Below are 227485 nucleotides of genomic sequence, written 5' to 3' on the forward strand. Positions count from 1 at the left end.
ACGAAGAAGAAGTAAGGGTGCGCAATCATGGATAAGACTCAATCTCGCCTGCGCCGCGCTCGTCAGACGCGTATCAAGATCGCTGAGCTGCAGGTCGCGCGTCTCGCCGTGCATCGCACGAATACGCATATCTACGCGCAAGTGTTCTCGGCATGCGGCACGAAGGTGCTGGCAAGCGCCTCGACGCTGGAAGCCGAAGTGCGCGCAGAACTGGCCGACAAGTCGGGCAAGGGCGGCAACATCAACGCTGCAACCCTGATCGGCAAGCGTATCGCCGAGAAGGCTAAGGCTGCCGGCATCGAATCCGTCGCCTTTGACCGCTCGGGTTTCCGCTACCACGGCCGCGTGAAGGCGCTGGCTGATGCGGCGCGCGAAGCCGGGCTCAAGTTCTAAGGGAAGAATTCGTCATGGCAAAGATGCAAGCGAAAGTTCAGGCTGACGAACGCGACGACGGCCTGCGCGAAAAGATGATTTCGGTCAACCGCGTGACCAAGGTCGTGAAGGGTGGCCGTATTCTCGGCTTCGCCGCACTGACCGTGGTTGGCGACGGTGACGGCCGTGTCGGCATGGGCAAAGGCAAGGCGAAGGAAGTTCCGGTTGCCGTTCAAAAGGCGATGGAACAAGCCCGCCGCAACATGTTCAAGGTGCCCCTGAAGAATGGCACGCTGCAACACGAAGTGCACGGCAAGCACGGTGCTTCGTCGGTCCTCCTCGCTCCGGCGAAGGACGGTACCGGCGTGATCGCCGGCGGCCCGATGCGCGCAGTGTTCGACGTGATGGGTGTGCAGAACGTGGTGGCGAAGAGCCACGGCTCGACGAATCCGTACAACCTCGTTCGTGCAACGCTCGACGGTCTGCGCAAGCAATCGACCCCGGGCGACATCGCGGCGAAGCGCGGCAAGTCCGTCGAAGATATTTTGGGCTAAGCCTCGAGGTCATCATGTCTGAGAAAACTGTCAAGGTTCAGCTCGTCAAGAGCCTGATCGGGACCCGCGAAACGCACCGCGCGACGGTGCGTGGCCTCGGCCTGCGTCGCCTCAATTCGGTGAGCGAGCTGCAGGACACGCCGGCAGTGCGCGGGATGATCAACAAGGTTTCGTACCTCGTTAAGGTCATCGGCTAAGCGGCCGACCACGGATCCAAGGAGTTGAACATGGAATTGAATAACCTGAAGCCGGCGGAAGGCGCGAAGCACGCCAAGCGTCGCGTCGGTCGTGGCATCGGTTCGGGCCTCGGCAAGACCGCTGGCCGCGGCCACAAGGGTCAGAAATCGCGTTCGGGCGGCTTTCACAAGGTCGGCTTCGAAGGCGGTCAGATGCCTTTGCAGCGTCGTCTGCCGAAGCGTGGCTTTACCTCGCTGACGAAGGAATTCGTCGGTGAAGTGCGCCTGGCTGATCTGGAAAAGCTGCCGGTCGACGAAATCGATCTGCTGGCGCTGAAGCAAGCGGGTCTGGTCGGCGAGCTCATCAAGAGCGCGAAGATCATCAAGACCGGCGAGATCACCCGCAAGGTCACGGTGAAGGGTCTGACGGCAACGAAGGGCGCCCGTGAGGCAATCGAAGCCGCTGGCGGCTCGTTCGCCGAGTAACGCGCTAATCGCCGTTACTAGCACTAGCATCGGAGAAGGTTCTTGGCTAACAGCCCGAGTCTCGCAAAACCCGGTCGAAGCGCGGCGAAATTTGGCGATCTGCGTCGGCGTGCAGTGTTCCTGCTGCTGGCGTTGATCGTCTACCGCATTGGTGCGCACATCCCGGTTCCCGGCATCGATCCGGATCAACTGGCTAAGCTGTTCCAGAGCCAGTCGGGCGGCATCCTAGGCATGTTCAACATGTTCTCGGGTGGCGCGCTGTCACGATTCACGATCTTTGCACTGGGCATCATGCCCTACATTTCGGCGTCGATCATTATGCAGTTGCTGTCGATCGTGTCGCCGCAGATGGAGGCGTTGAAGAAGGAAGGGCAGGCGGGGCAACGGAAGATCACGCAGTACACGCGTATCTTCACCGTAGTGCTCGCAACCTTTCAGGCGTTCGGTATCGCGGTGGCGCTGGAGAATCAGCCCGCTCTGGTGCTGGACCCCGGCATGGTGTTCCGCCTGACGACGGTCGTCACGCTGGTAACGGGCACGATGTTCCTGATGTGGCTCGGTGAGCAGATCACGGAGCGCGGTCTCGGCAACGGCATCTCGATCATCATCTTCGGTGGTATCGCGGCGGGCTTCCCGAACGCGATCGGCGGTCTGTTCGAGCTGGTTCGCACCGGTTCGATGAGCATCATCTCGGCGATCATCATCGTCGTGCTGATCGCGGCGGTCACGTATCTGGTCGTGTTCATCGAACGCGGTCAGCGCAAGATCCTCGTGAACTATGCGAAGCGCCAGGTCGGCAACAAGATTTACGGCGGACAGTCGTCGCATCTGCCGCTGAAGCTGAACATGTCGGGTGTGATTCCGCCGATCTTCGCGTCGTCGATCATCCTCTTCCCGGCAACCATTCTGAACTGGTTCAGTTCGGGTACGCGTACCAACTGGTTCGCAAACACGCTGCACGGCGTGGCCGAGGCGCTCAAGCCCGGTCAACCCGTCTACGTGCTGCTGTATGCGTTGGCGATTGTTTTCTTCTGCTTCTTCTACACCGCGCTGGTGTTCAACAGCAGGGAAACCGCCGACAACTTGAAGAAGAGCGGTGCTTTCGTTCCGGGTATCCGTCCGGGCGATCAGACTGCGCGATATATCGACCGCATCCTCACGCGTCTGACGCTGGCCGGTGCGATCTACATCGTGTTCGTGTGCCTGTTGCCTGAGTTCTTGGTGTTGCGCTGGAACGTGCCGTTTTATTTTGGTGGAACGTCGCTGCTGATCATTGTCGTCGTCACGATGGACTTCATGGCTCAGGTGCAGTCGTACGTCATGTCGCAACAATACGAATCGCTGCTTAAGAAGGCAAACTTCAAGGGCAGCAACGTCCCGATGCGTTAATTAGGACTATGGCCAAAGACGATGTAATCCAGATGCAGGGCGAGGTTATCGAAAACCTCCCCAACGCTACTTTCCGGGTGAAGTTGGAAAATGGCCATGTCGTCCTGGGACACATTTCTGGGAAGATGCGGATGCACTACATCCGCATCCTTCCGGGCGACAAGGTTACGGTTGAATTGACGCCTTACGATCTGTCTCGTGCACGGATCGTGTTCCGGGCGAAGTGATTTGAAAAAAGGGTAATATCATGAAAGTGATGGCATCGGTTAAGCGCATTTGCCGCAATTGCAAGATCATCAAGCGCAAGGGCGTTGTGCGCGTGATTTGCAGTTCTGATCCGCGCCACAAACAGCGTCAAGGCTGAACGCCGCGCTTTTGCTTGCGCTTTTTGTTTGAGGAAAAACAATGGCTCGTATCGCAGGGGTTAACATCCCGAATCACCAGCATACCGAGATCGGCCTGACGGCAATCTACGGCATTGGTCGCACGCGCTCGCGCGGCATTTGCACCGCTGCTGGTGTGGAATTTTCGAAGAAGGTCAAGGACCTCACTGACGCAGACCTCGAAAAGCTGCGTGACGAAGTGGGCAAGTTCATCGTCGAAGGCGATCTGCGCCGCGAAGTGACGATGAACATCAAGCGCCTGATGGACTTGGGTTGCTACCGCGGCATGCGTCATCGCAAGGGCCTGCCCCTGCGTGGCCAGCGTACCCGCACGAATGCCCGTACTCGCAAGGGTCCGCGTCGTGCAGCGCAATCGCTGAAGAAGTAAGCGGAACTGACAGTTACAGGAAAACGTAATGGCTAAGGCTTCGAACAACTCCGCGGCGCAACGCGTTCGCAAGAAGGTAAAGAAGAACGTCGCCGAGGGCGTGGTTCACGTTCACGCGTCGTTCAACAACACCATTATCACGATCACTGACCGTCAAGGTAACGCGCTGGCATGGGCGACTTCGGGTGGTCAGGGCTTCAAGGGCTCGCGTAAGTCGACGCCGTTTGCAGCTCAGGTCGCAGCCGAATCGGCTGGCCGCGTGGCAATGGAATACGGCGTGAAGAACCTCGAAGTGCGGATCAAGGGCCCCGGTCCTGGCCGTGAATCGGCGGTGCGCGCGCTGCATGGTCTTGGCATCAAGATCACCGCGATCTCCGACGTGACGCCGGTCCCGCACAACGGTTGCCGTCCGCCGAAGCGCCGTCGCATCTAAGCGATGTCGCGACCGCATGTTCCTGCTGATGCGCGAGTATCGGCGGGATTCGTGCGTGAAGAAATTGACTAAGCCCACCGTTCGGCCCAAAGGGTTCGGACTAGCGCGGACGAAGGTTCGCGTGATTATTTATTAAGGATTCAACGTGGCACGCTATACCGGTCCCAAAGCCAAGCTGTCCCGCCGTGAAGGCACCGACCTGTTCCTGAAGAGCGCACGCCGCTCGCTCGCCGACAAGTGCAAGCTCGACAGCAAGCCCGGGCAACACGGCCGTACCTCGGGCGCGCGTACCTCCGACTACGGCACCCAGTTGCGCGAAAAGCAAAAAGTGAAGCGTATCTATGGCGTTCTCGAGCGTCAGTTCCGCCGCTACTTCGCTGAAGCAGACCGCCGCAAGGGTCCGACGGGTGAAAACCTGCTGCAATTGCTCGAGTCGCGTCTGGACAACGTCGTGTATCGCATGGGCTTCGGTTCGACGCGCGCTGAAGCACGTCAGCTCGTGAGCCACAAGTCGATCATGGTGAACGGCCAAGTCGCGAACATTCCGTCGCTGCAAGTGAAGTCGGGCGACGTGATTTCCGTGCGTGAGCAGTCGCGCAAGCAGGCTCGTATCGTCGAGGCACTGTCGCTGGCAGAGCAAGGCGGCATGCCGGGCTGGGTGTCGGTCGACGCGAAGAAGTTCGAAGGAACGTTCAAGTCGATGCCCGAGCGTAGCGATATCGCTGGCGACATCAACGAAAGCCTGATCGTCGAATTGTATTCGCGTTAATCGCGCGGCCTCACGCGCGGTAACCGGATCTGCAGCCGGGGAGCCTGATTGCTCGTGGCAAAGGGGCATCCCCGGCTGTGTATTTTCAGGTTGTTACCGGTCAGCCTTATCGGTGTAACGAGCCGAGGGTATTGAAAAGGAAAACCTATGCAAACCAGTTTGTTGAAGCCCAAGATCATTGCTGTTGAATCGCTTGGCGAAAGCCACGCGAAAGTGGTTATGGAGCCGTTCGAACGCGGCTATGGCCACACCTTGGGTAACGCGCTTCGGCGCGTGCTGCTGTCGTCGATGGTGGGCTACGCGCCGACCGAAGTGACGATCGCAGGCGTCGTGCACGAATACTCGACGCTCGATGGTGTGCAAGAGGATGTGGTCAACCTGCTGTTGAACCTGAAGGGCGTCGTCTTCAAGCTGCACAACCGCGATGAAGTCACGGTGACGCTGCGCAAGGAAGGCGAAGGCGTGGTCACTGCCGGCGATATCGAACTCGCGCATGATTGCGAGGTCATCAACCCGGAACACGTCATCGCTCACCTGTCGAAGGGCGGCAAGCTCGACGTTCAGATCAAGATCGAGAAGGGCCGCGGCTACGTGCCGGGCAACGTGCGTCGTTATGGCGAAGAGTCGGCGAAAATCATCGGCCGTATTGTGCTGGACGCGTCGTTCTCGCCGGTTCGCCGCGTGAGCTACGCCGTGGAAAGCGCGCGTGTGGAACAGCGTACCGACCTCGACAAGCTCGTGATGAACATCGAGACGAACGGTGTCATCTCGCCGGAAGAAGCGATCCGTCAATCGGCGCGCATTCTCGTGGATCAACTGTCGGTGTTCGCGGCGCTGGAAGGCACGGAAGCGGCAGCGGAAGCGCCGTCGCGCGCGCCGCAGATCGATCCGATCCTGCTGCGTCCGGTGGACGACCTCGAGTTGACGGTGCGTTCCGCCAACTGCCTGAAGGCCGAAAACATCTACTACATCGGCGATCTGATCCAGCGCACGGAAAACGAGCTGCTGAAGACGCCGAATCTCGGTCGCAAGTCGCTGAACGAGATCAAGGAAGTGTTGGCCTCGCGTGGCCTGACGCTCGGCATGAAGCTCGAAAACTGGCCGCCAGCCGGTCTCGACAAGTAATCGCAGACGTCTCGCTGTAACTGGCAAAGACGCGGATTTTGCTTTAAAATCCGCGTCTTGCTTTTTCTTCGACCGGCCCGTGCGCCGCTGTTCTACAGCGAAGCGCAATAGAAGAGCTGGATCAAAACTCGTTAAAGGAACTGAAAATGCGTCACAAGCATGGTTTGCGGAAACTGAACCGCACGAGCAGCCACCGTCTGGCAATGCTCCGCAATATGTCGAACTCGCTGATCGAGCACGAAGTCATCAAGACGACGCTGCCGAAAGCCAAGGAACTGCGCAAGGTTGTCGAGCCTCTGATCACGCTCGGCAAGAAGCCGTCGCTGGCAAACCGCCGTCTGGCGTTCAACCGTCTGCGCGATCGTGATTCCGTCGCGAAGCTGTTCGACGTTCTCGGCCCGCGCTACGCGAATCGTCCGGGTGGCTATCTGAGCATCCTCAAGTTCGGCTTCCGCGTCGGCGATAACGCTCCGATGGCACTGATCCAACTGATGGATCGCCCGGAAGTGGAAGAAACGGAAGAAGTTCAGGAAGCTGAATAAGTCCGGTAAGTGGTTAGCAAAAGGCCAAGCTTCAGCTTGGCCTTTTTGTTTTTGGGCGTCTGCTGCGCGGCACCCCGGCAAAGCTGCGGGCTGGCCGCGAATGCTACGATATCGCTCGTAACCGATTCCCCGGAGTCCAGATTGAACGTTCCCGTCATGCTGATGCTGACGACGCTGCCCGATGCCGAATCGGCGACGGCGCTCGCTCATGCCATTCTTGAAGCGCGGCTTGCTGCATGCGTGACGAAGCTTGGGGCGGTGGAGTCGCACTATCACTGGAAGGGCGCGGTGGAGTCGTCGCAGGAAATTCAGGTGTTGATCAAAACGAGCGTGGCCCGCAGCGACGAGCTTCAGCGTTTCATCGAAGCCCGGCATCCTTACGAAACGCCTGAAATCCTGGTCTGGCAGGCGGATGCGTCGCCTGCCTACGGGCAATGGGTCAACTCCGAAACGCAGCGTCCTCTTCATGTTTGAGCTTTTCCGTATCGTTGCGCGCCGAGGCTGGGGCGCCGTCCTGTTGCTCGCGATGGCGTGCGTCATGGGCGGCACGGCGCGCGCGGCCGATGACTTCCTGGATCCCGGCGTCGCGTTCAAGTTCAGCGCGTCCGAGCAGCCGGGCGAAGTCGACGTGCGATACAAGATTGCCGACGGCTACTACATGTATCGCGAGCGTTTCGCGTTCGCCGTGAAAAGCGGCGGCGCGACCATCGGCGCGGCGCAACTGCCCGCAGGCAAGGTCCACTTCGATCAGACGTTCAACAAGGACGTCGAGACATACCGCGGTGAACTGCTGATCCGCATCCCCGTCGCTCAGGCGAGCGGTCCGTTCGAATTGGCTGTGACGTCGCAGGGCTGCGCGGATCAGGGAATCTGCTATCCGCCGATGGAGCGCACCTATCGCGTGAAGGGCGAGGCGCTCGAGCCGGCGGGCGCATCGGCATCGCGGGCGACGGATAAGGCGGCAGACCGTTCCCAGTCCTGGTTCGAACGTGCCAAGAGCGCGGACTATGCCGAGTCGATGCTCCTGGGCGGCGGCTTTTTCGCCGTCGTGGGCCTGTACTTCGTGGCCGGCATGGTTCTCAGCCTGCTCCCGTGCTCATATCCGATGATTCCCATTCTCTCCGCGATCATCGTAGGAGAAGGCGCACGCGTCACACGCGGACGCGGATTCGCATTGTCGGTCTCATATGTCGTCGGCATGGCGCTGGTTTATACGGCGCTTGGCGTCGCTGCCGCGCTTATCGGCCAAAGCCTGGGGGCTTGGCTGCAAAATCCGTGGGTGCTCGGCGCATTCGGCGTGCTGCTGGCGGCCTTTGCGGTCGCGCTCATTTCTGGCGTCGACATAACCTTGCCCGAGCGCTGGCAGAGTGGCGTGAACGAGGCGTCGCAGAGGCGCAGCGGCGGCAAGTTCGCCGCCGTTGCCGTAATGGGCGCGCTGTCGGCGCTCGTGGTCGGCGCGTGCATGACCGCACCGCTTTTCGCGGTGCTCGCCTTCATCGCGCATACGGGCAACGCGATGCTCGGCGCGGCGGCGTTATTCGCAATGGGCATCGGTCTGGGCGTCCCGCTGCTCGTGATCGGCCTCGGCGCCGGTTCGATTCTGCCTCGCGCAGGCGCCTGGATGGATGGCGTGAAAGTGTTCTTCGGCGTAGCGCTGGTGGCGGCTGCCTTGTGGATCGTCTGGCCGGTGATCGGCAGCGTCGCGCGGATGCTGCTCGGCGCGCTGTGGCTGCTGACCGCCGCCGCGTCGCTCGGCGTGTTCGGCTCTGGCGCGAGCGCGTCTGCGAACGTGTGGAAGCGCCTCGGGCGTGGGCTCGGCGCGGCTTTCGCGGTGTGGGCGGCGGCGCTCCTTCTCGGTTTGGCCGCGGGATCGACCGATCCGTTGCGCCCGCTCGCAATCCTCGCTTCGCGCGCCGATCTCACCGCGACCACGGACGCGCAAACGCGAACGCCCGTGTTCGCGCCGGTGCGCTCGTCGACGGAACTGGATTCGGCCGTGAAAGCCGCCGCGCGTCCCGCGATGCTCGACTTCTACGCGGACTGGTGCGTGTCCTGCAAGGAAATGGAGAACCTGACGTTCTCCGATGCCCGCGTTCAGGCGCGTCTTGCGCAGCTCAACTTGCTGCGCGCCGACGTCACCGCGAACAACCCGGCCGACCAGACGCTTCTCAAGCGCTTCGGGCTTTTTGGTCCGCCCGGGATCATCTTCTTCGACGCGCGCGGAAACGAGGTGGCGCGGGTCGTCGGCTACGAATCGGCGGATACGTTCCTGAAGAGCCTCGACAAGCTCGCTTCATCGAACGGATAAACAAAAAGGGCGATGCGCGAACCGCATCGCCCTTTCGCATTCAGGAAGCTGACTTCTTACTTCGACGCTCGCAGAATGCGCGCAGCGTCCAGCGCGAAGTACGTCAGCACGCCGTCCGCGCCCGCGCGCTTGAATGCCAGCAGCGATTCCATCATCGCCTTGTCGTGATCCAGCCAGCCGTTCTGCGTGGCCGCCTTGATCATCGCGTATTCGCCGCTGACCTGATACGCATACGTCGGAAAACGGAACTCGTCCTTCACGCGCCACACGATGTCCAGATACGGCATGCCCGGCTTGACCATCACCATGTCAGCGCCTTCCTCGATGTCCATGCGGACTTCGCGCATCGCTTCGTCGGTGTTCGACGGATCCATCTGGTACGTCATCTTGTTGCCCTTGCCGAGATTCGCGGCCGAGCCGACGGCATCGCGGAACGGGCCGTAGAACGCCGACGCGTACTTCGCGGCATACGCCATGATGCGCGTGTGGATGTGGCCGTCGCTTTCCAGCATTTCGCGGATCGCGCCGATGCGGCCGTCCATCATGTCCGAAGGCGCGACGATATCGACGCCCGCTTCGGCCTGCGTGCGCGCTTGCTCGACGAGAATCTCGCTCGTTTCGTCATTCTTCACGTAGCCGTCTTCATCCAGGACGCCATCCTGACCGTGGCTCGTGTACGGGTCGAGCGCGACGTCGGTCAGCACGCCGAGCGTCGGGAAATTCTTCTTCAGTTCGCGCACCGCGCGCGGAATCAATCCTTCGGGATTGGTCGCCTCGCGGCCATCGGGCGTCTTGAGCGACGGCTCGATCGCCGGAAAAAGTGAAATGACGGGAACGCCCAGCTCGACGCATTGCTCCGCAACCTTCATCAGCAGATCGACCGACGTGCGCTCGACGCCGGGCATCGACGGCACCGCCTGACGCACGTTCGCGCCCCCGACGATGAACACCGGATAAATGAGGTCGTTGGTGGTGAGGATGTTTTCGCGCATCAGACGGCGCGAGAAGTCATCGCGGCGCATGCGGCGCGGACGATGATGAGGATAGAAACTCATGACTTCGACTCTGTTTGACGTGCTTCAGGGGAGAGGTCCAAAACGCGCTCTGCGGCGCTGAGAGCCAGGCTGGACAAGCCGGGCGCCGTTCCGGAAACGTTTCGAGACAATGGTATATCATAGCCAGCGGGCAAGGCGCTTGCGCCGCGCTCCCCGCTTCTCCTCCCTGAGCGGGTGCCTGTCGAAATTCGATTAGGCTATTAACCCGCCGCCATGCGGCGGGTTTTTTTATGTCCGCTCGCCTGTGCGCCGCCGCCGGTCCGTCACTGGGCAGCGTCTTCCGAAGACGTGTCCTCGGGAATCAGCCAGCTTTCGATCAGTTCGTGCGCTTCTTCCAGGCCCGTGCGTTTGAGCGCCGAAAAAAGCTGCACGCTCAACTCACCGCGATAACCCGCCGCCTTGTATTCGCCGAAGGCCTTCTGCGTCGCGCGCAGTGCGTTCGTCATCTCTTGTCGCGTCAATTTGTCGCACTTCGTGAGGAGCGCGTGGATCGGCTTGCCAGTGGGCGCGAACCAGTCGACCATGATCCGGTCCAGTTCCGTCAGCGGACGGCGCGAATCCATCATCAGGATCATGCCGCGCAACTGCGCGCGGCTTTGCAGATACGTGGACAGCAACTGCTGCCAGTGCGCCTTGGCCGCGCCGGGAACTTCGGCGTAGCCGTAACCCGGCAAATCGACGAGATGTCCGACCGGCGCCGCCTCCGGTCCGACCGAGAAGTAATTGATGTGCTGCGTGCGTCCCGGCGTCTTGCTCGCAAACGCGAGGCGTTTCTGGTTGCACAGCACGTTGATCGCCGTGGACTTGCCGGCGTTCGAACGTCCCGCGAAGGCGACTTCCGGCTGAGGCGTGGGCGGAAGATCGCGCAGATGATTGACCGTGGTGAAGAAGCGAGCTTGATGAAGCAGAAATGACATTGGCGGGAGACCGAGAGAGCGGCGTTGACTGAAGCCTAGAGAACCCCGGCAATACTGGGCATGCCCCGACTGGCGTCTTTGCGTGTAGCGGGTTATTGTACAATACGACGGATTTTTAAAGACCCGCGAGGGTGCAAGACCCAAGCCGCAGGCGTCACCCACAGCTTTGCACGGGATCGGAGACAGGCGCTTTCGCGCCGGCTGCGATCGACAAGGAGCGAAAGTTTCAGGGCGTCTTTGAGCCCTTCGTTCGGGTACCTTGCGGCAGTTCGGCTGCCGTCGTTTTTTGCAGAACCTCCATTCTCACAAGACGAAAAACAGGGTACGCGAATGAACCGACTGTACAAGTCTCTGGCGGTGCACAAGGCGGTACTTAAGGCAGCGGCGGCTTTCAGTGTGGGTCTGGTCGGATTGGCGGGATCAGTGAGTGCGGCCGAGCCCGCGCAGCCGGCCAAGCCGGATGTGACGAGAGGGCAGGCCATCGCGACGCAGGTGTGCGCGGCGTGTCACGCGGCGGACGGCAATAGCGCCGGCGCTGCTTTTCCGAAGCTCGCGGGTCAGCACGCCGAATACATCGTCAAGCAATTGAAGGATTACAAGACGCAGCCGGGCGCGAAGGCGCCGGCGCGCAACAATCCGATCATGACGGGCATCGCGGGCGCGCTGTCCGATCAGGACATGGTGAACGTGGCGGCGTACTTCGCGTCGCAGAAAACCAAGCCCAACTACGCGCGCGACAAGAACGACGTCGCGCTCGGCCAGAAGATCTACCGCGGCGGCATCGCGGACAAGGGCGTGCCGGCGTGCGCCGCGTGTCACGGTGCCACCGGCCTCGGCATCCCGGTGCAGTATCCCCGGTTGTCGTGGCAGTGGGGCGACTACACCGTCGCGCAGCTCAACGCGTTCGCGCAAGGCACGCGGAACAACAGCGAGCCGATGCATGCCATCGCGTCGCGCCTGAACGACGCGGAAATGAAGGCGGTCGCGGATTACGTCGCCGGATTGCACTAAACGCAGCACGCGGCGTCCCGCGTTTCCCGTGACCGAGCCACTCAGCGCGAACGCCGGGAATCGCCGATACTACGCACCGAGCCGGTCGAAGAGGCCGGCGCCAAAACAAGAAAAGGGTGGGACGTCGGTCGGTCAGACCGCTTGCGTCTCCACCCTTTTTTGCTGTCAGCCGGAGTTTGAATGAGCGTCACCACATCGGGATTGCAGTCGAAGTCGGGCCGTCGCGCCGTCAGGCATTTCGTCGAGCTCGTGAGTTCGATGCGCTTTGCCATCGCTTTGCTTGTCGTACTGGCGATTGCGAGCATCATCGGGACGGTGCTCACGCAGGAAGACCCGTATCCCAACTACGTCAACCAGTTCGGCCCGTTCTGGGCGGACATCTTCCGTGGCGTGAGCCTCTATAACGTGTACAGCGCGTGGTGGTTCATGCTGATACTCGTTTTCCTGGTGATTTCCGTGTCGCTGTGCGTCGTGCGCAACGGCCCGAAGATGATCGCGGACATGAAGAGCTGGAAAGACCGCGTGCACGAAGGCAGCCTGCGGGCGTTTCATCACAAGGGCGAGTTCGCGGTGCCGGCGGATCGCGCGCAGACGGCCGCGACGCTCGAGCGCCTCAGCGCGAAGATGGGCTATCGCTTCGTGAGGCGCGAAACCGACACGGGCGCGACGCTCATCGCCGGCAAACGCGGGGCGCTCACGAAAATCGGCTATATCTCGGCGCACCTCGCGATCGTCGTGATCTGTATCGGCGGGCTGCTCGACAGCAACTTGCCGATCAAGCTGCAAATGTGGCTCTTCGACAAGACGCCAATCAACACGAACGCCGTCATCAACGACATTTCCGCCGAGCATCGCCTGTCCACGTCGAACCCGACCTTCCGCGGCTACGCGTGGGTGCCGGAAGGCCAGTACGTCGGCACGGCCATTCTGAATCAGCAGGACGGCTCGATCATTCAGGACCTGCCGTTCTCCATTCAGCTCGACAAGTTCATCGTCGATTACTACTCGACCGGCATGCCGAAGCTCTTCGCGAGCGACATCGTCGTGATCGATCACAAGACGGGCAAGCGCATCCCGGCGCGCGTCGAAGTGAACAAGCCGTTCACATATGACGGCGTTTCCATCTATCAATCTAGCTTTCAGGACGGCGGCTCGAAGCTCCAGATGACCGCCTGGCCGATGACCGGCGGCAGCGCGCAGACCGCGCCCTTCAACGGAACGATCGGCGGCAACGCGCCCATCGCCGCGCAGTTCGCGGGCGCGAAGGGCGAAACCGTCGAGTTCACGGATTTCCGCGCAATCAACGTGGAGAACATGACGGACGGCAGCGGTGCGTCGGACGCGCGCGGCGTCGGCAAGAAGGAAACGCTGCGCGATGCGTTCGACGAGCGCCTCGGCTCCGGCGCGAAGACGTCGAAGCCGACGGACCTGCGCAACATCGGCCCGTCGGTGCAGTACAAGGTGCGTAGCACGGACGGTCAGGCGCGCGAGTACAGCAACTACATGTTGCCGGTGGATGTCGGCGGTCAGCGGATGTTTCTGGCCGGCATGCGCCTGAGTCCGAACGATCCGTTCCGCTATCTGCGCATTCCCGCCGACGACGGCGGCACGGTCAAGCAGTGGATGCAGTTGCGCGCCGCACTCGAAACGCCCGCGACGCGCGCGGCCGCGGCGCACCGGTTCGCCCTGCGTTCGGTGCCGCAGGAGAACGCGGACTTGCAGAAGCATCTGGAAGAAAGCGCGATCCGCGTGCTGAATCTCTTCGCCGGCGCGGCCGAAAACGGCGCGGCAAGCGCGAATCCTCAGTCGATTGGCGGCTTTCAGAGCATCGCCGGTTTCATCGACAAATCGGTGCCGAAGGCCGAACAGGAAAAAGCCGCGAGCCTTCTGATGCGGATGCTGGAAGGCGCGATGTGGGACGTCTGGCAGATGTCCCGCGAGCAGAACGGCCAGCCCGACGCGAAGATCGACGAGAAAAACACCGCGTTCGTTCAGGCGTCGATCAACGCGCTTTCTGACAGCTTTCTATACGGTTCTCCTGTCTTTCTGCAACTGGATTCCTTCAAGCAGGTGCAAGCCTCGGTATTCCAGTTGACGCGCGCGCCGGGTAAAAAAGTGGTGTATCTTGGCAGCCTCCTCCTCGTGATCGGCATCTTCTCGATGTTCTACGTCCGCGAACGCCGGCTCTGGTTCTGGCTCAAAGATTCAGGACAAGGCGGCGCGAGCGTGCTGATGGCGATGTCCACGGCGCGCAGAACGCTGGACTTCGAGAGGGAGTTCGAGCGCACGCGCGCGTCCGTCGCTGCGGCGCTGGGCGTTTCGCCGCTGGATCCGGCCGCTTCGCCGCTCGAACCCGCCGCGTCGAACGCGCACGCCGCGCCGCAATCGCAATCCGAAGCCGCGAGCTCGGAAGTTTCATCACGGTAAGATCATGGACCTCACACAGACTTCCTCCCACGCTTCCGTCAAGACGGAACGTCCGGCCCCGGGCCTTCCCGATATTGCCGCGTTCGACGATCGTCCGTTCTGGCGCAAACTCGGCGCACTGGACTGGCTCTTCGCGCTCGCGATGGTCGCCGGCGCGGGCTTCGCGCTCAACCGCTATCACGCGTACATGGACGTGTACGACACGGCGGTGCTGGTCGGCGCGGTGCCGACCTTCGTCGTGCTCGGCTGGCGCTGGAAGCCCGTGCGTCTGCTGATCGCGCTGATCGCGGTCATGGCGCTCGTCTCCATCCAGCTTTATCAGCACGACCTCGCGCGCGCGGACACCAATTTCTTCCTGAAGTACTTCCTGTCGAGCCAATCCGCGATTCTGTGGATGAGCGCGCTTTTCATCCTCGCGACGCTTTTTTACTGGATCGGGCTCGTCACGCGCTCGCAGACGGGCGGCGCGATCGGCTCGCGCATGACGTGGGCCGCGGTGCTGATGGGCTTCACGGGCATGATGGTGCGCTGGTACGAGTCGTACATGATCGGCAGCGATGTCGGCCATATTCCTATCTCGAACCTGTACGAAGTGTTCGTGCTGTTCTGTCTCATCACGTCGCTCTTCTATCTGTACTACGAGCAGCATTACGCGACGCGTCAGATGGGCGCGTTCGTGCTGCTCGTCATCAGCGCGGCGGTCGGCTTCCTGATGTGGTATTCGATTTCCCGCGACGCGCAGCAGATTCAGCCGCTCGTGCCCGCGCTGCAAAGCTGGTGGATGAAGATCCACGTCCCCGCGAACTTCATCGGTTACGGCAGCTTCGCACTCTCGGCGATGGTGTCCGTCGCGTATCTCTCGAAGCAGCGCGGCTTCTTGGCGGACCGCCTGCCGCCGCTCGAAGTGCTCGACGACGTCATGTACAAGTCGATCGCGGTCGGCTTCGCGTTCTTCACCATCGCGACGATTCTCGGCGCGCTGTGGGCGGCGGAAGCGTGGGGCGGCTACTGGAGCTGGGACCCGAAGGAAACGTGGGCGCTGATCGTCTGGCTGAACTACGCGGCGTGGCTCCATATGCGGCTCATGAAGGGGCTGCGGGGAGCGGCGGCGGCGTGGTGGGCGCTGACGGGTCTCGTCGTGACGACGTTCGCGTTCCTCGGCGTCAATATGTTCCTGTCGGGCTTGCACAGTTACGGCAAGCTGTAGGCCGCCGCATCGGAAAGAAAAAAACCGCCATGCGTGTGCGCTGGCGGTTTTTTTTCGTGTCAACGTGGAATACGGGCATCGGTTCTGCTGTTTGCCTGAGTATCGCGAAAGAGGAGTGGGGCATGTGGATCAAACGCAATGCGGCGCTTTACGGCGATGACATCGCCAGCCGCGAAATCACGCCGCGCGAGGTATTCGAGAACCGCCGCCGCGCATTGCGCTCGATCGGCGCGCTGGCGGCGGCAGGATTGGGCGGCGCGAGCGGTCTCGCGCACGCGACGCTGAGTTCGCCGGACGCGAAAGGCCAGAAGCTCGCCGCCAAAACCAACGCGAACTACGTCGCGCTCGACAAACCGACGCCGCTCAAGGACATCACGACCTACAACAACTTCTACGAGTTCGGCACCGACAAGGGCGATCCGGCAGAGCACGCCGGCACCTTGCGTCCGCGGCCGTGGAAGGTCTCGGTGGAAGGCGAGATCAAGAACCCGAAGGTCTACGATATCGACGGCCTCCTCAAGCTCGCGCCGCTCGAAGAACGCGTCTACCGGCTGCGCTGCGTCGAAGGCTGGTCGATGGTGATTCCGTGGATCGGCGTGTCGCTCTCCGAGCTGATCCGGCGCGCCGAGCCGTCCGGCAACGCAAAGTACGTGCAGTTCATCACGCTCGCCGATTCATCGCAGATGCCGGGGCTTTCCACGCCGATTCTCGAATGGCCGTATTCCGAGGGTCTGCGCATGGACGAAGCGATGAACCCGCTCACGCTCTTGACCGTGGGTTTGTACGGCGAGGTGCTGCCGAACCAGAACGGCGCGCCGGTGCGCGTGGTCGTGCCGTGGAAGTACGGCTTCAAGAGCGCGAAGTCGCTCGTGAAGATCCGCTTTGTCGAAAAGCAGCCGCCGACGAGCTGGAACACCTACGCGCCGAACGAATACGGCTTCTACTCGAACGTGAATCCGAACGTCGATCATCCGCGCTGGAGTCAGGCGACGGAACGGCGCATCGGCGAGGACGGATTTTTCACGCCCAAGCGCAAGACGCTGATGTTCAACGGATACGGCGATCAGGTCGCGTCGCTGTATCGGGGCATGGACCTGAAGAAGAACTTCTGAACGATGCCGACCGCATCCGAAGTCGAAACGGCGCAGCCGCGCGCGCGCATCAAAAGCGGGCCGCGCTGGATCGCGCCCGTGAAGGTCGTGGTTTTCATCGCGGCGCTGTATCCGCTTGCGCGCATCGTGCTTCTGGGGACGACTGGCGCGTTCGGCGGCTTGAGCGCGAATCCGATCGAGTTCATCACGCGCTCGACCGGCCTCTGGACGCTCGTGTTCCTGTGCATCACGCTCGCGATCACGCCGCTCCGAAGGCTGACCGGCGTGGCCGCGCTCTTGCGATTTCGCCGGATGATCGGCCTGTACGCGTTCTTCTACGCCGTGCTGCATTTCACGACGTACATCTGGTTCGACAAATGGTTCGACGTCGCCGAGATCGTGAAGGACATCGGCAAGCGGCCGTTCATCACGGTCGGTTTCGCGGCGTTCGTCTTGCTGATTCCGCTTGCCGTCACGTCGCCCAAAGCGATGGTCCGCAGGCTCGGCCGTCGCTGGCAGACGCTGCATCGGGTCATCTATCTGATCGCCGCGCTCGCCATTCTGCATTTCTGGTGGATGAAGGCCGGCAAGCACGACTTCGAGCTGCCGAAAATCTACGGCGCCATCGTGATTGCGCTTCTCGGCTGGCGCGTGCTGGCCTGGTTCAACGCAAGGCGCGCATAGAAAAAGCGATGCCGCGGCATCGCTTTTTTGTCTGCACTTTGGCCGGGCGTCAGTCCGGCAGAATCGATTCGCCGGCGAACAACTGCTTCACTTCCTCGCGTTCGCGCACGAGGCGGGCGCGTTCGCCGTCCACCATCACTTCGGCGGCGCGCGGGCGCGTGTTGTAGTTCGAGCTCATCACGAAGCCGTAAGCGCCGGCGGAACAGATCGCCAGAAGATCGCCCGGTTCGACCACAAGATCGCGATCGCGCCCGAGCCAGTCGCCGCTTTCGCAGACCGGGCCGACGATGTCGTATCGATGCGCGGGGGTGTCGCGCTTTTCGACCGGCACGATGCGATGAAACGCCTCGTACATCGCGGGGCGCGCGAGATCGTTCATCGCGGCGTCGACGATGGCGAAGTTCTTCTCCTCGCCCGGCTTCAGATATTCGACGCGCGTGAGCAGCACGCCCGCATTGCCGACGAGCGAACGCCCCGGCTCGAAATACACTTCGCGCTGGCTGTGACCGCGCTTCTCGATATGCGCGAGGAGCGTGCGCACGAAATCGCCGATATCGGGCGGCGTTTCATCGTCGTAAGTGATGCCGAGACCGCCGCCGACGTCCACGTGCCGGATCTGCATTCCATCGGTTTCGATCTGATCGACGAGTTCCAGCAGCTTGTCGAGCGCGTCCAGATACGGGCTGATTTCCGTGATCTGCGAACCGATATGGCAATCGATGCCGACGACGTTCAGGTTTGCCATCGCGTGCGCTTCGCGATACGTCGCGCGCGCGTCGCTGAAAGCCACGCCGAACTTGTTCGACTTCAGGCCGGTGGAAATATACGGATGCGTCTTCGCGTCCACGTCCGGGTTCACGCGCAGCGAAACGGGCGCCTGCTTGCCGAGCGATTTCGCGACTTCGTTGAGCGCGTGAAGCTCGGGAATCGACTCGACGTTAAAGCACTTCACGCCCGCTTCGAGCGCTTCGCGCATTTCGGCCGCCGTCTTGCCGACGCCCGAAAACACCGTGTTCTCCGCTTTTCCGCCCGCAGCCAGCACGCGCGCCAGTTCCCCCGACGACACGATGTCGAAGCCCGCGCCCATTCGCGCGAACACGTTGAGCACGGCGAGATTGCTGTTGGCCTTCACCGCGACGTGCACGGTCGCGCGCCGTCCGGCGCAGGCGTCGCCGTAAGCGCGGTAGGCGCGCGTCAGGGCATCGCGGGAATAGACGTAGAGCGGCGTGCCGAACTGCTGCGCGAGCGAGGCTGCGGAAACGCCTTCGGCGTGCAGCACGCCGTCGACATAATGGAATGCGGAATCACTCATGCGTGCGTGGAATCTTGAATGCGCCGAAGGCGCGTGAGACGAGCGGGTCAGTATGCGGACGAGGCCGCTTATTAGCGTGCGGCGGGTGCGGCGGGCGCCGTCTTGAGGTCGGTCTCGGGCGCGAGCGAAAGCGGTTGGCCGGACGTGTCGGGAACATCGCCGGCCTTGCGTGCGCGCGACGCGGTTTCGTCGCTCGGAGTCACGTACGAAGGCGGCGTATCCTGCAGATTCTCAGGACGCTGCGGCATGGGCGGCACGACAGGCAGATAAAGCGGACCGCGTTGCCCACACCCGCCGAGCCCGACTGTGGCCGCGGCGCAAAGGCTCGCAGCCGCTACAATCGCGCTCATCCTGAAAACAACTCGCATGACCGTCCCTGTACTAAGAATCGATGGAGTTTAGCATGACAGACCAGGAATACCTGACGTTGGCCGAAGCCGTGCTGGGCGTGATCGAGCGCTCGGTGGATCAGGCCGAAGCCGACATCGAATTCGAGCGAAGCGGCAACGTGCTGACGCTCGAATTCGAGAATCGCACGAAGGTGATCGTCAATTTGCAGCCGCCGAAGCATGAAATCTGGCTGGCGGCGAAGGCGGGCGGATTCCACTACAAATACGTGAACGGCGAGTGGCGCGACACGCGCGACGGCAGCGAATTCTTCGCGGCGCTCAGCCGGTATTCGACGGAACAGGCGGGCGAGCCGATCAGCTTTTCAGCGTGACCGGCCCGAAAGGGGCGCTCACTGCCCCTTGAAGAGATTCATGATGTCCTGTTTTTCCTGCTCGCCGACATCGGGAGCCGGCGCCGTCACGCCCGATACGCCGCCTTCCTGCGGCGGCGCCTGACTCACGCCGATGGTCGCGATGAAGCCGTGACCGGGCGTCATGTCGTCGAAGTACAGTTCGCCGCCGAGCGACTTCACGTCGGGCGGCATCATCGGCTTGTACTCGGGCACGCCTTGCAGCGCGCGCGTCATGTACTCCATCCACACGGGCAGCGCGAGGCCGCCGCCGGTTTCCTTGTCGCCGAGGTTGCGCGGATTGTCGTAACCGACCCATGCGATTGCCACGAGCGTGCGCTGATAGCCGGCGAACCAGGCATCGTGCGAATCGTTCGTCGTGCCGGTCTTGCCGGCGATGTCGCCGCGTTTGAGCTGATTCGTCTTGGCCGCCGTGCCGTGCTGCGCGACGCTTTGCAGCAGGCTGTTCATCACGAACGCATTGCGCGGCGTGATGGCGAGCGGCGCGCTTTCCTGCGCGACGAGCGGTTGCGGATGCGACACCACCGCGCCGCGCGGATCGGTGATGTCCGCGATCAGATACGGATTCACGCGATACCCGCCGTTCGCGAACACCGAATAGCCGGCCGCCATTTGCAGCGGCGTCACCAGCCCCGCGCCGAGCGCCATCGGCAGATACGCGGGATGACGCTCGGGATCGAAGCCGAAACGCGTGATGTATTGCTGCGCGTACTTCGTGCCGATCTGGTTCAGGATGCGGATCGAAACCATGTTCTTCGACTTCTGCAGCGCGGTGCGCATGGTCATCGGGCCGTCGAAGCCGCCGCCGTAGTTCTTCGGCTCCCACGCCTGGCCGCCCGTTTCGGCCGCACTGAAAAAGAGCGGGCCGTCGTTGATGATGGTCGCGGGGGACAGGCCTTTTTCGAGCGATGCCGAGTAGATGAACGGCTTGAAGCTCGACCCCGGCTGGCGCCAGGCCTGCGTGACGTGGTTGAACTTGTTCTTGTTGAAGTCGAAGCCGCCGACGAGTGCGCGGATCGCGCCGTCCTGCGGGACCATCGACACGAGCGCGCCTTCCACTTGCGGCAGTTGCGTGATGGTCCAGTCGCCGTCGTCGGACTTCACGAGCCGCACGATCGCGCCCGGACGAATGCGCTGGTTCGGCTGCGCGCGCGCCGACAGCGCATTGGCGACGAAGCGCAGCGCATTGCCGCTGATCGTTGCCACGTTGCCGTCGATGAAGCTCGCCTTCACTTCCTTCACGGTCGCCGACGTGACCACCGCCGCGACGATTTCGCCGTTGTCCGGATGCTCGGCGAGGGCATCGTCGATGGCCTGTTCGCGGTCGTCCGCATTCGACGGCAGATCGATGAAGCCCTCCGGCCCGCGATAGCCGTGGCGCCGCTCGTAGTCCATGAGGCCGTGGCGCACGGCGCGGTAAGCGGCGTCCTGATCGGCGGAATCGATCGTCGTTACGACGTTCAGGCCGCGCGTGTAGGCTTCCTCGCGGTATTGCGCATACATCATCTGGCGCACCATTTCCGCGACGTACTCCGCGTGGACGCTGAACTCGCGCCCCTGTCCCTTCACCACGAGCGGCTGGTTCACGGCCTGTTCGTACTCGTCCTGCGTGATGAAGTTGAGCTCGCGCATGCGCTGGAGAATGTACGCCTGCCTCACCTTCGCGCGCTTCGGATTCACGATCGGGTTATACGCGGACGGCGCTTTCGGCAGACCGGCGAGCATCGCGGCCTCGGCGAGCGAGATGTCCTTCAGATCCTTGCCGAAGTAGACGCGCGCCGCGCTCGCGAAGCCGTAGGCGCGCTGCCCCAGATAGATCTGATTCATGTACACCTCGAGAATCTGATCTTTCGTGAGCGCCCGCTCGATCTTGTAGGCGAGCAGCATTTCGTAGATCTTGCGCGTGTACGTCTTTTCGCTCGACAAGAAGAAGTTGCGCGCGACCTGCATGGTGATCGTGCTCGCGCCCTGCGACGCATGGCCGTTGGTCAGCGCGACCGACCCCGCGCGCAGGATGCCCGTCAGATCGACGCCGCCGTGATCGTAGAAACGCGCGTCCTCGATGGCGAGCACCGCCTTCTTCAGATGATCGGGCACGTCCTGGATGCGCACCACGCTGCGGCGCTCTTCGCCGAATTCGCCAATCATGACGTGATCGGCCGTGTAGATGCGCAGCGGCACCTTCGGGCGATAGTCGGTCACGGCTTCGAGCGACGGCAGATTCGGCATCGCGACGACGAGCGCGTAGCCGAGCACGAGTCCAGCGCAGACGATCAGCGCGAAAACGCTGACAAGAAAACCGAAAAAGAGCCGCAACGCCAGCGGGCGTCGCTTCTTTTGCTGCCCTTCGGGCGGCGTGGCAGGCGGATTCGTTGGGGAAGAGGATTGCATAGCACCACCAAAAACAGTCCCGCGATTATAGCCGCCCGGATTTCGGGTTTTTCCTAGGACTCCAGACGCCTTCCCGGTGCTTCGCGCGGTCACTCGCAGCACCACGATACGCGCGACGGCGCCCCGAAAGATACTGCCATCGCGCGCACTAGCCATTCGGACGAATGTTCGCCGCGCGCCGCCCTCACGACAATTCCTTCGATGCACGCGCCCGAACGGTTCGGCGCGCGAGTGAAAAGAAGGAGTAGTCATGACGAAGCACAATCCCCTGCGCGGAACCTTGCTGACGGTCACGCGCCGGTTCGCCGCGGGCATCGACGTGAGCGAGGACGCCGTGCGGATCGCGGTTCTCAGCCGACGTCTGAAGCGCGACTCGACGGTATGCGTCGAGCATCTGGCGTCGGCGCCGCTCGCGCCGGGCGCGGTGGTCGGCGTCGATTTCGTGGACCGTGCGGCGGTCGTCGCTGCGCTGCGCGAAGCGACCGCGCGATTGCCGCAGGACGGCGCGTGGCGCGCATTGCGCTGCGCGATGGGCTTGCCGGCGTTGGCAACGACCACGACGCGCGTTCCGCTCGCCCGTCTGATGGACGCGCCCAGGTCCGATGTCGCGGTGATCGGCGGCGATCCGTGCGGGCTGCTCGAACCGGCCGTGCTCGCGGAGGCCGAGCGCGTCTCGGGCATCGAGCGCGGCGCGCTCGCCGTGGACTGGTCGGTCGAGGCGCGCGACGACGGCTATCCGGACGTCGCCATTGCTTCGACGGCGCGGCGGCACGTCGAAGCACGCGTCGAAACGGCTGCGGCGGCGGGCATCGCTCTGTGTGCGATCGACGGCGAACCGGCTGCGGCGCTGCGCGCGATGCGTCATTCCGGCAAGACCGAGCTGGACCCCGATGCGCGATATATCGTCTGCTGGCTGGAAAGCACGGGCATGCACGCGTGGCTCGTGAACGCAGGCGATGTTCAAGGCGAGGCGCGCTATCCCGCGCCGGAATACGCGAGCGCCGCCGATGCGCTGCGCGATCTCGCGGGCGTGGGCGTGCCGCTCGACTGCATCTACGTGGGCGGGCAGACGCGCCTCCTCGCGCAAGCCGGCCTGCCGTTCTCCGCGATCACGCCGATGTTCCGCTGCCCGGTCCTGCCGTTCGAGCCGGCTCCGTATTGCAACGGCGCGTCCGAAATCGACGCCGCGCTCAGGCATTCGCCGCTTTTCGCGGTCGCGTTCGGCCTTGCGCTGCGCGAGGTGCTGCAATGACGAGCGCCGCACTCGAAGGATTCAACCTGCTGCCGCACCGGTCGCGAAAGCGCCGCGCGATGCGTCGTCAGCGGCTCGCGAGTCTCGCCGCCGCGGGACTCGCCGGCTGCGCGGCGGTCGGCGGCGTCGCGGGCTGGGACACGCTGCAACGCGCTCGCCTCGACGACCGCCGCATCGCGCTCGAAACGACGCTGCGTGCATCGCGTGTCGCGATCGACGAACACGCGCGGCTACTGAGCGCCGAAGCCGAGCGACGCCGCGCGCTAGAGGCGGCCCAGCCGCTCGCGGCACCGCGCGACAGATTCCTCGCGCTGCTGGAAGCGCTCGCGGAGGCGTCGCCGAAGACGGATGTCGCGCTGCAGCGCGTTTCGCAGCGCACCGACGAAGTCGAACTCGCCGCGCTCGCCGCCGACTCGCAGACGGCAGCGCGCTGGCTCAAGCGTCTGGAAGCGCTGCCCGGCGTGCAATCGGTGGAAGTCGTGGAGATGAAGCGCCGCGCCGAAACCGCGCCCACGGGCAAGCGCGAGGCCGCCGCGGCGCTTGCCGACCGCTACGAATTCACCGCGCTCGTCCGCTACGCCGCGACCGGCAGCAAAAGCGCCGCCGCGCCGGCGAAGGCGTCAATTAAAAGGAAAAGCCAATGAACACGATGACGATGCACCTTCCGGCGCGCGGGCGTGCGCGCGCCTTTCAAGCCACGCTCGATGTGATCCGCCAGCCGCCCGATCAATGGACGAAGCGCCGCACCGCGACGACCGCGTTCGCGCTCGCCGCGATCGTCTTCGCGCTCGGTCTGCAAGGCTGGCGCGATGCCGGCGCGGGTCGGCGCGAGGCGAGCGAGGCAGCGCTCGCGGCGACGCAGCGCAAGGCCGACGACGCAAGCCGCATCGCCGCCGAATTGCCCGAACTGCGCGCGCGCGTCGCGGCTGTGCGTCTGAAGCCCGAGAAGTGGACCGCCGCCGATGCGCTTCACGCAGTCGCCGCGCTCGCCGCGCAAAGCGGACTTCGCGTGACGGAAATCGAACCGTCGGCGGCAAAAAGCGGCCTGCGCGCGGCGGCGCAAAACGCGTCGGAGCGCACGCTCACGTTTCGCGCCGAGGGCGGTTTCGCGGAGATCCGGCGCTTTCTCGAAGCGCTCGCCGGGCTGCCGCGCCTCGCCGTGTCCGACGCCGTGCAGATCAGAAGGCAAGCCGGCGCGCTGACGGTGGACGCGACGCTCGCCATCCACGAAACGCTGCCTGCCGTGCCGCTCGCGCAGGCGCCGCGCGCGAATGCGTTCATCGTCGATCCGTTCGGCAGGGACGGCGGCGCGGACTTCTCGCGCGGGGCCGGCATGCTGCTCGTGGGGACGCTCGTCGCGCGTCATCGGGCGATGGCGCTCGTGCAAAGCGCGAAGCGCATCGAGCACGTCGAGCCGGGCGAGCGAATCGGCGACGAGCGGCTCGAACGCGTCGAGCCGCGCGCCATACGGCTTGCAAGCGGCGAAGGCGCATCGCGCACGCTCGCTTTCGCGGAGGACGGCAAGTGAAGACGCTTCTCCCCAAGACGCTTCTCCCGACGATCCGCGCGATGAGCGTGGCGGCGCTCGTCGTAGCGCGAGCGGCAAGCGCAGCGGTCGGCGACGATGCGCCCGTTCCGCCCTTGCCGCCGCTGCCCGCATCGGCGGATACGCTGCCGACCGACCAGTTCGCGATCGACACCAGCACGCCGCCTGCATCTGCGGCGCCCTCGACGCCCGCCGCGCAGCCTGCGGCGAGCACGGAATCGCTCGAAGGGCCGCCCGTGCCGCTGCCGCCGCTCGAACGCCTGAGCATGTCGACTGCGCACGCGCAGCAGCAAAAAGCCGCTGACGACGGCAAACCGATCACGCTCGATCTGAAAAACGCCGACCTGAGCGCCGCGCTGCAAGGCTTCGCGCGATTCACCGGGCTGAACATCATCGCGAGCGAGAAGGTGCGCGGACAGGTATCGATCAATCTCGTCGCCGTGCCGTGGCGTCGCGCGTTCGACACGCTCCTCGAAGTCAACGGTCTCGCGATGGAGCAGCACGGCAACGTGATCTGGATCGCGCCGCTCGCCGAACTCGCCGCGCGCGAGAAGCTGCGCTTCGAAGCGCACGCCCGCGCGGCGGACCTCGAGCCGCTCGCGAGCCGCACGTTCATGCTGCGCTATCCGCGCGCCGAGGACGTGCGCAAGCTGCTTTCCGGCTCCGGTACGGAGCGCGTGTTGTCGAAGCGCGGTTCCGCCACGGCCGATTCGCGCACGAACCTGCTCTTCGTGACCGATCTCGACGCGCGCGTGCGGCAGATCGCGGAGCTGATCGCGACCATCGACAAGCCGACGCCGCAGGTGATGATCGAAGCGAAGATCGTCGAAGGAGAGACGGGGCTTTCGCGCAACCTCGGCATCAAGCTGGGCGTCGCGCCGACGGGCGATTCGGCGCGCGGACTCTCGGGCGGCAAGGAGGGCCTCGTGTACGATCTTTCGGCGCGGCCGGTGAACGGCTTCGACGCGGCCACGGCGGGTCTCACGCTTTTCGCCGCGCAGGCGACGCGGCTTCTGGACATCGAACTGAGCGCGCTCGAATCCGAGGGGCGCGGCCAAGTGGTTTCGAGACCGCGCGTGGTGACGGCGGACCGCGCGAAGGCCATCGTCGAGCAGGGCACCGAGCTGCCGTATCAGGCGAAAGTCGGCAACGGCGTCTCCGGCGTGCAGTTTCGGCGCGCTGCGCTCAAACTGGAGGTCGAGCCGCAAATCACGCCGCACGGACACGTCATCCTCGATCTCGACGTCGCGAAGGACAGCGTCGGCGAGCAGACCGCGTCCGGCCCGGCCATCAACACGAAGCACATCCAGACGCGCGTCGAAGTGGAAGATGGCGGCACCGTGGCGATCGGCGGCATCTATTCTGATGAAGAACGGCAGGACGTGACGGGCGTGCCGGGGCTCGCGAAGCTGCCGCTGATCGGCTGGCTGTTCCGCCACGACGCGCGGCGAAAGGCGCAGAACGAGCTGATCATCCTGATCACGCCGCATGTGATTGCGCCGGGCGGCGAAGCGTGAAACGGCCGCCCGGCGCGACTCGACAAAGCGGGCGGTTTGCCCTTAAGCTGCCGCACGAACAAATCGATACAGTTAAAGGATTCACGTTGCAGGAAGGGCACGCGAACGCGAACATTTTTTTCGTCGGACTCATGGGCGCGGGTAAGACCACCGTGGGCCGCGCGGTTGCGCGCCGTTTGCAGCGCTCTTTCATCGATTCCGATCTGGAGATCGAAGCGCGCACCGGCGCGCGCATTCCGGTGATCTGGGAACTGGAAGGCGAGGCCGGCTTTCGGCAGCGGGAAGCCAACGTCATCGACGAGCTGTCGCAGAAAAGCGGCATCGTGCTTGCGACGGGCGGCGGCGCGGTGCTGCGGCCGGAGAATCGCGAGAATCTGAGGAATCGCGGCATCGTCATCTATCTTCGCGCGAATCCGCACGATCTCTGGCAACGCACGCGCCGCGACAAGAACCGGCCGCTTCTTCAGACCGAAGACCCGCGCGGCAAGCTCGAAGCGCTCTTTCAGACGCGCGATCCGCTCTATCACGAGTGCGCGCATTTCGTCGTCGAGACCGGGCGGCCTACCGTCAACGCGCTCGTCAACATGGTCCTGATGCAACTGGAGGTGGCCGGCGTCATCAAGTCGGCTGAGTCATAATGTCCGCCATGAATTCCCCGTTGATCACCGTTAGCGTCGAGCTGGGCGAGCGCGCCTATCCCATTCATATCGGTGCGGGCCTGATCGGTCGCACGGAGCTTTTCGCGCCGCACATCAAGGGCGCGTCGGTGGCCATCGTCACCAATTCCACGGTCGATCCGCTCTACGGCGACGCCCTTCGCGCCGCGCTCGAACCGCTCGGCAAGAAGGTGACGACAGTCGTTCTTCCCGACGGCGAAGCGCATAAAAACTGGGAAACGCTCAACACCGTCTTCGACGCGCTGCTGTCCGGGCGCGCGGACCGCAAGACGACGCTGATCGCGCTCGGCGGCGGCGTCGTCGGCGACATGACCGGCTTCGCGGCGGCGTGCTACATGCGCGGCGTGCCGTTCATCCAGGTTCCGACGACGCTGCTCTCGCAAGTGGATTCGTCGGTGGGCGGCAAGACGGGCATCAACCATCCGCTCGGCAAGAACATGATCGGCGCGTTCTACCAGCCGCAGGCGGTCATCGCGGATATCGGCGCGCTGCGTACGCTGCCTGAGCGCGAACTGGCGGCGGGAATCGCGGAAGTCATCAAGACGGGCGCGATCGCCGATGCCGAATTCTTCGAGTGGATCGAAGCGAACATCGGTGCGCTCAACGAACGCCGCGACGACGCGCTCGCGCACGCGGTCAAGCGTTCGTGCGAGATCAAGGCGTCGGTCGTGGCCGCCGACGAGCGCGAGGGCGGCCAGCGTGCCATCCTCAATTTCGGCCATACGTTCGGTCACGCAATCGAAGCGGGCCTCGGCTACGGCGAATGGCTGCACGGCGAAGCGGTCGGTTGCGGCATGGTGATGGCGGCGGATTTGTCCGTGCGCCTCGGCAGGCTCGACGAAGCCGCGCGCAAGCGCCTCGTGCGCGTGATCGAAGCGGCGAAGCTGCCGGTCGTCGCGCCGAAGCTCGGCGAAGACCGCTACGTCGATCTGATGAAAGTCGACAAGAAAGCCGAAGCGGGCGAGATCAAGTTCATTCTCCTGACGCGCTTCGGCGCGACAGAAATCACCGGCGCGCCGGATCGGGCCGTGCGCGAGACGCTCGCAGCCAGCGTCTGATCTGACGGCAGCCGGGACCACGACGATGCGGAGCAGCCGGTGAGCGAAACACAAGCGGAATACGGAGCGCCCTCGGCGCTCTCGCTCGAAGCGCATCTTGCGCCCTATGCGGCGCGTTCGTCGTTATCGCGCGGGCGCCGGCATACCGAGACGCCGCCCGCCGCGCGCACCGAGTTTCAGCGCGACCGCGACCGCATCGTGCATTCGACGGCCTTTCGCCGGCTCGAATACAAGACGCAGGTTTTCGTCAATCACGAAGGCGACCTCTTTCGCACGCGTCTCACGCATAGTCTCGAAGTCGCGCAGATCGCGCGGTCGGTCGCGCGCAACCTGCGGCTCAATGAGGACTTGGTCGAAGCGATATCGCTCGCGCACGATCTCGGGCATACGCCTTTCGGACACGCCGGTCAGGACGCGCTGCACGAATGCATGCGCGATCACGGCGGCTTCGAGCACAATCTGCAAAGCCTCGTGGTCGTCGATCAACTCGAAGAGCACTACGGCGCGTTCAACGGCCTGAACCTGTGCTTCGAAACGCGCGAAGGCATTCTCAAGCATTGTTCGCGCGAAAACGCGCGCAAGCTCGGCGAGCTCGGCGAGCGCTTTCTCGCGGGCAAGCAGCCGTCGCTGGAAGCGCAGATCGCGAATGTCGCGGACGAAATCGCCTACAACAATCACGATGTCGACGACGGCCTGCGCTCCGGCCTCATCACGCTCGAACAACTCGCCGAAGTCAGCCTGTGGCACATGCATTTCGACGCGGCGCGCGCGGAGTTTCCGTCGATCGAAGGGCGCAGGCTCATTCACGAGACCATCCGGCGCATCATCAATACGCTGATCGTCGATCTCATCGAGGCGACGAGCCGCAACCTCGCGCGCGTCGCGCCGTCATCGCTCGACGACGTGCGCAATGCGCCGCTGCTCGTCGCGCATAGCGATGAAGTCGCCGCGCAAGCCGCAGCGCTCAAGCGCTTTCTCTTCAGGAACCTGTACCGCCATTTCCGCGTGATGCGCATGGCGAACAAGGCGAAGCGCGTCGTGACCGGTCTCTTCAACGCGTTCACGGAAGACCCGCGCCTCTTGCCGCCCGCGTATCAGGCGCGCATCGCGGTAGCGGAGGAATCGGCGAACGACGCCGACGCGTCGGGCCACGACAGCGCGCAGGCCCGGCTCATCGCGCATTACATCGCCGGCATGACGGACCGTTATGCATTGAAGGAGTATCAACGCCTGTTTGTCATCGACAACAACTAACATCGCGCCTTTTCAGCGCAGACGTTCGACAAGGAGACTCAATCGATGAGATGCACGCCCTCGTTCCGCTCGATCTCGGCCGCGGCCGTTCTGGCCTTCGGCGCCAGCACGGCGGCCCACGCCGCGACGGAAATCCAGTTCTGGCACGCGATGGAAGCCGCCCTCGGCGAGCGCGTGAACGACATCGCGAAGGACTTCAACGCGTCGCAGAGCGATTACAAGATCGTGCCGGTATTTAAAGGCACTTATGATCAGACGCTCGCGGCGGGCATCGCGGCGTATCGCAGTGGCAACGCGCCCGCGATTCTGCAGGTCTACGAAGTCGGCACCGCGACGATGATGCAGGCGAAGAAGGCCGTGCTTCCGGTCTACGACGTGTTCAAACAGGCGGGCGTGCCGCTCGACGAAAAGGCGTTCGTGCCGACCATCTCCGGCTATTACAGCGACGCGAAGACGGGCCATCTCATCTCGATGCCCTTTAACAGTTCCACGCCGGTTCTGTACTACAACAAGGACGCGTTCAAGAAGGCGGGCCTCGATCCCAACCAGCCGCCGAAGACGTGGGCGGATGTCGAAACCGACGCCAAGAAGCTGAAGGCCGCGGGTTATTCGTGCGGCTATTCGTCGGGATGGCAAAGCTGGATTCAGCTCGAGAACTACAGCGCGTGGCACGCGGCGCCGTTTGCATCGAAGAACAATGGCTTCGACGGCCTCGACGCCAAGCTCGAATTCAACAAGCCGCTGCAGGTCGCGCACATCCAGTTCCTGCAGAACATGGCGAAGGAAGGCACGTTCACCTATGTGGGCCGCAAGGACGAACCGGTGTCGAAGTTCTATAGCGGCGACTGCGGCATCATCACGAATTCGTCGGGCTCGCGCGCGACCATCGCGAAGTACGCGAAGTTCGATTACGGCATCGGCATGATGCCTTACGACGCGAACGTGAAGGGCGCGCCGCAGAACGCGATCATCGGCGGCGCGAGTCTCTGGGTGCTGTCCGGCAAGGACGCGGCCACGTACAAGGGCGTCGCGAAGTTCCTCGCCTATCTCGCGTCGCCGCAAGTGGCCGCGAAGTGGCATCAGGACACGGGCTATCTGCCGGTGACGCAAGCCGCATATGAACTCACGCAAAAGCAGGGCTTCTACGACAAGAATCCCGGCGCGGACATCGCCATCAGGCAGATGTTGAACAAGCCGCCGCTTCCGTTCACGAAGGGCTTGCGCCTCGGCAACATGCCGCAGATTCGCACCGTCGTCGATGAAGAACTGGAGCAGGTCTGGGCCGAGAAGAAGACGCCGCAACAGGCGCTCGATTCTTCCGTTCAACGCGGCGACGAACTGCTGCGCCGGTTTGAAAAGAGCGGCGGCTGACGCACGTAGCCGCGCCCGCGCCCGCACGCGCTGCGGGCGCTTTTCGTTCAGGACACGTCGATGGAAAAACGGTCTCGTTTCGACACGAGCGTCTTGCCGTATCTGCTCGTCGCGCCGCAGCTCGCGATCACCGCGCTGTTCTTTCTGTGGCCAGCCGGCGAAGCGCTCTGGCAAGCCACGCAAAGTCAGGACGCGTTCGGCACGTCGAGCGAGTTCGTCGGCTTCGCGAACTTCAGGCAGCTTTTCGCGGACCCGCTGTATCTGTCGTCGTTCGGCACGACGATGGTCTTCTGCGCGCTCGTCACCGTCTCCGGTCTCGCGATCTCGCTGCTGCTCGCGGCGTGCGCGGATCGCGTGACGCGCGGCGCGAAGGCGTATCAGACGCTCCTTATCTGGCCGTATGCGGTGGCGCCGGCAATCGCGGCCGTGCTGTGGTCGTTCCTGTTCAATCCGAGCATCGGGCTCGTGACGTATGCGCTCGGCAAGCAGGGCATCGTATGGAATCACGCGCTCAATGGCACACAGGCGATGTTTCTCGTCGTGCTCGCGTCCGTCTGGAAGCAGGTCAGCTACAACTTCCTGTTCTTCTATGCGGGCCTGCAGGCGATTCCGCAATCGCTGATCGAAGCCGCCGCCATCGACGGCGCCGGTCCCGTGCGGCGCTTCTTCGGCATCGCGCTGCCGCTGCTTTCGCCGACGAGTTTCTTCCTGCTCGTCGTCAATCTCGTCTATGCGTTCTTCGATACATTCCCCGTCATCGACGCGGCGACCGGCGGCGGCCCCGCGCAATCCACCAAGACGCTCATCTACAAGATCTTCGCGGAAGGCTTTCAGGGACTCGACATCGGCAGCTCGGGTGCGCAGTCGGTCGTGCTGATGGTAATCGTGGTCGCGCTGACCGTCGTGCAGTTCCGTTTCGTCGAACGCCGGGTGCAATACTCATGATCGAGAATCGTCGCGGCTTCGATATCTTCTGTCACGCGGTGCTGATTCTCGGCGTCGCGCTGATCGTGTTTCCGGTCTATGTCGCGTTTTGCGCGGCGACGATGAGCGCGAAGGAAGTCTTCAGCGTGCCGCTTTCGCTGATCCCGAGCACGCATCTCTTCGAGAACATCGCGAACATCTGGACGCACGGCAGCGGCAACGCAGCCGCGCCGTTCGGGCGCATGCTGATGAATAGCCTCGTGATGGCGCTCGTCATTTCCATCGGCAAGATCGCGGTGTCGATCATTTCGGCCTACGCGATCGTCTTCTTTCGCTTCCCGATGAAGAACGTCGCGTTCTGGCTCATCTTCATCACGCTGATGCTGCCTGTCGAAGTTCGCATCTTTCCGACGGTGCAGGTGGTCTCGTCCATGCATCTCGCGAACACTTATGCGGGTCTCACGCTGCCGCTGATCGCCTCGGCGACCGCCACGTTCCTGTTCCGCCAGTTCTTCATGACGCTGCCCGACGAACTGATGGAAGCGGCGCGCATCGACGGCGCGGGACCGCTGCGTTTTTTCTGGGACGTCGTGCTGCCGCTTTCGAAGACGAACATCGCGGCGCTCTTCGTCATCACGTTCATTTACGGCTGGAACCAGTATCTCTGGCCGATTCTCATCACCAACGAACAGTCGCTGCAAACGGCGGTGGTCGGCATCAAGAGCATGATCGCTTCGGGCGATACCGCGACCGAATGGCATCTCGTCATGAGCGCGACGCTGCTCGCGATGCTGCCGCCGCTCGTCGTCGTGCTGACCATGCAGCGCTGGTTCGTGCGCGGCCTCGTGGACGCGGAAAAATAACGATGGAGAGCGGGTATTCATGGCTGCGCTGACACTCAAAGGCGTGAAAAAGACCTACGACGGCAAGCAATACGTGCTGCACGGCATCGATGTCGCGGTGAACGACGGCGAGTTCGTCGTGATGGTCGGCCCGTCCGGTTGCGGCAAGTCCACGCTGCTTCGCATGGTCGCGGGTTTGGAGAGCGTGTCGGACGGCACCATCGAGATCGGCGGCAAGGTCGTCAACAAGCTCGAGCCGAAAGATCGCGATATCGCGATGGTCTTTCAGAACTACGCGCTCTATCCGCACATGAGCGTCGCGCAGAACATGGCATATGCGCTGAAGATCGGCGGCGCGGATCGCGCGAGCATCGAGAGCCGCGTCGCCAACGCCGCGCGCATCCTCGAACTGGAGCATCTGCTTGCGCGCAAGCCGCGCGAGTTGTCGGGCGGGCAGCGGCAGCGCGTCGCGATGGGCCGCGCGATCGTGCGCGAACCGGCTGTCTTTCTCTTCGACGAACCGCTCTCAAACCTCGACGCGAAACTGCGCGTGCAGATGCGCCTCGAAATTCAGCGCCTGCACGCGCGGCTCGCAACGACGAGTCTCTATGTGACGCACGATCAGATCGAAGCGATGACGCTCGCGCAACGCGTGATCGTCATGAACAAGGGCCACGCGGAACAGATCGGCGCGCCGACCGAAGTCTACGAGCGTCCGGCAACGGTCTTCGTGGCGAGCTTCATTGGTTCGCCGGCCATGAATCTGCTGGAAGGGCGCTTGTCGGAAGATGGTTCGTTGTTCGAAGTAGCGGGCGGCGGCCCGAAGCTGCCGGTCGCGGGCGCAAGCGGACTGACGAGCCGCATGCATGGGCGCGGGTGGATCGTCGGCATTCGTCCGGAACACATGACGCCCGCGAGCGACGGCGGTGCGCAGGCGACGCTCGATGTCGATTCCGCCGAACTTCTCGGCGCGGATAACCTCGCGCACGGCAAATGGGGCAAGCACGATGTGGCGGCGCGTTTGCCGCACGCGCATCGGCCGCAGCGTGGCGAGAAGCTGGCGGTGTCGTTGCCCGCGCGGCATCTGCATTTCTTCGATCCGGCCACCGGAATGCGCGCCAACTGAGGGAGTTCGAGATGAGAACCTGGCCCTATCCCGTAATCGTCGCGCATCGCGGCGGCGGCAAGCTCGCGCCGGAAAACACGCTCGAAGGCATCGAAACGGGCGCGCGTCTCGGGCTCGAGATGATCGAGTTCGACGCGAAGCTGTCGGCGGACAACGTCGTGTTCCTGCTGCATGACGACGATGTGGACCGCACGTCGAACGGGCGCGGCGCGGCGAAGTCGATGACTTACGCGCAGTTGCGCGCGCTCGATGCCGGTTCGTGGTTCGGCGGCGAGTTCGCGGGCGCGCACATGCCGACGCTCGCCGAAGTGCGTGAGAAGTGCGCCGCACTGAACATGGCGGCGAACATCGAGATCAAGCCGTGTCCGGGGCGCGAAGCCGAAACCGGCGATGCCGTCGCGCGCGAGGCGGCGAGTCTATGGCGCGATGCGGAGCCCGCGCCGCTGTTGTCGTCGTTCTCGTATGCGGCGCTCGAAGCCGCCCGCAACGCCGCGCCCGACTTGCCGCGCGGGATGTTGTACGAGCGCGTGCCGCAAGACTGGCGCGCGCAGACCGCGGCGCTCGCGTGCGTCTCGCTGCATGCGGACCATCGTTCGCTCGACGAAACGCTCGTGCGCGAGATCAAGGATGCCGGCTTGCGCGTGCTCGCCTATACGGTGAACGAAGGCGAACGCGCGCGCCTCCTTGCGCGATGGGGCGTCGATGCGATCTGCACGGACCGCATCGACGTGATCGGCCCGGATTTTCTGGCGCGCGCGTCCGGCTGATCGGTCAGCGCGCGCGTGCGAGCAGCACGCCCGCAAGCAGCGCGAGCCCGCCGACGAGCGCGATGGTTTGCCACGGCCTGTCGTGAAGATACGTGTCGGCGTCATCGAGTACGGCGGATGCGCGGTCGCGCACGGCGGCGTGCGTGTCGTTCAGACGCGAGCGCGCTGCATCGAGTTGATCGCCGATGCGCGAGCGCAAAAGCGCGGCGTCGGCGGATGCGCCTTCCGCCAGCGTTTCTTCGAGTTCGGAAAGCAGCGCGCGCAGTTCGGAGCCGATGTCTCCGGCGGCGTCACGGCCGTGACGCGCCATGCGGCGCGCGCGGCGGCTCGTGGTGTTCCATGAATCTCCGATGGCGTCACGCGTGTTCGAGAATGCGTTCATAGATCGCTCCGTCGATGGATGAATCGTGGATGGGGCAACACTCCGCTCGAGGCGGGAAGTGCGGTACAGCAAGTTGGATGCCGACGCGTCATGCCGTCTCGCAAATATACGCCGACGCGTAATTACTGCATGCGCCGCGCGGCCGCGCAAGTCACATTTACAAGGCGCGTGTAAGTGAAAACGCCGTCATGCTGCGCTGCATGACGGCGTTGGAAGAGCGCTGCAAAAGAATGCGAATCAGAAGCGGTAGCCCACGCGCAGATACGTCACGATCGGGTTGATGGTGATCTTCGCTTGCGACTGAACGTTCAGCACACCGACGGGCGTTTGCGCCTGCGTGCTCAGCTTGGCCGTTGCCTTCAGCGGGATGAACGAGACGGAGAACGCGGCGAACCAGTGCTGCGTGAAATTGTATTGAGCGCCGAGATTAAAGACAGGCGCCCACGAACTATCCGTATCGACGGTGGTCGGACCATGCAGCACGGTGCTTTCGAACGCGCCGTTGGTCAGTTTCGCGTCGGAGAACCAGGTACGCGTCACGCCAATGCCGGCGAACGGCCGGAACTTCGCATCGGGAGCGTTGAAGAAGTACTTGAAGAGAAGCGTCGGGCTCCATTGCTTCGCGCTGCCGATCTTGCCGAAACCTTCGAGCGTTCCCGTTCCGTTCAGATCGAACGAAGGCGGAATGCCCATTTCGAGTTCGGCGGCAATGTGGTCCGTGGCGAAGTAGCCGAGCGTAAAGCCAGCCGTATCCGCGCTTCCGATGCCCGCCCCCGTGCCGGGCACGCTGATATTCACGGGAGATCCGCCTACACTTGTTTCTTTGAGCGGACCGCTGCTGTCTTGTGGCGCGAAGTGAAACCAGCCTGCGGTTGCATAGATGGAACCGGCCGATTGTGCATGTGCCCCCAGGGACAAACACGCCAATGCGGCACCCGTCATGACTTGTTTTATTCTCAATTTGTGCTCCTCCTGAAAGCACGTTCATTATGAACATAACGTTTCAAACTAACCATAGCGGTTGGGTAGAGCATTTTCCCTAGGCCCAGCGACCGCTTCGGAGTCCCGTTGCACGGCCCTGGCATGCGCCTCGCGCCCCGCTGCAGCAGCGTCTCCAGTAGGCCCCCGACCGGGGTAACACAAACGCGACCAACGGAATATCCAGAATGGCACGGCTTGCACGACTCTATGTCCCCGAACAGCCGCAGCATGTCATCCTGCGTGGTCTCGACCAGCAACCCGCCTTCGTCGACGACCAGGACTACGAGCTTTTCATCGACTGCCTGAGGACGGCATCACGCGATCATCACCTCTCCGTCCACGCCTATGCGCTGATGCCGCAAGCGGTGCATCTTCTCGTGACGCCGCGCGACGAAGCGAGCCTGCCCAAGGCGATGCAGGCGGTCGGGCGCCGCTATGTCGCGCATTTCAATCGGCGGTACATGCGTCGCGGGACGTTGTGGGAAGGCCGTTATCGCGCGACCGTCATCGAGGGCGAACGGTACTTCCTGCTTGCGACGCGCGTCGTGGAAATGGCGCCCGTGCGCGCGCAGCTCGCGGCGTCGCCGCAGGACTACAAGTGGTCGAGCTACCGGCATCACATCGGGGTGACGGTGGATGCGCTCATCACGGACCATCCGCTTTTCTGGTCGCTCGGCAACACTCCGTTCGAACGCCAGCACGCGTACAAGGAACTGTGCGAGCAGCCGCTCGACGAGCGCGAGACCAACCGTCTCCTGCAGGCGACACTGAAAGGCTGGGTTCTTGGCAGCGATGCGTACCGCGAATGGGCGGCGCGCGCCGCGAATCGCCGCGTGTCGCCCTTGCCGCGCGGACGGCCGCGTAAGGTGCGCGAGACGCCGCAAACGCAGTAGCCGCGCGGCATTGCCGCGGTCAAGCACGATAGACGGCGCCGGGCTTTCATTGCCGACGCCGTTTATTTTGCTTGTTTTCGATGCGTCCCCGATTATTCGATGGCTTTCTGCACCATATTGATAATCGGGGACGTATCATCAAGTTTTCGTTGCCATCGCTTTGATTCGTCGCGTATATTTCGATTTCCGGCGGTTTTTGCATTGCAGCGCACGCATGCGCGACCGGCTCCGCGGCTTGTACGGCAACGGAAAGCGCCCGGGCGACAAGAACATGATTCAACGGCCGAGTCGGCCCCTCACAGTAGAGACGGTGTCCCCATGAACGATCATCAGCAGCCGGCAGCCGGTTCGCTTCCCGCCGCGCAGGGCATGTATGACCCCGCCAACGAACACGACGCTTGCGGCGTCGGCTTCGTCGCTCATATCAAGGGCAAGAAGAGCCACGAGATCATTCAGCAGGGTCTCAAGATTCTGGAGAACCTGGACCATCGCGGCGCGGTCGGCGCGGACCCGCTGATGGGCGACGGCGCCGGCATCCTGATTCAGGTGCCGGACGGTTTCTATCGCGAGGAGATGGCCAAGCAGGGCGTGACGTTGCCGCCGGCTGGCGAATACGGCGTCGGCATGATCTTCCTGCCGAAGGAACACGCGTCGCGTCTCGCGTGCGAGCAGGAACTGGAGCGCACGGTGAAGGCCGAGGGCCAGGTCGTGCTCGGCTGGCGCGACGTCCCTGTCGATGCCAACATGCCGATTTCGCCGGCCGTGAAAGCCACCGAGCCGCTCATCCGCATGATCTTTATCGGGCGCGGCAAGGACGTCATCGTGACGGACGCGCTCGAACGCAAGCTGTACATCATCCGCAAGACGGCGAGCCACCGCATACAGGCGCTGAAGCTCAAGCACGGCAAGGAATACTTCGTGCCGTCGATGTCCTCGCGCACGGTCGTCTACAAGGGCTTGCTGCTGGCCGGTCAGGTCGGCGTGTATTACCGCGATCTGCAGGACGAACGCGTGGTTTCCGCGCTCGCGCTCGTGCACCAGCGCTTCTCGACGAACACGTTCCCCGCGTGGGAACTGGCGCACCCGTATCGCATGATCGCGCACAACGGTGAAATCAACACCGTGAAGGGCAACGTCAACTGGTTGAACGCGCGCACCGGCGCCATCGCGTCCTACGTGCTCGGCGACGATCTGCCGAAGCTCTGGCCGCTCATCTATCCGGGCCAGTCGGACACGGCATCGTTCGACAACTGTCTCGAACTGCTCGTAATGGCCGGCTACCCGCTCGTCCACGCGATGATGATGATGATTCCCGAAGCGTGGGAACAGCACACGCTGATGGACGACAACCGCCGCGCGTTCTACGAATATCACGCCGCGATGATGGAACCGTGGGACGGCCCCGCCGCCATTGCTTTCACGGACGGCCGTCAGATCGGCGCGACGCTCGACCGCAATGGCCTGCGCCCGGCGCGCTACATCGTGACCGACGACGACCTCGTGATCCTCGCGTCGGAATCCGGCGTGCTGCCGATTCCCGAATCGAAGATCGTGAAGAAGTGGCGTCTGCAGCCGGGCAAGATGTTCCTGATCGACATGGAGCAGGGCCGCATCATCGAGGACAAGGAACTCAAGGACAACCTCGCGAACGCGAAGCCGTACAAGAGCTGGATCGACGCGGTGCGCATCAAGCTCGACGAAATCGAGCCGAAGGCCGAAGACGTCGAAACGCAGCGCCGCGAGGCCGCCGCGCTGCTCGACCGTCAGCAGGCGTTCGGCTACACGCAGGAAGACGTGAAGTTCCTGATGGCGCCGATGGCGCAGGCGGGCGAGGAAGCGATCGGCTCGATGGGCAACGACTCGCCGCTCGCGGTCATGTCCAGCAAGAACAAAACGCTGTATCACTACTTCAAGCAACTGTTCGCGCAAGTGACGAACCCGCCGATCGACCCGATCCGCGAAAACATGGTGATGTCGCTCGTCTCGTTCATCGGGCCGAAGCCGAACCTGCTCGACACCATCAACATCAACCCGACGATGCGCCTCGAAGTGTCGCAGCCCGTGCTCGACTTCAAGGACATCGCGAAGATTCGCGCCATCGACACGTACACCGGCGGCAAGTTCCGCTCGTATGAACTGAGCATCTGCTATCCGGCGGCGTGGGGCAAGGAAGGCGTCGAAGCGCGCATCGCGTCGCTGTGCGCCGAAGCCGTCGATGCCGTGAAGTCCGGCTACAACATCCTGATCGTGTCGGACCGCAAGATGGACCGCGATAGCGTCGCGATTCCCGCGCTGCTCGCCACGTCCGCGATTCACACGCATCTCGTGCAGCACGGTCTGCGCACCAGCACCGGCCTCGTCGTGGAAACGGGTTCGGCGCGCGAGACGCATCACTTCGCGCTGCTCGCGGGCTATGGCGCGGAAGCCGTGCATCCGTACCTCGCGCTGGAAACGCTCGCGAACATGGCCGAAGGGCTGAAGGGCGACTTGTCGGCGGACAAGGCCATCTACAACTTCACGAAGGCAGTCGGCAAGGGCCTGCACAAGGTCATGTCGAAGATGGGCATTTCCACGTACATGTCCTACACCGGCGCGCAGATTTTCGAGGCGGTCGGCCTGTCGTCGGATCTCGTCGAGAAGTACTTCAAGGGCACGGCGTCGAAGGTGGGCGGCATCGGCATCTTCGAAGTGGCGGAAGAGGCCATTCGCCTGCATCGCGATGCGTTCGGCGACAACCCCGTTCTCGCGACCATGCTGGATGCAGGCGGCGAATACGCGTACCGCGTGCGCGGCGAAGAGCACATGTGGACGCCGGATGCCATCGCCAAGCTGCAACATTCGGCGCGCAGCAACTCGTATCAGACGTACAAGGAATACGCGCACCTCATCAACGATCAGACGAAGCGCCACATGACGTTCCGTGGCCTCTTCGAATTCAGGCTCGAGCCGGCGAAGGCCATTCCGCTCGACGAAGTGGAACCGGCGAAGGACATCGTCAAGCGCTTTGCGACCGGCGCGATGTCGCTCGGCTCGATCAGCACGGAAGCGCACGCCACGCTCGCGGTCGCGATGAACCGCATCGGCGGCAAGTCGAATACGGGCGAAGGCGGCGAGGACGAAAAGCGCTATCGCAACGAACTGCGCGGCATTCCGATCAAGAGCGGCGACACGCTGAAGTCGGTTATCGGCGACGAAGTCATCACCGACATCGCGCTGAAGGACGGCGATTCGCTGCGTTCGAAGATCAAGCAGGTCGCGTCAGGGCGTTTCGGCGTGACGGCGGAATATCTGTCGTCGGCGGATCAGATCCAGATCAAGATGGCGCAGGGCGCGAAGCCCGGCGAAGGCGGCCAGTTGCCGGGCCACAAGGTGTCGGACTACATCGGCAAGCTGCGCTATTCGGTGCCGGGCGTGGGCCTCATCTCGCCGCCGCCGCACCACGACATCTATTCGATCGAAGACCTCGCGCAGCTCATTCACGATTTGAAGAACGTGAATGCGTCGTCGAGCATTTCCGTGAAGCTGGTGTCGGAAGTGGGCGTCGGCACGGTGGCGGCGGGCGTCGCGAAGGCGAAGGCGGATCACGTCGTGATCGCCGGTCATGACGGCGGCACGGGTGCGTCGCCGCTGTCGTCGCTCAAGCACGCGGGCACGCCGTGGGAACTCGGTCTCGCCGAAACGCAGCAGACGCTGGTGCTCAACCGCCTGCGCGGACGCATCCGCGTGCAGGCCGACGGCCAGATGAAGACCGGCCGCGACGTCGTGATCGGCGCGCTGCTCGGCGCGGACGAATTCGGCTTCGCGACGGCGCCGCTCGTCGTCGAAGGCTGCATCATGATGCGCAAGTGCCATCTGAATACGTGTCCGGTCGGCGTCGCGACGCAAGATCCCGTGTTGCGCGCGAAGTTCACGGGACAGCCGGAACATGTCGTCAACTTCTTCTTTTTCGTCGCGGAAGAAGTGCGCGAGATCATGGCCCAGCTTGGCCTGCGCAAGTTCGACGATCTCATCGGCCGCGTCGATCTGCTCGACACGAAGAAGGGCGTCGAACACTGGAAGGCGAAGGGTCTCGACTTCTCGCGCATCTTCTATCAGGTGCCGGTTGCCGATGAAGTCGCGCGCAAGCACGTCGATGTGCAGGACCACGGTCTCGACAAGGCGCTCGATCACGTGCTGATCGAAAAGTCGAAGGCGGCGATCGAGAAGGGCGAGCACGTCTCGTTCATTCAGCCGGTGCGCAACGTGAACCGCACGGTCGGCGCGATGCTCTCGGGTCTGATCGCGAAGAAGTACGGTCACGACGGCCTGCCCGACGACACCGTCCACATTCAGTTGAAGGGCACGGCGGGCCAGAGCTTCGGCGCGTTCCTGGCTGCGGGCGTGACGCTCGATCTCGTCGGCGACGGCAACGACTATGTCGGCAAGGGCTTGTCGGGCGGGCGCATCATCATTCGCCCGACGAACGACTTCCGCGGCAAGTCCGAGGAAAACATCATCTGCGGCAACACGGTGATGTACGGCGCGATCGAAGGCGAAGCGTATTTCCGCGGCGTCGCGGGCGAGCGCTTCTGCGTGCGTAACTCGGGCGCGACGGCGGTCGTCGAAGGCACGGGCGATCACGGCTGCGAATACATGACGGGCGGCACGGTCGTCGTGCTCGGCGAGACGGGGCGCAACTTCGCGGCGGGCATGTCGGGCGGCATCGCGTTCGTGTACGACCCGGACGGCACGTTCGGGGCCAAGTGCAACAAGTCGATGGTCGCGCTCGATCCGGTGCTGCAACAGGCCGAGCAGGAGCGCACGGTGGATCGCGCGCTGTGGCACGCCGCCCAGACCGACGAAGCGTTGCTCAAGGGCCTGATCGAACGTCATTTCCAGTTCACCGGATCGCCGCGCGCGAAGGCGCTGCTCGAGAACTGGGACGCGTCGCGCCGTCAGTTCGTGAAGGTCTTCCCGACCGAATACAAACGCGCGCTCGGCGAGTTGGGCGCGAAGAAAGCCAACGAAGCGCTGGCGGCTTAAAGCCCGAACGAGCCAGATAGAAAAGCTCCCCGATGCAGTGCATCGGGGAGCGCGATCCTCACCAAATACAGAGAAAGAAATGGGCAAGGCAACCGGTTTTCTCGAATTCGAACGCCGCCACGAGGCATACGAAGCACCGCTCACCCGCGTCAAGCACTACAAGGAATTCGTCGCCGCACTGACCGACGACGACGCGAAGATTCAGGGCGCGCGCTGCATGGACTGCGGCATTCCGTTCTGCAACAACGGCTGTCCGGTCAACAACATCATTCCGGATTTCAACGATCTCGTTTTCCGCCAGGATTGGAAGAGCGCGATCGACGTCCTGCATTCGACCAACAACTTCCCGGAATTCACGGGCCGCATCTGCCCGGCGCCGTGCGAGGCCGCGTGCACGCTCGGCATCAACGAAGATCCGGTCGGCATCAAGTCGATCGAGCGCAAGATCATCGACAAGGCGTGGGAAGAAGGCTGGGTCGCGCCGCAGCCGCCGAAGCATAAGACCGGCAAGAAGGTCGCTGTCGTCGGTTCCGGCCCGGCGGGGCTTGCGGTCGCGCAGCAACTGGCGCGCGCGGGGCACGATGTCGTCGTGTTCGAGAAGAACGATCGCATCGGCGGACTGCTGCGCTATGGCATTCCCGACTTCAAGCTGGAGAAGTGGCTGATCGATCGCCGCATGCGCCAGATGGAAGCGGAAGGCGTGTCGTTCCGCACGAACGTGTTCGTCGGCAAGGACGCGATTCCCGCGCACATCGGCAATACGGCGAAGGAAACGATCACGCCCGACGAGCTGAAGGAGCAATTCGACGCGGTGGTGGTCGCGGGCGGCTCCGAAATGCCGCGCGATCTGCCGGTGCCGGGGCGCGAGCTGGAAGGCATTTATTTCGCGATGGAATTCCTGCCGCAGCAAAACAAGGTCAACGCTGGCGACAAGGTCGCGGATCAACTGGTCGCGAAGGGCAAGCATGTCGTCGTGATCGGCGGCGGCGATACGGGTTCCGATTGCGTCGGCACGTCGAACCGTCATGGCGCGAAGGGCGTGACGCAGTTCGAACTGCTCGCGCAGCCGCCCGAGGAAGAGAACAAGCCGCTCGTCTGGCCGTATTGGCCGATCAAGCTGCGCACGTCGTCATCGCATGAAGAAGGGTGCGATCGCGACTGGTCGGTAGCGACCAAGCGCTTCGAAGGCAAGAACGGCAAGGTCGAGCAGCTGATCGCGGTGCGCGTCGAGTGGAAGGGCGGCAAGATGGTCGAAGTGCCGAACTCCGAATTCGAAATGAAGGCCGATCTCGTGCTGCTCGCGATGGGTTTCACGCAGCCGCTTTCGCCGGTGCTGGACGCGTTCGGCGTGGACAAGGACGCGCGCGGGAACGTGCGCGCATCTACCGAGGGGGAAAAGGCGTATTACACGTCGGTCGATAAAGTGTTCACCGCGGGCGACATGCGGCGCGGGCAATCGCTGGTTGTGTGGGCGATTCGCGAAGGACGGCAGTGCGCGCGGTCGGTGGATGCGTATTTGATGGGGCATAGCGAGTTGCCGCGGTAAATATCTCGCGTTTGAGAGCAAAAAGGCCACGCTATGCGTGGCCTTTTTGCTTTTTGCGAAGATTTGCCGTTCTTCAATGAGCGGACGATCGATCGGGCGCAATTGTGCGGATTGGGTCGTGATTATTGGCTCAAGAAGCCCTTTCTCCTGTCCGACCTGAAGCGGTCAATCGTCGCGGTTCACAGGCGTCGAAGCATCACTGGCGGACCATGCACGCGACCGGCACAGTGGCCTTGAGCAATCCATCTGCGGCAACCTCGCTTTTTGTCTTTACGGAAATGCTGACATAGCCGTTATAGGCGCCTTCGATAAGACGACTTTTGTGCGTATAAGTCGGGCATGTAGCGCTTGCCGTGCTGGACGCAGAATTGTAGTTGGTCTGCAAAACAGCAATATCCTTTCCTTCCCAATGGGCAGTTGTCAAGTCGACGTCGCCGTTTGCTGTCGCTGTGCAGGTGCCTACTGACCCACCTGAGCAATCCAATGTAATGGAGGTTGCGAATGCGTGAGTCGACCCCAGAGCGAAAAGCGCTGCCGCGATTATCTTTGCGAAATTCTTGTGCATTTTGAACATAGCCTTTTTGAGACGTTTTTATCATTCATCGGTAATTAGTCACCGATGACTGTAAGTCTAGCAAGCCATGCACATGCGAAAGACGGGATTACAAAATGTAACTCCGCGTCAATCGTAGATGTTTGAAAGGAAGGGTCGACACCGCATGAATGCGATGTCCTTGCGAGGCACATTGGGTCTAGATTCTGACGCGCTTTCGCGCACCGACCGGCAGCTAATAATCTGCAGCTTGACTAAGCACCCGAGAGAACCGCACTGCCACACACCCAGCGCGGATTCCAAAACATCCCGCAAAAGAAAACCTAAGCCTCCACCATCGCCCGCTCGATCTCGATCCGGTAATCATGAAACAACGCCACCGATTCCCGATGCGCGACGCTCAGAATCGCGGCCTTCGGCAAGCGGTCGACGAGCGTGTTGTAGATGTGCAGTTCGTTATCGGCATCGAGCGCGCTCGTGGCTTCGTCGAGGAACACGAAGTCGGGCTTGTGCAGCAGCACGCGCGCGGCCGCCAGCCGTTGCTGCTCGCCCGGCGACAGGCTGCGCGCCCAATGCGCGCTTTCGTCGAGGCGGCCCGCATACGCTTCGAGATTGCACGCGCGCAATGCCTCGCGCGACTGGTCGTCCGTGAACGTACCGGCTGGCGACGGATACGACAGCGCCGCGCGCAACGCGCCGATCGGCAGATAGCTTTGCTGCGGAATGAACATCATCCTGGCGTCGACGGGCGCGTCGATCGTGCCGTCGCCGAACGGCCAGAGCCCCGCGAGCGCGCGCATCAGCGTGCTCTTGCCCGAACCCGACGGCCCCACGACGAGCCACCGCGAACCCGGCTCGATGGAGACGTCCGCCACGCGCGAAAGCGGCGTGCCGTTCGGTAGCGCGAGCAGCAGGCCGCTCGTCGTGAGCGACGGCGTGCTCGTGTAGTGCAGGTTGATGCCGCCGCGCTCGGTCGCGGGCGATGTCTCCTCGCGGATATGCGTCGAGCGCATCACGCGCTTGAATTCGCGCAGACGATTCACCGTGGCGCGCCATTCGACCAGCGTCGAATAACTGTTGATGAACCACGAGAACGAATCGCTGACGGTGCCGAACGCCGACGAAATCTGCATCAGCACGCCGAATGAAAACGCGCCCGCGAAGTAGCGCGGCGCGGCCACCATGATCGGAAAGATGATCGCGATCTGGCCGTAGAAGGAAAGCACGAAGGTCATGCGCTTCGTGTACTTCATGATGAGCCACCAGTTGTCGCGGATGCGCTGGAAGATGCTCTTCGCGTTCGCGGTCTCGGTCGCGATGCCGTCATAGAACGCGATCTGCTCGGCGTTCTCGCGCACGCGAATCAGGCCGAAGCGGAAGTCCGCTTCCACCTTCTGCTGCTGGTAGTTGATCGACACGAGCGGATGCCCGACCTTCTGGATGATGAGCGAGCCGAGAATCGCGTAAAGCGCCGCGGCCCACACCATGTAGCCGGGAATGACGAGCGGCTTGCCCATGACCGTGAGCGTGAGCGCGCCCGCGATCGTCCAGAGAATGGTGATGAACGTGACGAGCGTGACGAGCGTGGAGAGCAGGTCGAGCGAGAGCGTGAGCGTCGTGGTCGCGAAGGATTGCAGGTCGTCGCTGATACGCTGGTCGGGGTTGTCGGCGAGACGGTCGCGCTCGATGCGGTAGAACGCGCGGTCCCCGAACCATTGCTCGAGATACTTGTTCGTGAGCCACTGCCGCCAGCGGAACGCGAGCATCTGCCGCAGATACCGGCCATAGACGGCAAGCAGGATGTACGCGAACGCGAGGCCCGTGAAGATCAGCAGCAAGTGCGGGAAATCGCGCACGTTCTTGTTCTGCAGCGCGTTATAGAAGTCCGCGTTCCAGCTGTTGAGCCGCACGTTGATCCACACGACCGTCATGTTGATCGCGATGATCGCCACGAGCAGCCCCCACGCGATGCCGCGCTCCTCCGACACCCAGAACGGTTTGATGAGGCTCCACGCCGAGACTTCGTCCGCTTTTTGCTGCGTGTTTTCGGGGTTCGAGTTGACCATGACCTTCCTGCTGATGCGCCGGCGCGCCGGCGGGTTGAGACGTTTGCTGCGGACGCGGGCGTGCGGCCGTCCAGCGCCGCAGATTGTCGAGTTGCTGCCTTAACCGTCGCTTAATCCGGTGCGATCGTTCGATGACCGGTCATTCGGGGCATTGTGCCAGAGTGCCGCCGCGCGCGACCGGAGCGCCCGCCGGCGCGGGCAATCCCGGTTTGCAGCGGCTTTGGCTTTTATGCTCTAATGGCCTGCGACGAAACAGGGGTGCTTCGTGATTGGCGATGCCGCGCATCGTGCGGACACGAGGCTGAGAGAGACCCTTTGCACCCGATCCGGGTAATACCGGCGAGGGAAGTTTCCGGAGAACGCGCGCGGTTCACGCCTTCCTCCAGTTTCTTCCAGTCTTCCTTTTCCGCTCGATGCGTCCCTTGGCGACGCCGTGCCGGTCTCTCTTCCCGCTGCTTCGTCCTCGTTCGTGGATCGGTGTGCGCCTCTCGCGCGCGCCGAACGCCGTGGGACCGTATTCGGAGGCATCGGATAGTGAACAGCATCGATCAGGCCGACGCGCGCCGGCCCGATTTCGCCGTGATCGGCGGCGGGCTCATCGGGCGGCTCGTCGCGTGGCAACTGGCGGGCGCGGGGCACGACGTCGCGCTGTACGATCGCGGCGACGAAGCCGGCTCGCAGTCGGCCGCGTGGGTCGCCGCCGCGATGCTCGCGCCGCTCGCGGAAGCCACGAGCGCCGAGCCGCTCGTCGTGGAACTCGGCGCGGCGTCGCTCGCGCGCTGGCCGGCGCTCATCGCGGCCTTGCCCGAGCCGGTCTTCTTTCAGCGCAACGGCACGCTTGTCGTGTGGCACGGCGCGGATCGCGCGGAGGCGCCGCTTTTCGAGCGCCGGCTGCGCGCGAACGCGCCGTCCGCGCTCCTCGATGGCGGATTCGTCAAGCTCGCGGGCGCGCAGGTCGAGCAAGCCGAGCCGGCGCTCGGCGCACGTTTCGCGCAAGGCTGGCTGCTGCCGCACGAAGGCCAGCTCGACAACCGGCAGGCGCTGAAGGCGCTCGCGGCGGGCTTGGCGGCGCGCGGGGTGCGCGCGCACTGGAACACGCCCGTCGATGCGATGCCCGACGCACGCTGGATCATCGATTGCCGCGGGCTCGGCGGCAAACCCGCGTGGCCCGCGCTGCGCGGCATCCGTGGCGAAGTGGCGCGCGTGCATGCGCCGGGCATCCGGCTCACGCGGCCCGTGCGCCTGCTGCATCCGCGCTATCCGCTCTACATCGCGCCGAAAGAGAACGACCTCTACGTGATCGGCGCGACCGAAGTCGAAGGCGAGGACATGTCGCCGGTCAGCGTGCGCTCGGCGCTCGAACTGCTGAGCGCGGCGTTCGCGGTTCATCCGGGATTCGGCGAGGCGCGCATCCTCGAACTCAACTCGCAATGCCGGCCGACGCTGCCGGACCATCGGCCGGCGATCGTCTGGGACGGCGCGCGCACGGTGCGCGTGAACGGGCTGTATCGGCACGGCTTCATGATCGCGCCCGAAGTCGCGGACAGCGCCTGCGCGCTCGCGGATGCGCTCATCGGCGGGTCCGTGCATGACGCCGCCTCATTCGACGATTTCCGCCGCGACGCGCGATGGTCCGCGCTGCTGCACGGCGCATTCGAGCCGGCGACCGCGTGAACCGGAGACAAACCATGAACATCCACATCAATCAGCGCGCGTTCACGTTGCCCGAGACGGCGACCGTGACCGACGCGCTTGCCGCATTCGGCGCGAAACCGCCGTTCGCCGTGGCATTAAACGGCCAGTTCGTCGCGCGCGGCGAGCACGGCACCAAGGCGCTTTCGCCCGGCGACAAGCTCGACGTCGTTTCGCCCGTCGCGGGCGGCTGAAACCCGAGGATCGAACCATGACCACCCATACCGCCGATTCCCTCACGCTCTACGGCGAGACATTTCCGAGCCGCGTGCTGCTCGGCACGTCGCGATATCCGTCGCTGCAATCGCTGTCGGATTCCATCGACGCCGCGCGTCCCGGCATGGTGACCGTTGCGCTGCGCCGTCAGTCGGAAACGGGCGAAGCCGGCTTCTTCGACGAATTAAAGCGCCACGGTGTCGCGCTCTTGCCGAACACGGCGGGCTGCCAGAGCGTCGACGAGGTGTTGACGACGGCGTACATGGCGCGCGAAGTGTTCGATACGCCGTGGATCAAGCTCGAACTGATCGGCGACGACTACACGCTTCAGCCCGACCCGATCGGACTCGTCGAGGCGGCGGCGAAGCTCGTGCGCGACGGCTTCAAGGTGCTGCCGTACTGCACGGAAGACCTCGTGATCGGCCGGCGCCTGCTCGATGCCGGCTGCGAGGCGCTGATGCCGTGGGGCGCGCCCATCGGCACCGGCAAAGGCGTGACGAATCCCTACGGCTTGCGCACGTTGCGCGAGCGCCTGCCGGATGTGCCGCTGATCGTCGATGCGGGTCTCGGCGTGCCGTCGCATGCGTGTCAGGTGATGGAGTGGGGCTTCGACGGCGTGCTGCTCAACACGGCCGTCTCGCAGGCGACGTTTCCGCCGCAGATGGCGCGCGCGTTCGCGCTGGGCGTCGAGGCGGGCCGCAGCGCGTTCCTCGCGGGACCGATGGCCGAGCGCGATAGCGCACAGGCGAGCACGCCGGTCGTCGGCATGCCGTTCTGGCATCAGGACGGAGGCGCCGCATGACGCTCATCGGACGCGAAGTGTTCTGGCCGCCCGCCGACGAACTCGTCGGAATGGCGGAGAAAATCCGTGCGCGCCTGGGCGACTGGCCGGCGGCGTCGACGCGCTGGCGCATCTGTCTGACCCCGCCGGAATCGCCGGGCGTGCAGGATCTGATCGTCTTCACGGACGCGCCCGGGCCGGACGTCGAGGCGCTCGTAGCCGGCGGCGCGGCGGTGCTCGAAGCGCGCGGCTCGCGTGTGACGCTCGCGCGCAACGGCGAGCGTTTCGTGCTGGAAGGCGAGCGGTCCGACGACTGGCTCGCCGCGCTCGCCGCGTTTCTCGACTGCAACTTCGAGCCGCACGATGCGCTCGTTCTCGCGCTCGCGTGGCGCACCGGCGACGAGGCGAAAGACGACGCCTGGCCCGTCGATTTCGCGACGTTCCCGCGCGTCGGCGACTTGCCGCCCGCGCCCGAGCCGGCGTTTCCGCCCTGTCCGGACCGGCTCGGGCTGTATCCGGTGCTGCCGAGCGGCGAATGGATCGAGCGCGTGCTCGACCTTGGCGTGTGCACCGCGCAGCTTCGCCGCAAAAGCACCGACGCGGACGACTTGCGGCGCGAGATCGAGCGGTCGGTGGCGGCGGGGCGCCGGCATCAGGCGCGGTTGTTCATCAACGATCACTGGCGCGCGGCAATCGACGCCGGCGCTTACGGCGTGCATCTCGGTCAGGAAGACGTGCAGACCGCCGACCTCGCCGCGATTGCGCGCGCGGGCTTGCGGCTCGGCCTCTCGACACACGGCTATTACGAGATGCTGCGCGCGCTGCATTTCCGGCCGAGCTACCTCGCGCTCGGCGCCGTTTTCCCGACGACGACCAAAGTCATGCCGACGAAGCCGCAAGGACTCGAGCGCCTGCGCCGCTACGTGCAGTTGCTCGATGGCCACGTGCCGCTCGTCGCGATCGGCGGAATCGATGGCAATGTCATCGGCGATGTGCTGGCCACGGGCGTCGGCAGCGCGGCCGTCGTGCGCGCGGTGACGGAGGCGCCGGGCACGGCTGCGGCGGTGTCGTCGCTGCAACAGAACTTTGCACGTCAATGCTGACAGTTCCGAAAAGAGGGGGCACGGCAGCCTAGGCAAAGCACCGATTGCACGCAGGCCCTATAATGCGGCGTTTTGCGTCAACGGAACTTCTTACCCAGTGCCAGCCCCTTCCGAGACCCTGCTAGAGCTTCGCGACGTCGACTTCGGCTACGGCGACCGGCTCGTCCTGTCGAACCTGAACATGCGTTTCACGCGTGGGCAGGTGGTCGCGGTCATGGGCGGTTCCGGCTGCGGCAAGACCACGACGCTCCGGCTGATCGGCGGTCTCGTCAAGGCGAGCCGCGGCAAGGTCATGTTCGGCGGCCAGGACGTCGGCGCACAGTCGCGCGACGGCCTGTACGCGCTGCGCCGCAAAATGGGCATGCTGTTCCAGTTCGGCGCGCTCTTCACGGACCAGACCGTGTTCGAGAATGTGGCGTTCCCGCTGCGCGAGCACACGAATCTGCCGGAAGAACTCATCCGCGATCTCGTGCTGATGAAGCTCAACGCGGTCGGCTTGCGCGGTGCGCGCGACCTCGCGCCGTCGGAGATTTCGGGCGGCATGGCGCGGCGCGTGGCGCTTGCGCGCGCCATCGCGCTCGATCCCGAGCTCATGATGTACGACGAGCCGTTCGCCGGCCTCGATCCCATTTCGCTCGGCATTACCGCGCAACTCATTCGCACGCTGAACGACGCGCTCGGCGCCACGTCCATTCTGGTCACGCACGACGTTCCCGAATCCTTCGCCATCGCGGACTACGTGTACTTCATCGCGAACGGCGGCATCCACGCGGAAGGCACGCCGGAGCAGTTGCGCGCGTCGGAAGACCCGACCGTGCGGCAGTTCATCGACGGCACGCCCGACGGTCCCTTCAAGTTCCACTACGCGAGCCAGAATCTCGCGGCGGATTTCGGCATCGGAGGCAAGGCATGATCAGCGCGCTCGGACGCTGGGTGCTCGACGGCTTCGGCACCGCCGGCTACGCGACGCGCATGCTCGCGCGCCTCGTCCTCGAATTCTTCCCGCTGCTGCGGCGCCCGCGCCTTGTCACGAAGCAGATCCACTTCGTGGGCAACTATTCGCTCGTGATCATCGCGGTGTCCGGCTTGTTCGTCGGCTTCGTGCTTGGCTTGCAAGGCTATTACACGCTCAATCGCTACGGCTCGGAGCAGGCGCTCGGGCTGCTCGTCGCGCTGTCGCTCGTGCGCGAACTCGGGCCGGTCGTCACGGCGCTGCTTTTCGCTGGGCGCGCGGGCACGTCGCTGACCGCCGAAATCGGCCTGATGAAGGCCGGCGAGCAACTCACGGCAATGGAAATGATGGCCGTCGATCCGATCAAGGTCGTCGTCGCGCCGCGCATGTGGGCGGGCATCATCGCCATGCCGATGCTCGCGGCCATTTTCAGCGCGGTCGGCGTGATCGGCGGCTATGTGGTCGGCGTGCTGCTGATCGGCGTCGATCCGGGCGCGTTCTGGTCGCAGATGCAGGGTGGCGTGGATGTGTGGCGCGATGTCGGCAACGGCGTCGTGAAAAGCGTCGTGTTCGGTTTCGCGGTGACGTTCATCGCGTTGTTCCAGGGCTACGAGGCCCGGCCGACGCCGGAAGGCGTGTCGCGCGCGACCACGAAGACGGTCGTGTATGCCTCGCTCGCCGTGCTCGGCCTCGACTTCCTGCTGACCGCGTTGATGTTCAGCTAATGAACCGCGCGCGGGCGCCCGGAAGGGCGTGGGCGTTGTGAAGGGCACAGACCGTCACGCGCGATCCGCGACAAGATTCTCTTTGGAAAGACGATGAAAAAGACTGCTCTCGACTTTTGGGTCGGCCTCTTCGTGGTGCTGGGTTTCGTGGCGCTGCTGTTTCTCGCGCTCAAGGCGGGCAATATGAGTTCCCTGTCGTTCCAGCAAACCTACGCGGTGCGCCTCAAGTTCGACAACATCGGCGGCCTCAAGCCGCGCGCGCCCGTGAAGAGCGCGGGCGTGACGGTCGGGCGCGTCGGCTCGATCGGCTTCGACGCGAACACGTACCAGGCGGTCGTGACCATCGACATCGACAAGCAGTACCAGTTTCCCAAGGATTCGTCCGCGAAGATCCTGACCTCCGGGCTGCTCGGCGAGCAGTACATCGGTCTGGAGCCGGGCGGCGACGATCAGATGCTCAAGGACGGCGATTCCATCACCATGACGCAATCGGCCGTCGTGCTGGAAAACCTGATCGGCCAGTTCCTCTACAACAAGGCGGCCGATTCCGGCGCGTCGAAGTCCGCGACGCCGGCAGCGCCTGCAGCGCCGGCCCCGGCTTTCCCCGGTGCGGCAAGCGCGATGGGCGCAACGGCAGCGAGCGCGATTGGCGCAGCGCCGGCGAGCGCGTCCGCGGCAAGCGCGGCTTCGGGTTCCGCACAATAAGGAGAAGCTATGTACGCGATGCCGCTGCGGCGCGCGCTGGTTTCGGCGGCGACTGTGACGCTCGCCGGTTGCGCGACGGTGACGACGCCCACGAAGGGCGATCCGTTCGAAAGCTACAACCGGACGATGTTCACGATCAACGACAAGGTCGATCAGATTGCGCTGAAGCCGGTCGCGAAGGCTTACGTCTGGGCCTTGCCGGAGCCGGTGCGCAATAGCGTCACAAACTTTTTCTCGAATATCGGCGACGTCTACATCGCGGCCAACAATCTGTTGCAGTTGAAGATTGCAGACGGCGTGTCGGACATCATGCGCGTCGCGGTCAATACGCTCTTCGGTGTCGGCGGCCTCTTCGACGTCGCCACGGTCGCGAAGCTGCCGAAGCACGCCGGCGACTTCGGCCTGACGCTCGGGCACTACGGCGTGCCACCGGGCCCATACCTCGTCTTGCCGCTGCTCGGCCCGAGCACGGTGCGCGATACGAGCGGTCTCGTCGTCGATTATTTCGGCAGCCCGCTGACCTACGTGAGTCCGGATTCCGTGAGCTGGGCGCTGTACGGCGTGAACCTCATCAACACGCGGGCGAATCTGCTCGGCGCGACCGACGTTCTCGCCGATGCCGCGCTCGACAAGTACTCGTTCGTCCGCAATGCGTACCTGCAGCGTCGCCAGTATTTGATCGGCGGCGACACCGATAACGGCAGCACCATGCCGAACTACGACGAAGCGCCGCTGCCGACCTACGCCGAGCCCGATGGCGCGGGCGGCGCGGTGGGCGCATCGGCAACGACGGTGCCACCCGCGGCGGCATCGGCGGCCGAGAGCGCATCGGGCGCGGCTCCTGCTTCGGGAACTGCAGTAGCCCCGAGCGCGGCGAGTGGGAGCAACGCGACGGTGCCGGGCAATCAGTACGTGCCGCCGCGCGCGCCGCCTGGCTTCCCTTCGTTCCGCTTGCGCTGAGCGCATCCGCGCTAACGCGCGGTAACATAACTGACAGCCTTTTTTACAGCTTGGCGCGTGCGCGGCCTGAACTCGCTTTGGACCGCGCACTCAAACCCAAGCCACTTTTCTGCAGGATCTGCGATGAAAAAACTTATTTTGTTTCCCTTGTTTGCCATGTTGATGGCGGTGTGCGGCGCGGCGTCGGCGCAAACCGTCGATGCGAACTCGCCTGACGGCATGATCAAGACCATCACGCAGCAGGTTCTCGATCAGATCAAGTCCGACCCGCAGCTTCAGTCAGGCAACGTCCAGCGCATCACCGAACTCGTGAATCAGAAGATCCTGCCGTACACGGACTTCACGCGCACCACGCGCCTCGTGATGGGCCGCAACTGGAACTCGGCCACGCCGGAGCAGCAAAAGCAGATCGTCGAGCAATTCAAGATGCTGCTGATCCGCACGTACTCGGGCGCGCTCGGTCAGGTTCGCAACCAGACCATCGAATACAAGCCGTTCCGCGCTTCGCCGCAAGATACGGATGTCGTCGTCCGCTCGGTCGTGATGAACAACGGCCAGCCGGTCGAACTCGATTATCGCCTGTACAAGACGCCGCAAGGCTGGCGCGTCTACGACATCAACGTCCTCGGCGCATGGCTGATTCAGGCGTATCAGCAGCAGTTCAGCGAGCAGATTTCGCAACGCGGTGTCGATGGCCTGCTGCAGTTCCTCACGCAGCGTAATCAGCAAATCGCGAGCGGCAAGGCAGCGTCGTGAGCGCAGTCGCCACCGGCGGCCGTTTCCAGACGGCCGCAACGCTGACGCACGAGAGCGCGAAGGCCGCGCTCGAAGCGGGTCTCTCGCGCATCGGCGCCGGCGCGACGGAAGTGGATTGCTCGCCGCTCCGGCAATTCGATTCGTCTGCGCTCGCCGTGCTGCTCGCATGGCAACGCGCGGCCACCGCGCGCGGCTTTGCGCTCGGCATCGTCAATTTTCCCTCCGGGCTTGCGAGTCTCGCGCGAGCCTACGGCGTCGACACGCTGCTCACCTTCCGACATTGATCCTGTCCTGACTTCTCAGGCGCGGCGGCGCGCGCATCGAGCGCGACACCGCCGCAAACAGGATCGCTCCGACGTCGGGTCCACCGCCTTTGCCCTATAATCAAACGTTTTTTCTGGCGCGACCCCGGCCCTTTTGAGCGAGCCAGGACCCGTCGAGCGTCAATCCGCACAATCGAGGCGCGCTGCGCAACGCGCGCGCACTGTCAATGTCAGCCATAGAAATCCGAAACGTCCGCAAGCGCTACAAGGACCTGCAGGCGCTCAAAGGCGTGAGCCTCACGGTGGAAGAGGGCGAGTTCTTCGGCCTGCTCGGTCCGAACGGCGCGGGCAAGACCACACTCATCAGCATTCTCGCCGGACTGGCGCGCGCCGATAGCGGCACGATCAGCGTGCGCGGTCACGATGTCGTCACCGATTTCCGCGCCGCGCGCCGCGCGCTGGGCATCGTGCCGCAGGAACTCGTGTTCGATCCGTTCTTCACCGTGCGCGAGTCGTTGCGTATTCAGTCCGGTTATTTCGGGCTGCGTCACAACGACGACTGGATCGATGAAGTCATGGCCAATCTCGACCTCACCGAGAAAGCCGACGTCAACACGCGCGCGCTGTCGGGCGGCATGAAGCGCCGCGTGCTCGTCGCGCAGGCGCTGGTGCACCGGCCCCCTGTCATCGTGCTGGACGAGCCCACGGCCGGCGTCGACGTCGAGCTTCGCCAAACGCTCTGGAAGTTCATCTCGCGCCTCAATCGCGAAGGCCACACTATCGTGCTGACCACGCATTACCTCGAAGAAGCCGAGTCGCTGTGCGACCGCCTCGCGATGCTCCGGCGCGGCGAGATCGTCGCGCTCGAACGCACGAGCGCGCTCCTGCAGCGATTCGCCGGCATGCAGCTTTACCTGCGCTTCTCTAGTGGCGTTTTGCCCGCCGACCTGCGCCAGCTCGAAGTCGATCCGCACGCGGTATCAGGCGCGCAGCATTTGCTGCGCTTGTCGAGCTACGACGACGTCGAGCCGATTCTCGCGAAATGCCGCGCTGCCGGCTGCACATTCGACGAAATCGAAGTGCGCAAGGCCGACCTCGAAGACGTTTTCCTGCAAGTCATGAACGAGCCGGAAATGGTCGAGGGACTTTCATGAGCGGCTTCCAGACGTTGTTCTACAAGGAGCTGCTGCGCTTCTGGAAAGTGTCGTTTCAGACGGTGCTCGCGCCGATCATCACGGCGCTTCTGTATCTCACCATCTTCGGTCACGCGCTCTCGGGCCACGTTCAGGTGTATCCGGGCGTCGGCTACACGAGCTTTCTCGTGCCGGGCCTCGTGATGATGAGCGTGTTGCAGAACGCGTTCGCGAACAGTTCGTCGTCGCTGATTCAGTCGAAAATCACCGGCAATCTGGTGTTCGTGCTGCTGCCGCCCATCGCGCATTGGGAAATGTTCTTCGCCTATGTGCTGGCGTCGGTCGTGCGCGGCTTGTGCGTTGGGCTTGGCGTGTTCATCGTGACGATATGGTTCGTCCCGATGTCTTTCTCCGCGCCGCTCTACATCATTGCGTTCGCGATCCTCGGCTCGGCGATTCTCGGCACGCTCGGGTTGATCGCCGGCATCTGGGCCGACAAGTTCGACCAACTGGCCGCGTTTCAGAACTTCCTCATCATGCCGCTCACGTTTCTGTCGGGCGTGTTCTATTCGACGCATTCGCTGCCGTCCGTCTGGCGCGCGGTGTCGCATCTGAACCCGTTTTTCTACATGATCGACGGCTTCCGCTACGGCTTTTTCGGCCTGTCGGATGTGAACCCGCTCGTGAGCCTCTGCATCGTGAGCGGCTTTCTGGCCGTGCTGGCCTTGATCGCCGTGCGTCTGCTCGCGAGCGGCTACAAGCTGCGCCACTAATATCAAGGAGACTTCCATGTTGCCGACTCCGGAGCAAGTGAAGGATTACATCGCGGCCGGCCTTGCCTGCCAGCACCTCGAAGTCGAAGGCGACGGCCAGCATTTCTTTGCGACCATCGTGAGCGATGCGTTCGTCGGCAAACGGCTGATCGCGCGTCATCAACTGGTCTACGCGGCGCTCGGCGAGCGCATGCGCGAGGAGATTCATGCGCTCAGCATGAAGACCCTCACTCCCGACGAATGGAAATCGGCCTGAGTCCATCCGGTAAGCCCAGACAGGCCACACGCCCAACCCTCAGCAACAGCTAGCAACACCCGGCATCACCGGCAGAAGCAGGCAGAACCAGGCAGCAAAGAGTGCGAATCATTCAAGACAACCGCGGCGCCGAGTCCGGCTCCGCAGCAGGACGCTCGGTCGAAGGAGAAGCAACCATGGACAAACTCGTCATCACCGGGGGCACGAAGCTCTCGGGCGAAATCACCGTTTCGGGCGCGAAGAACGCGGCGTTGCCCATTCTCTGCGCGAGCCTTCTCACCGCCGACGACGTCCATCTGTCGAACGTGCCGAACCTGAAAGACGTTCGCACGACGCTGGAACTGTTGCGTCAGATGGGCGTGCGGTCGGAAGCCATGAGCGATGGCCGCGTGACGCTCAACGCATCGAAGGTGGATAACCTCGTCGCGCCTTACGAGATGGTCAAGACCATGCGCGCGTCGATTCTCGTCCTCGGCCCGCTCGTCGCGCGCTTCGGCGAAGCGAAGGTGTCGCTGCCCGGCGGCTGCGCGATCGGCGCGCGTCCGGTCGATCAGCACATCAAGGGCCTTCAGGCGATGGGCGCGGAGATCAACATCGAGCACGGCTTCATCGAAGCGCGCGCGAAGCGTCTGAAGGGCGCGCGCATCGTCACGGACATGATCACCGTGACCGGCACCGAGAATCTGCTGATGGCGGCGGTGCTCGCCGATGGCGAAACGATCATCGAGAACGCGGCGCGCGAGCCGGAAGTCAGCGATCTCGCGAATCTGCTCGTCGCGATGGGCGCGAAGATCGACGGCATCGGCACCGACCGGCTCGTGATCCAGGGCGTCGAGAAGCTGCATGGCGCGCGTCACGCCGTTGTGCCGGACCGTATCGAGGCAGGCACGTTCCTGTGCGCGGTCGCGGCGGCGGGCGGCGATGTCACGCTGCGCCACGTGAGCCCGTCTCTGCTCGACGCGGTCACGGCGAAGCTGCGCGAAGCGGGCGTGTCCATCGAGGAAGGCGACGACTGGATGCGCGTGAGCATGAACAAGCGCCCGGCAGCGGTGAACATCCGCACGTCCGAATATCCCGCGTTCCCGACCGACATGCAGGCGCAGTTCATGGCGCTCAACACGATCGCGAGCGGCACGTCGCAAGTCGTGGAAACGATCTTCGAAAATCGCTTCATGCACGTCCAGGAACTGAACCGTCTGGGCGCGAGCATCACCATCGACGGCAATACGGCGCTCGTCGCGGGCGTCGGGCAATTGTCGGGCGCGAAAGTGATGGCGACCGACCTGCGCGCGTCGGCGAGCCTCGTGATCGCCGCGATGTGCGCGGAAGGCCAAACGCTCATCGACCGCATCTACCATCTGGACCGCGGCTATGACCGCATGGAATCGAAGCTGACGGCGGTCGGCGCGAACGTTCGCCGCATCAAGGGCAGCGGGAGCGAGCAATGAGCGCGTTGCCGCAGACGTCGTCGTCGGTTGAGCCGAGCGCGCCGCTCACGCTCGCGCTCTCGAAAGGGCGTATCTTCGAGGAAACCGTGCCCTTGCTCGCCGCCGCCGGCGTGCAGGTCGCGGAAGATCCGGAAAGCTCGCGCAAGCTCATCCTGCCGACCACCAATCCGAACCTGCGCGTCATCATCGTGCGCGCAACCGATGTGCCGACCTACGTCGAATACGGCGCGGCGGATTTCGGCGTCGCGGGCAAGGACGTGCTGATCGAGCACGGCGGCAGCGGCCTGTATCAGCCGGTCGATCTGAACATTGCGTGCTGCCGGATGTCGGTGGCGGTGAAGGCCGGCTTCGACTACGCGAACGCGGTGCGCCAGGGCGCGCGCCTGCGCGTCGCGACGAAGTACACGCAGACGGCGCGCGAGCATTTCGCGGCGAAGGGCGTGCACGTCGATCTGATCAAGCTGTACGGCTCGATGGAACTCGCGCCGCTCGTCGGCCTGGCGGACGCCATCGTCGATCTCGTCAGCTCGGGCGGCACGTTGCGCGCGAACAATCTGGTCGAGGTCGAGGAAATCATGCAGATCTCGTCGCGACTCGTCGTGAATCAGGCGGCGCTCAAGCTGAAGCGCGCGGCGCTCAAGCCGTATCTCGACGCTTTCGAGCGCGCCTCGGCCGGGACGAACAACTAGGGCGGCCGCCTCGCGCTTGCCGTCCACAGCAAATCGGAAACCAGCATGTCTATCAAGATTCGTAAGCTCGATTCCAGCACCGATGGTTTTCAGAAGGCGCTGCGCGCGGTGCTCGCGTTCGAGGCGAGCGAGGACGAAGCGATCGAGCGCGCCGTCGCGCAGATTCTCGCGGACGTGAAGGCGCGCGGCGACGCGGCCGTGCTCGAATACACGAACAAGTTCGATCGCCTGAAAGCGGATAGCGTCGCGGCGCTCGAATTGCCGCCGTCGGAACTGGAAGCCGCGCTCGAGGGCCTCGAGCCGAAGCGCCGCGCGGCGCTCGAAGCGGCGGCGGCGCGCGTGCGCGGCTATCACGAGAAGCAGCGCATCGAGTGCGGAAGCCATAGCTGGCAATACACGGAAGCCGACGGCACCGTGCTCGGCCAGAAGGTGACGCCGCTCGACCGCGCGGGCATCTACGTGCCGGGCGGCAAGGCGGCATATCCGTCGTCGGTGCTGATGAATGCGATTCCGGCGCGCGTCGCGGGCGTGAAGGAAATCGTGATGGTCGTGCCGACGCCCGACGGCGTGAAGAATCCGCTCGTGCTCGCGGCCGCGCTGCTGGGCGGCGTGGACCGCGTGTTCACCATCGGCGGCGCGCAGGCGGTCGGCGCGCTCGCTTACGGCACGGAATCGGTGCCGGCGGTCGACAAGATCTGCGGTCCGGGCAACGCGTATGTAGCGTCGGCGAAGCGTCGCGTGTTCGGCACCGTGGGCATCGACATGATCGCGGGACCGTCCGAGATTCTCGTCATCTGCGACGCCACCACCGATCCGCGCTGGGTCGCGATGGACCTCTTTTCGCAAGCCGAGCACGACGAACTCGCGCAATCCATTCTGCTGTGCCCGGACGCGACGTTCATCCAGCGCGTCGAGGATGCGATCGTCGAATTGCTGCCCGCGATGCCGCGCCGCGATGTCATTCAGCGTTCGCTCGAAGATCGCGGCGCGCTCATCAAGGTGAAGGACATGGCCGAAGCGTGCGCGATCGCGAACGACATCGCGCCGGAGCATCTGGAAATTTCCGCGCTCGATCCGCATCAGTGGGCCGCGCAGATTCATAACGCGGGCGCGATGTTCCTCGGCCGCTACACGAGTGAAAGCCTCGGCGACTATTGCGCCGGACCGAACCACGTGCTGCCGACTTCGCGGACCGCGCGCTTCTCGTCGCCGCTCGGCGTGTACGACTTCATGAAGCGTTCGAGCGTGATCGAAGTGAGTTCGGAGGGCGCGCAGACGCTCGGCGAAATCGCGGCGGAACTCGCGTACGGCGAAGGCTTGCAGGCGCACGCGAAGAGCGCGGAATACCGGATGAGGAACATCGGCTGAAGCGAGCCGGTCCGATCAAACGAAGTGGCCCGAGAGCCGCTGGCGGCATCATGACGACACCACAAGACATCATTCGCCCCGACATCCTCGCGATGACGAGCTATCCCGTGCCCGAGTCGACTGGGCTCGTCAAGCTCGACGCGATGGAGAACCCCTACGCGCTGCCCGCGGATCTCGCCGAACGCCTCGGCGCGCATCTCGCGGGCGTCGCGCTGAACCGCTATCCGGCGCCGCGTCCCGCCGATCTGCTCGCGAAGCTCAAGCGCGCGATGCACGTTCCCGACGCCTGCGACGTGCTGCTCGGCAACGGCTCCGACGAACTGATCAGCATCATGTCGATCGCGTGCGCGAAGCCGGGCGCGAAAGTCGTCGCGCCCGTGCCGGGCTTCGTGATGTATCAGATGTCGGCGGCGTTCGCGCATCTGGAGTTCATCGGCGTGCCTTTGCGCGCGGACTTCACGCTCGACGTCGATGCCTTGATCGCGGCCATCGAAGCGCACGCGCCCGCACTCGTCTATCTCGCGTATCCGAACAACCCGACCGGCACGCTTTACGACGACGCCGACATGGAGCGCGTGATCGCGGCGGCGTCGAAGAGTCTCGTCGTGATCGACGAGGCGTATCAGCCGTTCGCCGAGAAAACGTGGATGCCGCGCGCCGCGCAGTTCGACAACGTCGTAGTGATGCGCACAGTGTCGAAGCTCGGGCTCGCCGGCATCCGCCTCGGCTATATGGCGGGCCGCCCAGCGTGGATCATGCAGTTCGACAAGGTGCGCCCGCCCTACAACATCAACGTGCTGACGCAGGCGACCGCCGATTTCCTGCTCGATCATCTCGACGTGCTCGACGCGCAAGCCGCCGCCCTGCGCGACGCGCGCGCCCAGCTCGCGCGCGAAGTCGCCGCGCTGCCGGGCATGACCGTCTATCCGAGCGCGGGCAATTTTCTGCTCGTGCGCGTGCCCGATGCGGCAGTGGCGTTCGAAACACTGCTCACTTCGCGGGTTTTGGTGAAAAACGTGAGTAAAATGCACGCGTTGCTTTCAAATTGCGTGCGTTTGACGGTCGGAACCGCCGAGGAAAACGCGCACATGCTCGCGGCGCTGAAGAAACTCGCGCCGAACTGATCACCTCTTTCTTCGAAAGTCTCAAGGAATCACCATGCGTATTGCGGAAGTCGTTCGCAACACCAGCGAAACGCAGATCCGTGTGAAGCTCGATCTCGACGGCACCGGCAAGCAGAAGCTCGCCACCGGCGTGCCGTTCCTCGATCACATGCTCGACCAGATTGCCCGTCACGGCCTGTTCGACCTCGAAATCGAAGCGCATGGCGACCTCCATATCGACGATCACCATACCGTCGAAGACACCGGCATCACGCTTGGGCAAGCGGTGGCGAAGGCCATCGGCGACCGCAAGGGCATCCGCCGCTACGGTCACTCGTATGTGCCGCTGGACGAAGCGCTGTCGCGCGTCGTCATCGACTTTTCGGGGCGGCCGGGGCTCGAGTTCCACGTTCCGTTCACGCGCGCGCGCATCGGCAATTTCGATGTCGATCTCACCATCGAGTTCTTTCGCGGCTTCGTGAATCACGCGGGCGTCACGCTGCATATCGACAACCTGCGCGGCATCAACGCGCACCATCAAGTCGAGACCGTGTTCAAGGCGTTCGGCCGCGCGCTGCGCATGGCCGTCGAATTCGACGAACGCGCGGCGGGGCAGATTCCGTCGACCAAAGGCAGTCTCTGAACGACGACGATTCGGCGCTGCCGGCGCCGGGTGCACATGGATCTTTTCAAGTCGTTCATATCCTTGCTCGCGCTGATCAACCCGATCGGCGCGATACCGTTTTTCCTGAGCCTCACTTCGCAGCAGTCCGACGTGGAGAAGCGCAACACCATCCGCGTCGCGTGCGTTTCGGTGTTCTGCGTGATCGCGGTGACGGCGTTGCTCGGTCAGCAGATCATCGCGTTCTTCGGCATTTCCGTCGGGTCGTTCGAAGTCGGCGGCGGCATCATCATGTTGCTGATGGCGATCAGCATGTTGAACGCGCAAGTCGGCAACGCGCGCTCGACGCCGGAAGAGCGCATGGAAGCGGAGGAGCGCAACAGCATCGCGGTCGTGCCGCTCGCGATTCCGCTGCTCACCGGGCCGGGTTCGATCAGCACGGTCATCGTCTATGCTGCAAATGCGCAGCATTGGTACGACCGCTTCGGCCTCGTGCTGCTGGGCGCGATCATCGCCGCGCTCTGCTTCGGCGCGCTGAATCTGGCGGAGCCGATCGCGCGCTGGGTCGGGCGCACCGGAATCAATATCGGCACGCGTCTCATGGGATTGATGCTGTCGGCGCTGGCGGTGGAGTTCATCGTCAACGGGTTGAAGGCCCTCATGCCTACTTTGAAATGAAAACTTCGATTGCGATTGTTGATTACGGAATGGGCAACCTGCGCTCGGTGTATCAGGCGCTGAAGAAGGCCGCGCCCGACGCGGACGTGGCGATCGTCGACGAGCCGCAGGCCATTCACGCGGCCGATCGCATCGTGCTGCCGGGACAAGGCGCGATGCGCGACTGCATGGCGCATCTCGGGCAATCGGGCCTGCAGGAAGCAGTGATGCTGGCATCGCGCGAAAAACCGATGCTCGGCGTGTGCGTCGGCGAGCAGATGCTTTTCGACTGGAGCGAAGAGGGCGACACGCGAGGCCTCGGTCTGTTCCCCGGCAAGGTGGTGCGTTTTCAGCTCGAAGGCCGGCTGCAGGACGACGGCTCGCGCTTCAAGGTGCCGCAAATGGGCTGGAACCGCGTGCGTCAGACGCAGAAGCATTCGATGTGGGACGGCATTGCGGACGGCGCGTTCTTTTACTTCGTGCACAGCTATCACGTCGTGCCGGACAACCCGGCGCATACGTCGGGCGAAACCATCTACGGCGATCCGTTCACGTCGGCGGTCGCGCGTGACAACATCTTCGCGACGCAGTTTCACCCCGAAAAAAGCGCGGACGCGGGCTTGCGCCTGTATCGCAATTTCGTGCACTGGAACCCGTGAGCGGCATCGCACGCGGGTTTTTCGCGCGCATCCCGCGTGCGATCGAGTGCTGCAAGACTTGTACTACACTAGCGAGACGGCCCGCGCGGCCGTTCTCATCCACTTCACCCAGAAACTAGCGATACCTATGCTGCTCATTCCGGCCATCGATCTCAAAGACGGTCAGTGCGTGCGCCTCAGACAAGGCGATATGGACCAGGCGACCATTTTTTCAGAAGATCCGGCGGCGATGGCCCGGCACTGGGTCGACAAAGGCGCGCGGCGGCTGCATCTCGTCGATTTGAACGGCGCATTCGCGGGCAAGCCGAAGAACGGCGAGGCGATCCGCGCCATCATCGAGGAAGTGGGCAGCGAGATTCCGGTGCAATTGGGCGGCGGCATCCGCGATCTCAACACCATCGAACGCTATCTGGACGATGGTCTGTCCTACGTGATCATCGGCACGGCGGCGGTGAAGAATCCCGGCTTCCTGCAGGATGCGTGCACCGCGTTCGCGGGGCATATCATCGTCGGCCTCGACGCGAAGGACGGCAAAGTGGCCACCGATGGCTGGAGCAAGCTGACCGGCCACGAAGTCGTGGACCTCGGCCGCAAGTTCGAGGACTACGGCTGCGAGTCCATCATCTATACCGACATCGGACGCGACGGCATGCTTCAGGGCATCAACATCGACGCGACCGTGCGGCTCGCGCAAGCCGTCAAGATTCCGGTGATCGCGAGCGGCGGATTGTCGAGCATCGCGGACATCGAATCGCTCTGCGAAGTCGAGGGCGAAGGCATCGAAGGCGTGATCTGCGGCCGCGCGATCTACTCCGGCGATCTTGATTTCAAGGCGGCGCAAACACGCGCGGACGCGCTGCGCGAAGCCGACGACGCCTGAGGCGACGTCCCGCTTCGAATCTTGCGCGAGCATTTTTGTGGCGCGCCGGGCGGCGCGTGCCGCCCTCAACGTATCGAACCGCAGTGGCAAAGACATGGCTCTCGCTAAACGCATCATCCCCTGTCTCGACGTAACCGCCGGGCGCGTCGTGAAGGGCGTCAACTTCGTCGAACTGCGCGACGCCGGCGATCCCGTCGAGATCGCGCGGCGCTACGACGATCAGGGCGCCGACGAACTCACGTTCCTCGACATCACCGCGACTTCCGACCAGCGCGATCTCATTCTGCCGATCATCGAAGCGGTCGCGTCGCAGGTCTTCATTCCGCTGACCGTCGGCGGCGGCGTGCGTGCGGTCGAAGACGTGCGCCGGCTGCTCAACGCGGGCGCGGACAAGATCAGCATGAACTCGTCGGCGGTGGCGAATCCGCAGCTCGTGCGCGACGCGTCGGACAAGCACGGCTCGCAATGCATCGTCGTCGCGATCGATGCGAAGCGCGTCTCGTCCGAAGGCGAGCCGCCGCGCTGGGAAGTGTTCACGCATGGCGGGCGCAAGGCGACGGGGATCGACGCAATCGAATGGGCGCGCAAGATGGCCGAGCTCGGCGCGGGCGAGATTCTTTTGACGAGCATGGACCGCGACGGCACGAAAGCCGGCTTCGATCTCGCGCTCACGCGCGCCGTGTCGGATGCGGTGCCGGTGCCGGTGATCGCGTCGGGCGGCGTGGGGTCGCTCAGGCATCTGGCGGACGGCATCGTCGAGGGACACGCCGACGCGGTGCTCGCGGCGAGCATCTTCCATTACGGCGAGCACACGGTCGGCGAGGCGAAGCGCTTCATGGCCGATCAAGGCATTTCGGTGAGGATCTGAACCGTGAGCGATCAGGCCGTCTGGCTCGATAAAGTGAAGTGGGATGCGAACGGACTCGTGCCGGTGATCGCGCAGGAAGCCTCCACCAATGACGTGCTGATGTTCGCGTGGATGAATCGCGAGGCGCTCGCGAAGACCATCGAACTGAAGCGCGCCGTCTATTTCTCGCGTTCGCGGCAGCGGCTGTGGTTCAAGGGCGAGGAATCGGGACATGTGCAGCATGTCCACGAAGTGCGCCTCGACTGCGACGAAGACGTCGTGCTGCTCAAGGTCGAGCAAGTGTCGGGCATCGCGTGCCACACCGGCCGCCACTCGTGTTTTTTCCAGAAATTCGAAGGCACCGCGGAAAACGGCGAATGGCTCGCCGTCGAGCCGGTCCTGAAAGATCCAGAAAGCATTTACAAATGACGCAAGCCACCACGCTGGACACGCTGCTACGCCTTGCCGCCGTCATCGACAGCCGCAAGGGCGGCGATCCGGAACAATCCTACGTTTCGCGACTCTTTCATAAAGGTGACGACGCCGTGCTGAAGAAAATCGGCGAGGAAGCGACGGAAGTCGTCCTCGCTGCGAAGGACGCGCGTCAGGGCGGCGCTTCGAAGGCGCTCGTCGGAGAAGTCGCCGATTTGTGGTTCCATTGTCTCGTGATGCTGTCGCATTTCGATTTGAGCCCCGCCGATGTGATCGCCGAACTGGAGCGGCGCGAAGGCTTGTCGGGCATCGAGGAGAAGGCGCTGCGCAAGTCGCGCGAGCGCGAGCAGAACGGCGGCTGACGAGGTTTCGCCCACTTTCTCGCGCGAGCGGAGGAGGCAAGCATGACCGGACCCTACGAACCGTATCCGCCGCCGGTGTACCGGAAGCCGGCGCAAGCGGAGCGCGAGCGCGGCCTGCGCACGCTGACACACGTGCTGTACGCGCTTTACGCGTCGTACTGGCTGACCGGCGGGCTGACCGTGCTCGTCGCGATCATCATCAATTATCTGAAACGCGCCGATACCGTCGGCACGCCATATCAGGCGCATTTCACCTGGCAAATCCGCACGTTCTGGTGGGCGGTGCTCGGGCATCTGGTCGGCGGCGCGCTGGTGTTCGTCGGCGTCGGCTTTCTAATCTTGTTCGTGGTCGGCATCTGGACGCTCTATCGCGTCATCAAAGGCTGGCTGTTCCTCTACGAAAACAAACCGATCGACCCGCGCGCGTGGTTTTGATGCGCAACGCCCGACAACCGGATACCGCCAATACATGAGCCAAGACAACTGCATCTTCTGCAAGATCGCCTCGGGTCAACTTCCGAGCACGAAGGTTTATGAGGACGACGAGTTCGTCGCTTTCAACGACATCAATCCCGCCGCCCCGGTCCACGTGCTGGTCATTCCGCGAAAGCATATTGAGACGCTTTCGGACTGTTCCGAAAGCGATGCACCGCTGCTTGGTAGAATGGTAAGTCTCGTTGGCCGTTTGGCGAAGGAATTAGGCGTTTCCTACACAGGAGGAAACACTGGCTTTCGAACGGTCATCAACACTGGGCCAGGCGGCGGGCAGGAGGTGTACCACATTCATGCACACCTTTTGGCTGGAGAGCGCCCGTGGCGGCGGATGGGCTGAGCGCCGGTTTCTTCGGCGTTTAGCTTTTCAACGCCATACTGGGCGCGCAAAATTGAAATCTGTTGGCTGAGGCGGTCATGCTTCGGCGCTCGCTGCAAAGCCAGCCTTCCGTCGCGGAAAAGGCGCTGCGGCAGAAATTGGGAGAGTTTTCATTCATGGGTTCGTTAAGCATTTGGCATTGGTTGATCGTTCTGTTGATCGTGGCGCTCGTTTTCGGGACGAAGAAACTGCGCAACATCGGCGGCGATCTCGGCGGCGCGGTGAAGGGTTTCAAGGAAGGCATGCGCGAGGGCGACACGCCCGCCTCCACCGATCAGCGCGAACTGCCGCGTAACGGCACGGTGGACGTGGAAGCGAAGGACAAGACCCGCCCGGGCGATTACCGCTAAGCGCACCGGCGACCGTAACCCTCCACAGTTCTTTCAATGCTCGATCTCGGTCTGACGAAAATGGCGCTCATCGGCGTCGTCGCGCTGGTGGTGCTCGGGCCGGAGCGTCTGCCCGGCGTCGCGCGCACGGCCGGCGCGCTCTTCGGGCGCGCGCAGCGCTACATCAACGACGTGAAGTCCGAAGTGGCGCGTGAAATGGAACTCGACGAACTGAAGAAGATGCGAACCGAGTTCGAGGCGGCGGCATCGAACGTGGAGTCGAACATCCACGACACGCTGCGGCGCCACGAGTCCGACCTGAACGACGCGTGGAACGAGGGCACGTCGGTCGCGCCGGGCATCGCGGGTGAAGGGGCGTCGTCGGTGGATGACGGCGGCGCGTTAGCCGCGCCGTGGACGCGCACCGCGTCGACGCAAACCAGGCGCAAGAACTGGCGCGTCAAGCAGAGCGCGGTTCCGAACTGGTACAAGCGCACGACCGCGCGGCGCACGCGCGTGCAATCGGGCGCAGCGCGTGTCGCCCGGCATACGCCCGCAACCTTGCGCCGTCCGACGAAATTCTTCTGAACGGCCGCATTCCTTTCATCGATGATCCCTACCGAGGGCCGGCGTGAGCGACCCGCAACAAAATAAAGACGAGCCCGTCGAAGAGACGTTCATTTCGCATCTGGTCGAACTGCGCGATCGCATCATGCGCGCGGGGGCTTCGGTCATCGTCGTGTTCGTCTCGCTCGTGTATTGGGCGCCCGACATCTTCAAACTGCTCGCGCGTCCGCTGATGCAGAACCTGCCGCGCGACGGCAAGATGATCGTCACCGACGTCACCGGCTCGTTCTTCGTGCCGATGAAGGTCACGATGCTCGTTGCCTTCGTCATTGCGCTGCCGATCGTCCTTTATCAGATCTGGGCGTTCGTCGCGCCGGGGCTTTATCAGCACGAAAAGAAGCTCGTCGCGCCGCTCGTTTTCAGCAGCTACGCGCTCTTCCTTTGCGGCATGGCGTTCGCGTATTTCGTCGTGTTTCCGACCATCTTTCGCGTGATGGCGCATTACAACGCGCCGCTCGGCGCGGAGATGACCACGGATATCGACAACTACCTCAGCTTCGTGCTGACGATGTTCCTCGCGTTCGGGGTGACGTTCGAGGTGCCGATCGTCGTCGTGCTGCTGGCGCGCATGGGCGTCGTCTCGATTGCGAAACTCAAGCAGATTCGACCGTATGTGATCGTCGGCGCGTTCATTATCTCGGCGGTCGTCACGCCGCCGGACGTCTTCTCGCAGCTCATTCTCGCGATTCCGCTCATCGTTCTCTACGAAGCGGGGATTGTCGCGGCGCGGCTGGTGGTCGGCAAGGAAGCGGTAAAAAGCGAGGAAGTGGTCGCGAAGTAGTGCGGCAGATTGTCGCGGGGTCAGTATTCGAGCGGCGCGCGTGAATCGCAAAAAAGGCGGCCTGGAATCATCCAGCCGCCTTTTTCTTTGGATCAACGACCGCTTACTCGTCGCCCTGATCGCTCTGATCGCCCTGATCGTCGTCCGGCATCTGTGGCGTACGGGGCTGCGCGGGCCGCTTGCCGATGGTCACGTTCACGTCCAGTTCCTTGTTCTTGCGCATCAGGTGCACTTTCACTGCAGTGCCCGGCTTGATCTGCGCGACCACGTTGAGCAGGCGCGTCGTGTCGGTGATCGAGTCGTCGTTAATGCTCACGAGAATGTCGCCCGGCTTGATGCCGGCCTTGTCGGCGGGGCCGCCTTGCAGCACGCCCGCGACGATCGCGCCGGACTTCTGGTCGAGACCGAACGATTCCGCGATCTCGGGCGTGACGTCCTGCGGTTCGACGCCGATCCAGCCGCGCGTGACGGTGCCTGTCGTGATGATGCTTTCGAGCACGCTGCGCGCGGTGGACACGGGAATCGCGAAGCCGATGCCGAGCGATCCGCCGCTGCGCGAATAGATTGCCGTGTTGATGCCGAGCAGATTGCCGTTCACGTCGACGAGCGCCCCGCCCGAATTGCCGGGGTTGATCGCCGCGTCCGTCTGAATGAAGTTCTCGAACGTATTGATGCCGAGGTGATTGCGCCCGAGCGCGCTGACGATACCCATCGTGACCGTCTGCCCGACGCCGAAAGGATTGCCGATCGCGAGCACGACATCGCCAACGTGCGTCTGGTCCATGCGCCCGAGCGTGATACTCGGCAGGTTCGTCATGTTGATCTTGAGCACGGCGAGATCGGTTTCGGGATCGACGCCGATGACTTTCGCGCTCGACGTGCGGCCGTCCGCGAGCGCGACTTCGATCTGATCCGCGCCATCGACGACGTGCTGGTTCGTTAGAATGTAACCTTCCGAGCTGACGATGACCCCTGACCCGAGATTGGACGCGGGCGGCTCGTCGCTCTTGCGCCTGTTCTTGTCGCCGAAAAAGTACCGGAAGAGGGGATCTTTCGCGCGCGGGTCCGGCGGCAAGTTGCCGTCCTTGCTGGAGAACACGTTCACCACCGCGGGCATCGCCTTCTGCGCGCCGTCCGCGTAAGACGACTGGGCCGGGCGCGAGCCGATGCTCGGCGCCACTTCCTGTAACGCGACGATTGGCTCGGCGAGTTGTTTGCCGAACTGGCCCTGACGTTGAAGCCACTGCGGTTTCAGGGTCGCGATGATGAACATCAGAGCCAAAAGCACGGTGACCGCTTGGGCGAAAAACAGCCAGAAGCGTCTAAGCATTTGAAGGGATAGAGGATTTCATGGATCGGATCGAACTCGAATTGTATCTGAACAACCTGCTGGAAATCGGTCGCTTCAAGGACTATTGCCCGAACGGCCTACAGGTTGAAGGCGCGCGCCGCGTTCAGAAAATCGCGACCGGCGTGACCGCATCGCTCGCCTTCCTGGAGGCTGCGCTCGAATGGGGCGCGGACACGGTTCTCGTGCATCACGGCTACTTCTGGCGCAACGAGGCGCCGCAGATCACGGGGCGCAAGTATCGGCGGCTGCGCACGCTGATCGCGAATGACGTCAATCTCTTCGCGTATCACCTTCCGCTCGACGCGCATCCCGATCTCGGCAACAACGCGCAGCTCGGCGCGCGGCTCGGCCTGATAGCGGACGGCCGTTTCGCGGATCAGGACCTTGGCTGGATCGCGCCGCTCACCATGCCGCTTTCGCTCGAACACTTCACGGCCACGGTCGAGAATGCGCTCGGCCGCAAGCCGCTCGTCTTCGGCAATTCGGACCGCGAGTTGCGGCGCGTCGCGTGGTGTACGGGCGGCGCGCAGGGCTATTTCGAAGCGGCAATCGAGGCCGGCGCGGACCTTTACGTCAGCGGCGAAGTCTCCGAACAGACCATGCACATCGCGGCGGAATCCGGCGTGGCGTACATCGCGGCGGGACATCACGCGACGGAGCGCTACGGCGTGCAGGCGGTCGGCGCGCATCTCTCGGAGGAGTTCGATATTGAACATCTATTTATCGATATCGATAATCCCGTCTGATCCGCGTCCACGGCTTTTTGCTTTCTCCGGCGCTTGCGGCACCCTGAAAGCACGCTTCACGAAAATGCGCGAAAACGTGGGGAAAACCCGAAAGGCCGGCCTGTTTCGGGCGGATTTCCCTAAACGGGCCTTGTAAATGGCAACTCCATTCGCGCACACTAGCGGCGGAACACTGATGTGACGGTATAAATCCAACTCAGAAGTGGGGCGTGTGATGCGAGACAAGGACGATAAGCGTGTCGATGGCGGCCGCCGTACCTGGCTGATTACGACGACCGTGGCAGGTGGTGTTGGCGGTGTGGCAACGCTGGTTCCGTTTGTCGGTTCGTTTGCTCCATCGGAGAAGGCGAAGGCGGCGGGCGCGCCCGTCGAGGTCGATATCAGCGGACTGAAGCCGGGCGAGATGATGACCGTCGCCTGGCGAGGCAAGCCGGTGTGGATCGTCAATCGCACCGACGAAATGCTGTCCGACGTCACGAAGGCGGATAGCGAAGTCGCCGATCCGAAGTCCAAAGTGGAATTCACGATGCCGTTGCCGGAGTACTGCAACAACGAGTATCGCTCGCGCGCCGATCACAAGAACATCTTCGTGGCGGTCGCCGTCTGCACGCATCTCGGCTGCACGCCGACGCCGCGTTTCACCGAAGGCCCTCAACCGAATCTCCCCGATAACTGGCCGGGCGGCTTCCTTTGCCCGTGCCACGGCTCGACCTATGACATGGCCGGCCGCGTCTTCAAGAACAAGCCCGCGCCGCAGAACCTGGACGTGCCTCCGTACATGTTCACTTCCGCGACGCAACTCGTGATCGGCAAGGACGAAAAGGGAGAGGCTTAAATGACGACCGCAGACAAGGATGTGGAAACGACGGGTCTTATCGGCTGGATCGACCGCCGCTTTCCGCTGACATCGAGCTGGAAGAAACACGTTTCCGAATACTACGCGCCGAAGAATTTCAATTTCTGGTACTTCTTCGGATCGCTTTCGCTGCTGGTGCTCGTCATTCAGATCGTGACCGGCATTTTTCTCGTGATGAATTACAAACCCGACGCGACGCTGGCATTCGCGTCGGTCGAGTACATCATGCGCGAAGTGCCGTGGGGCTGGCTAATCCGCTATATGCATTCGACGGGCGCGTCGATGTTTTTCGTCGTCGTTTATCTGCATATGTTTCGCAGCCTCATGTACGGGTCATATCGCAAGCCGCGCGAACTGGTCTGGATTTTCGGCTGCGCGATTTTCCTTTGCCTGATGGCCGAGGCGTTCTTCGGCTATCTGCTGCCCTGGGGACAAATGTCGTTCTGGGGCGCGCAAGTGATCGTGAATCTGTTTTCCGCGATTCCCTTCATCGGCCCGGATTTGTCGCTCTGGATTCGCGGCGATTACGTGGTGTCCGATGTGACGCTCAATCGCTTCTTCGCGTTTCACGTCGTCGCGATTCCGCTGGTGCTGATTGGGCTCGTGGTCGCGCATCTGGTCGCGCTTCACGAAGTTGGATCGAATAATCCGGACGGCATCGAGATCAAGGCAAAGAAGGACGCGAACGGCATTCCGCTCGATGGCATTCCGTTTCATCCGTATTATTCGGTGCACGATTTCATGGGCGTGTGCGTGTTTTTGCTGATCTTCGCGGCGATTATCTTCTTCGCGCCGGAGATGGGCGGGTATTTTCTGGAAGCGAATAACTTCGTGCCGGCCAATCCGCTGCAGACGCCGTCTGAAATCGCGCCGGTGTGGTATTTCACGGCGTTCTACGCGATGCTTCGCGCAACCACCGATCCGTTCAAGATCGTGCTGATGATCGTGATCGCGCTGCTCGGGCTTTTCGCGCTCTTGCGTGCGCGCGGCAAATGGCGCATCGGATTGCCGGTGCTTGCGCTGGTCGTCATCGTGTTCATGGCGCTCACCGAATCCAAGTTCTGGGGCGTGGTCGTAATGGGTACGGCCGTCGTTTCACTTTTCTTCTTGCCGTGGCTGGATCGCAGTCCGGTGAAGTCGATTCGCTATCGGCCGCTCTTTCACAAAGTCTTTTACGCGATTTTCGTGTTTGCGTTTCTCGTTCTCGGCTTTTTGGGAACAAGGCCGCCATCGCCGGCCGCGACTCTGATTGCGCAAATCTGCGCGCTCATCTATTTCGCGTTTTTCCTCGGCATGCCTTTCTGGACGCCGCGCGGCAGATTCAAGACGCCGCCCGAGCGAGTGAACTACAAACTTCATTGAGCTCACGTCCGGAGACAACACGATGAAAAAATGGCTCTCGACTCTCGCGATGATCGGCGCGGCGATGTTCGCGCTCGGCGCGACGCCGGCGCACGCGCAGGAGGAAGCGGTGCTCGACCGCGCACCCGATAACGCGGACAACTTCGCGTCGCTGCAGCACGGCGCTCAAATGTTTGTGAACTATTGCCTGAACTGTCATAGTGCCAACCTGATGCGCTACAACCGCCTGACGGATCTCGGCATCAGCCAGAAGGAGATTCAGGACAATCTGCTGTTCTCGACAGACAAGATCGGCAACACGATGAGCATCGCGATGCGCCCGGACGACGCCAAGGCGTGGTTCGGCGCATCGCCGCCGGATTTGTCGGTGGAAGCGCGGGCGCGCGGCAAGGACTGGCTCTACACTTATCTGCGCAGTTTCTACCGCGATCCAACCCGGCCGACGGGCTGGAATAACCGCGTGTTCGAGAACGTGGGAATGCCGCATGTACTCTGGATGCTGCAGGGCGTGCGCGATGCGCGATTCGAGACGGATACGGACGAGAAGACCGGCGAAAAGGTAAAAAGATTCGTGGGTTACACTCAGGTGACGCCTGGCACCATGACGAACGTGGATTATGATTCAGCTGTGGCCGATCTCGTTTCGTACCTTTCGTGGATGTCCGAACCCGCCCAGCAAACCCGCAAGCGCCTCGGCGTCTGGGTTCTGCTGTTTCTGGCGCTCCTCAGCTTCCTCGCATGGCGTCTGAACGCGGCATACTGGAGAGATATCAAATAGCACGCCATCGACGGCGTGGGTCGGCGCGGCGGCGCTCCCGGGAGGGATCCGCCGCGGCCGGCCCTTCGAGTTTACTGAAGGGACTTTAAAAACATGATGGTTCTGTATTCCGGCACTACTTGCCCGTTCTCCCAGCGCTGCCGGCTGGTGTTGTTCGAAAAGGGCATGGATTTCGAGATCCGCGACGTCGATCTGTTCAATAAGCCGGAAGACATCGCGGTGATGAACCCATATGGTCAGGTGCCGATTCTCGTCGAGCGCGACCTGATCCTGTACGAGTCGAACATTATCAACGAGTACATCGACGAGCGTTTCCCGCACCCGCAGCTGATGCCGGCCGATCCCGTTCAGCGCGCACGCGCGCGCCTCTTCCTGCTGAACTTCGAAAAAGAGCTGTTCGTGCACGTCGGCACGCTCGAGAACGAGAAGGGCAAGGCCGCGGAGAAGAATCACGAGAAGGCGCGCAGCGCGATCCGCGATCGCCTCACGCAGCTCGCACCGATCTTCCTGAAGAACAAATACATGCTCGGCGAAGAGTTCTCGATGCTCGACGTCGCGATTGCTCCGCTGTTGTGGCGCCTGGATCACTACGGCATCGAACTGTCGAAGAACGCCGCGCCGTTGATGAAGTACGCTGAGCGCATTTTTAGCCGCCCGGCCTATATTGAAGCGCTCACGCCTTCCGAAAAGGTGATGCGTCGATAGTTTGCGAGAGCGGAGTACGGCCGCGCGAGTTCGCGCGACCGCGCTCCGGCAGAGGAAAGTTGATGCAAGAAATCTCCACCAAGCCTTATCTCTTGCGCGCGCTCTACGAGTGGTGCACGGATAACGGTTTCACCCCGCACATTGCCGTGCGAGTCGACGGCGCCACGCGCGTGCCGCGCCAGTTCGTGCGCAACGACGAGATCGTGCTGAACATCAGCTTCGAGGCGACGAGCCAACTGCAGATGGGCAACGAATGGATCGAGTTCAGTGCACGGTTCTCGGGAAAGTCGCACAAGATCGAAGTGCAGGTCGCCAACGTGCTCGCCATTTACGCGCGAGAGAATGGCCAGGGAATGGCGTTCCCGGTCGAGCCGTCTTCGCATTCGGCGATCGAGCCGCCGGGCGCATCGGCTGCGCCGCGAGGGGGCGAGCGCGAGGCGCGGCACGTCGAATCGGCTGCCGACGATTCGTCCGGTGCGGCGGCGGTTCCATCCCGCGAAGACGCAACGTCAGGCGCGTCCGACGACGAAGCGTCGAAATCCGCTGGCCGATCGCACCTGAAAGTCATCAAATGAAGTAGAATCTCGACCTTCGCCGGCTTAGCTCATCTGGTAGAGCAGTTGATTTGTAATCATCAGGTGGCGGGTTCGAGTCCTGCAGCCGGCACCAAGATTCGCGTGAACGGGTCGTGCAATCACTGCACGGCCCGTTTGTTCGATGCGAACCGGCCAGGTTCGCGGCTTGGGCGCCGAAAGGCGAGTCAAAAAGAAAGTTTCAGATTCTTGTTGACACTCTCCGAAACGACGTTCATAATCTCGTTTCTCTGCTGCTGATGCAGCGACGCAAGACGGAAAGCAGGAAAGTCTTGGCGGATTGCTCTTTAAAAACTAACAGCCGATAAGTGTGGGCGCTTGATGGCGAGTGCGGTTTCAGTCTTTCGGGGCTGAGGCAGTAAGCAAAAGTAATCAAGAGTCTCACACGAAGTATCAGAGGAAGGTTGATCTGTCTTAGGATGGATTAATCATCGTCAGTACGTTGAGTGAGCGACCGGTTCTACGGAACCGAAAACAGTAACAGGCATTGAACTGAAGAGTTTGATCCTGGCTCAGATTGAACGCTGGCGGCATGCCTTACACATGCAAGTCGAACGGCAGCACGGGGGCAACCCTGGTGGCGAGTGGCGAACGGGTGAGTAATACATCGGAACGTGTCCTGGAGTGGGGGATAGCCCGGCGAAAGCCGGATTAATACCGCATACGCTCTAAGGAGGAAAGCGGGGGATCTTTCGGGACCTCGCGCTCAAGGGGCGGCCGATGGCAGATTAGCTAGTTGGTGGGGTAAAGGCCTACCAAGGCGACGATCTGTAGCTGGTCTGAGAGGACGACCAGCCACACTGGGACTGAGACACGGCCCAGACTCCTACGGGAGGCAGCAGTGGGGAATTTTGGACAATGGGGGCAACCCTGATCCAGCAATGCCGCGTGTGTGAAGAAGGCCTTCGGGTTGTAAAGCACTTTTGTCCGGAAAGAAAACCGCCGCCCTAATATGGTGGCGGGATGACGGTACCGGAAGAATAAGCACCGGCTAACTACGTGCCAGCAGCCGCGGTAATACGTAGGGTGCGAGCGTTAATCGGAATTACTGGGCGTAAAGCGTGCGCAGGCGGTCTGTTAAGACCGATGTGAAATCCCCGGGCTTAACCTGGGAACTGCATTGGTGACTGGCAGGCTTTGAGTGTGGCAGAGGGAGGTAGAATTCCACGTGTAGCAGTGAAATGCGTAGAGATGTGGAGGAATACCGATGGCGAAGGCAGCCTCCTGGGCCAACACTGACGCTCATGCACGAAAGCGTGGGGAGCAAACAGGATTAGATACCCTGGTAGTCCACGCCCTAAACGATGTCAACTAGTTGTTGGGGATTCATTTCCTTAGTAACGTAGCTAACGCGTGAAGTTGACCGCCTGGGGAGTACGGTCGCAAGATTAAAACTCAAAGGAATTGACGGGGACCCGCACAAGCGGTGGATGATGTGGATTAATTCGATGCAACGCGAAAAACCTTACCTACCCTTGACATGGTCGGAACCCTGCTGAAAGGTGGGGGTGCTCGAAAGAGAACCGGCGCACAGGTGCTGCATGGCTGTCGTCAGCTCGTGTCGTGAGATGTTGGGTTAAGTCCCGCAACGAGCGCAACCCTTGTCCTTAGTTGCTACGCAAGAGCACTCTAAGGAGACTGCCGGTGACAAACCGGAGGAAGGTGGGGATGACGTCAAGTCCTCATGGCCCTTATGGGTAGGGCTTCACACGTCATACAATGGTCGGAACAGAGGGTTGCCAAGCCGCGAGGTGGAGCCAATCCCAGAAAACCGATCGTAGTCCGGATCGCAGTCTGCAACTCGACTGCGTGAAGCTGGAATCGCTAGTAATCGCGGATCAGCATGCCGCGGTGAATACGTTCCCGGGTCTTGTACACACCGCCCGTCACACCATGGGAGTGGGTTTTACCAGAAGTGGCTAGTCTAACCGCAAGGAGGACGGTCACCACGGTAGGATTCATGACTGGGGTGAAGTCGTAACAAGGTAGCCGTATCGGAAGGTGCGGCTGGATCACCTCCTTTCTCGAGCTTCGCACACTAAATTAAGCGCTCACGCTTATCGGCTGTGGTTTGAAGAAACAGGCTTTGGGTCTGTAGCTCAGTCGGTTAGAGCACCGTCTTGATAAGGCGGGGGTCGTTGGTTCGAATCCAACCAGACCCACCACGAGTCAAGCAAGACACGGGGGGATTAGCTCAGCTGGGAGAGCACCTGCTTTGCAAGCAGGGGGTCGTCGGTTCGATCCCGTCATCCTCCACCAAGTCCTCAATGCTTAGGGTTGAGCTCAAGAGAGAGCGAACCTTAAGCATTGGCGATTGCGAGCCAGTTGATGCTGTTGGGTAGTGAAGTGACCCGATCGGCTAAACGTTCTTTAACAATCTGGAAGAAGTAGTAAAGAGAATCTGCGAAAGCACTTAGAGATGGGTGCGAGTAGGAGATTCAGGGTAGTGATTGTATCAAGTATGAAAAGGTAATCGAAAGATTGCTTTGGAATACGGCACACACGTAGTGTGGGGTTCACGTAAGTGCTAAAGCACTAACGCGGACCGACACGCGAATACTCAACCTATGGCGGGGCGGCTCGATGGGAGACGCACTCGTTATAGGGTCAAGCGAACAAGTGCATGTGGTGGATGCCTTGGCGATCACAGGCGATGAAGGACGCGGTAGCCTGCGAAAAGCTTCGGGGAGCTGGCAAACGAGCTTTGATCCGAAGATGTCCGAATGGGGAAACCCACTCCGTATGGAGTATCCATGACTGAATCCATAGGTCATGTGAAGCGAACGCGGTGAACTGAAACATCTAAGTAACCGCAGGAAAAGAAATCAACCGAGATTCCCAGAGTAGTGGCGAGCGAAATGGGATCAGCCTGTACTCTTTATCTGTGTTGTTAGCTGAACGCTCTGGAAAGTGCGGCCATAGCAGGTGATAGCCCTGTAAGCGAAAACAGCGTGGAAGAACTAGGGGTACGACAAGTAGGGCGGGACACGTGAAATCCTGTCTGAAGATGGGGGGACCATCCTCCAAGGCTAAATACTCGTGATCGACCGATAGTGAACCAGTACCGTGAGGGAAAGGCGAAAAGAACCCCGGGAGGGGAGTGAAATAGATCCTGAAACCGCATGCATACAAACAGTCGGAGCCTGGAAACGGGTGACGGCGTACCTTTTGTATAATGGGTCAGCGACTTACGTTCAGTAGCGAGCTTAACTGATTAAGGCAGGCGTAGCGAAAGCGAGTCCGAATAGGGCGATCAGTTGCTGGGCGTAGACCCGAAACCAAGTGATCTATCCATGGCCAGGTTGAAGGTGCGGTAACACGTACTGGAGGACCGAACCCACTAACGTTGAAAAGTTAGGGGATGAGCTGTGGATAGGGGTGAAAGGCTAAACAAACTTGGAAATAGCTGGTTCTCTCCGAAAACTATTTAGGTAGTGCCTCGTGTATCACCTTCGGGGGTAGAGCACTGTCATGGTTGTGGGGTCCATTGCGGATTACTACGCCATAGCAAACTCCGAATACCGAAGAGTGCAATCACGGGAGACAGACATCGGGTGCTAACGTCCGGTGTCAAGAGGGAAACAACCCAGACCGCCAGCTAAGGTCCCAAAGATTGGCTAAGTGGGAAACGAAGTGGGAAGGCTAAAACAGTCAGGAGGTTGGCTTAGAAGCAGCCACCCTTTAAAGAAAGCGTAATAGCTCACTGATCGAGTCGTCCTGCGCGGAAGATGTAACGGGGCTCAAGCCAGTCACCGAAGCTGCGGATGCGAGTTTAACTCGCATGGTAGGAGAGCGTTCCGTAAGCCTGCGAAGGTGCGTTGAAAAGCGTGCTGGAGGTATCGGAAGTGCGAATGCTGACATGAGTAGCGATAAAGGGGGTGAAAAGCCCCCTCGCCGTAAGCCCAAGGTTTCCTACGCAACGTTCATCGGCGTAGGGTGAGTCGGCCCCTAAGGCGAGGCAGAAATGCGTAGCTGATGGGAAGCAGGTCAATATTCCTGCACCATTGTTAGATGCGATGGGGGGACGGATCGCGGAAGGTTGTCCGGGTGTTGGACGTCCCGGTCGCTGCATTGGAGAAGGCACTTAGGCAAATCCGGGTGCGCAATTCAAGGGTGTGGCGCGAGCTTCTTCGGAAGCGAAGCAATTGGAAGTGGTTCCAAGAAAAGCCTCTAAGCTTCAGTCTAACGATGACCGTACCGCAAACCGACACAGGTGGGCGAGATGAGTATTCTAAGGCGCTTGAGAGAACTCGGGAGAAGGAACTCGGCAAATTGGTACCGTAACTTCGGGATAAGGTACGCCTCTGTAGCTTGACTGGCCTGCGCCAGGAGGGTGAAGAGGTTGCAATAAACTGGTGGCTGCGACTGTTTAATAAAAACACAGCACTCTGCAAACACGAAAGTGGACGTATAGGGTGTGACGCCTGCCCGGTGCCGGAAGATTAAATGATGGGGTGCAAGCTCTTGATTGAAGTCCCGGTAAACGGCGGCCGTAACTATAACGGTCCTAAGGTAGCGAAATTCCTTGTCGGGTAAGTTCCGACCTGCACGAATGGCGTAACGATGGCCACACTGTCTCCTCCCGAGACTCAGCGAAGTTGAAGTGTTTGTGATGATGCAATCTCCCCGCGGCTAGACGGAAAGACCCCATGAACCTTTACTGTAGCTTTGCATTGGACTTTGAACCGATCTGTGTAGGATAGGTGGGAGGCTATGAAACCGGAACGCCAGTTTCGGTGGAGCCGTCCTTGAAATACCACCCTGGTTTGTTTGAGGTTCTAACCTTGGTCCGTGATCCGGATCGGGGACAGTGCATGGTAGGCAGTTTGACTGGGGCGGTCTCCTCCCAAAGTGTAACGGAGGAGTACGAAGGTACGCTAGGTACGGTCGGAAATCGTGCTGATAGTGCAATGGCATAAGCGTGCTTAACTGCGAGACCGACAAGTCGAGCAGGTGCGAAAGCAGGTCATAGTGATCCGGTGGTTCTGTATGGAAGGGCCATCGCTCAACGGATAAAAGGTACTCTGGGGATAACAGGCTGATACCGCCCAAGAGTTCATATCGACGGCGGTGTTTGGCACCTCGATGTCGGCTCATCTCATCCTGGGGCTGTAGCCGGTCCCAAGGGTATGGCTGTTCGCCATTTAAAGAGGTACGTGAGCTGGGTTTAAAACGTCGTGAGACAGTTTGGTCCCTATCTGCCGTGGGCGTTGGATATTTGAAGGGGGCTGCTCCTAGTACGAGAGGACCGGAGTGGACGAACCTCTGGTGTACCGGTTGTCACGCCAGTGGCATCGCCGGGTAGCTATGTTCGGAAGAGATAACCGCTGAAAGCATCTAAGCGGGAAACTCGCCTTAAGATGAGATATCCCCGGGGCTTCGAGCCCCTTGAAGGGTCGTTCCAGACCAGGACGTTGATAGGTCAGGTGTGTAAGTGCAGTAATGCATTGAGCTAACTGATACTAATTGCCCGTAAGGCTTGATCCTATAACCGGTGTGTCTTAACCTGCGCCGGTTGAGTAAGCGACTGTGCCCAAACCAGTCACTACCCACTACTTCTTCCCAGATTGGTCGTGGCGCACCCCCGTGCGACGCGACAACCCGTCATGCCTGATGACCATAGCGAGTCGGTCCCACCCCTTCCCATCCCGAACAGGACCGTGAAACGACTCCACGCCGATGATAGTGCGGATTCCCGTGTGAAAGTAGGTAATCGTCAGGCTCCTCATGCTGCAACACAAAAACCCCACCCCGCAAAGGTGGGGTTTTTGCATTGGGACGGTGAAACGGCAGCACGCAGTGCCCCGGGTTCGGCGAGCCGACGAGCCCCGCATCCCCACGCGCTAAAATCTGCCATCTCATCCGTCTGTCCCGCACCGAGTTCCCATGCTACGTCTCAGCGAAATCAAGCTTCCGCTCGATCATCCCGAATCCGCGATCAAACCGGCCGTCATCGCGCGGCTCGGAGAAATCGGCGTCGCGGCCGACGACCTGCTGGACTTGCATGTCTTCCGTCGCGCACACGATGCTCGCAAGCGCGCGGACATCAAGCTCACGTACATCGTCGACGTCACGTTACGGGACGAACCGTCCGCGATGGCGCGACTGAAGGAGCGCCCGCACCCGCACTGCGGCTTGACGCCCGATATGGCGTATCACTTTGTCGCAAAGGCGCCCGAGTGCTCGACGATGCTTCGCCCTGTCGTCATCGGCATGGGGCCGTGCGGACTCTTCGCCGGGCTCATTCTGGCTCAAATGGGCTTCCGCCCGATCATTCTCGAGCGCGGAAAGGCCGTGCGCGAGCGCACGAAGGACACATGGGGACTGTGGCGGCGCAACGAACTCAATCCCGAATCGAACGTTCAATTCGGCGAAGGCGGTGCCGGCACGTTCTCCGATGGCAAGCTCTACAGCCAGATCAAAGACCCGAAGCATTACGGCCGCAAGGTGCTGGATGAATTCGTGAAGGCGGGCGCGCCTGAGGACATCCTTTATCTGAGCCGTCCGCACATCGGGACGTTTCGGCTGGTAAGCATGGTCGAGAAGATGCGCGCCAATATTCACCAGCTCGGCGGCGAAGTGCGATTCCAGCAACGCGTCGAAGATATCGACATCGAGGACGGAAAGGTCCGCGGTCTTCGTCTGTCCACCGGCGAAACCTTGGGTTGCGATCACATCGTGTTGGCAGTCGGCCACAGCGCGCGCGACACCTTCCAGATGCTGCACGACCGCGGCGTCTACATGGAAGCCAAGCCGTTTTCGCTCGGCTTTCGCATCGAGCATCCGCAGGGCGTGATCGACCGAAGCCGTTTCGGCAAGTTCGCGGGCCATGAGCGTCTCGGCGCAGCGGACTACAAAGTTGTCCATCACTGCAGCAACGGGCGCGCGGTGTACAGCTTCTGCATGTGTCCTGGCGGAACCGTCGTCGCGGCGACGTCCGAGCCAGGGCGCGTCGTCACGAACGGAATGAGCCAGTATTCGCGCGCGGAGCGGAATGCGAACGCGGGCATCGTCGTTGGAATTACGCCGGACGATTTTCCCGGTGGCCCGCTCGCCGGAATCGCCTTTCAGCGAAAGTGGGAAGAGCGCGCGTTCGAACTGGGCGGCGGCGACTACAGCGCGCCCGCGCAACTCGTCGGCGACTTCATTGCAGGCCGGCCGTCCACGTCGCTTGGTTCCGTCGTCCCGTCGTACAAGCCGGGCGTGAAGCCGACGGACCTCAGCACGGCGCTTCCCGACTACGTGATCGAAGCAATCCGGGAAGCGTTGCCGCAACTCGACAAAAAGCTCCCCGGTTTCGCGATGCACGATGCCGTCCTCACAGGCGTCGAAACGCGCACGTCGTCGCCATTGCGCGTGCGACGCAAGGACGACTATCAGAGCGTGAACGTAGAGGGCCTGTACCCGGCAGGCGAGGGCGCGGGCTATGCGGGCGGCATCTATTCCGCCGCGATCGATGGCATCGAAGTCGCCGAGGCCGTCGCGCTTCGGATGATGGCGGAGCATGCCGCGACGGTTTGAGGCATCGTCATTTCATCGTGCATTAACTGCCGGGGACTCCGCGAGCCCCCGGCCAGGGAGGTGTCAGAAATCTTGTGTGCCGAGGTCGGTTAAAAGATTTCAGCTGATGGCGTTGGTGAAGCGCTCGCCGAACAGAATGGCGAACTGATTGACTGCCTGCCGCCAGGTGATCGGCGGCATCTTCCAATCCTTTTCGATGTTGCGCAAAGCCAAGAACAAGAGCTTGCTGGCGGCTTCGTCGCTGGGAAAGTGGCCGCGATTCTTGACGATCTTGCGCAACTGCATGTGCATGCTCTCGATGGCGTTCGTCGTATAAATGATTTTTCGCACCTCGGGCGGATAGGCAAAGAACGGAATTACCTGTTCCCATTGGCGTTGCCACATCGCGGCTACGGTTGGAAATTTCTTGCCCCAGTCGCTTTGCGCAAAGGCCTCGAGCGCCGCGGCCGCAGCTTCTGCGCAAGCCGCCTGATAGATGGGCTTGAGCGCCGCCGCCAACGGCTTACGGTCCTTCCAACTCGCCAGATTCAGCGAATTGCGGATCAGATGCACGATGCAGGTTTGGATTTGGGCCGCCGGGTACACCGCCTCGATCGCCTCGGGAAAGCCGCGCAAGCCGTCGACCACCGCGATCAGAATATCGTGCAGGCCGCGGTTCTTCAACTCGTTGAAGACCTTCAGCCAGAACTTGGCGCCTTCAGTTTGCTCGATCCATAGGCCCAGCACTTCCTTGCGCCCGTCGGCCCGAATGCCCAGCGCGAGGTACACCGCCTTGTTCTTGACCGTGCCTTCGTCGCGAATCTTCAGCCGTAGCGCGTCGAAGTACACGATCGGGTACATCGGTTCAAGCGGGCGCTGCTGCCACTGCTCGACCTCGGTCAACACTTCGTCGGTGACCGTGGAAATTAGATCGGGCGATACCTGCAGCCCGTACAGTTCCAGCAAATGGCCCTGAATCTCGCGCACACTCATGCCGCGCGCGTACATGCTGATGACGTGGTCGTCGAAGCCCGGCAGCCGGCGCTGATATTTGCCCACCAATTGCGGCTCGAACGTGGCCTGCCGGTCACGAGGAATATCAAGCTTCAACTCGCCATTGGGCGTGATCACCGTCTTGGCGCTCGTGCCGTTACGGTGATTGCCGCTTGGGCCTTGCTCCGCTTCCGTTTCCAGGTGATGCGCGAGCTCCGCCGCCAGCATGCGCTCTGCCAATTGCTTCTTTAGTTGCCCGGCCAGCCCCGATTCGCCGAGGATCGACTCGGCATCCTTGTTCTGCACCTGCGCCAGCAGTCGATCGATCAGTTCATCAGGGAACAGCTTCGGCGCTTTCGGATTCTTGCTCTTCTTGGTCACTGTCGTTTCGGTCATAGGACGTAATTTCCGCTATCGTCTCATGACCTCGTCACACGAAAAATCTGACAGGCTCCCGGCCAGCCGTCATCACGTCACGACACCAACCTGCCAGGGCACGAATTCGCTCTGCCCGAGCATGCCGCGACGGTTTGAGGCACCGTCATTTCACCGTGCATTAACTGCCGGGGACTCCGCGAGCCCCCGGCCAGCCGTCATCACGTCACGACACCAACCTGCCAGGGCACGAATTCGCTCTGCCCATACCCGTGCTGCTCGCTTTTCGACGCCACGCCGGAAGCGCAGTCCAGCATCATCTGGAAGATCTCATCGCCGAGCTGCCCGATCGTCGCGCTGCCGTCGATCACGCCGCCGCAGTTGATGTCCATGTCGTCTTCCTGCCGCTCCCACAGCGCGGTATTCGTCGCGAGCTTGAGCGAAGGCGAGGGCGCGCAGCCGTAAGCGGAGCCGCGTCCGGTCGTGAAGCAGATCAGATTCGCGCCCGACGCCACTTGCCCGGTCGCGGACATCGGGTCGTAACCGGGTGAATCCATGAAGACGAAGCCTTTGGCGTCGATTCGCTGCGCGTACTCGTAGACCTCGACGAGGTTCGTCGTGCCGCCCTTCGCGACCGCGCCGAGCGACTTTTCGAGAATCGTCGTCAATCCGCCGACCTTGTTGCCCGCCGACGGATTGTTGTCCATCGCCGCGCCGTTGCGCGCGCAATAGGTCTCCCACCACTGGATGCGCGCGAGCAGCTTTTCGCCGACTTCGCGGCTCACCGCGCGCCGCGTCAGAAGATGCTCCGCGCCATACACTTCGGGCGTCTCAGAGAGGATCGCCGTGCCGCCATGGGCGACGAGCTTGTCGACGGCCGCGCCGAGCGCCGGATTCGCCGAAATGCCCGAATACCCGTCGGAGCCGCCGCACTGCAGCCCGACGATCAAATGCGACGCCGGCACCGGTTCGCGCTGCGCGCGGTTGGCGTCCGCGAGCATTTCCTTGACCATCCCGATGCCGCGCTCGATGGTTTTCCTCGTGCCGCCGCTATCCTGAATTGTGAAGCTGCGCAGCCGCTCGCCGTCCTTCAGTCCCGCCGATTCCAGCACGCCGCCAATCTGGTTCGTTTCGCAACCGAGACCGACGAACAGCACCGAATGGAAGTTCGGATGCACCGCGTAGCCCGCCAGCGTGCGCCGTAGAATGCCGAGTCCTTCACCTTGCATGTCGATGCCGCAGCCGAGTCCGTGCGTGAGCGCGATCACGCCATCGACGTTTGGATAATCCGCGAGCGCTTCCGGATGCACGTCGCGCCGGAAGTGATCTGCGATCGCGCGCGCGACCGTCGCAGAGCAATTCACGCTCGTCAGCACGCCGACGAAATTGCGCGTGGCGACGCGGCCGCCTGCGCCCGAGCCGTCGCGACGAATGCCCATGAACGTCGCGGGCGTGTCGACGAAAGGCGTCGCGTGCTTGTCGACGCCGAATTCGTGCTCGCGCGTGAAATCGGCCATCGACAGATTGTGGGTGTGCACATGCTGTCCGCGCGCAATCGCGTCTTTCGCCACGCCAATGATCTGGTTGTAGCGCTTCACGGGCTCGCCCGCGGCGATCGCGCGCGTCGCGATCTTGTGGCCCGGCGGAATCAGCCCGGCGACGACGAGATCCTCCGACGCGATGCGCGCGCCGGAAAGCAACTGACGCGTCGCAATCACGACGTCGTCATTGGGATGCAGCCGGATGACCGCATGGTCGGTGGATGTGGTGGACATGATGTTTTCTTAGATCGTGGAGGGTGCGTGTTCGTCGGCGAGGGCACGCTTGTCCGCCTGATCGAGCGGCTCGATCTTGCCGACAATCACAAGATAGCTGAACGCGCCGAGGAAGCAGAAGCCGCCCGCGACGCACAGCGGAATCACGAACGAACCCTTGGTGAGCGCGAGCATCACGCCGGTGAACGTGGTGATGACGATGCCCGCGAGGTTCGACGCAAAGTTCTGGATGCCGCCGATCGACGCGACGTGATCCGGCGTCGGCGCGACGTCGCTCGGAAGCGACCAGATGCTCGCGGCGGCGAACGCGAGGCTCGCATAGGCAATGCCGAAGAAGGCCAGCATCAGATAAATGTTGGACACGAACGCCGACAACGTGATGACCGACGACACCAGCATGCCGCCCACCATGCAGGTCTTGCGCGCGGCCGTGAGGCTCCAGCCGCGCTTGAAGAGCGCATCCGAAACGAAGCCGCCGAGCCAGCCGCCGGGAATCGACATCAGCGCGGGAATGGTGCCGAGCGTGCCGAGCGATTTCAGCGAGAAACCATGTGCCTGCACGAGATAGCTCGGGAACCAGGTGATGAAGAAATAGATCACGAAGTTGAGGCAGAAGAAGCCGAGCATCATGCCCCACAGCGTGCGGTACTTGAAGAGCGATCCCCAGGACACCTTGTTACGCGGCGCGACAGGTTGCGGCGCAACGTCCACTTCGCCGGTGAGATCGCCCTTCGACTTGTTGCGATAGATGACGAACCAGCCCACGATCCACAGAAAGCCCAGCACGCCCGTGATGACGAACGACGCTTCCCAGCCGAACGAACTGATGATGAACGCGACGACCGGAATCGACAGCGCGGAACCCACGCGCGAGCCGCTATCGAAGATGCTGGTCGCGAAGGCGCGCTGCGCCTTCGTGAACCATTGCGACACGAGCTTCGCGCACGACGGATACGCGCCCGCTTCGCCGATGCCGAGCATTAGCCGGCAGCCGAACATGCCGGTGACGCTGGTGGCGACCGCCGTCAGCGCCGTGAATACCGACCACCAACCCACCGCGAGCGGCAGTGCGATGCGCGCGCCGACGCGGTCGACGAACCAGCCGAACGGCATCTGCATGAGCGCGTAGGTCCAGAAGAAGCCGCTCAAGATAAAGCCCATTTCGGCCGGGCCGATGCCGAGCGCCTTTTCGATCTGCGGCGCCGCCACCGCGAGATTCGCCCGGTCGATGTAATTGATCGCGATGGCCAGAAAGGCCAGAAATATCACCACCCAACGCATTTTGCGCATTGTTGTCTCCTCCGAAAAGCGGTACTTCGTTCATTCGGCCTGGCGCACAGGGCTGCGCTTTTGGCCGTGATTTCATCAATGATTGGCGCGCTCCGCGTTCTGCGTCGGATTCGCGCGCCGGCTTCAGCTTGCGTTTGCGCCTAGTGCATGGCGCAGCCGCTTCTGTTCGATGTCGAGCCCCAGTTCGGCTGCAAGATCGATGACCGGCTGGAAACGCCGGATCTTCTTCTCTTCGTGATTGCGCGCAATATCCGCGAGCCGATGCACGAGAAACGGGTTCTCGAAGCGATCGCGCACGCTCGCGAGATAGTCGATGGCCACCTCATGCTTGCCGAGCGCCGTGAACACCGGCAGCACTTCTTCGCGCCACACGGCTTCGAGCGGATCGCGCAAAGCCGGATCGCGCATGGCGTCGAGCACGGTCATGTCAGGCGCGCCGTCGCGCGTGCGCCATGTGTCGGCGAGCATCGTGTGGCCGAGATTGAGCAACAGCAGCTTCAGGCGTTCGTAGTGCGCGAGATCGTCCGTCACGACGATGTCTTCGTGCTCGCACGGCAACACCATGCCCGCCTGGCGCTCGATCGCCCATAGCGCATACGGCTCGGCGATCGCGCCGACTGGAGCGATCGCCTCGGACACGATGCGGTCCACGAGCGAATTGACCCAGACGCAATCGCGCGTCAGATACTGGATGAACGCGTCCTCCGCGTTCCAAGCGCGCGCGAGGCCGCAAACCAGGTCGCGCAGCGTGTCGCCGTTGCGCGAAACCAGTTCGCACGGCAGCAGCGTGATCGGCTCGGCGCCCGCGCGAAAGCGCGCGTGCAGCAGCACCGCGAGTTTCGCCGCGAAGCCGCGCGGCGTACGCTGACCGTCGAGCAGATCGGCGGTGTCTTCGTCGAACAGTGCGTAGCCGGCGTCAGCGGTGTTCGACACGATCACTTTCACGTCGCGCCGGATGCGCTCGAGGAGCAGCGGCCAGTCTTCGTTCGCGTGCAGCGCCTCGGTGATGGCATCGCATTCGATCGTCTCATCGACGGTTTCGTCCCGGCGAAGCCCGCGAATGCGAACGGGATATCGTCCCGTGGCGCGCAGCGCATCGGTACGCGCGCGGCTTTCCGCGCTCGATGTCGTCTGCACGACCGTGATCTTTCCGAGCGCCTGCGCCGGATCGCGCCGCGCCGCCTCGGTGACGAAGAAGTCCACGTGCGCTTGCAGAAAGCGGCTCGTGCCGAACTGGAGAATCGGATTGCTCATGATTGCGTCGTTCTTGCGTCGTTCGCAGCGATACGGCGAGCGTCTGAAATAGGCTTGGGAACGGTTCCAACGCGGTTTAAAAAAATCGGCCGCGTGGCCTGACCAGATTGCATACTAGTGGTTCGAAACGGAATTGGTCAAGCCACTTGTAAGCCGTCGATGCCGGCGAAACCGCCGTCATACGGTGCATCGGGGCTCCGGCTGATTACAATCCACGTTTTCCCCGAGCCTTGAGGAGCCGTCACCGTGAGCGTGAAACCAGCCGAAACGCGCCGTCTCTATCTGCAGATCGCGGACAAGCTGCGCGGCCTGATCGAGCAGAAGGACTTCGCGCCGAACGGAAGGCTGCCTTCGGAGCGCGAACTGGCGCAGACGCTCGGCGTGTCGCGGCCCTCGGTGCGCGAGGCGCTCGTGGCGCTGGAATTGGAAGGGCGCGTCGAGATCCGCATGGGCTCCGGCGTCTATATATGCGCGACGCCCGCGGCCAAACCGCCGCGCACCGAGGCGGAACTGGGCGAAAGTCCGATCGAGATCATGAATGCGCGCAGCGTGATCGAAGGCGCGATTGCGGCGAGCGTCGCGCCGTTCGCGAAGCCCAAGGCGCTGAAGGCACTCCGGGCGGTGTACGAGACGATGGCGCGCGAAGTCGAAAGCGGCCAAGTTCCGATGAGCGCGGATCGCGCGTTCCACATCGCGATCGCGCAGATGTCGGGCAACGACGTGCTCGTGCGGACCGTCGGCGCGCTCTACGACGAGCGGCATAGCCCGCTGTCATCGACGCTTCGGGGACACTTCGAAGGGGAGGAAACGTGGGCCGCCGCGCTCACCGAACACCGCGACATACTGGAAGCGCTCGAAGCGCGCGACGCCGTGCAAGCTCAGGCCGCCATGCAGCGGCACATGCGCAATTCGGCCGCGCGCCTCATGACGAGACGCAAAGCTTGAGCGCTGCGCGTCCTCGGAAGACGCGCAGCCTTCGAAAGAGACGCGCGTCAGCCCGGATACGCCTCATCGACCTTCAAACCCGCGAGCTTGAAGATCACGCGCAGCGTCTGCGGAGCGATTTCCCGCCGCGACGCGAGCGTCGTGAGGACGAAGTCCATCACCTTCGCGTACTTGAGCATGGTCAGGCACGTCTCGATGTCGGTGGAGCCGTCGCGCATCGACTCGGCGAGCCGCAACATCTCCACGGAAATCTCTCGGGCCATCTCCAGTTCTAGTTGCTGCTTCTCGCTCCACGCGGGCATTGCGGTCAATGCCGCAAGCATCTCCTGAAACTGCTTCTCTGCTTTCTTGTCCGGGATCGCATCCATCGCCGTCCTCTCTTGATCATGGCGCCGGCGAGTCGCATCGCCGCGCTGTGCGTTAGGTGTTACGTAACAGAGCCAAACGCGGTGACGGCGCGAACGCGCGGTCGAGACGCGGCTGTGCTACCAGCTTGTTTTCTCCTGTCGCATCGTCGCGTGGCGCTGGTGGCCACGCTCGTGTGCCGTCGTTTCAATGGCCTCATTGTCAGACGATGCACGATCCGTTCCCATGCGCTTGTCGAGACGCATTTGCCGATGAATCGTTGGCGGGAACAGAGAGCGTCTTTGCGCTTTTGGGTAAACTTCCTCTTTTGAGACGGCAGAACCAGCGGTTAGCGCACATTGCGCGCAAACATGCTCCGCTTTTCATCCAACAGTCACTGATCACGATGGCCAAGAAGTCTTCCGCGTCCACCTCCGGCACGCCCGATACCCCGAGCAAGCACGAAATTCGTCCGGACCAGTCCATCGAACTGCTGAAGGAATTGCACATCCTCACGCGCGACGGAAAGATGAACCAGGACAGCCGCCGCAAACTCAAGCAGGTCTATCACCTGTTCCAATTCATCGAACCGCTTCTCGCGGACGTGCATCAACGTCAAAGTTCCGTGTCGCTCGTCGATCACGGGGCGGGAAAGTCATACCTCGGGTTCATTCTCTACGATCTGTTCTTCAAGCATCTGCGCGATCGGTCACACATCTATGGCATAGAGACGCGCGAAGAGCTGGTCGAAAAGTCGGAGGAATTGGCGCGGCGCCTGGGCTTCGAGCGGATGTCGTTCCTGAATCTCTCGGTGGCCGAATCGATTCATTCCGACCGGCTGCCCGCGACCGTCGATGTCGTGACCGCGCTGCACGCATGCAATACCGCGACCGACGACGCCATCCAGTTCGCTCTGCAGAAGAACGCGAAGTACATCGTCGTGGTGCCCTGCTGTCAGGCGGAAGTCGCGGGCGTCCTGCGCAAGAACAAGGGACACGCGTTGTCGAAGAACGTGCTCACCGAAATGTGGCGGCACCCGCTGCATACACGCGAATTCGGCAGCCAGATCACGAACGTCCTGCGATGCCTCCAACTGGAATCGCACGGCTATCAGGTCAGCGTGACGGAACTCGTGGGCTGGGAACACTCGATGAAGAACGAACTCATCATCGCGCAGTTCAAGGACCTGCCGCGTGGCCGGCCGGCGCAGCGGCTCTCGGATGTGCTCGAAACGCTCGGGCTGGAAGAATTGCGCGAGCGTTTCTTTGCGCAGTAGTTATGACTTGTTTTTCATCCACGCGCTGAAGCCGTCGTGCCCGAGGCGGCGCAGCGTTTCGATATTGCGCTCGTAAATGTCGGCGGCGTCGGGAAAGGCATCCACCGCGCGGTCGATGCTTGCTTCGCGCAGCAAGTGAAAGACCGGATACGGCGCGCGATTCGTGTAGTTGTCGATATCATCCGGCTCCGTGCCTTCGAAGCGGTAGTGCGGATGAAAACTCGCGATCTGCAAGTCACCGGCAAGCCCCATCTCGTCGAGCAGGCGCTCGGCGAGAAAGAGGGCATCGTTATAGTCGTCGAAGTCGGCGAACGCGTCCGGCGTGATGAAAAGCGTCGTTTCCACGGTCTCGGGATCGCTTTCCTGCAAGAGACGCAGTTCCTGCGAGAGTTCCACGACCACGTCTTCCACGGCGCGCGCTTCGCTCACGACATAGCGAATCTGTCCCTTTACGTGAACGCTTTTGGCGAACGGACACAGATTGAGTCCGATGACCGCTCGTGTCAGCCAGTGCTGTATGGCCGCGATTACGTCGTCGCGGTTGCTTCCGTGCTTCATGAGTTTTCCTGAATGGCGTGCTGGGCGGGGTCCGGCGCGCACGCTGCATCGATGAGCGTGCGCGCGATGCGCGGCGCCGCCCGCAGCGGCCCGGAACCCGGCCCGTAAGTCTGGCTCGTCGCGTAGATGCCGTCGACGAGCAGCGCCAGCGATTCTGCCAGTTCCGCCGGATTCCTTGCGCCGGCTTCGCGCGAAATATCGGTGAGACGCGTCATCAGAAAGTGCTTGTTGCGCTCGACGAGCTGCCGCGCCGGATGCGCCGGGTCGCCGAATTCGCACGCGACGTTGACGAAAGGACAGCCACGGTAATCGGGCGCCGACGCGCGTTTCACGAGGTCTTCGAGCGCCTGGACGAGCTGCTTCGCCGGCTCGCCGGGATGCTTCGCGACGCTCGCCTCGAAACGCCGCCGGAAGCCGTCGTCCATGCGTTCCAGATACGCGACGACAAGCTCGTCCTTCGACGCAAAGCGCCGATAAAGACTCATCTTGTTGACGCCCGCGCGTTCGACGACGGCATCGACGCCGACCGCGCGGATGCCATCCCGATAGAAGAGCGCCTGCGCCGCGTCGAGCAGTTGTTGCTCGGCAGTCGCGGCATCGGTGCGCGCCTGCCGGCGGGAAGGGGCTTTCGACAAGTCGCCGGATGATCGTGTCAAAGTTCGAATCCTAAAAAGTGCGTCGCGGAAAAGACGCATCGACCTTGACATGTTACCGATCGGTAACTAAGCTCGCAACTCGGATGTGACAAGTCGGTAACAGAAATTCCAACGAACGAATCGGAGCGGCGATGAACTGGGTGGCGAGGCGGCTGAATGGCCGGGTGCATTACGGATGGATCGCGGTGGGCGTCGTGTTTCTCGTGTTGCTCGCGGCGGCCGGCACGCGCGCGACGCCGAGCGTGATGATGCTTCCGCTCGAGAAGGACTTCGGCTGGTCGCGCGGCACGATTTCGCTCGCCATTTCCGTCAACCTCGCGCTCTACGGCCTGACCGGGCCCTTCGCCGCCGCCGCGATGCAGCGCTTTGGCGTGCGCCCGACCTTGCTCGGCGCGCTCGCGACGCTGGCGGCGGGCGTCTGCATTTCGTCGATGATGACGGCGCCCTGGCAAATGGTGCTCGTCTGGGGCGTGATGGTCGGCAGCGCGACGGGCGTCGCGGCGCTGACGCTTTCGGCGACGGTCGTGAATCGCTGGTTCACGACGCATCGCGGGTTGGCGATGGGCATTCTCACCGCGAGTTCGGCGACCGGCCAGCTTGTGTTCCTGCCGTTTCTCGCGTCGCTTTCAGAGCATCACGGTTGGCGCCCGGTGGTGTTCGTCGTCGCGGCGGCGACCGCGCTTGTTTTGCCGCTCGTCGCGTGGCTGTTGCCGGAGCGTCCCGCCGATCTCGCGCTGCGTCCCGTCGGCGAAACGGCGCAGGCGTCGGCAAGCGCAACCGGCGCGCCGAAGAATCCGATCAAGGTCGCGTTCGGCGCGCTCGCATCCGCGAGCAAGACGCGCGACTTCTGGCTGCTTTTCTTCAGCTTCTTCGTCTGCGGCGCGAGCACGAACGGCTATGTCGGCACGCACCTGATCGCCATGTGCTCCGACTACGGCATGACGCAGGTGCAAGGCGCCACGCTGCTCGCCGCGATGGGCATCTTCGACCTCTTCGGCACGACGCTCTCCGGCTGGCTCTCAGACCGCTTCAACGCGCGCATCCTGCTGTTCTGGTACTACGGCTTGCGCGGCCTGTCGCTGATCTATCTGCCGTATGCGTTCGGCATCGACTTCTTCGGTCTGCCGCTCTTCGCCGTGTTCTATGGCCTCGACTGGATCGCCACCGTTCCGCCGACCGTGCGCCTCGCCACCGACGTCTACGGCAAGGAATCCGCGCCGATCGTCTTCGGCTGGGTCGTGGCGGGGCATCAGCTCGGCGCGGCGTTCGCGGCGCTCGGCGGCGGCATGCTGCGCTCGAGCCTCGGCAGCTACACCGTCGCGACGATGATCTCGGGCGGACTGTGCCTCGTCGCGGCGGTCGCGGTGCTGCGCATCAATCGCGCGCGGCGTGCGCTCGGCGTGCCGGTGACGTGACGAGCCGAGGGCGGCAGCGTTCGCGCGCATCCTTGTTTATCCTTGCCGATGAAACGGCGCGCGCCGTTGCCCTCAACGAGACAAGGACAGATGCCATGAGTGCCAAACCCGCTCCGACCGATGTCGACATCCACGAACTGATCGCCGGCCGCTGGAGCCCGCGCGCGTTCGCCGACAAGCCCGTGGACCGCGCGCACTTGCGTCGACTGCTGGAAGCGGCGCGCTGGGCGCCGTCGTCGAACAACCTGCAGCCTTGGCGGTTCATCGTGTTCGACCGGCATCGCGACGAAGCGGTGTTTCTGCGCGCATTCGAAACGCTCGCGCCGTCGAATCAAAACTGGAACGCGACGGTGCCGGTGCTGATCTGCGTGACGGCGTCGACGCTCACGCCCAAGGGCGAGCCCAACCGCACCGCCACTTACGACACCGGCGCTGCCGCGATGGCGCTCGTGCTCCAGGCGCACGCGACGGGCCTCGCGACGCATCAGATGGGCGGCTTCGACCGCGACGCGTTCCGCGCGGCATTCTCGGTTCCCGAGGACGCGCAGCTCATCGCGATGATCGCGATCGGGCATCACGGCGACGCGAGTCTGCTCGACGAAGCGCTGCGCGAGCGCGAAGCCGCGCCGCGAGCCCGTCGCGCGCTCGGCGAAACCGCGTTCGAAGGCGCGTGGGGAACCGCGTTCGACTGAGCGCGGCCTCGCGCGGCCTTGGGCGGTTACCCTTCGTCGGCGGCGGAGAGTGGCCGCGCCACATCCTCCAGCGACTTGCGCTCGGCCGCGACGCCCCAGATGCCCGCGACGACCGCCGCCGCGATCATCAGCACCGAGCCGATCAAATAGCCGACGAAGACCGCGCCGCGCTCGTGCGTGTCGATGAGTTGCCCGAAAAGCGTCGGCCCGATGATGCCGCCGAGCGCCGTGCCGAACGCATAGAAGACGGCGATCGCGAGCGCGCGGATCTCCAGCGGGAACGTCTCGCTCACCGTCAGATACGCCGAACTCGCCGCCGCCGACGCGAAGAAGAAAATCACCATCCACGCGACGGTCTGCGTCGTCACGGAAAGCATGCCGTGCACGAACATCCAGCCGCTCACGGTCAGCAGCACGCCCGACACGGCGTAAGTGAACGCGATCATCCGGCGGCGGCCCAGCACGTCGAAGAGCTTGCCGAGCAGCACCGGACCGAGGAAATTGCCCGCGGCGAACGGCAGCACGTACCAGCCTATGCGATCGCCCGGTACGTTATAGAAGTCCGTCAGCACTAGCGCGTAGGTGAAAAAGATCGCGTTGTAGAAGAAGGCTTGCGCGGTCATCAGCACGAGTCCGACGAGCGAGCGCCGCCGATGTACGTTGAAAAGCGTATGCGCGACCTCGGACAACGGCGTGTGTTCGCGCGCGTGCAGGCGCAACGGCTTGACGGGCGTGTCGGGCACGGTCACGCCATGCTCACGGAAATGCGCCTCGATTTCCTCGACGATTTGACGCGCTTCGTCCGCGCGGTTGTGCGTAATGAGCCAGCGCGGGCTTTCCGGCACCCACATCCGCATGAAGAGAATGGTTAAGCCGAGCGCCGCGCCGATGAGAAAGCACGCGCGCCATCCCCAGTCCGGCGGCAGCAGGCCGGGATCGAGCAGGACGAGCGAGCCGGCCGCGCCGATGCCCGCGCCGATCCAGAACGTGCCGTTGATCGCGAGGTCCGTCCAGCCGCGCAAGCGGGCGGGCGTGAATTCCTGGATCGTCGAGTTGATTGCCGTGTACTCGCCGCCGATGCCCGCGCCCGTCAGGAACCGGAAGAGCACGAACGACGCGAGATCCCACGAAAAAGCGGTCGCGGCGGTCGCGGCGACGTAGAGAAAGAGCGTAATGAAGAAGAGCTTGCGGCGGCCGAGCCGGTCCGTGAGCCAGCCGAATCCGAGCGCGCCGATCACCGCGCCCGCGATATACGCGCTCCCGCCGAAGCCCACGTCCGCATTCGAAAAGCGCAGCGCGGGACTTGCCTTGAGCGCGCTCGCGACGGCGCCGGCCAGCGTCACTTCGAGTCCGTCGAGCAGCCAGGTGATGCCGAGCGCAAACACGATCAGCGTGTGAAACCGGCCCCACGGCAGGCGATCGAGGCGTCCAGGCAAATCCGTCTCGATGACGCCGGCTGCGTCGCCCGGCCCCTTGGACGAACGATGCGCTTGCGGTGCAGTGGTTTCGTTCATGAAGGCCGGCCGTCCGTGGTTGACAACGCAAGCGCACGAAGCAAGAGCCATTCCGCTTTCGGGGGTTCAACTTCGCAGTTGAAAATTTCCCTTCCAAGATGGATTCCGCGCGCTGAACGTGATAAAAACCCCGTCCAACTCTCAAACGCGGCGTTGCTCGCCAACGCCGCCGCGATACCCATGACTTACTGCGCGATCGATTTCGGCACGTCGAATTCCGCCGTTGCCTTGCCCGACGGCACGCGCATGCGGCTTGCGCCCGTCGAGGGCGACGCGACCACGCTGCCCACCGCCGTCTTCTTCAACACCGACGAACACAATCAGTCCTACGGCCGTGCGGCGCTCGAAGCGTATATCGACGGCTTCGACGGCCGCCTGATGCGCTCGATGAAGAGCATTCTCGGCTCGCCGCTCGCGGAGAGCGTCACCGATCTCGGCGACGGCTCAGCCATCAAGTACACCGACGTCATCACGCTCTTCTTGCAGCACCTCAAGCAGAAGGCGCAAGCGGTCGCCGCCGGGCCGCTCACGCGCGCGGTGCTGGGCCGCCCGGTGTTCTTCGTCGACGACGACCCGCGCGCCGATCGCCTGGCGCAGCAGCAGCTCGAAGCGTGCGCGCACGCTGTCGGCTTCGGCGAGATCCGCTTCCAGTACGAGCCGATCGCCGCCGCGTTCGACTACGAGGCGCGGCTCACGCAGGAAAGCCTCGTGCTGGTGGCGGACATCGGCGGCGGCACGTCGGACTTTTCGCTCGTGCGCGTGGGCCCGGAGCGCGCGCGTCATCTGGACCGCAAGAGCGACGTGCTCGCGCATCACGGCGTGCATGTCGCGGGCACGGACTACGATCGGCGCGTCGAACTCGCCACCATCTTGCGTCAACTCGGCTATCAGGCGCTCGATCCGCAGGGCCGCGAAGTGCCGAATCGCGTGTACTTCGACCTCGCGACGTGGCATCTGATCAATACCGTCTATGCGCCCAAGCGCGTCGGCGAAATGCGGCTCATGCGGCATCTGTATGTCGAGCCGCGCCACCACGACCGCCTGATGCGCGTCGTCGACCGGCGGCTCGGGCACGCGCTCACCGCGCACGCCGAAGAAGCGAAGATCGACGTGTCGGCGGGCGGGGTGTCGGAAATCGACATGGAGGAGATCGAGGAAGCGCTGCGCGTGCCGTTCGACGAAGCGCAACTGATCGAGGCGGGCAGGGAGGAAACGCGGCGCATCGCGGAAGCGGCGCTCGAGACCGTGAAGCGCGCGGGAATCAGCGCGGCGGATGTCGGCGCAGTGTACTTCACCGGCGGAACGACGGGCCTGCGCTTTCTCTCCGATTCGATCGCGGCGGCGTTTCCCGGCGCGCAGCCCGTTTTCGGCGACCGCTTGTCGAGCGTGGCGACCGGACTCGGCATCTACGCGCAGCGTGTATTTGCCTGAGCTTTCGCGATTATGTGCGCCTCAAAGCAAAAAACCCCGCGCTTGCGGGGTTTTTTGTCTGAACTCAGCGGGTCTCGAAACTTAGACCGGCTTGATGTTCGCAGCTTGCTTGCCCTTCGGGCCAGTCTTCACTTCGTAGGTAACCTTTTGGTTTTCCTGAAGCGTCTTGAAGCCTTCGATGCGGATTTCCGAGAAGTGCGCGAACAGGTCTTCGCCGCCGCCGTCCGGCGTGATGAAGCCAAAGCCCTTTGCGTCATTGAACCACTTGACGGTACCGGTTTCCATATTACTTATTCCAAAAAATTGATGATTAAGGCCGAAGCCAGGGGTGCATGAAGATCAAGGAAGGGGCAATGGGACCAACCGGAGTACCGTAATGGCGAACTACGAAAGAACCACTCTACTCGCCACTTGAAATCCTGCAAGAAGGTTTATACGGCGAAACCATTTCGCGGTCAAATAATATCCGACCACTTTGAGGGGGTTTTTTGAGACGACGCCGCCCTTTCTTACCGATGCCGAAACCTTCACTGCTTCATGCCCGCGAAGCCGTCAGAAATGCGTGTTTGCGACAGCGAAGCGCTGCATTTCAAAGGTGCAACCGTTAAACTACGCGCCTCGTTGCGAAGGGTTGCACCGGAGCCGCTGGCTCGCCGGAACATGACCGGCACCCCCGCGCAGGCGGCCGCTTAGCCGAGTTCGACTCGCGGGCGACGCGAGACATTGGAGAAGAGAGTGAAGAGTTCGATACAGAGAAATATTGGGCCGTGGCCGCTCATGCTGACCGGCCTTGGGTCGATCATCGGTTCGGGGTGGCTGTTCGGCGCGTGGAAGGCGTCGCAGATCGCCGGGCCGGCCGCCATTTGCGCGTGGGTCATCGGCGCGATCGTGATCCTCGCCATCGCGCTGACTTATGCCGAACTGGGCGCCATGTTCCCCGAATCCGGCGGAATGGTGCGCTACGCGCGGTATTCGCACGGCGCGCTCGTTGGCTTCGTTGCGGCGTGGGCGAACTGGATCGCCATCGTTTCGGTCATTCCGATCGAAGCCGAGGCGTCCATCCAGTACATGAGCACGTGGCCGTATGAATGGACACATGCGCTTTTCGTCAACAAGACGCTCACGACGAGCGGGCTTGCGCTGTCCGCGCTGCTGGTCATCGTCTACTTCATGCTGAATTATTGGGGCGTGAAGCTCTTCGCGCGCGCGAACACGGCCATCACCGTCTTCAAGTTCGTGATTCCCGGTGCGACCATCGCGGGCCTCATTTTCACCGGATTCCATGCCGAGAACTTCGGCACGGTATCGAACTTCGCGCCCTACGGCTGGCCCGCCGTGCTGACGGCGGTGGCGACGAGCGGAATCGTGTTCAGCTTCAACGGCTTTCAAAGCCCGGTGAACCTGGCGGGCGAAGCGCGTCATCCGGGCCGCAGCGTGCCGTTCGCCGTCGTCGGTTCCATCCTGCTCGCGCTGGTCATTTATGTGCTGCTCCAGATCGCGTATATCGGCGCGGTGAATCCGAGCGACGTGATGCAGGGCTGGCACCACTTCCACTTCGCGTCGCCGTTCGCGGAACTCGCGCTCGCGCTCAACCTGAACTGGCTCGCCGTGCTGCTTTACGTCGATGCATTCGTCAGCCCGAGCGGCACCGGCACGACCTACATGGCGACGACCACGCGCATGATTTACGCGATGGAGCGCAACAACACGATGCCGAAAATCTTCGGCAACGTGCATCCGCTCTACGGCGTGCCGCGCCAGGCGATGTGGTTCAACCTGATCGTCGCGTTCATCTTCATGTTCTTTTTCCGCGGCTGGGACACGCTCGCAGCGGTGATCTCGGTGGCGACGGTCATTTCCTATCTGACCGGTCCGGTGAGCCTGATGGCGCTGCGCCGTTCCGCGCCCGATCTCGACCGTCCGCTCCGCCTGCCGCTGATGGGCGTGATCGCGCCGTTCGCGTTCGTCTGCGCATCGCTCGTGCTGTACTGGGCGAAGTGGCCGCTGACCGGACAGATCATTCTGCTGATGGTCGTCGCGCTGCCGGTGTACTTCTACTTTCAGGGCAAGACGGGCTTCGCCGGCTGGGGCCGCGACCTGAAGGCCGCGTGGTGGATGATCGGCTATCTGCCGTCGATGGCGGTGATGTCGCTCATCGGCAGCAAGCAGTTCGGCGGCAGCGGACTGTTGCCGTATGGCTGGGACATGGCGGCAGTCGCCGTGATGGCGCTGCTGTACTACTACTGGGGCGTGCACACCGGCTATCGCTCCGAGTATCTCGACGAGCGCGAGAGCCACGACGACATTCTTCACGAAGTCGGCGCGTAACCCTTAGCGACACCGTCTGAAACGAAGCCCGCCCGAGCGATCCGGCGGGCTTCGTCGTTCTGGCGCTACGCGTCCGAGAAGACGTAGTGGGTCATCGCGAGCGCGCGCTGGAACGTACCGAGCGATTGAACGCCGAGCCGGTAATCGTCGGCGGCCGCGCCGAGCGCGCCGAACACCGGCAGCAGATGTTCGTCGGTCGGATGCATCAGCGCGGCGTGCGGCGCGCGGGCGCGATAGTCGAGGAGAGCGTCGATGTCGCGAGCGGTCAGACGCGCTTCGAACCAGTCGGTGAATTCGACGACGCGCGCATCGCCGTCCTCGGGTCGCGCGGCGAAATCCGCCATGCGCAGGTTGTGCGTGATTTGCCCCGAACCGACGATCATCACGCCGTCATCGCGCAACGCGCGCAGCGCGCGGCCGACGCGAAAGTGATGCGCGGCGTCGAGGCGCGGCTGAATCGAGAGCTGCGCGACAGGAATATCGGCGGCGGGAAACATCAGAAGCAGCGGCACCCAGGCGCCGTGATCCAGCCCGTGATCGGCCGTCGCACTGGCGATGCCTTGTTCATCCAGCAACGCGGCCGCGCGCCTCGCGACATCCGGCGCGCCGGGCGCGGGATAGCGCAGTTCATAGAGCGCGCGCGGGAAGCCGTAAAAATCGTGGATCGTCTCGGGCTGCGTCGCGACGCTCGCCACCGGGTGCGCCGTGCCCCAGTGCGCGGAGAGCATCAGAATCGCGCGCGGGCGCGGCAGCGTTGCGGCAAGCGAGGCGAACTCGGCGGACGGCATCGACGGATCGATCGGCAGCGTCGGCGCGCCGTGGGAAAGGAAAACGCTGGGAAGTCGGTTCATGGCAGCGCCTGCGAAAGGAATGCCACCAATGTAAAGCGCCTCGCCGCGTAGATAAACGGCGGCAGCGGCAATGGATTGTGTCCGCGTTGTTGCGAATCAGTCGGTTTCGCCGCGCATGCCTTGCCACGCAGTGGCGACCGGCTGCGCGATGCCGAATAGATCGATGACGCGCGCGACGGTGTGATCGACCATTTCGTCGATCGTCGCCGGCTTTTGATAAAACGCGGGAAGCGGCGGAAAGATGATGCCGCCCATCTCGGTGACGGCTGTCATATTGCGCAGATGCGCGAGATTGAACGGCGTTTCCCGCACGAGCAGCACGAGCCGGCGACGCTCCTTCAATACGACATCGGCGGCGCGGGTGACGAGATTGTCGGAAAAGCCGTGCGCGATGCTCGCGAGCGTTCGCATGGAGCAGGGCGCGACGACCATCCCGTCCGTGGCGAAGGAACCCGACGCGATGCTCGCGCCGACATCGCGCACGTTATGGACGACATCCGCGAGCGCGTGGACCGCGGCTTTGTCGAGGTCGAGTTCGTGCTGAATGTTGAGCCATCCGGCGCTGGACACGAGCAGATGCGTTTCGACGCCGCCCATACGACGCAACGTCTCGAGCAGACGCACGCCGTAGATCGCGCCCGTTGCGCCGGTGATCGCGACGATCAGCCGGCGCTTTGCGGCAGCGTTCGCTTGCAAGATGACTTGCGACAGGACTCAGGCAGCGGCGAAGAGCTGCTGCAGTTCGCCGGACTGATACATCTCCATCATGATGTCCGATCCGCCGATGAATTCGCCCTTCACATAAAGCTGGGGAATGGTCGGCCAGTTCGAGAATTCCTTGATGCCCTGGCGAATGGCGTCGTCTTCGAGGACGTTGACCGTCATGATCTGATCGGCGCCACACGCCTTCAGCACCTGAATCGCGCGGCCCGAGAAGCCGCACATCGGGAATTGCGCGGTGCCTTTCATGAAGAGCACGACGGGATTTTGATCGACGATCTGCTTGATGCGTTCTTGCGTATCCATAGCGTTCCTGCGTGAATGTCGAAAGGGACTAAGTGTTCGAAATGATAGCGGATTTCGCCTGGCCGGGCGTTTCGCTCAAGCCCCGAGCCGCCCGCCGCTGATGCGCTCGATGCCCGCGAGATCGCGTATCGAGCGCACGGCCGTGAAGCCGCGCGCGTCGAGCCATTGCCGGACGGCGGCGGCCTGATCGTAGCCATGCTCGATCCAGAGCGCGCCGTTTTGCGTCAGCAGCGACGGCGCGGCGTCCACGATGACGCGAATCGCCGATAAACCGTCCGCGCCATCGGTGAGCGCGCCGCGCGGCTCGAAACGCAAATCGCCTTGCGCGAGATGCGGGTCGTCGTGCGCGATGTACGGCGGATTGCTGACGATCACATCGAAGCGCAGCGACGCATCGAGTTGCGCCGCCCAGTCGCTTTCGACGAACGTCGGCGCGCCGCCCGTGCGCGCTGCATCGAGCAGGGTGCGCGCATTGCGCCGCGCGACAGCGAGCGCGTCGGGCGAGCGGTCCACGGCCCAGACGCGCGCATCGGGCCGCGCGTGCGCCATCGCAACGGCGATCGCGCCGGTGCCGGTGCCGAGATCGAGCACGCGCGCGTTCGGTGTATCGGCGATGGCGTCGAGCGCGGTTTCGACGAGCAACTCCGTTTCCGGGCGCGGAATGAGCACATCGGGCGTCACGGCGAATTCAAGTCCGAAGAATTCGCGCTTGCCGATGAGTTGCGCGATCGGTTCGCCCGCCACGCGCCGCGCGGCGAGCACGTCGAACTGCGCGACGGCGGCGGCATCGAGCGTTTCGTGGTCACGCGTGATGAGTTCCGTGCGCCGCCAGCCGAGAACGTGCGTGAGGAGAATGCGCGTCTCAAGCGCCGGCAGCGGCGACGCCCGCAGCACGTCCGCCGCCGTGGTCACTCCGTTTCTCCGAGCGCCGCGAGCAGCTCCGCCTGATGCTCGGAGACGAGCGCGCCGATCAGCTCGTCGAGATCGCCGTCCATGATGTATTCGAGCTTGTAGAGCGTCAGATTGATGCGGTGATCCGTCATGCGCCCTTGCGGGAAGTTGTACGTGCGAATGCGCTCAGAGCGGTCGCCGGAACCGATCAGACTCTTGCGCGTCGCGGCTTCCTTCGCATGCTGCTCGTGGTACTGCTTGTCCTTGATGCGCGCGGCGAGCACCTTCAGCGCGCGATCCTTGTTCTTGTGCTGCGAGCGGTCGTCCTGACATTCCACGACGATGCCCGTCGGCAAGTGCGTGACGCGCACGGCCGAATCCGTCTTGTTGATGTGCTGCCCGCCCGCGCCCGACGCGCGGAACGTGTCGATGCGCAAATCCGCCGGATTGATCACGACTTCGCTGATTTCGTCGGCTTCGGGCATCACGGCGACCGTGCACGCGGACGTATGGATGCGCCCCTGCGTTTCCGTCGCCGGCACGCGCTGCACGCGATGTCCGCCCGATTCGAACTTGAGCCGCGAATACGCGCCCTGTCCCGCGAGCCGCACGATCACTTCCTTGTAGCCGCCGAGATCGGAGACGCTTTCGGACATCGTTTCGGCGGTCCAGCGGTTGCGTTCCGCGTAGCGCAAATACATGCGCAGCAGGTCGCCCGCGAAGAGCGCCGATTCGTCGCCGCCCGCGCCCGCGCGAATTTCGATGAAGATGTTGCGGTCGTCGTTCGGATCTTTCGGCAGCAGCATCATCTGAAGATCGCTTGCGATCTTCGTCATGCGCTCGCGCGCCTCGCCGATTTCCTCTTCGGCGAAATCGCGCATCGACGGATCGGCGAGCAGTTCCTGCGCGGTGGCTTCGTCGGTGAGCGCCTGACGCCAGAGCGCGTACTGCTCGACGATCGGGCTGATTTCCGCGTGTTCGCGCGTGAGCTTCCGGTACTGGTCCATGTCGGACGTCACGTCTTCGCGACTCAGCAGGTCGTTGAGATCGACCTGCCGTTTTGCAAGCTGGTCGAGCTTGCTTTGCATGCTGGTTTTCATCGGGCGGAAATGGAGCGGTCGGCTCCGGGAAAGACTACGAATCGGAAGGCTGCCGCGCGTGGCGCGCAAGCCTTTGAGAATAGCAGAGGGAAGTAACCTAACGGTCCGACGAACCGTGCCGGTAGAAGCCGCTCATCAGGTCGATGAGCTGATCGCGTTCTTCGCGGCTCGCGCGGTTGAGTGCGTGCGTGGGGCCGTGAATCAGCTTGTTCGTGAGCGATTGCGACAGCGCTTCGAGCACGGCGGCGGGATCGTCGCCGCGCGCGAGCATCTTGCGCGCGCGCTCGACTTCCGCGCGGCGCAGCGCGTCGGCCTGCGTGTGCATGTGACGGATCACCGGCACGATGCTGCGCGCATCGAGCCATTGCATGAAGTTGGCGACGCGCGTTTCGATGATCGCTTCGGCTTGCGCGACGGCCGCTTGCCGCGACGCGTTGCCTTCCCGCACGATCGCGCCGAGGTCGTCGACGGTGTAGAGGAACACGTCCTGCAAGTTGCCGACTTCCGGCTCGATGTCGCGCGGCACGGCGAGGTCGACCATGAAGATCGGGCGATGCCGGCGCGCCTTCACCGCGCGCTCGACCGCGCCGAGCCCGATGATGGGCAGCGTGGACGCCGTGCACGACACGATGATGTCGAACTCGTGCATGCGCGCGGGCAACTCGGAAAGCGGAATGGCGCGGCCGTTGAAGCGCTCGGCGAGCTTTTCGCCGCGCTCGGCCGTGCGGTTCGCGACGACCAGCTCACGCGGATTCTGCGCGGCGAAGTGCGTCGCGCACAGTTCGATCATTTCGCCCGCGCCGATGAACAGCACGCGCTGGCCCGACACGTTCTCGAAGATGCGCTGCGCGAGACGCACGGCGGCGGCGGCCATCGAGACGGATTGCGCGCCGATTTCGGTAGTCGAGCGGACTTCCTTCGCGACCGCGAACGTGCGCTGGAAGAGCTGATTCAGGTACGTGCCGAGCGCGCCGGCCTCGGATGCCGTGCGGACCGCGTCCTTCATCTGCCCGACGATCTGCGTTTCGCCGAGGACCATCGAATCGAGGCCCGACGCGACACGAAACGCGTGGCGAACCGCTTCGGACTGCGGCAGCGCATAGACGTGCGGCGCGAGTTCGGAAATCGGCAGATTGTGGTACTTCGACAGCCACTGAATGGCGGCGTCCCGCGCGGCGGCGTCGTCCGTCGCGCAATACAGTTCGGTGCGATTGCAGGTGGAAAGAATGGCCGCTTCCGGCGAGGCTTTCGCAAGCGGGCCGAGCCAGACGTCTTTCAGCGCGGAGAGCGCGGGCTTGATCTGTTCGAGCGGAAACGCCACGCGTTCGCGCAAAGCGACAGGCGCAGTGTGGTGGTTGATTCCGATCGTGAGGAGCTGCATGAAATTATGCGTTGGCCTTGAGCCATTGGCCTTTCAGATAGCCCGATATTATAGCGTTTTACGAATTCGTTCATTTATAGGCGGCATTCGGGGACGGACCGCGCGCTGCGCGGCGGCCATCGCATCGAAAAAGCGCGATCGACGGCCGCAACGATCGACCGCAGCGGCTTCAGTCGAAATATCTTGCGAGTTCCGCCGCGCGCGCTTCGAGTTCGGGCAACGACAGCGCGTGTGTTTCCGCGGCGGCTTCGACGTTGCGTTGCGCCGCTTCGATGGCGGCGTGCCGCGAAGTCGAGTCATGGTGCAGATGAAAGAGCGAAGCCTGCGTCTCCCGCAGCGAGTGCCACCGCACGCCGAGCCGCGATGCGCGCGTGAGCAGGTCATCGTCTTCGCCGCCCCAGCCGATGAAGCGCGGATCGTAACCGCCCACGCGCCGATATTCGGATCGCTTGATCAGAACGATGGCGCCCGGCGTGTTTTCGTAAAGCACCTGCATGTCATCCGGTAAATCGGCATCGACATACGGGTTCAGTAAATCGTAATTGCCCGAATCGATAAAATCTTTCCGATAATCGCCGGTGATATTAATCACGCGCAGAAACGGACATAACGCGTCACTGTTTTTCCCTTCCTTGAGCGCGTTCACAGCCAGCGGAAGAATTTCGGGATTCGCAACCATGTCCGCGTCGTAAAAACAAATGACTTCGCCGGTGCACATGCGCGCGCCGAGATTGCAGAGTTTCGCTTTCGGAAAAGGCCCGCTGTCGGGAACGAACAGATGCCGGATATTTTCGTCGCCGATGCCGGACCAGTGGAAGGTGGGCGTGGCGTCGGCCTCGATGAGATAGACGATGTAGTCCGAATAAGTCCGGTGCAGATGGCGCAGCACGCCGCGAAGATTGTCTCGCCGTTCCTGCGTGGCGCCGCGGTAGGTCATGATGATCTCGAGACCGCCGAGGGAAATACGTCTGCTTTGGCTCATGATGAATTGCGTCCGGTTGAGAGCCGATTCCAAACGCGCGCCGCCAGAAAGTGAGTTTAAGTGAACGCGAATACGCTTTGTCTTCTGACAATCGGAGTCGGCTTAAAACTTTGGAGTTGCTAGGGATTTTCAGAGTTTAACATTCGGCGTGCGTATCTTTTTTAAGGATATTCGTAGATGTCATTCTGAGAATCGACGCCTATACGCAATGGCCGGGCGCTTGCCATCGCTAACCTGGCCCCCTAAACTCATCCGCTGGCGCCCGGCGCCATTTGTTTTCAATACCTGGAGCACGGCGCGGTGAACTGGTTAGGCTTGATCTTTCTCGGCGCGGTGATCGGCGCGGCAGGCTGGTGGTTGCATCCGCTGCGGCGCGCCCGGCGCACCGGGCATGGCGCAGCCGGGCGCGTGTGGGCCGCGATTGTCGCGGGCATGCTCGCCACTGTGGTCGCGCGCATGCTCGGCAATATCGTGGATGCGTATCACGACGGCGAGACGCTCGAATGGTTCGCCTGTACGCTCTTCGCGCTCGTCGTCGTCACGGCGACAGTCGGGCTGGCCGCGCGCCGCTGAGCCTCACGCGCTTTCCCGCATTCTTATTCGGCACTCAAGGCAGGTGATTCATGAACGATCGCATCGCAGATTCCGCCATTCCCGATCCCGCGACCTTCTCCCGGCGCATCGCCACGCTGCGCGAACGCATGACGGCGGACGCCATCGACGCCGTGCTGGTTCCGTCGGCGGACCCGCATCTGTCCGAATATCTGCCGGAGCGCTGGCAAGGCCGGCAGTGGCTGTCGGGCTTCACAGGCTCGGTCGGCACGCTGGTCGTGACGAAGGACTTCGCGGGCGTCTGGGTCGATAGCCGCTACTGGACGCAGGCCGAAGCGCAACTCGCGGGCACCGGCATCGCGCTCATGAAGATGATGGGCGGCCAGCAGACCGCGCCGCACGTCGACTGGCTCGCGGACAATGTGCGCTCGGGCGGCGTCGTCGCCGTGGATGGCGACGTGCTCGGCGTGGCGGCAGCGCGCACGCTCGCCGATGCGCTCGCCGCTCGCGGCATTGCGCTTCGCACGAACGGCGACGTGCTCGAACACGTTTGGCCCGTGCGTCCCGGCCTGCCGGACGCGCCCGTCTACGAACACGCGGCGCCGCACGCCACCGTGACCCGCGCCGAGAAGCTCGCGCAACTCCGCGACGCGATGCGCGCGAAAGGCGCGCAGTGGCATTTCATCTCCACGCTCGACGATCTCGCCTGGCTCTTCAATCTGCGCGGCGGCGACGTCAGCTACAACCCGGTGTTCGTCGCGCACGCACTCGTCAGCGCGGACGACGCCACGATTTTCGTTGCGGACGGGAAAGTTTCCGAGGCGCTTAAGGCATCGCTCGCGCGGGACAACGTGCGCGTCGCGCCTTACGCGGATGCGGCGCGGACGCTCGCGGCGCTACCCGGCGACGCGACGCTTCTCATCGACCCGCGACGCATCACGCACGGCCTGCTGGAGAAGGTTCCCGCGACGGTGAAGATCGTCGAGGCGGTGAATCCGTCGACGTTCGCGAAGTCGCGCAAGACCGCGGCGGAGGCGGAGCATATCCGCGCGACGATGGAGCAGGACGGCGCGGCGCTCGCCGAATTCTTCGCCTGGTTCGAAGGCGCGCTCGGGTGCGAGCGCATCACGGAACTGACGATCGACGAGAAGTTGACGGCGGCGCGCGCGCGGCGGCCGGGCTTCGTCACGCTGAGCTTCGGCACGATTGCGGGCTTCAACGCGAACGGCGCGATGCCGCATTACCGCGCGACGCAGGCGTCGCATTCCGTGATCGAAGGCAACGGGCTGCTGCTGATCGATTCCGGCGGCCAGTATCTGAGCGGCACGACGGACATCACGCGCGTCGTGCCCGTTGGCGAGATCACGGCGGAACACAAGCGCGATTTCACCGTCGTGCTCAAAGGGACGATGGCGCTCTCGCGTGCGCGCTTTCCACGCGGCATTCGCTCGCCGATGCTCGATTCCATCGCACGCGCGCCGATCTGGGAAGCGGGCGCGGACTACGGACACGGCACCGGCCACGGCGTCGGCTACTTCCTGAACGTGCACGAAGGCCCGCAAGTGATTTCGCACTACGCGCCCGCCGAGCCCTGGACGGCGATGGAAGAGGGCATGATCACGTCGATCGAGCCGGGGATTTATCGGCCGGGGAAGTGGGGAATCCGCATCGAGAATCTGGTGCTGAACCAGAGCGCGGGCAAAACCGAATTCGGCGACTTCCTCTCGTTCGAAACACTCACGCTGTGCCCGATCGATACGCGCTGCATCGACCTTTCGCTCTTGCGGGAAGATGAGCGCGCATGGCTCAACGCGTATCACGAGACGGTGCGCCGGCGCGTGTCGCCGCATGTCGAGGGCGCGGCGAAGGCGTGGCTGGAGAAGCGGACCGAAGCGATTTAACGCAGCCACGGAGCAATTGACCATGACCATCCAGGCAGTCGTATTCGACTTCGGCGGCGTGCTGATCGACTGGAACCGCGAGTATCTCTACAAGCAGCTTATCGCCGACGAAACCGAGCGCCGCTGGTTCCTCGACAACGTCTGCAAGATGGAATGGGTGGTGCAGCAGGACGGCGGCCAGAGCACCGACGAAGGCACGGCCGAACTCGTCGCGCTCTATCCGCAGCACGAAGCGCTGATTCGCGCGTTCTATGCGCGGTGGCACGAGATGGTCGCGGGCGTGCTCGAAGACGGCGTCGCGCTCGTCGAACGGCTCGACGCCGCGCGCGTGCCGCTTTTCGGCCTCACGAACTGGTCGGCTGAGACGTTTCCCTATGCGTGGGAGCGCTTCGACGTGCTGCGCCGTTTCCGGGAGATCGTCGTGTCGGGGCGCGTGGGGCTCATCAAGCCCGATCCGCGGATCTTCGCGCTGATGCATGCGGAAATCGAAAAGCATCATCCGGGCGTTCGGCCGCACGAACTCGTGTTCATCGACGACAACCCGGCGAACGCCGAAGCCGCCACCGCGCTCGGATGGCACGGCGTTCATCACACGGGCGCGCTGCAAACGGAAGCAAAACTGCGCGCGCTGAACGTGCCGATCTGAGGCTTTGCAACCGGCAACGCTACTGTCCGAGCAAGTTCTTCAGCGCGTTGCCGATTCCCCGCACCGTTTCCCCCGCGCCTTTCGCCACGCCTTCCGCGCTCACGCCGAGCGCTTTCGCGAAGCCGGCGGCGAGCTTCTTCGACAGACTTTCCGACAGCGAGAACTTCGGATCGCGCATGTCGCCGTCGAGGACGAAATCGAGCTTGATCTCGTTTTTCCGATCCTTGAGCGCGGCAATGGCGGCCTTCGTCGGAATGGAAAGAAACGTGTCGAGCGGACTGTCGCCGTCGCTGATCTGCAAATGGTTGATCGTGAGCGAGCCGGGCGCGTGAATGCGGTAGTTGTGCACGGTCGCGTCGACAGTCATGTCGATGGTGCCGCCCGTGACGGCGGCTTTCGCGCCCGCTTTCTTCAGCAGATACGGATCGAGCGTCGAAATATCGACGCTCTTGAGCGTCGCGCGCGTCTGCGAATCCTTATTCGCGATGACCATCCAGCCGCCCCACGAAACGGCGCCCGTATGCGACGGACCTTTGATCGAGCCGTTCATCGCGAGCGTTGTGCGGTCGGTGAGCGCGGGCAGATGCAGATGATCGACGCTCGCGCGCGCATCGCTGATAAGCACGCGATACGGTGGCTTCTGCACCGACGCGTCGAAGAATTCCATCGCGCCGCGCTCGAACGAGACGCGATCGATCAGCTTCTCTTCCTGCGCGCGTGCGGCGGCCCGGTCGTCCGGCGTCGCGTCGGCGGTGCGCGCGGTTTCCTTGAGGCCCGGCAGCATGCTGACGCGGCCATCGGCGGAGCGCACGATCGACAGATAATAGTTGTCGACGCTCACATTGCGCAGATGCACGCGATTGGACAACGCCGCGCGCATATCGACATCGAGCACGATGCGTTCGGCGCGCAGCGCGTCGCTCGCGGGCCAGTCCTGCGGGCCGCGCAGACGAACGCGCGAAAGCGTGACCTGGCCGAAACCGACATCGATTTCATCGATGGAGCCGTTCGGCCCGAGCGTCTCGCGGATGCGCTCTTTCATCTGATGCGCCACGAAGAACCAGCCGCCGACGACGAGGACGGCCATCGCCACGACGATTCCGACTGCCCACAGCGCCATTGGCCGCGCGCGCGATGCCGCCATCTGTTTGCGTCTCCTTCTGGACGAGCGTTAGGCCGTATCGTCGGCGTAGAGGGCGCCAAAAAGAAAAGGCGACCGGTCCTACACGGTCGCCACTTTTACGCCTGATGTCGGTGCGCGCGCCCGCATTGAGCGCGCTTTCGCTCAGCGCGTGATCGGCTTGTAACGCAGACGCTTCGGTTTCGCGGCTTCTTCGCCGAGGCGCTTGCGCTTGTCGGCTTCATATTCCTGATAGTTGCCGTCGAAGAATTCGACGTGCGAATCGCCTTCGAACGCGAGGATGTGCGTCGCAATGCGGTCGAGGAACCAGCGATCGTGCGAAATGACCATCACGGAGCCGGCGAATTCGAGCAGCGCGTCTTCGAGCGCGCGCAGCGTTTCGACGTCGAGGTCGTTCGACGGTTCGTCGAGCAGCAGCACGTTGCCGCCCGCGATGAGCGTCTTCGCGAGATGCAGCCGGCCGCGCTCGCCGCCCGACAGATTGCCGACGAGCTTCTGCTGGTCGCTGCCCTTGAAGTTGAAGCGGCCGATATACGCGCGCGACGGCGTTTCGTATTTGCCGACCGTCAGCACGTCCGCGCCGCCGGAAATTTCCTCGAAGACGGTCTTGTCGGCGGCGAGCGCGTCGCGGCTCTGATCGACGTAGGCGAGCTTGACCGTCGGCCCCATGACGATTTCGCCCGAATCCGGCTGCTCCTTGCCGGTCAGCATGCGAAAGAGCGTCGATTTACCGGCGCCGTTCGGACCGATGATGCCGACGATCGCGCCGGCCGGAATCTTCATGCTGAGGTTGTCGATCAGCAGGCGGTCGCCGAACGACTTGCTCACGTTCTTGAACTCGATGACTTCGTTACCAAGCCTGTCGCCGACCGGAATGAAGATTTCCTGCGTCTCGTTGCGCTTCTGATATTCCTGGCTGTTGAGTTCCTCGAACCGCGCGATGCGCGCCTTCGATTTCGCCTGACGCCCCTTCGGATTCTGGCGCACCCATTCCAGTTCCTTCTTGATGGCCTTCTGACGCGCGGATTCGCTCGATTCTTCCTGCTTCAGGCGGTCTTCCTTTTGATCGAGCCAGCTCGAGTAGTTGCCCTTCCACGGAATGCCGTGGCCGCGGTCGAGTTCGAGGATCCATTCGGCGGCGTTGTCGAGGAAGTAGCGATCGTGCGTCACCGCGACGACGGTGCCCGGATAGCGCGTGAGGAACTGTTCGAGCCACTCGACGGATTCGGCGTCGAGGTGGTTGGTCGGTTCGTCGAGCAGGAGCATGTCGGGCTTTTGCAGCAGCAGCTTGCAGAGCGCGACGCGACGCTTTTCGCCGCCCGACAGATGTTCGATCTTCGCGTCCCACGCGGGCAGGCGCAGCGCGTCGGCGGCGACTTCGAGCTGTTGCTCGGGACTGCCGCCATCGCTCGTCGCAAGGATGGCTTCGTACTTCGCTTGCTCGGCGGCGAGCTTGTCGAAGTCGGCATCCGGCTCGGCGTAGGCGGCGTAGATTTCATCGAGCTTCTTCTGCGCCTGGAAGACATCGCCGAGACCTTGCTCGACGGCTTCGCGCACGGTCTGTTGCGGATCGAGTTGCGGCTCCTGCGGCAGATAGCCGATGTTGAGGTTGGGCATCGGCTGCGCTTCGCCTTCGATGTCCTTGTCGACACCCGCCATGATGCGGATGAGCGTCGACTTGCCGGAGCCGTTCAGTCCGAGCAGGCCGATTTTCGCGCCGGGAAAGAAGGAGAGGGAAATGTCTTTCAGGATCTGACGCTTCGGCGGCACGATCTTGCCGACGCGGTTCATGGTGAAGACGTATTGGGCCATGGGATGAATGTGTGTGACGGTCGGAAAATGACTGAGCGCCGTGCGCGAAAGGCGCGCGGTCCGGCACTCGACGGTGTTCGTCGGCGTGAGATGGCGTGAAATGGCGCACGGGATTGCCTGCCATTGTACTTCGGGCCTGCGTCGCGGATTTGCGCGGCGGATTTGCGCGTTTATTCCCAGCGCGCAACGCCCCCATGCCGCGAGCATGTCCCGCTGTGATGCCGGCTGAAGCTGAACGTTCCGTCGCGGCACTGCGCGCTTGCGCCTTCGGGCACGGCGCCCGAGCGCGCGTGCGCGGGCGAATGTACGACGTTGCCATCGCGGTTGACGTAGTGGCCGTGGTTGTCGAGATCGGATTCGCCGGGCTGCTGGTAGCGATACGCGTCATGGGAATACGCATGCGCGGGCGCAGCGTAACCCGCGACGATGCCCGCCGCGAGAACCCCGCTGATGGCGAACCTGCGCAACGCGGCGCGGATCGCGAATCTCGTGTTCATTCTGATTGGTCTCCCGTCTTTTTGTTTTCGAGCGCACCGCTCATGAAAAAAGCGGAGCCCCTTATCGGGGACTCCGCTTTTCGGCGCAAGCGATGTTGACGCTTCTTGACGCTTTAGACGTTGAACAGGAAGTTCATCACATCCCCGTCCTGCACGACGTATTCCTTGCCTTCCGCCCGCATCTTCCCGGCTTCCTTCGCGCCCTGTTCGCCCTTGAACGCGACGTAGTCGTCGAACGCGATGGTTTGCGCACGAATGAACCCGCGCTCGAAGTCCGTGTGAATCGCGCCGGCGGCCTGGGGCGCCGTATCGCCGATATGGATGGTCCACGCGCGCACTTCCTTCACGCCTGCGGTGAAGTACGTCTGCAAGCCGAGCAGCTTGAAACCCGCGCGAATCACGCGATTCAGCCCCGGCTCTTCCATGCCCATGTCGGCGAGGAAATCGAGCTTGTCGGCGTCGTCGAGATCGGCGATTTCCGCTTCGATCGCCGCGCACACGGCCACCACCGGCGCGTTTTCCGCGTCCGCGTGCTTGCGCACCGCGTCCAGATACGGATTGTTCTCGAAGCCGTCTTCCTTCACGTTGGCGACGTACATCGTCGGCTTCGATGTAATCAGGCAGAACGGCTTGATGAGCGCCTGCTCGTCGTCCGTCAGCGGCAGCGCGCGCACGGGCTTCGCCTGATCCAGTTGCGCGCGGACCTTCTCGAGCACCGCGACGAGCTTCGCCGCTTCCTTGTCGTTGCCCGATTTCGCCGCCTTCGAGTAGCGCGTGAGCGACTTTTCGACGGTAGTCAGGTCCGCCAGAGCGAGTTCCGTGTTGATGACTTCGATATCCGCCAGCGGATCGATCTTGTTCGCGACGTGAATCACGTTCTCGTCCTCGAAACAGCGCACGACGTGCGTGATCGCGTCCGTTTCGCGGATGTTCGCGAGAAACTGATTGCCGAGCCCTTCGCCCTTGCTCGCGCCCGCGACGAGACCCGCGATGTCCACGAACTCGACGACCGCCGGCAGGATGCGCTCCGGCTTTACGATTTCCGCAAGCGCGTCAAGGCGCGCATCGGGCACTTCGACGACGCCGACATTCGGCTCGATCGTGCAGAACGGATAGTTTTCGGCGGCGATGCCCGCCTTGGTCAGTGCATTGAAAAGCGTGGACTTGCCGACGTTAGGCAAGCCGACGATGCCGCATTGGAGGCTCATGGAATCCTTCGAACTGGTGAGACGGCGCTTCGCCGCGCGGGTTTCGTCAAACGATGCGCGCCGGGCGGCGACATGGAGCGCCCGCCAGCGCTGCGGCCGCACGGGCGGCCGGGCAAACCGGTATTGTACCGCCCGCTCGCGCCGCCGTTTCCTTGCGCAGGCGTCAAATCCGCCGCAAACCTCGCGGCTATAATGCCCGGATGACTTCGCATCCCCTGACCTTTCACGCGGTCGTCGTCGGCGGCGGGCTCGTCGGCAAGACCGCCGCGCTCGCGCTCGCGCAGTCCGGCTTGCGCGTCGCGCTGCTCGCGCCGCAAGCGGCAGGCTTGCCGCCCGGCGCCATGTTCGACTCGCGCGTCTACGCGCTGTCGTCGAGTTCGCAGACGCTTCTGGAACGACTGCGCGTCTGGCAGGCGCTGGATCGCTCGCGGCTCGCGCCGGTGTTCGACATGCGCGTATTCGGCGACGCCCACGCGGAATTGCATTTCTCGGCGTTTCAGGCATCGGTGCCGCAACTCGCGTGGATCGCCGAATCGACGTTGATCGAGCAATCTCTCGACGCCGCGTTGCGCTTCGCGCCGAATCTTTCGTGGTTCGAGGCGCGCGCGCAGGGCATGACCATTGAAAACGACGCCGCGCATCTCGTGCTTTCGAGCGGCGAAACGCTGGAGACCGATCTCATCGTCGGGGCGGACGGCGCGCATTCCTGGGTGCGCGCGCAGATGGGCGCGAAGATGGATCGGCGCGATTACCGGCAAACGGGCGTCGTCGCGAACTTCAAGACCGAAAAGCCGCACGGCGAAACGGCGTATCAGTGGTTCAGGGACACGGAAATCATCGCGCTGTTGCCGCTTCCGGGCGATCATGTGTCGCTCGTCTGGTCGGCGCGCACGGAGCACGCGGAGGAACTCGTCGCGCTCGATCCGGCGCAGCTCGCCGCGCAAGTCGAGCACGCCACGCAGAACATGCTCGGGGCGCTCGAATGCGTGACGCCCGCGCAAGGCTTCCCGCTCGGGCTGCAGACGGTGGACCGGCTGATCGCGCCGCGCGTGGCGCTCGTCGGCGATGCCGCGCATCTCATTCATCCGCTGTGCGGGCAGGGCATGAATCTCGGACTGCGCGATGTCGCCGCGCTCGCCGACGTCATCGCGAACAAGGAAGCCTTCCGCGATCTCGGCGATCCCAATCTGCTGCGGCGCTACGAACGCGCGCGCCGCGAAGACATTCAAAAGCTGATGATCGTCACCGACGGCATGCAACGGCTTTTCTCGGCGCCGGGCACGCTCGCGCGCGCGGTTCGCAATACGGGGATGGCGCTCGTCGGCGCGCAGCCGCTCGCCAGGCGCTGGCTCGTGTCGGCGGCGCTCGGATGACGCGCCGGCTTCGAGGCTCGACTTTCATTCAGCGGGCGCGCGCATCACGCGTCGCCTCGCATTCACGGGAAAACGGCATGAAAACGATACTTCGCTTGAGTCTCGCCACGGCTGCGGCGCTCGCCGTCACGGCGGGACTCGGCTGTTCGGCGCAGGCCGATCAAACCACCGACAAGCTCAAATCGACGCTCGAAGCGCGCATGGGCGACGCGAGCATCAAGAGCATCGACAAGACGCCGATTCCAGGCGTCTACGAAGTGAATCTCGGCTCGCAGATCGTCTACAGCGACGCGACCGGCAACTACGTGATGATCGGCGATCTCGTCGACACGCGCAGCAACAGGAATCTGACCGAAGCGCGCCTTGCGGAAACCAACAAGATCGACTTCGCGAAGCTGCCGTTCGAAAACGCCGTGAAGGTCGTGAAGGGCGACGGCAGCCGCAAGATCGCCGTGTTCTCCGATCCGAATTGCCCGTATTGCAAGCAGCTCGAATCGACGCTCAAGTCGATCGACAACGTGACCGTGTACACGTTCCTGTATCCGGTGCTGTCGCCGGATTCGACGGCAAAGTCGAAGTCGATCTGGTGCTCGAAAGACCGCGCGATGACGTGGGAAAGCTGGATGCTCGACCGCAAGGCGCCGACCACGGCCGGCACGTGCGATACCGTCGCCATCGACAAAAATCTCAAGCTCGGTCACGCGATGAACGTCTCCGGCACGCCGACCATCTTCCTCGCGGACGGCCGCCGTTTGCCGGGCGCGTTGCCGGCCGACCGGCTGGAGAAGGAACTGTCGGCGACGCACTGAGTTCCGGCGGATCAGAGGACAGGAGGCGCGAGGGCGCCTCCTTCGTTTTACGGCTTGCCGTTTTCGCGCACCGCGCGATTGCGGCGGCGCCCAAGAACAAGAAGAAAGGACGAACATGGCAACGACTTCGCTTTCGCAACCGGTGCGCTACAGCATCGTTCCGAAAAATCCGACCGCGCATCTTTTCGAAGTGACGTGCACCGTCGCCGAGCCCGACCCGGCCGGCCAGCGTTTCATGCTTCCGGTGTGGATTCCGGGCAGCTACATGATCCGCGAATTCGCGCGCAACATCGTGACGCTGCAGGCGTTCAACGCGGCGGGCCGGCGCATCGCGATCGAGAAGATCGACAAGCACGCGTGGCAAGCCGCGCCGCACGACGGCCCGCTCACGCTGCGCTATGAAGTCTATGCGTGGGATATGTCGGTGCGCGCCGCGCATCTGGACGACACCGTCGGCTTTTTTAACGGCACGAGCGTGTTCCTCGCGGTCGAGGGGCAGGCGGGCGCGCCGTGCATCGTCGACATTCAGCCGCCGGCGGGCGGCGCGTATCGCAACTGGCGCGTGGCGACGGCACTTGCTGAATCGCGCGGGACGAAGCGCTACGGCTTCGGCAACTATGAAGCGGCGAACTACGATGAACTCGTCGATCACCCGGTCACGCTCGGCGAATTCGCGCTCAGTGGTTTCACCGCGCACGGCGTGAAGCACGACATCGTGATCGCGGGACGCGTCGTCGCGCTCGACATGCAGCGGCTCGCCGCCGATCTCAAGCGCGTTTGCGAAGCGCAGATCGCGCTCTTCGAACCGCGCACGAAGAAAGCGCCGATGGACCGCTATGTGTTCATGACCGTCGCCGTGAGCGATGGTTACGGCGGTCTGGAACATCGCGCATCGACCGCGCTGATCTGCAATCGCGCCGACCTTCCGGTGCAGGGCCGGCCGGAGATGACGGACGGTTATCGCACGTATCTCGGCCTGTGCAGCCACGAGTATTTCCATACGTGGAACGTCAAGCGCATCAAGCCGGCGGCGTTCGCGCCCTACGATCTGTCGCAGGAGAATTACACGTCGCTGCTGTGGCTCTTCGAGGGCTTCACGTCCTATTACGACGACCTGATGCTCGTGCGCAGCGGTTTGATCGGCGCGGGCGAGTATTTCTCGCTGCTCGGCAAGACCATCGGCGGCGTGCTGCGTGCAAGCGGCCGGTTGAAACAGTCGGTCGCGCAGAGTTCGTTCGACGCGTGGGTCAAGTACTACCGTGCCGACGAGAACGCCGCGAACGCGATCGTCAGTTACTACCAGAAGGGATCGCTCGTCGCGCTCGCGTTCGATTTGTCGATCCGCGCGCAAACGGGCAACCGCAAGTCGCTCGACGACGTCATGCGCCTGCTGTGGCAGCGCTACGGACGCGACTTCTACAACGGCAAGCCGCGCGGCATCCGCGAGGAAGACGTGGAGCCGCTCTTCGCCGAGGCGACCGGCGCGGACCTGCGCGCGCTCTTTCGCGACGGCGTGCGCGGTACGCGCGATCTTCCGCTCGATGCGCTCTTCGAGCCGTTCGGCATCGCGCTCGCCCCCGACATGCCGACCAACGGCACGGCCGGCAAGCCGTCGCTCGGCGCGCGCGTGCGCGGCGGCGCGGAATGCGCGGTGGCGGTCGTCCATGACGGCGGCGCGGCGCAGAAAGCGGGGCTGTCGGCGGGCGACGTGCTCGTGGCGATCGATGGCCTGCGCGTCACCGGATCGAATCTGGATGCGCTGCTGTCGCGCTATGTGCCGGGCGCGAAGATCGAAGTCCACGCGTTCCGCCGCGACGAACTGCGCCGCACCGAACTCAGGCTCGACGCGCCGGAAGTGTCGCGCTATGTGCTGACCGCGATGGATGGCCGCGGGCCGTCGAAGCAGTGGCGCGAACGCTGGCTGAAAGGCTGAACGCGAGGCGTAAGGCGAGACTGAACGCAGACGGATTGTTCCGCCGATGCAACAATCCGTCGCGGCCCGGCGGCTTTTTCCCGGACGTCGAAAAACGAAGAATGCTTCCTGACGCGGACACGCCCAGTGCCTGCAACCTCATCGAAGAAGGAAGCCATCATGACGACGATCCTGCAAATCAACTCCGCTGCCCGTTCGCAAGGTGCGCAATCGACGCTGCTCGCCGACGAACTCACCGCAAAACTGCAACAAAGCAATCCGGGCGCGAAGGTCGTCGTGCGGAATCTGCTCGCTGACAAGCTGCCGCACCTCGACGACGCAACGCTCGGCGCGTTCTTCACGCCGGCCGACCAACGCACGCCCGAGCAAGCCGAGATCAACGCGACGAGCCTTGCGCTGATCGAAGAACTGCAGGCGGCGGATGTCGTCGTGATCGCGGCGCCGCTGTACAACTTCGGCATTTCGTCGCAATTGAAGGCGTATTTCGACCAGATCGCGCGTGCGGGCATCACGTTCCGCTACACCGCGAACGGTCCGGAAGGTCTCGTTACGGGCAAGAAGGTGTTCGTGGTGTCGGCGCGCGGTGGCAAGTATGTGGGCACGCCGCACGATTCGCAGACGCCGTATCTGCAGTCGTTCCTCGGCTTTCTCGGCATGACGGACGTCAGCTTCATCTACGCCGAAGGCCTGAACATGGGCGCGGACGTGGCCGGCGCGGCGCTCGCGCAGGCGCGTGAGGCGATTGCGGCGCTGTAAGTCTTCCTTAGCGCTCCAATGTAAAAAACCCGCTGCGTCTTCGGACGCAGCGGGTTTTTTTACGTCGATCGCGTTTAGCCGGGCAAGCGCCAGTCGATCGGCTCGCGTCCGTGTTCACTCAGATATGCGTTGGCGCGCGCGAAATGTCCGCAGCCGAGAAATCCGCGATGCGCCGAAAGTGGCGACGGATGCGGCGCTTCCAGCACGCAATGCGCCTTGCCCGTGCCTTCGATCAGGCCGCGCTTCGCCTGCGCATGCGCGCCCCACAGCATGAACACGAGGCCATCGTGTCGAAGCGCCATTTCGTGGATGAGCGTGTCCGTGCACTGTTCCCAGCCGCGCTTGGCATGGCTGCCGGCCTTGTCGCGCTCGACCGTCAATGACGTGTTCAGAAGCAGCACGCCTTGCTTCGCCCAGGCGTCGAGGCAACCGTGCGAGGGCGCGGCCAAACCGAGGCTCGCGTGAATCTCCTTGAAGATGTTGCGCAGCGACGGCGGCGGGCGCACCGGCGCGGGCACCGAAAACGCGAGGCCGTGCGCTTGCGGCGCGCCCTTGTCCTCGCCGTGATACGGGTCCTGGCCGAGGACGATGACTTTCACGTGCGCCGGGCGCGTGAGACGCAACGCGCGGAAGACATCGGCGGGATAAACGGTCTTGCCGGCGGCGCGTTCCGAATCGACGAACGCGCACAGCGCCGCGTACCGCGGACTATCGATGAACGCCTGGAGATGACGCCGCCAGTCTGCCGGCAGCGCCTCGAACTGGCTTTCGAGCGTGATGGCCGATTGCGTCGCCTGCGTCGGTTCCGAGGCCTCAGGCTCCGCGAAGAGGGATGACTGGCGGTTCATGCTTCTGCGTCGTTGAGGTCGCTGCGCGGCTTTTCGCGCAGGCGATACCCGCGCTGTGCCTTGCTCAGGTCTTCGGGATCGAGTTCGGGAAACGCGCCGCGCAATTCCGCCGAAAGCGATTCGAGCGCGCTTTCGTCGCCCGATTTCAATTCCAGTTCCAGCTCGCTGATTTCCGCGCGGCGCGTTTCGCCGTCGATCTGCGCCGTGATCTCGCCGAGATCGAGCGCCACCTCGATCTGCGAGCCTTCGTGCTCCACGTCCCAGACGATGCGCGCGTAATCCGTGCGAAAGAGCGCAACGAGTTCCGGCGCGGCGGCTTCCAGCGCTTCGCGCGCGGCTTCGTCGTCGCAGGCGGCGAGAAGCGCGTCGATTTCGAGCGCCTCGCCCTTCACCGGCATTTCCCACTCGTGGCGGCTGTGCATGCCGGCTTTGGCTTCGCCGAGCGTCTTGTACGTTTGCAGCCATTCGTCCGGCATGCGGCGCAGGCGCAGCGCGGCTTTAGCCTGCGCGAGCGCGAGCGTCGGCGTGTCGAAGTAGACGTTGCCGAGCTGCAGCGGCTTGCCCGCGCCGGTGCGTTCGTCGAAGAAACGCGCGACGTCGTCGTGTTGCGTCGGCGGCAGCGCCAGCTTGATTTCCCGTTCGATACCCACGATGCAGTCCGGTTAGAAGAACATGCGGGCGAGTTCCGCGCCCGGATCGTCGGCTCGCATGAAGGCCTCGCCGACGAGGAAAGTGTGCACGCGCATCGCGCGCAGCCGTTCGACATCGACGCGCGACAGAATGCCGGACTCCGTCACCACGATGCGCTCGTCCGGCACCATTTCCAGCATGCCGATGGTCGTGTCGATCGTCGTCTGAAACGTGCGCAAATTGCGGTTGTTGATGCCGATGAGCGGCGTCTTGAGCGTGAGCGCGTCGCGCAGTTCGTCGGCGTCGTGCACTTCGACGAGCACCGCGAGACCGAGCGAATGCGCATACGCTTCCAGGTCCTGCATCTGCGACAGTTCCAGTGCAGCCGCGATCAGCAAGATGCAGTCCGCGCCCATCGCGCGGGCTTCGATGACCTGATACGGGTCGATGATGAAGTCCTTGCGCAGCACCGGCAGGCTGCACGCGGCGCGCGCTTCCTCCAGATACGCGACGCTGCCCTTGAAGAACTGAACGTCGGTGAGCACGGAAAGACATGCGGCGCCGCCTTTTTCGTACGAACGTGCGATGTCGGCGGGAACGAAGTGCTCGCGCAGCACGCCCTTGGACGGGCTCGCCTTCTTCACTTCCGCGATCACCGCGGCGTGTCCTGCCGCGTGCTTCGCGCGTAATGCGCCGACGAAATCGCGCAAGTCGCGCGCGCTCGCTTCGAGCTTAAGTTCTTCGAGCGGCGCGCTCTGTTCGGCCGCGCGAACTTCCTCGCGCTTGACCGCGATGATGCGGTCGAGAATGTCGCTCATGTCCGGTCCCGTTATTTCGTGAATTGCTGCGTGAAGCGTACCAATGCGTCGACCTTCTCGCGCGCCGCGCCGCTCTCGATCGCCTCGCGCGCGGCGGCCATGCCGTCCGCGATCGACTCGACGATATCCGCTGCGTAAAGCGCCGCGCCGGCGTTCAGCGTCACGATCTCGCGCGCGACGCCCGCCTTGTTGTTGAGCGCGCCGAGCAGCATCGTCTTCGATTCCTGCGCGTCTTGCACCTTGAGCGAACGGTTCGAAACCATCTGCAAGCCGAAGTCTTCCGGATGAATCTCGTATTCCGTCACTTCGCCGTGCTTCAGTTCGCCGACTTTCGTCGCCGCGCCGAGCGAGACTTCGTCCATGCCGTCCTTGCCGTACACGACGAGTACGTGCTTCGCGCCGAGGCGCTGCATCACGCGCACCTGAATGCCGACGAGGTCCTCGTGAAACACGCCCTGAAGCTGGTTCGGCGCGCCGGCCGGATTCGTCAGCGGCCCGAGAATATTGAAGATGGTGCGCACGCCGAGTTCGCGTCGCACGGGCGCGATGTTCTTCATCGCGGGGTGATGATTCGGCGCGAACATGAAACCCATGCCCGTTTCGTGGATGGACGCGGCCACTTGTTCCGGCGTCAGGTCGATGTTCACGCCGAGCGCTTCAAGCACATCCGCGCTGCCCGACTTGCTCGACACGCCGCGATTGCCGTGCTTCGCGACCTTCGCGCCGGCTGCGGCAGTTACGAACATCGTCGCGGTGGAGATGTTGAAGGTATGGGAGCCGTCTCCGCCGGTGCCGACGATATCGACGAAATTCGAGTTGTCCGCCACTTCGACGTGATTCGCGAACTCGCGCATGACGGTCGCGGCCGCCGCGATCTCGCCGATGGTCTCTTTCTTCACGCGCAAGCCGGTGATGATCGCGGCGGCCATGACGGGCGACATCTCGCCGCGCATGATGGTGCGCATGAGATGCAGCATTTCATCGTGGAAGATTTCGCGGTGCTCGATGGTGCGCTGAAGCGCTTCCTGTGCAGTGATCGTCATGTCTTACGCCCGCGTGCCCGACGTTGTGCTCTTCACGAACTTTTCGAGCAGCGCGTGGCCGTGCTCGGAAAGAATCGATTCCGGATGGAACTGCACGCCTTCCACTTCCAGTTCCTTGTGGCGCACGCCCATGATTTCGCCGTCCGGCGTCCATGCGGACACTTCCAGGCAGTCGGGCAACGACTCGCGCTCGATGGCGAGCGAGTGGTAGCGCGTGACGTTGAAGTGTTTAGGCAGGTCTGAAAACACGCCCTTGCAGTCGGTCTCGATCTGGCTCACCTTGCCGTGCATGATCGTCTGCGCGCGCACGACGCGCCCGCCGAACGCTTCGCCAATTGCCTGATGACCGAGGCAAACGCCGAGAATCGGCAGCTTTCCGGAGAATTCGCGCAGAACGTCGAGCGTGATGCCCGCGTGCTGCGGGTTGCTCGGTCCAGGCGAGAGACAAATGCGCTCGGGCGCGAGCTTCGCGATGTCGTCGAGCGTGATTTCGTCGTTGCGATACGTGCGCACGTCGCAGCCGAGTTCGCCGAAGTACTGGACCAGGTTATAGGTGAACGAATCGTAGTTGTCGATCATCAGCAGCATGGTCTTGTCTCCTCAGAAGTCGCTGTCGAGGCCGTCTTGCACTTGCTCGGCGGCGCGCAGCACGGCGCGCGCCTTGTTTTCCGTCTCTTGCCATTCGGATTCCGGCACGCTGTCCGCGACGACGCCCGCCGCCGCCTGCACGTACAGATTGCCCTTGTGGATGAGACCGGTGCGAATGGCGATCGCGAGATCCATTTCGCCGCTGAACGAGAGATAGCCGACCGCGCCGCCATACAGCCCGCGCTTGACCGGCTCGAGTTCGTCGATCAGTTCCATCGCGCGGACTTTGGGCGCGCCCGAAAGCGTGCCGGCCGGGAAGGTTGCGCGCAGCACGTCGAAGTTGCTCATGCCCGGCTTGAGCGTGCCTTCGACCGAACTCACGATGTGCTGAACATGCGAGTACTTCTCGATGATCATCTTGTCCGTGACCGCGACGGAACCCGTCTGCGCGATGCGCCCCACGTCGTTACGCGCGAGGTCGATCAGCATGACGTGTTCAGCGACTTCCTTCGGATCGTTGAGCAGTTCGGTGGCGAGCTCGGCGTCGCGCTCGGGCGTGTTGCCGCGCGGCCGCGTGCCGGCGAGCGGGCGAATCGTCACGATGCGATCGTCCGCGCGTTTTTCCTGTCGCACGAGGATTTCGGGCGATGCGCCGACGACGTGAACTTCGCCGCCGAAGTTGTAGTAATACATGTACGGCGACGGATTGAGCGAGCGCAACGCGCGATACAGCGAAAGCGGGTTGTCGCGGAACGGCTTGATGAGACGCTGGCCGACTTGCACCTGCATCAGTTCGCCCGCCGCGATGTACTCCTTCGCGCGACGCACGGCGTTCAGGTAATCGTCCTTCGCGAACTCGCGGTACGTCTCCGTGCGAACGCTCGCCGATGTGACGGGCGGCTGAACCGTCGCGCGCAGACGGGCGCGCAACTCGCGCAGCCGGTGCTTCGCCTTCGCATACGCTTCGGGCTTCGTCGGGTCGGCGTAGACGATCAGATACAGCTTGCCCGCGAGATTGTCGATGACCGCGACTTCCTCGGTCACGAGCAACTGGATGTCCGGCAGGTTCAGATCGTCGTGCGGCGCCGTGTGCGCGAGCTTCTTCTCGATATAGCGCACCGCGTCATAACCGAAGTAGCCGGCAAGACCGCCGCAAAAGCGCGGCAAACCGGGGCGCAGCGCAACTTTGAAGCGCTTCTGGAAGCGCTCGATGAAGGCGAGCGGATCGCCTTCGTCGGTCTCCGTCACGTTGCCATCGGTGACGACTTGCGACACGCCGTTTTGCACGCGGACCGTCGTGCGCGCCGGCAAGCCGATGAACGAGTAACGTCCGAAACGTTCGCCGCCGACCACCGATTCGAGCAGAAACGAGTTCGCGCCATTGCGCTCGCTCTGCGCGAGTTTCAGGTAAAGCGAAAGCGGCGTCTCGAGGTCGGCGAGTGCTTCGGCGATGAGCGGAATGCGGTTGTAGCCTTCGTTCGCCAGCGATTGGAATTCGAGTTCGGTCATGTTGCGATCCTTGATCGACGCGCGTTCTTCCGGTTGAAACGCGGCGTCGGGAGAGGCAGGGCGCTGCGGGCGGCTCGTCTCTCGCTTCGTCGCGGGATGCGCTCGAGCGACGCGGCATCGAATGAATCACGATGCAGCTCGGAGCGCGATCGAGTCTTGCGTGGCGGCGTGTGCTTCGCGCCCGGCAAAACGCCGGACGGCACGAGCCGAAACAAGCCTCGATATGCGACAAATCAACGGAGACGGCGCAGGAGTGCGCAGCGAAACAAAAAACGGATGCTGAAGCGATTCGCGGCGAAAGTCGGCAAAACGCGACATGGCTTCAGCGTACCTCGGGCGAGGTTAGCGCGACCAGCGACGCCAGGGCCAGGCTCCCCGGTCGATGCTGCTCAGACTCCGTTTTCTGTTGAGAAACATGAAAGATGGACTATTCAGTCAGTGTGGTGTTCGGCGGCGCGAGCGTTGCGGCGATAGCCGAAGCTGCGGCGCGCAGCGTGGAAACTATACCATCGGATTTCACCGATTGCACAGCTTTCCCATGGTTGTAGCCGTAGGGCACGGTGAGCGTCGCCATGCCGGCTGCGCGGCCCGCGAGCGCATCGTTCTCCGAATCGCCAACGGCCACGGTTTCGCGCGGCAAGACGTCGAGCCGCTCGCAAGCGGTGAGCATCGGCAAGGGATCGGGCTTCTTCAATGGCACCGAATCGCCGCCCAGAATCACCTTGAAATAATGCGCGACGCCGAAGTGCGACAGCAGTTCGACGGCAAAGCGATGCGGCTTGTTCGTCACGCACGCGAGCGCGATGCCGAGTTCGCGCATCGCTTCGAGGCCTTCCTTGACTTCGGGAAAGAGCGTGGAATGCTTGCCGTTGATCTTCGCGTATTCGCTTTGATACGTGGCGAGCGCGTCGTCGAACTGCGCGGTGGCCTGGGGATGCGGCAGACGCGCGGCGAGCACGCTGCGAATCAGATTCTCCGATCCCTTGCCGATGTAGCCCACGACTTCCTCACGCGTGACGGCTTCGAGGCCGATGCGCGCGAGCATGCCGTTGAGCGCGGCCACGAAGTCGTCGGCGGTATCGACCATCGTGCCGTCGAGATCGATGATTGCGGCGCGAATCGGCCGGCTGGAGAAGGCGGTCGCCGTGACGTCGCTCATTGCTGCGCTCCCGATTTAGCGAGTTCGCCGCGCATTGCGTCGATCACCTGCTTGTAGTCGTGCTTGCCGAAGATGGCCGAGCCCGCGACGAACGTATCGGCGCCGGCCGCCGCGATCTCCGCGATGTTATCCACTTTCACGCCGCCGTCGATCTCGAGATGGATCTCGCGGCCGGTGCGCTCGCGATAGGCGTCGATGCGCGTGCGCGCCTCGCGCAGCTTGTTGAGCGCTTCCGGAATGAAGGACTGCCCGCCGAAGCCCGGATTCACCGACATGATCAGAATGAGATCGAGCCGGTCCATTACATGATCCAGATAATTGAGCGGCGTCGCGGGATTGAAGACGAGCCCGGCCTTGCAGCCGTGATCGCGGATCAGCGACAGCGTGCGGTCGATGTGGTCCGATCCTTCGGGATGAAAGCTGATGACATTGGCACCGGCCTTCGCGAAATCGGGCACGATGCGGTCAACGGGCCGCACCATCAGATGCACGTCGATGGGCACGTCCACATGCGGGCGAATGGCTTCGCAGACCATCGGGCCGATCGTGAGATTCGGCACGTAATGGTTGTCCATTACGTCAAAGTGAATCCAGTCGGCTCCGGCGGCGACGACGTTGCGGACTTCCTCGCCGAGCCGGGAAAAATCGGCGGAAAGAATGCTGGGAGCGATATGAAATTGCGCCATGGACGTATCTGATGTGGGGCCGGAGGGACCGCGGAGTGCATGTGCGGTCAACGCGAAACCGACGGTCTGAAGCGTGATTCTAACCCGCGTTTTCCTTGACGTAATTCGGCCGGACGGCCAGCTTGACGCCGCCGGATGGCCGTGAGAGGCCCGAACTGTGTTGCGGGCACGGACGGCATCAAGCAGAATGCGTGACCAGTAGCGGCGCACCCGCGCGCTGTTTGCCGGCAGCGCAGCGACGATTTGAATTGGAACGACGATGAGCCAGTACGAATTCACCGTGTCCGTCGAGACGCGATATTTGCCCGAACAGTCCGACCCGGATAGCCGCCAGTATGCTTTCGCCTACACGCTGACGATCCGCAACACCGGCGAGGTCGCGGCTCAGTTGATCTCGCGTCACTGGATCATCACCGACGGCGACAATCACGTGCAGGAAGTGAAAGGGCTCGGCGTGGTGGGGCAGCAGCCGTTGCTCGCGCCCGGCCAGCAGTTCGAATATACGAGCTGGGCTGTCATCGCGACGCCCGTTGGCACGATGCGCGGCGAGTATTTCTGCGTGGCGGAAGACGGCGAGCGCTTCGAAGCGCCGATCGCCGAATTCGCACTGCACATGCCGCGCACATTGCACTGACGTGCAAAAGCGGTCCTCAGTCAGTCAGCGGCGCTTGGCCGGGCCGCTCGCGCGGTTCTGGTGCTTTTTCTTGCCCGAAGCCGTCCACACGACGATGAAAATCAGCAAGGCAAGCGCCACCAGCGCCTCGAGCGCGAAGATGAGCATTGGATATTCGTCGAACAGATCAGCCATGGCGGTTCCCATCAAGAACAAGCATTGTATGCATATCGTGCGGCGCGCCGCACAAGGAGCGGCGTGGGCCGCGTCGGTTGCAACGGCTGTGTTGCTCGCCTCGTGCGGCGGCGGCAGTTACGTGAAGCCCGGCCCCGGCACGGCGGGCGGAACGCCCATCACGACGGGGCAACACGCCGCATCGCGCCTGACCGCCGTAAGCTGGCAGCAAGTACCGGGTTGGCAGGACGACTCGCTGATCGGCGCGACCGCCGCGCTCCGTCAGAATTGCAGCCGCCTCGCGCGCCAGCCGAACTGGCAGAAGGCGTGCGCGGCAGCGCAACGTCTCGACGATCTCGATATGTCATCGGCTCGCGATTTCTTCGAAACGTATTTCACGCCGTTCCAGCTCGCCAACACCGACGGCACGCTCGACGGCCTCGTCACCGGCTATTACGAACCGCTGTTGCGCGGCTCTCGCACGCGCCACGGAGCGTATCAGTACGCGTTGTATCGCTGGCCGTATCGTTATAAACCCGGTTCCGCGCTGCCGGCGCGTGCGCAGCTCGAACGCTCGGGCGTGCTCAACGGCAACGAACTCGTGTGGGTGGACGACCCCATCGAAGCGTTCTTCCTGCAAGTTCAGGGCTCGGGACGCATCGTTATGGAAGACGGCAGCGTCATGCGCGTGGGCTTCGGCGGCACGAACAACCAGCCGTATCGGTCCATCGGCAAGGAACTGCTCGATCGCGGCGAACTCACGCCCGCGCAAGCGACGATGCAAGGCATCAAGGCGTGGGCAAAGGCCAATCCGTCGCGCGTCGATGCGCTCCTCGACGTCAATCCGCGCTTCGTGTTCTTCCGCGAAACGCCCGCGAACGACGTCATGACGGCGAGCCTCGGCGATGGCCCCGTCGGCGCGCTCGGTGTTCCGCTCACGCCCGAACGTTCGATCGCGGTCGACCCGTCCGCGATTCCGCTCGGCACGCCCGTCTTCCTGCAAACCACGCGGCCGCTCAGCAATCAGCCGATGAACCGCCTGGTTTTCGCGCAGGACACCGGCACGGCCATCAAGGGCGGCGTGCGCGCGGACTACTTCTGGGGCCTGGGCGACGACGCGGGCGATCTCGCCGGACGCATGAAGCAGGGCGGAAGAATGTGGCTTCTGATGCCGAACTCCTGATCCTCACGCCTTCGAGTTTCGCTTGTCGACCACCCGCCGCGCCTTGCCCACCGACCGCTCTATGCCGTTCACCGCGAGAACGTTGATTTCCGCGCTCACGCCGATGAGCGCCTTGATGTCGTAGGCGAGCGCGGCTCTTGCGCTTTCGAGCGCCGCCGAATCCGGCGCGGATTCCGGGCACGGCTCGCAGTTGAGCGTGAGAACGTCGAGCGGGCCGTCTTTCGTCAACACGATCTGATAATGCGGCGCGAGCACCGGACGCTTCAGCAGCAGTTCTTCGATCTGCGTCGGGAATACGTTGACGCCCCGCACGATCATCATGTCGTCCGAACGGCCGGTGATCTTCTCCATGCGCCGCATGGTGCGCGCGGTGCCCGGCAATAGCCGCGTGAGATCGCGCGTGCGATAGCGGATGATCGGCAATGCTTCCTTCGTGAGCGAGGTGAATACCAGTTCGCCGAATTCGCCGTCGGGTAGCACTTCCCCCGTGTCGGGATCGATGATCTCGGGATAAAAGTGGTCTTCCCAGATCGTCGGCCCGTCCTTCGTTTCCGCGCACTCCGACGCGACGCCCGGCCCCATCACTTCCGACAGTCCGTAAATATCGACGGCGTCGATGCCCATGCGCTCTTCGATCGCGCGACGCATGTCGTTGGTCCACGGCTCCGCGCCGAAAATGCCGATGCGCAGCGAACTGCTCGCCGGATCGACGCCTTGGCGCTCCAGTTCATCGGCGATGGACAGCATGTAGCTCGGCGTGACCATGATGATGTCGGGACGGAAGTCCTGAATCAGCTGGACCTGTTTCTCGGTCTGCCCGCCGCCGAACGGAATGACGGTGAGACCCGCGCGCTCCGCACCGTAATGCGCGCCGAGGCCGCCGGTGAAAAGGCCGTAGCCATAGCTCACGTGCACCTTGTCGCCGCGACGGGCGCCGGCCGCGCGAATGGAACGCGCAACCAGATTCGCCCAAGTGTCGATGTCCTTCGCCGTATAGCCGACGACCGTCGGCTTGCCCGTGGTTCCCGAGGACGCGTGAATGCGCGCGACGCGTTCCTGCGGCACGGCGAACATGCCGAACGGATAGTTGTCGCGCAGGTCCTTCTTGGTGGTGAAGGGAAAGCGCGCGAGATCGGCGAGGGACTGGACTTCGTCCGGACGAACGCCCGCTTCGTCGAACTTGCGCCGGTACACCGGCGAGTTCTCGTAGGCGTGCGAGAGCGTCCATTTCAGGCGTTGAAGCTGCAGCGCCATGAGTTCGTCGCGGCTCGCCTTTTCGATCGGTTCGAGCGGCAGCGGTGTAGTCATCGATGTCTCCTTCATGCTCGCCATGCGGCGCGTCTCTCAGTGGCGCGTCCGCGCGGTCGATCGTCCATTAAACGGGGATCACGGTGCCCTTGATCTGCGCCGACTTGCCGCGGAACATCGCGACCGTCTCGCCATCGCGATTGGTGACGCGGATATCGTAGATGCCGCTGCGTCCACTCAGCGTCTGCTCGACGGCCTCGGCTGTCAGCCGGTCGCCGCCCTGCACCGGCCGGAGGAACTCGATGGAGCAGCCTGCGGCGACCGTACTGACGTTGTACGAGTTGCACGCGAATGCGAACGCTGAATCGGCGAGCGTGAACATGAGGCCGCCGTGGCAGATGGCGTGGCCGTTCAGGAAGTCCGGGCGCACGTTCATCTGCAGACGCGCATAACCCGGGCGTACTTCGACGAGTTCGATGCCGAGCGCGCGCGAACATGCGTCCGCTTCGTACATGGCCTTCGCGGTGGCTTGCGCCAGTTCTTGAGGCGTCACAGATGTCTCCGGGGAATTGTTCTTACAGCCCTTCGAAGCGAGGCGCGCGTTTCTCTTTGAACGCGGCGACGCCTTCTGCATAGTCGTGCGATGCGCCGAGTTCGCGCTGCAAGTCACGCTCGAGGTCGAGCTGCGCGTCGAACGTGTTGTTCGCGCTCGCGCGCATCGCCTGTTTGATAGCAGCGACCGCGCGCGCCGGCTGCTGCGCGAGCTGCACCGCGAGTTGCGCGGCGGCCTGTTGCAACTCGGCGTCCTCCACCACGCGCCAGACGATTCCCCACGCTTCGGCCTTCTCCGCGCTCAATTTCTCGCCGGTCAGCGCGAGTCCGAGCGCACGCGATTCCCCGACACGGCGCGGCAGCAGCCAGGTTCCGCCCGAATCCGGCATGAGGCCGATCTTCACGAACGCCTGAATGAAGATCGTGGAGCGCGCCGCGATGACGATGTCGCAGGCCATCGCCAGATTGGCGCCCGCGCCGGCCGCCGTGCCGTTGACAGCGGCGACGACAGGAAGCGACATCGCCTGGAGGCGGCGCACGAGCGGATTGAAGTGCGCGTCGATCAGTTCGCCGAGGTCGGACATGGCGCCGGGCGTGAAGTCGAGGTCGGCCAGGTCCTGGCCCGCGCAGAAGCCACGGCCCGCACCGGTGATGACGACGGCGCGCGCGTTGCTCGCCTCGATCTGCGTGAGCGCATGGCTTAGCTGGCCATGCATCTCGCGCGTAAAGCTGTTGAGCTTGTCCGGGCGGTTGAGCGTGATCGTCGCGACGCGCGTATCGGCATCGATGTGAAACAGGACGGACTTTTCGGACATGGCATCTCCTTGGGTCGCAACGCGGTTCGCTTGCGGACACGCCGATATTAGGCGCGCTGACCTCAGCTTTCCATTAGGCCGAATGGCATAGGCCGATTGCACGAACCGGCCTCTTGCGCAATTTGCCTATGCCGTTTGGCCAGCTTCCGCCGATGCCGTTTTCGGCGCAACATGCACCCGGCTCTGAACCACGCGAAAGCGATTGGCTACGAAGGCGGCATCGGCAAGCGCGGCGTTCGCGGCCGGATTCGCGCCGGTGCCGTGAAAGTCGGAGAACGCGGCGGACTGGTTGACGAAGACGCCGCCCGTCAGGTTGATCGAAAGCGCAACGCCCCCGCGAATCGCGGCTTCGTGCGCGGATTCGATCACGGCGTCGTCGGTGCTGTAGACGGACAAGGTGAGCGCGCCGTGCTCCTGCGCGATCGATTCGGCGAGTTCGAGCGATTGCGCCGTCGAGTCGGTGGCGATGACGAACGCGATCGGGCCGAACCATTCCTTCGTGAATTTCTCGCGGTCGGCGTGGGCGTCGAGTTTGAGCAGAAGCGGCGTGTGAACGCGCGCTTCGGGGAAAGCAGGGTGCGTGAGCTTCTGGCTATCGAGAAGGACTTCGCCGAGACCGCGCGCCTGGGCGATGCGCTCGACGACGCCTTCGTTCTGAATCGCGCCGGTCAACTCGACGGCGCGCGCTGCATCCGAAGTGAGCTTCTCGACGGAGCCGGCGAGCGTTCGGGCGACGTCCTCGAAGCTCAGTTGGCCGTCAGCGGTGCGGATGCCGTCGCGCGGCACGTAGATGTTTTGCGGCGCGGTGCACATCTGGCCGGAATAGAGCGCGAGGGAGAACGCGATGTTGCGCGCGGCGGCTTTCATGTCATCGACCGAATCGATGACGATCTGGTTCACGCCCGCCTTCTCGGTGAAGACCTGTGCCTGATGCGCGTGGCGTTCGAGCCACGTGCCGTTTTGCGTGCTGCCGGTGAAGTCGATCAGCTTGATCTCGGGACGCACCGCGAGTTGCTGAACGAGCGCGCCGTCGTCCGGATCAGTCGCGAGCAGCGTGACGACGTTCGGATCGAAGCCCGCTTCGCGCAATACCTCGCGCGCGATTCGCACGGTGATCGCCAACGGCAGGATCGCGCCGGGATGCGGCTTGACGATGACCGCGTTGCCCGTGGCAAGGTCCGCGAAGAGGCCCGGATAGCCGTTCCACGTCGGGAACGTGCAGCAGCCGAGCACGAGCCCGGTTCCGCGTGGAACGACGGTAAAGCGCTTATGCATGGCAAGCGGCGGGTTTTTGCCTTGCGGCTTTTCCCAGTGCGCTTCCGATGGAATGCGGCGCAGTTGGTCCCATGCGTACACGGCCGCCTCAAGCGCGCGGTCCTGCGCGTGAGGGCCGCCCGCCTGGAAGGCCATCATGAATGCCTGGCCGGTTGTGTGCATCACGCTGTAGCCGATCTCGAAGCTCGCCCGGTTCAGTCGCGACAGAATCTCGAGGCTCACGCCGATCCACGCTTGCGGGCCAGCGGCGCGCCAGCTTGGCTGCGCTTGCGCGGCGGCGCGGATGAGCGCGTCGGGATCCGCCTTCGGATACTTGATGCCGAGCGTCACGCCGAATGGCGAGCGCTCTTTGCCGACCGTTTCGCCTGTCGATGGCTGATCCAGTTCGAACGTCTTGCCGAGGTGCCGCTTAAACGCCGCCTCGCCGTCTGCGTTGGCCGTTTCCCCGTACACTTTGGGACTCGGCATTTCGGCGAACGGACTCCAGTAGCCGCGCGTTTCGATGGCTGTGAGCGCTTGGTCGAGCATCGCTTCGTGCTTCGTGAATAGCGTAGGTGTCATGGTCGCGAGAACGGGGATTGAGACGTCAGGGTGGCGATTAATTAACCGACCGGTTGGTTGGTGATGTTAGCATCATCGAGATAGCGCAGACGAAGTCTTTTCATTAGGGCTTACCTGAGGATGTCTAGGAGGAGTGAATGACTTACGAGAACCTGTTGGTCGAGACGCGCGGGCGGGTGGGACTGATCACGTTGCATCGCCCTAAGGCGCTGAACGCACTGAACGATGCTCTCATGGACGAACTCGGCGCGGCCCTCAAGGCTTTCGACGCCGACGACGACATAGGCGCGATTGTCCTGACTGGCAGTGAGAAGGCGTTTGCAGCGGGTGCGGACATCGGCATGATGGCCAAGTATTCCTATATGGATGTCTACAAAGGCGACTACATCACGCGCAATTGGGAGGCGATCCGCTCCATCCGCAAGCCGGTCATTGCAGCCGTCGCGGGCTTCGCGCTGGGCGGCGGCTGCGAGTTGGCGATGATGTGCGATATCGTCATCGCGGCCGAGACGGCGAAGTTCGGCCAGCCAGAAATCAAGCTCGGAGTGATTCCCGGCGCCGGCGGCACGCAGCGATTGCCGCGCGCCGTGTCGAAGGCCAAGGCGATGGACATGTGCCTCACCGCGCGCATGATGGACGCCGCTGAGGCTGAGCGCGCGGGGCTGGTGTCGCGTGTGGTGACGGCGGATCGGCTGCTCGACGAGGCGGTCGAGGCCGGGACGATCATCGCGAGCTTTTCGTTACCAGCGGTGATGATGGCGAAGGAGGCGGTCAATCGCGCTTACGAGTCGACGCTCGCGGAAGGCGTGCATTTCGAAAGACGCCTGTTCCATTCGCTCTTTGCAACGGAAGATCAGAAGGAGGGGATGGCCGCGTTCGTGGAGAAGCGCAAGCCCGCATTTAAACACCGTTGATTTAGTCGACGAGACTACTTGCGTTACGTCGTTTCGGTCACTAGAATTCCGTTCCTTCGCATTCGAACGAACGCGAAGGGAAGCGGGAGTAGCGGTTTCAGGAAGGTGCTTGAAAAGCGAAGTTGAAAGTTTCAGGCGCAGTCAGCGAGTGAAGAGTTTCAAAAACTTGTTGACACCTTCTGAGGCGACGTTCATAATCTCGTTTCTCTGCTGCTGATGCAGCGACGCAAGACGGAAAGCAGGACAGTCTTGGCGGATTGCTCTTTAAAAACTAACAGCCGATAAGTGTGGGCGCTTGATGGCGAGTGCGGTTTCAGTCTTTCGGGGCTGAGGCGACAAGCAAAAGTAATCAAGAGTCTCACACGAAGTATCAGAGGAAGGTTGATCTGTCTTAGGATGGATTAATCATCGTCAGTACGTTGAGTGAGCGACCGGTTCTACGGAACCGAAAACAGTAACAGGCATTGAACTGAAGAGTTTGATCCTGGCTCAGATTGAACGCTGGCGGCATGCCTTACACATGCAAGTCGAACGGCAGCACGGGGGCAACCCTGGTGGCGAGTGGCGAACGGGTGAGTAATACATCGGAACGTGTCCTGGAGTGGGGGATAGCCCGGCGAAAGCCGGATTAATACCGCATACGCTCTAAGGAGGAAAGCGGGGGATCTTTCGGGACCTCGCGCTCAAGGGGCGGCCGATGGCAGATTAGCTAGTTGGTGGGGTAAAGGCCTACCAAGGCGACGATCTGTAGCTGGTCTGAGAGGACGACCAGCCACACTGGGACTGAGACACGGCCCAGACTCCTACGGGAGGCAGCAGTGGGGAATTTTGGACAATGGGGGCAACCCTGATCCAGCAATGCCGCGTGTGTGAAGAAGGCCTTCGGGTTGTAAAGCACTTTTGTCCGGAAAGAAAACCGCCGCCCTAATATGGTGGCGGGATGACGGTACCGGAAGAATAAGCACCGGCTAACTACGTGCCAGCAGCCGCGGTAATACGTAGGGTGCGAGCGTTAATCGGAATTACTGGGCGTAAAGCGTGCGCAGGCGGTCTGTTAAGACCGATGTGAAATCCCCGGGCTTAACCTGGGAACTGCATTGGTGACTGGCAGGCTTTGAGTGTGGCAGAGGGAGGTAGAATTCCACGTGTAGCAGTGAAATGCGTAGAGATGTGGAGGAATACCGATGGCGAAGGCAGCCTCCTGGGCCAACACTGACGCTCATGCACGAAAGCGTGGGGAGCAAACAGGATTAGATACCCTGGTAGTCCACGCCCTAAACGATGTCAACTAGTTGTTGGGGATTCATTTCCTTAGTAACGTAGCTAACGCGTGAAGTTGACCGCCTGGGGAGTACGGTCGCAAGATTAAAACTCAAAGGAATTGACGGGGACCCGCACAAGCGGTGGATGATGTGGATTAATTCGATGCAACGCGAAAAACCTTACCTACCCTTGACATGGTCGGAACCCTGCTGAAAGGTGGGGGTGCTCGAAAGAGAACCGGCGCACAGGTGCTGCATGGCTGTCGTCAGCTCGTGTCGTGAGATGTTGGGTTAAGTCCCGCAACGAGCGCAACCCTTGTCCTTAGTTGCTACGCAAGAGCACTCTAAGGAGACTGCCGGTGACAAACCGGAGGAAGGTGGGGATGACGTCAAGTCCTCATGGCCCTTATGGGTAGGGCTTCACACGTCATACAATGGTCGGAACAGAGGGTTGCCAAGCCGCGAGGTGGAGCCAATCCCAGAAAACCGATCGTAGTCCGGATCGCAGTCTGCAACTCGACTGCGTGAAGCTGGAATCGCTAGTAATCGCGGATCAGCATGCCGCGGTGAATACGTTCCCGGGTCTTGTACACACCGCCCGTCACACCATGGGAGTGGGTTTTACCAGAAGTGGCTAGTCTAACCGCAAGGAGGACGGTCACCACGGTAGGATTCATGACTGGGGTGAAGTCGTAACAAGGTAGCCGTATCGGAAGGTGCGGCTGGATCACCTCCTTTCTCGAGCTTCGCACACTAAATTAAGCGCTCACGCTTATCGGCTGTGGTTTGAAGAAACAGGCTTTGGGTCTGTAGCTCAGTCGGTTAGAGCACCGTCTTGATAAGGCGGGGGTCGTTGGTTCGAATCCAACCAGACCCACCACGAGTCAAGCAAGACACGGGGGGATTAGCTCAGCTGGGAGAGCACCTGCTTTGCAAGCAGGGGGTCGTCGGTTCGATCCCGTCATCCTCCACCAAGTCCTCAATGCTTAGGGTTGAGCTCAAGAGAGAGCGAACCTTAAGCATTGGCGATTGCGAGCCAGTTGATGCTGTTGGGTAGTGAAGTAGACCTATCGGCTAAACGTTCTTTAACAATCTGGAAGAAGTAGTAAAGAGAATCTGCGAAAGCACTTAGAGATGGGTGCGAGTAGGAGATTCAGGGTAGTGATTGTATCAAGTATGAAAAGGTAATCGAAAGATTGCTTTGGAATACGGCACACACGTAGTGTGGGGTTCACGTAAGTGCTAAAGCACTAACGCGGACCGACACGCGAATACTCAACCTATGGCGGGGCGGCTCGATGGGAGACGCACTCGTTATAGGGTCAAGCGAACAAGTGCATGTGGTGGATGCCTTGGCGATCACAGGCGATGAAGGACGCGGTAGCCTGCGAAAAGCTTCGGGGAGCTGGCAAACGAGCTTTGATCCGAAGATGTCCGAATGGGGAAACCCACTCCGTATGGAGTATCCATGACTGAATCCATAGGTCATGTGAAGCGAACGCGGTGAACTGAAACATCTAAGTAACCGCAGGAAAAGAAATCAACCGAGATTCCCAGAGTAGTGGCGAGCGAAATGGGATCAGCCTGTACTCTTTATCTGTGTTGTTAGCTGAACGCTCTGGAAAGTGCGGCCATAGCAGGTGATAGCCCTGTAAGCGAAAACAGCGTGGAAGAACTAGGGGTACGACAAGTAGGGCGGGACACGTGAAATCCTGTCTGAAGATGGGGGGACCATCCTCCAAGGCTAAATACTCGTGATCGACCGATAGTGAACCAGTACCGTGAGGGAAAGGCGAAAAGAACCCCGGGAGGGGAGTGAAATAGATCCTGAAACCGCATGCATACAAACAGTCGGAGCCTGGAAACGGGTGACGGCGTACCTTTTGTATAATGGGTCAGCGACTTACGTTCAGTAGCGAGCTTAACTGATTAAGGCAGGCGTAGCGAAAGCGAGTCCGAATAGGGCGATCAGTTGCTGGGCGTAGACCCGAAACCAAGTGATCTATCCATGGCCAGGTTGAAGGTGCGGTAACACGTACTGGAGGACCGAACCCACTAACGTTGAAAAGTTAGGGGATGAGCTGTGGATAGGGGTGAAAGGCTAAACAAACTTGGAAATAGCTGGTTCTCTCCGAAAACTATTTAGGTAGTGCCTCGTGTATCACCTTCGGGGGTAGAGCACTGTCATGGTTGTGGGGTCCATTGCGGATTACTACGCCATAGCAAACTCCGAATACCGAAGAGTGCAATCACGGGAGACAGACATCGGGTGCTAACGTCCGGTGTCAAGAGGGAAACAACCCAGACCGCCAGCTAAGGTCCCAAAGATTGGCTAAGTGGGAAACGAAGTGGGAAGGCTAAAACAGTCAGGAGGTTGGCTTAGAAGCAGCCACCCTTTAAAGAAAGCGTAATAGCTCACTGATCGAGTCGTCCTGCGCGGAAGATGTAACGGGGCTCAAGCCAGTCACCGAAGCTGCGGATGCGAGTTTAACTCGCATGGTAGGAGAGCGTTCCGTAAGCCTGCGAAGGTGCGTTGAAAAGCGTGCTGGAGGTATCGGAAGTGCGAATGCTGACATGAGTAGCGATAAAGGGGGTGAAAAGCCCCCTCGCCGTAAGCCCAAGGTTTCCTACGCAACGTTCATCGGCGTAGGGTGAGTCGGCCCCTAAGGCGAGGCAGAAATGCGTAGCTGATGGGAAGCAGGTCAATATTCCTGCACCATTGTTAGATGCGATGGGGGGACGGATCGCGGAAGGTTGTCCGGGTGTTGGACGTCCCGGTCGCTGCATTGGAGAAGGCACTTAGGCAAATCCGGGTGCGCAATTCAAGGGTGTGGCGCGAGCTTCTTCGGAAGCGAAGCAATTGGAAGTGGTTCCAAGAAAAGCCTCTAAGCTTCAGTCTAACGATGACCGTACCGCAAACCGACACAGGTGGGCGAGATGAGTATTCTAAGGCGCTTGAGAGAACTCGGGAGAAGGAACTCGGCAAATTGGTACCGTAACTTCGGGATAAGGTACGCCTCTGTAGCTTGACTGGCCTGCGCCAGGAGGGTGAAGAGGTTGCAATAAACTGGTGGCTGCGACTGTTTAATAAAAACACAGCACTCTGCAAACACGAAAGTGGACGTATAGGGTGTGACGCCTGCCCGGTGCCGGAAGATTAAATGATGGGGTGCAAGCTCTTGATTGAAGTCCCGGTAAACGGCGGCCGTAACTATAACGGTCCTAAGGTAGCGAAATTCCTTGTCGGGTAAGTTCCGACCTGCACGAATGGCGTAACGATGGCCACACTGTCTCCTCCCGAGACTCAGCGAAGTTGAAGTGTTTGTGATGATGCAATCTCCCCGCGGCTAGACGGAAAGACCCCATGAACCTTTACTGTAGCTTTGCATTGGACTTTGAACCGATCTGTGTAGGATAGGTGGGAGGCTATGAAACCGGAACGCCAGTTTCGGTGGAGCCGTCCTTGAAATACCACCCTGGTTTGTTTGAGGTTCTAACCTTGGTCCGTGATCCGGATCGGGGACAGTGCATGGTAGGCAGTTTGACTGGGGCGGTCTCCTCCCAAAGTGTAACGGAGGAGTACGAAGGTACGCTAGGTACGGTCGGAAATCGTGCTGATAGTGCAATGGCATAAGCGTGCTTAACTGCGAGACCGACAAGTCGAGCAGGTGCGAAAGCAGGTCATAGTGATCCGGTGGTTCTGTATGGAAGGGCCATCGCTCAACGGATAAAAGGTACTCTGGGGATAACAGGCTGATACCGCCCAAGAGTTCATATCGACGGCGGTGTTTGGCACCTCGATGTCGGCTCATCTCATCCTGGGGCTGTAGCCGGTCCCAAGGGTATGGCTGTTCGCCATTTAAAGAGGTACGTGAGCTGGGTTTAAAACGTCGTGAGACAGTTTGGTCCCTATCTGCCGTGGGCGTTGGATATTTGAAGGGGGCTGCTCCTAGTACGAGAGGACCGGAGTGGACGAACCTCTGGTGTACCGGTTGTCACGCCAGTGGCATCGCCGGGTAGCTATGTTCGGAAGAGATAACCGCTGAAAGCATCTAAGCGGGAAACTCGCCTTAAGATGAGATATCCCCGGGGCTTCGAGCCCCTTGAAGGGTCGTTCCAGACCAGGACGTTGATAGGTCAGGTGTGTAAGTGCAGTAATGCATTGAGCTAACTGATACTAATTGCCCGTAAGGCTTGATCCTATAACCGGTGTGTCTTAACCTGCGCCGGTTGAGTAAGCGACTGTGCCCAGACCAGTCACTACCCACTACTTCTTCCCAGATTGGTCGTGGCGCACCCCCGTGCGACGCGACAACCCGTCATGCCTGATGACCATAGCGAGTCGGTCCCACCCCTTCCCATCCCGAACAGGACCGTGAAACGACTCCACGCCGATGATAGTGCGGATTCCCGTGTGAAAGTAGGTAATCGTCAGGCTCCTCATGCTGCAACGCAAAAACCCCACCCCACAAAGGTGGGGTTTTTGCATTGGGGCGGCGGCAACGCAACGCAAGGCCTGCCGGAACAGCGCAGGCGCAAGCATCGGCCCACACGACACCCGAATATCTACGAAGCCAAGAATCGCTCTGCCAATCGCACCCAGTACGAAGACCCGACCGAAAGCAACGCGTCGTTGAAATCGTAACTGGCGTTGTGAAGCATGCAAGGACCTGCGCCGTGTCCATGCTCTCGATGTCCACCATCCCCGTTGCCGAGGAAGGCGTAACACCCCGGCTTCTCGAGCAGCATGAACGAGAAGTCTTCGGCGCCCATCGTCGGTTCGACGGCCGCGTCCACATTCTCGCTGCCCACCACCTCCGCCATCACTTGCGCTGCAAACTTCGTCTGCGCGGGATCGTTGATCGTCGGCGGGTAATTTCGATGGAAGTGCACATCCGCGTCGCAGTCATAGGCCGATGCCGTTGCTTCCGCGATCTTTCGCATCCGCGTTTCGATCAAGTCGAGCGTTTCCACTGTGAACGTGCGCACCGTCCCGCCGAGCCACGCCCGATCGGGGACCACGTTCACCGCATCCCCCGCATGGATCTGCGTGATCGAAAGCACGGCCGTATCGAGCGGTTTCTTGTTGCGCGTGATGATGCTCTGCAACGCGTTCGCGATCTGCACAGCGGCGAAAACAGGATCGCGTCCGTTATGCGGCATTGCCGCGTGCGAGCCGGTGCCGCGAATGGTTATCCGAAATTCATTGCTCGACGCCATGATCGGACCTTGGGTAACGCCGAAGTGTCCCGCCGGCATGCCCGGCCAGTTGTGAATGCCGAAGACGGCATCGACGGGAAAGCGCGTGAAGAGCCCGTCGTCGATCATAGCCTTGGCGCCCGCGCCGCCTTCTTCGGCGGGCTGAAACATGAACACCACCGTCCCGTTGAACTTCCCGTGTTCGGCGAGATACTTGGCCGCGCCCAGCAGCATCGCGGTATGACCATCGTGACCGCAGGCGTGCATGCGCCCGTCGTTTCTGGACTTGTGATCGAATGCGTTGGTTTCCTGAATGGGCAGCGCGTCCATGTCCGCGCGTAGTCCGATCGAGGCGCCGCCCGAACCGCGTCTGAGCACGCCTACGACGCCCGTCTTGCCCAATCCGCGGTGCACCTCGATACCCCAGCGTTCCATGTTGTCCGCGACCAGCTTCGCGGTGCCCACTTCCTCGTAGCGCAGCTCGGGATGAGCATGGATCGTTCGTCGAAGAGCCTTGATCTCCTCGTGCGATGCTTCGATTTCCGCAATCAGATTCATTTGAACCGCTCTCTCGTTGAATACGAACTTGCGTGCCGGCACGCGATGTTTCATTCTACGCCGCCACTATTTGTGACAGCTTCGGTCGACCGGACGGCGCGCGTAATAGAATCCTGTCATCTGCCGCCAATATTCCGATCGATTGGACTTCCCGATGAACGCCCCAGCCGAATTCGCCCGAGCCGTATGCCCGCACGATTGCCCCGATACGTGCGCGATGCGTGTCACCGTGGAAAACGGCAAAGCGGTGAAGGTCAGCGGCGATCCCGATCATCCGCCGACGCAGGGCGTCCTGTGCACGAAGGTCACGCGCTACGCCGAACGCACGCATCACAAGGAGCGCCTTCTCACGCCACTGCGCCGGGTCGGGCCGAAAGGCGCGGGCCAGTTCGAGCCGATCGGCTGGGATGAAGCGCTGCGCATCGCCGCCGAACGGCTTACGCCCATCGCGCGGCGCGCGCCTGAAGCGATCCTGCCGTACAGCTACGCCGGCACGATGGGGCTCGTGCAGGGCGAAAGCATCGCTGCGCGGTTCTTCAATGTGCTCGGCGCGTCGCGGCTGGACCGGACGATCTGTGCCGCAGCCGGCGCGGCCGGACTGCGCTATACCTACGGCGCGAGTCTTGGGATGCACGTCGAGTTCTTCGACGAGAGCGAAGTCATCCTGATCTGGGGAGCCAACCCGATCGCGTCGAGCCTCCACTTCTGGACGCGCGCGCAGGAAGCGAAACGGCGCGGCGCAAAGCTCATCGCCATCGACCCGTACCGGTCGCTGACTGCCGAGAAGTGTCATCAGCACATTGCATTGCGGCCCGGCACCGACGCCGCGCTCGCACTCGGCATGATCCGCGTGCTCATTCATGAGGACCTGCTGGATCACGAATACATCGCGGCCCACACGCTCGGTTTCGACGAACTCGCCGCGCGCGCCGAACAGTACCCGCCATCGCGCGTCGCAGCGATCTGCGGGATCGAGGAGCAAACCGTCGTCGAACTTGCGCGCGCATTCGGATCGACGAAAAAGGCTGCCATTCGCCTGAACTACGGGATGCAGCGCGTGCGTGGCGGCGGGAACGCGGTACGCGCCGTCGCTTGCCTGCCGTCGCTGACAGGCGCATGGCGCGAGCGTTCCGGCGGGCTGTTGCTGTCGTCATCGGGTTGGGCGCCCGTCGACAATACCGCGCTCGAGCGTCCCGACTTGCTGCCGGATTGGCCGAAGAAGGCGCCGCGCACCATCAACATGAACGCCGTCGGCGACGCGTTGCTGCATCCCGGCGACGCATCCTTCGGCCCGAAGGTCGAGGCGCTCATCGTCTACAACTCGAATCCGGTCGCGGTCGCGCCGGACTCGGCGAAGGTCGCGGCCGGCTTCGCGCGCGAGGATCTCTTCACGATCGTGCTCGAACATTTCCAGACGGACACCGCCGATTACGCCGACCTCGTCTTCCCCGCGACCACGCAACTCGAACATCTGGACGTCCACAAGTCGTACGGCCACACGCATGTGATGGCGAACCTGCCCGCTATCGAGCCTGTCGGCGATGCGCGTCCGAACACCGAATTCTTCCGCGGTCTCGCGCGCGCAATGGATCTGTCCGAGCCGGCGCTTTTCGAGAGCGACGAGCACATCGCGTCGAAGGCATTCCGCTGGAACGACGCGACGCTCGAAGGCCAGAGCTGGGACACGCTCAGGACGTCGCGCTGGCTCGAGCTGAAGGTTCCGGATGCACCGCTCGCCGAAGGCGGCTTTCGCACGCCGTCCGGAAAATGCGAGTTCTACAGCGAGCGTCTGAAACGCGAAGGCCTCGATCCATTGCCCGATTTCCTCCCGCCTTACGAGTCGGTCGAGGGCGCGCCTGAACTGGCCGCGCGTTATCCGCTCGCGATGATCTCGCCACCCGCGCGCAATTTCCTGAACAGCACGTTCGTGAATATCCAGAGCCTTCGCGCGACGGAACGCGAACCGCATCTCGACATCCATCCAGCGGATGCGCAAGCGCGGGGCATCGAGAATGGCGCGCTGGTGCGAATCTTCAACGATCGCGGTTCGATGCAGGCCCGCGCGCGCGTGACGGACCGCGCGCGAGAAGGCGTCGTGGTCGGCCTGTCGATCTGGTGGAAGAAGTTGTCCCCCGATGGCTGCAACGCCAATCAAGTCACGAGCCAGGCATTGACCGATCTTGGGGGATCGGCGACGTTCTACGACTGCCTGGTCGAAGTGGAGTCATTGCATTGAGAAGTTTGAATTGGACAGGCTCGAAAGAGTCTGGAGAGCGGCGTCTAACCGGATTGTCGGAAGGGAAACGAGCGGCTAGCATTTCGTTTTCGCACGACCATTCGAAAATTAGATAAAGGAGACGCCGAATGGACAAACTTTGGCTGAAATCGTATCCGGCTGGCGTGCCTGCGGAGGTCGATGCATCGGCGTATCGCTCGGTGTCGCAATTGCTCGAAGACAGCTTCCGCAAGAACCGCGATCGCCGCGCGTTCGTTTGCATGGGGCGAGCCATCACGTATCGCGAACTCGACGACTTGTCGAAGAGGCTCGCCGCGTGGTTCCAGAAAAGAGGCCTGAAACGCGGCGCGCGCGTCGCGCTGATGATGCCGAACGTGCTGCAATATCCCGTCGCGATCGCGGCGGTGCTGCGCGCGGGGTATATCGTCGTCAATGTGAATCCGCTTTACACGTCCCGCGAACTCGAACATCAACTGCGCGATAGCGGCGCGGAAGCCATCGTCATTCTCGAGAACTTCGCGGTCACGCTTCAGGCCGTGATCGGCAACACCGCGATCAAGCACGTCGTCGTCGCGGCGATGGGCGACCTGATGGGCGCGAAGGGCCTGGTGGTCAACTTCGTGGTTCGTCGAGTCAAGAAGATGGTGCCCGAATGGACGCTGCCGGGCAGCGTCCGTTTCAACGACGCCATCGCCGAGGGCGCGCGTCACACGCTCGAAGCGGTTCAGCAAGGCCCGGACGACATCGCGTTTCTGCAGTACACGGGCGGGACGACGGGCGTGGCCAAGGGCGCGACGCTCACGCACGGCAACGTCATCGCGAACGTACTTCAGTCCGAAGTCTGGCTCGAACCGGCGCGCAAGCGGCGGCCGGACATCGACCAATTCGTGTGTGTCGTGGCGCTGCCGCTTTATCACATCTTCGCGTTGACGGTGTGCGGAATGCTGACCATCCGCACGGGCGGTCTGGGCGTGCTGATCCCGAATCCGCGCGACGTAGCCGGCATGATCCAGGAATTGAAGGGCTTCCAGATCAATACTTTCCCCGCCGTCAACACGCTGTACAACGCGCTCTTGAATCATCCCGAATTCAAGGGGCTCGATTTCTCGAAACTCATCGCGGCGAATGGCGGCGGCATGGCGGTCCAGGAAGCCGTTGCGAAGCGCTGGTTCGCCGCCACCGGCGTGCCCATCGTCGAGGGCTACGGGTTGTCCGAGACGTCGCCGTGCGTGACGTGCAATCCCGTCACGGCGACCGAATATACCGGCACGATCGGCTTGCCGTTGCCATCGACGGAAGTCTCGATCCGCGACGACGACAACAACGAACTGCCGCTCGGGAAGGCGGGCGAAATCTGCATCAAGGGTCCGCAAGTGATGGCGGGTTACTGGAATCGGCCGGACGAAACGGCCAAGGTCATGACGCCGGACGGCTTCTTTCGCTCGGGCGATGTCGGCGTGTTCGACGAGCGCGGCTACGTGAAGATCGTCGATCGCAAGAAGGACATGATTCTCGTCTCGGGCTTCAACGTGTATCCGAACGAAATCGAGGACGTCGTGGCGATGCTGCCGGGCGTGTTCGAGGTCGCGGCGGTGGGCGTCAAGGACCAGAACTCGGGCGAAGCGGTGAAGCTCTTCATCGTGCGCAAGGACGAAAACCTGACCGAAGCCGACGTCATCGCGTATTGCAAGGAGCGGCTTACGGGCTACAAGCGGCCGCGCATCATCGAGTTTCGCAGCGACTTGCCGAAGAGCAATGTCGGAAAGATTCTGCGTCGGGAACTGCGCGACGGGACTGTCTGATCGGTCCGACAGCGCATAGGGAAGGCCTTCGCCGTCAGACGCGAAGGCTTTTTTTCGTCCGCGACGCGCATCGCCGAAATGAAAAAAAGGCGCCCGAAGGCGCCTTTCAGCAAGTACCGCTTTATTACGAGCTTCTTAGAACTTGTGACGGATACCGACCAGCGCCGCAACCTGGTTCGACGTCGACGACGGCGACAGGCCATTGATGTTCGCCACGGCTGCCGTGCGCGTCGAGTCCGTGCCCGAAGCGTGCTGGTACACACCGTCGATGTACAGGTCGGTGCGCTTCGACAGGAAGTAGTCCGCGCCGAGCATGCCTTGATGGTACTTGGCGTTCGCCAGGCCGTAGCCCTTCGTGTAGTCGTAAGCGACGCCCAGCAACAGAGCCGGGGTCAGCTGGTACTTGAAGTTGACTTCGGCGTTGTGGAACTTGCCCGAACCGCCCGCGTAACCAGCCGGGTTCAGGCCCGCGCCCGCGTCCGTGCCGACATCCTTGAACTGCGTGTTGCTATACGTCGCGCCGAGGGTCGCTGCGCCGAACGTGTAAGCCGCGCCAGCCGAAATCACTTGCTGGGTATGCGCCGATGCGAAGCCCGAGTACACGCGGCTCCCGCCCATGTTCGAGGCCGCAGCCGATGCAGCCGTAGCCGACGTCGCGTTGTTGCCGAAGAACGAGTAGTTCGGATCCTTGACGTTCAGGTAGCCAGCGCCCAATTGCAGCGGACCTTGCGAGTAGCCGAGGCCAACCGACCAAATCTGGTTGCGGTTGAACTGGCCAGCATTGCCGCCGAGGCTGTACAGGCCGCCGAACGTGAAGCCGGCGTAGTTCGCGCTCGTGAACTTGATCGCGTTGTTCACGCGATTCGAGTTGTTCATGTTGTCGAGGTCGCCCGGGTGCGCGCCGAAGTACGTCGCCCACTGGCTGCCGACTTCGAATGCGCCGGTGAAGTCGACCACGGAGTCGTACTGGCGACCCAGCGTGACCGTGCCGAATTGCGCCGTCGACAAACCGACATACGCTTGACGGCCGAACTCGTCGCCGCCTTGGCCCAGACGGCCGTTGAACACGTTGAAGCCGTTTTCGAGGACGAACAGCGCCTTCAGACCGCCGCCCAGGTCTTCCGTGCCACGCAGGCCCCAACGGCTACCCTGCACGTTGCCGCTGTTGAGCGCATACAGCTTCTGGCCGCCGCTGTTGTTCGAATACAGGAAGCCCGCGTCGATGATGCCGTACAGCGTCACGCTGCTCTGCGCATGTGCGGCGCCAGCGAAGACGCCCAATGCTGCCAAAGCGAGAAGCGACTTTTTCATTGAAAAGATCTCCAGAGAGTGTTTTTGCGACTTGTTTGGCAAGGTTCACTGTTCTAGCGCCAGTGTGTTGACGGTCCCTGCCGAGGCACTTCTTTACGAAGGTGACACGTAATGTAACAAGAACAACTTTCCGGACAAAGGAAAAGGGGGCAGCGTCCGGCCCGCATGTGACGTTTACGCAACATGCGCTAAAATCTTGGTTTTGCAGCGATTTTGCGAGTCGTGTTTCCCCTAATTACAAAAAGTGGAGCTCGCGGCGGGATGTTTTCGCATGATCGGCGGAAGAATAGGGATTGCTGAAGGACTGCGCACGGCGCTCCCAAAAATGATGAACATGAATCAAGAGGTGAGAACATGACGCTCGACGAACTCATTAGCGAATTCGACCGGGGCTTGCGGTCCATCGCCGGCGTGAGCCGCATGTCGCGGCCGATCCCGGAGTCGAACGCGCCGCTTTCGGTCGACGGCGGCCTGGTCGCGGAAGAGCCGCAACTCACGGAGAAGGAAAAGGCGCACGCGGCCGGCCTCATGCGCGTGAACCACGTCGGCGAAGTCTGCGCGCAGGCGCTGTATCAGGCGCAGAAGCTCGCGACCTCGTCGCCGGGACTCAAGCAGAGCTTCGAACAGGCGGCTCGCGAGGAGGAAGACCATCTCGCGTGGACGGCGCAGCGTCTGAAAGACCTGGATTCGCGTCCGAGTCTCCTGAACCCGCTGTGGTACGCGGGCGCAGTGGCGATCGGCTTCGTCGCGGGACGATTCGGCGATCGCGCGAGCCTGGGCTTCATGGCCGAGACGGAGCGTCAAGTGGAGCAACATCTGGACGGCCACATGAAGACGCTGCCGGCGACCGATTACGCGTCGCGTGCCATCGTCGAGCAGATGCGTCTCGATGAAAGCGCGCATGCGGCGGCGGCCATCGGCGCGGGCGGCGGCGAAATGCCGTTTCCGGTGCGCGCGCTGATGCGGGCGGCGGCCAAGGTGATGACCCGAACCGCTTACTACGTTTAAGGTCGAAACAGCGAGAGGCGGCAGCATTCGGCAACGACCAGCCGCCCGCGCCTGCGGTTTTCATCATGGGAAACCGTTACATTTCACGCGTCTTGTCTGTCAAATTTCACACTTCACCTTCACAACGCGTACTAGTCTCCTAATTTCAAACGGTTTTCCTCTTCCGCGCTCTCTCAAGTCCCTTCGCTAAGTCCTTGTTCTAACGAGTAAAAGACTCCCGAAAAAAACCTCCGCGTCTTGACCGAGGAAATACCTTCCTCTAAAGTGGGAGACAGTGTGAGAAAGTGGTTCTTTGTGTGATTCACAGGCCACTTTCAGGCATTTTCGCGGCGGGACGACACCATCGTGGGACGTCGACAGCTTTGGCCTCAATCGCGTTCATCGCTGACGCGATCACTGTGGCCGACAACGGGGAGAAGGGCGAGTGTTCCAGGGGGCGTCGGCGCTGACGCTCGATGCGAAAGGACGGATGTCGGTTCCGTCCCGCTATCGGGAAGCGCTGCAAGGGCAGGCAGAAGGCCGGGTGACGCTCACGAAGAGCCCGGATGGATGCCTGTTGCTCTTTCCTCGCCCGGAGTGGGAAGTCTTTCGTGCCAAGGTCGCCGCGCTCCCCATGGAAGCGATGTGGTGGCGGCGCATCTTTCTCGGTAATGCAATGGACGTCGAACTGGACAGCGCCGGGCGCGTGCTCGTATCGCCCGAGCTTCGTGCTGCCGCTTCGCTCGAAAAAGAGGTGACGCTGCTCGGCATGGGCGCGCACTTCGAATTATGGGATTCGCAGACGTATGCGGCGAAGGAAGCCGCGGCAATGGCGCAGGGCATGCCCGACGCGCTGAAGAACTTCACTTTCTGACGCGGCGCTGAACAACATGGCACCAGCGATGGGAAATGAACTGCAGCATCGCACGGTGCTGTTGAAGGAAGCGGTAGACGGACTGATCACGCGCGCCGACGGCATCTATATAGATGGCACTTTCGGGCGCGGCGGTCATAGCCGGGCAATTCTCGAGCAGCTGGATCAGTCGGGGCGGCTTCTCGCCTTCGACAAAGACCCGCTCGCGATCGCCACGGCGCAACAGATTCAGGACGCGCGCTTGTCGATCGTGCACGACAGCTTTGCGTCGATGCGCGATGCAGCGAGCGAACGCGGAGTGCAAAAGGTGTCGGGCGTGTTGCTGGACCTGGGCGTGTCGTCGCCGCAAGTGGACGACCCCGAGCGCGGCTTCAGCTTTCGCGCGCAAGGCCCGCTCGACATGAGGATGGACCCGACTCGCGGCGAGTCGGCGGCCGAGTGGCTCGCACGGGCCACGGTGCAGGAAATGACGGAGGTGATCAGAGATTATGGGGAAGAACGGTTTGCTTTTCAGATTGCAAAGGCGCTTGTTGCTCGCAGGGCAGAGTCCGACCGTCTTGGGCCTCTCGTCAGCACGCGCGAGCTTGCCGAAATCGTGGGTCACGTCGTCAAGACCCGTGAAAAGGGTAAGGATCCGGCAACCCGCACCTTTCAGGCTATACGGATTCACATCAATCAAGAGCTTGCGGAACTGCAAGTAGTTCTTGAATCGGCACTTTCGTTGTTGGAGCAAGGGGGGCGGCTGGTCGTGATCAGCTTTCATTCGCTCGAAGACCGGATCGTCAAGCGGTTCATGCAGGCGCAGTCGAGCGCGCCGGCGGTGGATCGTCGCTTGCCGATCCGCGCGGTCGATCTGCCGAGTCCGCCTCTGCGGATCGTCGGCCGCGTGTTTCCGAGCGAGGCCGAAGTCGCCGGCAACCCGCGCGCCCGCTCCGCGGTCATGCGTATCGCGGAGCGCATCGCGCCATGAACCGTCTCAACATTTTTCTCCTGATGGTGGTGCTCGCCTGCGCGCTGTCGGTCGTCAGCTCGACCAACAAACAGCGGCAAGTGTTCATCGAACTGCAGCGGGCGCAGTCGCAGGAACGCCAGCTTCAGCAGGACTACGCGCAGTTCCAGTATCAGCAGAGCGCGTTGTCGAAGACATCGCGCATCGAGCAGTTGGCCACTAACTCACTGAAGATGCAGCCCGTGACGACCGGCCGCACGCAATATCTCACCTACGACCCGGCGACCGCGAAGGCCGCCGATGCGCCCATGCCGCCGCCGCTGCCGGCCTCGGCGCCGCCCGCTCGCGGAGCCAAACGATGAAGAAGTCCGCGAAGCAGAAAGACGTCGCCTACACGCCGAACCCGATCCTCGCCGTGCGCCTGCCAATGTGGCGCTCGAAGTTCGTCGTGTTTCTGCTTTTCATGGCGTTCGTCGCGCTGGCCGGGCGCGCGTTCTGGATTCAGGGCCCCGGTAACGCGTTCTTCAAGAAGCAGGGCGAAAGCCGCTATCAGCGCACGCTGGAGATGCCCGCCACGCGCGGGCAGATTCGCGACCGCAACGGTCTCGTGCTCGCCACCAGCTTGCCGGTGAAGGCGATCTGGGCCATCCCCGAAGCCGTTCCGAACGATCTCGGCGCAGACAAGCTCGCGGAACTCGCGAAGCTGCTCGACATGTCGCAGAAAGACCTGCGCGCGAAGCTGTCGATGGACAAGACGTTCGTCTACGTGAAGCGTCAGGTGCCGCTGGAAGTCGCGCAGAAGGTCGCCGCGCTCGACATTCCCGGCATTTATTCGCGCGGCGAATACAAGCGCTTCTACCCGGAAGGCGAAATCACCGCGCACCTGATCGGCTTTACTAATATTGAAGACAAGGGTCAGGAAGGCGTCGAACTCGGCGACCAGAACGTCCTCGCCGGCACGCCGGGCATGCGTCGCGTCATCAAGGACCGGATGGGCCATATCGTCGAGGACGTCGACGAGCAGGTCGTGCCGCATAACGGCCAGGACGTCGAGCTTTCGATCGACAGCAAGATTCAGTACATCGCGTACACGAACCTGAAGGCGGCCGTCGAGAAGTCGAAGGCGAAAGCCGGCGCGGCGATCGTCATCGATACGAAGACGGGCGAAGTGCTCGCGCTCGTCAACTATCCCACCTACAACCCGAACGACCGCTCGCGCATGACCGGCGAGCAGTTGCGCAACCGCATTCTGACGGACACCTTCGAGCCGGGCTCGATCATGAAGCCGTTCACCGTTTCGCTCGCGCTCGATCTGCATCGCGTGACGCCGAATACGCTCGTCGAAACGGGCGGCGGTGTGTTCGTGCTGGACGGCGCGCGCATCACGGACGATTCCGGTTTCGGCACGCTCACCGTCGGCGGCGTGATTCAGAAGTCGAGCAATATCGGCGCGACCAAAATTGCGATGCAATTGCGGCCCGAGGAAATGTGGAACATGTACACGAGCATCGGGCTCGGTCAGGCGCCGAAGGTCGGGTTTCCCGGCGCCGTCACCGGACGTCTGCGGCCGTGGAAGAGCTGGCGCCGCATCGAGCAGGCGACCATGTCCTATGGATACGGCCTGTCGGCATCGCTGTTTCAGCTTGCGCGCGCGTACACGGCCATTGCGCACGACGGCATGATCCTGCCCGTGTCCATTTTCCGCACGCCGGGCGATCAGCCGCCGGTCGGCCAGCAGGTCTTCTCCCCGACCACTGCGCGCGAAGTGCGCGCAATGCTCGAAGCCGTCGTGTCGAAAAACGGCACGTCGCCGGATGCGGCGGTGCCCGGTTATCGCGTCGGCGGCAAGAGCGGCACGGCGTATAAGCATGCGGGCCGCGGCTACGATCATTCGAAGTACCGCGCGTCGTTCGTCGGCATGGCACCGATGCCGAACCCGCGCATCGTCGTGGCCGTTTCCGTCGACGAACCGACGGCCGGCAGTCACTTCGGCGGACAAGTCTCGGGTCCGGTGTTCTCGGGCATTGTCGGCGATACGCTGCGCGCGCTCAACGTGCCGCCGGACATGCCGGTCAAGCAGATGGTCGTGACGGACGAGCCGAACCCCGCCACGGCGCCGTCGAATGTGAACAACGCGAACACCGCAAAGAAAGTCGCGGTGTCGAGCAATACGAGAACCCATCCGGGAGTCGTGCGATGAGCGCGCAGTCCCGTCAGAGCAAGATGCAGAAGGACGTTTCGAACGCGGTTCAATGGCTGCGCGCACACGCGCGCCCCGAGGCTCAGTTGCACGCCGACACGCGCTCGCTCAAAAACGGCGACGTGTTCCTCGCGTATGCCGTCGACGGCGCGGACAACCGCCCGTATCTCGACGCGGCGCTCGGCGCGGGCGCGGCGGCTGCGCTGTATCAGCCGGAAGGCTTCGCGGGTCAGGAGGACGCATCGAAGACGCTCGCCGTGAGCGCGCTCAACGCGCTTGCCGGCCCCATCGCGTCCGCGTGGTACGGCGAGCCCACCGCGTCGATGCTCACCGTCGGCGTGACGGGCACGAACGGAAAGACATCGTGCAGCCAGTGGATCGCGACCGCGCTCACCGCGCTCGGCCGTCCGTGCGCGATCGTCGGCACGCTCGGCATCGGCATGCCGGGCAAGCTCTTGCATACCGGCTTCACCACGCCCGATGCGCCGCAACTCCAGCGCAGCCTCGCGCAACTGAAGGCGCAGGGCGCGGAAGCGGTCGCGATGGAAGTGTCCTCGCACGCGCTGCATCAGGGGCGCGTGAACGGCACGGACTTCGACATCGCCATTTTCACGAATCTCACGCAGGATCATCTCGACTATCACGGCACGTTCGCCGCGTATGAAGCGGCGAAGGCGCGTCTTTTCGCGTGGCCTTCGCTGAAGACCGCAATCGTCAATCGCGACGATGCGGCCGGCCAGCGTCTGATCGAGTCGCTGCGCGGCAAGGTCCGCACGATTGCCTACGGCGTCGACATGCCCGCCGATGCCGCGCCAGCCGCCGACGCCATGCTGCTTGCAACGCAAGTTCGCGCGACGTCCGTCGGTACGGCGTTTCATCTCTCGTCGGACTGGGGCGAGGCCGAAGTCGAAGTCGGCACGCTCGGCGCGTTCAACGTGAGCAATCTGCTCGCGGTCCTCGGCGTGCTGCTCGAAGTGGGCGTGCCGTTCAACGCCGCGCTCGCGCGCATCACGAAGCTCGAGTCGGTCAATGGCCGCATGGAGCGTCTCGGCGGACGGCTTCAAAGCGACGAGCCGCTCGTCGTGATCGACTACGCGCACACGCCCGACGCGCTCGACAAAACGCTTGCCGCATTGCGCCCGATCGCGAGCGCGCGCGGCGGCCAGCTCGTCTGCATGTTCGGCTGCGGCGGCGACCGCGACGCGACCAAGCGTCCGCTGATGGGCGAAATCGCCGAGCGTCTCGCCGATCAGGTCGTCATCACGAGCGACAATCCGCGCAGCGAAGATCCCGTCGCGATCATCGATCAGATCGCGGGCGGCATGAAGAACGCAGGCAAGGCGCGGCGCATCGAGGATCGCGCGAGCGCCATCTTGCAGGCCGTGCGCGCGGCGGCACGCGAGGATGTCGTGGTGCTCGCGGGCAAGGGGCACGAAGCCACGCAAGAAATTATGGGCAAGAAGCGCGCGTTCTCCGACCAGGATCACGCGCGCCTCGCGCTTGCAGCACGCGCCACGCAGCAGCGCGGAGGTGCCGAATGACGATGTTCACCCTGCGCGAAGCCGCCGCGCTCATTCCCGGCGCAGTGCTCGAGGGCGACGCCAATATCGCGATCGAGCGAGTCGTCACCGACAGCCGCGCCATTCAGGCGGGCGATCTTTTCGTCGCGGTAAAGGGCGATCGCTTCGATGCGCATGATTTCCTGGATCAGGTTGCGAAGGGCGGCGCCGCTGCGGCGCTCGTCTCGCGCGAGCTACGCAATTCGGATGCCTGGCCGTTGCCAGTCATCAAGGTAAAGGACACGCGCACGGCGCTCGGTGCGCTGGCGCACGGCTGGCGCAAGCGCTTCACGATGCCGCTCGTCGCGGTCACGGGCAGCAACGGCAAGACGACGGTCAAGGAAATGATCGCGTCCATCTTTGCGGCTGACGTGGGCGTCGAAGCGCGTCTCGCGACGGCGGGCAACTTCAACAACGACATTGGCTTGCCGCTCACGCTCTTTCGCCTGAACGCGGCGCACAAGCTCGCGGTCGTCGAACTCGGCATGAACCATCCCGGCGAGACGGACGCGCTCGGCAAGATCGCGGCGCCCGATGTCGCCGTGGTCAACAACGCGCAGCGCGAGCATCAGGAGTTCATGGCGACGGTCGAGGCTGTCGCGCTCGAACATGCGTCGGTGATTCACGCGCTTGGCGACACCGGCACGGCCGTCTTTCCCGCCGACGACCGCTACGCGAGCATCTGGCGCGTCGCGGCGACGGGCAACGCGATCATCGACTTCGCATTGACCGGCGACGAATCGAAGGCGGCCGTCACCGGCACGCTCGATGGCACGACGGTTCACGTCCGCACGCCGCAAGGCAATGTCGACATCGCGCTTGCGGTGCTCGGCGAACACAACGCGCGCAACGCGCTGGCGGCGACGGCGGCCGCGCTCGCGGCGGGCGTGTCGCTCGATGCGATCAAGCGCGGCCTCGAAGCGTTCGAGCCGGTCAAGGGCCGCCTGCAGGTCAAGCGCGCGGTGCTCGGCGCGCTCGCGGGCGCAACCGTCATCGACGATTCGTACAACTCCAATCCCGATTCCATGCGCGCCGCCATCGACGTGCTCGCGCGCGAGGCATCGCCGCGCGTGCTCGTGATGGGCGACATGGGCGAAGTCGGCGAGGAAGGGCCGGCGTTTCATCGCGAAGTCGGCGCTTATGCGGCCGAACGCGGTATCGACGCGCTCTTCGCGCTCGGCGACGCAAGCCGCGATTCAGTGAACGCATTCAACGCAGCGGCGTCGAAGCAGGCCGCGCAACATTTCGGCGATGTCGGCGAACTGGTTGCGGCCCTGCTGAACGCGGGCTTCGGCGCGCATGCAACGTATCTCGCGAAAGGCTCGCGCTTCATGAAGATGGAGCGCGTGGTGGACGCGCTGACGACTTCACAACAACCCGCTGCGGGCAACGCGCCCGCCGCACACTGACTCACAGAAAGAGAAGGACAAGCATGCTACTCGCACTCGCGCAATGGCTTCAGAATGACGCCAGCTTCATGCGCGTGTTCACCTACATCACGTTCCGCGCGGTGGGCGCCACGGCGACGGCGCTGCTGATCGGTCTCGTCTGCGGCCCCTGGGTGATCCGCAAGCTGACCGCGATGAAAGTCGGTCAGGCCGTGCGCAAGGACGGCCCGCAGACGCATCTCGTGAAGTCGGGCACGCCGACGATGGGCGGCGTGCTCATTCTCATCGGCATCGCGGTGTCCACGCTTCTGTGGGCCGATCTCACGAACCGCTTCGTGTGGATCGTGATGCTCGTCACGTTCGGCTATGGCGTGATCGGCTGGGTGGACGACTATCGCAAGGTCGTGCACAAGGACCCGCGCGGCATGTCGTCGCGCGAGAAGTATTTCTGGCAATCGGTCATCGGCCTGTTCGCGGCCGTTTATCTGGCTTTCAGCGTCTCCGAAGCCAGCAACACGCGCGTGTTCGATCTCTTCATGGCGTGGGTGCGCAGCGGCCTCTCGATGGGCCTGCCCGCGCGCGCCGACCTCATGCTGCCGTTCCTCAAATCCATCACGTATCCGCTTGGCGTGTGGGGTTTCATCGCGATGACGTACTTCGTGATCGTCGGGTCGAGTAACGCGGTGAATCTCACCGACGGCCTCGACGGGCTCGTCATCATGCCGGTCGTGCTCGTGGGCGCATCGCTCGGCGCATTCGCCTACGTGATGGGCAGCTCCGTCTACTCCAAATACCTGTTGTTTCCGCACATTCCGGGCGCGGGCGAACTGCTGATCTTCTGTTCGGCCATGGGCGGCGCGGGCCTCGCGTTCCTCTGGTACAACACGCACCCCGCACAAGTCTTCATGGGCGATGTCGGCGCGCTCGCGCTCGGCGGGGCGCTCGGCACCATCGCCGTGATCGTGCGTCAGGAAGTGGTGCTGTTCATCATGGGCGGCGTCTTCGTGGCCGAAACGCTCTCCGTGATGCTGCAGGTCTTCTGGTTCAAGTTCACGAAGCGCCGTTACGGCGAAGGCCGCCGTTTCTTCAAGATGGCGCCGCTGCATCACCACTACGAATTGTCCGGCTGGACGGAAACGCAAGTGGTGGTGCGCTTCTGGATCATCACGTTGATGCTGTGTCTGTTCGGGTTGTCGACGCTCAAGCTGCGTTGATGTTGCGCGTGCGCGGTCATTCAGGTTCAAGAGAAAGGTAAAGCGATGTTTGGCGAGAAGTTTTCCGGTCGGCAAAGTCCGATGGTGCTCGTGCTGGGGCTCGGTGAATCCGGCCTCGCGATGGCGCGCTGGTGCGCCAGGCACGGCTGCCGGCTGCGGATCGCCGACACGCGCGAAACGCCGCCGAATCTCTCCGAACTCGTCATCCATGACATCGATGCCGATTTCGTCGGCGGCGCGTTCACCACGGATCTGCTCGACGGCGGCATCGAACTCGTCGCCGTCAGTCCCGGCCTTTCACCGCTTGCGCCGGATCTCGCGCCGCTCATCGCGGCGGCGAACGCGCGCGGCATCCCGGTGTGGGGCGAACTCGAACTCTTCGCGCAGGCGCTCGCGGGACTCGCGGCAAACGGGTACGAACCGAAAGTGCTCGCAATCACCGGCACGAACGGCAAGACCACGACGACCGCGCTCACCGGACTTCTGTGCGAGCGCGCGGGCAAGACCGTCGCGGTCGCGGGCAACATCAGCCCGGCGATGCTCGACAAGCTCGCCGAAGCCATCGACCAGACCGCGCTGCCCGACGTCTGGGTGCTGGAACTCTCCAGCTTCCAGCTCGAAACGGCGCACAGCTTCGAGCCGCATGCCGCCGCGGTGCTGAACATCACGCAGGATCATCTCGACTGGCATGGCGGGCTCGACGCTTACGCCGCCGCGAAAGGCCGCATCTTCGGGCCGCGCACGACGCGCGTGCTCAACCGCGACGACGCCCGCACGATGGCGCTCGCCGCGAACGTCGCGCAGGTTCGCGTGGTGACGTTCGGGCTGAATGAGCCGTCGAACGTGGGCGACTACGGCTTGCTGCGCGACAACGGCATCGCGTGGCTCGCGCAAGGCGTCGATCGGGACGCCGCCGAACAGCCCGCGTCCACGCGCCGCCGCAAGAAGGACGACACCGCGCCGAACGTCGTGCCGAAGCGCCTGATGCCCGCCGACGCGCTGCGCATTCGCGGTCTGCACAACGCGGCGAACGCGCTCGCCGCGCTCGCGCTCGCGCGCGCGATCGACTTGCCGCTCGCGGCGCTTCTGCACGGCTTGCGCGAGTATCGCGGCGAGCCGCATCGCGTCGAGGTGATTGCGCAAATCGATGGTGTCGATTTCGTCGACGACAGCAAGGGCACGAACGTCGGCGCAACGGTCGCCGCGCTCGATGGCCTCGCGCAGCGCATCGTGCTGATCGCCGGCGGCGACGGCAAGGGCCAGGACTTTTCGCCGCTCGAAGCGCCGGTCGCGCGCTGGGCGCGTGCGGTCATGCTGATCGGCCGCGACGCGCCGCGCATTCGCGAGACGCTCGCCTCGACGGGCGTCGCGCTCGAAGATCACGCCACGCTCGAAGCCGCGACGCAGGCCGCCGCGCGCATCGCGCAAGCCGGCGATGCCGTGTTGCTGTCGCCGGCGTGCGCGAGCCTCGACATGTTCAAGAACTATGCACACCGCGCGGACGTGTTTCGCGGCGCGGTCGAAGAAATCGCCGCCGCGCGGGGAGTGATGCTATGAGCTGGTCGGAACGCTTCGGATCGAAAATCACCGGCCAGCGCAACGCGGTCCCGAACGACTCGCTCGGCGCTCGCTCGGGCGGCATCTCCAGCGCGGTCAACGGCGTGCGGCCCGCGCGCTCGCGCATGCTCGACTACGATCACTCGCTGCTGTGGGTGACGATCGCGCTGCTCGGCTTGGGCATCGTGATGGTGTATTCGGCGTCGATCGCCATGCCGGATTCGCCGAAGTACGCTTCGTATCGCGACTATCACTTTCTCGTGCGCCACCTCGTTTCGATCGCGACGGCGATGGTCGGCGCGGTCGTCGCGTTCAAGATTCCGATCAAGACGTGGGACAAGCTCGCGCCCAAACTCTTTCTCGTCGCGCTGGTGATGCTCGTGATCGTGCTGATCCCGCACATCGGCAAAGGCGTGAACGGCGCGCGCCGCTGGATTCCGCTCGGCATCACGAACATGCAGCCGTCCGAAATCATGAAGCTCGCGGTCACGATCTACGCCGCGAACTACACGGTGCGCAAGCAGGAGTTCATGCACAGCTTCGGCAAGGGCTTTCTGCCGATGGCCGTCGCGGTCGGAGCGGTCGGCGCGCTCTTGCTGCTCGAACCGGACATGGGCGCGTTCATGGTGATCGCGGCTATCGCGATGGGCGTGCTCTTTCTCGGCGGCGTGAACGGCAAGCTCTTCGGCGGACTCGTCGCGACGGCGGTCGGCACGTTCACGCTGCTCGTGTGGCTGTCGCCGTGGCGCCGCGAACGGATCTTCGCTTACCTCGATCCGTGGGACGACCGCTACGCGCAAGGCAAGGCGTATCAATTGACGCACTCGCTGATCGCATTCGGGCGCGGCGAATGGTTCGGCGTGGGTCTCGGCGGCAGCGTCGAGAAACTCAACTATCTCCCGGAAGCGCATACCGACTTCATTCTCGCGGTGATCGGCGAGGAACTCGGTTTCGTCGGCGTCATCTGCGTGATTCTGCTGTTCTACTGGATCGTGCGCCGCGCGTTCGAGATCGGCCGTCAGGCGCTCGCGCTGGATCGCACGTTCGCGGGCCTGATGGCGAAGGGCGTCGGCATCTGGTTCGGCGCACAGACCTTCATCAATATGGGCGTGAATCTCGGGCTCCTGCCGACGAAAGGCCTCACGCTGCCGCTCGTGAGCTATGGCGGCTCGGGCATTCTGCTCAATTGCATCGCGCTCGCGGTGCTGCTGCGCGTCGATTACGAAAATCGCGTGCTGATGCGCGGAGGCAAAGTATGACCGCGCAGCATCCCACGCTGATGGTCATGGCGGGCGGCACCGGAGGCCACGTCTTTCCGGGGCTTGCCGTTGCGCACTGGATGCAGGCGCGCGGCTGGCGCGTCGTGTGGCTCGGCAACGCGAGCGGCATGGAAGCGACGCTCGTGCCGAAGCACGGCATCCCGATGGAATGCGTGCGCTTCGGCGGCGTGCGCGGCAAGGGCATCAAGACCAAGCTGATGCTGCCGGTGAACCTGCTGCGCGCATGTTCGCAAAGCCTGCGCGTGCTGCGTCAGGTCAAGCCCGATGTCGTGCTGGGCATGGGCGGCTACATCACGTTCCCGGCGGGCATCATGACGAAGCTCGCGGGCTGCCCGCTCGTGCTGCACGAACAGAACTCCATCGCGGGGCTCGCGAACAAGGTGCTCGCGCGTCTCGCGAAGCGCGTGCTCGTCGCGTTTCCCAATGCTCTGCCGAATGCCGAATGGACCGGCAATCCGATTCGTGCGGAACTTACCTCGGCATTGCCGCCCAAAGAACGCTACGCCGCGCGCTCCGGCAAGCTGCGCGTGCTCGTCGTCGGTGGAAGTCTCGGCGCTGCGGCGCTGAATGAAACCGTGCCCAAAGCGCTTGCGCTGCTTTCGCCGGATGAGCGTCCGCGCATCGTGCATCAGGCGGGCGCGAAGCATATCGAAGCGCTGCAGGCGAACTACGCGGCAGCCGGTCTTTCGCGCGGCGAGGACTTGCAGCTCGTGCCGTTCATCGAGGACATGGCGAGCGCCTACGCATCGGCCGATCTCGTGATCTGCCGCTCGGGCGCGATGACGGTCTCCGAAATCGCGGCGGTCGGCGTAGCTGCGCTTTTCGTGCCGTTCCCGTTCGCCGTCGACGATCACCAGACGACCAACGGCGCGTTCCTCGCGAAGAACGGCGCGGCGGAATTGATACAACAACGCGATTTGTCGGCGGAAAAGCTCGCCGGCTGGTTGCGTGCGCAGTCGCGCGACACGCTTGCGGACATGGCCGGGCGCTCGCGCGCGCTCGCGAAACCGGACGCGACCGAACGGGTCGCGAGCGTGTGCGCCGACGTCGCCGGCGCGCGTTTGAACGCGCAAGCTCGGGAGGCACATTAGGTCATGAAACACATCGTCAAGCACATTCACTTCGTCGGCATCGGCGGAGCGGGCATGAGCGGCATCGCGGAAGTGCTGCTCAATCTCGGCTATCAGGTCAGCGGCTCGGACCTGTCTAAGAACGCGGTCACCGAACGGCTGAAGGCGCTCGGCGCGCGCGTCGACGTCGGCCATCACGAGCAGAACATCGAAGGCGCGAACGCGGTCGTCGTATCGACGGCCGTGCGTTCCGACAATCCCGAAGTGCTCGCCGCGCGGCAGCTTCGCGTGCCGATCGTCCCGCGCGCGGTGATGCTCGCGGAACTCATGCGCCTGAAGCAGGGCATCGCGATCGCCGGCACGCACGGCAAGACCACGACGACGTCGCTGGTCGCAAGCGTGCTCGCGGCGGGCGGCCTCGATCCGACCTTCGTCATCGGCGGGCGGCTCATCAGCGCGGGCGCGAACGCGCGGCTCGGCACGGGCGACTTCATCGTCGCGGAAGCGGACGAATCGGACGCATCGTTCCTCAACCTCTTCCCGGTGATCGAGGTCATCACGAACATCGACGCCGATCACATGGACACCTACGGCCACGACTTCGCTCGGCTCAAGCAGGCGTTCATCGAGTTCACGCACCGGCTGCCGTTCTACGGCATTGCCGTGCTGTGCGTGGACGACCCGAATGTGCGCGAGATTTTGCCGTTCGTCTCGAAGCCGATCATTCGCTACGGCATCGGCGCCGAAGCGCAAGTGCGCGCGGTGAACGTCGAGGCCCGCGACGGCCGCATGCATTTCACGACGCTGCGCGAAGACGCGCCGCCGCTCGACATCGTGCTGAACCTGCCGGGCCTGCATAACGTGCAGAACGCGCTGGCCGCCATCGCAATTGCGACTGAACTCGAAGTCGCGGATGCCGATATCCAGAGAGCGCTCGCCGAATTCAACGGTGTGGGCCGGCGCTTCCAGCGTTACGGCGAAGTCAAGACGAACGACACCGAAGGCGCGTACACGCTGATCGACGACTACGGGCATCACCCGGTAGAAATGGCCGCGACCATCGCGGCGGCGCGCGGCGCGTTTCCGGACCGGCGGCTCGTGCTCGCGTTCCAGCCGCATCGCTACACGCGCACGCGCGACTGCTTCGAAGACTTCGTGAAGGTTCTTTCCACCGTCGATGCACTCGTCCTCACCGATGTCTACGCCGCGGGCGAAGCGCCGATCGTCGCCGCCGATGGCCGCGCGCTCGCACGTGCGATCCGCGTCGCGGGCAAGGTGGAGCCGGTGTTCGTCGAGACGGTGGATGAAGTGCCCGACGCCGTGACGACGCTCGCGCGCAACGGCGACGTGGTGATCACGATGGGCGCGGGTTCCATCGGCGGTGTATGCGGACGGCTCGCGCAGAGCCAGCCGCAGTGATGACAGCAATGAACGACGTAATGAGCAACACAGTGAACAACATCGATCCGAAGGTCTTCGGCAAGGTCGCGGTGCTTCTCGGCGGGAATTCCGCCGAGCGCGAGGTCTCGCTCAATTCGGGCCGCCTCGTGCTTGCCGGGCTGCGCGACGCAGGCATCGACGCGCATCCGTTCGATCCCGCCGAGCGTCCGCTTTCGGATCTGAAGGCAGAAGGCTTCGCGCGCGCGTTCATCGCGCTGCATGGCGGTTACGGCGAGAACGGGCAGTTGCAGGGCGCGCTGGACTTCTACGGCATTCGCTATACGGGCAGCGGCGTACTCGGCTCCGCGCTCGGCATGGACAAGCTGCGCACGAAGCTCGTCTGGCAGCAGACCGGCATTCCGACGCCGCCCTTCGAAACCGTCTATCGCGGCGACGACTACGCGGCGCGCGCGCGAGAGATCGTCGCGAAGCTCGGCCTGCCGCTCTTCGTAAAGCCGGCGAGCGAAGGATCGAGCGTCGCGGTCATCAAGGTGAAGAGCGCGGAAACGCTCGTGCCGGCGCTCGAAGAAGCGGCGAAGTTCGACAAGATCGTGATCGTCGAGCAGAGCATCGAAGGCGGCGGCGAGTACACGTGCTGTATCGCGGGCGACCTGGACTTGCCGGTCATCAAGATCGTGCCGGCCGGCGAGTTCTACGACTACCACGCGAAGTACGTCGCCGACGACACGCAATATCTGATTCCCTGCGGCCTGACCGCCGGCGAGGAATCGCGCATGAAGCAACTGACGCAGCGCGCGTTCGACATGCTCGGCTGCACGGACTGGGGCCGTGCGGATTTCATGCTGGACGCGGACGGCAACCCGTATTTCCTCGAAGTAAATACGGCGCCGGGCATGACGGATCACTCGCTGCCGCCGAAAGCGGCGCGCGCGGTCGGCATCAGTTACAAGGACCTGGTCGTGAAGGTGTTGTCTCTCACTCTGAAGAACTGACGAAGCAGCCATGTGGAACAACGTTCGCCAGATGAACCTCGCATCGAGCGCGCTGCACGCCTTGCTCGTGCTGACGCTGCTCTGCGCCGCGGGCGTCTACGCGATCCAGCGTCCGGAGTTCCGCCTGCGCGAGATTCAGATCGACGGCGACACCGCGCACATCAATTCGCCGACGGTGCGCGCGAGCGTGGTGGGGCACCTGAAGGGCAATTTCTTCACCGTCGATCTCGACACCGCGCGCACCGCCTTCGAGCAGATGCCGTGGGTGCGCCATGCGAGCGTGCGCCGCGTGTGGCCGAACGCGATCGCGGTGACGCTCGAAGAGTACAAGCCGCTCGGCACGTGGGGCAACGATCAACTGGTGAGCGTCGACGGCGATCTGTTCACGGCGAATCAGGGCGAACTCGACGACGACCTGCCCGCGTTCGACGGACCGGAAGGCACTGCGAAGGAAGTCGTCGCGCGTTATCACGACTTCCAGAAGTGGTTCGCGGCGCTCGACGCGCAGCCGGAGGAAGTCACGCTTTCACCGCGTTTCGCGTGGACGGTGAAGCTCTCGAACGGCACGCAGATCGAACTGGGCCGCGAGCGCAATCAGGACACGCTCGGCGAGCGTTGCCGGCGCTTCGTCGCGTCGTGGCCGTCGGTGACGGGGCGCTGGGGCAAGGACATCGAATATGCGGATTTGCGTTACCCGAACGGCTTCGCGGTTCGCGCCGCCGGCATGCGCTTCATCAGCGACACGGACAAGGCCAAGAAGTAAGCAGACATCACAGGCATAAGCACGCTATGAGCAAAGACTACAAAGACCTGCTGGTTTCCCTCGACATCGGAACGTCGAAGGTGGTCGCGATCGTCGCCGAACTCAAGGGCGAAGGCCACTACGAGGTGATCGGACTCGGTCAGAGCGACTCGAAGGGGTTGAAGAAGGGCGTCGTGGTCAACATCGAGGCCACGGTGCAGTCCATTCAGCGCGCGCTCGAAGAAGCGGAACTGATGGCGGATTGCAAGATCACTAACGTGTTCACCGGCATCGCGGGGAGCCATATCCGCAGCTTCAATTCGAGCGGGATGGTCGCGATCAAGGACAAGGAAGTCACGCAGGCGGACGTCGCGCGCGTGATCGAGACGGCCAAGGCGATCAACATTCCGACCGACCAGCAGGTGCTGCATATCCTCACGCAGGAATTCATCATCGACGGTCAGGAAGACGTGCGCGAGCCGATCGGCATGAGCGGCATCCGCCTCGAAGTGAAGGTGCATATCGTGACGGGCGCGGTGAGCGCGGCGCAGAACATCGTGAAGTGCGTGCGCCGCTGCGGGCTCGAAGTGAACGATCTGATCCTGCAGCCGCTCGCGTCGTCGCTCGCGGTGCTGACGGAAGACGAGAAGGAACTGGGCGTGGTGCTCGTCGATATCGGCGGCGGCACGACCGACATCGCCATTTTCAGCGAAGGCGCCATTCGTCATACGGCCGTGATTCCGATCGCCGGCGATCAGATCACGAGCGACGTCGCGATGGCGCTGCGCACGCCGACGCCCGATGCGGAAGACATCAAGGTGACTTACGGCATCGCGAAGCAGGCGCTTGCCGATCCGGACGAAATGATCGAAGTGCCGGGACTCGGCGAGCGCGGTCCGCGCACGCTGTCGCGTCAGGCGCTCGCCGCGGTGGTCGAGCCACGCGTCGAAGAGCTGTTCTCGCTCGTGCAGCAGGTCGTGCGCGAATCCGGCTACGAAGAACTGCTGTCGAGCGGCGTCGTGCTGACCGGCGGCGCGGCGATGATGCCCGGCATGGTGGAACTCGGCGAAGACATTTTCCTGAAGCCCGTGCGCATCGGCGTGCCCGAGTACGCGGGCGGCCTTGCGGACGTCGTGCGCAACCCGCGCTATTCGACCGCGATGGGTCTGCTCGCGGAAGGGCGCTCGCAGCGCATGCGCGGTCGCAAGGTCGCGGTTCAGAACGGCTCGATGGGTCAGGTGCTCACGCGAATGAAAGACTGGTTCCTCGGAAACTTCTGAAGCTCGCGTGAAACAGAAGCAGTGCCAATCGATTTAATGTAAGCAATGAATATAATTCGCGCCGGTACCGGCGGCTAGCGCGCGGCGAGAGGTTGCCCGATCTCTCGCCGTATAACGCCGATCTTCATTCTTGACGGAGGCAACATGGATTTCGAAATGCTGGAAACGGAAACCAACGGAACGATCATCAAGGTGGTCGGAGTTGGTGGTGCGGGCGGCAATGCCGTTCAGCACATGATCAACCGGGGTGTGCAGGGCGTCGATTTCATCGTGATGAACACCGACGCGCAGGCGCTCGCACGTTCGCGCGCGCCCGCCGTGTTGCAGCTTGGCATGACCGGCCTCGGCGCTGGCGCCAAGCCGGAGAAGGGTAAGGAAGCAGCAGAAGATGCGCGCGAGCGCATCGCGGATGCACTGCGCGGCGCGCACATGGTGTTCATCACCGCGGGCATGGGCGGCGGCACGGGCACGGGCGCGGCGCCGGTCGTCGCGCAAATCGCGAAGGAAATGGGCATTCTGACCGTCGGCGTCGTGAGCAAGCCGTTCGAGTTCGAAGGCGGCCGCCGCATGCGCGTGGCGGAAGCCGGCTCGCAGCAACTGGAAGATCACGTCGATTCGCTGATCGTCGTGCTGAACGACAAGCTGTTCGAGGTGATGGGCGACGACGCCGAGATGGACAAGTGCTTCCAGTGCGCGGATGACGTGCTGAACAACGCTGTCGCCGGCATCGCGGAAATCATCAACGTGGACGGTCTCGTGAACGTCGACTTCGAAGACGTGAAGACCGTGATGGGCGAGCAGGGCAAGGCGATGATGGGCACGGCGACGGTCGCCGGCGTCGATCGCGCGCGTCTCGCGGCTGAACAGGCCGTGGCGAGCCCGCTGCTGGAAGGCGTGGATCTGTCGGGCGCGCGCGGCGTGCTGGTGAACATCACCTCGAGCCGTTCGCTGCGTCTGTCGGAAACGCGCGAAGTGATGAACACCATCAAGAGCTACGCCGCCGACGATGCAACGGTGATCTTCGGCGCCGTGTACGACGACGCAATGGGCGACGCCCTGCGCGTGACGGTGGTCGCCACGGGCCTCGGCCGCGCGGCGAAGAAGCAACAGCAAGCGCCGATGACGCTCCTGCGCACGGGCACCGACAATCAGCCGGTCGCGCACGCGTCGCACAGCACGTATGCGCCGCAGCACGGTCAGACGACGGATTACGGCTCGCTCGACACGCCGGCAGTGTGGCGTTCGTCGCGCGAAACGGCGGCATCGCACGTGCAGGCGTTGCAGGAAAAGGGCGTCGATACTTACGACATCCCGGCGTTCCTGCGCAAGCAAGCGGACTAAGGTCACGCGGCGCTGCTTGCTCGCTGGAACGAGCAACCGCAGCCACCGCGGACCTGCGCCGACGTTACCCGGCGATGCAGGTTTCGCGTGGGGCGACTGTCCAAGGCCGCGTCGGAAAAGACGCCAGGCCGTGGCCAGCCGACCTCCACGAAATTTGTCGATGAGCAAATGAAACCTGAATCGTCGATGCGCGCGGCCAAGCCTGCGGGACGATGGAGTTGCAAGGATGTCCGGGCTCTGACGAGGGAAGGACCGAGCATGATCGAAGTGGGTGAAACGTTGCCCGATGCGCGTCTCTTCGAGTTCATCGAAGTGGCGAGCGAGGGCTGTGCCGCAGGACCGAACGGGTTCTCGGCGCGCGAGCGGGCATTGGCGAAGCGCGTGGCGATCTTCGGATTGCCGGGCGCGTTCACGCCGACGTGTTCCGCCAGACACGTTCCGGGCTACGTCGAAGCGGCGGAGGCGTTTTTCGCCGCCGGCATCGACGAAATCTGGTGCGTTTCCGTCAACGATGCGTTCGTCATGAACGCGTGGGGACGCGATCTTCAAGCCGCGGGCAAGGTGAAGATGATCGCGGACGGCAGTGCGCGCTTCACTCAGGCACTCGGACTGGATCAGGATTTGTCCGAGCGTGGCATGGGAATCCGTTCCCGGCGCTACGCGATGGTGGTCGACAACGGCGTGGTCAAGACGCTCGCTGTCGAAGCGCCCGGCAAGTTCGAAGTCAGCGATGCCCGAAGCATCCTGGCGACGTTGCGCTGAGCGCAGTGGTGTCGCGTTGCCTTTGCGCAACGCCTAAAGACGCCCTCGCATTCGGCGGCAACTTGGGGCCGATGACCGGAAATGCCTCCATTCCGGTCATCGGCCCGTTCTACTTGACTGTCCCAACGCTCCGGCGTAACACAGGGAAACAGTTGATACCTCTTGGTTTGGGACGGCAAACGCCGAATGGAGTATACTTCGGCCTATCGGAATTCAATGAACGATTAATTCTCTTTATTGGGAATTGCTATCGGAAAAATAAAATCATGTTGAAGCAGCGAACAATCAAGACTGTCGTCAAAACCGTGGGAATCGGGCTTCATTCGGGGCGCAAGGTGAACCTGACACTGCGCCCGGCGCCGGTTGGAACGGGCATCGTGTTTTCGCGCATCGACCTGCCGCAGCCGGTCGATATCCCCGCGTCCGCGATGGCGATCGGCGACACGCGCCTGGCATCCGTGCTCCAGAAGGACGGCGCGCGTGTATCGACCATCGAGCACTTGATGTCGGCGTGCGCGGGTCTCGGCATCGACAACCTGTATGTCGATGTCACTGCCGAGGAAATCCCGATCATGGACGGCAGCGCTGCTTCCTTCGTGTTTCTGATCCAGTCGGCGGGTATCGAAGAGCAGAACGCGCCGAAGAAATTCATCAAGGTGACGAAGCCCGTCGAAGTCCGCGACGGCGACAAGTTCGCGCGCCTCGATCCGTATTTCGGTTTCAAGCTGAGCTTCACCATCGATTTCCGTCACCCCGCCGTCGACAAGACCGGGCAGGCGCTGGAAGTCGATTTCGCGACGACGTCGTATGTGCGCGAAATCGCGCGTGCGCGCACGTTCGGCTTCGCGCATGAAGTGGAAATGATGCGTGAGCTGGGACTCGCGCGCGGCGGCAGCATGGACAACGCGATCGTGCTGGACGAATACCGCATTCTCAACAACGACGGCCTGCGCTACGACGACGAGTTCGTGAAGCACAAGATGCTCGACGCGATTGGCGACCTGTACGTAGTGGGCCATCCGCTGCTCGCGTCTTACACGGCGTACAAGGGCGGCCATGCGATGAACAACATGCTGTTGCGCGAACTGCTCGCGAACGAGGGCGCTTACGAGATCGTCACGTTCGAGGACACGCAGAAAGCGCCGCGCGGCTTCGCGTTCGATACGCAGACGGCGTTCGCCTGACTACGGTCAGACGCCAGGAAGCACCGAATGAGCGGCCGTGAAAACGCCGCTCATTTTTTTTGCCCGCGCGCCTGATGACGCGCCGCCATCCGCGCGAGCGCTTCCTGCAATGGCGACGGCGCGAGCGATTCCGCGAGATCCTGAAGCGCCGAGGCGCCCGCCGCCGACATGCGCGCCTGCTTCGGCGGCGGCGCGTCTTTGACTGGCTGCGGGCGCACACGAATTCTGAGCGAATCGACCGCCCAGCCGCGCTGCTGGAGATCGGCGAGAAGACGCGGCTCGATGTGACGCAGACGCGCCGCGAGCGCGTTGTGCGCGGCAAACAGCGCTAGCACGCCGTCCTTGATGAAGCCGGGCTCCACGTTCGCCGCCAGATAGTCCGGCAGAAGCGCGTTGAGGTCGCGCTGCAACGCCGCCACCTGCTCGACGCCCGCGCGCAACGCGCGAAACGCATCGGTGCGATCGAGCACGTCGGCGAGGGCTTGCGGGCGGCGCGGATCGAACCGCTGTGGCCCGGACCTTGAATTTGTAGAAAAACGGCTCATTTTTTAATCAGCGGACGCGGGACGCGACATGTCCGATTGTACCGCGAGGCTCTCCTTCGCCACGCGCGGGCGCCCGCCGCAAAAGGCCGTGGCGCGGAGCTTTCAACCGGTTGACTGTCGCGTTGCGCCGGCGCCCGAACTCCAACGCCGACGCAAGGTGTGACTAGCTCGCGTGCTAAAATTCCCGATTCGATTTCACCCAATGGACTTAAGTCGCCGAGGTTTCCCGAGCCCGGACGCAGCTTGGCGCTGCCGCCCGTCCGGAGCCGCGACGCAGACACTGATCCGATGACGACCGGTTTCCTTCAGAAGATTTTTGGCAGCCGCAATCAGCGGCTGGTCAAGCAGTACCAAAAGACCGTTGCGGCGATCAACGCGCTCGAGCCGACCGTCGAGAAGTATTCGGACGATCAGTTGCGCGCGAAGACGGACGAGTTCCGTAAGCGTGTCGCGGGCGGCGAGTCACTGGACGTCATCCTGCCGGAAGCGTTCGCCGTGTGCCGCGAAGCAAGCCGGCGCGTCCTGAAGATGCGTCACTTCGACGTCCAGCTGATCGGCGGCATGGTCCTGCACTACGGCAAGATCGCGGAAATGCGAACGGGCGAGGGCAAGACGCTCGTCGCCACGCTCGCCGCGTATCTGAACGCGCTGTCGGGCCGCGGCGTGCACGTCGTGACGGTGAACGACTACCTCGCGCAGCGCGACGCCGAGTGGATGGCGCGCCTGTACAACTTCCTCGGGCTTTCGTGCGGCGTGAATCTGTCGCAGATGGAGCACGGGCAGAAGCAGGAAGCGTACGCCGCCGACATCACTTACGGCACGAATAACGAATTCGGCTTCGACTACCTGCGCGACAACATGGTCTACGAGACCAATGCGCGCGTGCAGCGGCCGCTCAACTTCGCCATCGTCGACGAAGTGGACTCGATCCTCATCGACGAGGCGCGCACGCCGCTCATCATCTCCGGTCAGGCCGAAGACCACACCGAGCTTTACGTGCGCATGAACGCGCTGCCGCCGCTGCTCGAATTGCAGATCGGCGAAGAAAAGGCGGATGGCACGGGCGTCGAAAAGCCGGGCGACTACACGCTCGACGAGAAAGCGCGTCAGGTGTTTCTCACCGAATCGGGCCACGAAAAGGCGGAGCGCCTGCTCGCCGAATGGGGCTTGATCGGCGAGGGCGAGAGCCTCTACGCGCCGCAGAACATCACGCTGATGCACCACATCTATGCCGCCTTGCGCGCGCATACGCTCTTCCATCGCGATCAGCATTACGTGGTGCAGAACGGCGAAGTCGTCATCGTCGACGAATTCACCGGCCGCATGATGACCGGCCGCCGCTGGTCGGATGGTTTGCATCAGGCCGTCGAAGCGAAGGAACACGTTCAGATTCAGGCCGAGAACCAGACGCTCGCCTCGATCACCCTGCAGAACTACTTCCGCATGTACGCGAAGCTGTCCGGCATGACCGGCACGGCCGACACGGAAGCGTACGAGTTCCAGGAAATCTACGGCCTCGAAACGGTCGTGATTCCGACCAACCGTCCGCCGAAGCGCGTGGACAAGCAGGACCAGATCTACAAGACTTCGAAGGAACGCTACGACGCCGTCATCCGCGATATTCGCGATTGCGTCGAGCGCGGCCAGCCGACGCTCGTCGGCACGACGTCGATCGAAGCGTCCGAGTTGTTGTCCGGACTGCTCGCGCAGCAAGGCATCCGCCACGAAGTGCTGAACGCGAAGCAGCACGCGCGCGAAGCGGCGATCGTCGCGGAAGCGGGGCGTCCGGGAGCCGTCACCATCGCGACGAACATGGCCGGCCGCGGCACGGACATCGTGCTTGGCGGAAATGTCGAAAAGCAGGCGTCGTTCATCGAGGCGGATCTCTCGATCCCCGAGAACGAAAAAGCCGCGCGCATCCAGAAGCTGCACGACGAATGGCAGGCGCTGCACGACCACGTGAAGGCGGCGGGCGGCCTGCATATCATCGGCACGGAACGGCACGAGTCGCGCCGTATCGACAACCAGTTGCGCGGCCGTGCGGGCCGTCAGGGCGATCCGGGCTCGTCGCGCTTCTATCTGTCGCTGGACGATCCGCTCCTGCGCATCTTCGCGGGCGACCGCGTGCGCGCGATCATGGATCGCCTGAAGATGCCGGAAGGCGAGCCGATCGAAGCGGGCATGGTCACGCGTTCGATCGAAGGTGCGCAGCGCAAGGTGGAAGCGCGCAACTTCGACATCCGCAAGCAACTGCTCGAATACGACGACGTCTCGAACGACCAGCGCAAGGTCATCTATCAGCAGCGCAACGAACTGCTCGAAGCCAACGACGTGCAGGAAACCATCGCGGCCATGCGTCACAGCGTGATCACCGATCTGGTCCACACGTTCATTCCGGCGGGCAGCATCGAAGAGCAGTGGGACGCGCCAGAACTGGAAGAAGTGCTGCGCAACGACTGGTCGCTCGATCTCGCGATCCAGGAGATGATCAACGAATCGACGTCGATCGACGCGGAAGAGATCAGCGAAGCCGTGCTCGCCGCCGCCGACGAAGCCTACGAAGCGAAGGTCGCGCTCGTGGGCCGCGAATCGTTCAGCGCATTTGAGCGCTCGATCATGCTGCAAACGCTCGATAGCCGCTGGCGCGAGCATCTTGCCGCGCTCGACCATCTGCGTCAGGGCATTCATCTGCGCGGCTACGCGCAGAAAAACCCGAAGCAGGAGTACAAGCGTGAGGCGTTCGAACTCTTCGCCGCCATGCTGGATGCCGTCAAGCAGGAAGTCACGCGCGTCGTGATGAACGTGCAGATCCAGTCGCCGGAGCAACTGGAAGAGGCCGCCGAGCAGTACGAAGAAAAGGGCAGTCATCTGGAGAACGTGTCGTTCACGCACGCGGACTTCAACGCGCCCGCAGCACCCGCGCCGGCCGCTGCCGCCGCCGCGACGGCCACGGCGCAGATGATCAATCAGGCGATGGCCGCCGGCGACGACGTCTCCGTCGCCACGCGCCCCGCCGACGACGTGCCGAAGGTCGGCCGCAACGACCCATGCCCGTGCGGCAGCGGCAAGAAGTACAAAAACTGTCACGGCAAGCTGGCATAAGTAGCTCTCCGTTCGACAACCCGGCAAGCGACGCAGCGATGCGTCGTTTGTCTTTGCGGGCGTCGCTCGATGCAAGGCGGCGTCAGTCTTCCAAGGCGAGCCGGCGTTCCCGAGCCGGCTCCGCCACCAACAGCAGAGTCGCGAACATGGCTGTCAACTTCCCCTCGATCGATCCCGCCGCGCTTCATCCCGTCGCCGGCGTCACGCTAGGCTGGGCCGAAGCGAATATCCGCAAGCCCAATCGCAAGGACGTGCTCGTGATTCGCGTCGACGAAGGCGCGACGGTCTCGGGCGTGTTCACGCAAAACCGTTTCTGCGCCGCGCCGGTGACGGTCTGCCGCGAGCATCTCGACGCGGTCCGCGCGGGCGGCAAAGGCATCCGCGCGCTCGTCGTCAATACGGGCAATGCGAATGCGGGTACGGGCGAGCCGGGCACGGCGCACGCGCGCGAGACCTGCGCTGAACTTGCGCGTCTCGCGGGCTTCGACGCGCAGCAGATTCTCCCGTTCTCGACGGGCGTGATTCTCGAACCGCTGCCGATCGATCGACTGAAAGCCGGCCTGCCCGCCGCGCTCGCGAACAGCCAGGCCGCGCACTGGTTCGACGCCGCGCAGGCGATCATGACCACGGACACGCTGCCGAAAGCGTCGTCGCGCAAGGTGCAGATCGACGGGCACACGGTCACGCTGTCGGGCATCAGCAAGGGCGCGGGCATGATCCGGCCGAACATGGCGACCATGCTCGGCTTTCTCGCTTTCGATGCCGCCGTCGCGCAGCCCGTGCTGGACGAACTCGCGAAGTACGTGGCGGACCGCTCGTTCAACTGCATCACCATCGACGGCGATACGTCGACAAACGATTCGTTCATCCTGATCGCGTCGGGCAAGTCGAGCCTGCCCGCGATCGCGTCGACGGATGCGCCCGCGTATGCCGCGCTGCGCGATGCGGTCACGGCGGTGGCTCAGGAACTGGCGCAACTCATCGTGCGCGACGGCGAAGGCGCGACCAAGTTCATGACGATCACGGTCGAAGGCGGCAAGGACGTGGCTGAGTGCCGCCAGATTGCCTACGCGATCGGTCATTCGCCGCTTGTGAAAACCGCGTTCTACGCGTCGGACCCGAATCTCGGTCGCATCCTCGCCGCCATCGGCTATGCGGGCGTGACCGATCTCGACGTAGCCAAGATCGACCTCTATCTCGACGACGTACTCGTCGCCAAAGCGGGCGGGCGCAATCCCGACTACCGTGAGGAAGACGGCCAGCGCGTGATGAAGAAAAGCGAAATCGCCATTCGCGTGCTGCTTGGCCGTGGCCAGCAGCAAGCGACCGTGTGGACCTGCGACCTTTCGCACGACTACGTCAGCATCAACGCGGATTACCGCTCCTAACGCGCATCGACGGCGCGCAAAGAAATCGACATGGACAAACTCGAACAATTCCTCACGCGCGCCGAAGCGGTGCTGGCGCGCATCGAAGGCATGTTGCCGCCGGCGGCGCCCGACATCGACTGGGAATCGGCCGTGGCGTTTCGCTGGCGCAAGCGGCAAGGGCGCGGTTATCTCCAGCCGGTGCCCGCCATCTCGCAGATTACGCTCGATGACCTGCAGAACATCGAGCGCCAGAAGGGGCTGATCGAGCAGAACACGCGGCAGTTCGTGAACAAGCAGCCCGCCAACAACGTGCTGCTGACAGGCGCGCGCGGCACGGGCAAGTCGTCGCTCATCAAGGCGTGTCTGAATGCGTATGCAAAAGACGGCCTGCGTCTCATCGAGGTCGACAAGGACGATCTGCACGATCTCGGCGATATCGTCGATCTCATTTCCGCGCGCCCGGAGCGCTTCATCGTGTTCTGCGACGATTTGTCGTTCGAGGAAGGCGAATCCGGTTACAAGGCGCTGAAGGTTGCGCTGGATGGTTCGGTGGCCGCGCAATCGGACAACGTGCTCATTTACGCGACGTCGAACCGCCGCCATCTGCTGCCCGAATACATGAGCGACAACGAGACGTACAAGCACACGTCCGATGGCGAGATTCATCCCGGCGAAGTGGTCGAAGAGAAGATTTCGCTGTCCGAGCGCTTCGGCTTGTGGGTGAGCTTCTATCCGTTCAAGCAGGACGACTATCTGGCGATCGTCGGGCATTGGCTGAAGCATTTCGGCTGCGATGCCGCCGAGATCGAAAGCGCGCGCGGCGATGCGCTCGTCTGGGCGCTGGAGCGCGGGTCGCGCTCGGGGCGCGTTGCGTGGCAGTTCGCGCGCGACTGGTCGGGCCGCAAGCAATGAGCGTCGCGAAGGACGTCGAAAGCGATCTGGCGCCCGATGGCCGCAAGGTGACGGAAGTCGCCGTCGGCGTGATGGTTCAGTCAGATGGGCACTATCTGCTCGCGCAACGTCCACAGGGCAAGCCCTACGAGGGCTACTGGGAGTTTCCGGGCGGCAAGCTGGAGGCGGGCGAGAGCGTGGAAGCGGCGCTTTCGCGCGAACTGCACGAGGAACTCGGCATCGACGTCCAAGCGTGCGAACTGTGGCGCACGCTCGAGCACGACTACCCGCATGCCTACGTGCGGCTCTTCTTTTGCAAGGTGACGCAATGGAACGGCATGCCGCTTGGCCGCGAAGGGCAGGCTATCGCGTGGCAGACGTTGCCGGTGGATGTCGCGCCGCTGTTGCCGGCGGCGATTCCGGTGCTGGAATGGCTCGCGGCGGAAGCGCGCGGCTAGGACGCGCTACGCGTTAGTTGAGGCCGCCGTGCGTGTCGTCCTCCGGCGGCGTTTCTTGGGAATTTCCCCCGATCTTGTATTTTTCGGCTGCCCACGCGCCGAGGTCGATCTGCTTGCAGCGCTCCGAGCAGAACGGGCGAAAGCGGTTTTCCGGGACCCAGCGGACTTCCTTGCCGCAGGTCGGGCATTTGACGACAGTAGTCATGACGGTGAGACGTTACGAATTGAGCCGGCGTTGATCAACAATCGATCTTAAACGGATCAGATAAGGGCGAACCGCTCGGTTCAAAGGCTACAAAGCGTCAGATGAAACGGCACGTCGACATCGACGGCGCGCGGTTTCAGGTCGCCGTCCTGCACGGTGAAGCGCACCCAGAGCATGTACTTGTTGGCGCTCGCCTCGGGAATGACGCGCACTTCGGGCGACACGCGCACTTGCATCAGCTGATACGTGCGCCCCGACAGCATTTGCTGATAACTGCCCTGCATGGCCATCACTTTCGACGCCTGCCCCGATTCACGCGCGAGCCGCAGGACGATGGCGGCGGCGTCGCGCAGGGCGAGCATCGGCATGATCCATTTGGCGATGTCCTGACGCCGCTCCTCGACGGGCAGTTGCTGCCACGCATAATACGACGGCAGATCGAACTTGCAGGTTCCGCCGGGAATGATGGTGCGGCTGCGGATACTCGCGAGCCATTCGTTGTCGGCGAGATGCTGACCGGTCTTGCCGTGCATGTCGGCGAGGCCCGCGAGCGTCTGTTCGATTTCGCCGAGCACGGCTTCGAGCGCCTCCTGCTCGATGCCCGGATTGCCGCGAAACGGCGCGAGCGTCTGCCGTTGCCGCTCGAGTTCCTTCATGAGGTCGGCTTTCAGGTCCGTGCGACCGGCGACTTCCGCTATTTCGAAAAGCGTGGTCAGCGCGACGTGATGTTCCCGGGGATCTTCCTGCGTGAGGAAGAACGTGAAGCGCTCGAACAAGTCTTCGAGACGCAATAGCGTCCGAATTCGCTCGTTGAAGGGATACTCGTAAAGGATCAAGCGCTCGCCTCGGCGTCGGTCGGTTGCTTCCATGAGCGGAAGTCAGGACATTCTAATGCCGCATCCCTACCCTAGCAAATCGGGCCACATTTACGGCGCTTTTACCGCAGTTCGAAGCAATAAATGGAACTTTTTCGATGTTTGGGCCGCGCAACGCGCCAACGCGCGCTTTATTTCGACGCGAGTTGGAGATAGCGCGCGTGCAGCGCATCGACCTCGCGTCCGAGCGTATCGAGCGTGGCAGTTTCGTCGTTGACGATGACGTCGTCCGCTGCGGCGAGCCGCGCTTGCCGCGACGCCTGCTTCGCGATGATCGCAAGCACCTGATCGCGCGAAAAACCGTTGCGCTCGATCACGCGCGCGACCTGCGTCTCGACCGGACAATCGACGACGAGCACGCGCGATACGCGCGTCGCCCAGTTTCCCGACTCGATCAAAAGCGGCACGACGACGATATGGTAAGCGCCGCCCGCCGCGTGCCGTTCGCGCTCGGTCTCCGCGCGAATCAGCGGATGCAGGATGGCTTCGAGACGCGCTTTCGCGGTGTCGTCGGCGAAGACGAGTGCGCGCATGCTCGCGCGGTCCAGTGCGCCGTCGGGCGAAAGATACGCGCTGCCGAATTCGCTCGCGATGAGCGGCATGGCAACGCCGCCCGGCGCGGTGACGCGATGCGCGATCACATCCGTATCGATGACCGGCACGCCGCGCGCGGCGAATAAATCGGCAATCGTGCTCTTGCCGCTTCCGATTCCACCTGTGAGGCCGATGCTGAACATCCGTTTCCCTCGATCATCCGAACAATGCGTAAAGCGGCGTGCCGACGAAAAGCGTGATCGCGCCGCCCGCCGCGAGAAACGGTCCGAACGGCAGCGGTTCCTGAAAGCGCATGCGCCCGCGCCACGTCGCGAGGATACCGAACAACGCGCCCGCGACAGCGGACAGCAGCACGACCTGGGCAAGCGGCACCCAGCCGAGCCACGCGCCGATGGCGGCGAGCAGCTTGAAGTCGCCGTATCCCATGCCTTCGACGCCGCGCGCGAGCTTGAAGATCCAGTACACGCACCACAGGAACAGATAACCGGCGATCGCGCCGGCCACGGCGTCATGCAGCGTCGCGAACCCGCCTTCGCTGTAATTGACGATGAGTCCGGCCCACAGCAGCGGCAGCGTCAGCACGTCCGGCAAGTAGCGCGTGTCGTAGTCGATGAGGCCGGCGGCGAGCATCGTCGCGCAAAGGCCGAATGCGGCGAGCGCGGGCCAACCGGGGCCGAACGCATACAGCGAGAGCGCCGCGAGAGCGCCGCTCGCCAGTTCGATCAGCGGGTAGCGCGGACTCACGCGTGCGCCGCACGCCGAGCATCGTCCGCGAAGCGCGACATAGCTCAGCACCGGAATGTTCTCCCACGCGCGCAGGACGTGGCCGCAGTGCGGGCAGGCGCTGCGCGGAATCGCGAGATTGAAGCGTTCCGGATAGGCGTCGCCGGGCGGCTTGGGCGCGTCGGGAACGGCTGCGTCGAGTTCGGCACGCCACGCTCGTTCCAGCATGACCGGCAGACGATGCACGACGACCGTCAGGAAGCTGCCGATCACGAGCCCGAACACGATGGCGAATGCGTACTGCGCGGCGACGGGCAACGCGGCGAACGTCGCGAGATGAGCGCTCGCAGATTGCGCGGCGGACGGATCGAACGGAGGCTGCATGATATTGAGCGATGTCTTTGGCCCGCGATGCTACACCACGTTGCCGAGCTGGATGATCGGAAGATACATCGCGACGACGAGCCCGCCCACGAGCGCGCCCAGCACCGCGATGACGAGCGGCTCGCACAGGCTCGCGAATGCGCCGATGCGTTCGTCCACCTGACGATCGGCGAGCGCGGCGAGATCGAGCAGCATCGCGTCGAGCGAGCCGGATTCTTCCGCGACCGCGATCGGCTGCACGACGTCCGGCGGGAAGCAGCCAAGCGCACGCATCGCGGCCGCGAGACGCTCGCCGTTGCGCAGCCGCAGCGCGATTTCCACGGTTGCGCGGTCGAACACGCGGTTGCCGGTGGCTTGCGCGAGCGAATCGAAGGCATCGGAAAGCGGCGTGCCGGCGGCGAGCAGCGTGCCGAGCGCGCGGCTCCAGCGCGCGACCGCGAGCGAGCGCAACAGCGCGCCGACGACCGGCAGTTTCAGCGCGATGCGGTCCGCCGCCGCGCGCGCGTCCACCGAGCGCGCAATCCAGCGCGAAGCGGCGAGCGCTGTGCACGCGCATATCGCCGCAAACGGCACGCCGTGTCGCGCGACCGCGTCGGACAGCGCGAGCACGAAGCGCGTCGGCGCGGGAAGGGCGGCGCCGAAGCCGTCGAATATCGTCTTGAAAGTCGGGACGACGCCGATCAGCAGTCCCGCCGTGATCGCGAGCGATAGCAGCAGGATCATCACTGGATACGTGAGCGCCGCGCGAAGTTTGGCGCGCTGTGCGCTCGCGCGCTCGCGGTCGTCGGCGAGCCGGGCGAGAACGGCCGCCAGCGCGCCCGCCACTTCCCCTACCGCGACGAGCTGGCAGTAAAGCGGCCCGAACGCCGATGGATGACGCGCGAGCGCCGCTGAAAACGGCACCCCGCGCGTGATGTCGCGCGCCACCGTTCGCACGATGCGCGAAAGACCGCCGCGCCCGCCCGCGTTGCCGAGCAGTTCCAGTGCGCCCGCGAGCGGCAGACCGGCGCGCAGGAGGCTTGCGAGTTGCCGCGTGAACACGCCCACTTCTGCGGACGATGCCTTGGGCGGCGGCGCGGCCCCGAGCGCTTCCAGTTCGACCACGATCACGCCGTCGCGACGCAACGACGCGCGGACCGCGCCCGCATCGACGGCGATCAGCTTGCCGCGCTTGCGCGCGCCGTCCTGATCGATGCCGCGCCACGCGAAGCGCATCTCCGATGTTTCGGCGGCCGTCATCACGCGACTTCCGTTGCTTCAGCGGCTTCGGCCACGCTCGTCACGCCTTCGCGCACGCGCGCGGACGCGGCATCGCGCAAGGCGGGCATGCCTTCGGATTGCGCGGCGCGCGCGATGGCGTGCGTCGCCGAGCGCGAGACGATTAGCTCGCGCAGGCTGTCGGAGACCGGCATCAGCTGATGCACGCCGACACGCCCGCGATACCCGATGCCGTGGCACGCCGGACACCCGCGCGGCTCGAACGGACAAAAGCCGTCCGCGAGCGCGAGCGCGGACGGCGCGCGGCACGCCTCGCACAGCTTGCGCACCAGGCGCTGCGCGGTCACGAGCCGCAGCGCGGACGCGAGGTTGTACGGCGCGACGCCGATATCGATGAGTCGCGCGATGGCGGCGGGCGCGTCGTTCGTGTGCAGCGTCGAGAGCACGAGATGGCCGGTTTGCGCGGCTTTCACGGCGACATCGGCGGTTTCGGCGTCGCGAATTTCCCCGACCATGATGACGTCCGGGTCCTGTCGCATGAACGCGCGCAGCGCCACCGCGAAAGTCAGGCCGGCTTTCTCGCGCACGCTCACCTGATTGATGCCGGCCAGTTGAATTTCGACCGGATCTTCGACCGAACAGACGTTGCGCGCCTCCGCGTTGAGCATCTGAAGAAAGCAGTAGAGCGACAAGGTCTTGCCGCTGCCCGTCGGTCCCGTCACCAGAATGAGGCCGTGCGGCGCGCGAATCGCCGAATCGACGGTGGCGCTTTGCTTGGCGTCGAGGCCGAGCGCGCCGAGCGACAAGTCGGGCGGCAACGAATCCAGCCGTCGCAGGACGAGCTTCTCGCCGAAGAGCGTCGGCAGCGAATTCACGCGATAGTCGCCGGTCTCGCCGCGCGGCAAAGCGAGCCGCAAACGACCGTCCTGCGGCACGCGCCGCTCGGCGATGTCCATGCGCGCCAGCACCTTGATGCGCGTGATGAACGCGTCGCGCAAATGCGGCGGCGGACGGCGCAAGACGTGCAGCGCGCCATCGACGCGCAGCCGGATGCGCCATTCGTGCTCCGAAGGCTCGACGTGGATATCGGATGCGCCGCGCTCGGCGGCTTCGCGCAACGTATCGGCGAGGAGCGACACGGCGGGCGCGTCCTGTTCGGACGCGGCATCGAAAGCATGCTCGGGAGCGCGAGCGGGCGGGCGAAAAGCGTCGCGGGAGGCGGAAGTCATGAGCGTCGGCTACGGTTGATCGAGACGATTCGATCATCCCGCGCCCGCTCGCGCGCGCCTACTCGTCCGAATGGCTAACGCAGCGCGCGCTTGGCCGTTGGCGTCGGGCGAAAGATCTTGACGGTGCGGATGGCCTGATCGTCGCTGCGCATGACTTCGCAATGCACGCCCGCGATGCGCAGCGAAACGTCGCCATCGGGAATGTCTTCGAGCGTTTCGAGTATCAGCCCGTTGAGCGTCTTGGGGCCGTCCGTCGGCAGCGTGAGTTTCAGCCAGCGGTTCAGTTCGCGCAGCGGCATGCTGCCCGGGACGATGCATTCGCCGTTTTCGTCCCAGCCGCGCGAGCCCGCGCCGCGCGGGATCGTCGACGTGAATTCGCCGATCAGTTCCTCGATGATGTCTTCCGGCGTCACGAGCCCTTGCAGTTCGCCGTATTCGTCGACGACGATCGCGATGCGGTGCCCGCTTTCCTGAAAGTACTGCAACTGCTGGAAGACCGGCGTGCCGGTCGGCACGAAGTAAGGCTCGGTCAGCAACTCGCGCAAGGTTTCGCGCTCGAGTTCCTGGTTATGCAGCGCCGACAGCGTCTTGCGCACGTGAAGCACGCCGAGCACGCGGTCGATATCGCCCTGATACACGACGAGCTTGTTGTGATAGCAGGTTTCGAGCTGGTGAAGAATGTCGTCGAACGGGGCGTCGAAGTCGAGCGCTTCGATGCGGCGGCGCGGGATCATCACGTCATCGACGGAGATGTTCTCCAGATCGAAGAGGTTAAGGAGAATACTGCGGTGCTTCGTCGGCATGAAGCTGCCGGTTTCGAGCACGATGGTGCGCAGTTCCTCGGGCGAGAGCCGCTGATCGCGGTTGCCTTTGGTGTTGATGCGCAGCGCGCCGAGAATGGCGTTCGCGAACAGATTGACGAACCACACGAGCGGCCGCGCGATGCGCATGAGCGGCGCGAGCACGAGGCTCGCCGGCAGCGCGACTTTCTCCGGATACGTGGCGCCGACGATCTTCGGCGCGATCTCCGCGAACACGATGATGAGAAACGCGATGAGACCCGTCGTCACCGACAGCACGACGTTGTTGTGCCCGAACGTGCGCAGCGCGATCGACGTCGTGAGGACCGGAATGATGGTATTGATGAGGTTGTTGCCGATCAGGATGACGGAAAGCAGTTGGTCCGTCTTGGCGAGGAGGCCTTGTGTCGTGCGCGCGCTGAGCGATCCCTGGTTTGCCAGAAATTTCAGGCGATGGCGGTTGAGCGCCATCATCGACGTTTCGGAGATCGAGAAGAAACCGGAGAGAAAGAGAAGCAGAAAAATGGCGCAGATCTGCGCCCATAAAGGAAGGTTGTCCACGCGGCGATCGAGTAGGGGCGATGATGATGGACTATAGCAGACGGCTTTCCAGCCCCGCCGAGGGCGGGTCGGGCCAATGCGTCCGCTGGAAAAGAAAAACCCGCAGGGCGAACCGTGCGGGTTTTTGAAATTCTGGTCGGGGTGAGAGGATTCGAACCTCCGGCCTCTACGTCCCGAACGTAGCGCTCTACCAGGCTAAGCTACACCCCGAATTTGAACTTACTTGGACATCTTCGTTACGGAAGTCTCGTTTAAGACTGCCTCGATGTCGAGTAAGAACATAATTCTAGCAGGCTCTCTTTGTAAATGGAAGCGGGGAATGAAGAAATCGCGCTTGCTGCCGCTTGAGCTTCCTGGCGCGCGCATTCCAGCGTGTGATCGAGCGCGCCGGACGTCGTGATCGCGTGAAAGATGGTCTCGAAACGATCGGTGCCGCCTTGCTCGATCGCTTCGCGGGCGAGCGTCGCCTGTTCAGGCGTGCCGTGCTCCATCAGATAGATGAGCGGAAGCGTGGGCTTGCCCTCGCGCAGGTCGTCGCCGGCGTTCTTGCCCATCGATTCGGGCGTGCCGGTGTAGTCGAGCCAGTCGTCCATGATCTGGAACGCCGTGCCGATGCGCCTGCCGAACTCCGCTGCGGCGGCTTCGGTGCGCGCGTCCGCGCCCGACAGCACGGCGCCCAGTTGCGCCGCCGCCTCGAAGAGCTTTGCCGTCTTGTAGCGGATGACCTGCATGTATCGCGCTTCGTCGACGTCCGGATCGTGCATGTTGAGAAGCTGCAGAACCTCGCCCTCGGAGATGATGTTGGTCGCGACCGACAAAATCTCCATCACGCGCATCTTGCCGACGCTCACCATCATCTCGAACGAGCGCGAATACAGGAAATCGCCGACGAGCACGCTCGCCGCGTTGCCGAAGAGCGCATTGGCCGTCTTGCGGCCGCGGCGCAGGTCCGATTCGTCGACGACGTCGTCGTGCAGCAGCGTCGCCGTGTGAATGAACTCGACGACAGCCGCGAGCTCATGGCGATGTCCGGTCGTATCGCCCAGCGCGCCCGCCACGAGGAGCAAGAGCGCCGGACGCAGCCGCTTGCCGCCCGCGCCGATGATGTACTCCGAAATCTGGTTGATGAGCATCACTTCTGATGCCAGGCGCTGCCGGATGACGCGATTGACCTGCTGCATGTCCTCGGAGACCGGGGCGAGCAGTGCGGCAGCGTTGGGAGAGGAAGTGGCGGTGGACGACATGATCGGCAAATAGGGTAATGCGGCGGATTATAAGGCGAATCGCACAGGCGACGGGTGCGCGCGCGCCGGGAACACCGCCTGCGGCCGCTTTTTGCCGGGCTTTTTGCGGAGAAGCGGCGCCGGCGGGCGCCGCGCCAGTGTCTGTGCGAAATGTCAATGCCTTTTGACGCGCAGCCTAACCCTATGTATAATCTCGTGTTTTCCTCGCGCGGTGCGGGGAAAAACGAATTCTGAGTGAGGTTCTCAATGTACGCGGTCATAAAAACCGGCGGCAAGCAGTACAAAGTTGCCGTTGGCGAAAAATTGAAAGTAGAACAGATACCGGCAGACATTGACGCTGAAATCACGCTCGACCAGGTTCTCGCAGTAGGCGAGGGCGAATCGATTCAGTTCGGTACGCCGTTGGTCAGTGGGGCTTCCGTCAAGGCTACCGTCGTGTCCCAGGGTCGTCACAAGAAAGTGACCATCTTCAAGATGCGCCGCCGGAAGCACTACCAAAAGCATGGCGGCCACCGCCAGAACTACACCGAACTGCGCATCGACGCGATCAACGCCTAAGGCGAGATCGTTTCCGCACAGAAATCGGTAAAGGAGCTATCAAATGGCACACAAAAAAGCAGGCGGGTCTTCCCGCAACGGCCGCGATTCCGAATCGAAGCGCCTCGGCGTGAAGGTCTACGGCGGCCAGGCAATCAACGCGGGCGGCATCATCGTTCGCCAGCGCGGCACGCGCATGCATCCGGGTGAGAATGTCGGCATCGGCAAGGATCACACGCTGTTCGCGCTGACCGACGGCCACGTCCAGTTCGTGACCAAGGGCGCAGCGAAGAAGCACACGGTCGTCGTCGTCCCGGCAGCGTAAATAGCGCGCACGGGCTTCAGGACCGAAAAAGGCCCCGCGAAGTTCGCGGGGCCTTTTTCATTGGCGCGTCGGAAAAGCGGCGCGCTCGCGGAAACGCAAGTTTATCGGTGACCGGCATGCGCCGGTCACGGCAAAATAGCGTGATGACGCATCAAGTTCATTGCGCTGAAACACGGGACGGAGCAACGCATGAAGTTCATTGACGAAGCGAGGATCGAAGTCATCGCCGGCGACGGGGGAGATGGCAGCGCGTCGATGCGCCGCGAAAAATTCGTCCCGTTCGGCGGGCCGGACGGCGGCGACGGCGGGCGCGGCGGCAGCGTCTACGCGGTCGCGGATCGCAACATCAACACGCTGATCGACTACCGGTTCGCGAAGAAGCACCAGGCGCGCAACGGCGAAAACGGCCGCGGCGCGGACTGCTACGGCAAAGGCGGCGACGACATCACGCTGCGCATGCCGGTCGGCACGATCATCTCGGATCAGGAAACGGGCGAGATCATCGCTGACCTGACCGAGCACAATCAGCAGGTTCTGATTGCGCAGGGCGGCGCGGGCGGCCTTGGCAATCTGCATTTCAAGTCGAGCACGAACCGCGCGCCGCGTCAGAAGACCGACGGGAAGCCGGGCGAGCGCCGCATGTTGAAGCTCGAACTGAAGGTGCTCGCGGATGTCGGACTGCTCGGCATGCCGAACGCCGGGAAGTCGACGTTCATCTCGTCGGTGTCCAACGCGCGGCCGAAGATCGCCGATTATCCGTTCACCACGCTCGCGCCGAATCTGGGCGTCGTGCGCGTCGGGCCGAGCAAGAGCTTCGTCATCGCCGATATTCCGGGGCTGATCGAAGGCGCGGCGGAAGGCGCGGGGCTTGGCCATCGCTTCCTGCGTCACTTGCAGCGCACCGGCGTGCTGCTGCATCTCGTCGACCTCGCGCCGTTCGATGAAAACGTCGATCCGGTAGCCGAAGCGAAAGCGATCGTCAACGAACTGCGCAAGTACGACGAGACGCTCTACGAGAAACCGCGCTGGCTCGTGCTGAACAAGCTCGACATGGTGCCGGACGAGGAACGCGAGGCGCGCGTCGCTGACTTCCTCGAACGCTTCGAATGGGACGGTCCGGTGTACGAGATTTCGGCGCTCACGGGTCAGGGCTGCGAAGCGCTGATCTACGCGATCTACGACTACATCTCGAAGCATTCCGACGCATCGCGCGCGGCCGAAGCGGAGGATCTCGCCGCCGACGTGCGTTTTCGCGACGATGTGGCCGGCGAGTCGAGCAAGGAAGAAGAGTAACGGCGTAGCCCGCCACGCGCGGTCAGCCACATCCCAGGAGAAGGCGCAGATGCGTTCGGTCATTGCCGCTGCGAAGCGAATCGTAGTGAAAGTGGGGTCCAGTCTCGTCACCAACGACGGGCGCGGGCTCGATCACGCGGCCATTGCGCGCTGGGCGTCGCAGATCGCGGCGCTGCGCGAGCAGGGCAAGGAAGTGGTGCTCGTGAGTTCCGGCGCGATCGCGGAGGGCATCCATCGGCTGGGATGGACCAAGCGCCCGCGCGAGATCGACGAATTGCAGGCCGCCGCCGCCGTCGGGCAAATGGGTCTCGCGCAAGTCTATGAGAGCAGCTTCGGCGCGCACGGCATTCGCACGGCGCAGATTCTGCTGACGCACGCGGACCTCGCCGACCGCGAGCGCTATCTCAACGCGCGTTCGACGCTGCTCACGCTGCTGCGTCTGGGCGCGCTGCCGATCATCAACGAGAACGACACCGTCATCACCGATGAAATCAAGTTCGGCGACAACGACACGCTCGGCGCGCTCGTCGCGAATCTGATCGAAGGCGATGCGCTCGTCATCCTCACCGATCAACGCGGCCTCTTCACCGCCGATCCGCGCAAGGACCCGAACGCGACGCTCGTCGAACAGGCCGACGCAGGCACGCCCGAACTCGAAGCGATGGCCGGCGGCGCGGGTTCGAGCCTCGGGCGCGGCGGCATGCTGACCAAGATTCTCGCGGCCAAACGCGCGGCGCACAGCGGCGCGAACACGGTCATCGCGAGCGGCCGTGAGGCGGACGTGCTCACGCGTCTCGCGTCGGGCGAGATGATCGGCACGCAACTCGTCGCGCGCACCGCACGCATGGCCGCGCGCAAGCAGTGGATGGCGGATCACTTGCAGGTGCGCGGACACGTCATCATCGACGATGGCGCCGTCGAGAAGCTCACCGCCGGCGGCAAGAGCTTGCTGCCGATCGGCGTCGTCGACGTGAAGGGCGCGTTCGATCGCGGGGAAGTGATCGCGTGCGTGAGCGGTCGCGGGCAGGAAGTGGCGCGTGGCATCACGAACTACAGCAGTTCGGAAGCACGGCTGATTCATCGGCGGCCGAGCGGGGAAATCGAAACCGTGCTCGGTTACATGCTCGAACCGGAGTTGATTCACCGCGACAATCTCGTTCTGGTTTGAGCGATTTGAGTGGTTTTACACTCGCAGAAAAAGAGAAGCCCGCTGAACCGAAAGGCCAGCGGGCTTTCTGCATCACGCGCCAGGCATCAGCGCACGTTGATCGAACTCTGCGTGCGCTTGTACTTGATGTTCTCGACGATCTGCTTTGCATTGCCGACGGGCAACTTGCTCGTGCAGAAGTAATCCTGATACAGCGCCGCCTGATACGCGTTCAGCTCGCCATTCTCGATGCGCCGGAAATCGAACGCGACGTCGCGGTCCCAGCCGGTGCCGGCGTCGTCGATGCTCGCGTAGCGCCGCCATTCGTAGGTATCGCAGCGAATGCCTTCGTAGTTGACGTTGCGCGCGCCCCCGGGGCTCGTCGCGACGACGACGTATCGCACGACGCCGTCATCGCCCACTGAAAGCGAAGTCTTGTCGATCGCGAACGTCAGCGGCGTGTTCTGCGATACGTTGAACGGCAGCAGATTCGACGCCTGCGGCAAGGGCGGCATGGTGTCGACCTTGTTCTCGACCCACTGCGTCTTGCGGTCGAGCAGGTAGGTGAAGACGCCGTCGTCCTGATTGGACGGGCCTTTGGAACTGGAACAGCCGGCGAGCGCGGCGAGCATGGCCACGAGTACCGCGGATGAGACGATGACTTTCAATTCATGTTCCCGAATAACGGATGCGCGAACGGCACAACGCCCGGCACGGCGAGCAGTGCTCGCGTGCCGGGCCCGAAAACGTGCCGAGTGTCAAAGTGAACGAAGAACCGCTGCGCCGGACTGCGCTATCGATCGCACGGAATCAATCGCACGATGAGCGCCGCGCGACGATCCGCACTTCTTCGCTGATCGTGCATTCTGCCTGAACCGCGGCGCCGCCGGCAGTGACGGCAGGCGTCTCGATCGTTAACGTCTGAATCACGCGCGGATAACGCGGCCCATGATGCGCGGCGCGCTCGCCGCGTTCGCCACGGGAGTTGGTTCGCCGCAAAAAGCGGGATAGCTCGGTGAGAGCCAGTTGATAAACGTCGCGCTTGAACTCGATGACCGCGTCGAGCGGCACCCAATACTCGTTCCAGCGCCAGGCATCGAACTCCGGATGGTCCGTCGCGCGCAGGCAAATGTCGCAGTCGCGGCCTACCATTCGCAGCAGAAACCAGATCTGTTTCTGACCGCGATAATGACCGCGCACTTCGCGCTTGATGAACTTATCCGGCACCTCATAACGCAGCCAGTCGCGCGTGCGACCGACAACTTTCACGTGCTCCGGAAGCAGGCCGGTTTCTTCGTGTAACTCCCGATACATTGCTTGCACGGGGGTTTCGCCGTATTTGATACCCCCTTGCGGAAACTGCCAGGAATGTTCACGCAGCCGCTTGCCCCAAAACACTTCGTTGCGCGCGTTCAAGAGGATGATGCCGACGTTCGGGCGAAAGCCTTCACGATCCAGCATACAACCACCTTCGAATCCTTTAAAATTGCTTTGATTATAAACAGATAACGGGCCCGGCGCATCCGTTGGAACCCGCGCGGCTGGAACCTTGTCCGCAGCGAAGTCCGGTGGCCGTGCGGCTTCGGTGCAAGGAATCTTTGCCAGCCAATCCGGAAGCCGGCAGAATCTGCTTCCTGTCGGCCGGAGTTGCCGCCATAGCGAATCCGGCTCCACGCAAAACCGCCGACCGTTTCGTCGTTCACTCGTCTCGCCAGCTTCCGCAACCACGGTTGTGAGGCGCGCGCCGCTTTTGGAAAATTTCTGAATGAAAGCATCCCGTTTCTTCATCGGCACCTTGAAGGAAGCTCCCGCCGACGCCGAAATCGTCAGCCACAAGCTGATGATGCGCGCCGGCATGATTCGCCGCGTCGCGGGCGGCATCTACGATTACCTGCCGATCGGCCTGCGCTCCATTCGCAAGGTCGAAGCCATCGTGCGCGAAGAGATGAACCGCGCCGGCGCGCTCGAATTGCTGATGCCGGCCGTGCAGCCCGCCGAGTTGTGGCAGGAATCGGGACGCTGGGAGCAGTACGGCCCCGAGCTGCTGCGCATCAAGGACCGTCACGAACGCGATTTCGTCGTCGGGCCGACGCACGAGGAAGTGGTCACGGACATCGCGCGCCGCGAGATCAAGAGCTATCGCCAGTTGCCGGTCAACTTCTATCAGATTCAGACCAAGTTCCGCGACGAAATCCGTCCGCGCTTCGGCGTGATGCGCGGGCGCGAGTTCATCATGAAGGACGCCTATTCCTTCGATAAGGACGTCGCCGGCCTCGCCGAGTCGTACAAAAAAATGTACGACGCCTACGTGCGCATCTTCACGCGCATCGGTCTGGAATTCCGCGCGGTGGCGGCGGACAACGGCTCCATCGGCGGCAGCGGCTCGCACGAGTTTCATGTGATCGCCGAAACGGGCGAGGACGACATCGCCTATTGCCCGACCTCCGACTTCGCGGCCAACGTCGAAGCCGCCGACGCGCTGCCGCTGATCGCGAAGCGCGCCGCGCCCGGCGAGGACATGAAGAAGACGCCGACGCCCGGCAAGGCCAAGTGCGAAGCGGTGGCCGAGTACCTCGACATTCCGCTCGAGCGCACGATCAAGTCGATCATTCTCGCCACCGACAACGAAGGCGCCGAGCCGACCATCTGGCTGCTGATGCTGCGCGGCGATCATTCGCTCAACGACATCAAGACGAGCAAGCTGCCCGGTCTCAACGGCTATCGCTTCGCGACCGAAGCCGAGATCGTCGAATGGTTCGGCACGCCGCCGGGCTATCTCGGTCCCATCGGCACGAAGAAGCCGGTGCGCGTGATCGCGGACCGCACGGTGGCGAACATGAGCGACTTCGTCGTCGGCTCGAACGAAGTCGATTTCCATACGACCGGCGTGAACTGGGGCCGCGATCTGCCGGAGCCGGAAGTCGCGGACATCCGCAATGTCGTGGCGGGCGATCCGTCGCCGGACGGCAAAGGCACGATCGAAATCTGCCGCGGCATCGAAGTGGGCCATGTCTTCCAGCTCGGCACCAAGTATTCGGATTCGATGGGCGCCACGTTCCTCGACGAAGGCGGCAAGCCCGCGCCGATGCAGATGGGCTGCTATGGCATCGGCGTCACGCGCGTGCTGGGCGCGGCCATCGAACAGAATTTCGACGATAAGGGCATCATCTGGCCGGAAGCCATTGCGCCGTTCGAAGTCGTGATCTGCCCGATGGGTTACGACCGCAGCGACGCCGTGCGCGAGCAGGCCGACACGCTCTACGCCACGCTGCAGGACGCGGGCGTCGACGTGATTCTCGACGATCGCGGCGAGCGTCCGGGCGTGATGTTCGCGGACTGGGAACTGATCGGCGTGCCGCATCGCATCGTGATCGGCGATCGCGGGCTGAAGGAAGGCAAGCTCGAATATCAGGCGCGCCGCGACACCGAAGCGACGCTGCTGCCGGTGGCAGAAGCGGCGGGCGTCGTGACGGCGAAGATTCGGGCCGCGCTCGGAAAGTAAATGCAGTACAACTTCCTGTCCGCGACGATCCTGCTTCTGCTCATCACGGACCCGCTCGGCAACATCCCGATCTTCATCAACGCGCTGCGCGGCGTTGCCATCGAGCGGCGTCGCGTCGTGATTCTGCGCGAAGTGGCGATCGCGTTCGGCATTCTGCTGGTCTTCATGCTGGCCGGCGACCGCTTCCTGCGCGCGATGAACCTCACGGATGTGTCGCTGCGCATCGGCGGCGGCATCGTGCTATTTCTGATCGCGCTCAGGATGATCTTTCCGCATCCCGACGGGCCGATGGGCGGCGACACGCGCGGCGGCGAACCGCTGATCGTGCCGCTCGCGATTCCCGCGCTCGCCGGGCCGTCCGCGCTCGCGACGGTGATGCTGCTGACTTCGCAGGCGCCGGGCAAGATGTTCGAGTGGATCGGCGCGCTGACCGTGACGATGATCGTCTGCGCGATCGTGCTGATTCTCGCGGAGAAGATTCAGCAATGGCTCGGCGAGCGTGCGGTGACGGCATTCGAGCGGTTGATGGGGCTCGTGCTCGTCGCCATTTCCGTCGAGATGATTCTTACCGGCATACGCGCTTTCGTGCATCAGTTGTAAAAAAAAGCGGCCGAGGCCGCTTTTTTTACGTCGAGCGCGATGCTCACGCCCCTTCGGTCAACGCCCGAATCGTGGGCAGATTCCGCCAGTATCCCTTCGCATCCATGCCGCAGCCGAACACATAGCGGTCCGGCACCTCGAAGCCGCAGAAATCCGGGCGCAGCGGCTTCGCCTTCGGGATGATCTTCTCGCACAGCACCGCCGACAGGAACTGCTTGGCGCCCATCGCCATGATGCGGTCGCGGATCGCGGCCATCGTCTCACCTTCATCGAGGATGTCGTCGAGCACGAGCACCACGCGATCCTTCACCGATTCCGCCGGCGCCACGCGCCATTGCATTTCGCTGCCGCCCTTGATGGCGTTGCGGTAGCGCGTCAGGTGGATGTAGTCGAATTCGAGCGGGAAATCCAGATGCGGCAGCAGCATGCCGGTGAACACGGCCGCGCCTCCCATGACCGAAAGCACGAGCGGGAAATCTTCGCTCGTCGCCGTCCTGATGGCCGATGCCATGCGCCCGATCGATGCGTTGACTTCGTCAGCCGAAACGATTTCTTCCGAGTGGCTGAAAATATGGAGGGCTTCTTCGCGATTCATAAGGCAAGCGGGGAGGGCGGACTTCTCAGTGTGGAAAAAAACGGCGGCGTGCGCCATATCATAAACCCGCGTCTGCGCGCGCCGTCGAGCGGGCAAACGCGGGTTCGTTCGGATGCGTTCAGCGCATGCCAGGCATCATGCCCTTCATGCCGCGCATCATCTTTTGCAGATTGCCGCCTTTGAGCTTCTTCATCATGCCGCGCATCTGCTCGTACTGATTCAGCATGCGGTTGACTTCCTGAACGTGCACGCCCGCGCCCGCCGCAATGCGGCGCTTGCGCGCGGCCTTGATCAGTTCGGGCTTCGCGCGCTCCTGCAGCGTCATGGAATTGATGATGCCTTCCATGCGGCGCATCTGCTTCTCCGCGTTGTTCATGTCCGCGCCCTGCGCGGCTTGCTGAAACTGCGCGGGCAGCTTGTCCATCAGCGAGGACAGCCCGCCCATCTTCTTCATCTGCGACAGTTGCGCCTTGAAGTCGTTCAGATCGAAGTCGCCGCCTTTCTTGACCTTGTCGGCGAGTTTCTGCGCGGCTTGAGTATCGACGCCGCGCTGCGCTTCCTCGACGAGCGCGAGAATGTCGCCCATGCCGAGAATCCGGTTCGCCATGCGATCCGGGTGGAAGACTTCGAGGCCGTCCAGCTTTTCCGCGACGCCGACGAACTTGATCGGCTTGCCGGTGACGTGCCGCACCGAAAGCGCCGCGCCGCCGCGCGAATCGCCGTCGAGCTTCGTGAGCACGACGCCGGTGAGCGGCAGCGCGTCGTTGAACGCCTTCGCGGTGTTGACGGCATCCTGACCGAGCATGGCATCGACGACGAAGAGCGTTTCAGCGGGCTTGAGCAGCGCATGCAACTCGCTGATTTCGTTCATCATGGCTTCGTCGATGCCGAGACGGCCGGCCGTATCGACGATCACGACGTCGTGGTAATGACGCTTCGCCCAGTCGATCGCCGCGCGCGCGATGTCAGCGGGCTTCTGGTCCGGCTCGGACGGGAAAAAGTCCGCGCCGACCTGCTCGGTCACCGTCTGCAACTGGCGGATAGCGGCGGGGCGATACACGTCGACGGAAACCGTCAGCACCTTTTTCTTCTGCTTCTCGCGCAGGAGCTTGGCGAGCTTGCCGGTGGTCGTGGTCTTGCCGGCGCCCTGCAAGCCGGCCATCAGGATCACGGCGGGCGGCGTGACCGCGAGATTCAGTTCGGCGGCCTTGCCTTCGTAGTCGCCGCCGATCACGGCCGTCAGTTCGCGCTGGACGACGCCGACGAGCGCCTGACCCGGCGACAGGCTCGAGAGGACCTCTTCGCCGAGCGCCTTTTCCTTCACCTTCGCGATGAATTCGCGCACGACAGGCAGCGCCACGTCCGCTTCGAGCAGCGCGAGCCGGACTTCGCGGAGCATTTCCTGCGTGTTGGCCTCGGTGAGCCGGGCCTCGCCGCGCAGCGTCTTGACGACGCGCGCCATCCGTTGAGTGAGGTTGTCGAGCATGGGGAGCGCTATGGAATGCGGCCCCTGATTCGCCGCGACGGGCTCGCGTGCCCCGCGTTGCCGCAAGGGAGAACACGTCGGGAATCAAGGGCCTAGTGTAAACTTCGAACATGGATATTGTACTGTATGCCCTCACTGCGCTCCTGTACGGCGGACTGGCCGTGGCGGGCTGGCGCGCGCATCGTCATGCGGCGCTCGAGCCGGCTCTGGCGGGCGTGCCCGCGGGCATCGCGGCGGCGCCCGCATCGAAGTCGAATGCGTCGGGCATGAGTGCAATGGGCCGCGCTCTATTATTAGTAGCGCTGCTCGCGCACGGTGTGCTGCTGCACACGACCATCTTCCCGCAAAACGCGATGATTTTCGGCTTCGCGTTCGCGCTCTCCGCGATGTTCTGGCTCGGCGCGGGTATCTACTGGATCGAGAGCTTTTTCTTCCCGCTCGACGGGCTGCGGCTCCTCGTCTTGCCGCTCGCGTGCGTGGCGTCGCTTCTGCCGCTCGCGTTCGGCGGCGTGCGCGTGCTGTCGTATTCCGCCGCGCCCATGTTCAAGCTGCATTTTCTGATCGCGAACGTCGCGTATGGGCTGTTCGCCATCGCGGCGCTCCATGCGGTGCTGATGCTGATGCTCGAACGGCGTCTGCAGCGCATGCGCGGCTCGGCGATGCGTCACACGGGCAGCAACGGCTGGCTCGCGAGCTGGCTCGATACGCTGCCGCCGCTCCTCACGCTCGAGAAGCTCCTGTTCCGGCTGATCGGCGCGGGCTTCGTGCTGCTGACGCTCACGCTCGTATCGGGCATCGCGTTCAACGAGCAGTTGGTGGATCGCGCGTTGCGGCTCGATCACAAGACCGTGTTCGCCTTCCTTTCATGGCTGATGTTCGGCGTGCTTCTGACCGCGCGACGGATCTCCGGCTGGCGCGGGCGCGCCGCGCTGCGCTGGGTGCTCGCGTCGTTCGTGGCGCTGCTGCTCGCGTATGTCGGCAGCCGCTTCGTGTTCGAAGTGCTGCTGCATCGCGCGGTGGTCTGACGGCGCTCCTACTTTTTCACGTCGATGCGAAATCTTCTCCTCCTGATCGTCATCTTCTTCGTGACGCAGTGGCTTCTCAAAAAGCTGCGTCGCGCGAATGACCGCGCGCAAGCCGGCGCACGCCCGAGAGCGGACGCCGGCTCCGCGACGGCGGGCGGCGCGCGCGCGGGCAACGGCGCGGCTCGAAGCGATGCACCGCAACTGGCCGATCCGCTCATCCGCTGCGCGCAATGCGGCGTGCACACGCCGCGCAGCGAATCGGTCGTGGTTGCGGGGCAGCGCTTCTGCTGCACCGATCACGCACGCCGCCACGCGGATCGTCCGACCGGCCGCGACGCGCGATAAATCCGCTGCGAGGCATAGCGACGCACGGCGTCGCGCAAGCACGCGCACGCGCGCTGACGCCTTCCGTTTCCCCTCTCCGTTCAACATCTGAGCGCCGCATAAGCTCTTTCTCGCTGCGACGCAACGCGATGCCGCGCCAGCCCTTGCCGTGCTTCGACGCGGCAAAAGTCAACCCCGCAAGCGCGCCCGCGAAGTAAATAAACATTTTTGAGACCGTGCGAAAGTCCACTATACTTGGTGCCGACAGACGTAATTTGCACTATATCTTGTGTTGTAGAGGCGGCGCCCGCTCCCACGAGCCGGCGCCGCCGGCTTTCCGGCGTATCAGAGTTTGGCTGGCCCGGGGCGGTGCGCGAGGCGGTTTCCTTCATCGGAAAAGCGCGCGCATCGAGCGCCAGCAGAGCAGCACCGTGAAAAACGCATGCAAGTGAACGCGAGTTGCGTCGACCAGACACCGCGCGCCAACGCGGGCACCGCACACGACGCCAGAAACCGTGCGGGCCGCCGTCGCCGCGAATCGCGTTCAAGGCCTGCTGTCTTCACAGCCCGGCTTGACGGCCAAGACACCGCAGCAACGTCATCCGACACGGCGACGCGCGCGGCATAAGTGATAAATCCGCGGATCATCCGCACCATTCGAACACCAGGAGTTTTGCACATGCAAACCACCGAGAACGCCACGACTTCCTTCGAAGGCGCATCCGCGCAGCCGATGGGCGGTGCGCAAGCCACGGGCGCAGCGCAAGCGCTCGCGCCGAACACGACGTTTGCCGACTACAAAGTCATCCGTCGCAACGGAGGCGTGGTGTCGTTCGAGCCGAACAAGATCGCGATCGCCGTCACGAAGGCGTTCATCGCCGTGAACGGCGGGCAGGGCGCGGCTTCGGCGCGCGTTCGCGAGCTGGTCGAGCAACTGACGCAGGCGGTCGTGCGCGCGCTCGTGCGCAGCCGTCCGCATGGCGGCACGTTCCATATCGAAGACATTCAGGATCAGGTCGAACTCGCGTTGATGCGCGGCGGCGAGCACAACGTCGCGCGCGCTTACGTGCTGTATCGCGAAAAGCGCACGCAGCAGCGTTCGCAAGAGCGCTCGGCCGAGCAGAACGCGCAGTCGCATGACGGCGGCGTCATCAACGTGACGGACAACGGCGTCACGCGTCCGCTCGATCTCGACGCGCTGAAGGCGCTGATCGTCTCGGCGTGCGCGAATCTGGGCGAAGCCGTCTCCGCCGACCCGATCGTGGCCGAAACGGTGAAGAATTTGTACGACGGCGTGCCGATGGCGCAGGTCTACGACTCGGCCATTCTCGCCGCGCGCACGATGATCGAGAAAGACCCGGCGTACAGCCAGGTCACCGCGCGCATCCTGCTGCACACGATCCGCCGCGAGATTCTCGTGGACGAAGTGACGCAGGCCGAAATGGGCGAGCGCTACGCCGAATACTTCCCGCAGTTCATCAAGCGCGGCGTCGAAGCCGGCCTGCTGGACGACAAGCTGCAACAGTTCGATCTCAAGCGTCTCGGCGCCGCGCTCGACGCGAACCGCGACCTGCAATTCGGCTACCTCGGCCTGCAGACGCTGTACGACCGCTACTTCCTGCACATCGACGGCACGCGTATCGAGTTGCCGCAGGCGTTCTTCATGCGCGTCGCGATGGGCCTGTCGCTGAACGAAATCGACCGCGAAACGCGCGCCATCGAGTTCTACAACGTGCTGTCGTCGTTCGACTTCATGTCGTCGACGCCGACGCTCTTCAACTCGGGCACGCATCGCTCGCAGTTGTCGTCGTGCTATCTGACGACCGTCGCCGACGATCTCGACGGCATCTACGAAGCGTTGAAGGAAAACGCGCTGCTTTCGAAGTTCGCGGGCGGCCTCGGCAACGACTGGACGCGCGTGCGTGCGCTCGGCTCGCACATCAAGGGCACGAACGGCAAGTCGCAGGGCGTCGTCCCGTTCCTGAAGGTGGTGAACGACACGGCGGTCGCGGTGAATCAGGGCGGCAAGCGCAAGGGCGCGGTGTGCGCGTATCTGGAGACGTGGCACCTCGACATCGAGGAATTCCTGGAACTGCGCAAGAACACGGGCGATGACCGTCGCCGCACGCACGACATGAACACGGCGAACTGGATTCCCGACCTGTTCATGAAGCGCGTGATGGAAGGCGGCGACTGGACGCTCTTCTCGCCCTCGACGTGCCCGGACCTGCACGATCTCTTCGGCGCGGACTTCGAGAAGGCTTACGTGGCTTACGAAGACAAGGCGGCGCGCGGCGAGATCAAGTTGTTCAAGAAGGTTCCCGCGCAACACCTGTGGCGCAAGATGCTCGGCATGCTGTTCGAAACCGGCCATCCGTGGATCACGTTCAAGGATCCGTGCAATGTGCGCTCGCCGCAGCAGCACGTCGGCGTCGTGCACTCGTCGAACCTGTGCACGGAAATCACGCTGAATACGAGCGACACGGAAATCGCCGTGTGCAATCTCGGCTCGGTGAACCTCGTCGCGCATCTGACGAAGCAGGCCGACGGCACGCTCGCGCTCGATCACGAGAAGTTGAAGCGCACGATCAGCGTCGCGATGCGCATGCTCGACAACGTCATCGACATCAATTACTACGCGGTGCCGAAGGCGCGTAACTCGAACCTCAAGCATCGTCCGGTCGGCATGGGCATCATGGGCTTCCAGGACTGCCTGCACTTGCTGCGCACGCCGTATGCGTCGCAGGAGGCGGTGGAGTTCGCGGATCGCTCGATGGAAGCCGTCTGCTACTACGCGTACTACGCGTCGACGGAACTGGCGGAAGAGCGCGGCCGTTATTCGAGCTATCGCGGCTCGCTGTGGGACCGCGGCATTCTTCCGCAGGACTCCATCAAGCTGCTGGAAGAGGCGCGCGGCGGTTTCGTGGAAGTCGATACGTCCGCAACGATGGACTGGCCGACGCTGCGTTCGCGCATCGCGACGCATGGCATGCGCAACTCGAACTGCGTGGCGATTGCACCGACGGCGACGATCTCGAACATCATCGGCGTGTCGGCGTGCATCGAACCGACGTTCCAGAATCTGTACGTGAAGTCGAATCTGTCTGGCGAATTCACGGTGGTCAACGACTACCTCGTGCGCGATCTGAAGGTGCGCGGCCTGTGGGACGAGGTGATGGTCTCGGACCTGAAGTACTTCGACGGCACGCTGTCGCGCATCGACCGCATTCCGGCGGATCTGCGCGCGATCTACGCGACGGCGTTCGAAGTGGATCCGAAGTGGCTGGTGGAAGCGGCGTCGCGCCGTCAGAAGTGGATCGACCAGGCGCAGTCGCTGAACATCTACATGGCGGGCGCGTCGGGCAAGAAGCTCGACGAGGTGTACAAGCTCGCGTGGCTGCGCGGTCTCAAGACGACGTACTACCTCCGCACGATGGCGGCGACGCACGTCGAGAAGTCGACCGTTGCGCACGGTGCGCTCAATGCGGTTCCTTCGGGGGACGGTGGGGCGGGGTTCGGGGCATCGGGTTCAGGTTCTGGCGTCGGTGCTTCTTCTGCCGGCGGCGCGGGTGGGTTCAATGCTGCCGCGTCCGTCGAGGCCGCTGCTGCGGCTCCGGAAGCCGATGGGCCCGTTTGCATGATGCGGCCCGGAGATCCTGGGTTCGATGAGTGCGAAGCATGTCAGTAAGGGTTTTTGCTCGCGCTTGAAGTTGCTTTTGCGATGATCGGGGCCGGTGTGGGATCGCTCGGGGTTTTTTTCGGGCGGTTTCATCGCCGGCCTTCTTTTTCTGGTGTTTTTTTCGTGTCGGTCTATTAGGCTGCCCCTCCCCGGGGCGGGGGTCACTTTCTTTGCATGGGACCAGAGTAAGGCGCTAAAGCGCCAACTCTGGTCGACACAAAGAAAGTAACCAAAGAAAGCAGCTTTTTTAGCCCGCAGCATGGAGTAGGTGAGCAGCTCCCGGCAAGGCGGTGGCACTCGAATTAATAAAGAGCCTTGAACGACCTTCCACACACACTGAGCGCCACGTCCCGCGAGCCGCTTGGCTCGCCAACACCATCGGTTTGCAAGCGTATGAGCGCTTCCCGATGTCTCGGGTTTCTCATCACAGCAACCTCGCGGGCTTGAAAAATTTCACCAACGGCCAACGCAGACACGTCCGCTGACTAGCGACGGGCCGAAGGCGCAAGCGCAAAACGGGGATGTGGTGTTGACGAGCCAAGGGGCTCGGAGGACGTGGCGCTCAGCGGGCGCGGAAGGTGATTCAAGGCTGTTTATTAGCCGAGTGCCAACGCTCATCCGCGAGCTATTCACACATTTCATGCTGGGGGCTAAAAAGCTGCTTTCTTTGGTTACTTTCTTTGCAGCAGCAAAGAAAGTGACCCTGTAGTGGTTCACTAATCCTGGACACTCGTTACGCAGTTTCCACCTTTAATTTCTCGAACTCGGCTGGCGGCATGTGACCCGCAGCCGAGTGCAATCTGCGCTGGTTGTAAAACATCAAGATATAGTCCAGTACATCGGCTCGTGCCTCCGCATGATCACGATATGCACGTTCAACAACGCATTCCCCTTTAAGGCTACAGAAGAAGCGCTCCACTACGGCGTTGTCCCAGCAGTTACCTTTACGGCTCATGCTCTGCACAATCGCGTGCTCCCTGAGGAACTGCTGGAATGCAAGGCTCGCATAGTTGCTTCCCTGGTCTGAATGGAACATCACGCCGGGCTCGGGACGTCGCATATCCAGCGCCAGTTGTAGCGCACGGATCACCAGGAACGTGTCACACGAGCCCGAGGTCGCCCAGCCTACGACGCGCCGCGAATACAGATCGATCACCACCGCCAGATACATCCAGCCCTGCTGCGTCCAGATATACGTCACATCGCCTGCCCAGAACCGATTTGGCACCGTTACGGCGAACGCTCGATCAAGCCGGTTCTCGGCAATCGCTGAGCTCTGCTCGCGCTTCACATAACGATGCGTGTGACGTATGCGCGCCTGCACTGCGCCTTCTCGCATGAGCCGACGTGCACGATCGCGTCCCACTGCATGACCTCGCCGACGCATTTCCTTGGACATGCGACGACTCCCGTAGCTTTGTCGCATCTGCGCATGGATGGCCTGCACTTCGCGCACCAGTCCCGCTCGCGCCGAATTGTCCTTGCTCTGTCGCGCTTTCCACGCGTAGTAGCTGCTGCGCGGCACCTCCAGCACACGACACACCACCTCAGTGGGAAAAGCCTTCCCCGCCTGCTGGATCACTTCGTATCGCGATCCAATTCCTTGACGAAGAAGGCCGTGGACTTTTTTAGAATGTCGCGCTCCCGTTCCAGCTCCGTCACTCGCTTCTCAAGCTCCCGGATCCTGAGCTGCTCGGGGTTGCCGCTCCCGACTGCGCTCACTGGCGCACCTCCAACCGGCCGGCGGTTGCCTATCCAGCGCCGCAACGCGCTCTCACCGATTCCCATCGCCTTCGCCGCCTTGGTTACCGTGTAGCCATGCTCCAACACAAGCCCTACCGCCTCGCGCTTGAATTCCTCTGATAACTCTCGTCTACCCATTTGACACCTCGCTGGTCGATCAAAGTCTACCTTTAAGAAGTGTCCAAGATTGTTAGACCACTACACCCCCGCCCCGGGGAGGGGCAACGCCAATAGACCGACACGAGAAGAACTAGCCGAAGAATCATCACGAAGATGACCGTTCTCGGATCCTGCAGCAGCAAAGAAAGCGACTGCCGCCTCGCACAGGGGCAACGCCAATCGACCGACACGAGAAGACCTAGCCGAAGAGCCCATCACGAAAGCGACCGTTCTCAGGCCTTGCGGCAGCAAAGAAAGCGACCGCCGCCCCGCGTAGGGCCAAGGCCAACAGACCGACACGAAAAGAACGAGCCAAAGAACCGCAACGCAAACGACCGTTCTCAAGCAGAGAAAAACAAACCCTCACCCCCGCGTCCCACGCGAAATCTCCGAACCGGCATCCCGCGACAACCGCGCTGTGACCGGCATCGAAAAAAAGGAAAACAGCCCGACAACAAGAAACGCAGACCAAAAGTCCGACCAACGCACGCTAGCGTGGCCATTGAGGTACTGCGTGAGTTCGAGCGTGATGCCCGCAACGGTCACGCCCAGTCCGAGCGATACCTGCTGCACGAAGCTGGCAAGACTCGTCGCGCGCCCGACATCGCGCGTCTCGATCTCCGCATAGGCCAGCGAGTTGAGGCTCGTGAACTGCAGCGCAGGAAAGAATCCGCCGAGCAGCACGACAGTCCAGATCACCCACGTCGGCGTGCCGGGAAAGAACGCGCCGCACGCCGCGATGGCGATGCCCGAAAGCGCCGCGTTGTAGAAGAGCGTCTGCCGGAAGCCGAAGCGATGCAGCACGCGCGACGCAAGCGAGCGCATGAACATGCCGCCGAACGCCGACGCGCACGTGATCGCGCCGGACTTGAACGCCGTCATGCCGAGCCCTTCCTGCAGCGCGAGCGGCAACAGGAACGGCACCGCGCCCAGCCCGATGCGAAAGAGCGAACCGCCGACGACGCTCGCCTGAAACGTCGGCACGCTAAAGAAACGCAGATCGAGAAGCGGTCGCTCCGCGCGGCGCGCATAGGCGAGGTAGAGGACGACCATCAATGCGCCGATGGCGCACATCGCGAAGGCGGCGCCCTGCGGCACCAGCTCACCGCCGACGAGCGAAAGCCCGAGCAGCAGCAACACGCCCGCGCTCGCCGAAAGAAAGAAGCCGAGCCAGTCGAGCTTGCCGGGATGCTCTTCGCGCGAGTTGGCGATGTATCGATTGGTCAGGTAGATGCCCGCGATGCCGATCGGAATGTTGATGAAGAAGATCAGCCGCCAGTGCAGGTACGTCGTGATGAAGCCGCCGAGCAGCGGACCGGCCGCTGGACCGAGCATTGCGGGAACGGAAAGGTAGTTCATCGCGCGGATGAACTCGGAGCGGCGCACCGAGCGAAAGATGATGATGCGTCCGACCGGCACCATCATCGCGCCGCCGACGCCCTGAATGAATCGCGCGACCGTGAACGGACCAAGAGACGTCGAGGCCGCGCACAGCAAGGAGCCGGCGACGAACACGCCAATGGCCGCGCGAAAGACCACGCGTGCGCCGAAGCGATCGGCCACCCAGCCGCAAATGGGAATGAACACGCCGAGGCCGAGCACGTAACTCGTGACCGCAACCTTGAGTGTGACAGGATCGCGTCCGAAGGCGCGCGCCATTTCGGGAATCGCAGTGACGATGACATTCGCGTCGACGCTCTCCATGAACATCGCGCACGCGACGATGAGAGGGGCGATGAAAGCTTTGACGGCGAGCGGCATAAAACGCGATCAAGTCATGGCGGCAAGAGCGGCGATTATGGCACCGATATGAAGCACACGCCGATGGACCGCGTCGCGCCATGTGATGCGATGAACACAACGAAGGAGCGAAGAAGCGATGGACCCGCAAGACCTGCAGCGCCTCGTCACGCAGACGATGCCTTACGGCAAGTACAAGGACCGAATCATCGCCGACTTGCCCGGTCACTATCTCGCATGGTTCGCACGTGAGGGTTTTCCTCAAGGCAAGCTCGGCGCGTTGCTCGCACTCATGCACGAGATCGATCACAACAACTTGCGCGCGCTCCTCGACCCTTTGAGGCGTTGACATCGTCGCAAACTCGTGCGCTATAGGTTGTGTCGGCTTAGCCTGACAGACACAAGATATTGTGGAAATATAAGACGGCCGATGCTACACTGCGGCAATCGAAAGCGAAGGGCGCAGCGACACGAGAAGCGCTCCGATGCGTCTCAAGAAGCGAGCAAGAAGTCATCGCCGCGATGCGTCGCATCGCATCACGCGCATCGACGTAACGAAGGCATCGATGCATCGATGCAACGCTGTGCAAGCATGCAGCGACGCCATCGAAGAGAGACGATGAGGACCGCTTCACACACGTCATGCCAATGTCCGCACGACGTCCGCACGACGTCCGCATCACGCATCGCACACACAGCGCAGAGCCAAGTGTTGTATGCAGGTAGCAACGCTGAATCCAAAACGCGAGAAAACGAGATTTTTCATGAGCAAGCTCTTTTATCGCTCATGAAAAGATGGTACAAACCGATCTAAATTGATGGTGAGAATTTATGCTCAACTGGGATGACGAGACCACTACCGTAGCTCCGTCGAGCGCTTCGCAACAGAACCCGTTGCGCAACGCTCAAGGCACGACTTTCGGTACGCAGGCAGCAGATGCTGCCGCTCATCAAGCCGCCCATCACACCGCTCAGGCGAACAACATCTTCTCCGATGGCTTCGTTCCGCCCGCAGCCGCAATCCCTTCCGCTGGCGCCATCGCCGCGCAGAGCGAAGCGCGCGTCAATGTCGCCGACAAGCGCATCATCAACGGCAAGACCGACGTGAACCAGTTGGTGCCGTTCAAGTACAAGTGGGCGTGGGAGAAGTATCTCGCCGGGTGCGCGAATCACTGGATGCCGCAGGAAGTGAACATGTCGCGCGACATCGCCCTGTGGAAAGACCCGAACGGCCTCTCCGACGACGAGCGTCGCGTCGTCAAGCGCAACCTCGGCTTCTTCGTCACGGCGGACTCGCTCGCGGCGAACAACATCGTGCTCGGCACGTATCGCCACATCACCGCTCCGGAGTGCCGCCAGTTCCTGCTGCGCCAGGCGTTCGAAGAGGCGATCCACACGCACGCCTATCAGTACATCGTCGAATCGCTCGGCCTCGATGAAAGCGAAATCTTCAACGCGTATCACGAGGTCAAGTCGATCCGTGACAAAGACGAGTTCCTGATCCCCTTCATCAATACGTTGACCGACCCGGCCTTCACCACCGGCACGCTGGAAGCGGACCAGAAATTGCTCAAGTCGTTGATCGTGTTCGCCTGCATCATGGAAGGGCTGTTCTTCTATGTGGGCTTCACGCAGATTCTGGCGCTGGGTCGCCAGAACAAGATGACGGGCGCAGCGGAGCAGTATCAGTACATCCTCCGCGATGAATCGATGCACTGCAACTTCGGCATCGACCTCATCAACCAGATCAAGCTCGAAGAGCCGCAACTGTGGACCGCCGACTTCAAGGCGGAGATTCGCGAGCTTTTCAAGCAGGCTGTCGATCTCGAATATCGCTACGCTGAAGACACCATGCCGCGCGGGGTTCTCGGCCTGAATGCGTCGATGTTCAAGAGCTACTTGCGCTTCATCTGCAATCGGCGTTGCCAGCAGATTGGCCTGGACCCGCTCTTCCCGAACGAGGAAAACCCGTTCCCGTGGATGAGCGAAATGATCGACTTGAAGAAGGAACGCAACTTCTTCGAGACACGCGTGATTGAGTATCAAACCGGCGGCGCGCTGACCTGGGAATAACAACAAGCCCAGGACGTGTTGCAGACGAAATCGATGGGACGGTCAGGCAGCAGCGTGCGTCATGCGCGCGCCTGACCGACAAGGTTTAGGAGAACGGTCGCCTGATGCAAAGTGCGCCTACTGACTGGACGGGCCGAGTGGTCCGATTGGAAGACAGGCGTTTTGCGTTCCCCGAAAGGGGACGGGCAAACTTCCCCCCGGAAAACGCCAGCGAAAGCTTCGCTGGCTCGATCAAGCGATGGCCGGCGCCGTGTATCGGTGCTGACTCAATTTGGCGCGCGGTGCCTGGGGGCACGGCGCGCCTTGCCGTATTCATTAGCGTAAGCAGGTGGGATCAGCGTACGCCGATGAATAATCCGCTTCGTAGCGTGTGCCCCGAGAGCCTCCACGCCAAGAAGCGGGTTTTGACGAAGGGTGTTGTTTGAACTGACTCTCATCTGAAAACCTGAAGGAGAAAAATCATGGCAGTTGCCAAGAAGAAACCCGCCGCGAAAAAGGCTGCAGCGAAGAAAGCTCCCGCCAAAAAGTCTGCACCGGCAAAGAAAGTAGCAACGAAGAAGGTCGCCGCGAAGAAGGTCGCCACTAAGAAAGTGGCAGTGAAGAAGGTCGCGGCGAAGAAGGCTGCGCCGGCCAAGAAGGCGGCAGCGAAGAAGGTTGCAACGAAGAAGGTCGCAACGAAGAAAGTAGCGGCGAAGAAGGTTGCCGCGAAGAAGGTCGCAGCCAAGAAGGCGCCTGCGAAGAAAGCCGCAGCGAAAAAAGTCGCGACCAAGAAAGTAGCGACGAAGAAGGCCGCCGCCAAGAAGGCGCCTGCGAAGAAGGCCGCTGCCAAGAAGGCGCCTGCGAAGAAGGCTGCCGCGAAGAAGGCGGCTGCCAAGAAAGCGCCCGCGAAAAAGGCTGCTGCGAAGAAGGCCCCCGCGAAGAAGGCGTCGGCGAAAACCGCGTCGGCAAAGACCGCCCCTGCCCCTGCTGCGCCCGCTGCTGCTGCGCCTGCTCCCGCAGCGAAGAAGGCCGCGCCCGCAGCAAAGAAGGCTCCGGCGAAGAAGGCCGCTGCTGCCAAGAAGACGACGGCAGCCGCTCCTGCCACGACGGCAACGACCGTATCGACGCCCGCTCCGGCTGCTCCCGCCGCTGCGGTCAAGACGGCGTTGAACCCGGCGGCGGCATGGCCGTTCCCGACGGGCAGCCGTCCGTAAGTCTCACGACAAGCAGTTGCAGCAACGCGGCACACTTCGATGTGCCTTTGGACCGGGTAGGGCTACCCGGCCTCGACCCGTCGTCGGGATCTCCGGCGGCGGGTTTTTCGTTTCGGCGAACGAAGCGAACGGGTCAAGCCTGTCGATCGTACCGACGTAGCCGGCGCGCCCAACAAAAAAGCGCATGCATCTTTCGATGCATGCGCTTCTCATCAGCCGCCCGCGACTTACCGCGATTCTTCGGCTGAATACCTCAGGCGGCTCAGTGCGTCACGCGCGTGACGCCGCCGCTCGACAGCAGACGAACGCGCTCGCCCGCCTGGAACACTTCGCCGTTGGACGTCTGCGTGATGGCACGCAGGTCGCCGTTGTCGAGCCGCACGGTGATCTCGAGCCCGTTCTTCGTCGCGACGCTGTTCTCTACCGCGTTGCCCGCGACCGCGCCCGCGAGCCCGCCGATGATGCCCGCGATGATCGAACCGTTGCCGCCGCCGATGGCGCTGCCCGCCGCGACGCCGCCCAACGCGCCGCCGCCGATGGCGCCGAGGCCCGTCGGCTGGCCGTTGTTGGAACTGATCTTCACGCCGCGCACGCTTTCGACGGTCGCCATTCGCACCGTTTCTTCGCGCTGCGCCTGCGACGCCGTGTAGACGTCGGGCGAACTGCTGTTGTACGCGCAGCCCGTCAGCGCGACCGAGCCAATGAGCGCTGCTGCCAGCACGATGCGACTTACCGTTTTCATTCCTTCACTCCATTCATCTACTCGATCACGACAGGCTCGTTCCGAATGCCTGCTTGAAACGCTCTTCGATTTCCGCGCGCGTCGGCGCATAAGTTTGCGGGCCCTGATGCTCGATCTTCAATGCACCCATCAGACTCGCGAGACGCCCCGTCTTTTCCCAGCCTAGCTGGTTTTCGATGCCGTACAGCAAACCGCCGCGGAACGCGTCGCCGCAACCGGTGGGGTCGACCACTTGCCGCGCCTTCACGGCGGGGACGTCGAGCACGCCGCCTTCATGATAGATCTGCGCGCCGTGTTCGCCGCGCGTCACGACGAGCGCATCGACGCGGCTCTTGATGTCTTCCATCGACCAGCCGGTCTTGTTGCTGAGCAGTTTGGCTTCGTAGTCGTTGACCGTCACGTATGTGGCAAGTTCAATCATGCGACAAAGCTCTACACCTTCAAGGATAGGCAAACCCTGACCCGGATCGAAGACGAACGGCACGCCCGCCGCCGCGAACTGGCTCGCGTGTTCGCGCATGCCGTCCGCGCCGTCCGGAGCGACGATGCCAAGCGAAATGCCCTGCGCCTCGTCCGCGCGATTCAGGTGCGACTCCATCATCGCGCCGGGGTGGAACGCGGTGATCTGGTTGTTCGCGAGATCGGTGGTGATGAAGCATTGCGCCGAATGCTGCCCGGGCAGCACGCGCACATAGTCCTTCGACAGACCGAGCGCGTCGAGCCGGTCGATGTAGAGCTGCGCATCCGCTTCGCCGAGCGTCGCCATGATCTTCGGGTCGCCGCCGAGCAGCTTCAGCGCATAGGCGATGTTGCCGGCGCAGCCGCCGAAGTTGCGGCGCATCGTCGGCACGAGGAAGCTGATGTTCAGCATGTGGACCTGATCCGGCAGGATGTGGTCGCCGAAGCGGCCCTGGAAGGTCATGATGTTGTCGTAGGCGAGCGAGCCGCAGATGAGCGTAGCCAAGGCGAACGTCCTTTTGATTGAGATGCCGGGCGAGTAAATGCGCATGTGGCGCGCGGCATCGGTTTCGTCTGACCGTGAAGCCGGCCGCCGCGCCGCGCGTGTGAACGTATGCGCGAACCGCCGAAGCGGTCCGGCGATGCGGTTACTTGAGGGCGGAAAGTGCCGCGTCGTAGTTCGGCTCGTTTTTGATTTCGGACACGAGTTCGGCATGCAGCACCTTGTCGTTCTCGTCCACCACGACGACCGCGCGCGCCGTCAGCCCCTTGAGCGGACCGTTCGTGACATCGACGCCATAGGACTGCGCGAACTCGTGGCCGCGGAACGTGGACGCCGTGACCACGTTGGTGAGGCCTTCGGTCGTGCAGAAGCGTTTGGCCGCGAACGGCAGGTCGCCGGAGACGACGAGCACAACGGTGTTGTCCAGCTTGCCGGCCGATTCGTTGAACTTGCGCGTCGAGGTGGCGCACGTGGGCGTATCCAGGCTCGGCACGATGTTCAGCACCTTGCGCTTGCCCGCGAAGCTCGCGAGGGTGACGTCGCCGAGATCCGCGCCGACGAGCGTGAACGCGGGGGCTTGCTGTCCTGCGCTCGGGAACGTGCCGCTGACTTCGATGGGGTTGCCGCCGAGGGTAACTTGACTCATGTTGCGCTCCAGAGAATGTGTCAGATGCTGACGGAGTTGGCGCGCGCCGGCATTTCGCCAAACGCGCGTTCAGGATGTCATGCGCTTGCGGGCGATCATCGGGTTACGGGTAGAAAACCTGCACCCGGTAGTTCGCGGCGACGGCGTCGCCGGTGTCGAGGCGCACCACGACAGGCTGCGCATTCTGCGGAGGCAGCCCGATGGCGAATATCGTACCCGGTCGCGCGTATTCCTGCGGCCACAGAACGCGGCGAATGGCGACGTCGTTGTTGTCGTCGAGCAGCGTGAGTTCGAGCGCGGGATACGCGAGCGGGACGTCCGCGCGGTTGCGAAGCATCAGCTTGAGTTCGAGCTTGTGCGGGCCGTCGACCTGGCGCAGGCCGGAACTCTCGATCTGCAATCCGGCGATGTAGCGCGGCGGCGAGATGGTGCAGTTCAGTTCGTCGCAGATATCGACGTAAGACGCGTGCGAGCCGGGAACATTGACCATGACCGTTTCGCGCTGCCACCACGCGAGTTGAACCAGCAACAGCAACGCGAGCAGGACGGCCACGACGATGCCGGCCGCGCGCAAGCCCTTGCGCGGACGCTCGAGCAGGCCATCGAACGAACTTTCGAGCGGTGGCATCGCGGAGCGCGGTTCGCGCCTGACCGGAAACGCTTCGTTGGCGCTCGGCGCGTGCGCGGCGCCAGGCGCGGACGGCCTCGCGCCGAAGCCCGGTTCGTCTGCGTCGCGCCGCGCGGCGGCCGGGCCTGACGTCGACGCGGGCGCCGGGGTTCGCGTCGGATCGGCCGATGCAAAGTCCGCGTGCCCGCGCGTCGGACCGATGAACGGCTCCGCGCGGTCGTCGACGGGATCGACGAAGCGCGTCGTCGGCGCAATGCGTTCCGCGCGCGGCGGTGCCTCGGGCGTGACCGGCGCCGGTCCTGCGCGCTCACCGGGCGATGCTTCCGGACGCAGCAACGGCGGCGCGTGGCGGAAGTCGGCGGGCTCGGCTTCGGGTTCGTTGGCGGCGTCCTTGGCGGAGGCGGCCGGCGCGGTCGCGGACACCGTGCGGTCGTCGTCGGGGGGCGGAAGAGGCGAGGGCGGGAGAGGCGGGGGCGGCGGCGGGGGCGGCGGCGGGGGCGCTGCCTTCTTGCCGAGATTCAGCGGGCGCGGCACGGCGAGCGTCGGCGGCAGGCTCGTGGCTTCTTTGTTCGATGAGGAAAACGTCGATGGCCCGACCGCGACTTCGTCGTCGATGATCGCGGCGTGCTGTGCTTCGAAGGGCGCGGTCGCATCGTCGGGAAGTTCGAACTGATGATGCGCGGCGTCGAACACTTCCTGACAATGCCCGCAACGCACGCGGCCGTCATGCGGCGCGAGCAGATGCGGGTCCAGCTTGAATACGGTTTCGCAGTGTGGGCAGCGGGTAGCCAGCGCCATAGGAAAGTGCCGCGGCCTCGCGGCCGAGTCGTGAACGATGGCGCTATTCTAAAGGGCTTTCCCGCCGCGTTCCGGCGAGGCAAACCCAGCCTTCGTGCTCGCGCCAGACACCGATATCGATCCACTTCGCGTAGACCGCCGCGACTTCGTCGGCCTGACGCGCGAGGATGCCCGACAGCGCGATGCGTCCGCCCGGCTTCACCTTCGCGGCGAGCATCGAGGCCATGAGCTTGAGTGGATTCGAGAGAATATTCGCGACGACGATATCGAACTCGCCGGCGGGACATTCGTCCGGCAGGCCGTAAGTCACGTCGGCCCGATTGCGCTCGCTGTTCTGGCCCGCGGACTCGACGGCCTGCGGATCGATGTCGATGCCATACACCGGGTCGGCGCCGCACTTCTTCGCGAGAATCGCGAGGATGCCGGAACCGCAGCCGTAGTCGAGCAGCGACTGCCCCGGCTTCACCGATTGCTCCAGCCATTCCATGCACAGGCGCGTGGTCGGGTGGCTGCCGGTGCCGAACGCGAGGCCGGGATCGAGTTCGAGCACGAGGGCGTCCGGATCCGGCGCGTCGTGCCACGAAGGCACGACCCAGATGCGCTCGCCGATGGAAATCGGATCGAACTGCGCCTGCGTGAGACGCACCCAGTCCTGCTCTTCGACGTCGCGCACCGAGAACGCGGGCGTCGCGTTCAGCCCGATTTCATTGGCTGCGGCGGCAAGCAGCACGGCCGGGTCCGCGTCTTCGGAGAGAAGCGCGACCACGCGCGAGCGCTTCCACGCGCGCTTTTCCGGCGTGAGACCGGGCTCGCCGAAGAGCGGCTGCTCGTCGGGCGTGTCGGCGTCGGCATCCTCGACGGACACCGACAGCGCGCCCATGTCCAGCAGCGCGTCGGACAGCGCCTCCGCGTGTTCGCGATCCAGCTCGGCGATCAGTTCCCGGTAACTCATGCTCGTGTCTCTTGCCTGATGCGGATTACGACTCTTCGGCCGCCACCGCCTGACGCGCGGCGAGCTTGTTTTCGAGGTAATGGATGCTCGTGCCGCCCTCGACGAACTTCGCGTCGATCATCAATTCGCGATGCAGCGGAATGTTCGTCGAAATGCCTTCGACGACCATTTCCGACAACGCGATACGCATGCGGTTGATCGCCTGTTCGCGCGTCGCGCCGTAGGAAATGAGCTTGCCGATCATCGAGTCGTAGTTCGGCGGAACGAAGTAGCCGTTGTACGCGTGAGAGTCGACGCGAATGCCCGGACCGCCCGCCGCGTGCCACGACGTGATGCGTCCCGGCGACGGCGTGAACTTGAACGGATCTTCCGCGTTGATGCGGCATTCGATCGCGTGGCCGCGAAACTGAATGTCCTTCTGACGGAACGCGAGCTTCTCGCCGGCGGCAATGCGAATCTGTTCCTGCACGATGTCCACGCCCGTGATGAGTTCCGTCACCGGATGCTCGACCTGCACGCGCGTGTTCATTTCGATGAAGTAAAACTCGTTGTTCTCGTACAGGAATTCGAACGTGCCCGCGCCGAGATAGCCCATCTTCTTGCACGCTTCGGCGCAGCGATCGCCGATGCGGTCGATCAGCCGCCGCGCGATGCCCGGCGCCGGCGCTTCTTCGATCACTTTCTGATGGCGGCGCTGCATCGAGCAGTCGCGCTCGCCGAGCCAGAGCGCGTTGCGGAACGAGTCGGCGAGCACCTGAATTTCGATGTGCCGCGGGTTCTCCAGGAACTTCTCCATGTAGACCTGCGGATTGCCGAACGCGCGGCCCGCTTCCTCGCGGGTCATGTTGACGGCATTCACGAGCGCGGCTTCCGTATGGACCACGCGCATGCCGCGCCCGCCGCCGCCGCCCGCCGCTTTGATAATGACGGGATAGCCGACCGCGCGCGCGATCTTCACGATTTCCTTCGGGTCGTCCGGCAACGCGCCTTCCGAACCCGGCACGCACGGCACGCCGGTCTTGATCATCGTCTGCTTGGCGGTGACCTTGTCGCCCATCAGACGGATGGTTTCGGGACGCGGCCCGATGAACGTGAAGCCCGATTGCTCGACGCGCTCGGCGAAATCCGCGTTCTCGGAAAGAAAGCCGTAGCCGGGATGGATGGCTTCGGCGTCGGTGACTTCGGCCGCGCTGATGAGCGCGGGCATGTTCAGATACGACAGGTTCGACGGCGCCGGTCCGATACACACGGCTTCGTCGGCGAGCTTCACGTACTTCGCTTCCTTGTCGGCTTCCGAATAGACGACGACTGTCTTGACGCCCAGTTCGCGGCACGCGCGCTGGATGCGAAGCGCGATTTCGCCGCGGTTCGCAATGAGGATTTTTTCAAACATGGCAGTGGGTCGGCTCATCAACGGGCTCGCGCGAGCGGCCCTCGGGAATCGGATCGGCGGCGCGCGCCTCTCGTGCGCGCGATGCGCGGACGCCTTGCGACGGCGCGCGCCGGCGCGGTGAAACCGGGCGGGACAGACGCGCGATGCATCCGGCGCACGGCTCGACGCGCGTTCAGTCGCCGATCACGAAGAGCGGCTGGCCGTATTCGACCGCCTGACCGTTCTCGACGAGGATTTCCTTCACGACGCCGGACTTGTCCGCTTCGATCTCGTTCAGGAGCTTCATGGCTTCGATGATGCAGATGGTCTGGCCTTCCTTGACCGTATCGCCGACCTGCACGAACGGGTCCGCGCCCGGCGACGGCGCGCGGTAGAACGAGCCGACCATCGGCGAAGTCACGACATGGCCTTGCGGCGCGGCAGCGGCGGGCGTCGCGGCACCCGCGCCGATGTCGGCGGCAGCGGAGATGCCCGGCGCGGCCTGCGCCGCAGCCTGCGGCGCGTACTGCTGCGGCGCCTGCATGTAGACGGGTGCGGCGTTCTTGACGATGCGAACCTTGCCTTCGCCCTCCGTCACTTCCAGCTCCGAGATGCCGGATTCCGAGACGAGGTCGATCAGCGTTTTCAGTTTACGAAGGTCCATCGAAAAATCCCCTTTCAATACTTGGAGACCGGGGCTTCCCGGTGCTTGACTTGATTTGTGGGTGTCTTGTGACTGTCAGCCGCGAACCGGCGCGGCCACCCGTCCGGCGCGCGCGCATGCGCCGGTGGCGAAAACGGCGGAGTCGATCGGCACACGGCAGGCGTTCGCAACGAACGTGCTCGCGTGATCGCTTTGAAGCGCGCGCCCGAACAGCACGCGACCGTCGATATCCGGCGCGGCGCGCCCGCCGATGCCGCTTTGGCGGGCATCGGAGTCGGCGGCAAGTCGGCCTTTCGGCACCGGCAGGATGATCATGGTCGCTTCGGGTTGTGCGGAATTCGGCGCACTTTAGCGCCGTTTAGAGAATTTTGTCTAGTTTTACAGTGAAGCGGCCCCAATCCCAGCGGGACAAATTACCGCGATAGTGGCGCGCGAAGGGCGAAGTTCCCGCAAAAGCACCGTAAGTTGCCGCTTACTTATTTCAACGCCGAGGCATCTCGCAGCGATTTTTTACAGCGCGTCGAGCGTGCGCCGCAACTCCGACTCGTTGACTTCGCCCAATTTGGTCAATCGAACGGCACCTTTCGCGTCGATCACGACGGTGAACGGCAGCCCGCCCGCATTGTTGCCGAAGCTGCGCGCGAGATCGGCACCGCCGAAGCCCGTCACATAGACGGGATAATCGACCGGCACCTTCTTCAGGAAGTCGCCGATGTTCTTCTCGCTATCCACGCCGAGCCCGATGAACGTCACGCCCTTTTTCTGATACTCGCGCTGCATCGCGGAAAGCGTGGGCATTTCCTTCACGCACGGTCCGCACCACGACGCCCAGAAATTGACGACAACCGGCTTGCCCTTGTACGCGGCGAGCGGCTGGGACGTGCCGGGCGCGGCGGGCGGCGTCGTCTTCCACAGTTGGTCGACGGCGTTGCCGGCTGGCTGCGTCGCGGCTTCGGTGTCGCTGCCGGTGAAGAGATGGCCCGCGTAGAAGCCGCCGACCGTCGCGGCGATCGCCACGGCGAGGGCCGCGAGAATGCGTTTGCTGTTCATGGGCGTGGAAAGCTGAAAGCGTGAGGAAGCGTTCGACGACTCATCCGCCGACCTGAAGCGGCGGGCGGTCAGGATCGCCGGTTTGGTCCAGCAGTGCGCGCACGGCGCCGGCGTTCGCGCGCGCGAGCCGGCCGCGTCCGTCGGCCCGCACCGCGCCGCGCAGATCGTCGCTGCCGTAAAGCGCGATGTGAATGCCGATCGGCTCTTCGCCGCGCTCACGGTGCAGAAAGCTCAGCGTCTCGACATAACCGCGTCCGGCGAAGTGCCGCGTCTCGGAGACATCGTACTGAACGTTGGCATTGAGCAAGTAAATCGCGACTTCCTTCGGATTGTCGCAGAAGCATTGCAGATGAATGTCGGAATGCTCGCCCGCCGTGCCATTGAGGACCGCGCCGGTCAGATAAGGATCGTAGGGTTTCAGGCGTTCCATCCATTCGAGCGCCAGTTCGCGCATGCGGCGCAGGACGGCGGGCTGGCTGTCGCTCTGGAAAATGGCCTGATATTCGCGGATTTCCTCTTCGATCTGATCGTTGTCGGGCAAGAACTCGCCGCCGATCTTCGCCTCGCCGACCACGAGCCGCGCTGCCTTGCGCTTCGCCGTGGAGTAATCGAGACCGTCTTCGGCGATCATCCTCGCTGCCGCGATCGCGATTTCCTCGCGCACGCGCTGCGGATCGAAATGTGATTTGCGAACCATGGGGCAATCATACTAGATAACGCCTCGCGGCCCGGCCGGCAGGCGGCGGGCGCGGTGTAACGCGGCGAGCGCGCTCGGTTACAATATGCGCCTCCAGGCGCGTTCCTGCACGGGTTTGTCCGTTCGAGCGCCGTTCCCTGTTTTCCGCACTTCATCGCCCGCGCGGCGCGACACGACACGCTTTATGCACATCCACATCCTCGGCATCTGCGGCACCTTCATGGGCGGTCTCGCCGTCCTCGCGCGCGAAGCGGGCCACAAGGTCACCGGCTGCGACGCGGGCGTCTATCCGCCGATGAGCACGCAGCTCGAAGCGCAGGGCATCGAGCTGATCGAGGGCTTCGGCGCCGAGCAACTGGAACTGGCGCCGGATCTGTTCGTCGTCGGCAACGTGGTGTCGCGCGGCAACCCGTTGATGGAAGCCATTCTCGACCGTGGCCTGCCTTATACGTCCGGTCCGCAATGGCTCGGCGAGCATGTGCTGGCGGGCAAGTGGGTGCTGGCGGTGGCGGGCACGCACGGCAAGACCACGACGAGTTCCATGCTCGCGTGGCTGCTCGAAGACGCCGGCATGAATCCGGGCTTTCTGATCGGCGGCGTGCCGCTGAACTTCGGCATTTCCGCGCGCCTGACCGATTCCAGCTTTTTCGTGATCGAAGCGGACGAGTACGACACCGCGTTCTTCGACAAGCGCTCGAAGTTCGTCCATTACCGGCCGCGCACGGCGGTCCTCAACAATCTCGAATTCGATCACGCCGACATCTTCCCGGATCTCGCCGCCATCGAAACGCAGTTTCATCATCTCGTGCGCACGGTGCCGGGCGTCGGACGCATCGTCACGAACGGGCGCGAGGCCGCGCTCGAACGCGTGCTCACGCGCGGATGCTGGTCGGGCGTCGAGCGCTTCGGCGTCGAAGGCGGCTGGCAGGCACTGCCCGCACGCGACGGCGCGACCGTCGACGAGCAGTTCGCCGTCTATTGGGAAGGCGAGCGGCAAGGCGTCGTGGACTGGCAAGTGCAGGGCGAACACAATCGCATGAACGCGCTCGCGGCGATCGCGGCGGCGCGCTCGGTCGGCGTGCCGGCGGCGCAGGCCGCGAAGTCGCTCGCGAGCTTTCGCAACGTGAAGCGGCGCATGGAAGTGAAGGGCAGCGTCGATGGCGTCACCGTCTACGACGACTTCGCGCACCATCCGACCGCCATCGAAACCACGGTGGCGGGACTGCGCACGCGCATCGGCGATTCGGGCCGCGCGCGTATTCTGGCCGTGCTGGAGCCGCGCTCGAACACGATGAAGCTCGGCACGATGAAAGCGCAGCTGCCCGCGAGTCTCACCGGCGCGGATCTCGTCTTCGGATACGGCGCGCGCGAAGGCCGCGACAAACTCGGCTGGAATCTCGCCGAAGCACTTTCGCCACTCGGCGACAAGGCGCGCGCGTTCAACGAAATCGAGCCGCTGGTGAAGGCGGTCACGGCGGCCGCGCGCCCCGGCGACCACGTGCTCGTGATGAGCAACGGCGGCTTCGGCGGCGTGCATCAGAAATTGCTGGACGCGTTGAGCGCGCGTCCGTCCGGCACCACTACACGAGGCCCCGCGTGATCCTTTACCTGCACGGCTTTCGCTCGTCCCCCCAATCGTTCAAGGCGCGCATGATGCGCGCGCGCCTCGCGGAACTCGGCCGGTCGAGCGAATGGCAGTGCCCGGTATTGCCGGTTTCGCCGTGCGACGCCATCGCGCTCGCGGAATCCGTCGCGAGCGGTGCGCAAGACGGCGATGTCACGCTCGTCGGCAGTTCGCTCGGCGGCTACTACGCCACGTATCTCGCGGAAAAGCACGGCTGGCGCGCGGTGCTTCTCAATCCCGCCGTCATGCCGGATGTCGATCTGAGCGCCTATCTCGGCGAGCAGCCGTTGTGGCACGGCGGCGGCAGCATCACCGTGCTGCCGCGCCATCTGGACGAACTGCGCGCGCTCGCGGTGCCTTCCATCACGCGACCGGAACGCTACTTTCTGATTGCCGCGACCGGCGACGAAGTGATCGACTACCGCACGATGCTCGCCCACTATCCCGGCGTTCGCACGACGCTGATCGAGGGCAGCGATCACGCGATCAGCGATTTCGCGAATCATCTCGGCGACGTGCTCGCGTTTTGCGATCAGTCGCCGCGCGCGGCGCTCGCGCCCGCGGCCGCATGAGAACCCATTCATCCACGGGCGCGCGGGCAGCCAGCGCGCGCGTCCCGTCCACCGTCTTACGAGAGTACTGAGTGAACGTTTTCTTCGAGGAATCGGGTAGTTTCAAGGCCGGCTCGGTCTTGTCGAAACAGGGCGACGCGTTCCAGGTCGAATTGCCGGGCGGACGCCGCGCGAAAGTGCGCGCGAAGGACGTGCTGATCGAATTCGAAAAGCCCGCCGCCGCCGAGCTGATGCAGGAAGCCGACGCCATCGCGCAGGAGATCGATCTCGATTTCCTGTGGGAATGCGCGCCCGACGAGGAATTCCCGTTCGCCGCGCTCGGCGCGGACTATTTCGGCGACAAGTTCGGTCCCACGGAGCGCGCCGCGCTCGTGCTGCGCATGCACGGCGCGCCCGTGTACTTCCGCCGCAAGGGGCGCGGGCAGTATCAGCGCGCGCCGCAGGAGCAGTTGCAGATGGCGCTCGCGGGGCTGGAGCGCAAGCGTCAGCAGGCGCTCGTGCAGGCCGGCTACGAAGAAGAACTGAAGGCGGGCAAGCTGCCCGAGGCGCTGAAAGGCAAGGCCATCGGCCTGCTCACGAAGCCGGACAAGAACGCGATCGAATACAAGGCGCTCGAAGCGGCAGCGGCGGCGCGCGGCATCTCGCAGGCGCGGCTCATGCTCGAATGCGGCGGCATTGCGTCGGCGCGCGCGCTGCACGAGGCGCGCTTCCTGTCGGAGTTCTTCCCGCACGGCGTCGGTTTTCCGGCGGTGCAGCCCGCGCCGTTGCCCGAAGACTTGCCGGAAGCGGATATCGAAGCGTTCTCCATCGACGACGTGACGACCACCGAGATCGACGACGCCTTCTCCGTGCAGCATCTCGCGGACGGCCGCGTGCGCGTCGGCATTCACATTGCGGCGCCGGCGCTCGGCATCGCGCGCGGCGATACCGTCGATTCCATCGCGCGCAGCCGTCTTTCGACGGTCTACATGCCCGGCGACAAGATCACGATGCTGCCGGACAACGTCGTCGATGTCTTCACGCTCGCGGAAGGCGGACTGCGGCCGGCGCTGTCGCTCTACATCATCGTGAATCGCGAGACGCAGGACATCGTCGCGAGCGAGACGCGCGCCGAGCGCGTGTTCGTCAAGTCGAACCTGCGGCATAACCATCTGGACGAGCACGTCACCGAGGAAAGTCTCGCGGCCGGAACGGGCGACTATCCGCACAAGCAAGACATCGCCGTCTTGTGGCCGCTCGCGCAGGCGCTCTTCGAAAAGCGCCAGGAGGCGCGCGCGACTTACGGCCTCAAGCGCGAAGTGCAGCGCAACAACGACTTCAATTTCTATGTCGAAGGCGAGCACGTCACCATCACGCCGCGCCGCCGCGGTTCGCCGCTGGATCTGATCGTCGCCGAACTGGCGATTCTCGCGAATTCGTCGTGGGGCGCGTTCCTGAACGATCACGGCGTGCCGGGCATCTATCGCTCGCAGCGCGGTTTCGGCGGTCCCGGCCCGAAGCGCACGCGCATGCAGACGACGCCCGCGCCGCACGAAGGTTTGGGCGTCGCGCAGTATGCGTGGAGCACGTCGCCGCTGCGCCGTTACGTCGACCTCGTGAATCAGTGGCAACTGCTCGCGTGCGTGCAGCACGGCGTGACGGCGAAGCTCGCCGCGCCGTTCAAGCCGAAGGATGCGGATTTGTTCGCCGTCGTGCAGGGATTCGACGATACGTACACGGCCTACGCCGACCATCAGCGCCGCATGGAATATTTCTGGTGTCTGCGCTGGCTCAAGCAGGAGAACAGGAAGCAGGTGCCCGCGTCGGTCGTGAAGGACGACCTCGTTCGCCTCGAAGAAATTCCTCTGATTCTGCATGTGCCCGGCCTCGGCGTGCATGCACGCGGCACGCGGGTGATGCTCGAAGTCGTGTCGATTGACGAGTTGACCGTCGAAGCGTCGTGCCGTCTGCTGCATGTGATCGACGCGCCTTCGTCCGCCGCGCCGGTCGAAGAGGACGAAGCGGAGGAGGAAGTCATCGAGACCGACGATCTTTCCGCCGAAAGCGAAGCCGAAGCGCAGGCCGAAGCGCAGCCCGAATCCACGGGCGATGCACAGCCGTCCGAAGAACCGAGCCAATCATGAACGATCGTTACGCGGTGATCGGCAATCCCGTCGAGCACAGCAAGTCGCCGTGGATTCACGCGCGCTTCGCTGAGCAGACGGGCGAGGCGGTCGAGTACGGGCGCATTCTGGGGCCGCTCGGCGGCTTCGAGAACGAAGTGCGCGCGTTCATCGCGGCAGGCGGACGCGGCATGAACGTCACGGTCCCGTTCAAGCTCGACGCGCACGCGTTCGCCGATACGCTGTCGCCGCGCGCGGCGGCTGCGGGCGCGGTCAACACGCTGTCGTTCGACGAAAACGGCGTGCGCGGCGACAACACCGATGGCATCGGCCTCGTGCGCGACATCGAAGCGAATCTCGGCGTGCGTCTCGAAGGCGCCCGCGTGCTGCTGCTCGGCGCGGGCGGCGCGGCGCGCGGCGTCGTGCTGCCGATTTTCGATCGAAAGCCGGCGTCGCTCGTCATCGTGAATCGCACGGCGGCGAAGGCGCATCAGCTCGTCGATCAGTTCGCGCAAGCCGCGCGGGAAACCGGCGTGCGCTTCTCGGGCGGAAGCGCGGGCAGCATCGAAAAGACACGCTACGACCTCGTCATCAATGCGACGGCCGGCAGTCTCGACGCCGCGCTGCCCGAATGCGACGACGCCGCGTTCGGCACGGCCACGCTCGCCTACGACATGATGTACGGCGCGAAGCCCACGGTCTTCATGCAGCACGCCGAGGCGCTGGGCGCGCGCGCGGCGGACGGCCTCGGCATGCTCGTCGAACAGGCGGCGGAATCTTTCTTCATCTGGCGCGGCGTGCGTCCGGACGGCGGCGCGGTGCTGCGCGAACTGCGTCAGACGCTCGCGGCCAAAGCCTGATGACCGCCGCGCCCGCTCATGGCCGCACGTCGCGCACATCGCCGTCGGGCGCGCGGCTCGGCCCGGCGCGCTGGATCGCTTACGGTGTGTCGGTGTTCGTCATCGCGGTACTCGCGACGCAGTTGTATTTCTTCATTCAGATCGGTTTGTGGACGCGCATCGATCCCGGTTCGACGGCCTTCATGCGCGCCGATGCGTGGACGCTTGCGAAGACGCACCCCGGCATCGCGCTGCAACGGACGTGGGTGCCTTACGAGCAGATTTCGCGCAATCTGAAGCGCGCGATCATCGCGTCCGAGGATGCCGACTTCGTCAACAACAACGGCTACGAAACCGACGCGATCCTGCAGGCGTGGGAGAAGAACAAGGCGCGCGGGAAAATCGTCGCGGGCGGCTCGACGATTTCGCAGCAACTCGCGCGCAATCTCTTTCTGTCGCGCGAAAAGAGCTACGTGAGAAAGGCGCAGGAGCTTGTCATCACATGGATGCTCGAGTTCTGGCTGACCAAGGAACGCATCTTCGAGATCTACCTGAATTCGGTGGAATGGGGTAACGGCGTGTACGGCGCGGAAGCCGCGGCGCGCTACTACTACAAGACGTCGGCAGCGAAATTGACGGCGGGCCAGAGCGCGCGCCTCGCCGTGATGCTGCCGCGCCCCAAATACTTCGACGACCATCGCAATTCGGCGTATCTGGCGATGCGCGCGCGCGTCATCGCGCGGCGAATGGGCGCGGCCGAGTTGCCCGAGTGAAATTTAGTTTGGGTGACTAAACATCGTAAAGCCCTGATTCCTCGGGGCTTTTTTCTTTTCACCCCGCTTTCGGCTGTCAGCTTTCCTCCCATTATGTGAACGGTGCGATCACATATTGAATATTCGAGATAGCCGGAACTACAATCCGTGCAGGCTTTCGACGATACGTCGGAAAGCGATGCGACAGGGCGTCAGACACCCGCGCGACAAGAACAATACGGAGACACGTCATGCATTCGATCGCCTGCCCGCGCTCGGGCTTCGCGCCGCGCGCATCATCCGCGCGCCACCTTTCGCCGTCTGTTTGAAGCGCGTCGTGTTCATCGAGGAACGATCGACATGACCAAACTCCAGCACGCCGACACGGACACCGCAGGCAAGCCCGCGTCCGCGAAGGCGAACGGCGCCGCCGACCTCCGCCGCGAGCGTGATGCCATCGCGCTGCCGAGCGCGCTCGTCGATGTCACGCCGCAGCAGGCCGGCACGCAGACGCTCCTGCGCGGACTCGCGGTTCTCGAAGCGGCCGCAGCCGGCGCGCGCGATCTGCGCTCGTTCAGCGCGGCGCTCGGCACGACGCGCAGCACGACGCACCGGCTCGTCAGTTCGCTCGTTCAGGCGCGCTATCTGCGGCAAGTGCAGGGCGGCTATCTGCTCGGGCCGAAGCTGATCGAACTCGGCACCATCGCGCTCGAACAGATGCCGCTCACGGCGGTGGCGCGTCCGCATCTGCAGGCGCTCGCGCATCGCACGCACGACACCATTCATCTTGGCGTGCGCGACGGCGACGACGTGCTCTACATCGACAAAATTCCCGGGACGCGCGGGCTGGAGATGCGCTCGCGCGTCGGCCACCGCATGCCGCTCGCGTCGACCGGCATCGGCAAGGCGATGATGCTCGACCTCGAAGCGAACGCGTGGAAGAAGCTGCTCGACGCGTCGCATCGCGCGCTCGCCCGCACGAGTTTCAGGCCGGATCATCGCCCGGATATCGATACGTTCGTGCAGCGCATGACGCGCTATTCGCAGGGCGGCTACACATTCGATCTCGAAGAAAACGAGGCGTCGATCCGCTGCGTGGCCGCGCCCGTGCGCGACGCGTCCGGCGCGATCGTCGCGGCGCTTTCGGTGGCGAGCACGATTCCCTACATGCCCGACGAGCGCATGGAAGAACTCATTCCGGTCGTGCAGCGCGAAGCGCGCTCGATCTCCGAGGACCTCGGCTGGCGCCCGCCGCAAGCCAATCGCCGGATCAAGCGATGACCACGCCTGCTCTCATCGCGCTCGACTGGGGCACGACTTCGCTGCGCGCTTATCTGCTCGCCCGCGACGGCGCGGCGCTCGACACGCGCGCTTCGTCGGCGGGCATCATGAAGCTGCCGGCGGGCGGCTTCGATCAAGCGTTCGAGGAAACCTGCGGCGCGTGGCTCGACGCGCATTCGCACTTGCCGGTCATCGCGGCGGGCATGGTCGGCAGCGCGCAAGGATGGATCGAAGCGCCTTACGTCGACGCCCCCGCCGATGCGAACGCGCTCGTCGCGGGCATCGTCAGCGTGCGGACGGCGCGCGGTTTGGACGTGCGCGTCGTGCCGGGCGTGCTCGAACGCGGCCTGCTGCCGAACGTGATGCGCGGCGAGGAAACGCAGATCGTCGGCGCGCTCGCGAGCGATGCGTCGCTGTCCGCGAAGGGCGGCGCGCTGATCGGGCTGCCGGGGACGCACGCGAAATGGGCGGCCGTCGAAGCGGGACGCATCGAGCGTTTCTATACGTTCATGACGGGCGAAGTGTTCGGCGCGCTGCGCGATCACACCATTCTCGGCCGCACGATGCAGCAGGACGCCGCCTCCGATGCCGCCGCGTTCGTTCGCGGCGTCGATACCGCGCGCGACGCGGGTCATCCCGGCGTGCTCGCGACGATCTTCAGCACGCGCACGCTCGGACTCACCGGACAGCTCGCGCCCGCGCAGCAGCCGGATTATCTGTCGGGGCTTCTGATCGGCCACGAACTGCGCGGTCTTAACGAAGTGCTTGCGCGCGACCAGTCGTCGCTCGCTGGCCGGACACTGCGGCTCATCGGCAACGATGCGCTGTGCGACCGCTATCGCGCCGCGCTCGCGCGCTTCGGATGCAACGACGCCCAGACCGTCGCGCACGCCACCGAAAATGGCCTTTACCGAATCGCCGCGCTCGCCGGGCTCGTGCCAACGCCCACGCGCGCGCCCTGATGCAGGACTCAAAGGAGCATACGATGCAGCCTTCCATCAATCTGCCCGCGCCCTACGCGATGCACGCCGGTCTCGCGAAGGCGTTCGCGCAGTGTCCGCTGATCGCGATCCTGCGCGGCGTCACGCCCGCCGATGCCGCCGAACACGGCCGCGCGCTCTACGAAGCGGGCTTTCGCATCGTCGAGGTGCCGCTCAATTCGCCGCAGCCGTTCGACAGCATCGCCGCGATCCGTCAGGCGTTGCCGGACGACGCGATCGTCGGGGCGGGCACCGTGCTGCATCCGAGCTACGTGGACAGCGTGAAGGACGCGGGCGGCGAACTCGTCGTGATGCCGCACAGCGACGGCGATGTCGTGCGCGTGGCGAAGGCCCACGGACTCGCGTGCGCGCCGGGCGTCGCCACGCCGAACGAGGGTTTTCTCGCGCTGAAGAACGGCGCGGACGTGCTGAAAATGTTTCCCGCCGAGCAACTCGGCCCGACGGTGGTGAAGGCATGGCGCGCGGTCATCGCGAAGGAAGTGCCGCTCGTGCCGGTCGGCGGAATCGCGCCGGACAACATGGGGCCGTTTCTGACCGCGGGCGCGAACGGCTTCGGCCTCGGCTCGGCGCTGTACAAGCCGGGCCAAAGCGTGAGCGCGACGGCGTCGCATGCGAAGGCGTTCATCCACGGTCTTTCCATCGCCAAAGGTGAAAAGCGATGACCCGGCTCGCCGGCAAGACCGCGATGGTCACGGGCGCGGGGCGCGGCATCGGCGCGGCGATCGCGCTCGCGTTCGCGCGCGAAGGCGCGGCGGTCGCGCTGGCGGAACTCGACATCGATACGGCCCGCGCGACGGCCGAACGCATCGCGGCGCAGATCGAAGGCGCGCGCGTGCTCGCAGTCGAAACGGACGTGACGCAAGGCGCATCGGTGAAAGACGCGCTCGCGCAAACCGAGGCGCAGTTCGGCCCGCTCGACGTGCTCGTGAACAACGCCGGCATCAACGTGTTCTGCGATCCGCTCACGATGACCGACGACGACTGGCGGCGCTGCTTCGCCGTCGATCTCGACGGCGTGTGGAACGGCTGCCGCGCGGTGCTGCCGGGCATGGTGGAGCGCGGGCGCGGAAGCATCGTGAATATCGCTTCGACGCATGCGTTCAAGATCATTCCGGGCTGCTTTCCGTATCCGGTGGCCAAGCACGGCGTGATCGGGCTCACGCGCGCGCTCGGCATCGAGTACGCGCCGAACAACGTGCGCGTCAATGCCATCGCGCCGGGATACATCGAAACGCAGTTGACGCTCGACTGGTGGGACGCGCAGCCCGACTCGAACGCCGCCCGCCAGGCGACGCTCGATCTTCAGCCGATGAAGCGCATCGGCCAGCCGAAGGAAGTCGCGATGACGGCCGTGTTCCTCGCATCGGACGAGGCGCCGTTCATCAACGCGAGCTGCATCACCGTGGATGGCGGGCGTTCGGCGCTGTATCACGACTGAGCGGAAAAGAATCGGAGAAATGACGCACTGGCCGCGGTGCGGCAGCAACACAAACACAGACACGGCCACACGCATCCTTGAAGCGCCCGCGCGCGGGCATTTTTTGAGACAACGGAAAAAGTCAGGAGACACAAGATGAAACGCAGACTGTTCCTCACGCTGATCGCCGCTGCCACGGCAACGAGCGCCACGATGATCGCCGCGCCTGTCGCGCAGGCCGCCGACGAAGTCAAGATCGGCTTCCTCGTGAAGCAGCCGGAAGAGCCGTGGTTCCAGGACGAATGGAAGTTCGCGGAAATGGCCGCGAAGGAGAAGGGCTTCACGCTCGTGAAGATCGGCGCGCCGTCGGGCGAAAAGGTGATGAGCGCGATCGACAACCTCGCCGCGCAGAAGGCGCAGGGCTTCATCATCTGCACGCCGGACGTGAAGCTCGGACCGGGCATCGTCGCGAAGGCGAAGGCCGACAAGCTCAAGATGATGACCGTCGATGACCGCCTCGTCGACGGTTCGGGCAAGCCGATCGAAGCCGTGCCGCACATGGGCATCTCGGCGTACAACATCGGCAAGCAGGTCGGCGACGGCATCGCCGCCGAGATCAAGAAGCGCGGCTGGGACATGAAGGATGTCGGCGCCATCGACGTCACTTACGAGCAATTGCCGACCGCGCACGACCGCACGAGCGGCGCGACCGACGCGCTCGTCGCCGCCGGCTTCCCGAAGGCGAACATCATCGCGGCGCCGCAAGCGAAGACCGACACCGAGAACGCGTTCAACGCGGCGAACATCGCGCTCACGAAGAATCCGCAGTTCAAGCACTGGGTGGCCTACGCGCTCAACGACGAAGGCGTGCTCGGCGCGGTGCGCGCAGCGGAAGGCCGCGGCTTCAAGGCGGACAACATGATCGGCATCGGCATCGGCGGATCGGACTCGGCGTTGAACGAGTTTAAGAAGCCGCAGCCGACGGGCTTCTTCGGCACGGTCATCATCAGCCCGAAGCGCCACGGCGAGGAAACGTCCGAACTGATGTACGCGTGGATCAAGGACGGCAAGGCGCCGCCGCCGCTCACGCTCACGACCGGCATGCTGGCTACGCGTGAGAACGTGTCGTCGGTGCGTCAGCAGATGGGCCTCGCGTCGAACTAAAGCATTGCGGGCCGCTCGTTCGACGACGCGGCCCGCGCATTGGCAACCAAGGAGGCGATGTGTCAGCGACGCTGCGTTTTGACAATATCGGCAAGGTGTTCCCAGGCGTGCGCGCGCTCGACGGCGTGTCGTTCGACGTCAATGCCGGCGAAGTTCACGGTTTGATGGGCGAGAACGGCGCGGGTAAATCGACCTTGCTCAAGATTCTCGGCGGCGAGTATCAGCCCGATTCGGGGCGCGTGCTCATCGACGAAAAGGAAGTGCATTTCGGAAGCGCCGCGGCTTCGATTGGGTCGGGCATCGCGGTGATTCACCAGGAATTGCAGTACGTGCCGGACCTGACCGTGTCCGAGAACCTGCTGCTCGGGGCGCTCCCGAACCGGCTCGGCTGGGTGAACAAGAGCGCGGCGAAGAAGCACGTGCGCGAGCGGCTCGCCGCGATGGGCGTCGATCTCGATCCGAACGCGAAGCTGCGCAAGCTCTCCATCGCGCAGCGGCAGATGGTGGAAATCTGCAAGGCGCTGTTGCGCAATGCGCGCGTGATCGCGCTCGACGAACCGACTTCATCGCTGTCGCATCGCGAAACCGAAGTGCTGTTCAAGCTCGTGCGCGACCTGAAGGCGGACAGGCGCGCGATCATCTACATCTCGCATCGCATGGACGAGATTTACGAGCTGTGCGACGCGTGCACGATCTTTCGCGACGGCCGCAAGATCGCGTCGCACACGCACCTCGCGCAAGTGCCGCGCGACAGGCTCGTGCAGGAGATGGTGGGCCGCGAAATCAGCGATATCTACGGCTATCGGCCGCGCGCGCTCGGCGACGTGCGCTTCGCCGTCAAAAACGTTCAGGGCGATGCGCTTTCCGCGCCCGCGAATTTCGAAGTGCGGCGCGGCGAGATCGTCGGGTTCTTCGGGCTCGTCGGCGCGGGGCGCAGCGAACTGATGCATCTCGTCTACGGCGCGGACAAGAAGAAGGACGGCGAGATCGTGCTCGACGGCCAGCCGATCAAGGTGCGCAGCACCGGCGAGGCGATTCGCCACGGCATCGTGCTATGTCCGGAAGATCGCAAGGAAGAAGGCATCGTCGCGATGGCGACGGTCGCGGAGAACATCAACATCTCGTGCCGGCGTCACTTTTTGCGCGCGGGGTTGTTCCTCGACCGCAAGAAGGAAGCGCAGACGGCGGACCGCTTCATCCAGCTTCTGAAGATCAAGACGCCGAGCCGCAGGCAGCGCATCCGCTTTCTGTCGGGCGGCAATCAGCAGAAGGCGATTCTGTCGCGCTGGCTCGCGGAGCCGGATTTGAAAGTCGTGATTCTCGACGAGCCGACGCGCGGCATCGACGTGGGCGCCAAGCACGAAATCTATAACGTGATCTACCAACTCGCCGAGCGCGGCTGCGCGATCGTGATGATCTCGTCGGAACTGCCGGAAGTGCTGGGCGTGTCCGACCGCATCGTCGTGATGCGGCAGGGGCGCATTGCGGGCGAACTGCCGCGCGGACAGGCGAACGAACAATCAGTGTTGAGTCTGGCGCTGCCGCAGGCGGACACGACAGCGAAAGCTGCATGAGAAGGAGCGAGACAATGGAAGCCAGAGAAAACATCGTGGGACAGGCAAGCGAAACGGTCGCGAACGCGCTGATCCCGCAAAAGAACGACAAGCAGAAGTGGTGGCAGCAGATCACCGAATACAGCCTGATCGTGATCTTCATCGTGATGTTCGTGACGATGTCGCTCACGGTCGATCACTTCTTCTCCATCGAGAACATGCTCGGCCTCGCGCTGTCGATCTCGCAGATCGGCATGGTCGCCTGCACGATGATGTTCTGCCTCGCCTCGCGCGATTTCGACTTGTCGGTCGGCTCGACCATCGCGTTCGCGGGCGTGCTCTGCGCGATGGTGCTGAACGCGACGAACAACACGTTCATCGCGATCATCGCGGCGGTGGCGGCCGGCTCGGTCATCGGCTTCGTGAACGGCGCGGTGATCGCGTATCTGCGCATCAACGCGCTCATCACCACGCTCGCGACGATGGAAGTCGTGCGCGGGCTCGGCTTCATCGTGTCGCACGGGCAGGCGGTCGGCGTGTCGTCGGATACGTTCATCGCGCTCGGCGGCCTTACGATGCTCGGCATTTCGCTGCCGATCTGGGTCACGCTCGTGTGCTTCATCATCTTCGGCGTGCTGCTGAACCAGACGGTCTACGGACGCAATACGCTCGCCATCGGCGGCAATCCGGAAGCATCGCGGCTCGCGGGCATCAACGTCGAGCGCACGCGCGTGTGGATCTTCCTGATTCAGGGCGCGGTGACGGCGCTCGCGGGCGTGATTCTCGCCTCGCGCATCACGTCGGGTCAGCCGAATGCCGCCGAAGGCTTCGAGCTGAACGTGATCTCGGCGTGCGTGCTCGGCGGCGTGTCGCTGCTGGGCGGCCGCGCGACGATTTCGGGCGTCGTGATCGGCGTGCTCATCATGGGAACCGTCGAGAACGTGATGAACCTCATGAACATCGACGCGTTCTATCAATACCTCGTGCGCGGCGCGATCCTGCTCGCGGCGGTGCTTCTCGACCAGTTGAAGAACCGCGGTTCGCGCGACTAACCTTTGAACGATATGGCAATCGACAGCACTCTCGCGCGTTATCCGAGTCTCGCCGGCAAGACCGTGCTCATCACCGGCGGCGCGACCGGCATCGGCGCGGCCTTCGTCGAGCATTTCTACGATCAGGGCGCGAAGGTCGCGTTCTTCGACATCGACGCCAACGCGGGCGAAGCGCTCGCGAAGCGGCTCGGCGTGGATCTTCGCAAGGGCGGGCAGCCGCCCACGTTTCTGCGCGTCGATCTCACCGACATCGCGGCGCTGCGCCAGGGCATCGCGGATGTGCGCGCGGCGCTCGGTCCCATCGGCGTGCTCGTCAACAACGCAGCCAACGACCAGCGCCATTCGATCGAATCCGTGACGCCCGAATCCTACGACGCGGGCATCGCGGTCAATATCCGCCATCAGTTCTTCGCGGCGCAGGCGGTCATCGAAGACATGAAGCAACTGGGCGGCGGCTCGATCATCAATCTCGGCTCGGTCAGCTGGATGCTGAAGAACGGCGGCTTTCCCGTGTACGTGACGGCGAAATCGGCGGTGCAGGGCATGACGCGCGGCCTCGCGCGCGATCTCGGCAAGTTCGGCATCCGCGTGAATTCGCTCGTGCCCGGCTGGGTGATGACGGAAAAGCAAAAGCGCCTCTGGCTCGACGAAGCGGGCAAGCGCGCGATCAAGGAAGGGCAGTGCATCGACGGCGAATTGCTGCCCGAGCATCTCGCGCGCGCGGCGCTTTTTCTGGCGTCGGACGACAGCCGCATGATGACGGCGCAGGACATGATCGTGGACGGAGGATGGGCGTGATGAACACGACGAACCGAATCCCGGCGCAGCTTTTGATCGACAGCCGATGCGCGCTCGGCGAAGGCGCGACGTGGTGCGCGACGAGCGGCCGCTTCTACTGGACGGACATCGAAGGCAAGCGCTTCTTGCGCTACGACCCGCGCGACGGATCGACGGAATCGTTCGACATGCCCGAGCGTCTCGCATGCTTCGCGCTTTGCGCCGATCCCGGTTTCGCGCTGCTCGGGCTCGCGTCGCGGCTGGCGTTCTTCGAGTTCTCGACGGGCGCGATCGAAACCATCGCGGAAGTCGAAGCCGATCTGCCGACACGCCTGAACGATGGCCGCTGCGACCGCGAAGGGCGCTTCGTGTTCGGCACGAAGCACGATGTCGACGATGCGGAGCCGCTCGGCGCGTTTTATCGGCTGAATGCGGATTTGTCGCTCGAACGCCTGCCGCTCGGCAAGTTCGCGATCAACAACAGCACCGCGTTCAGCCCGGACGGGGCGACGATGTACTACTGCGACACGCCGACGCGCCGTATCCGCGCATGCGATTACCCGAGCTTCGCGAACGACCGCCTGTTCGTGGAACTGACCGATGACACCGGCGCGCCCGATGGTTCGACCGTCGATGCCGACGGCGCGCTGTGGAACGCGCAGTGGGGCGGCGCTCGCATCGTGCGATACGCGCCCGATGGCCGCGAAACCGCGCGCATCGAAGTGCCGAGCGCGCAGCCGAGTTGCGTGGCGTTCGGTAGTCTGTCGGGCGATGTGTCCGGCGGCGGCGCACTCGATACGCTTTTCGTGACGACCGCGCGCAACGGCCTCGACGACGACGCGCTCAAGACCGACCCGCACGCGGGCGGCATCTACACGGCTCAGCCGGGCGTGCGCGGCATCGCCGAACCGGTTTTCGCGGGCAAGCGCCGCGCATGACAAAGGATGCGGCGCGCGGCGACGACGCGCCGTCCGCCAAAGCCCCGGTTGCGCCGGGTGATCTCGCCTCTGGATGGAGCACGAGCCATGACTGTTGCGCGCAGTGAGCAAACGGTGAATCTTGCATCGACGTCCACGGCGCAGGCGAATGCGCGCCGCTCGCGGCTCGCGGCCGCCGCCGAGCCGCCGATACGGCCCGGTCCTGGCACGGCGGTCGTCGCGATCGGAGGCGCGCAGGTCGAAGGCTGCATCACGCTCGCGAACGCGCATCTGCGGCTCGAAGTGGCGCCCGCGCTCGGCGGCGGCATCACGCGCTTCGACTGGCGTCACGAAGGCGCGCTCGTGCCGATCTTCCGGCCATGCGCCGAACCCGGCCCCGGCACGGACCCGAATCAGCTTGCGTGCTATCCGCTGCTGCCGTATTCGAACCGCATCGGCAACGGGCACTTTCGATTTTCCGGACGCGCGGTGGACGTGCCGCGCAATCGCCCCGACGAGCCGTTGCCGCTGCACGGCGACGGCTGGCTCGGCGCGTGGGACGTCGAGGAAGAGAGCGCGGCGCGCGTGCGGCTCGCGCTCGATCGCAGCGACGGCAAGCCGTATTCGTTTCGCGCCACGCAAACCTACGCGCTCGACGACGCCACGCTCACCGTCGCGCTCGACGTGGAGAACACCGGCGACGACGCGCTGCCGTTCGGTCTCGGCCTGCATCCGTTCCTCATGCGCGAGGCGGACACCGAGCTTTCCGCGGCGGCGGGCGGCCTCTGGCTTTGCGGCGACGACTGGCTCCCCGTCCGGCACGTGCCCGCGCCGCCCGCATGGCAGTTCGGCGTCGCGTACCCGATGCCGTCGGAAATGGTGAACAACGCGTTCACCGGCTGGAGCGGACGCACGAGCGTGCTCTGGCCGAAGCGTCGCCTTTCTCTCACCATCGCCGCCGACACCGACTACTACGTGCTCTACGCGCCGCCCGGCGAGGACTTCTTCTGCTTCGAGCCGGTCGATCATCCGATCAACGCGGTGAATCTGCCGGGCGGCGGCGAGGCGAACGGCATGACGGTGCTCGCGCCCGGCGAGCGGCTCGCGCGCGAATTCCGCTTCACCGTGGAGCGTACCGGCGAGGCGGCGCGGCGCGCGAGGCCGCGCACGCGGGCGGGATCGAAAGCGCGCGGGCGCGCCGCGCTCGCCCGCTGAATCGAAAAGAAGCGGTGCCACGCACGTTAAAATGCGTGGCACCGCTTTTCACCGACTTCTCCCATGTCCTTCATTCAATCGCTCAACGCCGCGTGGTCGCGCACGCAATCGCTCCTCTGCGTCGGTCTCGATCCCGAGCCGTCGAAGTTTCCGGGCGCGCTCAACGGCCGCGCCGACGCGATCTTCGAATTCTGCAAGACCATCGCCGATGCGACCGCGCCGTATGCGTCGTCATTCAAGCCGCAGATCGCCTATTTCGCGGCGCATCGCGCGGAAGATCAGCTCGAAGCGCTGATCGCGCATATCCACGAGAAGCACGCCGGCATTCCGGTGATTCTCGATGCGAAGCGCGGCGATATCGGCAGCACGGCGGAGCAATACGCGAAGGAAGCGTTCGAGCGCTATCGGGCCGACGCCGTGACGGTGAATCCGTACATGGGTTTCGATTCCATCGAGCCGTATCTCGCGCATGAGGGCAAAGGCGTGATCGTGCTGTGCCGCACGTCGAATGCAGGCGGCTCCGATTTGCAATTCCTCACGACGTCCGATGGCGCTCCGCTGTATCAGACCGTCGCGCGTCTGGCCGCCGAAAAGTGGAACGACAAGGGCCAGCTCGGTCTCGTCGTCGGCGCGACGTTTCCGAAGGAAATCGAAGCGGTGCGGGGCATCGTCGGGGACATGCCGCTCTTGATTCCGGGCATCGGCGCGCAAGGCGGCGATGTCGAAGCGACCGTGCGCGCGGGGCGCACCGCGAACGGCAACGGCATGCTCATCAATTCGTCGCGCGCGATCATCTACGCGGGCAAGGGCGATGACTACGCGGACGCGGCAGCACAAGCCGCGAAAAAGACGCGCGATACGATCAACGCGTATCGCTAGGCCGCGTCAGGGGCGCGGGCTTACCGCTCGCGCTCTTCCAGGAACTCCAGCAATTGCCTGAGCGCGTGCGCCGCGGCCTGCGTGCGAACCTGCTCGCGATCGCCCTTGAAGTGCTGCGTCTCGATCGCGGTATGCAGGCGGTTGCTCCACGCAAAACAGACCGTGCCGACGGGCTTCGCCTCGCTGCCGCCCGCGGGACCGGCGACGCCGGTGATCGACACCGAGACCTGCGCGCGGCTGTTGCGCAGCGCGCCTTCGGCCATCGCTTTCGCGACCGGTTCGCTCACCGCGCCGTGCTGCTCGATCAGCGCGGCCGGCACGCCGATCATCTCCGTCTTCGCCAGATTCGAATACGTGACGAAGCCGCGCTCGAACCACGCGCTGCTGCCCGAAATATCCGTGATCGCCGCTGCGACCATGCCGCCGGTGCACGATTCGGCGGTGGCGAGCATCAGCCGTTCGTCGCGCAGCTTGTTGCCGGCGCGGATCGCGAGTTGATGAACGACGGTATCGGTTGGCATGGCGTTGTCTCGCAGACGAAAGGGTCAAACGTCAGACGCTCGTGCGCCACAGCGCGATCACGAGCAGGGTGAAGAACGCGGCGACGAGATCGTCGAACATGATGCCGAAGCCGCCTTTCAGATGGCGGTCGAAATAGCGGATGGGCGGCGGCTTCACCATGTCGAAGAAGCGAAACACGATGAACGCCCACAGTTGCCCGGTGAACGTCGCGGGCGTCACGAAAAGCAGCACGAGCCAGAACGCGACGATCTCGTCCCACACTACCGCCGACGGGTCCGCAACGCCCATCTTCTTCGCGGTGAAGCCGCAAAACCAGCATCCCGCGATGAAGCCCACGACGAGCAGCGCGCCCCATTGCGCGACCGTCAGATGACGGTTCAGCGAAACGAACGACGCCCACGCGAAAAGCGTGCCGACGGTGCCGGGCGCGACGGGAGAAAGCCCGCTGCCGAAGCCGAGCGAAAGAATGTGCAACGGATGCGTGAGCATGAAGCGCGCGCTTGCCTTGCGCGGCTTTGGACGTGGCGAAACCTCGTTCGCGACGGCGGGATCAGTCTGCATGGAAGTGGTCGAAGCCTTGCAACGTCAGGGAAAGCGCTGCGCCCGAGCCGTCGCGCCATGCGATGCCGGGCGCACCGGATTCGATTGTACCGATGCGCGTCAGCGCCACGCCGACGCGTTCGCCGATGCGCGCAATCGAGTCTCGCGCGTTCCGCGGCGCGGTGAAGCAGAGTTCGTAGTCGTCGCCGCCCGCGAGCGCGCACTGGCGGCGCGCGGCTTCGGGAAGCGCGCGCACGGCGTCGGAGCAGGGCACGGCGT

212 protein-coding genes, 6 tRNA genes, 6 rRNA genes, 1 pseudogene and 1 riboswitch (2 of these 226 only partly in view) are annotated in these 227485 nt (G+C 63.3%); of the genes and pseudogenes, 152 read left to right on the forward strand and 73 right to left on the reverse strand.

What is annotated here, in order from left to right; translation table 11 throughout:
* The 15 genes from rplF to dsbD all read left to right on the forward strand — a co-directional run.
* Nucleotides 1–15: the end of a 50S ribosomal protein L6 gene (gene rplF, locus LDZ27_RS01585; protein WP_244815021.1), read on the forward strand. The gene continues 519 nt to the left of window position 1, outside the view; 15 of the gene's 534 nt are visible here — the last part of the coding sequence; the start codon falls outside the window, past its left edge; the stop codon is at nucleotides 13–15.
* 12 nt (nucleotides 16–27) lie between these two features.
* On the forward strand, nucleotides 28–393 hold the full coding sequence (gene rplR / locus LDZ27_RS01590) for a 50S ribosomal protein L18 (RefSeq protein WP_035967614.1): 366 nt from the start codon (nucleotides 28–30) through the stop codon (nucleotides 391–393).
* A gap of 14 nt (nucleotides 394–407) precedes the next feature.
* Nucleotides 408–926, forward strand: a complete 519-nt coding sequence (rpsE, locus tag LDZ27_RS01595) for a 30S ribosomal protein S5 (protein ID WP_244815022.1) — start codon at nucleotides 408–410, stop codon at nucleotides 924–926.
* A gap of 14 nt (nucleotides 927–940) precedes the next feature.
* A complete protein-coding gene (gene rpmD / locus LDZ27_RS01600; RefSeq protein ID WP_010106952.1) occupies nucleotides 941–1123 on the forward strand; it encodes a 50S ribosomal protein L30 in 183 nt (60 codons plus the stop codon).
* A 30-nt stretch (nucleotides 1124–1153) separates the two neighbouring features.
* A complete protein-coding gene (gene rplO / locus LDZ27_RS01605; RefSeq protein ID WP_008343934.1) occupies nucleotides 1154–1588 on the forward strand; it encodes a 50S ribosomal protein L15 in 435 nt (144 codons plus the stop codon).
* A gap of 42 nt (nucleotides 1589–1630) precedes the next feature.
* Nucleotides 1631–2977, forward strand: a complete 1347-nt coding sequence (gene secY, locus LDZ27_RS01610; protein ID WP_244815023.1) for a preprotein translocase subunit SecY — start codon at nucleotides 1631–1633, stop codon at nucleotides 2975–2977.
* Between the two features lie 8 nt (nucleotides 2978–2985).
* On the forward strand, nucleotides 2986–3204 hold the full coding sequence (gene infA / locus LDZ27_RS01615; RefSeq protein ID WP_004521905.1) for a translation initiation factor IF-1: 219 nt from the start codon (nucleotides 2986–2988) through the stop codon (nucleotides 3202–3204).
* 20 nt (nucleotides 3205–3224) lie between these two features.
* A complete protein-coding gene (gene rpmJ / locus LDZ27_RS01620) occupies nucleotides 3225–3341 on the forward strand; it encodes a 50S ribosomal protein L36 (RefSeq protein ID WP_004199844.1) in 117 nt (38 codons plus the stop codon).
* Nucleotides 3342–3382: 41 nt separating this feature from the next.
* Nucleotides 3383–3748, forward strand: coding sequence for a 30S ribosomal protein S13 (gene rpsM, locus LDZ27_RS01625; RefSeq protein ID WP_244815024.1), 366 nt, complete (start codon nucleotides 3383–3385; stop codon nucleotides 3746–3748).
* A 28-nt stretch (nucleotides 3749–3776) separates the two neighbouring features.
* A complete protein-coding gene (rpsK, locus tag LDZ27_RS01630) occupies nucleotides 3777–4181 on the forward strand; it encodes a 30S ribosomal protein S11 (protein ID WP_006052224.1) in 405 nt (134 codons plus the stop codon).
* 145 nt (nucleotides 4182–4326) lie between these two features.
* The gene (rpsD, locus tag LDZ27_RS01635; protein ID WP_244815025.1) at nucleotides 4327–4950 is read left to right on the forward strand and encodes a 30S ribosomal protein S4; all 624 of its coding nucleotides are present in this window, start codon (nucleotides 4327–4329) and stop codon (nucleotides 4948–4950) included.
* A gap of 147 nt (nucleotides 4951–5097) precedes the next feature.
* The gene (rpoA, locus tag LDZ27_RS01640) at nucleotides 5098–6075 is read left to right on the forward strand and encodes a DNA-directed RNA polymerase subunit alpha (protein WP_062638164.1); all 978 of its coding nucleotides are present in this window, start codon (nucleotides 5098–5100) and stop codon (nucleotides 6073–6075) included.
* Between the two features lie 146 nt (nucleotides 6076–6221).
* The gene (gene rplQ / locus LDZ27_RS01645; RefSeq protein ID WP_162066873.1) at nucleotides 6222–6617 is read left to right on the forward strand and encodes a 50S ribosomal protein L17; all 396 of its coding nucleotides are present in this window, start codon (nucleotides 6222–6224) and stop codon (nucleotides 6615–6617) included.
* A gap of 141 nt (nucleotides 6618–6758) precedes the next feature.
* A complete protein-coding gene (gene cutA / locus LDZ27_RS01650; protein WP_244816006.1) occupies nucleotides 6759–7091 on the forward strand; it encodes a divalent-cation tolerance protein CutA in 333 nt (110 codons plus the stop codon).
* Nucleotides 7084–8925: a protein-disulfide reductase DsbD gene (gene dsbD, locus LDZ27_RS01655; protein WP_370653345.1), complete on the forward strand. Its 1842-nt coding sequence runs from the start codon at nucleotides 7084–7086 to the stop codon at nucleotides 8923–8925. Before cutA ends, dsbD begins: the two co-directional genes overlap by 8 nt.
* Nucleotides 8926–8981: 56 nt before the next feature.
* Here dsbD and hemB read toward each other — a convergent pair whose 3' ends face one another.
* Both hemB and yihA read right to left on the reverse strand, forming a co-directional pair.
* Nucleotides 8982–9980, reverse strand: a complete 999-nt coding sequence (gene hemB, locus LDZ27_RS01660) for a porphobilinogen synthase (protein ID WP_244815026.1) — start codon at nucleotides 9978–9980, stop codon at nucleotides 8982–8984.
* A gap of 263 nt (nucleotides 9981–10243) precedes the next feature.
* Nucleotides 10244–10897: a ribosome biogenesis GTP-binding protein YihA/YsxC gene (gene yihA, locus LDZ27_RS01665; protein ID WP_244815027.1), complete on the reverse strand. Its 654-nt coding sequence runs from the start codon at nucleotides 10895–10897 to the stop codon at nucleotides 10244–10246.
* A gap of 330 nt (nucleotides 10898–11227) precedes the next feature.
* Here yihA and LDZ27_RS01670 point away from each other — a divergent pair, with 330 nt between their 5' ends.
* The 5 genes from LDZ27_RS01670 to msrQ all read left to right on the forward strand — a co-directional run bounded on the left by LDZ27_RS01670 (nucleotide 11228) and on the right by msrQ (nucleotide 17317).
* Nucleotides 11228–11908: a cytochrome c gene (locus LDZ27_RS01670; protein ID WP_244815028.1), complete on the forward strand. Its 681-nt coding sequence runs from the start codon at nucleotides 11228–11230 to the stop codon at nucleotides 11906–11908.
* Between the two features lie 180 nt (nucleotides 11909–12088).
* A complete protein-coding gene (locus tag LDZ27_RS01675; RefSeq protein WP_244815029.1) occupies nucleotides 12089–14335 on the forward strand; it encodes a cytochrome c biogenesis protein ResB in 2247 nt (748 codons plus the stop codon).
* Nucleotides 14336–14339: 4 nt separating this feature from the next.
* A complete protein-coding gene (gene ccsB / locus LDZ27_RS01680; RefSeq protein ID WP_244815030.1) occupies nucleotides 14340–15542 on the forward strand; it encodes a c-type cytochrome biogenesis protein CcsB in 1203 nt (400 codons plus the stop codon).
* Nucleotides 15543–15664: 122 nt separating this feature from the next.
* On the forward strand, nucleotides 15665–16654 hold the full coding sequence (gene msrP, locus LDZ27_RS01685; RefSeq protein WP_244815031.1) for a protein-methionine-sulfoxide reductase catalytic subunit MsrP: 990 nt from the start codon (nucleotides 15665–15667) through the stop codon (nucleotides 16652–16654).
* A 3-nt stretch (nucleotides 16655–16657) separates the two neighbouring features.
* A complete protein-coding gene (gene msrQ / locus LDZ27_RS01690; RefSeq protein ID WP_244815032.1) occupies nucleotides 16658–17317 on the forward strand; it encodes a protein-methionine-sulfoxide reductase heme-binding subunit MsrQ in 660 nt (219 codons plus the stop codon).
* 49 nt (nucleotides 17318–17366) lie between these two features.
* Here the strand turns inward: msrQ and lysA are convergent, their stop codons facing one another.
* The gene (lysA, locus tag LDZ27_RS01695; RefSeq protein ID WP_244815033.1) at nucleotides 17367–18629 is read right to left on the reverse strand and encodes a diaminopimelate decarboxylase; all 1263 of its coding nucleotides are present in this window, start codon (nucleotides 18627–18629) and stop codon (nucleotides 17367–17369) included.
* Nucleotides 18630–18700: 71 nt separating this feature from the next.
* On the reverse strand, nucleotides 18701–18997 hold the full coding sequence (locus tag LDZ27_RS01700) for a lipoprotein (RefSeq protein ID WP_244815034.1): 297 nt from the start codon (nucleotides 18995–18997) through the stop codon (nucleotides 18701–18703).
* A 35-nt stretch (nucleotides 18998–19032) separates the two neighbouring features.
* On the opposite strand from LDZ27_RS01700, the gene cyaY reads away from it, so the two are divergent.
* Entirely contained in the window at nucleotides 19033–19350 is a 318-nt protein-coding gene (gene cyaY, locus LDZ27_RS01705) for an iron donor protein CyaY (protein WP_244815035.1), read from the forward strand.
* A gap of 18 nt (nucleotides 19351–19368) precedes the next feature.
* Here the strand turns inward: cyaY and LDZ27_RS01710 are convergent, their stop codons facing one another.
* Nucleotides 19369–21780, reverse strand: a complete 2412-nt coding sequence (locus tag LDZ27_RS01710) for a penicillin-binding protein 1A (RefSeq protein WP_244815036.1) — start codon at nucleotides 21778–21780, stop codon at nucleotides 19369–19371.
* 250 nt (nucleotides 21781–22030) lie between these two features.
* Here LDZ27_RS01710 and pilM point away from each other — a divergent pair, with 250 nt between their 5' ends.
* From pilM to ugpQ, 12 genes are all read left to right on the forward strand, one after another.
* Nucleotides 22031–23032, forward strand: coding sequence for a pilus assembly protein PilM (gene pilM / locus LDZ27_RS01715; RefSeq protein WP_244815037.1), 1002 nt, complete (start codon nucleotides 22031–22033; stop codon nucleotides 23030–23032).
* Nucleotides 23029–23676 carry a PilN domain-containing protein gene (locus tag LDZ27_RS01720; RefSeq protein ID WP_244815038.1) on the forward strand — a complete coding sequence of 216 codons (648 nt, stop codon included), beginning with the start codon at nucleotides 23029–23031 and terminating at the stop codon, nucleotides 23674–23676. Before pilM ends, LDZ27_RS01720 begins: the two co-directional genes overlap by 4 nt.
* On the forward strand, nucleotides 23673–24560 hold the full coding sequence (pilO, locus tag LDZ27_RS01725; RefSeq protein WP_244815039.1) for a type 4a pilus biogenesis protein PilO: 888 nt from the start codon (nucleotides 23673–23675) through the stop codon (nucleotides 24558–24560). The genes LDZ27_RS01720 and pilO overlap by 4 nt, the downstream gene beginning before the upstream one ends.
* A 41-nt stretch (nucleotides 24561–24601) precedes the next feature.
* Nucleotides 24602–26095, forward strand: coding sequence for a type IV pilus secretin PilQ (locus LDZ27_RS01730; RefSeq protein WP_244816008.1), 1494 nt, complete (start codon nucleotides 24602–24604; stop codon nucleotides 26093–26095).
* Between the two features lie 131 nt (nucleotides 26096–26226).
* A complete protein-coding gene (locus tag LDZ27_RS01735) occupies nucleotides 26227–26733 on the forward strand; it encodes a shikimate kinase (protein ID WP_370653383.1) in 507 nt (168 codons plus the stop codon).
* Between the two features lie 20 nt (nucleotides 26734–26753).
* Nucleotides 26754–27830 carry a 3-dehydroquinate synthase gene (gene aroB / locus LDZ27_RS01740; RefSeq protein ID WP_244816009.1) on the forward strand — a complete coding sequence of 359 codons (1077 nt, stop codon included), beginning with the start codon at nucleotides 26754–26756 and terminating at the stop codon, nucleotides 27828–27830.
* A 39-nt stretch (nucleotides 27831–27869) separates the two neighbouring features.
* Entirely contained in the window at nucleotides 27870–29084 is a 1215-nt protein-coding gene (locus tag LDZ27_RS01745; RefSeq protein ID WP_244815041.1) for a deoxyguanosinetriphosphate triphosphohydrolase, read from the forward strand.
* A gap of 45 nt (nucleotides 29085–29129) precedes the next feature.
* A complete protein-coding gene (ugpB, locus tag LDZ27_RS01750; RefSeq protein WP_244815042.1) occupies nucleotides 29130–30455 on the forward strand; it encodes a sn-glycerol-3-phosphate ABC transporter substrate-binding protein UgpB in 1326 nt (441 codons plus the stop codon).
* A gap of 60 nt (nucleotides 30456–30515) precedes the next feature.
* Nucleotides 30516–31400, forward strand: coding sequence for a sn-glycerol-3-phosphate ABC transporter permease UgpA (gene ugpA / locus LDZ27_RS01755; RefSeq protein ID WP_244815043.1), 885 nt, complete (start codon nucleotides 30516–30518; stop codon nucleotides 31398–31400).
* The gene (gene ugpE, locus LDZ27_RS01760) at nucleotides 31397–32242 is read left to right on the forward strand and encodes a sn-glycerol-3-phosphate ABC transporter permease UgpE (RefSeq protein ID WP_244815044.1); all 846 of its coding nucleotides are present in this window, start codon (nucleotides 31397–31399) and stop codon (nucleotides 32240–32242) included. Before ugpA ends, ugpE begins: the two co-directional genes overlap by 4 nt.
* A gap of 19 nt (nucleotides 32243–32261) precedes the next feature.
* Entirely contained in the window at nucleotides 32262–33347 is a 1086-nt protein-coding gene (locus LDZ27_RS01765) for a sn-glycerol-3-phosphate import ATP-binding protein UgpC (protein WP_244815045.1), read from the forward strand.
* Nucleotides 33348–33358: 11 nt separating this feature from the next.
* Nucleotides 33359–34114 carry a glycerophosphodiester phosphodiesterase gene (gene ugpQ / locus LDZ27_RS01770; protein ID WP_244815046.1) on the forward strand — a complete coding sequence of 252 codons (756 nt, stop codon included), beginning with the start codon at nucleotides 33359–33361 and terminating at the stop codon, nucleotides 34112–34114.
* 4 nt (nucleotides 34115–34118) lie between these two features.
* Here the strand turns inward: ugpQ and LDZ27_RS01775 are convergent, their stop codons facing one another.
* Together LDZ27_RS01775 and LDZ27_RS01780 are read right to left on the reverse strand one after the other, a co-directional pair.
* Nucleotides 34119–34496: a YqjD family protein gene (locus LDZ27_RS01775; protein ID WP_244815047.1), complete on the reverse strand. Its 378-nt coding sequence runs from the start codon at nucleotides 34494–34496 to the stop codon at nucleotides 34119–34121.
* Between the two features lie 237 nt (nucleotides 34497–34733).
* Nucleotides 34734–35438: an OmpW family protein gene (locus LDZ27_RS01780; protein ID WP_244816010.1), complete on the reverse strand. Its 705-nt coding sequence runs from the start codon at nucleotides 35436–35438 to the stop codon at nucleotides 34734–34736.
* 224 nt (nucleotides 35439–35662) lie between these two features.
* On the opposite strand from LDZ27_RS01780, the gene LDZ27_RS01785 reads away from it, so the two are divergent.
* The 3 genes from LDZ27_RS01785 (at nucleotide 35663) to LDZ27_RS01795 (ending at nucleotide 42938) form a co-directional block, all read left to right on the forward strand.
* A complete protein-coding gene (locus LDZ27_RS01785; protein WP_244815048.1) occupies nucleotides 35663–36370 on the forward strand; it encodes a transposase in 708 nt (235 codons plus the stop codon).
* 318 nt (nucleotides 36371–36688) lie between these two features.
* The gene (locus tag LDZ27_RS01790) at nucleotides 36689–41392 is read left to right on the forward strand and encodes a glutamate synthase-related protein (RefSeq protein WP_244815049.1); all 4704 of its coding nucleotides are present in this window, start codon (nucleotides 36689–36691) and stop codon (nucleotides 41390–41392) included.
* Nucleotides 41393–41471: 79 nt separating this feature from the next.
* Nucleotides 41472–42938, forward strand: a complete 1467-nt coding sequence (locus LDZ27_RS01795; RefSeq protein ID WP_244815050.1) for a glutamate synthase subunit beta — start codon at nucleotides 41472–41474, stop codon at nucleotides 42936–42938.
* A gap of 196 nt (nucleotides 42939–43134) precedes the next feature.
* On the opposite strand, the gene LDZ27_RS01800 is transcribed toward LDZ27_RS01795, so the two are convergent.
* Complete coding sequence (locus LDZ27_RS01800; protein WP_244815051.1) at nucleotides 43135–43503, reverse strand: hypothetical protein; 369 nt, start codon at nucleotides 43501–43503, stop codon at nucleotides 43135–43137.
* A 311-nt stretch (nucleotides 43504–43814) separates the two neighbouring features.
* Nucleotides 43815–45557 (reverse strand): ABC transporter ATP-binding protein/permease, encoded by a 1743-nt coding sequence (locus tag LDZ27_RS01805; RefSeq protein WP_244815052.1) that lies wholly within the window; start codon nucleotides 45555–45557, stop codon nucleotides 43815–43817.
* 244 nt (nucleotides 45558–45801) lie between these two features.
* Nucleotides 45802–45922, forward strand: a riboswitch (TPP riboswitch).
* A 169-nt stretch (nucleotides 45923–46091) separates the two neighbouring features.
* Here LDZ27_RS01805 and LDZ27_RS01810 point away from each other — a divergent pair.
* The 29 genes from LDZ27_RS01810 to tatC all read left to right on the forward strand — a co-directional run bounded on the left by LDZ27_RS01810 (nucleotide 46092) and on the right by tatC (nucleotide 67547).
* The gene (locus LDZ27_RS01810) at nucleotides 46092–47231 is read left to right on the forward strand and encodes an FAD-dependent oxidoreductase (protein WP_244815053.1); all 1140 of its coding nucleotides are present in this window, start codon (nucleotides 46092–46094) and stop codon (nucleotides 47229–47231) included.
* 14 nt (nucleotides 47232–47245) lie between these two features.
* On the forward strand, nucleotides 47246–47443 hold the full coding sequence (gene thiS, locus LDZ27_RS01815; RefSeq protein WP_244815054.1) for a sulfur carrier protein ThiS: 198 nt from the start codon (nucleotides 47246–47248) through the stop codon (nucleotides 47441–47443).
* A gap of 17 nt (nucleotides 47444–47460) precedes the next feature.
* Nucleotides 47461–48267: a thiazole synthase gene (locus tag LDZ27_RS01820; protein ID WP_244815055.1), complete on the forward strand. Its 807-nt coding sequence runs from the start codon at nucleotides 47461–47463 to the stop codon at nucleotides 48265–48267.
* Nucleotides 48264–49349 carry a thiamine phosphate synthase gene (gene thiE, locus LDZ27_RS01825; protein ID WP_244815056.1) on the forward strand — a complete coding sequence of 362 codons (1086 nt, stop codon included), beginning with the start codon at nucleotides 48264–48266 and terminating at the stop codon, nucleotides 49347–49349. The genes LDZ27_RS01820 and thiE overlap by 4 nt, the downstream gene beginning before the upstream one ends.
* 97 nt (nucleotides 49350–49446) lie before the next feature.
* The gene (locus tag LDZ27_RS01830; protein ID WP_244815057.1) at nucleotides 49447–50262 is read left to right on the forward strand and encodes an ABC transporter ATP-binding protein; all 816 of its coding nucleotides are present in this window, start codon (nucleotides 49447–49449) and stop codon (nucleotides 50260–50262) included.
* Nucleotides 50259–51026: a lipid asymmetry maintenance ABC transporter permease subunit MlaE gene (gene mlaE / locus LDZ27_RS01835; protein WP_244815058.1), complete on the forward strand. Its 768-nt coding sequence runs from the start codon at nucleotides 50259–50261 to the stop codon at nucleotides 51024–51026. Before LDZ27_RS01830 ends, mlaE begins: the two co-directional genes overlap by 4 nt.
* 93 nt (nucleotides 51027–51119) lie before the next feature.
* Entirely contained in the window at nucleotides 51120–51731 is a 612-nt protein-coding gene (mlaD, locus tag LDZ27_RS01840) for an outer membrane lipid asymmetry maintenance protein MlaD (protein WP_244815059.1), read from the forward strand.
* A 9-nt stretch (nucleotides 51732–51740) separates the two neighbouring features.
* Nucleotides 51741–52691 carry a VacJ family lipoprotein gene (locus tag LDZ27_RS01845; protein ID WP_244815060.1) on the forward strand — a complete coding sequence of 317 codons (951 nt, stop codon included), beginning with the start codon at nucleotides 51741–51743 and terminating at the stop codon, nucleotides 52689–52691.
* Between the two features lie 123 nt (nucleotides 52692–52814).
* Nucleotides 52815–53447, forward strand: coding sequence for a phospholipid-binding protein MlaC (locus LDZ27_RS01850; RefSeq protein WP_244815061.1), 633 nt, complete (start codon nucleotides 52815–52817; stop codon nucleotides 53445–53447).
* Complete coding sequence (locus tag LDZ27_RS01855) at nucleotides 53444–53731, forward strand: lipid asymmetry maintenance protein MlaB (protein WP_244815062.1); 288 nt, start codon at nucleotides 53444–53446, stop codon at nucleotides 53729–53731. Before LDZ27_RS01850 ends, LDZ27_RS01855 begins: the two co-directional genes overlap by 4 nt.
* A gap of 206 nt (nucleotides 53732–53937) precedes the next feature.
* On the forward strand, nucleotides 53938–54864 hold the full coding sequence (locus tag LDZ27_RS01860; RefSeq protein WP_244815063.1) for an ABC transporter ATP-binding protein: 927 nt from the start codon (nucleotides 53938–53940) through the stop codon (nucleotides 54862–54864).
* Nucleotides 54861–55616, forward strand: a complete 756-nt coding sequence (locus LDZ27_RS01865) for an ABC transporter permease (RefSeq protein ID WP_244815064.1) — start codon at nucleotides 54861–54863, stop codon at nucleotides 55614–55616. Before LDZ27_RS01860 ends, LDZ27_RS01865 begins: the two co-directional genes overlap by 4 nt.
* 16 nt (nucleotides 55617–55632) lie before the next feature.
* The gene (locus tag LDZ27_RS01870) at nucleotides 55633–55872 is read left to right on the forward strand and encodes a BolA family protein (RefSeq protein WP_244815065.1); all 240 of its coding nucleotides are present in this window, start codon (nucleotides 55633–55635) and stop codon (nucleotides 55870–55872) included.
* Between the two features lie 176 nt (nucleotides 55873–56048).
* Nucleotides 56049–57320 (forward strand): UDP-N-acetylglucosamine 1-carboxyvinyltransferase, encoded by a 1272-nt coding sequence (murA, locus tag LDZ27_RS01875; RefSeq protein WP_244815066.1) that lies wholly within the window; start codon nucleotides 56049–56051, stop codon nucleotides 57318–57320.
* Complete coding sequence (hisG, locus tag LDZ27_RS01880; protein WP_244815067.1) at nucleotides 57317–58009, forward strand: ATP phosphoribosyltransferase; 693 nt, start codon at nucleotides 57317–57319, stop codon at nucleotides 58007–58009. Before murA ends, hisG begins: the two co-directional genes overlap by 4 nt.
* Before the next feature lie 45 nt (nucleotides 58010–58054).
* Entirely contained in the window at nucleotides 58055–59377 is a 1323-nt protein-coding gene (hisD, locus tag LDZ27_RS01885) for a histidinol dehydrogenase (protein WP_244815068.1), read from the forward strand.
* A gap of 50 nt (nucleotides 59378–59427) precedes the next feature.
* Entirely contained in the window at nucleotides 59428–60501 is a 1074-nt protein-coding gene (hisC, locus tag LDZ27_RS01890; protein ID WP_244815069.1) for a histidinol-phosphate transaminase, read from the forward strand.
* Nucleotides 60502–60535: 34 nt separating this feature from the next.
* The gene (gene hisB, locus LDZ27_RS01895) at nucleotides 60536–61123 is read left to right on the forward strand and encodes an imidazoleglycerol-phosphate dehydratase HisB (RefSeq protein ID WP_244815070.1); all 588 of its coding nucleotides are present in this window, start codon (nucleotides 60536–60538) and stop codon (nucleotides 61121–61123) included.
* A gap of 36 nt (nucleotides 61124–61159) precedes the next feature.
* Complete coding sequence (locus tag LDZ27_RS01900; RefSeq protein ID WP_244815071.1) at nucleotides 61160–61780, forward strand: YchE family NAAT transporter; 621 nt, start codon at nucleotides 61160–61162, stop codon at nucleotides 61778–61780.
* The gene (hisH, locus tag LDZ27_RS01905) at nucleotides 61777–62418 is read left to right on the forward strand and encodes an imidazole glycerol phosphate synthase subunit HisH (protein ID WP_244815072.1); all 642 of its coding nucleotides are present in this window, start codon (nucleotides 61777–61779) and stop codon (nucleotides 62416–62418) included. The genes LDZ27_RS01900 and hisH overlap by 4 nt, the downstream gene beginning before the upstream one ends.
* A gap of 127 nt (nucleotides 62419–62545) precedes the next feature.
* Nucleotides 62546–63298, forward strand: a complete 753-nt coding sequence (gene hisA / locus LDZ27_RS01910; RefSeq protein ID WP_244815073.1) for a 1-(5-phosphoribosyl)-5-[(5-phosphoribosylamino)methylideneamino]imidazole-4-carboxamide isomerase — start codon at nucleotides 62546–62548, stop codon at nucleotides 63296–63298.
* Nucleotides 63299–63392: 94 nt separating this feature from the next.
* Nucleotides 63393–64166 (forward strand): imidazole glycerol phosphate synthase subunit HisF, encoded by a 774-nt coding sequence (gene hisF / locus LDZ27_RS01915; RefSeq protein WP_244815074.1) that lies wholly within the window; start codon nucleotides 63393–63395, stop codon nucleotides 64164–64166.
* Between the two features lie 3 nt (nucleotides 64167–64169).
* Nucleotides 64170–64574: a phosphoribosyl-AMP cyclohydrolase gene (hisI, locus tag LDZ27_RS01920; RefSeq protein WP_244815075.1), complete on the forward strand. Its 405-nt coding sequence runs from the start codon at nucleotides 64170–64172 to the stop codon at nucleotides 64572–64574.
* Nucleotides 64571–64939, forward strand: coding sequence for a phosphoribosyl-ATP diphosphatase (locus LDZ27_RS01925; RefSeq protein ID WP_244815076.1), 369 nt, complete (start codon nucleotides 64571–64573; stop codon nucleotides 64937–64939). The genes hisI and LDZ27_RS01925 overlap by 4 nt, the downstream gene beginning before the upstream one ends.
* Nucleotides 64940–64981: 42 nt before the next feature.
* Nucleotides 64982–65374, forward strand: coding sequence for a hypothetical protein (locus LDZ27_RS01930; RefSeq protein WP_244815077.1), 393 nt, complete (start codon nucleotides 64982–64984; stop codon nucleotides 65372–65374).
* A gap of 34 nt (nucleotides 65375–65408) precedes the next feature.
* Nucleotides 65409–65771 carry a histidine triad nucleotide-binding protein gene (locus LDZ27_RS01935; protein WP_244815078.1) on the forward strand — a complete coding sequence of 121 codons (363 nt, stop codon included), beginning with the start codon at nucleotides 65409–65411 and terminating at the stop codon, nucleotides 65769–65771.
* 155 nt (nucleotides 65772–65926) lie between these two features.
* Nucleotides 65927–66160: a Sec-independent protein translocase subunit TatA gene (gene tatA / locus LDZ27_RS01940; RefSeq protein ID WP_244815079.1), complete on the forward strand. Its 234-nt coding sequence runs from the start codon at nucleotides 65927–65929 to the stop codon at nucleotides 66158–66160.
* Between the two features lie 36 nt (nucleotides 66161–66196).
* Nucleotides 66197–66727: a Sec-independent protein translocase protein TatB gene (gene tatB / locus LDZ27_RS01945; protein ID WP_244815080.1), complete on the forward strand. Its 531-nt coding sequence runs from the start codon at nucleotides 66197–66199 to the stop codon at nucleotides 66725–66727.
* A gap of 43 nt (nucleotides 66728–66770) precedes the next feature.
* Entirely contained in the window at nucleotides 66771–67547 is a 777-nt protein-coding gene (gene tatC / locus LDZ27_RS01950; RefSeq protein ID WP_244815081.1) for a twin-arginine translocase subunit TatC, read from the forward strand.
* A gap of 103 nt (nucleotides 67548–67650) precedes the next feature.
* Here tatC and LDZ27_RS01955 read toward each other — a convergent pair whose 3' ends face one another.
* Nucleotides 67651–68877, reverse strand: coding sequence for a S1C family serine protease (locus tag LDZ27_RS01955; RefSeq protein ID WP_244815082.1), 1227 nt, complete (start codon nucleotides 68875–68877; stop codon nucleotides 67651–67653).
* A 20-nt stretch (nucleotides 68878–68897) separates the two neighbouring features.
* Between LDZ27_RS01955 and LDZ27_RS01960 the strand changes: the two genes are divergently transcribed.
* From LDZ27_RS01960 to LDZ27_RS02020, 13 genes are all read left to right on the forward strand, one after another.
* Nucleotides 68898–69644, forward strand: coding sequence for a Nif3-like dinuclear metal center hexameric protein (locus LDZ27_RS01960; RefSeq protein ID WP_244815083.1), 747 nt, complete (start codon nucleotides 68898–68900; stop codon nucleotides 69642–69644).
* A 214-nt stretch (nucleotides 69645–69858) separates the two neighbouring features.
* Complete coding sequence (petA, locus tag LDZ27_RS01965; RefSeq protein ID WP_244816011.1) at nucleotides 69859–70479, forward strand: ubiquinol-cytochrome c reductase iron-sulfur subunit; 621 nt, start codon at nucleotides 69859–69861, stop codon at nucleotides 70477–70479.
* Entirely contained in the window at nucleotides 70480–71862 is a 1383-nt protein-coding gene (locus LDZ27_RS01970) for a cytochrome bc complex cytochrome b subunit (RefSeq protein ID WP_244815084.1), read from the forward strand.
* A gap of 22 nt (nucleotides 71863–71884) precedes the next feature.
* Nucleotides 71885–72640, forward strand: coding sequence for a cytochrome c1 (locus LDZ27_RS01975; protein ID WP_244815085.1), 756 nt, complete (start codon nucleotides 71885–71887; stop codon nucleotides 72638–72640).
* Between the two features lie 93 nt (nucleotides 72641–72733).
* A complete protein-coding gene (locus tag LDZ27_RS01980) occupies nucleotides 72734–73345 on the forward strand; it encodes a glutathione S-transferase N-terminal domain-containing protein (protein WP_008344155.1) in 612 nt (203 codons plus the stop codon).
* 62 nt (nucleotides 73346–73407) lie between these two features.
* Complete coding sequence (locus LDZ27_RS01985; protein WP_244815086.1) at nucleotides 73408–73920, forward strand: ClpXP protease specificity-enhancing factor; 513 nt, start codon at nucleotides 73408–73410, stop codon at nucleotides 73918–73920.
* 18 nt (nucleotides 73921–73938) lie between these two features.
* Nucleotides 73939–74014: transfer RNA gene (locus tag LDZ27_RS01990), tRNA-Thr, on the forward strand.
* Nucleotides 74015–74427: 413 nt separating this feature from the next.
* Nucleotides 74428–75961, forward strand: a 16S ribosomal RNA gene (locus LDZ27_RS01995).
* A gap of 65 nt (nucleotides 75962–76026) precedes the next feature.
* Nucleotides 76027–76103 (forward strand) — tRNA-Ile (locus LDZ27_RS02000).
* Nucleotides 76104–76121: 18 nt separating this feature from the next.
* Nucleotides 76122–76197, forward strand: a tRNA-Ala gene (locus LDZ27_RS02005).
* Nucleotides 76198–76543: 346 nt separating this feature from the next.
* A 23S ribosomal RNA gene (locus tag LDZ27_RS02010) occupies nucleotides 76544–79425 on the forward strand.
* A gap of 122 nt (nucleotides 79426–79547) precedes the next feature.
* A 5S ribosomal RNA gene (rrf, locus tag LDZ27_RS02015) occupies nucleotides 79548–79660 on the forward strand.
* Together the 16S, 23S and 5S rRNA genes with 3 tRNA genes alongside form the textbook arrangement of a ribosomal RNA operon.
* A gap of 164 nt (nucleotides 79661–79824) precedes the next feature.
* On the forward strand, nucleotides 79825–81459 hold the full coding sequence (locus LDZ27_RS02020; protein WP_244815087.1) for an NAD(P)/FAD-dependent oxidoreductase: 1635 nt from the start codon (nucleotides 79825–79827) through the stop codon (nucleotides 81457–81459).
* 99 nt (nucleotides 81460–81558) lie between these two features.
* Here LDZ27_RS02020 and LDZ27_RS02025 read toward each other — a convergent pair whose 3' ends face one another.
* The 4 genes from LDZ27_RS02025 to LDZ27_RS02040 all read right to left on the reverse strand — a co-directional run bounded on the left by LDZ27_RS02025 (nucleotide 81559) and on the right by LDZ27_RS02040 (nucleotide 87125).
* Nucleotides 81559–82827: an IS256 family transposase gene (locus LDZ27_RS02025; protein ID WP_244815088.1), complete on the reverse strand. Its 1269-nt coding sequence runs from the start codon at nucleotides 82825–82827 to the stop codon at nucleotides 81559–81561.
* 200 nt (nucleotides 82828–83027) lie between these two features.
* Nucleotides 83028–84581, reverse strand: coding sequence for a UxaA family hydrolase (locus LDZ27_RS02030; RefSeq protein ID WP_244815089.1), 1554 nt, complete (start codon nucleotides 84579–84581; stop codon nucleotides 83028–83030).
* A 9-nt stretch (nucleotides 84582–84590) separates the two neighbouring features.
* Nucleotides 84591–85871: an MFS transporter gene (locus LDZ27_RS02035; RefSeq protein WP_244815090.1), complete on the reverse strand. Its 1281-nt coding sequence runs from the start codon at nucleotides 85869–85871 to the stop codon at nucleotides 84591–84593.
* Nucleotides 85872–85994: 123 nt separating this feature from the next.
* Nucleotides 85995–87125, reverse strand: a complete 1131-nt coding sequence (locus LDZ27_RS02040) for a mannitol dehydrogenase family protein (protein ID WP_244815091.1) — start codon at nucleotides 87123–87125, stop codon at nucleotides 85995–85997.
* Between the two features lie 246 nt (nucleotides 87126–87371).
* On the opposite strand from LDZ27_RS02040, the gene LDZ27_RS02045 reads away from it, so the two are divergent.
* A complete protein-coding gene (locus tag LDZ27_RS02045) occupies nucleotides 87372–88070 on the forward strand; it encodes a FadR/GntR family transcriptional regulator (protein ID WP_244815092.1) in 699 nt (232 codons plus the stop codon).
* Between the two features lie 47 nt (nucleotides 88071–88117).
* Here the strand turns inward: LDZ27_RS02045 and LDZ27_RS02050 are convergent, their stop codons facing one another.
* Nucleotides 88118–88438: a hypothetical protein gene (locus LDZ27_RS02050; protein WP_008344375.1), complete on the reverse strand. Its 321-nt coding sequence runs from the start codon at nucleotides 88436–88438 to the stop codon at nucleotides 88118–88120.
* Between the two features lie 383 nt (nucleotides 88439–88821).
* Between LDZ27_RS02050 and LDZ27_RS02055 the strand changes: the two genes are divergently transcribed.
* On the forward strand, nucleotides 88822–89691 hold the full coding sequence (locus LDZ27_RS02055; protein ID WP_244815093.1) for an SAM-dependent methyltransferase: 870 nt from the start codon (nucleotides 88822–88824) through the stop codon (nucleotides 89689–89691).
* Here the strand turns inward: LDZ27_RS02055 and LDZ27_RS02060 are convergent, their stop codons facing one another.
* A complete protein-coding gene (locus LDZ27_RS02060; RefSeq protein WP_244815094.1) occupies nucleotides 89692–90249 on the reverse strand; it encodes a DUF1415 domain-containing protein in 558 nt (185 codons plus the stop codon).
* Nucleotides 90246–90944, reverse strand: coding sequence for a TetR/AcrR family transcriptional regulator (locus tag LDZ27_RS02065; RefSeq protein WP_370653384.1), 699 nt, complete (start codon nucleotides 90942–90944; stop codon nucleotides 90246–90248). The genes LDZ27_RS02060 and LDZ27_RS02065 overlap by 4 nt, the downstream gene beginning before the upstream one ends.
* A gap of 92 nt (nucleotides 90945–91036) precedes the next feature.
* Between LDZ27_RS02065 and LDZ27_RS02070 the strand changes: the two genes are divergently transcribed.
* Both LDZ27_RS02070 and LDZ27_RS02075 read left to right on the forward strand, forming a co-directional pair.
* Nucleotides 91037–92320, forward strand: a complete 1284-nt coding sequence (locus LDZ27_RS02070; RefSeq protein ID WP_244815096.1) for an MFS transporter — start codon at nucleotides 91037–91039, stop codon at nucleotides 92318–92320.
* 95 nt (nucleotides 92321–92415) lie between these two features.
* A complete protein-coding gene (locus LDZ27_RS02075) occupies nucleotides 92416–93012 on the forward strand; it encodes a nitroreductase family protein (RefSeq protein ID WP_244815097.1) in 597 nt (198 codons plus the stop codon).
* A 26-nt stretch (nucleotides 93013–93038) separates the two neighbouring features.
* Here the strand turns inward: LDZ27_RS02075 and LDZ27_RS02080 are convergent, their stop codons facing one another.
* Complete coding sequence (locus LDZ27_RS02080; protein WP_244815098.1) at nucleotides 93039–94526, reverse strand: MFS transporter; 1488 nt, start codon at nucleotides 94524–94526, stop codon at nucleotides 93039–93041.
* Between the two features lie 180 nt (nucleotides 94527–94706).
* Here LDZ27_RS02080 and LDZ27_RS02085 point away from each other — a divergent pair, with 180 nt between their 5' ends.
* Complete coding sequence (locus tag LDZ27_RS02085; RefSeq protein WP_244815099.1) at nucleotides 94707–95957, forward strand: Hsp70 family protein; 1251 nt, start codon at nucleotides 94707–94709, stop codon at nucleotides 95955–95957.
* Between the two features lie 81 nt (nucleotides 95958–96038).
* Here the strand turns inward: LDZ27_RS02085 and LDZ27_RS02090 are convergent, their stop codons facing one another.
* Nucleotides 96039–96242, reverse strand: coding sequence for a cold-shock protein (locus tag LDZ27_RS02090; protein ID WP_244815100.1), 204 nt, complete (start codon nucleotides 96240–96242; stop codon nucleotides 96039–96041).
* A 450-nt stretch (nucleotides 96243–96692) separates the two neighbouring features.
* Here LDZ27_RS02090 and LDZ27_RS02095 point away from each other — a divergent pair, with 450 nt between their 5' ends.
* Nucleotides 96693–98285: an APC family permease gene (locus tag LDZ27_RS02095; protein ID WP_244815101.1), complete on the forward strand. Its 1593-nt coding sequence runs from the start codon at nucleotides 96693–96695 to the stop codon at nucleotides 98283–98285.
* A 65-nt stretch (nucleotides 98286–98350) separates the two neighbouring features.
* Here LDZ27_RS02095 and LDZ27_RS02100 read toward each other — a convergent pair whose 3' ends face one another.
* The 7 genes from LDZ27_RS02100 to LDZ27_RS02130 all read right to left on the reverse strand — a co-directional run bounded on the left by LDZ27_RS02100 (nucleotide 98351) and on the right by LDZ27_RS02130 (nucleotide 104516).
* Nucleotides 98351–99136: a class III extradiol ring-cleavage dioxygenase gene (locus LDZ27_RS02100; RefSeq protein ID WP_244815102.1), complete on the reverse strand. Its 786-nt coding sequence runs from the start codon at nucleotides 99134–99136 to the stop codon at nucleotides 98351–98353.
* Nucleotides 99137–99232: 96 nt separating this feature from the next.
* Nucleotides 99233–99832, reverse strand: a complete 600-nt coding sequence (locus LDZ27_RS02105; protein ID WP_244815103.1) for a UbiX family flavin prenyltransferase — start codon at nucleotides 99830–99832, stop codon at nucleotides 99233–99235.
* An 18-nt stretch (nucleotides 99833–99850) separates the two neighbouring features.
* Nucleotides 99851–100162: a Grx4 family monothiol glutaredoxin gene (gene grxD / locus LDZ27_RS02110; RefSeq protein ID WP_035509911.1), complete on the reverse strand. Its 312-nt coding sequence runs from the start codon at nucleotides 100160–100162 to the stop codon at nucleotides 99851–99853.
* 75 nt (nucleotides 100163–100237) lie between these two features.
* Entirely contained in the window at nucleotides 100238–101074 is an 837-nt protein-coding gene (gene prmC / locus LDZ27_RS02115) for a peptide chain release factor N(5)-glutamine methyltransferase (protein ID WP_244815104.1), read from the reverse strand.
* Entirely contained in the window at nucleotides 101071–102153 is a 1083-nt protein-coding gene (prfA, locus tag LDZ27_RS02120; RefSeq protein WP_244815105.1) for a peptide chain release factor 1, read from the reverse strand. The genes prmC and prfA overlap by 4 nt, the downstream gene beginning before the upstream one ends.
* Before the next feature lie 97 nt (nucleotides 102154–102250).
* The gene (hemA, locus tag LDZ27_RS02125) at nucleotides 102251–103534 is read right to left on the reverse strand and encodes a glutamyl-tRNA reductase (protein ID WP_244815106.1); all 1284 of its coding nucleotides are present in this window, start codon (nucleotides 103532–103534) and stop codon (nucleotides 102251–102253) included.
* Nucleotides 103535–103703: 169 nt separating this feature from the next.
* Entirely contained in the window at nucleotides 103704–104516 is an 813-nt protein-coding gene (locus LDZ27_RS02130) for a galactosyltransferase-related protein (RefSeq protein WP_244815107.1), read from the reverse strand.
* A gap of 300 nt (nucleotides 104517–104816) precedes the next feature.
* On the opposite strand from LDZ27_RS02130, the gene LDZ27_RS02135 reads away from it, so the two are divergent.
* The 3 genes from LDZ27_RS02135 to LDZ27_RS02145 are packed head-to-tail and all read left to right on the forward strand — an operon-like array spanning nucleotide 104817 to nucleotide 107615.
* Nucleotides 104817–105089, forward strand: a complete 273-nt coding sequence (locus LDZ27_RS02135) for a hypothetical protein (protein WP_244815108.1) — start codon at nucleotides 104817–104819, stop codon at nucleotides 105087–105089.
* A gap of 50 nt (nucleotides 105090–105139) precedes the next feature.
* Nucleotides 105140–106969 carry an aminopeptidase P family protein gene (locus LDZ27_RS02140; protein WP_244815109.1) on the forward strand — a complete coding sequence of 610 codons (1830 nt, stop codon included), beginning with the start codon at nucleotides 105140–105142 and terminating at the stop codon, nucleotides 106967–106969.
* Between the two features lie 22 nt (nucleotides 106970–106991).
* Nucleotides 106992–107615 carry an HAD family hydrolase gene (locus LDZ27_RS02145; protein WP_244815110.1) on the forward strand — a complete coding sequence of 208 codons (624 nt, stop codon included), beginning with the start codon at nucleotides 106992–106994 and terminating at the stop codon, nucleotides 107613–107615.
* A gap of 19 nt (nucleotides 107616–107634) precedes the next feature.
* On the opposite strand, the gene LDZ27_RS02150 is transcribed toward LDZ27_RS02145, so the two are convergent.
* The 4 genes from LDZ27_RS02150 to ychF form a co-directional block, all read right to left on the reverse strand.
* Complete coding sequence (locus LDZ27_RS02150) at nucleotides 107635–108759, reverse strand: DUF748 domain-containing protein (protein WP_244815111.1); 1125 nt, start codon at nucleotides 108757–108759, stop codon at nucleotides 107635–107637.
* A 141-nt stretch (nucleotides 108760–108900) separates the two neighbouring features.
* Nucleotides 108901–110568: an energy-dependent translational throttle protein EttA gene (ettA, locus tag LDZ27_RS02155; RefSeq protein ID WP_244815112.1), complete on the reverse strand. Its 1668-nt coding sequence runs from the start codon at nucleotides 110566–110568 to the stop codon at nucleotides 108901–108903.
* Between the two features lie 170 nt (nucleotides 110569–110738).
* The gene (locus LDZ27_RS02160) at nucleotides 110739–111065 is read right to left on the reverse strand and encodes a DUF3761 domain-containing protein (protein ID WP_244815113.1); all 327 of its coding nucleotides are present in this window, start codon (nucleotides 111063–111065) and stop codon (nucleotides 110739–110741) included.
* Between the two features lie 113 nt (nucleotides 111066–111178).
* Nucleotides 111179–112273, reverse strand: coding sequence for a redox-regulated ATPase YchF (ychF, locus tag LDZ27_RS02165; RefSeq protein WP_244815114.1), 1095 nt, complete (start codon nucleotides 112271–112273; stop codon nucleotides 111179–111181).
* 200 nt (nucleotides 112274–112473) lie between these two features.
* Between ychF and LDZ27_RS02170 the strand changes: the two genes are divergently transcribed.
* From LDZ27_RS02170 to LDZ27_RS02185, 4 genes are all read left to right on the forward strand, one after another.
* A complete protein-coding gene (locus LDZ27_RS02170; protein WP_244815115.1) occupies nucleotides 112474–113646 on the forward strand; it encodes a UbiH/UbiF family hydroxylase in 1173 nt (390 codons plus the stop codon).
* 77 nt (nucleotides 113647–113723) lie between these two features.
* Nucleotides 113724–114455 carry a DsbC family protein gene (locus tag LDZ27_RS02175; RefSeq protein WP_244815116.1) on the forward strand — a complete coding sequence of 244 codons (732 nt, stop codon included), beginning with the start codon at nucleotides 113724–113726 and terminating at the stop codon, nucleotides 114453–114455.
* A gap of 115 nt (nucleotides 114456–114570) precedes the next feature.
* Nucleotides 114571–116388, forward strand: coding sequence for a M61 family metallopeptidase (locus LDZ27_RS02180; protein ID WP_244815117.1), 1818 nt, complete (start codon nucleotides 114571–114573; stop codon nucleotides 116386–116388).
* A gap of 159 nt (nucleotides 116389–116547) precedes the next feature.
* Nucleotides 116548–117144 carry an FMN-dependent NADH-azoreductase gene (locus LDZ27_RS02185; RefSeq protein ID WP_244815118.1) on the forward strand — a complete coding sequence of 199 codons (597 nt, stop codon included), beginning with the start codon at nucleotides 116548–116550 and terminating at the stop codon, nucleotides 117142–117144.
* A gap of 74 nt (nucleotides 117145–117218) precedes the next feature.
* Here LDZ27_RS02185 and LDZ27_RS02190 read toward each other — a convergent pair whose 3' ends face one another.
* From LDZ27_RS02190 to rpe, 8 genes are all read right to left on the reverse strand, one after another.
* Entirely contained in the window at nucleotides 117219–117992 is a 774-nt protein-coding gene (locus LDZ27_RS02190; RefSeq protein ID WP_244815119.1) for a uracil-DNA glycosylase, read from the reverse strand.
* Nucleotides 117989–118642, reverse strand: coding sequence for a CYTH domain-containing protein (locus LDZ27_RS02195; RefSeq protein ID WP_244815120.1), 654 nt, complete (start codon nucleotides 118640–118642; stop codon nucleotides 117989–117991). Before LDZ27_RS02195 ends, LDZ27_RS02190 begins: the two co-directional genes overlap by 4 nt.
* 12 nt (nucleotides 118643–118654) lie before the next feature.
* A complete protein-coding gene (gene trpC, locus LDZ27_RS02200; RefSeq protein ID WP_244815121.1) occupies nucleotides 118655–119440 on the reverse strand; it encodes an indole-3-glycerol phosphate synthase TrpC in 786 nt (261 codons plus the stop codon).
* An 11-nt stretch (nucleotides 119441–119451) separates the two neighbouring features.
* Entirely contained in the window at nucleotides 119452–120483 is a 1032-nt protein-coding gene (gene trpD, locus LDZ27_RS02205) for an anthranilate phosphoribosyltransferase (protein ID WP_244815122.1), read from the reverse strand.
* Nucleotides 120484–120486: 3 nt separating this feature from the next.
* Nucleotides 120487–121071 carry an aminodeoxychorismate/anthranilate synthase component II gene (locus tag LDZ27_RS02210; protein WP_244815123.1) on the reverse strand — a complete coding sequence of 195 codons (585 nt, stop codon included), beginning with the start codon at nucleotides 121069–121071 and terminating at the stop codon, nucleotides 120487–120489.
* A gap of 12 nt (nucleotides 121072–121083) precedes the next feature.
* Nucleotides 121084–122580: an anthranilate synthase component I gene (trpE, locus tag LDZ27_RS02215; protein WP_244815124.1), complete on the reverse strand. Its 1497-nt coding sequence runs from the start codon at nucleotides 122578–122580 to the stop codon at nucleotides 121084–121086.
* A 427-nt stretch (nucleotides 122581–123007) separates the two neighbouring features.
* On the reverse strand, nucleotides 123008–123739 hold the full coding sequence (locus LDZ27_RS02220; RefSeq protein WP_244815125.1) for a phosphoglycolate phosphatase: 732 nt from the start codon (nucleotides 123737–123739) through the stop codon (nucleotides 123008–123010).
* Complete coding sequence (rpe, locus tag LDZ27_RS02225; RefSeq protein WP_244815126.1) at nucleotides 123736–124425, reverse strand: ribulose-phosphate 3-epimerase; 690 nt, start codon at nucleotides 124423–124425, stop codon at nucleotides 123736–123738. Before rpe ends, LDZ27_RS02220 begins: the two co-directional genes overlap by 4 nt.
* Before the next feature lie 259 nt (nucleotides 124426–124684).
* On the opposite strand from rpe, the gene apaG reads away from it, so the two are divergent.
* A complete protein-coding gene (apaG, locus tag LDZ27_RS02230) occupies nucleotides 124685–125059 on the forward strand; it encodes a Co2+/Mg2+ efflux protein ApaG (protein ID WP_244815127.1) in 375 nt (124 codons plus the stop codon).
* Between the two features lie 94 nt (nucleotides 125060–125153).
* Nucleotides 125154–126395: a murein transglycosylase A gene (locus tag LDZ27_RS02235; RefSeq protein WP_244815128.1), complete on the forward strand. Its 1242-nt coding sequence runs from the start codon at nucleotides 125154–125156 to the stop codon at nucleotides 126393–126395.
* A gap of 3 nt (nucleotides 126396–126398) precedes the next feature.
* Here LDZ27_RS02235 and paaK read toward each other — a convergent pair whose 3' ends face one another.
* The 4 genes from paaK to paaN form a co-directional block, all read right to left on the reverse strand.
* Nucleotides 126399–127703: a phenylacetate--CoA ligase PaaK gene (gene paaK / locus LDZ27_RS02240; RefSeq protein ID WP_244815129.1), complete on the reverse strand. Its 1305-nt coding sequence runs from the start codon at nucleotides 127701–127703 to the stop codon at nucleotides 126399–126401.
* Between the two features lie 67 nt (nucleotides 127704–127770).
* Nucleotides 127771–128157 (reverse strand): hydroxyphenylacetyl-CoA thioesterase PaaI, encoded by a 387-nt coding sequence (gene paaI / locus LDZ27_RS02245; protein ID WP_244816012.1) that lies wholly within the window; start codon nucleotides 128155–128157, stop codon nucleotides 127771–127773.
* A 61-nt stretch (nucleotides 128158–128218) separates the two neighbouring features.
* Nucleotides 128219–129010, reverse strand: a complete 792-nt coding sequence (paaG, locus tag LDZ27_RS02250; protein ID WP_244815130.1) for a 2-(1,2-epoxy-1,2-dihydrophenyl)acetyl-CoA isomerase PaaG — start codon at nucleotides 129008–129010, stop codon at nucleotides 128219–128221.
* Nucleotides 129011–129136: 126 nt separating this feature from the next.
* Nucleotides 129137–130846 (reverse strand): phenylacetic acid degradation protein PaaN, encoded by a 1710-nt coding sequence (gene paaN, locus LDZ27_RS02255; protein WP_244815131.1) that lies wholly within the window; start codon nucleotides 130844–130846, stop codon nucleotides 129137–129139.
* Nucleotides 130847–130983: 137 nt separating this feature from the next.
* Between paaN and LDZ27_RS02260 the strand changes: the two genes are divergently transcribed.
* The 6 genes from LDZ27_RS02260 (at nucleotide 130984) to rrf (LDZ27_RS02285) (ending at nucleotide 137459) form a co-directional block, all read left to right on the forward strand.
* Entirely contained in the window at nucleotides 130984–131760 is a 777-nt protein-coding gene (locus tag LDZ27_RS02260) for an enoyl-CoA hydratase (RefSeq protein ID WP_244815132.1), read from the forward strand.
* Nucleotides 131761–132226: 466 nt separating this feature from the next.
* Nucleotides 132227–133760 (forward strand): 16S ribosomal RNA (locus LDZ27_RS02265).
* A 65-nt stretch (nucleotides 133761–133825) separates the two neighbouring features.
* A tRNA-Ile gene (locus LDZ27_RS02270) sits at nucleotides 133826–133902 on the forward strand.
* A gap of 18 nt (nucleotides 133903–133920) precedes the next feature.
* Nucleotides 133921–133996: transfer RNA gene (locus LDZ27_RS02275), tRNA-Ala, on the forward strand.
* A gap of 346 nt (nucleotides 133997–134342) precedes the next feature.
* Nucleotides 134343–137224, forward strand: a 23S ribosomal RNA gene (locus LDZ27_RS02280).
* Nucleotides 137225–137346: 122 nt separating this feature from the next.
* A 5S ribosomal RNA gene (rrf, locus tag LDZ27_RS02285) occupies nucleotides 137347–137459 on the forward strand.
* A 129-nt stretch (nucleotides 137460–137588) separates the two neighbouring features.
* Here rrf (LDZ27_RS02285) and LDZ27_RS02290 read toward each other — a convergent pair.
* On the reverse strand, nucleotides 137589–138779 hold the full coding sequence (locus LDZ27_RS02290) for a M20 aminoacylase family protein (protein ID WP_244815133.1): 1191 nt from the start codon (nucleotides 138777–138779) through the stop codon (nucleotides 137589–137591).
* A 154-nt stretch (nucleotides 138780–138933) separates the two neighbouring features.
* Between LDZ27_RS02290 and LDZ27_RS02295 the strand changes: the two genes are divergently transcribed.
* Nucleotides 138934–141015, forward strand: coding sequence for a molybdopterin-dependent oxidoreductase (locus tag LDZ27_RS02295; protein WP_244815134.1), 2082 nt, complete (start codon nucleotides 138934–138936; stop codon nucleotides 141013–141015).
* 128 nt (nucleotides 141016–141143) lie between these two features.
* Nucleotides 141144–142817, forward strand: a complete 1674-nt coding sequence (locus LDZ27_RS02300) for a long-chain fatty acid--CoA ligase (RefSeq protein WP_244815135.1) — start codon at nucleotides 141144–141146, stop codon at nucleotides 142815–142817.
* A gap of 135 nt (nucleotides 142818–142952) precedes the next feature.
* Here the strand turns inward: LDZ27_RS02300 and LDZ27_RS02305 are convergent, their stop codons facing one another.
* Nucleotides 142953–144128: a porin gene (locus tag LDZ27_RS02305; RefSeq protein ID WP_244815136.1), complete on the reverse strand. Its 1176-nt coding sequence runs from the start codon at nucleotides 144126–144128 to the stop codon at nucleotides 142953–142955.
* 354 nt (nucleotides 144129–144482) lie between these two features.
* On the opposite strand from LDZ27_RS02305, the gene coq7 reads away from it, so the two are divergent.
* The 18 genes from coq7 to lpxC all read left to right on the forward strand — a co-directional run bounded on the left by coq7 (nucleotide 144483) and on the right by lpxC (nucleotide 164908).
* Nucleotides 144483–145136 (forward strand): 2-polyprenyl-3-methyl-6-methoxy-1,4-benzoquinone monooxygenase, encoded by a 654-nt coding sequence (gene coq7, locus LDZ27_RS02310; protein WP_244815137.1) that lies wholly within the window; start codon nucleotides 144483–144485, stop codon nucleotides 145134–145136.
* A gap of 424 nt (nucleotides 145137–145560) precedes the next feature.
* Nucleotides 145561–145989: a division/cell wall cluster transcriptional repressor MraZ gene (gene mraZ, locus LDZ27_RS02315; RefSeq protein WP_035510172.1), complete on the forward strand. Its 429-nt coding sequence runs from the start codon at nucleotides 145561–145563 to the stop codon at nucleotides 145987–145989.
* Nucleotides 145990–146005: 16 nt separating this feature from the next.
* Nucleotides 146006–146959, forward strand: coding sequence for a 16S rRNA (cytosine(1402)-N(4))-methyltransferase RsmH (gene rsmH / locus LDZ27_RS02320; protein ID WP_244815138.1), 954 nt, complete (start codon nucleotides 146006–146008; stop codon nucleotides 146957–146959).
* Entirely contained in the window at nucleotides 146956–147300 is a 345-nt protein-coding gene (gene ftsL / locus LDZ27_RS02325; RefSeq protein WP_244815139.1) for a cell division protein FtsL, read from the forward strand. The genes rsmH and ftsL overlap by 4 nt, the downstream gene beginning before the upstream one ends.
* Nucleotides 147297–149138 (forward strand): penicillin-binding protein 2, encoded by a 1842-nt coding sequence (locus LDZ27_RS02330; protein ID WP_244815140.1) that lies wholly within the window; start codon nucleotides 147297–147299, stop codon nucleotides 149136–149138. The genes ftsL and LDZ27_RS02330 overlap by 4 nt, the downstream gene beginning before the upstream one ends.
* The gene (locus tag LDZ27_RS02335; protein ID WP_244815141.1) at nucleotides 149135–150679 is read left to right on the forward strand and encodes a UDP-N-acetylmuramoyl-L-alanyl-D-glutamate--2,6-diaminopimelate ligase; all 1545 of its coding nucleotides are present in this window, start codon (nucleotides 149135–149137) and stop codon (nucleotides 150677–150679) included. The genes LDZ27_RS02330 and LDZ27_RS02335 overlap by 4 nt, the downstream gene beginning before the upstream one ends.
* Entirely contained in the window at nucleotides 150676–152106 is a 1431-nt protein-coding gene (murF, locus tag LDZ27_RS02340; protein ID WP_244815142.1) for a UDP-N-acetylmuramoyl-tripeptide--D-alanyl-D-alanine ligase, read from the forward strand. The genes LDZ27_RS02335 and murF overlap by 4 nt, the downstream gene beginning before the upstream one ends.
* Before the next feature lie 23 nt (nucleotides 152107–152129).
* The gene (gene mraY, locus LDZ27_RS02345) at nucleotides 152130–153299 is read left to right on the forward strand and encodes a phospho-N-acetylmuramoyl-pentapeptide-transferase (RefSeq protein ID WP_244815143.1); all 1170 of its coding nucleotides are present in this window, start codon (nucleotides 152130–152132) and stop codon (nucleotides 153297–153299) included.
* Nucleotides 153300–153344: 45 nt separating this feature from the next.
* Nucleotides 153345–154856: a UDP-N-acetylmuramoyl-L-alanine--D-glutamate ligase gene (gene murD / locus LDZ27_RS02350; RefSeq protein ID WP_244815144.1), complete on the forward strand. Its 1512-nt coding sequence runs from the start codon at nucleotides 153345–153347 to the stop codon at nucleotides 154854–154856.
* Nucleotides 154853–156115, forward strand: coding sequence for a putative lipid II flippase FtsW (gene ftsW / locus LDZ27_RS02355; RefSeq protein ID WP_244815145.1), 1263 nt, complete (start codon nucleotides 154853–154855; stop codon nucleotides 156113–156115). The genes murD and ftsW overlap by 4 nt, the downstream gene beginning before the upstream one ends.
* A complete protein-coding gene (gene murG, locus LDZ27_RS02360) occupies nucleotides 156112–157227 on the forward strand; it encodes an undecaprenyldiphospho-muramoylpentapeptide beta-N-acetylglucosaminyltransferase (protein ID WP_244815146.1) in 1116 nt (371 codons plus the stop codon). The genes ftsW and murG overlap by 4 nt, the downstream gene beginning before the upstream one ends.
* A 3-nt stretch (nucleotides 157228–157230) precedes the next feature.
* The gene (gene murC / locus LDZ27_RS02365; RefSeq protein ID WP_244815147.1) at nucleotides 157231–158625 is read left to right on the forward strand and encodes a UDP-N-acetylmuramate--L-alanine ligase; all 1395 of its coding nucleotides are present in this window, start codon (nucleotides 157231–157233) and stop codon (nucleotides 158623–158625) included.
* Between the two features lie 32 nt (nucleotides 158626–158657).
* The gene (locus tag LDZ27_RS02370; RefSeq protein WP_244816013.1) at nucleotides 158658–159599 is read left to right on the forward strand and encodes a D-alanine--D-alanine ligase; all 942 of its coding nucleotides are present in this window, start codon (nucleotides 158658–158660) and stop codon (nucleotides 159597–159599) included.
* Between the two features lie 10 nt (nucleotides 159600–159609).
* Nucleotides 159610–160362 (forward strand): cell division protein FtsQ/DivIB, encoded by a 753-nt coding sequence (locus LDZ27_RS02375; RefSeq protein ID WP_244815148.1) that lies wholly within the window; start codon nucleotides 159610–159612, stop codon nucleotides 160360–160362.
* Between the two features lie 26 nt (nucleotides 160363–160388).
* Nucleotides 160389–161621, forward strand: coding sequence for a cell division protein FtsA (gene ftsA, locus LDZ27_RS02380; protein ID WP_244815149.1), 1233 nt, complete (start codon nucleotides 160389–160391; stop codon nucleotides 161619–161621).
* A 144-nt stretch (nucleotides 161622–161765) separates the two neighbouring features.
* Nucleotides 161766–162962, forward strand: a complete 1197-nt coding sequence (ftsZ, locus tag LDZ27_RS02385; protein ID WP_244815150.1) for a cell division protein FtsZ — start codon at nucleotides 161766–161768, stop codon at nucleotides 162960–162962.
* A gap of 258 nt (nucleotides 162963–163220) precedes the next feature.
* Complete coding sequence (locus LDZ27_RS02390; RefSeq protein ID WP_244815151.1) at nucleotides 163221–163724, forward strand: peroxiredoxin; 504 nt, start codon at nucleotides 163221–163223, stop codon at nucleotides 163722–163724.
* Nucleotides 163725–163990: 266 nt separating this feature from the next.
* Complete coding sequence (gene lpxC / locus LDZ27_RS02395) at nucleotides 163991–164908, forward strand: UDP-3-O-acyl-N-acetylglucosamine deacetylase (RefSeq protein WP_244815152.1); 918 nt, start codon at nucleotides 163991–163993, stop codon at nucleotides 164906–164908.
* Nucleotides 164909–164958: 50 nt separating this feature from the next.
* Here the strand turns inward: lpxC and LDZ27_RS02400 are convergent, their stop codons facing one another.
* A complete protein-coding gene (locus LDZ27_RS02400; RefSeq protein WP_244815153.1) occupies nucleotides 164959–165453 on the reverse strand; it encodes a DUF721 domain-containing protein in 495 nt (164 codons plus the stop codon).
* 288 nt (nucleotides 165454–165741) lie between these two features.
* Here LDZ27_RS02400 and secA point away from each other — a divergent pair, with 288 nt between their 5' ends.
* The 4 genes from secA to mutT all read left to right on the forward strand — a co-directional run bounded on the left by secA (nucleotide 165742) and on the right by mutT (nucleotide 171274).
* Complete coding sequence (secA, locus tag LDZ27_RS02405) at nucleotides 165742–168555, forward strand: preprotein translocase subunit SecA (RefSeq protein ID WP_244815154.1); 2814 nt, start codon at nucleotides 165742–165744, stop codon at nucleotides 168553–168555.
* A gap of 146 nt (nucleotides 168556–168701) precedes the next feature.
* Nucleotides 168702–169943 (forward strand): bifunctional glutamate N-acetyltransferase/amino-acid acetyltransferase ArgJ, encoded by a 1242-nt coding sequence (gene argJ / locus LDZ27_RS02410; RefSeq protein WP_244815155.1) that lies wholly within the window; start codon nucleotides 168702–168704, stop codon nucleotides 169941–169943.
* Between the two features lie 30 nt (nucleotides 169944–169973).
* Nucleotides 169974–170837 (forward strand): ATP-binding protein, encoded by an 864-nt coding sequence (locus LDZ27_RS02415; RefSeq protein ID WP_244815156.1) that lies wholly within the window; start codon nucleotides 169974–169976, stop codon nucleotides 170835–170837.
* Nucleotides 170834–171274, forward strand: coding sequence for an 8-oxo-dGTP diphosphatase MutT (mutT, locus tag LDZ27_RS02420; protein ID WP_244815157.1), 441 nt, complete (start codon nucleotides 170834–170836; stop codon nucleotides 171272–171274). Before LDZ27_RS02415 ends, mutT begins: the two co-directional genes overlap by 4 nt.
* A 13-nt stretch (nucleotides 171275–171287) precedes the next feature.
* Here mutT and yacG read toward each other — a convergent pair whose 3' ends face one another.
* The 9 genes from yacG to LDZ27_RS02465 all read right to left on the reverse strand — a co-directional run bounded on the left by yacG (nucleotide 171288) and on the right by LDZ27_RS02465 (nucleotide 179068).
* Nucleotides 171288–171479, reverse strand: coding sequence for a DNA gyrase inhibitor YacG (gene yacG, locus LDZ27_RS02425; protein ID WP_244815158.1), 192 nt, complete (start codon nucleotides 171477–171479; stop codon nucleotides 171288–171290).
* A gap of 80 nt (nucleotides 171480–171559) precedes the next feature.
* Complete coding sequence (gene zapD / locus LDZ27_RS02430; protein ID WP_244816014.1) at nucleotides 171560–172315, reverse strand: cell division protein ZapD; 756 nt, start codon at nucleotides 172313–172315, stop codon at nucleotides 171560–171562.
* A 170-nt stretch (nucleotides 172316–172485) separates the two neighbouring features.
* Entirely contained in the window at nucleotides 172486–173091 is a 606-nt protein-coding gene (gene coaE, locus LDZ27_RS02435; protein ID WP_244815159.1) for a dephospho-CoA kinase, read from the reverse strand.
* Nucleotides 173092–173104: 13 nt separating this feature from the next.
* Complete coding sequence (locus LDZ27_RS02440) at nucleotides 173105–174016, reverse strand: A24 family peptidase (protein WP_244815160.1); 912 nt, start codon at nucleotides 174014–174016, stop codon at nucleotides 173105–173107.
* Nucleotides 174017–174046: 30 nt separating this feature from the next.
* Nucleotides 174047–175255, reverse strand: a complete 1209-nt coding sequence (locus LDZ27_RS02445) for a type II secretion system F family protein (protein ID WP_244815161.1) — start codon at nucleotides 175253–175255, stop codon at nucleotides 174047–174049.
* Nucleotides 175255–176463, reverse strand: a complete 1209-nt coding sequence (locus tag LDZ27_RS02450; protein WP_244815162.1) for a GspE/PulE family protein — start codon at nucleotides 176461–176463, stop codon at nucleotides 175255–175257. The genes LDZ27_RS02445 and LDZ27_RS02450 overlap by 1 nt, the downstream gene beginning before the upstream one ends.
* Before the next feature lie 74 nt (nucleotides 176464–176537).
* On the reverse strand, nucleotides 176538–177824 hold the full coding sequence (locus tag LDZ27_RS02455) for an HlyC/CorC family transporter (protein WP_244815163.1): 1287 nt from the start codon (nucleotides 177822–177824) through the stop codon (nucleotides 176538–176540).
* Between the two features lie 133 nt (nucleotides 177825–177957).
* Nucleotides 177958–178034 (reverse strand) — tRNA-Pro (locus tag LDZ27_RS02460).
* A gap of 41 nt (nucleotides 178035–178075) precedes the next feature.
* A complete protein-coding gene (locus tag LDZ27_RS02465) occupies nucleotides 178076–179068 on the reverse strand; it encodes a polyprenyl synthetase family protein (RefSeq protein ID WP_244815164.1) in 993 nt (330 codons plus the stop codon).
* A gap of 246 nt (nucleotides 179069–179314) precedes the next feature.
* Between LDZ27_RS02465 and rplU the strand changes: the two genes are divergently transcribed.
* From rplU to proB, 4 genes are all read left to right on the forward strand, one after another.
* Entirely contained in the window at nucleotides 179315–179626 is a 312-nt protein-coding gene (rplU, locus tag LDZ27_RS02470) for a 50S ribosomal protein L21 (protein WP_244815165.1), read from the forward strand.
* Nucleotides 179627–179669: 43 nt separating this feature from the next.
* Entirely contained in the window at nucleotides 179670–179930 is a 261-nt protein-coding gene (rpmA, locus tag LDZ27_RS02475; RefSeq protein ID WP_244815166.1) for a 50S ribosomal protein L27, read from the forward strand.
* A 189-nt stretch (nucleotides 179931–180119) separates the two neighbouring features.
* Entirely contained in the window at nucleotides 180120–181223 is a 1104-nt protein-coding gene (gene cgtA / locus LDZ27_RS02480; protein WP_244815167.1) for an Obg family GTPase CgtA, read from the forward strand.
* A gap of 49 nt (nucleotides 181224–181272) precedes the next feature.
* Nucleotides 181273–182391 carry a glutamate 5-kinase gene (gene proB, locus LDZ27_RS02485; RefSeq protein ID WP_244815168.1) on the forward strand — a complete coding sequence of 373 codons (1119 nt, stop codon included), beginning with the start codon at nucleotides 181273–181275 and terminating at the stop codon, nucleotides 182389–182391.
* Between the two features lie 86 nt (nucleotides 182392–182477).
* On the opposite strand, the gene LDZ27_RS02490 is transcribed toward proB, so the two are convergent.
* Together LDZ27_RS02490 and LDZ27_RS02495 are read right to left on the reverse strand one after the other, a co-directional pair.
* The gene (locus LDZ27_RS02490) at nucleotides 182478–183002 is read right to left on the reverse strand and encodes a CNP1-like family protein (protein WP_244816015.1); all 525 of its coding nucleotides are present in this window, start codon (nucleotides 183000–183002) and stop codon (nucleotides 182478–182480) included.
* Between the two features lie 178 nt (nucleotides 183003–183180).
* Entirely contained in the window at nucleotides 183181–183831 is a 651-nt protein-coding gene (locus LDZ27_RS02495) for an RNA pyrophosphohydrolase (RefSeq protein WP_244816016.1), read from the reverse strand.
* A 304-nt stretch (nucleotides 183832–184135) separates the two neighbouring features.
* Between LDZ27_RS02495 and LDZ27_RS02500 the strand changes: the two genes are divergently transcribed.
* Together LDZ27_RS02500 and LDZ27_RS02505 are read left to right on the forward strand one after the other, a co-directional pair.
* The gene (locus tag LDZ27_RS02500; RefSeq protein ID WP_244815169.1) at nucleotides 184136–185872 is read left to right on the forward strand and encodes a proline--tRNA ligase; all 1737 of its coding nucleotides are present in this window, start codon (nucleotides 184136–184138) and stop codon (nucleotides 185870–185872) included.
* A complete protein-coding gene (locus tag LDZ27_RS02505) occupies nucleotides 185873–186472 on the forward strand; it encodes a MarC family protein (RefSeq protein WP_244815170.1) in 600 nt (199 codons plus the stop codon).
* Between the two features lie 43 nt (nucleotides 186473–186515).
* Here the strand turns inward: LDZ27_RS02505 and LDZ27_RS02510 are convergent, their stop codons facing one another.
* The gene (locus LDZ27_RS02510) at nucleotides 186516–187067 is read right to left on the reverse strand and encodes a hypoxanthine-guanine phosphoribosyltransferase (protein ID WP_244815171.1); all 552 of its coding nucleotides are present in this window, start codon (nucleotides 187065–187067) and stop codon (nucleotides 186516–186518) included.
* Between the two features lie 118 nt (nucleotides 187068–187185).
* Nucleotides 187186–188553: a signal recognition particle protein gene (gene ffh / locus LDZ27_RS02515; protein ID WP_244815172.1), complete on the reverse strand. Its 1368-nt coding sequence runs from the start codon at nucleotides 188551–188553 to the stop codon at nucleotides 187186–187188.
* 110 nt (nucleotides 188554–188663) lie between these two features.
* On the opposite strand from ffh, the gene LDZ27_RS02520 reads away from it, so the two are divergent.
* The 3 genes from LDZ27_RS02520 (at nucleotide 188664) to LDZ27_RS02530 (ending at nucleotide 193590) form a co-directional block, all read left to right on the forward strand.
* Entirely contained in the window at nucleotides 188664–189578 is a 915-nt protein-coding gene (locus LDZ27_RS02520; RefSeq protein ID WP_244815173.1) for an inner membrane protein YpjD, read from the forward strand.
* A gap of 24 nt (nucleotides 189579–189602) precedes the next feature.
* Nucleotides 189603–189923, forward strand: coding sequence for a PP0621 family protein (locus LDZ27_RS02525; protein ID WP_244815174.1), 321 nt, complete (start codon nucleotides 189603–189605; stop codon nucleotides 189921–189923).
* Between the two features lie 658 nt (nucleotides 189924–190581).
* Nucleotides 190582–193590 (forward strand): ribonucleoside-diphosphate reductase subunit alpha, encoded by a 3009-nt coding sequence (locus LDZ27_RS02530; RefSeq protein ID WP_244815175.1) that lies wholly within the window; start codon nucleotides 190582–190584, stop codon nucleotides 193588–193590.
* Between the two features lie 724 nt (nucleotides 193591–194314).
* Here the strand turns inward: LDZ27_RS02530 and LDZ27_RS02535 are convergent.
* Both LDZ27_RS02535 and LDZ27_RS02540 read right to left on the reverse strand, forming a co-directional pair.
* A protein-coding gene (locus LDZ27_RS02535) for an IS3 family transposase (RefSeq protein ID WP_244815176.1) occupies nucleotides 194315–195462 on the reverse strand; the annotation gives its coding sequence in 2 pieces (ribosomal slippage) (nucleotides 194315–195204 and nucleotides 195204–195462; 1149 coding nt in all).
* 384 nt (nucleotides 195463–195846) lie between these two features.
* Nucleotides 195847–197244: an MFS transporter gene (locus LDZ27_RS02540; RefSeq protein ID WP_244815177.1), complete on the reverse strand. Its 1398-nt coding sequence runs from the start codon at nucleotides 197242–197244 to the stop codon at nucleotides 195847–195849.
* A gap of 118 nt (nucleotides 197245–197362) precedes the next feature.
* On the opposite strand from LDZ27_RS02540, the gene LDZ27_RS02545 reads away from it, so the two are divergent.
* The 4 genes and pseudogenes from LDZ27_RS02545 (at nucleotide 197363) to LDZ27_RS02560 (ending at nucleotide 200489) form a co-directional block, all read left to right on the forward strand.
* Nucleotides 197363–197572, forward strand: a complete 210-nt coding sequence (locus tag LDZ27_RS02545; protein ID WP_244815178.1) for a DUF3820 family protein — start codon at nucleotides 197363–197365, stop codon at nucleotides 197570–197572.
* Nucleotides 197573–198054: 482 nt separating this feature from the next.
* A complete protein-coding gene (locus LDZ27_RS02550) occupies nucleotides 198055–199296 on the forward strand; it encodes a ribonucleotide-diphosphate reductase subunit beta (protein WP_244815179.1) in 1242 nt (413 codons plus the stop codon).
* A gap of 104 nt (nucleotides 199297–199400) precedes the next feature.
* Nucleotides 199401–199726: pseudogene (locus tag LDZ27_RS02555) on the forward strand (hypothetical protein).
* 31 nt (nucleotides 199727–199757) lie between these two features.
* Entirely contained in the window at nucleotides 199758–200489 is a 732-nt protein-coding gene (locus LDZ27_RS02560) for a histone H1-like DNA-binding protein (protein WP_244815180.1), read from the forward strand.
* 262 nt (nucleotides 200490–200751) lie between these two features.
* Here LDZ27_RS02560 and LDZ27_RS02565 read toward each other — a convergent pair whose 3' ends face one another.
* The 10 genes from LDZ27_RS02565 to LDZ27_RS02610 all read right to left on the reverse strand — a co-directional run bounded on the left by LDZ27_RS02565 (nucleotide 200752) and on the right by LDZ27_RS02610 (nucleotide 208999).
* Nucleotides 200752–201231: a hypothetical protein gene (locus tag LDZ27_RS02565; protein WP_244815181.1), complete on the reverse strand. Its 480-nt coding sequence runs from the start codon at nucleotides 201229–201231 to the stop codon at nucleotides 200752–200754.
* Nucleotides 201232–201256: 25 nt separating this feature from the next.
* Nucleotides 201257–202195 (reverse strand): carbohydrate kinase family protein, encoded by a 939-nt coding sequence (locus LDZ27_RS02570; RefSeq protein ID WP_244815182.1) that lies wholly within the window; start codon nucleotides 202193–202195, stop codon nucleotides 201257–201259.
* Nucleotides 202196–202337: 142 nt separating this feature from the next.
* Entirely contained in the window at nucleotides 202338–202838 is a 501-nt protein-coding gene (gene tpx / locus LDZ27_RS02575) for a thiol peroxidase (protein WP_244815183.1), read from the reverse strand.
* Between the two features lie 103 nt (nucleotides 202839–202941).
* Complete coding sequence (locus tag LDZ27_RS02580; protein ID WP_244815184.1) at nucleotides 202942–204264, reverse strand: zinc-ribbon and DUF3426 domain-containing protein; 1323 nt, start codon at nucleotides 204262–204264, stop codon at nucleotides 202942–202944.
* A 43-nt stretch (nucleotides 204265–204307) separates the two neighbouring features.
* Complete coding sequence (prmA, locus tag LDZ27_RS02585) at nucleotides 204308–205216, reverse strand: 50S ribosomal protein L11 methyltransferase (RefSeq protein WP_244815185.1); 909 nt, start codon at nucleotides 205214–205216, stop codon at nucleotides 204308–204310.
* A gap of 25 nt (nucleotides 205217–205241) precedes the next feature.
* Nucleotides 205242–206609, reverse strand: a complete 1368-nt coding sequence (accC, locus tag LDZ27_RS02590) for an acetyl-CoA carboxylase biotin carboxylase subunit (RefSeq protein WP_244815186.1) — start codon at nucleotides 206607–206609, stop codon at nucleotides 205242–205244.
* 172 nt (nucleotides 206610–206781) lie between these two features.
* Complete coding sequence (accB, locus tag LDZ27_RS02595) at nucleotides 206782–207252, reverse strand: acetyl-CoA carboxylase biotin carboxyl carrier protein (RefSeq protein ID WP_244815187.1); 471 nt, start codon at nucleotides 207250–207252, stop codon at nucleotides 206782–206784.
* A gap of 75 nt (nucleotides 207253–207327) precedes the next feature.
* Nucleotides 207328–207567, reverse strand: coding sequence for a hypothetical protein (locus LDZ27_RS02600; RefSeq protein WP_244815188.1), 240 nt, complete (start codon nucleotides 207565–207567; stop codon nucleotides 207328–207330).
* Nucleotides 207568–207762: 195 nt separating this feature from the next.
* On the reverse strand, nucleotides 207763–208302 hold the full coding sequence (locus LDZ27_RS02605) for a TlpA disulfide reductase family protein (RefSeq protein WP_244815189.1): 540 nt from the start codon (nucleotides 208300–208302) through the stop codon (nucleotides 207763–207765).
* A 40-nt stretch (nucleotides 208303–208342) separates the two neighbouring features.
* Complete coding sequence (locus LDZ27_RS02610; protein WP_244815190.1) at nucleotides 208343–208999, reverse strand: UDP-N-acetylmuramate--alanine ligase; 657 nt, start codon at nucleotides 208997–208999, stop codon at nucleotides 208343–208345.
* A gap of 184 nt (nucleotides 209000–209183) precedes the next feature.
* Between LDZ27_RS02610 and mpl the strand changes: the two genes are divergently transcribed.
* The 16 genes from mpl (at nucleotide 209184) to pyrF (ending at nucleotide 226144) form a co-directional block, all read left to right on the forward strand.
* Entirely contained in the window at nucleotides 209184–210599 is a 1416-nt protein-coding gene (gene mpl, locus LDZ27_RS02615; RefSeq protein ID WP_244815191.1) for a UDP-N-acetylmuramate:L-alanyl-gamma-D-glutamyl-meso-diaminopimelate ligase, read from the forward strand.
* Nucleotides 210596–211195 carry a YqiA/YcfP family alpha/beta fold hydrolase gene (locus LDZ27_RS02620; protein ID WP_244815192.1) on the forward strand — a complete coding sequence of 200 codons (600 nt, stop codon included), beginning with the start codon at nucleotides 210596–210598 and terminating at the stop codon, nucleotides 211193–211195. The genes mpl and LDZ27_RS02620 overlap by 4 nt, the downstream gene beginning before the upstream one ends.
* Before the next feature lie 71 nt (nucleotides 211196–211266).
* The gene (locus tag LDZ27_RS02625; RefSeq protein WP_244815193.1) at nucleotides 211267–213318 is read left to right on the forward strand and encodes a ribonuclease catalytic domain-containing protein; all 2052 of its coding nucleotides are present in this window, start codon (nucleotides 211267–211269) and stop codon (nucleotides 213316–213318) included.
* Complete coding sequence (aroE, locus tag LDZ27_RS02630) at nucleotides 213315–214157, forward strand: shikimate dehydrogenase (RefSeq protein ID WP_244815194.1); 843 nt, start codon at nucleotides 213315–213317, stop codon at nucleotides 214155–214157. The genes LDZ27_RS02625 and aroE overlap by 4 nt, the downstream gene beginning before the upstream one ends.
* Complete coding sequence (gene mtgA, locus LDZ27_RS02635) at nucleotides 214157–214909, forward strand: monofunctional biosynthetic peptidoglycan transglycosylase (protein ID WP_244815195.1); 753 nt, start codon at nucleotides 214157–214159, stop codon at nucleotides 214907–214909. The genes aroE and mtgA overlap by 1 nt, the downstream gene beginning before the upstream one ends.
* Before the next feature lie 339 nt (nucleotides 214910–215248).
* Entirely contained in the window at nucleotides 215249–216169 is a 921-nt protein-coding gene (locus LDZ27_RS02640; RefSeq protein ID WP_244815196.1) for an IclR family transcriptional regulator, read from the forward strand.
* Nucleotides 216166–217131, forward strand: coding sequence for a 2-dehydro-3-deoxygalactonokinase (locus LDZ27_RS02645; protein ID WP_244815197.1), 966 nt, complete (start codon nucleotides 216166–216168; stop codon nucleotides 217129–217131). Before LDZ27_RS02640 ends, LDZ27_RS02645 begins: the two co-directional genes overlap by 4 nt.
* A gap of 23 nt (nucleotides 217132–217154) precedes the next feature.
* Nucleotides 217155–217832 (forward strand): 2-dehydro-3-deoxy-6-phosphogalactonate aldolase, encoded by a 678-nt coding sequence (locus tag LDZ27_RS02650; RefSeq protein WP_244815198.1) that lies wholly within the window; start codon nucleotides 217155–217157, stop codon nucleotides 217830–217832.
* Nucleotides 217829–218608, forward strand: coding sequence for an SDR family oxidoreductase (locus LDZ27_RS02655; RefSeq protein WP_244815199.1), 780 nt, complete (start codon nucleotides 217829–217831; stop codon nucleotides 218606–218608). Before LDZ27_RS02650 ends, LDZ27_RS02655 begins: the two co-directional genes overlap by 4 nt.
* 135 nt (nucleotides 218609–218743) lie before the next feature.
* Nucleotides 218744–219751, forward strand: coding sequence for an arabinose ABC transporter substrate-binding protein (locus LDZ27_RS02660; RefSeq protein ID WP_244815200.1), 1008 nt, complete (start codon nucleotides 218744–218746; stop codon nucleotides 219749–219751).
* Between the two features lie 59 nt (nucleotides 219752–219810).
* Nucleotides 219811–221325 (forward strand): L-arabinose ABC transporter ATP-binding protein AraG, encoded by a 1515-nt coding sequence (araG, locus tag LDZ27_RS02665; RefSeq protein WP_244815201.1) that lies wholly within the window; start codon nucleotides 219811–219813, stop codon nucleotides 221323–221325.
* A 14-nt stretch (nucleotides 221326–221339) separates the two neighbouring features.
* Nucleotides 221340–222356, forward strand: a complete 1017-nt coding sequence (gene araH / locus LDZ27_RS02670; RefSeq protein WP_244815202.1) for an L-arabinose ABC transporter permease AraH — start codon at nucleotides 221340–221342, stop codon at nucleotides 222354–222356.
* Nucleotides 222357–222368: 12 nt separating this feature from the next.
* Nucleotides 222369–223154 carry an SDR family NAD(P)-dependent oxidoreductase gene (locus LDZ27_RS02675; protein ID WP_244815203.1) on the forward strand — a complete coding sequence of 262 codons (786 nt, stop codon included), beginning with the start codon at nucleotides 222369–222371 and terminating at the stop codon, nucleotides 223152–223154.
* Nucleotides 223145–224071, forward strand: a complete 927-nt coding sequence (locus LDZ27_RS02680) for an SMP-30/gluconolactonase/LRE family protein (protein ID WP_244815204.1) — start codon at nucleotides 223145–223147, stop codon at nucleotides 224069–224071. Before LDZ27_RS02675 ends, LDZ27_RS02680 begins: the two co-directional genes overlap by 10 nt.
* A gap of 87 nt (nucleotides 224072–224158) precedes the next feature.
* The gene (locus tag LDZ27_RS02685; protein ID WP_244815205.1) at nucleotides 224159–225265 is read left to right on the forward strand and encodes an aldose 1-epimerase; all 1107 of its coding nucleotides are present in this window, start codon (nucleotides 224159–224161) and stop codon (nucleotides 225263–225265) included.
* 63 nt (nucleotides 225266–225328) lie between these two features.
* Nucleotides 225329–226144 (forward strand): orotidine-5'-phosphate decarboxylase, encoded by an 816-nt coding sequence (gene pyrF / locus LDZ27_RS02690; RefSeq protein WP_244815206.1) that lies wholly within the window; start codon nucleotides 225329–225331, stop codon nucleotides 226142–226144.
* A gap of 20 nt (nucleotides 226145–226164) precedes the next feature.
* Here the strand turns inward: pyrF and LDZ27_RS02695 are convergent, their stop codons facing one another.
* The 3 genes in view from LDZ27_RS02695 to thiL are tightly spaced (at most 31 nt apart) and all read right to left on the reverse strand, a layout consistent with a single transcriptional unit that may run on beyond the window.
* Nucleotides 226165–226665: a CinA family protein gene (locus LDZ27_RS02695; protein ID WP_244815207.1), complete on the reverse strand. Its 501-nt coding sequence runs from the start codon at nucleotides 226663–226665 to the stop codon at nucleotides 226165–226167.
* A 31-nt stretch (nucleotides 226666–226696) separates the two neighbouring features.
* Nucleotides 226697–227227 (reverse strand): phosphatidylglycerophosphatase A, encoded by a 531-nt coding sequence (locus tag LDZ27_RS02700; RefSeq protein WP_244815208.1) that lies wholly within the window; start codon nucleotides 227225–227227, stop codon nucleotides 226697–226699.
* Nucleotides 227217–227485 carry the 3' portion of a thiamine-phosphate kinase gene (gene thiL / locus LDZ27_RS02705; RefSeq protein WP_244815209.1) on the reverse strand. 715 nt of this gene lie beyond the right edge of the window, so the window shows 269 of its 984 coding nt (coding positions 716–984); its start codon lies off the right edge, out of view; the stop codon is at nucleotides 227217–227219. The genes LDZ27_RS02700 and thiL overlap by 11 nt, the downstream gene beginning before the upstream one ends.

Source organism: Caballeronia sp. Lep1P3 (assembly GCF_022879595.1).
Taxonomy (GTDB): domain Bacteria; phylum Pseudomonadota; class Gammaproteobacteria; order Burkholderiales; family Burkholderiaceae; genus Caballeronia.

Excerpts from the sequence above, each read along its gene's own strand:
- rplR (WP_035967614.1), top strand. The coding sequence starts at position 28 with ATGGATAAGACTCAATCTCGCCTGCGCCGCGCTCGTCAGACGCGTATC.
- rpsE (WP_244815022.1), top strand. The coding sequence starts at position 408 with ATGGCAAAGATGCAAGCGAAAGTTCAGGCTGACGAACGCGACGACGGC.
- rpmD (WP_010106952.1), top strand. The coding sequence starts at position 941 with ATGTCTGAGAAAACTGTCAAGGTTCAGCTCGTCAAGAGCCTGATCGGG.
- rplO (WP_008343934.1), top strand. The coding sequence starts at position 1,154 with ATGGAATTGAATAACCTGAAGCCGGCGGAAGGCGCGAAGCACGCCAAG.
- infA (WP_004521905.1), top strand. The coding sequence starts at position 2,986 with ATGGCCAAAGACGATGTAATCCAGATGCAGGGCGAGGTTATCGAAAAC.
- rpmJ (WP_004199844.1), top strand. The coding sequence starts at position 3,225 with ATGAAAGTGATGGCATCGGTTAAGCGCATTTGCCGCAATTGCAAGATC.
- rpsM (WP_244815024.1), top strand. The coding sequence starts at position 3,383 with ATGGCTCGTATCGCAGGGGTTAACATCCCGAATCACCAGCATACCGAG.
- rpsK (WP_006052224.1), top strand. The coding sequence starts at position 3,777 with ATGGCTAAGGCTTCGAACAACTCCGCGGCGCAACGCGTTCGCAAGAAG.
- rpoA (WP_062638164.1), top strand. The coding sequence starts at position 5,098 with ATGCAAACCAGTTTGTTGAAGCCCAAGATCATTGCTGTTGAATCGCTT.
- rplQ (WP_162066873.1), top strand. The coding sequence starts at position 6,222 with ATGCGTCACAAGCATGGTTTGCGGAAACTGAACCGCACGAGCAGCCAC.
- dsbD (WP_370653345.1), top strand. The coding sequence starts at position 7,084 with ATGTTTGAGCTTTTCCGTATCGTTGCGCGCCGAGGCTGGGGCGCCGTC.
- hemB (WP_244815026.1), bottom strand. The coding sequence starts at position 9,980 with ATGAGTTTCTATCCTCATCATCGTCCGCGCCGCATGCGCCGCGATGAC.
- yihA (WP_244815027.1), bottom strand. The coding sequence starts at position 10,897 with ATGTCATTTCTGCTTCATCAAGCTCGCTTCTTCACCACGGTCAATCAT.
- LDZ27_RS01670 (WP_244815028.1), top strand. The coding sequence starts at position 11,228 with ATGAACCGACTGTACAAGTCTCTGGCGGTGCACAAGGCGGTACTTAAG.
- LDZ27_RS01675 (WP_244815029.1), top strand. The coding sequence starts at position 12,089 with ATGAGCGTCACCACATCGGGATTGCAGTCGAAGTCGGGCCGTCGCGCC.
- ccsB (WP_244815030.1), top strand. The coding sequence starts at position 14,340 with ATGGACCTCACACAGACTTCCTCCCACGCTTCCGTCAAGACGGAACGT.
- msrP (WP_244815031.1), top strand. The coding sequence starts at position 15,665 with ATGTGGATCAAACGCAATGCGGCGCTTTACGGCGATGACATCGCCAGC.
- msrQ (WP_244815032.1), top strand. The coding sequence starts at position 16,658 with ATGCCGACCGCATCCGAAGTCGAAACGGCGCAGCCGCGCGCGCGCATC.
- lysA (WP_244815033.1), bottom strand. The coding sequence starts at position 18,629 with ATGAGTGATTCCGCATTCCATTATGTCGACGGCGTGCTGCACGCCGAA.
- LDZ27_RS01700 (WP_244815034.1), bottom strand. The coding sequence starts at position 18,997 with ATGCGAGTTGTTTTCAGGATGAGCGCGATTGTAGCGGCTGCGAGCCTT.
- cyaY (WP_244815035.1), top strand. The coding sequence starts at position 19,033 with ATGACAGACCAGGAATACCTGACGTTGGCCGAAGCCGTGCTGGGCGTG.
- LDZ27_RS01710 (WP_244815036.1), bottom strand. The coding sequence starts at position 21,780 with ATGCAATCCTCTTCCCCAACGAATCCGCCTGCCACGCCGCCCGAAGGG.
- pilM (WP_244815037.1), top strand. The coding sequence starts at position 22,031 with ATGACGAAGCACAATCCCCTGCGCGGAACCTTGCTGACGGTCACGCGC.
- LDZ27_RS01720 (WP_244815038.1), top strand. The coding sequence starts at position 23,029 with ATGACGAGCGCCGCACTCGAAGGATTCAACCTGCTGCCGCACCGGTCG.
- pilO (WP_244815039.1), top strand. The coding sequence starts at position 23,673 with ATGAACACGATGACGATGCACCTTCCGGCGCGCGGGCGTGCGCGCGCC.
- LDZ27_RS01730 (WP_244816008.1), top strand. The coding sequence starts at position 24,602 with ATGAGCGTGGCGGCGCTCGTCGTAGCGCGAGCGGCAAGCGCAGCGGTC.
- LDZ27_RS01735 (WP_370653383.1), top strand. The coding sequence starts at position 26,227 with ATGGGCGCGGGTAAGACCACCGTGGGCCGCGCGGTTGCGCGCCGTTTG.
- ugpB (WP_244815042.1), top strand. The coding sequence starts at position 29,130 with ATGAGATGCACGCCCTCGTTCCGCTCGATCTCGGCCGCGGCCGTTCTG.
- ugpA (WP_244815043.1), top strand. The coding sequence starts at position 30,516 with ATGGAAAAACGGTCTCGTTTCGACACGAGCGTCTTGCCGTATCTGCTC.
- ugpE (WP_244815044.1), top strand. The coding sequence starts at position 31,397 with ATGATCGAGAATCGTCGCGGCTTCGATATCTTCTGTCACGCGGTGCTG.
- LDZ27_RS01765 (WP_244815045.1), top strand. The coding sequence starts at position 32,262 with ATGGCTGCGCTGACACTCAAAGGCGTGAAAAAGACCTACGACGGCAAG.
- ugpQ (WP_244815046.1), top strand. The coding sequence starts at position 33,359 with ATGAGAACCTGGCCCTATCCCGTAATCGTCGCGCATCGCGGCGGCGGC.
- LDZ27_RS01775 (WP_244815047.1), bottom strand. The coding sequence starts at position 34,496 with ATGAACGCATTCTCGAACACGCGTGACGCCATCGGAGATTCATGGAAC.
- LDZ27_RS01780 (WP_244816010.1), bottom strand. The coding sequence starts at position 35,438 with ATGACGGGTGCCGCATTGGCGTGTTTGTCCCTGGGGGCACATGCACAA.
- LDZ27_RS01785 (WP_244815048.1), top strand. The coding sequence starts at position 35,663 with ATGGCACGGCTTGCACGACTCTATGTCCCCGAACAGCCGCAGCATGTC.
- LDZ27_RS01790 (WP_244815049.1), top strand. The coding sequence starts at position 36,689 with ATGAACGATCATCAGCAGCCGGCAGCCGGTTCGCTTCCCGCCGCGCAG.
- LDZ27_RS01795 (WP_244815050.1), top strand. The coding sequence starts at position 41,472 with ATGGGCAAGGCAACCGGTTTTCTCGAATTCGAACGCCGCCACGAGGCA.
- LDZ27_RS01800 (WP_244815051.1), bottom strand. The coding sequence starts at position 43,503 with ATGCACAAGAATTTCGCAAAGATAATCGCGGCAGCGCTTTTCGCTCTG.
- LDZ27_RS01805 (WP_244815052.1), bottom strand. The coding sequence starts at position 45,557 with ATGGTCAACTCGAACCCCGAAAACACGCAGCAAAAAGCGGACGAAGTC.
- thiS (WP_244815054.1), top strand. The coding sequence starts at position 47,246 with ATGAACATCCACATCAATCAGCGCGCGTTCACGTTGCCCGAGACGGCG.
- LDZ27_RS01820 (WP_244815055.1), top strand. The coding sequence starts at position 47,461 with ATGACCACCCATACCGCCGATTCCCTCACGCTCTACGGCGAGACATTT.
- thiE (WP_244815056.1), top strand. The coding sequence starts at position 48,264 with ATGACGCTCATCGGACGCGAAGTGTTCTGGCCGCCCGCCGACGAACTC.
- mlaE (WP_244815058.1), top strand. The coding sequence starts at position 50,259 with ATGATCAGCGCGCTCGGACGCTGGGTGCTCGACGGCTTCGGCACCGCC.
- mlaD (WP_244815059.1), top strand. The coding sequence starts at position 51,120 with ATGAAAAAGACTGCTCTCGACTTTTGGGTCGGCCTCTTCGTGGTGCTG.
- LDZ27_RS01845 (WP_244815060.1), top strand. The coding sequence starts at position 51,741 with ATGTACGCGATGCCGCTGCGGCGCGCGCTGGTTTCGGCGGCGACTGTG.
- LDZ27_RS01850 (WP_244815061.1), top strand. The coding sequence starts at position 52,815 with ATGAAAAAACTTATTTTGTTTCCCTTGTTTGCCATGTTGATGGCGGTG.
- LDZ27_RS01860 (WP_244815063.1), top strand. The coding sequence starts at position 53,938 with ATGTCAGCCATAGAAATCCGAAACGTCCGCAAGCGCTACAAGGACCTG.
- LDZ27_RS01865 (WP_244815064.1), top strand. The coding sequence starts at position 54,861 with ATGAGCGGCTTCCAGACGTTGTTCTACAAGGAGCTGCTGCGCTTCTGG.
- LDZ27_RS01870 (WP_244815065.1), top strand. The coding sequence starts at position 55,633 with ATGTTGCCGACTCCGGAGCAAGTGAAGGATTACATCGCGGCCGGCCTT.
- murA (WP_244815066.1), top strand. The coding sequence starts at position 56,049 with ATGGACAAACTCGTCATCACCGGGGGCACGAAGCTCTCGGGCGAAATC.
- hisG (WP_244815067.1), top strand. The coding sequence starts at position 57,317 with ATGAGCGCGTTGCCGCAGACGTCGTCGTCGGTTGAGCCGAGCGCGCCG.
- hisD (WP_244815068.1), top strand. The coding sequence starts at position 58,055 with ATGTCTATCAAGATTCGTAAGCTCGATTCCAGCACCGATGGTTTTCAG.
- hisC (WP_244815069.1), top strand. The coding sequence starts at position 59,428 with ATGACGACACCACAAGACATCATTCGCCCCGACATCCTCGCGATGACG.
- hisB (WP_244815070.1), top strand. The coding sequence starts at position 60,536 with ATGCGTATTGCGGAAGTCGTTCGCAACACCAGCGAAACGCAGATCCGT.
- LDZ27_RS01900 (WP_244815071.1), top strand. The coding sequence starts at position 61,160 with ATGGATCTTTTCAAGTCGTTCATATCCTTGCTCGCGCTGATCAACCCG.
- hisH (WP_244815072.1), top strand. The coding sequence starts at position 61,777 with ATGAAAACTTCGATTGCGATTGTTGATTACGGAATGGGCAACCTGCGC.
- hisA (WP_244815073.1), top strand. The coding sequence starts at position 62,546 with ATGCTGCTCATTCCGGCCATCGATCTCAAAGACGGTCAGTGCGTGCGC.
- hisF (WP_244815074.1), top strand. The coding sequence starts at position 63,393 with ATGGCTCTCGCTAAACGCATCATCCCCTGTCTCGACGTAACCGCCGGG.
- LDZ27_RS01925 (WP_244815076.1), top strand. The coding sequence starts at position 64,571 with ATGACGCAAGCCACCACGCTGGACACGCTGCTACGCCTTGCCGCCGTC.
- LDZ27_RS01930 (WP_244815077.1), top strand. The coding sequence starts at position 64,982 with ATGACCGGACCCTACGAACCGTATCCGCCGCCGGTGTACCGGAAGCCG.
- LDZ27_RS01935 (WP_244815078.1), top strand. The coding sequence starts at position 65,409 with ATGAGCCAAGACAACTGCATCTTCTGCAAGATCGCCTCGGGTCAACTT.
- tatA (WP_244815079.1), top strand. The coding sequence starts at position 65,927 with ATGGGTTCGTTAAGCATTTGGCATTGGTTGATCGTTCTGTTGATCGTG.
- tatB (WP_244815080.1), top strand. The coding sequence starts at position 66,197 with ATGCTCGATCTCGGTCTGACGAAAATGGCGCTCATCGGCGTCGTCGCG.
- LDZ27_RS01955 (WP_244815082.1), bottom strand. The coding sequence starts at position 68,877 with ATGCTTAGACGCTTCTGGCTGTTTTTCGCCCAAGCGGTCACCGTGCTT.
- LDZ27_RS01960 (WP_244815083.1), top strand. The coding sequence starts at position 68,898 with ATGGATCGGATCGAACTCGAATTGTATCTGAACAACCTGCTGGAAATC.
- petA (WP_244816011.1), top strand. The coding sequence starts at position 69,859 with ATGCGAGACAAGGACGATAAGCGTGTCGATGGCGGCCGCCGTACCTGG.
- LDZ27_RS01970 (WP_244815084.1), top strand. The coding sequence starts at position 70,480 with ATGACGACCGCAGACAAGGATGTGGAAACGACGGGTCTTATCGGCTGG.
- LDZ27_RS01975 (WP_244815085.1), top strand. The coding sequence starts at position 71,885 with ATGAAAAAATGGCTCTCGACTCTCGCGATGATCGGCGCGGCGATGTTC.
- LDZ27_RS01980 (WP_008344155.1), top strand. The coding sequence starts at position 72,734 with ATGATGGTTCTGTATTCCGGCACTACTTGCCCGTTCTCCCAGCGCTGC.
- LDZ27_RS01985 (WP_244815086.1), top strand. The coding sequence starts at position 73,408 with ATGCAAGAAATCTCCACCAAGCCTTATCTCTTGCGCGCGCTCTACGAG.
- LDZ27_RS02020 (WP_244815087.1), top strand. The coding sequence starts at position 79,825 with ATGCTACGTCTCAGCGAAATCAAGCTTCCGCTCGATCATCCCGAATCC.
- LDZ27_RS02025 (WP_244815088.1), bottom strand. The coding sequence starts at position 82,827 with ATGACCGAAACGACAGTGACCAAGAAGAGCAAGAATCCGAAAGCGCCG.
- LDZ27_RS02030 (WP_244815089.1), bottom strand. The coding sequence starts at position 84,581 with ATGTCCACCACATCCACCGACCATGCGGTCATCCGGCTGCATCCCAAT.
- LDZ27_RS02035 (WP_244815090.1), bottom strand. The coding sequence starts at position 85,871 with ATGCGCAAAATGCGTTGGGTGGTGATATTTCTGGCCTTTCTGGCCATC.
- LDZ27_RS02040 (WP_244815091.1), bottom strand. The coding sequence starts at position 87,125 with ATGAGCAATCCGATTCTCCAGTTCGGCACGAGCCGCTTTCTGCAAGCG.
- LDZ27_RS02050 (WP_008344375.1), bottom strand. The coding sequence starts at position 88,438 with ATGGATGCGATCCCGGACAAGAAAGCAGAGAAGCAGTTTCAGGAGATG.
- LDZ27_RS02055 (WP_244815093.1), top strand. The coding sequence starts at position 88,822 with ATGGCCAAGAAGTCTTCCGCGTCCACCTCCGGCACGCCCGATACCCCG.
- LDZ27_RS02060 (WP_244815094.1), bottom strand. The coding sequence starts at position 90,249 with ATGAAGCACGGAAGCAACCGCGACGACGTAATCGCGGCCATACAGCAC.
- LDZ27_RS02065 (WP_370653384.1), bottom strand. The coding sequence starts at position 90,944 with ATGCGTCTTTTCCGCGACGCACTTTTTAGGATTCGAACTTTGACACGA.
- LDZ27_RS02070 (WP_244815096.1), top strand. The coding sequence starts at position 91,037 with ATGAACTGGGTGGCGAGGCGGCTGAATGGCCGGGTGCATTACGGATGG.
- LDZ27_RS02075 (WP_244815097.1), top strand. The coding sequence starts at position 92,416 with ATGAGTGCCAAACCCGCTCCGACCGATGTCGACATCCACGAACTGATC.
- LDZ27_RS02080 (WP_244815098.1), bottom strand. The coding sequence starts at position 94,526 with ATGAACGAAACCACTGCACCGCAAGCGCATCGTTCGTCCAAGGGGCCG.
- LDZ27_RS02085 (WP_244815099.1), top strand. The coding sequence starts at position 94,707 with ATGACTTACTGCGCGATCGATTTCGGCACGTCGAATTCCGCCGTTGCC.
- LDZ27_RS02090 (WP_244815100.1), bottom strand. The coding sequence starts at position 96,242 with ATGGAAACCGGTACCGTCAAGTGGTTCAATGACGCAAAGGGCTTTGGC.
- LDZ27_RS02100 (WP_244815102.1), bottom strand. The coding sequence starts at position 99,136 with ATGAACCGACTTCCCAGCGTTTTCCTTTCCCACGGCGCGCCGACGCTG.
- grxD (WP_035509911.1), bottom strand. The coding sequence starts at position 100,162 with ATGGATACGCAAGAACGCATCAAGCAGATCGTCGATCAAAATCCCGTC.
- prfA (WP_244815105.1), bottom strand. The coding sequence starts at position 102,153 with ATGAAAACCAGCATGCAAAGCAAGCTCGACCAGCTTGCAAAACGGCAG.
- hemA (WP_244815106.1), bottom strand. The coding sequence starts at position 103,534 with ATGCAGCTCCTCACGATCGGAATCAACCACCACACTGCGCCTGTCGCT.
- LDZ27_RS02130 (WP_244815107.1), bottom strand. The coding sequence starts at position 104,516 with ATGAGCCAAAGCAGACGTATTTCCCTCGGCGGTCTCGAGATCATCATG.
- LDZ27_RS02140 (WP_244815109.1), top strand. The coding sequence starts at position 105,140 with ATGAACGATCGCATCGCAGATTCCGCCATTCCCGATCCCGCGACCTTC.
- LDZ27_RS02145 (WP_244815110.1), top strand. The coding sequence starts at position 106,992 with ATGACCATCCAGGCAGTCGTATTCGACTTCGGCGGCGTGCTGATCGAC.
- LDZ27_RS02150 (WP_244815111.1), bottom strand. The coding sequence starts at position 108,759 with ATGGCGGCATCGCGCGCGCGGCCAATGGCGCTGTGGGCAGTCGGAATC.
- ettA (WP_244815112.1), bottom strand. The coding sequence starts at position 110,568 with ATGGCCCAATACGTCTTCACCATGAACCGCGTCGGCAAGATCGTGCCG.
- LDZ27_RS02160 (WP_244815113.1), bottom strand. The coding sequence starts at position 111,065 with ATGAACACGAGATTCGCGATCCGCGCCGCGTTGCGCAGGTTCGCCATC.
- ychF (WP_244815114.1), bottom strand. The coding sequence starts at position 112,273 with ATGAGCCTCCAATGCGGCATCGTCGGCTTGCCTAACGTCGGCAAGTCC.
- LDZ27_RS02170 (WP_244815115.1), top strand. The coding sequence starts at position 112,474 with ATGACTTCGCATCCCCTGACCTTTCACGCGGTCGTCGTCGGCGGCGGG.
- LDZ27_RS02175 (WP_244815116.1), top strand. The coding sequence starts at position 113,724 with ATGAAAACGATACTTCGCTTGAGTCTCGCCACGGCTGCGGCGCTCGCC.
- LDZ27_RS02180 (WP_244815117.1), top strand. The coding sequence starts at position 114,571 with ATGGCAACGACTTCGCTTTCGCAACCGGTGCGCTACAGCATCGTTCCG.
- LDZ27_RS02185 (WP_244815118.1), top strand. The coding sequence starts at position 116,548 with ATGACGACGATCCTGCAAATCAACTCCGCTGCCCGTTCGCAAGGTGCG.
- LDZ27_RS02190 (WP_244815119.1), bottom strand. The coding sequence starts at position 117,992 with ATGAACCGCCAGTCATCCCTCTTCGCGGAGCCTGAGGCCTCGGAACCG.
- trpC (WP_244815121.1), bottom strand. The coding sequence starts at position 119,440 with ATGAGCGACATTCTCGACCGCATCATCGCGGTCAAGCGCGAGGAAGTT.
- trpD (WP_244815122.1), bottom strand. The coding sequence starts at position 120,483 with ATGACGATCACTGCACAGGAAGCGCTTCAGCGCACCATCGAGCACCGC.
- LDZ27_RS02210 (WP_244815123.1), bottom strand. The coding sequence starts at position 121,071 with ATGCTGCTGATGATCGACAACTACGATTCGTTCACCTATAACCTGGTC.
- trpE (WP_244815124.1), bottom strand. The coding sequence starts at position 122,580 with ATGACCGAACTCGAATTCCAATCGCTGGCGAACGAAGGCTACAACCGC.
- LDZ27_RS02220 (WP_244815125.1), bottom strand. The coding sequence starts at position 123,739 with ATGAGCGACGTCACGGCGACCGCCTTCTCCAGCCGGCCGATTCGCGCC.
- rpe (WP_244815126.1), bottom strand. The coding sequence starts at position 124,425 with ATGGCGCAATTTCATATCGCTCCCAGCATTCTTTCCGCCGATTTTTCC.
- apaG (WP_244815127.1), top strand. The coding sequence starts at position 124,685 with ATGAGCCAGTACGAATTCACCGTGTCCGTCGAGACGCGATATTTGCCC.
- LDZ27_RS02235 (WP_244815128.1), top strand. The coding sequence starts at position 125,154 with ATGAAAATCAGCAAGGCAAGCGCCACCAGCGCCTCGAGCGCGAAGATG.
- paaK (WP_244815129.1), bottom strand. The coding sequence starts at position 127,703 with ATGACTACACCGCTGCCGCTCGAACCGATCGAAAAGGCGAGCCGCGAC.
- paaI (WP_244816012.1), bottom strand. The coding sequence starts at position 128,157 with ATGTACGAAGCGGACGCATGTTCGCGCGCGCTCGGCATCGAACTCGTC.
- paaG (WP_244815130.1), bottom strand. The coding sequence starts at position 129,010 with ATGTCCGAAAAGTCCGTCCTGTTTCACATCGATGCCGATACGCGCGTC.
- paaN (WP_244815131.1), bottom strand. The coding sequence starts at position 130,846 with ATGACACCTACGCTATTCACGAAGCACGAAGCGATGCTCGACCAAGCG.
- LDZ27_RS02260 (WP_244815132.1), top strand. The coding sequence starts at position 130,984 with ATGACTTACGAGAACCTGTTGGTCGAGACGCGCGGGCGGGTGGGACTG.
- LDZ27_RS02290 (WP_244815133.1), bottom strand. The coding sequence starts at position 138,779 with ATGAATCTGATTGCGGAAATCGAAGCATCGCACGAGGAGATCAAGGCT.
- LDZ27_RS02295 (WP_244815134.1), top strand. The coding sequence starts at position 138,934 with ATGAACGCCCCAGCCGAATTCGCCCGAGCCGTATGCCCGCACGATTGC.
- LDZ27_RS02300 (WP_244815135.1), top strand. The coding sequence starts at position 141,144 with ATGGACAAACTTTGGCTGAAATCGTATCCGGCTGGCGTGCCTGCGGAG.
- LDZ27_RS02305 (WP_244815136.1), bottom strand. The coding sequence starts at position 144,128 with ATGAAAAAGTCGCTTCTCGCTTTGGCAGCATTGGGCGTCTTCGCTGGC.
- coq7 (WP_244815137.1), top strand. The coding sequence starts at position 144,483 with ATGACGCTCGACGAACTCATTAGCGAATTCGACCGGGGCTTGCGGTCC.
- rsmH (WP_244815138.1), top strand. The coding sequence starts at position 146,006 with ATGGCACCAGCGATGGGAAATGAACTGCAGCATCGCACGGTGCTGTTG.
- ftsL (WP_244815139.1), top strand. The coding sequence starts at position 146,956 with ATGAACCGTCTCAACATTTTTCTCCTGATGGTGGTGCTCGCCTGCGCG.
- LDZ27_RS02330 (WP_244815140.1), top strand. The coding sequence starts at position 147,297 with ATGAAGAAGTCCGCGAAGCAGAAAGACGTCGCCTACACGCCGAACCCG.
- LDZ27_RS02335 (WP_244815141.1), top strand. The coding sequence starts at position 149,135 with ATGAGCGCGCAGTCCCGTCAGAGCAAGATGCAGAAGGACGTTTCGAAC.
- murF (WP_244815142.1), top strand. The coding sequence starts at position 150,676 with ATGACGATGTTCACCCTGCGCGAAGCCGCCGCGCTCATTCCCGGCGCA.
- mraY (WP_244815143.1), top strand. The coding sequence starts at position 152,130 with ATGCTACTCGCACTCGCGCAATGGCTTCAGAATGACGCCAGCTTCATG.
- murD (WP_244815144.1), top strand. The coding sequence starts at position 153,345 with ATGTTTGGCGAGAAGTTTTCCGGTCGGCAAAGTCCGATGGTGCTCGTG.
- ftsW (WP_244815145.1), top strand. The coding sequence starts at position 154,853 with ATGAGCTGGTCGGAACGCTTCGGATCGAAAATCACCGGCCAGCGCAAC.
- murG (WP_244815146.1), top strand. The coding sequence starts at position 156,112 with ATGACCGCGCAGCATCCCACGCTGATGGTCATGGCGGGCGGCACCGGA.
- murC (WP_244815147.1), top strand. The coding sequence starts at position 157,231 with ATGAAACACATCGTCAAGCACATTCACTTCGTCGGCATCGGCGGAGCG.
- LDZ27_RS02375 (WP_244815148.1), top strand. The coding sequence starts at position 159,610 with ATGTGGAACAACGTTCGCCAGATGAACCTCGCATCGAGCGCGCTGCAC.
- ftsA (WP_244815149.1), top strand. The coding sequence starts at position 160,389 with ATGAGCAAAGACTACAAAGACCTGCTGGTTTCCCTCGACATCGGAACG.
- ftsZ (WP_244815150.1), top strand. The coding sequence starts at position 161,766 with ATGGATTTCGAAATGCTGGAAACGGAAACCAACGGAACGATCATCAAG.
- LDZ27_RS02390 (WP_244815151.1), top strand. The coding sequence starts at position 163,221 with ATGATCGAAGTGGGTGAAACGTTGCCCGATGCGCGTCTCTTCGAGTTC.
- lpxC (WP_244815152.1), top strand. The coding sequence starts at position 163,991 with ATGTTGAAGCAGCGAACAATCAAGACTGTCGTCAAAACCGTGGGAATC.
- LDZ27_RS02400 (WP_244815153.1), bottom strand. The coding sequence starts at position 165,453 with ATGAGCCGTTTTTCTACAAATTCAAGGTCCGGGCCACAGCGGTTCGAT.
- secA (WP_244815154.1), top strand. The coding sequence starts at position 165,742 with ATGACGACCGGTTTCCTTCAGAAGATTTTTGGCAGCCGCAATCAGCGG.
- argJ (WP_244815155.1), top strand. The coding sequence starts at position 168,702 with ATGGCTGTCAACTTCCCCTCGATCGATCCCGCCGCGCTTCATCCCGTC.
- LDZ27_RS02415 (WP_244815156.1), top strand. The coding sequence starts at position 169,974 with ATGGACAAACTCGAACAATTCCTCACGCGCGCCGAAGCGGTGCTGGCG.
- mutT (WP_244815157.1), top strand. The coding sequence starts at position 170,834 with ATGAGCGTCGCGAAGGACGTCGAAAGCGATCTGGCGCCCGATGGCCGC.
- yacG (WP_244815158.1), bottom strand. The coding sequence starts at position 171,479 with ATGACTACTGTCGTCAAATGCCCGACCTGCGGCAAGGAAGTCCGCTGG.
- coaE (WP_244815159.1), bottom strand. The coding sequence starts at position 173,091 with ATGTTCAGCATCGGCCTCACAGGTGGAATCGGAAGCGGCAAGAGCACG.
- LDZ27_RS02440 (WP_244815160.1), bottom strand. The coding sequence starts at position 174,016 with ATGCAGCCTCCGTTCGATCCGTCCGCCGCGCAATCTGCGAGCGCTCAT.
- LDZ27_RS02445 (WP_244815161.1), bottom strand. The coding sequence starts at position 175,255 with ATGACGGCCGCCGAAACATCGGAGATGCGCTTCGCGTGGCGCGGCATC.
- LDZ27_RS02450 (WP_244815162.1), bottom strand. The coding sequence starts at position 176,463 with ATGACTTCCGCCTCCCGCGACGCTTTTCGCCCGCCCGCTCGCGCTCCC.
- LDZ27_RS02465 (WP_244815164.1), bottom strand. The coding sequence starts at position 179,068 with ATGTCGTCCACCGCCACTTCCTCTCCCAACGCTGCCGCACTGCTCGCC.
- rplU (WP_244815165.1), top strand. The coding sequence starts at position 179,315 with ATGTACGCGGTCATAAAAACCGGCGGCAAGCAGTACAAAGTTGCCGTT.
- rpmA (WP_244815166.1), top strand. The coding sequence starts at position 179,670 with ATGGCACACAAAAAAGCAGGCGGGTCTTCCCGCAACGGCCGCGATTCC.
- cgtA (WP_244815167.1), top strand. The coding sequence starts at position 180,120 with ATGAAGTTCATTGACGAAGCGAGGATCGAAGTCATCGCCGGCGACGGG.
- proB (WP_244815168.1), top strand. The coding sequence starts at position 181,273 with ATGCGTTCGGTCATTGCCGCTGCGAAGCGAATCGTAGTGAAAGTGGGG.
- LDZ27_RS02490 (WP_244816015.1), bottom strand. The coding sequence starts at position 183,002 with ATGCTCGCCGCGCTCGCCGGCTGTTCCAGTTCCAAAGGCCCGTCCAAT.
- LDZ27_RS02495 (WP_244816016.1), bottom strand. The coding sequence starts at position 183,831 with ATGCTGGATCGTGAAGGCTTTCGCCCGAACGTCGGCATCATCCTCTTG.
- LDZ27_RS02500 (WP_244815169.1), top strand. The coding sequence starts at position 184,136 with ATGAAAGCATCCCGTTTCTTCATCGGCACCTTGAAGGAAGCTCCCGCC.
- LDZ27_RS02505 (WP_244815170.1), top strand. The coding sequence starts at position 185,873 with ATGCAGTACAACTTCCTGTCCGCGACGATCCTGCTTCTGCTCATCACG.
- LDZ27_RS02510 (WP_244815171.1), bottom strand. The coding sequence starts at position 187,067 with ATGAATCGCGAAGAAGCCCTCCATATTTTCAGCCACTCGGAAGAAATC.
- ffh (WP_244815172.1), bottom strand. The coding sequence starts at position 188,553 with ATGCTCGACAACCTCACTCAACGGATGGCGCGCGTCGTCAAGACGCTG.
- LDZ27_RS02520 (WP_244815173.1), top strand. The coding sequence starts at position 188,664 with ATGGATATTGTACTGTATGCCCTCACTGCGCTCCTGTACGGCGGACTG.
- LDZ27_RS02525 (WP_244815174.1), top strand. The coding sequence starts at position 189,603 with ATGCGAAATCTTCTCCTCCTGATCGTCATCTTCTTCGTGACGCAGTGG.
- LDZ27_RS02530 (WP_244815175.1), top strand. The coding sequence starts at position 190,582 with ATGCAAACCACCGAGAACGCCACGACTTCCTTCGAAGGCGCATCCGCG.
- LDZ27_RS02540 (WP_244815177.1), bottom strand. The coding sequence starts at position 197,244 with ATGCCGCTCGCCGTCAAAGCTTTCATCGCCCCTCTCATCGTCGCGTGC.
- LDZ27_RS02545 (WP_244815178.1), top strand. The coding sequence starts at position 197,363 with ATGGACCCGCAAGACCTGCAGCGCCTCGTCACGCAGACGATGCCTTAC.
- LDZ27_RS02550 (WP_244815179.1), top strand. The coding sequence starts at position 198,055 with ATGCTCAACTGGGATGACGAGACCACTACCGTAGCTCCGTCGAGCGCT.
- LDZ27_RS02560 (WP_244815180.1), top strand. The coding sequence starts at position 199,758 with ATGGCAGTTGCCAAGAAGAAACCCGCCGCGAAAAAGGCTGCAGCGAAG.
- LDZ27_RS02565 (WP_244815181.1), bottom strand. The coding sequence starts at position 201,231 with ATGAAAACGGTAAGTCGCATCGTGCTGGCAGCAGCGCTCATTGGCTCG.
- tpx (WP_244815183.1), bottom strand. The coding sequence starts at position 202,838 with ATGAGTCAAGTTACCCTCGGCGGCAACCCCATCGAAGTCAGCGGCACG.
- LDZ27_RS02580 (WP_244815184.1), bottom strand. The coding sequence starts at position 204,264 with ATGGCGCTGGCTACCCGCTGCCCACACTGCGAAACCGTATTCAAGCTG.
- prmA (WP_244815185.1), bottom strand. The coding sequence starts at position 205,216 with ATGAGTTACCGGGAACTGATCGCCGAGCTGGATCGCGAACACGCGGAG.
- accC (WP_244815186.1), bottom strand. The coding sequence starts at position 206,609 with ATGTTTGAAAAAATCCTCATTGCGAACCGCGGCGAAATCGCGCTTCGC.
- accB (WP_244815187.1), bottom strand. The coding sequence starts at position 207,252 with ATGGACCTTCGTAAACTGAAAACGCTGATCGACCTCGTCTCGGAATCC.
- LDZ27_RS02600 (WP_244815188.1), bottom strand. The coding sequence starts at position 207,567 with ATGATCATCCTGCCGGTGCCGAAAGGCCGACTTGCCGCCGACTCCGAT.
- LDZ27_RS02605 (WP_244815189.1), bottom strand. The coding sequence starts at position 208,302 with ATGAACAGCAAACGCATTCTCGCGGCCCTCGCCGTGGCGATCGCCGCG.
- LDZ27_RS02610 (WP_244815190.1), bottom strand. The coding sequence starts at position 208,999 with ATGGTTCGCAAATCACATTTCGATCCGCAGCGCGTGCGCGAGGAAATC.
- mpl (WP_244815191.1), top strand. The coding sequence starts at position 209,184 with ATGCACATCCACATCCTCGGCATCTGCGGCACCTTCATGGGCGGTCTC.
- aroE (WP_244815194.1), top strand. The coding sequence starts at position 213,315 with ATGAACGATCGTTACGCGGTGATCGGCAATCCCGTCGAGCACAGCAAG.
- mtgA (WP_244815195.1), top strand. The coding sequence starts at position 214,157 with ATGACCGCCGCGCCCGCTCATGGCCGCACGTCGCGCACATCGCCGTCG.
- LDZ27_RS02640 (WP_244815196.1), top strand. The coding sequence starts at position 215,249 with ATGACCAAACTCCAGCACGCCGACACGGACACCGCAGGCAAGCCCGCG.
- LDZ27_RS02645 (WP_244815197.1), top strand. The coding sequence starts at position 216,166 with ATGACCACGCCTGCTCTCATCGCGCTCGACTGGGGCACGACTTCGCTG.
- LDZ27_RS02650 (WP_244815198.1), top strand. The coding sequence starts at position 217,155 with ATGCAGCCTTCCATCAATCTGCCCGCGCCCTACGCGATGCACGCCGGT.
- LDZ27_RS02655 (WP_244815199.1), top strand. The coding sequence starts at position 217,829 with ATGACCCGGCTCGCCGGCAAGACCGCGATGGTCACGGGCGCGGGGCGC.
- LDZ27_RS02660 (WP_244815200.1), top strand. The coding sequence starts at position 218,744 with ATGAAACGCAGACTGTTCCTCACGCTGATCGCCGCTGCCACGGCAACG.
- araH (WP_244815202.1), top strand. The coding sequence starts at position 221,340 with ATGGAAGCCAGAGAAAACATCGTGGGACAGGCAAGCGAAACGGTCGCG.
- LDZ27_RS02675 (WP_244815203.1), top strand. The coding sequence starts at position 222,369 with ATGGCAATCGACAGCACTCTCGCGCGTTATCCGAGTCTCGCCGGCAAG.
- LDZ27_RS02680 (WP_244815204.1), top strand. The coding sequence starts at position 223,145 with ATGGGCGTGATGAACACGACGAACCGAATCCCGGCGCAGCTTTTGATC.
- LDZ27_RS02685 (WP_244815205.1), top strand. The coding sequence starts at position 224,159 with ATGACTGTTGCGCGCAGTGAGCAAACGGTGAATCTTGCATCGACGTCC.
- pyrF (WP_244815206.1), top strand. The coding sequence starts at position 225,329 with ATGTCCTTCATTCAATCGCTCAACGCCGCGTGGTCGCGCACGCAATCG.
- LDZ27_RS02695 (WP_244815207.1), bottom strand. The coding sequence starts at position 226,665 with ATGCCAACCGATACCGTCGTTCATCAACTCGCGATCCGCGCCGGCAAC.
- LDZ27_RS02700 (WP_244815208.1), bottom strand. The coding sequence starts at position 227,227 with ATGCAGACTGATCCCGCCGTCGCGAACGAGGTTTCGCCACGTCCAAAG.